This window comes from Rhodococcus sp. WAY2 (genome assembly GCF_009859915.1).
GTDB lineage: Bacteria > Actinomycetota > Actinomycetes > Mycobacteriales > Mycobacteriaceae > Rhodococcus_F > Rhodococcus_F oxybenzonivorans.
On record NZ_CP046574.1, the window covers coordinates 226,688 to 457,373 of the forward strand.

General features: G+C 65.0%; 180 protein-coding genes, 52 pseudogenes and 1 other annotated feature (2 of these 233 cut by a window edge). Of the genes and pseudogenes, 133 read left to right on the plus strand and 99 right to left on the minus strand.

Annotated features, from left to right (window positions below; translation table 11 throughout):
* Both GFS60_RS35670 and GFS60_RS35675 read left to right on the plus strand, forming a co-directional pair.
* Nucleotides 1-52, plus strand: partial view of a tyrosine-type recombinase/integrase gene (locus tag GFS60_RS35670; RefSeq protein ID WP_159929249.1) — the 3' portion only. The gene continues 1,097 nt to the left of window position 1, outside the view; only the last 52 of its 1,149 coding nucleotides appear in the window; its start codon lies beyond the left edge, outside the window; the stop codon is at nucleotides 50-52.
* 512 nt (nucleotides 53-564) lie between these two features.
* Nucleotides 565-756, plus strand: a pseudogene (locus GFS60_RS35675) (carboxymuconolactone decarboxylase); the annotation flags it as partial.
* Here the strand turns inward: GFS60_RS35675 and GFS60_RS35680 are convergent.
* A protein-coding gene (locus GFS60_RS35680; RefSeq protein WP_442972227.1) for an IS5 family transposase occupies nucleotides 756-1,665 on the minus strand; the annotation gives its coding sequence in 2 pieces (ribosomal slippage) (nucleotides 756-1,313 and nucleotides 1,315-1,665; 909 coding nt in all). The pseudogene GFS60_RS35675 and the gene GFS60_RS35680 overlap by 1 nt on opposite strands.
* Nucleotides 1,666-1,770: 105 nt before the next feature.
* On the opposite strand from GFS60_RS35680, the gene GFS60_RS35685 reads away from it, so the two are divergent.
* Nucleotides 1,771-2,579 (plus strand): IS5 family transposase gene (locus GFS60_RS35685; RefSeq protein WP_201453711.1). Its coding sequence is split into 2 segments (ribosomal slippage): nucleotides 1,771-2,113 and nucleotides 2,113-2,579, totalling 810 coding nucleotides; the frame shifts between segments, so codons are not numbered across the junction.
* A 40-nt stretch (nucleotides 2,580-2,619) separates the two neighbouring features.
* Here the strand turns inward: GFS60_RS35685 and GFS60_RS35690 are convergent.
* Nucleotides 2,620-2,952 carry a hypothetical protein gene (locus tag GFS60_RS35690; protein ID WP_159929250.1) on the minus strand — a complete coding sequence of 111 codons (333 nt, stop codon included), beginning with the start codon at nucleotides 2,950-2,952 and terminating at the stop codon, nucleotides 2,620-2,622.
* Between the two features lie 92 nt (nucleotides 2,953-3,044).
* Between GFS60_RS35690 and GFS60_RS35695 the strand changes: the two genes are divergently transcribed.
* The 3 genes and pseudogenes from GFS60_RS35695 to GFS60_RS35705 all read left to right on the plus strand — a co-directional run bounded on the left by GFS60_RS35695 (nucleotide 3,045) and on the right by GFS60_RS35705 (nucleotide 5,632).
* The gene (locus GFS60_RS35695) at nucleotides 3,045-4,229 is read left to right on the plus strand and encodes an IS630 family transposase (protein ID WP_236603691.1); all 1,185 of its coding nucleotides are present in this window, start codon (nucleotides 3,045-3,047) and stop codon (nucleotides 4,227-4,229) included.
* Nucleotides 4,230-4,376: 147 nt separating this feature from the next.
* Nucleotides 4,377-4,964: pseudogene (locus GFS60_RS35700) on the plus strand (ArsR/SmtB family transcription factor); the annotation flags it as partial.
* Between the two features lie 230 nt (nucleotides 4,965-5,194).
* Complete coding sequence (locus GFS60_RS35705; protein WP_236603729.1) at nucleotides 5,195-5,632, plus strand: RES domain-containing protein; 438 nt, start codon at nucleotides 5,195-5,197, stop codon at nucleotides 5,630-5,632.
* Between the two features lie 371 nt (nucleotides 5,633-6,003).
* On the opposite strand, the pseudogene GFS60_RS39640 reads toward GFS60_RS35705, so the two are convergent.
* Nucleotides 6,004-6,408: pseudogene (locus GFS60_RS39640) on the minus strand (transposase); the annotation flags it as partial.
* A 55-nt stretch (nucleotides 6,409-6,463) separates the two neighbouring features.
* On the opposite strand from GFS60_RS39640, the pseudogene GFS60_RS35715 reads away from it, so the two are divergent.
* Nucleotides 6,464-6,804 (plus strand): annotated as a pseudogene (locus GFS60_RS35715) (transposase); the annotation flags it as partial.
* 203 nt (nucleotides 6,805-7,007) lie between these two features.
* Here GFS60_RS35715 and GFS60_RS35720 read toward each other — a convergent pair.
* The 3 genes from GFS60_RS35720 to GFS60_RS35730 form a co-directional block, all read right to left on the minus strand.
* Entirely contained in the window at nucleotides 7,008-7,454 is a 447-nt protein-coding gene (locus GFS60_RS35720; RefSeq protein WP_159929253.1) for an SRPBCC family protein, read from the minus strand.
* A gap of 168 nt (nucleotides 7,455-7,622) precedes the next feature.
* The gene (locus GFS60_RS35725) at nucleotides 7,623-7,931 is read right to left on the minus strand and encodes an EthD family reductase (protein ID WP_159929255.1); all 309 of its coding nucleotides are present in this window, start codon (nucleotides 7,929-7,931) and stop codon (nucleotides 7,623-7,625) included.
* Between the two features lie 285 nt (nucleotides 7,932-8,216).
* Nucleotides 8,217-9,752, minus strand: coding sequence for an AMP-binding protein (locus tag GFS60_RS35730; RefSeq protein ID WP_159929257.1), 1,536 nt, complete (start codon nucleotides 9,750-9,752; stop codon nucleotides 8,217-8,219).
* Between the two features lie 577 nt (nucleotides 9,753-10,329).
* On the opposite strand from GFS60_RS35730, the gene GFS60_RS35735 reads away from it, so the two are divergent.
* Nucleotides 10,330-11,424, plus strand: coding sequence for a GAF domain-containing sensor histidine kinase (locus tag GFS60_RS35735; RefSeq protein ID WP_159929491.1), 1,095 nt, complete (start codon nucleotides 10,330-10,332; stop codon nucleotides 11,422-11,424).
* Here GFS60_RS35735 and GFS60_RS35740 read toward each other — a convergent pair.
* Complete coding sequence (locus GFS60_RS35740; RefSeq protein ID WP_201453719.1) at nucleotides 11,396-12,007, minus strand: response regulator transcription factor; 612 nt, start codon at nucleotides 12,005-12,007, stop codon at nucleotides 11,396-11,398. The genes GFS60_RS35735 and GFS60_RS35740 overlap by 29 nt on opposite strands.
* A 210-nt stretch (nucleotides 12,008-12,217) precedes the next feature.
* On the opposite strand from GFS60_RS35740, the gene GFS60_RS35745 reads away from it, so the two are divergent.
* From GFS60_RS35745 to GFS60_RS35780, 9 genes are all read left to right on the plus strand, one after another.
* On the plus strand, nucleotides 12,218-13,756 hold the full coding sequence (locus GFS60_RS35745) for an aromatic/alkene/methane monooxygenase hydroxylase/oxygenase subunit alpha (RefSeq protein ID WP_159929259.1): 1,539 nt from the start codon (nucleotides 12,218-12,220) through the stop codon (nucleotides 13,754-13,756).
* Nucleotides 13,756-14,847 (plus strand): aromatic/alkene monooxygenase hydroxylase subunit beta, encoded by a 1,092-nt coding sequence (locus tag GFS60_RS35750; RefSeq protein ID WP_159929261.1) that lies wholly within the window; start codon nucleotides 13,756-13,758, stop codon nucleotides 14,845-14,847. Before GFS60_RS35745 ends, GFS60_RS35750 begins: the two co-directional genes overlap by 1 nt.
* Entirely contained in the window at nucleotides 14,844-15,161 is a 318-nt protein-coding gene (locus tag GFS60_RS35755; RefSeq protein WP_159929263.1) for an MmoB/DmpM family protein, read from the plus strand. The genes GFS60_RS35750 and GFS60_RS35755 overlap by 4 nt, the downstream gene beginning before the upstream one ends.
* Before the next feature lie 11 nt (nucleotides 15,162-15,172).
* A complete protein-coding gene (locus GFS60_RS35760; RefSeq protein WP_159929265.1) occupies nucleotides 15,173-16,204 on the plus strand; it encodes a 2Fe-2S iron-sulfur cluster-binding protein in 1,032 nt (343 codons plus the stop codon).
* Between the two features lie 238 nt (nucleotides 16,205-16,442).
* Nucleotides 16,443-17,942 carry an aldehyde dehydrogenase family protein gene (locus GFS60_RS35765; protein ID WP_159929267.1) on the plus strand — a complete coding sequence of 500 codons (1,500 nt, stop codon included), beginning with the start codon at nucleotides 16,443-16,445 and terminating at the stop codon, nucleotides 17,940-17,942.
* 27 nt (nucleotides 17,943-17,969) lie between these two features.
* A complete protein-coding gene (locus GFS60_RS35770) occupies nucleotides 17,970-19,079 on the plus strand; it encodes an NDMA-dependent alcohol dehydrogenase (RefSeq protein WP_159929269.1) in 1,110 nt (369 codons plus the stop codon).
* A 232-nt stretch (nucleotides 19,080-19,311) separates the two neighbouring features.
* Nucleotides 19,312-20,913 (plus strand): chaperonin GroEL, encoded by a 1,602-nt coding sequence (groL, locus tag GFS60_RS35775; RefSeq protein WP_201453712.1) that lies wholly within the window; start codon nucleotides 19,312-19,314, stop codon nucleotides 20,911-20,913.
* Between the two features lie 77 nt (nucleotides 20,914-20,990).
* Nucleotides 20,991-21,140: a hypothetical protein gene (locus GFS60_RS39645; protein ID WP_236603693.1), complete on the plus strand. Its 150-nt coding sequence runs from the start codon at nucleotides 20,991-20,993 to the stop codon at nucleotides 21,138-21,140.
* Nucleotides 21,141-21,175: 35 nt separating this feature from the next.
* Nucleotides 21,176-22,027 (plus strand): hypothetical protein, encoded by an 852-nt coding sequence (locus tag GFS60_RS35780; RefSeq protein WP_236603694.1) that lies wholly within the window; start codon nucleotides 21,176-21,178, stop codon nucleotides 22,025-22,027.
* 36 nt (nucleotides 22,028-22,063) lie between these two features.
* Here GFS60_RS35780 and GFS60_RS35785 read toward each other — a convergent pair whose 3' ends face one another.
* Nucleotides 22,064-22,363, minus strand: a complete 300-nt coding sequence (locus GFS60_RS35785) for an IS3 family transposase (protein ID WP_159929271.1) — start codon at nucleotides 22,361-22,363, stop codon at nucleotides 22,064-22,066.
* Between the two features lie 233 nt (nucleotides 22,364-22,596).
* Between GFS60_RS35785 and GFS60_RS35790 the strand changes: the two genes are divergently transcribed.
* Nucleotides 22,597-23,217, plus strand: a complete 621-nt coding sequence (locus GFS60_RS35790; RefSeq protein WP_442972232.1) for an IS110 family transposase — start codon at nucleotides 22,597-22,599, stop codon at nucleotides 23,215-23,217.
* Here the strand turns inward: GFS60_RS35790 and GFS60_RS40555 are convergent.
* Together GFS60_RS40555 and GFS60_RS35800 are read right to left on the minus strand one after the other, a co-directional pair.
* Nucleotides 23,177-23,455 carry a transposase gene (locus tag GFS60_RS40555; protein WP_442972228.1) on the minus strand — a complete coding sequence of 93 codons (279 nt, stop codon included), beginning with the start codon at nucleotides 23,453-23,455 and terminating at the stop codon, nucleotides 23,177-23,179. The genes GFS60_RS35790 and GFS60_RS40555 overlap by 41 nt on opposite strands.
* A gap of 95 nt (nucleotides 23,456-23,550) precedes the next feature.
* Nucleotides 23,551-24,567 (minus strand): annotated as a pseudogene (locus GFS60_RS35800) (ISL3 family transposase); the annotation flags it as partial.
* Between GFS60_RS35800 and GFS60_RS39650 the strand changes: the two are divergent.
* Together GFS60_RS39650 and GFS60_RS35805 are read left to right on the plus strand one after the other, a co-directional pair.
* A complete protein-coding gene (locus GFS60_RS39650; RefSeq protein WP_236603696.1) occupies nucleotides 24,550-24,894 on the plus strand; it encodes a transposase in 345 nt (114 codons plus the stop codon). The pseudogene GFS60_RS35800 and the gene GFS60_RS39650 sit on opposite strands and share 18 nt — an antisense overlap.
* An 11-nt stretch (nucleotides 24,895-24,905) precedes the next feature.
* Nucleotides 24,906-25,338, plus strand: a pseudogene (locus GFS60_RS35805) (IS3 family transposase); the annotation flags it as partial.
* A gap of 241 nt (nucleotides 25,339-25,579) precedes the next feature.
* Here the strand turns inward: GFS60_RS35805 and GFS60_RS35810 are convergent.
* Together GFS60_RS35810 and GFS60_RS39655 are read right to left on the minus strand one after the other, a co-directional pair.
* Nucleotides 25,580-25,931: pseudogene (locus tag GFS60_RS35810) on the minus strand (transposase); the annotation flags it as partial.
* Nucleotides 25,932-26,132: 201 nt separating this feature from the next.
* A complete protein-coding gene (locus tag GFS60_RS39655; RefSeq protein ID WP_236603740.1) occupies nucleotides 26,133-26,288 on the minus strand; it encodes a hypothetical protein in 156 nt (51 codons plus the stop codon).
* Between GFS60_RS39655 and GFS60_RS39660 the strand changes: the two genes are divergently transcribed.
* On the plus strand, nucleotides 26,229-26,462 hold the full coding sequence (locus tag GFS60_RS39660) for a transposase (RefSeq protein ID WP_236603731.1): 234 nt from the start codon (nucleotides 26,229-26,231) through the stop codon (nucleotides 26,460-26,462). The two genes, GFS60_RS39655 and GFS60_RS39660, sit on opposite strands and share 60 nt — an antisense overlap.
* Here the strand turns inward: GFS60_RS39660 and GFS60_RS35820 are convergent.
* A pseudogene (locus tag GFS60_RS35820) lies at nucleotides 26,402-26,767 on the minus strand (IS110 family transposase); the annotation flags it as partial. The gene GFS60_RS39660 and the pseudogene GFS60_RS35820 overlap by 61 nt on opposite strands.
* Nucleotides 26,768-27,354: 587 nt before the next feature.
* Between GFS60_RS35820 and GFS60_RS40560 the strand changes: the two are divergent.
* Both GFS60_RS40560 and GFS60_RS40565 read left to right on the plus strand, forming a co-directional pair.
* Nucleotides 27,355-28,056: pseudogene (locus tag GFS60_RS40560) on the plus strand (IS110 family transposase); the annotation flags it as partial.
* Nucleotides 28,054-28,682, plus strand: a pseudogene (locus GFS60_RS40565) (IS110 family transposase); the annotation flags it as partial. The pseudogenes GFS60_RS40560 and GFS60_RS40565, both read left to right, overlap by 3 nt.
* A 49-nt stretch (nucleotides 28,683-28,731) precedes the next feature.
* On the opposite strand, the pseudogene GFS60_RS35835 reads toward GFS60_RS40565, so the two are convergent.
* Nucleotides 28,732-29,026: pseudogene (locus GFS60_RS35835) on the minus strand (integrase catalytic domain-containing protein); the annotation flags it as partial.
* Between the two features lie 987 nt (nucleotides 29,027-30,013).
* Between GFS60_RS35835 and adh (GFS60_RS35840) the strand changes: the two are divergent.
* From adh (GFS60_RS35840) to GFS60_RS40235, 5 genes are all read left to right on the plus strand, one after another.
* Nucleotides 30,014-31,537: an aldehyde dehydrogenase gene (gene adh, locus GFS60_RS35840; RefSeq protein ID WP_159925569.1), complete on the plus strand. Its 1,524-nt coding sequence runs from the start codon at nucleotides 30,014-30,016 to the stop codon at nucleotides 31,535-31,537.
* Nucleotides 31,537-32,118: a DUF779 domain-containing protein gene (locus GFS60_RS35845; protein ID WP_159929275.1), complete on the plus strand. Its 582-nt coding sequence runs from the start codon at nucleotides 31,537-31,539 to the stop codon at nucleotides 32,116-32,118. The genes adh (GFS60_RS35840) and GFS60_RS35845 overlap by 1 nt, the downstream gene beginning before the upstream one ends.
* A gap of 46 nt (nucleotides 32,119-32,164) precedes the next feature.
* Nucleotides 32,165-32,407 carry a hypothetical protein gene (locus GFS60_RS35850; protein WP_159929277.1) on the plus strand — a complete coding sequence of 81 codons (243 nt, stop codon included), beginning with the start codon at nucleotides 32,165-32,167 and terminating at the stop codon, nucleotides 32,405-32,407.
* An 84-nt stretch (nucleotides 32,408-32,491) separates the two neighbouring features.
* Nucleotides 32,492-32,638, plus strand: a complete 147-nt coding sequence (locus GFS60_RS40230; protein WP_328799857.1) for a hypothetical protein — start codon at nucleotides 32,492-32,494, stop codon at nucleotides 32,636-32,638.
* 260 nt (nucleotides 32,639-32,898) lie between these two features.
* On the plus strand, nucleotides 32,899-33,162 hold the full coding sequence (locus GFS60_RS40235) for a transposase (RefSeq protein WP_328799858.1): 264 nt from the start codon (nucleotides 32,899-32,901) through the stop codon (nucleotides 33,160-33,162).
* On the opposite strand, the pseudogene GFS60_RS35860 reads toward GFS60_RS40235, so the two are convergent.
* The 4 genes and pseudogenes from GFS60_RS35860 to GFS60_RS35875 all read right to left on the minus strand — a co-directional run.
* A pseudogene (locus tag GFS60_RS35860) lies at nucleotides 33,141-34,118 on the minus strand (IS256 family transposase); the annotation flags it as partial. The gene GFS60_RS40235 and the pseudogene GFS60_RS35860 sit on opposite strands and share 22 nt — an antisense overlap.
* A gap of 16 nt (nucleotides 34,119-34,134) precedes the next feature.
* On the minus strand, nucleotides 34,135-35,193 hold the full coding sequence (locus tag GFS60_RS35865) for an IS110 family transposase (RefSeq protein WP_159929279.1): 1,059 nt from the start codon (nucleotides 35,191-35,193) through the stop codon (nucleotides 34,135-34,137).
* 234 nt (nucleotides 35,194-35,427) lie between these two features.
* Nucleotides 35,428-35,697: pseudogene (locus GFS60_RS35870) on the minus strand (transposase); the annotation flags it as partial.
* Between the two features lie 336 nt (nucleotides 35,698-36,033).
* A protein-coding gene (locus GFS60_RS35875; RefSeq protein WP_201453711.1) for an IS5 family transposase occupies nucleotides 36,034-36,842 on the minus strand; the annotation gives its coding sequence in 2 pieces (ribosomal slippage) (nucleotides 36,034-36,500 and nucleotides 36,500-36,842; 810 coding nt in all).
* Nucleotides 36,843-36,888: 46 nt separating this feature from the next.
* Between GFS60_RS35875 and GFS60_RS35880 the strand changes: the two are divergent.
* A pseudogene (locus GFS60_RS35880) lies at nucleotides 36,889-37,314 on the plus strand (AMP-binding enzyme); the annotation flags it as partial.
* A 3-nt stretch (nucleotides 37,315-37,317) separates the two neighbouring features.
* Here GFS60_RS35880 and GFS60_RS35885 read toward each other — a convergent pair.
* A protein-coding gene (locus GFS60_RS35885; protein ID WP_442972229.1) for an IS5 family transposase occupies nucleotides 37,318-38,227 on the minus strand; the annotation gives its coding sequence in 2 pieces (ribosomal slippage) (nucleotides 37,318-37,875 and nucleotides 37,877-38,227; 909 coding nt in all).
* Between the two features lie 370 nt (nucleotides 38,228-38,597).
* Here GFS60_RS35885 and GFS60_RS35890 point away from each other — a divergent pair.
* The 4 genes and pseudogenes from GFS60_RS35890 (at nucleotide 38,598) to GFS60_RS40570 (ending at nucleotide 46,215) form a co-directional block, all read left to right on the plus strand.
* Nucleotides 38,598-42,179, plus strand: coding sequence for a serine/threonine-protein kinase (locus GFS60_RS35890; protein WP_159929281.1), 3,582 nt, complete (start codon nucleotides 38,598-38,600; stop codon nucleotides 42,177-42,179).
* A gap of 1,689 nt (nucleotides 42,180-43,868) precedes the next feature.
* Nucleotides 43,869-44,639, plus strand: a pseudogene (locus GFS60_RS35895) (3'(2'),5'-bisphosphate nucleotidase CysQ); the annotation flags it as partial.
* A 404-nt stretch (nucleotides 44,640-45,043) separates the two neighbouring features.
* Nucleotides 45,044-45,841 (plus strand): annotated as a pseudogene (locus tag GFS60_RS35900) (ISL3 family transposase); the annotation flags it as partial.
* Nucleotides 45,842-45,936: 95 nt separating this feature from the next.
* Nucleotides 45,937-46,215 (plus strand): transposase, encoded by a 279-nt coding sequence (locus tag GFS60_RS40570; protein ID WP_442972228.1) that lies wholly within the window; start codon nucleotides 45,937-45,939, stop codon nucleotides 46,213-46,215.
* 538 nt (nucleotides 46,216-46,753) lie between these two features.
* On the opposite strand, the pseudogene GFS60_RS40575 reads toward GFS60_RS40570, so the two are convergent.
* Nucleotides 46,754-46,906, minus strand: a pseudogene (locus GFS60_RS40575) (IS110 family transposase); the annotation flags it as partial.
* Between the two features lie 866 nt (nucleotides 46,907-47,772).
* Between GFS60_RS40575 and GFS60_RS35915 the strand changes: the two are divergent.
* The 11 genes from GFS60_RS35915 to GFS60_RS35965 all read left to right on the plus strand — a co-directional run bounded on the left by GFS60_RS35915 (nucleotide 47,773) and on the right by GFS60_RS35965 (nucleotide 59,545).
* The gene (locus tag GFS60_RS35915; RefSeq protein WP_159929289.1) at nucleotides 47,773-49,353 is read left to right on the plus strand and encodes a methane monooxygenase; all 1,581 of its coding nucleotides are present in this window, start codon (nucleotides 47,773-47,775) and stop codon (nucleotides 49,351-49,353) included.
* 198 nt (nucleotides 49,354-49,551) lie between these two features.
* Nucleotides 49,552-50,769 (plus strand): toluene hydroxylase, encoded by a 1,218-nt coding sequence (locus GFS60_RS35920; RefSeq protein WP_159929291.1) that lies wholly within the window; start codon nucleotides 49,552-49,554, stop codon nucleotides 50,767-50,769.
* A 105-nt stretch (nucleotides 50,770-50,874) separates the two neighbouring features.
* On the plus strand, nucleotides 50,875-51,309 hold the full coding sequence (locus GFS60_RS35925; RefSeq protein ID WP_159929293.1) for an MmoB/DmpM family protein: 435 nt from the start codon (nucleotides 50,875-50,877) through the stop codon (nucleotides 51,307-51,309).
* 363 nt (nucleotides 51,310-51,672) lie between these two features.
* Nucleotides 51,673-52,707 (plus strand): 2Fe-2S iron-sulfur cluster binding domain-containing protein, encoded by a 1,035-nt coding sequence (locus GFS60_RS35930; RefSeq protein WP_159929295.1) that lies wholly within the window; start codon nucleotides 51,673-51,675, stop codon nucleotides 52,705-52,707.
* On the plus strand, nucleotides 52,707-53,294 hold the full coding sequence (locus GFS60_RS35935) for a methane monooxygenase (protein WP_159929297.1): 588 nt from the start codon (nucleotides 52,707-52,709) through the stop codon (nucleotides 53,292-53,294). Before GFS60_RS35930 ends, GFS60_RS35935 begins: the two co-directional genes overlap by 1 nt.
* A 75-nt stretch (nucleotides 53,295-53,369) precedes the next feature.
* A complete protein-coding gene (groL, locus tag GFS60_RS35940; protein ID WP_159929299.1) occupies nucleotides 53,370-54,956 on the plus strand; it encodes a chaperonin GroEL in 1,587 nt (528 codons plus the stop codon).
* Nucleotides 54,957-55,118: 162 nt separating this feature from the next.
* Nucleotides 55,119-56,642 carry an aldehyde dehydrogenase gene (adh, locus tag GFS60_RS35945; RefSeq protein ID WP_159929301.1) on the plus strand — a complete coding sequence of 508 codons (1,524 nt, stop codon included), beginning with the start codon at nucleotides 55,119-55,121 and terminating at the stop codon, nucleotides 56,640-56,642.
* Between the two features lie 253 nt (nucleotides 56,643-56,895).
* The gene (locus GFS60_RS35950) at nucleotides 56,896-57,630 is read left to right on the plus strand and encodes an energy-coupling factor ABC transporter permease (RefSeq protein WP_236603734.1); all 735 of its coding nucleotides are present in this window, start codon (nucleotides 56,896-56,898) and stop codon (nucleotides 57,628-57,630) included.
* The gene (locus GFS60_RS35955) at nucleotides 57,627-58,004 is read left to right on the plus strand and encodes a PDGLE domain-containing protein (protein WP_159929303.1); all 378 of its coding nucleotides are present in this window, start codon (nucleotides 57,627-57,629) and stop codon (nucleotides 58,002-58,004) included. Before GFS60_RS35950 ends, GFS60_RS35955 begins: the two co-directional genes overlap by 4 nt.
* A 3-nt stretch (nucleotides 58,005-58,007) precedes the next feature.
* On the plus strand, nucleotides 58,008-58,778 hold the full coding sequence (cbiQ, locus tag GFS60_RS35960) for a cobalt ECF transporter T component CbiQ (RefSeq protein ID WP_159929305.1): 771 nt from the start codon (nucleotides 58,008-58,010) through the stop codon (nucleotides 58,776-58,778).
* Complete coding sequence (locus GFS60_RS35965) at nucleotides 58,775-59,545, plus strand: energy-coupling factor ABC transporter ATP-binding protein (RefSeq protein WP_159929307.1); 771 nt, start codon at nucleotides 58,775-58,777, stop codon at nucleotides 59,543-59,545. Before cbiQ ends, GFS60_RS35965 begins: the two co-directional genes overlap by 4 nt.
* 513 nt (nucleotides 59,546-60,058) lie before the next feature.
* On the opposite strand, the pseudogene GFS60_RS35970 reads toward GFS60_RS35965, so the two are convergent.
* Together GFS60_RS35970 and GFS60_RS39675 are read right to left on the minus strand one after the other, a co-directional pair.
* A pseudogene (locus tag GFS60_RS35970) lies at nucleotides 60,059-60,281 on the minus strand (transposase); the annotation flags it as partial.
* 46 nt (nucleotides 60,282-60,327) lie between these two features.
* Nucleotides 60,328-60,741 (minus strand): annotated as a pseudogene (locus GFS60_RS39675) (tyrosine-type recombinase/integrase); the annotation flags it as partial.
* A 119-nt stretch (nucleotides 60,742-60,860) separates the two neighbouring features.
* On the opposite strand from GFS60_RS39675, the pseudogene GFS60_RS40580 reads away from it, so the two are divergent.
* The 4 genes and pseudogenes from GFS60_RS40580 to GFS60_RS39685 all read left to right on the plus strand — a co-directional run.
* Nucleotides 60,861-61,397, plus strand: a pseudogene (locus tag GFS60_RS40580) (tyrosine-type recombinase/integrase); the annotation flags it as partial.
* A 19-nt stretch (nucleotides 61,398-61,416) separates the two neighbouring features.
* A complete protein-coding gene (locus GFS60_RS40585; protein WP_442972230.1) occupies nucleotides 61,417-61,881 on the plus strand; it encodes a tyrosine-type recombinase/integrase in 465 nt (154 codons plus the stop codon).
* Between the two features lie 94 nt (nucleotides 61,882-61,975).
* On the plus strand, nucleotides 61,976-62,791 hold the full coding sequence (locus GFS60_RS39680) for a hypothetical protein (RefSeq protein ID WP_236603700.1): 816 nt from the start codon (nucleotides 61,976-61,978) through the stop codon (nucleotides 62,789-62,791).
* Between the two features lie 51 nt (nucleotides 62,792-62,842).
* Nucleotides 62,843-63,724 (plus strand): tyrosine-type recombinase/integrase, encoded by an 882-nt coding sequence (locus GFS60_RS39685; protein WP_236603701.1) that lies wholly within the window; start codon nucleotides 62,843-62,845, stop codon nucleotides 63,722-63,724.
* Between the two features lie 30 nt (nucleotides 63,725-63,754).
* Here the strand turns inward: GFS60_RS39685 and GFS60_RS40590 are convergent.
* Nucleotides 63,755-63,856, minus strand: a pseudogene (locus tag GFS60_RS40590) (tyrosine-type recombinase/integrase); the annotation flags it as partial.
* Here GFS60_RS40590 and GFS60_RS36000 point away from each other — a divergent pair.
* Nucleotides 63,853-64,871 (plus strand): annotated as a pseudogene (locus GFS60_RS36000) (IS3 family transposase); the annotation flags it as partial. The pseudogenes GFS60_RS40590 and GFS60_RS36000 sit on opposite strands and share 4 nt — an antisense overlap.
* Nucleotides 64,077-64,208 (plus strand) — a sequence feature (AL1L pseudoknot). (Overlaps the previous pseudogene by 132 nt.)
* Here GFS60_RS36000 and GFS60_RS36005 read toward each other — a convergent pair.
* A complete protein-coding gene (locus GFS60_RS36005; RefSeq protein WP_442972233.1) occupies nucleotides 64,768-66,180 on the minus strand; it encodes an IS30 family transposase in 1,413 nt (470 codons plus the stop codon). The pseudogene GFS60_RS36000 and the gene GFS60_RS36005 overlap by 104 nt on opposite strands.
* Nucleotides 66,181-66,245: 65 nt before the next feature.
* On the opposite strand from GFS60_RS36005, the pseudogene GFS60_RS36010 reads away from it, so the two are divergent.
* The 5 genes and pseudogenes from GFS60_RS36010 to GFS60_RS39690 all read left to right on the plus strand — a co-directional run.
* Nucleotides 66,246-66,371: pseudogene (locus GFS60_RS36010) on the plus strand (IS3 family transposase); the annotation flags it as partial.
* Between the two features lie 245 nt (nucleotides 66,372-66,616).
* A complete protein-coding gene (locus GFS60_RS36015; RefSeq protein WP_159929507.1) occupies nucleotides 66,617-67,645 on the plus strand; it encodes a tyrosine-type recombinase/integrase in 1,029 nt (342 codons plus the stop codon).
* Nucleotides 67,645-67,980, plus strand: a complete 336-nt coding sequence (locus GFS60_RS36020) for a helix-turn-helix domain-containing protein (protein ID WP_201453713.1) — start codon at nucleotides 67,645-67,647, stop codon at nucleotides 67,978-67,980. The genes GFS60_RS36015 and GFS60_RS36020 overlap by 1 nt, the downstream gene beginning before the upstream one ends.
* Nucleotides 67,977-70,379, plus strand: coding sequence for a hypothetical protein (locus GFS60_RS36025; RefSeq protein WP_159929311.1), 2,403 nt, complete (start codon nucleotides 67,977-67,979; stop codon nucleotides 70,377-70,379). The genes GFS60_RS36020 and GFS60_RS36025 overlap by 4 nt, the downstream gene beginning before the upstream one ends.
* Before the next feature lie 40 nt (nucleotides 70,380-70,419).
* Nucleotides 70,420-70,617, plus strand: a pseudogene (locus GFS60_RS39690) (IS3 family transposase); the annotation flags it as partial.
* 31 nt (nucleotides 70,618-70,648) lie between these two features.
* On the opposite strand, the pseudogene GFS60_RS36030 reads toward GFS60_RS39690, so the two are convergent.
* Both GFS60_RS36030 and GFS60_RS36035 read right to left on the minus strand, forming a co-directional pair.
* Nucleotides 70,649-71,980 (minus strand): annotated as a pseudogene (locus GFS60_RS36030) (tyrosine-type recombinase/integrase); the annotation flags it as partial.
* Nucleotides 71,977-72,756: pseudogene (locus GFS60_RS36035) on the minus strand (tyrosine-type recombinase/integrase); the annotation flags it as partial. The pseudogenes GFS60_RS36035 and GFS60_RS36030, both read right to left, overlap by 4 nt.
* 163 nt (nucleotides 72,757-72,919) lie before the next feature.
* Between GFS60_RS36035 and GFS60_RS36040 the strand changes: the two are divergent.
* The 5 genes and pseudogenes from GFS60_RS36040 to GFS60_RS36060 form a co-directional block, all read left to right on the plus strand.
* Nucleotides 72,920-73,006, plus strand: a pseudogene (locus GFS60_RS36040) (ATP-binding cassette domain-containing protein); the annotation flags it as partial.
* Between the two features lie 937 nt (nucleotides 73,007-73,943).
* Nucleotides 73,944-75,197: an iron-containing alcohol dehydrogenase gene (locus tag GFS60_RS36045; protein WP_159929313.1), complete on the plus strand. Its 1,254-nt coding sequence runs from the start codon at nucleotides 73,944-73,946 to the stop codon at nucleotides 75,195-75,197.
* A 435-nt stretch (nucleotides 75,198-75,632) separates the two neighbouring features.
* Nucleotides 75,633-76,328 (plus strand): MadR family response regulator transcription factor, encoded by a 696-nt coding sequence (locus GFS60_RS36050; protein ID WP_159929315.1) that lies wholly within the window; start codon nucleotides 75,633-75,635, stop codon nucleotides 76,326-76,328.
* A 102-nt stretch (nucleotides 76,329-76,430) separates the two neighbouring features.
* Nucleotides 76,431-77,924 (plus strand): PepSY-associated TM helix domain-containing protein, encoded by a 1,494-nt coding sequence (locus GFS60_RS36055; protein ID WP_159929509.1) that lies wholly within the window; start codon nucleotides 76,431-76,433, stop codon nucleotides 77,922-77,924.
* Between the two features lie 379 nt (nucleotides 77,925-78,303).
* The gene (locus tag GFS60_RS36060) at nucleotides 78,304-79,716 is read left to right on the plus strand and encodes an IS30 family transposase (RefSeq protein ID WP_442972234.1); all 1,413 of its coding nucleotides are present in this window, start codon (nucleotides 78,304-78,306) and stop codon (nucleotides 79,714-79,716) included.
* A gap of 84 nt (nucleotides 79,717-79,800) precedes the next feature.
* Here the strand turns inward: GFS60_RS36060 and GFS60_RS36065 are convergent.
* Both GFS60_RS36065 and GFS60_RS36070 read right to left on the minus strand, forming a co-directional pair.
* Nucleotides 79,801-80,853 (minus strand): annotated as a pseudogene (locus tag GFS60_RS36065) (transposase); the annotation flags it as partial.
* A 14-nt stretch (nucleotides 80,854-80,867) separates the two neighbouring features.
* The gene (locus GFS60_RS36070) at nucleotides 80,868-81,878 is read right to left on the minus strand and encodes a GlxA family transcriptional regulator (protein WP_159929317.1); all 1,011 of its coding nucleotides are present in this window, start codon (nucleotides 81,876-81,878) and stop codon (nucleotides 80,868-80,870) included.
* A 104-nt stretch (nucleotides 81,879-81,982) separates the two neighbouring features.
* Here GFS60_RS36070 and GFS60_RS36075 point away from each other — a divergent pair, with 104 nt between their 5' ends.
* Nucleotides 81,983-82,282 (plus strand): putative quinol monooxygenase, encoded by a 300-nt coding sequence (locus GFS60_RS36075; protein ID WP_159929319.1) that lies wholly within the window; start codon nucleotides 81,983-81,985, stop codon nucleotides 82,280-82,282.
* A gap of 659 nt (nucleotides 82,283-82,941) precedes the next feature.
* Nucleotides 82,942-84,312 carry a group II intron reverse transcriptase/maturase gene (gene ltrA, locus GFS60_RS36080; RefSeq protein WP_236603705.1) on the plus strand — a complete coding sequence of 457 codons (1,371 nt, stop codon included), beginning with the start codon at nucleotides 82,942-82,944 and terminating at the stop codon, nucleotides 84,310-84,312.
* Between the two features lie 1,464 nt (nucleotides 84,313-85,776).
* On the opposite strand, the gene GFS60_RS36085 is transcribed toward ltrA, so the two are convergent.
* The 7 genes from GFS60_RS36085 to GFS60_RS36115 all read right to left on the minus strand — a co-directional run bounded on the left by GFS60_RS36085 (nucleotide 85,777) and on the right by GFS60_RS36115 (nucleotide 93,811).
* Complete coding sequence (locus GFS60_RS36085; RefSeq protein WP_159929321.1) at nucleotides 85,777-86,316, minus strand: carboxymuconolactone decarboxylase family protein; 540 nt, start codon at nucleotides 86,314-86,316, stop codon at nucleotides 85,777-85,779.
* Nucleotides 86,317-86,319: 3 nt separating this feature from the next.
* The gene (locus tag GFS60_RS36090; RefSeq protein WP_109330702.1) at nucleotides 86,320-86,907 is read right to left on the minus strand and encodes a peroxiredoxin; all 588 of its coding nucleotides are present in this window, start codon (nucleotides 86,905-86,907) and stop codon (nucleotides 86,320-86,322) included.
* 1,288 nt (nucleotides 86,908-88,195) lie between these two features.
* Nucleotides 88,196-89,731, minus strand: a complete 1,536-nt coding sequence (locus tag GFS60_RS36095; RefSeq protein ID WP_054248916.1) for an AMP-binding protein — start codon at nucleotides 89,729-89,731, stop codon at nucleotides 88,196-88,198.
* Nucleotides 89,732-90,296: 565 nt separating this feature from the next.
* On the minus strand, nucleotides 90,297-90,578 hold the full coding sequence (locus GFS60_RS36100) for a hypothetical protein (RefSeq protein WP_159929323.1): 282 nt from the start codon (nucleotides 90,576-90,578) through the stop codon (nucleotides 90,297-90,299).
* A gap of 90 nt (nucleotides 90,579-90,668) precedes the next feature.
* Nucleotides 90,669-91,949: a methane monooxygenase/ammonia monooxygenase subunit B gene (locus GFS60_RS36105; protein ID WP_159929325.1), complete on the minus strand. Its 1,281-nt coding sequence runs from the start codon at nucleotides 91,947-91,949 to the stop codon at nucleotides 90,669-90,671.
* Nucleotides 91,950-91,953: 4 nt separating this feature from the next.
* Nucleotides 91,954-92,724, minus strand: a complete 771-nt coding sequence (locus GFS60_RS36110) for a methane monooxygenase/ammonia monooxygenase subunit A (protein ID WP_159929326.1) — start codon at nucleotides 92,722-92,724, stop codon at nucleotides 91,954-91,956.
* Nucleotides 92,725-92,932: 208 nt separating this feature from the next.
* Nucleotides 92,933-93,811: a methane monooxygenase/ammonia monooxygenase subunit C gene (locus tag GFS60_RS36115; protein ID WP_159929327.1), complete on the minus strand. Its 879-nt coding sequence runs from the start codon at nucleotides 93,809-93,811 to the stop codon at nucleotides 92,933-92,935.
* Nucleotides 93,812-94,702: 891 nt separating this feature from the next.
* On the opposite strand from GFS60_RS36115, the pseudogene GFS60_RS36120 reads away from it, so the two are divergent.
* The 12 genes and pseudogenes from GFS60_RS36120 to GFS60_RS36170 all read left to right on the plus strand — a co-directional run.
* Nucleotides 94,703-95,926: pseudogene (locus GFS60_RS36120) on the plus strand (IS110 family transposase).
* A gap of 1,057 nt (nucleotides 95,927-96,983) precedes the next feature.
* Nucleotides 96,984-98,276, plus strand: coding sequence for an NDMA-dependent methanol dehydrogenase (gene mdo / locus GFS60_RS36125; protein ID WP_159929328.1), 1,293 nt, complete (start codon nucleotides 96,984-96,986; stop codon nucleotides 98,274-98,276).
* A 60-nt stretch (nucleotides 98,277-98,336) separates the two neighbouring features.
* On the plus strand, nucleotides 98,337-99,557 hold the full coding sequence (locus GFS60_RS36130) for an AAA family ATPase (RefSeq protein ID WP_159929329.1): 1,221 nt from the start codon (nucleotides 98,337-98,339) through the stop codon (nucleotides 99,555-99,557).
* A gap of 3 nt (nucleotides 99,558-99,560) precedes the next feature.
* Nucleotides 99,561-101,087: a VWA domain-containing protein gene (locus tag GFS60_RS36135; RefSeq protein WP_159929330.1), complete on the plus strand. Its 1,527-nt coding sequence runs from the start codon at nucleotides 99,561-99,563 to the stop codon at nucleotides 101,085-101,087.
* 345 nt (nucleotides 101,088-101,432) lie between these two features.
* The gene (locus tag GFS60_RS39695; protein ID WP_236603709.1) at nucleotides 101,433-101,660 is read left to right on the plus strand and encodes a hypothetical protein; all 228 of its coding nucleotides are present in this window, start codon (nucleotides 101,433-101,435) and stop codon (nucleotides 101,658-101,660) included.
* The gene (locus tag GFS60_RS36145) at nucleotides 101,657-103,024 is read left to right on the plus strand and encodes a hypothetical protein (protein WP_159929332.1); all 1,368 of its coding nucleotides are present in this window, start codon (nucleotides 101,657-101,659) and stop codon (nucleotides 103,022-103,024) included. Before GFS60_RS39695 ends, GFS60_RS36145 begins: the two co-directional genes overlap by 4 nt.
* Before the next feature lie 873 nt (nucleotides 103,025-103,897).
* Complete coding sequence (locus tag GFS60_RS36150; protein ID WP_328799859.1) at nucleotides 103,898-104,362, plus strand: reverse transcriptase N-terminal domain-containing protein; 465 nt, start codon at nucleotides 103,898-103,900, stop codon at nucleotides 104,360-104,362.
* A gap of 128 nt (nucleotides 104,363-104,490) precedes the next feature.
* The gene (gene istA / locus GFS60_RS36155; protein ID WP_082359731.1) at nucleotides 104,491-106,185 is read left to right on the plus strand and encodes an IS21 family transposase; all 1,695 of its coding nucleotides are present in this window, start codon (nucleotides 104,491-104,493) and stop codon (nucleotides 106,183-106,185) included.
* The gene (locus tag GFS60_RS36160; protein WP_054246178.1) at nucleotides 106,182-106,994 is read left to right on the plus strand and encodes an ATP-binding protein; all 813 of its coding nucleotides are present in this window, start codon (nucleotides 106,182-106,184) and stop codon (nucleotides 106,992-106,994) included. The genes istA (GFS60_RS36155) and GFS60_RS36160 overlap by 4 nt, the downstream gene beginning before the upstream one ends.
* Nucleotides 106,995-107,003: 9 nt before the next feature.
* Nucleotides 107,004-108,413: a reverse transcriptase domain-containing protein gene (locus GFS60_RS36165; protein ID WP_328799860.1), complete on the plus strand. Its 1,410-nt coding sequence runs from the start codon at nucleotides 107,004-107,006 to the stop codon at nucleotides 108,411-108,413.
* A gap of 10 nt (nucleotides 108,414-108,423) precedes the next feature.
* Nucleotides 108,424-108,591, plus strand: a pseudogene (locus GFS60_RS39700) (IS1380 family transposase); the annotation flags it as partial.
* A gap of 667 nt (nucleotides 108,592-109,258) precedes the next feature.
* Nucleotides 109,259-110,223, plus strand: a pseudogene (locus tag GFS60_RS36170) (reverse transcriptase domain-containing protein); the annotation flags it as partial.
* Between the two features lie 24 nt (nucleotides 110,224-110,247).
* Here the strand turns inward: GFS60_RS36170 and GFS60_RS40055 are convergent.
* Entirely contained in the window at nucleotides 110,248-110,454 is a 207-nt protein-coding gene (locus GFS60_RS40055; protein WP_328799867.1) for a transposase, read from the minus strand.
* A gap of 99 nt (nucleotides 110,455-110,553) precedes the next feature.
* Entirely contained in the window at nucleotides 110,554-111,564 is a 1,011-nt protein-coding gene (locus tag GFS60_RS39710) for a transposase (protein ID WP_328799861.1), read from the minus strand.
* 267 nt (nucleotides 111,565-111,831) lie between these two features.
* Between GFS60_RS39710 and GFS60_RS36180 the strand changes: the two genes are divergently transcribed.
* The 4 genes from GFS60_RS36180 (at nucleotide 111,832) to GFS60_RS36195 (ending at nucleotide 117,003) form a co-directional block, all read left to right on the plus strand.
* The gene (locus tag GFS60_RS36180) at nucleotides 111,832-112,434 is read left to right on the plus strand and encodes a group II intron maturase-specific domain-containing protein (RefSeq protein ID WP_328799862.1); all 603 of its coding nucleotides are present in this window, start codon (nucleotides 111,832-111,834) and stop codon (nucleotides 112,432-112,434) included.
* Nucleotides 112,435-112,451: 17 nt separating this feature from the next.
* Nucleotides 112,452-114,176, plus strand: a complete 1,725-nt coding sequence (locus GFS60_RS36185) for an IS1380 family transposase (RefSeq protein ID WP_236603710.1) — start codon at nucleotides 112,452-112,454, stop codon at nucleotides 114,174-114,176.
* A gap of 707 nt (nucleotides 114,177-114,883) precedes the next feature.
* Nucleotides 114,884-116,305: a MadS family sensor histidine kinase gene (locus GFS60_RS36190; protein ID WP_159929334.1), complete on the plus strand. Its 1,422-nt coding sequence runs from the start codon at nucleotides 114,884-114,886 to the stop codon at nucleotides 116,303-116,305.
* Between the two features lie 2 nt (nucleotides 116,306-116,307).
* Nucleotides 116,308-117,003 (plus strand): MadR family response regulator transcription factor, encoded by a 696-nt coding sequence (locus tag GFS60_RS36195; protein WP_159929336.1) that lies wholly within the window; start codon nucleotides 116,308-116,310, stop codon nucleotides 117,001-117,003.
* A 578-nt stretch (nucleotides 117,004-117,581) separates the two neighbouring features.
* On the opposite strand, the pseudogene GFS60_RS36200 reads toward GFS60_RS36195, so the two are convergent.
* Both GFS60_RS36200 and GFS60_RS36205 read right to left on the minus strand, forming a co-directional pair.
* A pseudogene (locus tag GFS60_RS36200) lies at nucleotides 117,582-117,758 on the minus strand (IS110 family transposase); the annotation flags it as partial.
* Between the two features lie 117 nt (nucleotides 117,759-117,875).
* Nucleotides 117,876-118,401: pseudogene (locus GFS60_RS36205) on the minus strand (IS1380 family transposase); the annotation flags it as partial.
* 166 nt (nucleotides 118,402-118,567) lie between these two features.
* On the opposite strand from GFS60_RS36205, the gene GFS60_RS40060 reads away from it, so the two are divergent.
* The gene (locus tag GFS60_RS40060) at nucleotides 118,568-118,693 is read left to right on the plus strand and encodes a hypothetical protein (RefSeq protein WP_268962683.1); all 126 of its coding nucleotides are present in this window, start codon (nucleotides 118,568-118,570) and stop codon (nucleotides 118,691-118,693) included.
* A 221-nt stretch (nucleotides 118,694-118,914) separates the two neighbouring features.
* Nucleotides 118,915-120,060 (plus strand): annotated as a pseudogene (locus GFS60_RS39715) (ISL3 family transposase).
* A gap of 13 nt (nucleotides 120,061-120,073) precedes the next feature.
* Here the strand turns inward: GFS60_RS39715 and GFS60_RS40595 are convergent.
* The 20 genes and pseudogenes from GFS60_RS40595 to GFS60_RS36320 all read right to left on the minus strand — a co-directional run.
* Nucleotides 120,074-121,036: pseudogene (locus tag GFS60_RS40595) on the minus strand (IS110 family transposase); the annotation flags it as partial.
* Between the two features lie 264 nt (nucleotides 121,037-121,300).
* A pseudogene (locus GFS60_RS36225) lies at nucleotides 121,301-122,214 on the minus strand (IS3 family transposase); the annotation flags it as partial.
* 11 nt (nucleotides 122,215-122,225) lie between these two features.
* Nucleotides 122,226-123,275 carry an IS110 family transposase gene (locus GFS60_RS36230; protein ID WP_159929344.1) on the minus strand — a complete coding sequence of 350 codons (1,050 nt, stop codon included), beginning with the start codon at nucleotides 123,273-123,275 and terminating at the stop codon, nucleotides 122,226-122,228.
* Nucleotides 123,276-123,522: 247 nt separating this feature from the next.
* Nucleotides 123,523-123,797 (minus strand): annotated as a pseudogene (locus tag GFS60_RS36235) (transposase); the annotation flags it as partial.
* Nucleotides 123,798-123,913: 116 nt separating this feature from the next.
* Nucleotides 123,914-124,156: a hypothetical protein gene (locus GFS60_RS36240; RefSeq protein ID WP_159929346.1), complete on the minus strand. Its 243-nt coding sequence runs from the start codon at nucleotides 124,154-124,156 to the stop codon at nucleotides 123,914-123,916.
* A 167-nt stretch (nucleotides 124,157-124,323) separates the two neighbouring features.
* Nucleotides 124,324-124,848: a hypothetical protein gene (locus tag GFS60_RS36245; protein ID WP_159929348.1), complete on the minus strand. Its 525-nt coding sequence runs from the start codon at nucleotides 124,846-124,848 to the stop codon at nucleotides 124,324-124,326.
* Nucleotides 124,849-124,902: 54 nt separating this feature from the next.
* Entirely contained in the window at nucleotides 124,903-125,550 is a 648-nt protein-coding gene (locus GFS60_RS36250) for a hypothetical protein (protein WP_159929350.1), read from the minus strand.
* Entirely contained in the window at nucleotides 125,551-126,255 is a 705-nt protein-coding gene (locus GFS60_RS36255; RefSeq protein WP_159929352.1) for a hypothetical protein, read from the minus strand.
* Nucleotides 126,256-126,307: 52 nt separating this feature from the next.
* The gene (locus tag GFS60_RS36260; protein WP_159929354.1) at nucleotides 126,308-126,841 is read right to left on the minus strand and encodes a hypothetical protein; all 534 of its coding nucleotides are present in this window, start codon (nucleotides 126,839-126,841) and stop codon (nucleotides 126,308-126,310) included.
* An 11-nt stretch (nucleotides 126,842-126,852) separates the two neighbouring features.
* Nucleotides 126,853-127,506 (minus strand): hypothetical protein, encoded by a 654-nt coding sequence (locus GFS60_RS36265; protein WP_159929356.1) that lies wholly within the window; start codon nucleotides 127,504-127,506, stop codon nucleotides 126,853-126,855.
* Nucleotides 127,503-127,955, minus strand: coding sequence for a hypothetical protein (locus tag GFS60_RS36270; RefSeq protein ID WP_159929358.1), 453 nt, complete (start codon nucleotides 127,953-127,955; stop codon nucleotides 127,503-127,505). Before GFS60_RS36270 ends, GFS60_RS36265 begins: the two co-directional genes overlap by 4 nt.
* A 533-nt stretch (nucleotides 127,956-128,488) precedes the next feature.
* Nucleotides 128,489-128,902, minus strand: a complete 414-nt coding sequence (locus GFS60_RS36275) for a hypothetical protein (RefSeq protein WP_159929360.1) — start codon at nucleotides 128,900-128,902, stop codon at nucleotides 128,489-128,491.
* A gap of 128 nt (nucleotides 128,903-129,030) precedes the next feature.
* Nucleotides 129,031-129,412 (minus strand): annotated as a pseudogene (locus GFS60_RS40600) (hypothetical protein); the annotation flags it as partial.
* A 798-nt stretch (nucleotides 129,413-130,210) separates the two neighbouring features.
* Nucleotides 130,211-130,619 (minus strand): annotated as a pseudogene (locus tag GFS60_RS36290) (arsenate reductase ArsC).
* A 45-nt stretch (nucleotides 130,620-130,664) separates the two neighbouring features.
* Nucleotides 130,665-131,342: an arsenate reductase/protein-tyrosine-phosphatase family protein gene (locus GFS60_RS36295; protein ID WP_159929362.1), complete on the minus strand. Its 678-nt coding sequence runs from the start codon at nucleotides 131,340-131,342 to the stop codon at nucleotides 130,665-130,667.
* Nucleotides 131,342-132,466: an ACR3 family arsenite efflux transporter gene (arsB, locus tag GFS60_RS36300; RefSeq protein ID WP_159929364.1), complete on the minus strand. Its 1,125-nt coding sequence runs from the start codon at nucleotides 132,464-132,466 to the stop codon at nucleotides 131,342-131,344. Before arsB ends, GFS60_RS36295 begins: the two co-directional genes overlap by 1 nt.
* Nucleotides 132,463-132,852, minus strand: coding sequence for an ArsR/SmtB family transcription factor (locus tag GFS60_RS36305; protein WP_159929366.1), 390 nt, complete (start codon nucleotides 132,850-132,852; stop codon nucleotides 132,463-132,465). Before GFS60_RS36305 ends, arsB begins: the two co-directional genes overlap by 4 nt.
* Before the next feature lie 77 nt (nucleotides 132,853-132,929).
* Nucleotides 132,930-133,505, minus strand: coding sequence for a DinB family protein (locus GFS60_RS36310; protein WP_159929368.1), 576 nt, complete (start codon nucleotides 133,503-133,505; stop codon nucleotides 132,930-132,932).
* Between the two features lie 57 nt (nucleotides 133,506-133,562).
* Nucleotides 133,563-133,892, minus strand: coding sequence for a thioredoxin family protein (locus tag GFS60_RS36315; RefSeq protein ID WP_236603712.1), 330 nt, complete (start codon nucleotides 133,890-133,892; stop codon nucleotides 133,563-133,565).
* A pseudogene (locus GFS60_RS36320) lies at nucleotides 133,889-134,748 on the minus strand (helix-turn-helix domain-containing GNAT family N-acetyltransferase). Before GFS60_RS36320 ends, GFS60_RS36315 begins: the two are co-directional and overlap by 4 nt.
* 102 nt (nucleotides 134,749-134,850) lie before the next feature.
* On the opposite strand from GFS60_RS36320, the pseudogene GFS60_RS36325 reads away from it, so the two are divergent.
* The 6 genes and pseudogenes from GFS60_RS36325 to GFS60_RS36345 all read left to right on the plus strand — a co-directional run bounded on the left by GFS60_RS36325 (nucleotide 134,851) and on the right by GFS60_RS36345 (nucleotide 140,070).
* Nucleotides 134,851-136,187 (plus strand): annotated as a pseudogene (locus GFS60_RS36325) (NAD(P)-binding domain-containing protein).
* Nucleotides 136,188-136,190: 3 nt separating this feature from the next.
* Nucleotides 136,191-137,359: pseudogene (locus GFS60_RS36330) on the plus strand (MFS transporter).
* A pseudogene (locus tag GFS60_RS40605) lies at nucleotides 137,349-137,465 on the plus strand (hypothetical protein); the annotation flags it as partial. The pseudogenes GFS60_RS36330 and GFS60_RS40605, both read left to right, overlap by 11 nt.
* Before the next feature lie 21 nt (nucleotides 137,466-137,486).
* Nucleotides 137,487-138,506, plus strand: a complete 1,020-nt coding sequence (locus GFS60_RS36335) for a hypothetical protein (protein ID WP_236603713.1) — start codon at nucleotides 137,487-137,489, stop codon at nucleotides 138,504-138,506.
* Between the two features lie 122 nt (nucleotides 138,507-138,628).
* Nucleotides 138,629-139,735, plus strand: coding sequence for a tyrosine-type recombinase/integrase (locus tag GFS60_RS36340; RefSeq protein WP_164709527.1), 1,107 nt, complete (start codon nucleotides 138,629-138,631; stop codon nucleotides 139,733-139,735).
* On the plus strand, nucleotides 139,735-140,070 hold the full coding sequence (locus GFS60_RS36345; protein ID WP_201453713.1) for a helix-turn-helix domain-containing protein: 336 nt from the start codon (nucleotides 139,735-139,737) through the stop codon (nucleotides 140,068-140,070). Before GFS60_RS36340 ends, GFS60_RS36345 begins: the two co-directional genes overlap by 1 nt.
* A 26-nt stretch (nucleotides 140,071-140,096) precedes the next feature.
* On the opposite strand, the gene GFS60_RS36350 is transcribed toward GFS60_RS36345, so the two are convergent.
* Nucleotides 140,097-140,291 carry a hypothetical protein gene (locus GFS60_RS36350; protein WP_054246427.1) on the minus strand — a complete coding sequence of 65 codons (195 nt, stop codon included), beginning with the start codon at nucleotides 140,289-140,291 and terminating at the stop codon, nucleotides 140,097-140,099.
* 4 nt (nucleotides 140,292-140,295) lie between these two features.
* On the opposite strand from GFS60_RS36350, the gene GFS60_RS36355 reads away from it, so the two are divergent.
* The 6 genes from GFS60_RS36355 to GFS60_RS39725 all read left to right on the plus strand — a co-directional run bounded on the left by GFS60_RS36355 (nucleotide 140,296) and on the right by GFS60_RS39725 (nucleotide 147,315).
* Nucleotides 140,296-142,407 (plus strand): hypothetical protein, encoded by a 2,112-nt coding sequence (locus tag GFS60_RS36355; RefSeq protein WP_236603714.1) that lies wholly within the window; start codon nucleotides 140,296-140,298, stop codon nucleotides 142,405-142,407.
* A gap of 156 nt (nucleotides 142,408-142,563) precedes the next feature.
* Nucleotides 142,564-143,925: a hypothetical protein gene (locus tag GFS60_RS36360; protein WP_159929370.1), complete on the plus strand. Its 1,362-nt coding sequence runs from the start codon at nucleotides 142,564-142,566 to the stop codon at nucleotides 143,923-143,925.
* The gene (locus tag GFS60_RS36365) at nucleotides 143,835-144,362 is read left to right on the plus strand and encodes a hypothetical protein (RefSeq protein WP_159929372.1); all 528 of its coding nucleotides are present in this window, start codon (nucleotides 143,835-143,837) and stop codon (nucleotides 144,360-144,362) included. The genes GFS60_RS36360 and GFS60_RS36365 overlap by 91 nt, the downstream gene beginning before the upstream one ends.
* Nucleotides 144,363-144,467: 105 nt before the next feature.
* Nucleotides 144,468-146,513 (plus strand): integrase, encoded by a 2,046-nt coding sequence (locus GFS60_RS36370; RefSeq protein ID WP_159929374.1) that lies wholly within the window; start codon nucleotides 144,468-144,470, stop codon nucleotides 146,511-146,513.
* Complete coding sequence (locus GFS60_RS36375) at nucleotides 146,510-146,842, plus strand: hypothetical protein (protein WP_159929376.1); 333 nt, start codon at nucleotides 146,510-146,512, stop codon at nucleotides 146,840-146,842. The genes GFS60_RS36370 and GFS60_RS36375 overlap by 4 nt, the downstream gene beginning before the upstream one ends.
* Nucleotides 146,839-147,315 (plus strand): hypothetical protein, encoded by a 477-nt coding sequence (locus tag GFS60_RS39725; protein ID WP_236603715.1) that lies wholly within the window; start codon nucleotides 146,839-146,841, stop codon nucleotides 147,313-147,315. The genes GFS60_RS36375 and GFS60_RS39725 overlap by 4 nt, the downstream gene beginning before the upstream one ends.
* A 58-nt stretch (nucleotides 147,316-147,373) precedes the next feature.
* Here the strand turns inward: GFS60_RS39725 and GFS60_RS36385 are convergent, their stop codons facing one another.
* Entirely contained in the window at nucleotides 147,374-148,633 is a 1,260-nt protein-coding gene (locus tag GFS60_RS36385; RefSeq protein WP_054248223.1) for an ISL3 family transposase, read from the minus strand.
* Nucleotides 148,634-148,767: 134 nt separating this feature from the next.
* Between GFS60_RS36385 and GFS60_RS36390 the strand changes: the two genes are divergently transcribed.
* The 4 genes from GFS60_RS36390 to GFS60_RS36405 all read left to right on the plus strand — a co-directional run bounded on the left by GFS60_RS36390 (nucleotide 148,768) and on the right by GFS60_RS36405 (nucleotide 152,544).
* Nucleotides 148,768-149,631, plus strand: coding sequence for an ABC transporter ATP-binding protein (locus GFS60_RS36390; RefSeq protein WP_159929378.1), 864 nt, complete (start codon nucleotides 148,768-148,770; stop codon nucleotides 149,629-149,631).
* Complete coding sequence (locus tag GFS60_RS36395) at nucleotides 149,631-150,542, plus strand: hypothetical protein (protein ID WP_159929380.1); 912 nt, start codon at nucleotides 149,631-149,633, stop codon at nucleotides 150,540-150,542. The genes GFS60_RS36390 and GFS60_RS36395 overlap by 1 nt, the downstream gene beginning before the upstream one ends.
* Nucleotides 150,500-151,376, plus strand: a protein-coding gene (locus tag GFS60_RS36400; protein WP_442972235.1) for an IS5 family transposase whose coding sequence is annotated in 2 segments (ribosomal slippage) — nucleotides 150,500-150,844 and nucleotides 150,846-151,376 — 876 coding nt in all. Because the reading frame shifts where the segments join, the coding sequence is not laid out codon by codon here. Before GFS60_RS36395 ends, GFS60_RS36400 begins: the two co-directional genes overlap by 43 nt.
* A 58-nt stretch (nucleotides 151,377-151,434) precedes the next feature.
* Nucleotides 151,435-152,544, plus strand: a complete 1,110-nt coding sequence (locus tag GFS60_RS36405) for an IS630 family transposase (protein ID WP_159929382.1) — start codon at nucleotides 151,435-151,437, stop codon at nucleotides 152,542-152,544.
* 4 nt (nucleotides 152,545-152,548) lie between these two features.
* Here the strand turns inward: GFS60_RS36405 and GFS60_RS36410 are convergent, their stop codons facing one another.
* The 11 genes and pseudogenes from GFS60_RS36410 to GFS60_RS39735 all read right to left on the minus strand — a co-directional run.
* Nucleotides 152,549-153,808: a KasA/KasB family beta-ketoacyl-ACP synthase gene (locus GFS60_RS36410; RefSeq protein ID WP_159929384.1), complete on the minus strand. Its 1,260-nt coding sequence runs from the start codon at nucleotides 153,806-153,808 to the stop codon at nucleotides 152,549-152,551.
* Between the two features lie 232 nt (nucleotides 153,809-154,040).
* Nucleotides 154,041-154,451, minus strand: a complete 411-nt coding sequence (locus GFS60_RS36415; protein WP_159929386.1) for a DUF5313 family protein — start codon at nucleotides 154,449-154,451, stop codon at nucleotides 154,041-154,043.
* The gene (locus GFS60_RS36420; protein ID WP_159929388.1) at nucleotides 154,432-156,189 is read right to left on the minus strand and encodes a SulP family inorganic anion transporter; all 1,758 of its coding nucleotides are present in this window, start codon (nucleotides 156,187-156,189) and stop codon (nucleotides 154,432-154,434) included. Before GFS60_RS36420 ends, GFS60_RS36415 begins: the two co-directional genes overlap by 20 nt.
* Nucleotides 156,190-156,517: 328 nt before the next feature.
* Entirely contained in the window at nucleotides 156,518-158,425 is a 1,908-nt protein-coding gene (locus tag GFS60_RS36425; RefSeq protein ID WP_442972236.1) for a phosphoenolpyruvate carboxykinase (GTP), read from the minus strand.
* A gap of 59 nt (nucleotides 158,426-158,484) precedes the next feature.
* Complete coding sequence (locus GFS60_RS36430; protein WP_159929390.1) at nucleotides 158,485-159,363, minus strand: hypothetical protein; 879 nt, start codon at nucleotides 159,361-159,363, stop codon at nucleotides 158,485-158,487.
* A gap of 120 nt (nucleotides 159,364-159,483) precedes the next feature.
* On the minus strand, nucleotides 159,484-159,849 hold the full coding sequence (locus GFS60_RS36435) for an ArsR/SmtB family transcription factor (RefSeq protein WP_159929392.1): 366 nt from the start codon (nucleotides 159,847-159,849) through the stop codon (nucleotides 159,484-159,486).
* Nucleotides 159,850-160,065: 216 nt separating this feature from the next.
* Nucleotides 160,066-160,221, minus strand: coding sequence for a hypothetical protein (locus tag GFS60_RS36440; RefSeq protein ID WP_159929394.1), 156 nt, complete (start codon nucleotides 160,219-160,221; stop codon nucleotides 160,066-160,068).
* A 140-nt stretch (nucleotides 160,222-160,361) separates the two neighbouring features.
* A complete protein-coding gene (locus GFS60_RS36445; protein ID WP_159929396.1) occupies nucleotides 160,362-160,655 on the minus strand; it encodes a hypothetical protein in 294 nt (97 codons plus the stop codon).
* Nucleotides 160,656-160,889: 234 nt separating this feature from the next.
* A pseudogene (locus tag GFS60_RS36450) lies at nucleotides 160,890-161,353 on the minus strand (transporter substrate-binding domain-containing protein); the annotation flags it as partial.
* A gap of 12 nt (nucleotides 161,354-161,365) precedes the next feature.
* On the minus strand, nucleotides 161,366-162,625 hold the full coding sequence (locus GFS60_RS39730) for an ISL3 family transposase (RefSeq protein WP_054248223.1): 1,260 nt from the start codon (nucleotides 162,623-162,625) through the stop codon (nucleotides 161,366-161,368).
* Between the two features lie 124 nt (nucleotides 162,626-162,749).
* Nucleotides 162,750-163,277: pseudogene (locus GFS60_RS39735) on the minus strand (transporter substrate-binding domain-containing protein); the annotation flags it as partial.
* On the opposite strand from GFS60_RS39735, the pseudogene GFS60_RS36465 reads away from it, so the two are divergent.
* Nucleotides 163,266-164,293, plus strand: a pseudogene (locus tag GFS60_RS36465) (steroid 3-ketoacyl-CoA thiolase); the annotation flags it as partial. The pseudogenes GFS60_RS39735 and GFS60_RS36465 sit on opposite strands and share 12 nt — an antisense overlap.
* A 232-nt stretch (nucleotides 164,294-164,525) precedes the next feature.
* Here the strand turns inward: GFS60_RS36465 and GFS60_RS36470 are convergent.
* The gene (locus GFS60_RS36470; RefSeq protein WP_159929398.1) at nucleotides 164,526-165,416 is read right to left on the minus strand and encodes a universal stress protein; all 891 of its coding nucleotides are present in this window, start codon (nucleotides 165,414-165,416) and stop codon (nucleotides 164,526-164,528) included.
* 105 nt (nucleotides 165,417-165,521) lie between these two features.
* Here GFS60_RS36470 and GFS60_RS39740 point away from each other — a divergent pair.
* Nucleotides 165,522-165,744: pseudogene (locus tag GFS60_RS39740) on the plus strand (acetyl-CoA C-acyltransferase); the annotation flags it as partial.
* 20 nt (nucleotides 165,745-165,764) lie between these two features.
* On the opposite strand, the pseudogene GFS60_RS36475 reads toward GFS60_RS39740, so the two are convergent.
* Nucleotides 165,765-166,911: pseudogene (locus tag GFS60_RS36475) on the minus strand (acetyl-CoA C-acetyltransferase).
* 276 nt (nucleotides 166,912-167,187) lie between these two features.
* On the opposite strand from GFS60_RS36475, the gene GFS60_RS36480 reads away from it, so the two are divergent.
* The 4 genes from GFS60_RS36480 (at nucleotide 167,188) to GFS60_RS36495 (ending at nucleotide 171,674) form a co-directional block, all read left to right on the plus strand.
* Entirely contained in the window at nucleotides 167,188-167,844 is a 657-nt protein-coding gene (locus tag GFS60_RS36480; protein ID WP_236603716.1) for a DUF1275 family protein, read from the plus strand.
* A gap of 785 nt (nucleotides 167,845-168,629) precedes the next feature.
* A complete protein-coding gene (locus GFS60_RS36485) occupies nucleotides 168,630-169,106 on the plus strand; it encodes an NADH-quinone oxidoreductase subunit B family protein (RefSeq protein WP_442972237.1) in 477 nt (158 codons plus the stop codon).
* Between the two features lie 291 nt (nucleotides 169,107-169,397).
* The gene (locus GFS60_RS36490) at nucleotides 169,398-170,594 is read left to right on the plus strand and encodes an acetyl-CoA C-acetyltransferase (protein ID WP_159929400.1); all 1,197 of its coding nucleotides are present in this window, start codon (nucleotides 169,398-169,400) and stop codon (nucleotides 170,592-170,594) included.
* A gap of 170 nt (nucleotides 170,595-170,764) precedes the next feature.
* Nucleotides 170,765-171,674, plus strand: a protein-coding gene (locus GFS60_RS36495; protein ID WP_236603684.1) for an IS5 family transposase whose coding sequence is annotated in 2 segments (ribosomal slippage) — nucleotides 170,765-171,139 and nucleotides 171,141-171,674 — 909 coding nt in all. Because the reading frame shifts where the segments join, the coding sequence is not laid out codon by codon here.
* A gap of 81 nt (nucleotides 171,675-171,755) precedes the next feature.
* On the opposite strand, the gene GFS60_RS36500 is transcribed toward GFS60_RS36495, so the two are convergent.
* The 3 genes from GFS60_RS36500 to istA (GFS60_RS36510) all read right to left on the minus strand — a co-directional run bounded on the left by GFS60_RS36500 (nucleotide 171,756) and on the right by istA (GFS60_RS36510) (nucleotide 174,358).
* Complete coding sequence (locus GFS60_RS36500; protein ID WP_159929402.1) at nucleotides 171,756-171,905, minus strand: hypothetical protein; 150 nt, start codon at nucleotides 171,903-171,905, stop codon at nucleotides 171,756-171,758.
* An 85-nt stretch (nucleotides 171,906-171,990) separates the two neighbouring features.
* A complete protein-coding gene (istB, locus tag GFS60_RS36505; protein ID WP_159929404.1) occupies nucleotides 171,991-172,755 on the minus strand; it encodes an IS21-like element helper ATPase IstB in 765 nt (254 codons plus the stop codon).
* Between the two features lie 64 nt (nucleotides 172,756-172,819).
* Nucleotides 172,820-174,358, minus strand: a complete 1,539-nt coding sequence (istA, locus tag GFS60_RS36510) for an IS21 family transposase (protein ID WP_159929406.1) — start codon at nucleotides 174,356-174,358, stop codon at nucleotides 172,820-172,822.
* Nucleotides 174,359-175,057: 699 nt separating this feature from the next.
* Here istA (GFS60_RS36510) and ctaD point away from each other — a divergent pair.
* The 4 genes from ctaD to GFS60_RS36530 all read left to right on the plus strand — a co-directional run bounded on the left by ctaD (nucleotide 175,058) and on the right by GFS60_RS36530 (nucleotide 178,811).
* Nucleotides 175,058-176,806, plus strand: a complete 1,749-nt coding sequence (ctaD, locus tag GFS60_RS36515) for an aa3-type cytochrome oxidase subunit I (protein WP_159929408.1) — start codon at nucleotides 175,058-175,060, stop codon at nucleotides 176,804-176,806.
* Nucleotides 176,807-177,010: 204 nt separating this feature from the next.
* Nucleotides 177,011-177,232 (plus strand): phosphopantetheine-binding protein, encoded by a 222-nt coding sequence (locus GFS60_RS36520; protein ID WP_159929410.1) that lies wholly within the window; start codon nucleotides 177,011-177,013, stop codon nucleotides 177,230-177,232.
* Between the two features lie 171 nt (nucleotides 177,233-177,403).
* On the plus strand, nucleotides 177,404-178,231 hold the full coding sequence (locus GFS60_RS36525; protein ID WP_159929412.1) for an alpha/beta fold hydrolase: 828 nt from the start codon (nucleotides 177,404-177,406) through the stop codon (nucleotides 178,229-178,231).
* A 259-nt stretch (nucleotides 178,232-178,490) separates the two neighbouring features.
* Entirely contained in the window at nucleotides 178,491-178,811 is a 321-nt protein-coding gene (locus GFS60_RS36530; RefSeq protein ID WP_159929414.1) for a hypothetical protein, read from the plus strand.
* A 441-nt stretch (nucleotides 178,812-179,252) separates the two neighbouring features.
* Here the strand turns inward: GFS60_RS36530 and GFS60_RS36535 are convergent, their stop codons facing one another.
* Nucleotides 179,253-179,603, minus strand: a complete 351-nt coding sequence (locus GFS60_RS36535) for a zinc ribbon domain-containing protein YjdM (RefSeq protein ID WP_159929416.1) — start codon at nucleotides 179,601-179,603, stop codon at nucleotides 179,253-179,255.
* A 176-nt stretch (nucleotides 179,604-179,779) separates the two neighbouring features.
* Nucleotides 179,780-179,941: a hypothetical protein gene (locus GFS60_RS36540; RefSeq protein WP_159929417.1), complete on the minus strand. Its 162-nt coding sequence runs from the start codon at nucleotides 179,939-179,941 to the stop codon at nucleotides 179,780-179,782.
* A 257-nt stretch (nucleotides 179,942-180,198) separates the two neighbouring features.
* Here GFS60_RS36540 and GFS60_RS40065 point away from each other — a divergent pair, with 257 nt between their 5' ends.
* The 7 genes from GFS60_RS40065 to GFS60_RS36570 are packed head-to-tail and all read left to right on the plus strand — an operon-like array spanning nucleotide 180,199 to nucleotide 187,618.
* A complete protein-coding gene (locus GFS60_RS40065) occupies nucleotides 180,199-180,333 on the plus strand; it encodes a hypothetical protein (RefSeq protein WP_268962678.1) in 135 nt (44 codons plus the stop codon).
* Nucleotides 180,330-180,872 carry an NADH-quinone oxidoreductase subunit B family protein gene (locus tag GFS60_RS36545; RefSeq protein WP_159929418.1) on the plus strand — a complete coding sequence of 181 codons (543 nt, stop codon included), beginning with the start codon at nucleotides 180,330-180,332 and terminating at the stop codon, nucleotides 180,870-180,872. The genes GFS60_RS40065 and GFS60_RS36545 overlap by 4 nt, the downstream gene beginning before the upstream one ends.
* The gene (locus GFS60_RS36550) at nucleotides 180,869-182,941 is read left to right on the plus strand and encodes a proton-conducting transporter transmembrane domain-containing protein (RefSeq protein WP_201453715.1); all 2,073 of its coding nucleotides are present in this window, start codon (nucleotides 180,869-180,871) and stop codon (nucleotides 182,939-182,941) included. The genes GFS60_RS36545 and GFS60_RS36550 overlap by 4 nt, the downstream gene beginning before the upstream one ends.
* Nucleotides 182,938-183,897, plus strand: a complete 960-nt coding sequence (locus tag GFS60_RS36555) for a respiratory chain complex I subunit 1 family protein (protein WP_159929419.1) — start codon at nucleotides 182,938-182,940, stop codon at nucleotides 183,895-183,897. Before GFS60_RS36550 ends, GFS60_RS36555 begins: the two co-directional genes overlap by 4 nt.
* Nucleotides 183,898-183,905: 8 nt before the next feature.
* Entirely contained in the window at nucleotides 183,906-184,550 is a 645-nt protein-coding gene (locus GFS60_RS36560; RefSeq protein ID WP_159929420.1) for a hypothetical protein, read from the plus strand.
* Nucleotides 184,551-184,586: 36 nt separating this feature from the next.
* Entirely contained in the window at nucleotides 184,587-186,104 is a 1,518-nt protein-coding gene (locus tag GFS60_RS36565; protein WP_236603717.1) for a proton-conducting transporter transmembrane domain-containing protein, read from the plus strand.
* The gene (locus tag GFS60_RS36570; protein ID WP_159929421.1) at nucleotides 186,101-187,618 is read left to right on the plus strand and encodes a hydrogenase large subunit; all 1,518 of its coding nucleotides are present in this window, start codon (nucleotides 186,101-186,103) and stop codon (nucleotides 187,616-187,618) included. Before GFS60_RS36565 ends, GFS60_RS36570 begins: the two co-directional genes overlap by 4 nt.
* Nucleotides 187,619-187,975: 357 nt before the next feature.
* Here GFS60_RS36570 and GFS60_RS36575 read toward each other — a convergent pair whose 3' ends face one another.
* Nucleotides 187,976-189,265, minus strand: coding sequence for an IS110 family transposase (locus tag GFS60_RS36575; protein WP_159929422.1), 1,290 nt, complete (start codon nucleotides 189,263-189,265; stop codon nucleotides 187,976-187,978).
* A gap of 293 nt (nucleotides 189,266-189,558) precedes the next feature.
* Here GFS60_RS36575 and GFS60_RS36580 point away from each other — a divergent pair.
* From GFS60_RS36580 to GFS60_RS36595, 4 genes and pseudogenes are all read left to right on the plus strand, one after another.
* Nucleotides 189,559-190,409: pseudogene (locus GFS60_RS36580) on the plus strand (IS256 family transposase); the annotation flags it as partial.
* Nucleotides 190,410-190,467: 58 nt separating this feature from the next.
* Entirely contained in the window at nucleotides 190,468-191,709 is a 1,242-nt protein-coding gene (locus GFS60_RS36585; protein WP_159929423.1) for a tyrosine-type recombinase/integrase, read from the plus strand.
* Nucleotides 191,706-194,138 carry a tyrosine-type recombinase/integrase gene (locus GFS60_RS36590; protein ID WP_236603718.1) on the plus strand — a complete coding sequence of 811 codons (2,433 nt, stop codon included), beginning with the start codon at nucleotides 191,706-191,708 and terminating at the stop codon, nucleotides 194,136-194,138. Before GFS60_RS36585 ends, GFS60_RS36590 begins: the two co-directional genes overlap by 4 nt.
* Before the next feature lie 38 nt (nucleotides 194,139-194,176).
* A pseudogene (locus GFS60_RS36595) lies at nucleotides 194,177-194,633 on the plus strand (transposase); the annotation flags it as partial.
* 154 nt (nucleotides 194,634-194,787) lie between these two features.
* On the opposite strand, the pseudogene GFS60_RS36600 reads toward GFS60_RS36595, so the two are convergent.
* Nucleotides 194,788-195,209 (minus strand): annotated as a pseudogene (locus GFS60_RS36600) (transposase); the annotation flags it as partial.
* A 213-nt stretch (nucleotides 195,210-195,422) separates the two neighbouring features.
* On the opposite strand from GFS60_RS36600, the gene GFS60_RS36605 reads away from it, so the two are divergent.
* A complete protein-coding gene (locus GFS60_RS36605; protein ID WP_159929424.1) occupies nucleotides 195,423-196,472 on the plus strand; it encodes an IS110 family transposase in 1,050 nt (349 codons plus the stop codon).
* Nucleotides 196,473-196,484: 12 nt separating this feature from the next.
* On the opposite strand, the pseudogene GFS60_RS36610 reads toward GFS60_RS36605, so the two are convergent.
* Nucleotides 196,485-197,428: pseudogene (locus GFS60_RS36610) on the minus strand (IS110 family transposase); the annotation flags it as partial.
* Nucleotides 197,429-197,634: 206 nt separating this feature from the next.
* On the opposite strand from GFS60_RS36610, the gene GFS60_RS36615 reads away from it, so the two are divergent.
* Entirely contained in the window at nucleotides 197,635-198,294 is a 660-nt protein-coding gene (locus GFS60_RS36615; RefSeq protein WP_159929425.1) for a group II intron maturase-specific domain-containing protein, read from the plus strand.
* A 191-nt stretch (nucleotides 198,295-198,485) separates the two neighbouring features.
* Here GFS60_RS36615 and GFS60_RS36620 read toward each other — a convergent pair whose 3' ends face one another.
* The 10 genes from GFS60_RS36620 to GFS60_RS36665 all read right to left on the minus strand — a co-directional run bounded on the left by GFS60_RS36620 (nucleotide 198,486) and on the right by GFS60_RS36665 (nucleotide 209,487).
* Nucleotides 198,486-199,052: a PaaI family thioesterase gene (locus GFS60_RS36620; protein WP_159929427.1), complete on the minus strand. Its 567-nt coding sequence runs from the start codon at nucleotides 199,050-199,052 to the stop codon at nucleotides 198,486-198,488.
* Between the two features lie 57 nt (nucleotides 199,053-199,109).
* Nucleotides 199,110-200,741, minus strand: coding sequence for a fatty acid--CoA ligase (locus tag GFS60_RS36625; protein ID WP_159929429.1), 1,632 nt, complete (start codon nucleotides 200,739-200,741; stop codon nucleotides 199,110-199,112).
* Between the two features lie 80 nt (nucleotides 200,742-200,821).
* On the minus strand, nucleotides 200,822-201,889 hold the full coding sequence (locus tag GFS60_RS36630) for a BtrH N-terminal domain-containing protein (protein WP_159929431.1): 1,068 nt from the start codon (nucleotides 201,887-201,889) through the stop codon (nucleotides 200,822-200,824).
* Nucleotides 201,890-201,945: 56 nt separating this feature from the next.
* Nucleotides 201,946-202,782: an SDR family oxidoreductase gene (locus tag GFS60_RS36635; RefSeq protein ID WP_159929433.1), complete on the minus strand. Its 837-nt coding sequence runs from the start codon at nucleotides 202,780-202,782 to the stop codon at nucleotides 201,946-201,948.
* Entirely contained in the window at nucleotides 202,779-204,308 is a 1,530-nt protein-coding gene (locus GFS60_RS36640; protein ID WP_159929435.1) for an aldehyde dehydrogenase family protein, read from the minus strand. The genes GFS60_RS36635 and GFS60_RS36640 overlap by 4 nt, the downstream gene beginning before the upstream one ends.
* Nucleotides 204,305-205,030, minus strand: a complete 726-nt coding sequence (locus tag GFS60_RS36645; protein ID WP_159929437.1) for a transglutaminase-like domain-containing protein — start codon at nucleotides 205,028-205,030, stop codon at nucleotides 204,305-204,307. The genes GFS60_RS36640 and GFS60_RS36645 overlap by 4 nt, the downstream gene beginning before the upstream one ends.
* A complete protein-coding gene (locus GFS60_RS36650) occupies nucleotides 205,027-206,484 on the minus strand; it encodes a cytochrome P450 (RefSeq protein ID WP_159929439.1) in 1,458 nt (485 codons plus the stop codon). Before GFS60_RS36650 ends, GFS60_RS36645 begins: the two co-directional genes overlap by 4 nt.
* A gap of 69 nt (nucleotides 206,485-206,553) precedes the next feature.
* Complete coding sequence (locus tag GFS60_RS36655) at nucleotides 206,554-207,756, minus strand: NAD(P)/FAD-dependent oxidoreductase (protein ID WP_159929441.1); 1,203 nt, start codon at nucleotides 207,754-207,756, stop codon at nucleotides 206,554-206,556.
* Nucleotides 207,753-209,141 carry a cytochrome P450 gene (locus GFS60_RS36660; protein ID WP_159929526.1) on the minus strand — a complete coding sequence of 463 codons (1,389 nt, stop codon included), beginning with the start codon at nucleotides 209,139-209,141 and terminating at the stop codon, nucleotides 207,753-207,755. The genes GFS60_RS36655 and GFS60_RS36660 overlap by 4 nt, the downstream gene beginning before the upstream one ends.
* 25 nt (nucleotides 209,142-209,166) lie before the next feature.
* On the minus strand, nucleotides 209,167-209,487 hold the full coding sequence (locus GFS60_RS36665) for a 2Fe-2S iron-sulfur cluster-binding protein (RefSeq protein ID WP_159929443.1): 321 nt from the start codon (nucleotides 209,485-209,487) through the stop codon (nucleotides 209,167-209,169).
* A gap of 125 nt (nucleotides 209,488-209,612) precedes the next feature.
* Here GFS60_RS36665 and GFS60_RS36670 point away from each other — a divergent pair, with 125 nt between their 5' ends.
* Nucleotides 209,613-210,614, plus strand: a complete 1,002-nt coding sequence (locus tag GFS60_RS36670; protein WP_159929445.1) for a helix-turn-helix domain-containing protein — start codon at nucleotides 209,613-209,615, stop codon at nucleotides 210,612-210,614.
* 507 nt (nucleotides 210,615-211,121) lie between these two features.
* Here the strand turns inward: GFS60_RS36670 and GFS60_RS38855 are convergent.
* Both GFS60_RS38855 and GFS60_RS36680 read right to left on the minus strand, forming a co-directional pair.
* Entirely contained in the window at nucleotides 211,122-211,568 is a 447-nt protein-coding gene (locus GFS60_RS38855; protein ID WP_201453716.1) for a hypothetical protein, read from the minus strand.
* 81 nt (nucleotides 211,569-211,649) lie between these two features.
* Nucleotides 211,650-212,138, minus strand: coding sequence for a hypothetical protein (locus GFS60_RS36680; RefSeq protein WP_159929447.1), 489 nt, complete (start codon nucleotides 212,136-212,138; stop codon nucleotides 211,650-211,652).
* 122 nt (nucleotides 212,139-212,260) lie between these two features.
* Here GFS60_RS36680 and GFS60_RS36685 point away from each other — a divergent pair, with 122 nt between their 5' ends.
* Complete coding sequence (locus GFS60_RS36685) at nucleotides 212,261-213,679, plus strand: sensor histidine kinase (protein WP_159929449.1); 1,419 nt, start codon at nucleotides 212,261-212,263, stop codon at nucleotides 213,677-213,679.
* On the opposite strand, the gene GFS60_RS36690 is transcribed toward GFS60_RS36685, so the two are convergent.
* The 4 genes from GFS60_RS36690 to GFS60_RS36705 all read right to left on the minus strand — a co-directional run bounded on the left by GFS60_RS36690 (nucleotide 213,655) and on the right by GFS60_RS36705 (nucleotide 217,549).
* Nucleotides 213,655-214,329: a response regulator transcription factor gene (locus GFS60_RS36690; RefSeq protein ID WP_159929451.1), complete on the minus strand. Its 675-nt coding sequence runs from the start codon at nucleotides 214,327-214,329 to the stop codon at nucleotides 213,655-213,657. The two genes, GFS60_RS36685 and GFS60_RS36690, sit on opposite strands and share 25 nt — an antisense overlap.
* 112 nt (nucleotides 214,330-214,441) lie before the next feature.
* Nucleotides 214,442-215,230 (minus strand): Mu transposase domain-containing protein, encoded by a 789-nt coding sequence (locus GFS60_RS36695; protein WP_159929453.1) that lies wholly within the window; start codon nucleotides 215,228-215,230, stop codon nucleotides 214,442-214,444.
* 949 nt (nucleotides 215,231-216,179) lie between these two features.
* Nucleotides 216,180-216,836, minus strand: a complete 657-nt coding sequence (locus tag GFS60_RS36700; RefSeq protein ID WP_159929455.1) for an RES family NAD+ phosphorylase — start codon at nucleotides 216,834-216,836, stop codon at nucleotides 216,180-216,182.
* Complete coding sequence (locus GFS60_RS36705; RefSeq protein ID WP_159929457.1) at nucleotides 216,836-217,549, minus strand: hypothetical protein; 714 nt, start codon at nucleotides 217,547-217,549, stop codon at nucleotides 216,836-216,838. The genes GFS60_RS36700 and GFS60_RS36705 overlap by 1 nt, the downstream gene beginning before the upstream one ends.
* Nucleotides 217,550-217,685: 136 nt before the next feature.
* Here GFS60_RS36705 and GFS60_RS38860 point away from each other — a divergent pair, with 136 nt between their 5' ends.
* Nucleotides 217,686-217,856: a hypothetical protein gene (locus tag GFS60_RS38860; protein ID WP_201453717.1), complete on the plus strand. Its 171-nt coding sequence runs from the start codon at nucleotides 217,686-217,688 to the stop codon at nucleotides 217,854-217,856.
* Nucleotides 217,857-217,959: 103 nt separating this feature from the next.
* Here the strand turns inward: GFS60_RS38860 and GFS60_RS36710 are convergent, their stop codons facing one another.
* A complete protein-coding gene (locus GFS60_RS36710; RefSeq protein ID WP_236603719.1) occupies nucleotides 217,960-218,352 on the minus strand; it encodes a hypothetical protein in 393 nt (130 codons plus the stop codon).
* A 436-nt stretch (nucleotides 218,353-218,788) separates the two neighbouring features.
* Here GFS60_RS36710 and GFS60_RS36715 point away from each other — a divergent pair, with 436 nt between their 5' ends.
* From GFS60_RS36715 to GFS60_RS36755, 12 genes are all read left to right on the plus strand, one after another.
* A complete protein-coding gene (locus GFS60_RS36715) occupies nucleotides 218,789-220,828 on the plus strand; it encodes a TerD family protein (protein WP_159929459.1) in 2,040 nt (679 codons plus the stop codon).
* A 997-nt stretch (nucleotides 220,829-221,825) separates the two neighbouring features.
* A complete protein-coding gene (locus tag GFS60_RS36720) occupies nucleotides 221,826-222,851 on the plus strand; it encodes an SMODS domain-containing nucleotidyltransferase (protein WP_159929461.1) in 1,026 nt (341 codons plus the stop codon).
* The gene (locus GFS60_RS36725) at nucleotides 222,848-224,380 is read left to right on the plus strand and encodes a ThiF family adenylyltransferase (RefSeq protein WP_159929463.1); all 1,533 of its coding nucleotides are present in this window, start codon (nucleotides 222,848-222,850) and stop codon (nucleotides 224,378-224,380) included. Before GFS60_RS36720 ends, GFS60_RS36725 begins: the two co-directional genes overlap by 4 nt.
* A gap of 44 nt (nucleotides 224,381-224,424) precedes the next feature.
* On the plus strand, nucleotides 224,425-224,931 hold the full coding sequence (locus GFS60_RS40610) for a Mov34/MPN/PAD-1 family protein (protein ID WP_442972238.1): 507 nt from the start codon (nucleotides 224,425-224,427) through the stop codon (nucleotides 224,929-224,931).
* On the plus strand, nucleotides 224,928-225,686 hold the full coding sequence (locus tag GFS60_RS36735; RefSeq protein ID WP_159929467.1) for a DUF6602 domain-containing protein: 759 nt from the start codon (nucleotides 224,928-224,930) through the stop codon (nucleotides 225,684-225,686). Before GFS60_RS40610 ends, GFS60_RS36735 begins: the two co-directional genes overlap by 4 nt.
* Before the next feature lie 499 nt (nucleotides 225,687-226,185).
* Entirely contained in the window at nucleotides 226,186-226,317 is a 132-nt protein-coding gene (locus tag GFS60_RS40070; protein WP_268962679.1) for a hypothetical protein, read from the plus strand.
* A 13-nt stretch (nucleotides 226,318-226,330) separates the two neighbouring features.
* A complete protein-coding gene (locus GFS60_RS39750) occupies nucleotides 226,331-226,642 on the plus strand; it encodes a hypothetical protein (protein ID WP_236603721.1) in 312 nt (103 codons plus the stop codon).
* An 83-nt stretch (nucleotides 226,643-226,725) separates the two neighbouring features.
* Complete coding sequence (locus tag GFS60_RS39755; RefSeq protein ID WP_236603722.1) at nucleotides 226,726-226,941, plus strand: hypothetical protein; 216 nt, start codon at nucleotides 226,726-226,728, stop codon at nucleotides 226,939-226,941.
* On the plus strand, nucleotides 226,932-227,153 hold the full coding sequence (locus tag GFS60_RS39760; RefSeq protein WP_236603723.1) for a hypothetical protein: 222 nt from the start codon (nucleotides 226,932-226,934) through the stop codon (nucleotides 227,151-227,153). Before GFS60_RS39755 ends, GFS60_RS39760 begins: the two co-directional genes overlap by 10 nt.
* Nucleotides 227,150-227,551 carry a hypothetical protein gene (locus GFS60_RS39765; protein ID WP_236603724.1) on the plus strand — a complete coding sequence of 134 codons (402 nt, stop codon included), beginning with the start codon at nucleotides 227,150-227,152 and terminating at the stop codon, nucleotides 227,549-227,551. The genes GFS60_RS39760 and GFS60_RS39765 overlap by 4 nt, the downstream gene beginning before the upstream one ends.
* Nucleotides 227,515-227,826 (plus strand): hypothetical protein, encoded by a 312-nt coding sequence (locus GFS60_RS39770; protein WP_236603725.1) that lies wholly within the window; start codon nucleotides 227,515-227,517, stop codon nucleotides 227,824-227,826. Before GFS60_RS39765 ends, GFS60_RS39770 begins: the two co-directional genes overlap by 37 nt.
* A gap of 412 nt (nucleotides 227,827-228,238) precedes the next feature.
* On the plus strand, nucleotides 228,239-230,686 hold the 5' portion of the coding sequence (locus tag GFS60_RS36755) for a hypothetical protein (RefSeq protein WP_159929469.1). Its footprint extends 882 nt past the window's final position; the window shows 2,448 of its 3,330 coding nt (coding positions 1-2,448); the start codon lies at nucleotides 228,239-228,241; its stop codon lies off the right edge, out of view.

Sequence of the window (230,686 nt, forward strand, 5' to 3'; positions counted from 1 at the left end):
CGATGCGGTCGAGCGCGTCGCCGCACTCAACCGCGACGGGGTGAGCCGGTGACTGCGGCGCTGTCCACCGTCGGTTCCCGTCGGCCGGCGCGGAAGGCCGAGGGGTTGTGGCCGCGGTTGGACCCCCTGTTCCTGACCGCCGCCGGGTGGGCTCCCGCAACGGAAACTCTGACCCCACCACCAGAGCATCCGCTGTTGGGATTCCGGCCGTGTCGGGTCCGGGGATGCCGAACCGAAGTGCTCTGTCCGGACGGCCTGTGCGCGACCTGCCACCAGGCATTCCTCCGCTCCGACATGGGCATCGAGGCGTTCGCTGCTGCGGGTCCGGTGCGCAGACTGCACCGGGGCGAGGTCATCTGCGGAGTTCGCGGTTGTCCCCGCCCGTGTCGCAACAACCGCCTCAAAATCTGCACGACCCACGAGAATCACCGGAGGAGACTGAACCTGCCGCTGGGCGAATTCTTGAAAGATACTGCACCGAAACCCTCCCAGGATTCGGCCCGTGTCGGGTGACGGTCTGCGACCGGCAGGCACACTGCCGACGCGGGCTCTGCCGGCCACACGATGTTCGCCCGCACGCTGGGCCGAGTCGAATCGGCCTTCGGTGCCGTGCCCGCGATGTTCGCAACCGTCGCCAACTCCCCCGCGGCACTGGCGAGCAGGTGGGGATCGTTCGGCGCACTCGGCGGCGGCACCCTCGGCGCACCGTTGATCGATCAAATCGCCGTAGCCGTGGCCGACGCCAACCGCTGCGACTAGGGCATGTCTCCCAATAGTTTGAGCCATTCGACGATGCCGGCGAGAAGGAATCCAGCCCGGTAAGTCAGCGCAAGCTTGTCATACCGGGTTGCCACCGCTCGCCACTGTTTTGCCTTGTTGAAGGCCCTTTCCACCACGTTGCGGCCCTTGTACGACTCGGCATCGAAGTTCGGTGGCCGACCGCCCGCGCTGCCCTTGTTCTTGCGGTTGGCCACCTGATCGGACTTCTCGGGAATGACCGCCTTGATGCCCTTGCTGCGTAGCAGTTCTCGATTGGCCTTGGATGTGTACGCCTTGTCGGCACGGACCTCGTCCGGGCGCGTGCGGGGTGCGCCGCCACCGATGCGCGGCACGCAGATGCCCTCCAGGAGCGGGCCGAACATCGGGCTGTCGCCTGCCTGGCCAGGACCCACCAGCACCGACAAGGGACGTTCGTCGCCATCGCACGCCAGGTGGACTTTGCAGGTCAGCCCGCCGCGGGACCGGCCGATGCCGTGATCGACCGGTTCGTCAAGCAGATTCGTGTAATTCGGTAGATCCCCCTGTGTCACGCGCGGCGTTGGCGCCGTGCTGGTGCACCCGCACCACGGTGGAATCCACCGACACCGCCCAATCCAGATCGCCACCGGCATCGGCCATCGCCGCCAGGGCTATGAGTACCCGATCCCACGTTCCATCCCCGGCGTAGCGTCGGTGCCGTTTCCACACCGTCTTCCAGGGGCCGAAATGCGCAGGTAGATCCCGCCACGGGAGCCCGGTACGCAGCCGGTAGAGCATCCCCTCCACCACGAGCCGGCTGTTCTGGAACTTCCGCCCCCGCAGCCCATCCGAACTGGGCAACAGCAGCGCAAGCAACTCCCACTGCTTGTCCGTCAACACCTCAAACCGATTAACAACGTCTGCCACAGCGAAGAGTCTGCAGCACAACACCCCAAATCATTGGGAGACACGCCCTAGTGCTTAGAGCGTGTCTCATGTGGATGAAGTGACTTGTGGTGCATTATGTGACTCGTGGTAGATGAGTTGTCTCTGCGGTTGGTGCCGGATGCGTTGTGGGAGATCGTCGAACCGTTGATTCCGCGCTTCGTCTCTCGCCCGCAGGGAGGTGGCAGCGCCCCGGTGGATGACCGGGCGGTGTTCACCGCGATCGTGTACGTGCTGACCAGTGGATGTGCGTGGCGCCATCTTCCGCCGTCGTTCGGGGTCACCGTTCCCACCGCGCACCGCCGGTTCACTACGTGGGTGGCGGCGGGGGTTTTCGAGAGACTGCATGGTGAGGTGCTCGACCGACTCGGTGGGGCCGGCGAACTGGACTGGTCGGCAGCGATCCTGGATGCGGCGAGCGTCCGGGCGAAAAGGGGGGCTCGCTGACCGGGCCGAGCCCGGTCGATCGGGGCAAGAAGGGCTCAAAGATTCACGTCCTATCCGACTCGAACGGGATCCCGCTGGTGGTCGATGTTGCCGGAGCGAACACCCACGACAGCACCCTGCTGCAACCGATGGTCAGCGCGATTCCGGCGGTGAAATCCAGGCGTGGTCCGCGCCGCCGCAAACCCGGCAAACTGCGGGCCGACAAGGGCTATGACTACGACAAGCACCGTCGGTGGCTGCGCCAGCAGGACATCGTTCCGCGCATCGCCCGACGTGGCATCGATAAGAATGACCGGCTCGGCAGGTATCGGTGGAAGGTCGAACGCACTATCGCCTGGTTCACCGGTTACCGACGCCTGACCATCCGCTACGAACGCCACGGGGAGCACTTCGCCGGATTCCTCCACCTCGCCGCCGCACTCACCTGCTTCAAGAAACTCTCCATATGAGACACGCTCTTAGTGGTTCCGCCCATAAGTTCGTTGGGGTTCAGGTCCAGGCCGTCGGGTCGTTGAGGTAGAGACCACAGACGGTGTCGAGGGCGTCTTCTGGGAGTCCGGCGGTGTGGCCGTTGGGCAGGATCGAGTCCTCGTATCCGTCCTTGCTCGCAAGGTAGGCCGCGAAGCCCCATTGGGAGGCGGACCCGCCGTAGCGTAGTCGCATCAATGGCTGGCTATCGCCGTCGACGAGTTCACCGGTGACATAGGCGAACTGGCCACGGAACCGAACTCCGACACCGGTCAGCTGTGGCCAGCGTTCGCGTGCGCGTTGGGACAGGCGCTGTTGCAGCGACGTCTTCGTGGACTGCGGAGGCGTGGCCATGATCACTGATCCTGCCCGACCGGCGCGTCGCGAGCCAGTCCGCTGGGTGAAACTCGAGACTGAAGTGACTATTGGGAACTTCGGTTTGGGGTATGAGCATTGCCTTTGATCAGTGGGATCCGGTCAGGGTGACCGGATCCCAGCGCTGCGAGTTGAATCGTTTGCTTCGAGCCGGGCGCACCGAACAGCGTCTTGTGCTGCGCGCCACCATCGTGTTGTGGGCTGCGGATCGGTGCCCGAGTGCCGCGATCGCCCGGGCGTTACGCGTGAGTGTGGAGACCGTCCGCAAGTGGCGGGGCCGATGGAACGCCGCACCGGGCGTGGCGTCGTTGGGAGACGCGAAACGGTCGGGTCGGCCACCGAAGTTCACCCCGGTGCAGGTCACGCGGGTCAAGGCGATCGCCTGCACACCCCCGAAGGAGTGTGGGGTGCCACTCGCGCGTTGGTCGTGTCCGGAACTGGCCCGCCACGCCGTCACCGACGGGATCTGTGCGTCGATCTCGCAGGCCACGATTCGAAGGTGGCTCTCCCAAGACGCCCTCAAGCCCTGGCAGCATCAGTCGTGGATCTTCATCTCCGATCCGAACTTCACCGCCAAAACTAGCCGTGTGCTCGACCTGTATGCCCGGGTGTGGGATGGGGAACCGTTGGGCGAGCACGATTATGTGATCTCCTCTGACGAGAAGACGTCCATCCAGGCCCGCTGCCGCTGTCACCCCACACTCCCACCCGGCCGATCCCGGACGATGCGGGTCAATCACACCTACAAGCGGCGCGGGGCGGTCGCCTACCTGGCTGCCTACGACGTGCACCGGGCGAAAGTCTTCGGCCGGTGCGAGGACACCACCGGCATCGTTCCGTTCGCCCGTCTCGTCGAGCAGGTCATGACCCATGAGCCCTACGCGTCGGCGGAGCGGGTGTTCTGGATTGTGGACAACGGCTCCTCGCACCGCGGGCAGAAGTCGGGCGACCGGCTTGCCGAACAGTTTCCCAACGCGATCATGGTCCACACACCCGTCCACGCGTCGTGGTTGAACCAGGTCGAGATCTTCTTCTCCATCGTTCAACGAAAAATCATCTTGCCCAACGACTTTACTGATACCGACGAAGTCGCCGCACGACTGGCGGCCTTCGAGACCCACTACAACCGGGCTGCCCAACCGTTCAAATGGAAGTTCACCACCACCGACCTCGCCGACCTGCTCGCCAGGCTCGACCGCCAAGAACGCGACCATGATCAGCCCGACAAAACAACCGCTCAAGCCCGTGCCGCATGACCCTCAACGAACTTATGGGCGGAACCACTTAGAGATGCCCTTCGTTTAGGGGGAGGATCGGACCTTAGACAAGCCCAATCTTTCCAAAACGTAAGGGCATCTCGCCGTTACGACCCACCCACCACCTCAAACCATCGGTGGATTCAGGGTAAGCGGCTCGAGCTGCTGGATCTGCTCGCCCAGGGTGAGCGCACCGTCGACGCGCTCGCCCGCGCGGCCGGGCTGGGGTTGACCACGGCGTCCGCGCATCTGCAGACCCTCAAGCAGGCCAATCTGGTGGCCACCCGCCGCGAGGGCACGAAGGTGTTCTACCGGCTCGCCGGTGCGGATGTGGCGCAGCTGTTCGCGCTGGTCCGCACGGTCGCCAACGAACACCTACCCGATGTCGAGGCCGCCCGCACCGCCTACCTCGGCCCCGCCGACGCGGAACACGTCAGCAAGGACCAACTACTCGAGCGGGCCCGGTCCGGGAAGGTGACGGTCCTCGACGTGCGTCCCCGCGAGGAATACCAGGCCGGGCACATCCCCGGCGCCGTGTCGATTCCGTTGGACGAATTGGCCGATCACCTGGCCGACCTACCTGCAGATCAGGAGATCGTCGCCTATTGCCGCGGCGCCTACTGCGTGCTCGCCCACGACGCGGTCCGGCTCCTGACCGACCACGGCCGGGAGGCTGCGCGGCTGGCCGACGGCATGCTCGAGTGGCGTCTGGCCGATCTGCCGGTCGCGACGTGAGAATCACAAGTTTCCCCGCCAACCGTCAGTCGAGTGTGAGCTGTCGTCGATGGAGGTTGCCGAGGGACACGGCTATCTCGCCGACATGGAGGAGCTGGCCGAGACAGCACGATCGGGCTCTTCCGGCACCGGTCTGCGAGATTGTCGAGACAGCCGGTCAGCGGTGACCGCCGCGGCGAACGAGGCAGCAACCACGATCAGCGTGGCCACCAGCAGGCGGACGATTCGATCTGTCCCCGCCGCGGGGCACGTGCTATGTCGCATTCGACGAGAGGACGGCGATCCGGGAGACGGTGGGGGAGGCGTTGGCGTCGCTCGGGGTGATCGCCCACGACTTCGCGGCCGAGCGGGCAGTGTCTACGCTGCGGGTACCGGGCACCCACGACCTCGCGGACACCTGTGCGGACGCGGCGGCCGCGTTCGGGCTCACCCGGGAGTTGTGTTCGATGACACCGTACGACGTTCCCCGGGCGTGGGCGGCGGCGGCGTTCGATGTCGAGTTCGACGGCATCCGGTACCGGACGCGGTTCACCACGGGTCAGGCGGCAAATGCGGCCGCGGTGGTCGGTCCGGCCGGTGAGGTGTCCTGGCCTGTGGACCCCCGTCCGGAGCCTTTCGTGGCGGAGGCGTTGCGGTATTGCGGTACAGCCGCTTCCGCGGTCGGTTAGGGTCCTCGATCCGCCAACCTGACGATCCGGACCCCGCCGTCCTGTGAGCCGCGCTGCTTCGTCGCTGGAAACTCTAGCCTCACCCGCAGAGAAAGGACGGTGTGGCAGCCGTGGAAGGATCCGCTGGACGGACCGGATGTCGGCGCCGCACTGGCATCCCGAAGGCGGACGACCGTGCCTGGCGGACGGAGGGGTTTGTCGTGATCGTGTGAGTATCGCTCTGCCGATATCGGGTGCGCCGATGGGTTGCTCCCTGCCCCGAGCGGCGACGTCCGGGGTGTCGACGTGCGGCGGTACGCGCGCAGGAATGAGCAGGGACACGACGGGGCGACGGTTACTCGCTCCGTGGCCGGGATGGTTGGCCAAGAGTCGGCGGGGTTGCGTCTCACCGTGTGCTCGGTGAGCACGGCCCAGATCGGGTCGACCCCGAAACGGGAACGGTAGTCGACGATCACCGCAGTCGGCGGTCGACCTCCGCCGCGGCGAAAAACGCGCTCGCGGTTTTGAGAATCGTTGGCCCTACGCAATTCGTCGTTCTCTTTCCGCAGCGCCTTCAGCTCGGCGGCGCTGGCGGCGGCCGAGGACTCGGCGGCGGTGCCGGTGTCGGAGCCCTCACGGTCGATCCAGTTCCGGAGCGTATCGGGGTTGACGTCGATCAGCGCTCCGACGTGTCGGCGGGCTGCGACCTTCGTGTCGCCGTGCTCGTTGATCCGGTCCCGGTACATCCGCACCGCCCGCTCACGGGTCTCGGTGTCGTACTTCCTCGGTGCTGGCATGACTTCATTCTCCTGGTTCAATCAGGAGTCTCCACCCGACCCAGGACAGTTCAGTTTGGTGCATCACAGCGATGCGGGGAGCCAGCCCAGTACACGTCGCTGGCCTTCACCGAGGCGTTGATCGCTTCGGGTATCGCCGGGTCGATCGGCAGCGTCGGGGACGCCCTCGACAACGGATTGATGGAATCGACGATCGGTCTCTACAAAACCGAGCTGATCGACCGTGACGCGTCGTGGAGCGGGCGGGCCGAGGTGGAGCGGGAAACCGCCGAGTGGGTCCGCTGGTTCAACGCGGACCGGTTGCACTCGTCGATCGACTATCTTTCACCGATCTGGTACGAGACCCGCTATCGTGAACAGCGTCCCCCGGCTGCCTCAATCCCCGAGGTGGCCTGAACCGGAGTCTCCACTCGATCCAGGGCGATTCACCGTGCACCGCATCACCACGTGGGCAAACGCGCCGAAACCAAAGCTGGAAAACCCGTCGGGGCCGCCTGCCCAGGTTAAAAATCAAGCTCAAGGGGCAACCTCAAACACCACTAACTGAACGATATTGTTGACTCCATGGGGGCAACCTCAAAACCTGTCGAAACACGTTCTCAGAAGGGTTGACAGGTTCCGCTGGGCCGATGTTTCCCGCTTGGTGCGCCGGCTGGCTTGAACTGCGCACCGGTGGCGGCCAGCCGGACAAGCCAGTGCGACCACATATAGTCGCGCCTGCGCAGGAGGTCGTCGTCGGTGCCGTAACCGGTCTCGGTGAGACATAGCCGGGAACCATCGGCCTCCGGCTCGAGAGTGATCACCGTCCTCAACGGGCCTGGCCAGTCCGGTGCGCGCCACACGAACGTCACCGAGTCGGGCCAGCGGATGTTTTCGACGTGTCCTGACACCACCGGCCATCCCGGCGCGGCAACCACTACGACCCCACCCGCTTCTGGCTCCAACTCGACGACGGCGCCCATCCACTGACCGGCCGCATCCTCGGACACCACCAACGAGAAGAGGTCAGCGACCGCGATCTGGTAGTGGAACGATTTCTCAGTCATGACGACCACCGCCTCGAGACTGCCAAATTGTGCCCAGTCGAACGACACCCGCCAACCCGGTGGCGGAGCGACGATCCAGGTGCTCGGCCCAGCCATGACAGACCCGGGGGGGTAGCTCCGCGACTCGACGTGGCCAGTCCGGAACTGTGGCACGGCTCGCACTCGGTCTCATACTTCACGGTGGACCTCGCCGAGGTCGAGGTCGACGCCTCCGGCGGCGAAGTTCGCAAGGTCGGCGACGGCCTGCTCACCTGCCGGCGAGCAGAGGGCCGCGAGCGCGTCGTCCTTGGTGTCCCACTGGACGACGGCGACGAGGAAGTGGGGCGGCGGGGAGCCGTCTGTGGTCTCGCAGATTGTCCAGCCGAAGAAGGTGGCTTTCGGAAATTTCCGGGCGATCGGGGCGTGTGTGGAGCGGTAGTGCTCGAGGAATGCGTCGGGGTCCTGCGGGTGGGCGTAGGTGGCAGTGAGCTGGTACATAGCGGTCCTGTCTCGCGTTGTGGGGTCTCGTTGCGGCGCAACGGAGCGACGGATCTGGTCGTCCTGTTTTGGTTTCGAATTTCGGCTCGGGTGGTCAGGAACGGTTACGAGGATCTGATTGCGTCGTGGCCGTGTGAGCGGTGAGGAATGGCCATCGTTCGCAAAGGGTTGAACGATTCGCGTCGAGGAGGAAGGGAGAAAGTGAACCGTCCTAACCTGGTGCTGTTTTACCAGGCGGTAGCCTGCCCGCGATTGACACCTGGTCTGACAGCTGTGTTGTCGCGGCTAGTTCACTTGGCGGTCACCAGTCCAGAATTGTGCGCGGAGCCTGAATTTCTGAACCTTTCCGGTCGCGGTGCGGGGGATGCTGTCGGTGAACAGCACTTGTTTGGGGATTTTGTATCCGGCGAGACTGCGACGTGCGTGGTCGATCAATTCGGTCTCGGTCACTCTCTCGCCGTCTCGACGCACCACCAACGCGGTGACCATTTCACCCCACTTGTCATCGGGAACGGCGATGACGGCCACCTCGGCTACCGCGGGGTGAGTGAACAGGACATCTTCGACCTCGATGGAGCTGACATTTTCCCCACCAGTGATGATGACGTCCTTTTTGCGGTCGGAGATCGTCAGATACCCGTCCGCGTCGATGGATCCACCGTCACCGGTGTGGAATTGTCCGCCCCGCATCGCGGTGGCGGTTTCCTGTGGGTTGTTCCAGTAGCTGTCCATCACCGTGTTCGAGGCGACCAGTATTTCCCCGTCCGCGTCGGTGCTGATCCGGGTTCCCAACGACGGCGCACCTGCCTTGGACAGCATCTTGGCGCGCTCGATCGCAGGAAGGTTGTCGTATTCGGCGCGCGAGCGGTTCACGGTCAACAGCGGCGAGGTTTCGGTGAGACCGTAGATCTGGTTGAACTGCCATCCCAGTTCTTCTTCGATGCGGGCAATCGTGCGTGAGGGCGGTGGCGCTCCCGCGACGACCAGGCGGACCCGGTCGCGACCGGGGATCTCACCGTCCCACTGCTGGGCGGCGTCGAGCACCATATTCCACACCGTCGGAGCGCCGCACATCAAAGTGATCCCGTGTTCATCTACTCTGCGCAGAATTTCTGCGCCGTCGACTTTGCGGAGAACTACCTGCTTGATGCCCAATCCGGTTGCGGTGTAGGGTATTCCCCAGCCGTTGCAGTGGAACATCGGCAGCACGTGCATCAACACATCGCGGTCGCTGACCTGCATATGCATCCCGAATGTGACCGAGTTGATCCAGATGTTGCGGTGCGTGAGGCGCACGCCCTTGGGTTTTGCGGTCGTACCGCTGGTGTAGTTCAGTGTTGCGGTGGCGTCCTCGTCGGGTTGTTGCCATCGGTGGGGTTCGGCGTCGAACCGCAGTAATGCCTGGTCGGTGTCGGCGCCGAGTACGAACCGGTGGCGGGCGCCGACATCGGCGAGGGCCTCGTCGAGTTCCGGGTCGATCAAAACGACGTCGGCCTTGCAGTCGCCGATGATGTAGGAGACTTCTTCGGGCTGCAACCGAAAGTTGACCGGGACCAGGATCCGTCCCGACGAGGGCACCGCCAGCAGCAGTTCGAGCAAGCGCGCGGAGTTGTGACTGACGACCGCCACTCGGGCACCTTCGGGTACGCCCAGCTCATCGAGGCCGACCTGGAGCGCTCGGCCTCTGCGCGCCAGGTCACGGTAGGTCAAGTTTCCGACGGCGGCCGCGGGCTGTACCGGCTCGTCGACCACACCGATACGGTCGCCGTAAACGAGTTCAGCACGATCGATGAAGTCGTTGGTGGTCAACGGAACGTGCATGGAGTCTTCCCCATTCTTGTCTCAAGACCCGCACGAAGAACTATCCGGAGCTCTCCGGTCGACGTCGAACACAACGCCAGAGCCGCCTCGCGCCACCCCACCGTGTCCACAGTTCAACAGTAGGTGGCAGCTCGAGGCGTGGGGAACCCCCGCCGGCAACAGCTACCTCCGATCGGAGGTAAGTCCACCCAATGCACTTTTGGTGCCGCGCCAACAGTGTCGATCAGGACGTCTGTCATGCGAGGGATGTTTGGCATCCCTCGCATGGAACCTGCACGGGTACCTGGCCCGCGAGTGTGCGGGAAGCCAGCCCCGGCCCGAGAACTTGGTGTGGAATGGCGCCGCTCCTTCGTCGGAGACCGTGGCGGGTCGCCGATGGCCGAAGACATCGGGAAGCGGTTGGTCGAATTCGCAGCCTGCGGGCACAGGTCCCGTGGACCGCAGCAGCCTGCTGGCGTGTCTTCGCGTCCTGCCTGACGGGCTCGAAGGCGCTACTGTGATAGTCGTCGGCCCTCCGCCGCCTGAAAGGGGGCTCGTCGACATGACTGTCCTGGGTATCGATTCCGAGTTCAACGCTGTGCTCTCGCTGCTCGACCGAACAGCGGCACTGCGACACAGCGCGGAAATCGTCCACCGTGTGCTCGGTGCGGACCTGGCGGCCGGAGCGAACCGGATCGCCGAGGACGACACCATGAAGGTGGTGGCAGTGGTGGGCGGGCGCACTGAGGAGCTCAACGGTCTGGTCGTAGGGCCGCAGGAAGGCCTTGGCGGGCAGGCGGCGGTGCTGCGGCGGACCGCGGCGGTCGAGGACTACTGCCTGAGCCGGGCCATCACGCACGACTTCGACCAACCAGTTCGGGCGGAAGGTTTGCGGGCGGTGATGGCCGCCCCGATCGTGCGTGCGCACCGACTCTATGGGCTGCTCTACGCCGCCCGTAGAGTCCCAGTTCCATGGACCGACCGCGACCGGACTGACCTGCTGGGTCTGGCGCGGCAGACCGCGGTGGCTATGGAGGTGGCCGACAGTGCCCGCGAGATGGCCGAGGTCGCCGTGTTCAGCGAACGTCAACGACTCGCGATCGCATTGCATGATTCCGTGGGCGCGACGTTGTTCAGTTTGCGGGTGGCGTTGACGTCGGCCAAGGCATCGTCGGAGCTCGGCCCCACCCTGGAACTGTTAACCGATGCTCTGGCCCTGACCGAACGGGCAACCTCGGAGCTGCGGGCTCAGACCTTGTCGCTGCACCAACCACCCGAGGACAAGGCACTCGCGGTCGCCCTGCAGGGTGATTGTCGCGACTTCGCCGAGCGGGCCGGTGTGGCGGCGGAATTGGTGGTGCTGGGCGACCTGCCGCTGCTGGACGCAGCCAGGACCGATGTGTTGCGGCGCACCGCCCGCGAGGCACTGCTCAATGTGGAGAAACACGCTGCCGCCCACTCCGTGGTCGTGAGCCTGTACCGGGCGCAGGACGGTGTGGGGATGGCCGTGGCCGACGACGGCACGGCCGGCGACATCACACTCGAGGACGAGCGTGGCTTGGGTCTTCAGGTAATGGCCGAGCGCGTCGAACGGGTGGGTGGCTGGTTGTCCTGCGCCGGCAACGAGGAGGGCGGCGGTACGGTGCGGGTGTGGGTTCCCGCCGCTAGAGCATTCCGGCCTGTTGCGCCTTGACCACCGCGTCCAGTCGGTTGCGGGCGTCGAGGTGGGCTAATAACGATTGAACGTAGGACTTCACCGTGTTCGGCGCCAGGCCCAACTGCTGTGCGATCTCGGTGTTGCTCTCACCCATGGCCAGCCGCTCGAGCACCTGATACTCGCGCCGCGACAGTGCCAGCGGATCCCCGGAGCTGATCACCGGGTCACAGTATCGTCGTCCGGCGGCGACCTCCCCGATCGCGGTGATCAGCACCACGCAGGCGTTGTCCTTGTGCACCACTGCATCCATCCCGACCAGCCCCGCGATTTGGCCCACCGTGCGATTGCTGTCCCCGGTGAACAGCACGAGCTTCACCCCTGGGCATGCCCCGCGGAGCGCTGCGGCAGCGTCTGGCAGCGCCATGTCGGGCAGATGCAGATCCAGTAGCACCACGTCGGGTCGTTCGGAGACGGCAACCGCAACGCCGGCGGTCGCCGTGCGCGCCCCCGGGCACATCAGCATGCCCGCCGCCCCCTCGACCAGACGTTCCACTCCCAGATGCACGATCGGATGGTCGTCGATCACCAGCACTCGCACCACTCCTGGATGGGCCACCATGTCGGCGGGATGCGCGAGTGTGCCGCTCTGGACTCGGCGGTGAGGGGGCATATTTCCACGGTAACCCCTCAGGTTCGCGGCTCGCCACGAAACCCCTCCCCGGGTTGACTACCTCCGATCGGAGGTAGTCAACCCGGGGTAGAAATGTGATGGTGATCTCAACGCGATGGTGGTCGTCACCGTCGTCGGACGCTAAACGGGAGCGGGTAGATGACTACGTCGGTCACAACTCAGCACGAGAAGATCAAGTCGTTCGACTGGGAGCCGAGCTACTTCCACCGCGACGCACTGTATCCGACCAAGTACAAGATCCCGCCGAAGACCAAGGACCCCTTCCGCACCCTCGTACGCGAGTACGTGGGGATGGAGGAAGAGAAGGACGACCGACAGTACGGTGCGCTCGAGGATGCGCTGAGCCGGATGAACAACTCTGCGCAGGCCGAGCCCCGCTTCATGGAGATCATGAAGCCGGTGCTGGCGTTGGTCGACTTCGGTGAGTACGCCGCGATGAAATGCACCGCCATGCTCGTCGACACGGTGGAGAACCCGGAACTGCGCCAGGGGTATCTCGCGCAGATGATCGACGAGGTGCGCCACACCAATCAGGAGGCGTACTTGATGCGGTACTTCGCCAAGCACGCTCCGGATCCGGCCGGCTTCAACTCGGGTTTCAAGATGCGCGCCTTCGATCCGATCGGTCGACCGGGCCGGACGGTGTTCGAAGCGTTCATGAACGACGACCCGATCACCAATTCATTGAATTTGCAGGTCGTCGCGGAGACCGCGTACACCAACCCGCTGTTTGTGGCGGTGACCGAGGTGGCGGCCGCGAACGGGGATCAGGCAACCCCGTCGGTGTTCCTGTCGATCCAGTCCGACGAGGCGCGGCACATGGCGAACGGCTATTCGACGCTTGCTGCGGTGCTGAGTGAGCCGGACAATTTACCGATGCTCCAGGAGGACTTCGACACGGCATTCTGGCGTCAGCACTCCTTCCTCGACAATTTCCAGGGCGCGGTCTACGACTACTTTTCGAAGGTGCGGCTCAAGTCCTACAAGGAGTACTGGGACCAATGGATCTGGGACGACTGGGCCGGTAGCTACATCGAGCGGCTGGAGCCGTTCGGCCTGAAGGTGCCGCGCTGGATCAACGATGCGAAGCGGCATGTGGAATGGAGCGGCCATTCCGCGGCAATGGTGTCCGCGGCGCTGTGGCCGGTACATGCCTGGCGGTCGGATTACATGATCGAGGAGGACTTCGCGTTCCTCGAAGAGAAGTACCCCGGCTGGGAAGAGCATTTCGGCGGGTTCTGGACGGCGTACCGGGAGATGGGCGACCCGCGTAAGGGCCACCTCGCGCTGGAGCTGTTCCCCGAGATGCCGCCGATCTGTCGGACGTGCCAGATGCCGTGCGTGTTTCCGCGGCCCGACATCAACGAGATCCGGTTGTCGATCGACGCGGCCGGCCAACGGCACGCCTTCTGCTCCGGGGCCTGCCAGCACATCTTCCGGCAGGCCCCGGAGCGGCACAGCGGTATGACCTGGTGGGAGGTCAATGACGGTGTCGAGCTGGCCCGCTACATCGAGGACGCCGGTCTGCTGCGGTCTGATGGCCGGACCCTGATGGGACAGCCTCACGTGCACACCGAGGAACGCTGGCTGTGGACCATCGAGGACATCCGGCGCACCGGATTCGTCATCAAGGACCCGCTCAAGGCGTTGCCGGCCGACGCGTTTACGGACATCTGATGAGCACCGAACTGATCTCCGACGGCGTAGTGCCCGAGACCGTGGGCGAGGGTTTCTACTCGGCACGCGAGCTGACCTATATCCGCCCGCAGAAACGCCGAATCTCCGAGTACGAGGCGGTAATCTGCCACGCACAACCGGACCTCGACCAATTCGACTCCGGCGGCTGGTATCTTCTGCGGCCCGATGGATTGGGCTGCCAGGACGCCCGGACCACCGCACTGACGCATCCGAACTGGTTCGAGTACCGCGACCCGTCCAGCCTCTGGCAGCGCCCCTACATCAAGCTGCAAGCCCAGCAGGAACGGTCCATCCAGGGGGCGATCACCTCCGCGAAGGCCAACGGTTCATTCAGCGACATCGCACCGGGGTGGCTCGACCTCGTGTCGCGCTACTACGAGGCGTACGCGTCGTTCCAGTGGGGGATGTTCAAGGCGCACGCGTTCGTCACCCGGGAGGCGTTGTCGGACACCCTGTCGATGACCTACACCTTCAGCGGGATGGACCGGCTACGTCACCAGCAGGACATTGCGCTCTACAGCCTGGATCTGCACGAGCACGCGCCCGGCTACACCGAGGGTGCCGGCGCCGAGGCCTGGCTCAACGATCCGGTGTGTCAGGGCGCACGCCGACTGGTCGAACGGCTGCTCTCGCTGCAGGACTGGGGTGAAATGGTCTTGATGACGAACCTGGTGGTCGAGCCCCTGTTCACCGCCCTGCTCGGCAGCGAGTTCTTCCGGCATCTCGCCCCGCTGCACGGTGACGTGGTCATCCCGGTCATCGAGATGACCGCGGAGGCGGACCGGCTTCGCAACCGCACGGCGACACAGGCCCTGATCAAGTTGCTCACCGCCGATACCGACCGCTCCGGTCGGCCCGTACCAGCAGCACGCAACCGTGAACTCATCCAGGGCTGGGTCGACTCCTGGTATCCGGATGCATTGGCGGCCGTCGACGCATTCCTCCCGGTCTTCGACGCCGCACCGGCCGGGTCCGGCGTCGGCGAACGCGCCCGACAGCGCGTCGTCAGTACAACCGCGGACATCCTTGAGCAGGCCGGCCTGCAGGTTCCCGCGGCGGTGACGTCATGAGCCGCACCCCGGAGCCCGGACGCAGAACCATCGGACTCGTCCTGATGAAAAGCGAGGAGGCGCAGGCGACCGTCCACTACGTCGCCGAGGAGTGCCCGCAGATCCGGGTACAGGACCGGGGCACCTTCTTCCTGCTGGAGGCCGAAGAATCGATTCGCATCCCCCTGGCAGAGGTCGAGGAATACCTTGGGAAACCGTTGACGATGTCGCGGTTCCTGGTCTGCATGACCAGCTACTACGGGCGGGCACAGGTCGAAGACGACGCCTTCATCATCACCTCCGACATGTCCCAACTCGAACCGGCAAAGATCTGAACGGACAGTCGATGGCACACGTAACACTGGAGCCGACCGGGGAAGAATTCTCCGTCGGCGAGGACGAGGACATTCTCACCGCCGCCCTGCACAACGGCATCAACCTGCAATATGGATGTCGGCACGGGAACTGCTCCTCGTGTAAGCACTGGCTGCTCGACGGCGACGTCGACGACTCGGCGGGGTCGGTCTACGCGATCCCACGCAACGAACGCGAGGACGGGGCGATCCTGCTTTGCTGCGCCTACGCCAAGAGCGATCTGGTAATCGAGATCGACCAGCACGACGGTGTGGAGAAACTGCCGCCGATGACACCTCCATCGCCCCGGCGGGTGACGGTGCTCGACCAGCGCACGCTGACGCCGAACCTGGTCGAACTACGGGTCGCGTTGGACCATCCGCTGAGCTTTCGGGCCGGTCAGTACGCGGAGTTCACCCTCGACACCGGGGAACGCCGCTCCTACTCGCTGGCGAACCCGCCGAGTTCGGGACGCGAACTGACCTTCTGCATCAAACGCGTGCAGAACGGGGTGTTCACCACCGTGCTCGATCGGATCGAGCCCGGATCGCATCTGCATCTGGAGGCGCCGTTCGGCACGATGTTCCTCCGGGAGACCGGTCGCCCGGTGATCGCGGTCGGGATCGGCTCCGGCATCGCGCCGCTCCTGTCGATTCTGACCGACGCCGCCGAGCAGAACATCGACGTCCCGATCCGGTTCTACTACGGAGCCCGCACTGCCGGTGATCTGGTGTATCTCGACGAACTCGCCGAGCTGTCGCGAAGGTTGCGCGATTTCCAATTCATTCCGTGCCTGTCGCAAGGCTCGCCCGACACACTGCCGCCGAACGGGCGCGTCGGGCGGGTCACCCGAGCCATCGCCGAAGACATCAAAGACGCCTCACTCTATGACGCCTATCTGTGCGGTGCGCCGGAGATGTGCGACGCCGTCGGCCGACTCCTCGAAGCCAAGGGCCTGCCGGAGGTACGAATCCACGCCGACAAGTTCTATCCGGCCGTCGAAACCGCCCAGCTCCCAGCGTGAGTGAAGTGCGATTCATCAACACTGCACACCGAAGTCGGGTTCACGATGCAAAAGGATCCTCGATACGCCCCCGGGCTGCGGGGGTCCACCGTCACCGTCGTACGCGTGCCGCCCCCGTACGAAGCCTCCGGCTGCTACGCCACCTGCGGGGCATACGGGGTAGCCGCTTGCACAGAGCCAGCGACAAGCCGCCCACTAATAGGTCTCATTCACGAAATTTGTCTCCAGGAGATTTGCGATGACAGCTGTAGCAGAACACCCGATCTTGCCCGCGGTTCGCGGGTTCCTGAATGGCAACAAGAAGCTTCTGATCGATGGCGCGTGGGTGGACGCCGCGTCGGGCAAAACCTTCGCAACCACCGACCCGGCCACTGGGGCCACCCTGACAGAGGTGGCCCATGGCCAGGCCGAGGACATCGATCGGGCGGTCCGCGCCGCCCGCACGGCGTTCGACACCGGTCCGTGGCCCGCGATGAAGCCGAACCAACGCGAACGCCTGTTGTGGCGGGTGGGCGACATCCTCAGCGAACGCGCGGCGGAGTTCGGCCAGCTCGAAGCACTCGACAACGGCAAGTCGGCGGGGATCGCCACCGCAGTCGACGTCGCCTGGTCGGCGGATGTTTTCCGCTACTACGCCGGCTGGGCCACCAAGATCGAAGGCTCCACCATCAACGTCTCCATGCCGTTCTCCCCCGGTGGAGAGTTCCACGCCTACACCCTGCGCGAGCCGGTCGGGGTGTGCGGACTCATCGTGCCGTGGAACTTCCCGTTGCTGATGGCCGCCTGGAAACTGGCGCCGGCCCTGGCCGCGGGTAACACCGTCATCCTCAAGCCCGCCGAACAGACCCCGCTCACCGCGCTGCTGCTCGGAGAAGTGTTCCAAGAAGCCGGGTTCCCACCGGGTGTGGTCAATATCGTCACCGGATTCGGGGACGCGGGAGCGGCGCTGTCCGGGCACGGGGATGTGGACAAGATCGCGTTCACCGGTTCGACGGAGGTGGGCAAGAAGATCGTCGACGCGGCCAAGGGCAACCTGAAGAAGGTGTCTCTCGAACTCGGCGGCAAGAGTGCCAATGTGGTGTTCGCCGACGCCGACTTCGACCTCGCCGTCGAAGGTTCGCTCAACGCGTGGTTGTTCAACCACGGGCAGTGCTGCGTCGCCGGCACCCGGCTGTACGTGGAGGACCGGATCTTCGACGACTTCACCGGGGCGGTGGCCGAGGCTGCGAGCAAGGTCAAGATCGGTCCCGGGATGGATCCGGCCACCCAACTCGGTCCGCTGATTTCGCAGGAACAGTTCGACAAGGTCACCGGTTACCTGCGAGACGGGTTGGCCGACGGGGCACGGGCTCTGACTGGCGGCAAACGGTGGGGCGAGAGCGGGTACTTCGTCGAGCCGACGGTGTTCGTCGACGTCAAACCAGAGTTCAGTGTGGTCCGCGAAGAAATCTTCGGCCCCGTGGTGGCCGCGTTGCCGTTCGACGCAGACAACGGTGTCCTCGCCGCGGCCAACGATTCCATCTACGGACTCGCCGCGGGCATCTGGACCAAGGACATCTCCAAGGCGCACCGGACGGCCAAGAAGCTCAAGGCCGGGTCGGTGTGGGTCAATCAGTACAACGGCTTCGACACCGCGATGCCCTTCGGCGGCTACAAGCAGTCCGGCTGGGGACGTGAACTCGGCGGCTCCGCCATCGACCTGTACACGCAGATCAAGTCCGTCAACATCGCGCTCTGACGAACTCATACCGACAAGGAGTATTAAGTGAAAACCAAAGCAGCGGTGTTGCTGGAACCCGGGAAACCCTTCGAGATCATGGAGCTCGACCTCGATGGTCCCGGCGTCGGCGAAGTGTTGATCAAGTACACCGCCGCCGGGTTGTGCCACTCGGACCTGCACCTGACCGACGGTGACCTGCCACCGCGCTATCCGATCGTCGGTGGCCACGAAGGGTCGGGCATCATCGAGGAAGTCGGCCCCGGCGTCACCAAGGTCAAACCCGGTGACCACGTGGTGTGCAGCTTCATCCCGAACTGCGGAACCTGCCGGTACTGTGCCACTGGACGCTCCAATCTCTGCGACATGGGCGCCACCATCCTCGAAGGGTGCATGCCCGACGGCAGTTTCCGATTCCACGGCAACGGACTGGATTTCGGGGCGATGTGCATGCTCGGCACCTTTTCCGAACGCGCCACCATCTCCCAGCACTCGGTAGTCAAGATCGACGACTGGCTGCCGCTCGAGACTGCGGTGCTCGTCGGCTGCGGTGTTCCGACCGGTTGGGGCACTTCAGTCTACGCCGGCGGTGTGCGGGCCGGCGACACGACCGTCATCTACGGCATCGGTGGTCTGGGCATCAACGCCGTCCAGGGTGCGGTGAGCGCGGGCGCGAAGTATATCGTGGTGGTTGACCCGGTGGCGTTCAAACGCGACACCGCGCTCAAGTACGGTGCTACCCATGCCTTTGCCGACGCCGCAAGCGCCGCGGCGCAGGTCAACGAACTCACCTGGGGACAGGGCGCCGACCAGGCACTGATCTTGGTTGGCACGGTAGACGAGGACGTGGTCTCGGCGGCGACCGCGGTGATCGGCAAGGGCGGCACCGTGGTGATCACCGGACTGGCGGACCCGGCGAAGCTCACCGTGCACGTCTCGGGCACCGATCTGACCCTCAACGAGAAGACGATCAAGGGCACGTTGTTCGGCTCGTCCAACCCGCAGTACGACATCGTGCGTCTCCTGCGCCTCTACGACGCCGGACAGCTCAAACTCGACGACCTGATCACCACCCGCTACACCCTCGACCAGGTCAACCAGGGCTATCAGGATTTGCGGGACGGCAAGAACATCCGCGGCGTGATCATCCACGCGTGAGGTGATCAGATCCCGTGGCTGCGCCGTCGCGTCTTCTCCGCGTACCCAGCGCAGCCACGGTTTGTGGTGCTGATTTCCGTCGGTCGGCGCGGTGTCCTCCGCTAAGGAGGTCTCGGTCTCGCGCGCAAAGCCCGAAGGCAGTTTGACGCAGTTGCACAAGTAACGCGGCCGTTCCCGAGGTCGACCCCGCGGGGAAGACTTCCATCAGAGACAGAAAGAGCGTGCAGGCAACGTGGCCAAGATGATCGCCTTCGACGAGGACGCGCGGCGCGCCCTGGAACGGGGAGTGGACAAACTCGCTGACGCCGTCAAGGTCACCCTCGGCCCCAAGGGCCGCAATGTGGTGCTCGGCCGCGACGTCGCCAAACCCCTCGTGACCAACGACGGCGTCACCGTCGCCCGCAGTATCGAACTCGACGACCCCTACGAAAAGATGGGCGCCGAACTTGTCAAAGAGGTCGCGAAGCAGACCGACGACGTGGCCGGTGACGGCACGACCACCGCCACCGTGCTCGCCCAGGCCATGGTGCGCGAGGGCCTGCGTAACATCGCCGCCGGCGCCAACCCCCTGGCGATAGGGCGCGGCATCGGCGCCGGTTTGGTCGACGTTATCCGGGCGATCAACGACGCGGCGAGACCGATCGAAACCACAGAACAGATCGCTGCGACCGCGACGATCTCCTCGGGTGACCCCGCCATCGGCGCCATTGTGGCCGAGGCGTTGGACCAGGTCGGCGTGCACGGCATCATCACCGCCGAGGCATCGGACACCTTCGGCCTCACACTCGACCTCGTCGAGGGTTTGCGCTTCGACAAGGGCTACCTCAGCCCGTACTTCGTCACCGATTTCGAACGGCTCGAGGTCGTCCTCGACAACCCCTACATCCTGCTGGTCTCGTCGGTGATCAACTCGGTCAACCAACTGGCGCCCATCGTGGAGAAGGTGATGAAGACGGGTCGCCCGCTGGTGATCGTTGCCGAAGATGTCACCGACGATGCTCTCGCGACCCTGGTCGTCAACAACGTGAAAGGCACGTTCACCTCGGCGGCGGTGAAGTCCCCCGGCTTCGGCGACCGGCGTGAGCTGATGCTGCGCGACATGGCCATCGTGACCGGCGGCCAAGTCATCTCCGCGGCCATCGGGGTCACCCTCGAGGCGGCGAGCCTCGATCTGCTCGGCTCTGCGCGCCGGGTGCTGATCACCAAACACGACACCTCGATCGTCGGCGGCGCAGGCGACGCCACCGCGGTCGCCGGCCGGCTCAGGGAGATCACCACCGCGATCGAGCAATCGACCGACGACTATGACAAAGACAAACTCCGGGAGCGTCTGGCCAAGCTCAGCGGAGGGGCGGCGGTAATCCGGATCGGCGCCGCAACCGAGATCGAACTCAAGGAACGCAAACATCGGCTCGAGGACGCTGTCCGCAACGCGCGGGCCGCGGCGGAAGAAGGCATCGTCGCCGGCGGTGGGGTTGCCTTGTTGCAGGCATCCGCCACCGCCTTCGACACACTCGATCTCACCGGCGACGAGGCTACCGGCGCCAACATCCTGCGGGTGGCTCTCGACGCACCGTTGAGACAGATCGCCATCAACGCCGGCCTCGAAGGCGGGGTCGTCGTCGAGAAGGTCCGACACCTCCCGATCGGGCACGGCTTGAACGCCGCAACAGGTGAGTACGGTGACATGATCGCCGCCGGAATCATGGATCCGGTCAAGGTAACCCGATTGGCGCTGGAAAACGCCGCGTCCATCGCGGCGATGTTCCTGACCGCGGAAGTCCTCATCGCCGACAAACCCCACATCCCACTCTCGAAAATGCCTCCCCTCTGAACAGGAGAGAAGTTCTCGCCGACAAGATCAGCCGCGACGACGCCACCGACACCGCATCGTATGCAAGGAGTCTCAGAGTGCTCGCCAGAAAGATTGCCCTCACCACGATCCTCGTTATCGGGCTCGGCCTGTTGGCTGTCCCGTTCGTGACGGACATGCTGGCCAAAACCCAGGCGGTCGAACGTCTCACCGGAGATCTCCGGCCGGGTTCGACCCGGCGGCACTGAAACAGACACGCACCGACCTGAACACGGTGCAAGCGATGTCGGACCAACTGCAGTCGCAGACCCTGCCAGCGTTGCCTGCCGCCCTGAAGATGAGTCCCGCGCAATTCCAAGCGTTCCTGGGTGACAACTTCCGGGACGTCGCCACGGGTGTGGGCCAGCTGAACACGATCCTGCCCCGATTCCATGGATTGGTCGGCGGGTTGGAGGCGCGGTCGGCCGATTTCGCCAAGGCCGACCAGATTCCGACGGCCTGGCTGCCCAGTACTATGGTGCCGTTCCTGTTCTGGATTCCTGGCGCGATCCTCACGCTTCTGGCTGCGGCCGGGCTATTCTTCACACTTCGGGGTGAACGACAGGCAGTCGGTAAGTCGGCGTTGTGGGCCAGCGTCGGGGTCGGGGCGGCCCTCATGCTCGCGACGGTGGTGCTGTCCGTCCCGGAGAAAGGCGCGGCCGTCGACCGGATCGATGCGACATTCGGCCCGGTATTTACCACCGCTGGTGCTGACCAAGTACGTTCGGACATGAACGTCGTGCAGGCGATGTCGGACGAACTGCAAGCCAAGACTCTACCCGCGCTCGCCGGGGCACTCCAGATGAACCCGGAGCAGTTTCAGGGGTTCATGGTGCAGAATTTCCCCGACGTCGCCACCGGAGTGGGTCAACTGAACACGATCCTGCCCAGATTTCAGGGCCTGGCGTCCATTATCGAAAGTGATGTCTCCGATTTTCGGGTGGCGATGAGTATCCCGACCCAGGACACGGCAACATCGACGCTCGCCTGGTGGTTCGTGATCCCCGGGATACTGTTACTCCTCGCACCGGCCGGCGCCCTGCTCGAGATGCGGGCACAGCGCCCGTCCGGGCCTCGGCCAGAGGTCGTTCTTTGACAGCAATGAGATTCCCCCGCTTCTCCGGAGACCTTTCTATCTGGCTCCGGCAAGCACTGGCTGGATGATATCTGCCTCCTGTTCGTGCGGCATGTCCTGATGGGATCGTTCGTACTCGGCGGGCGAGAGCCCACCCAGGCCGGCCTGAATCCGGCGCGCGTTGTACCAGCCGTCGATGTACCGGAACAACGCCCACTCCGCTTCCGTCCGGGTTGCGAAAATGGTTGCGGGCCAACAGATCAACTCGATCTTCAGGGTCGACCACAGGTTTTCGGCGAGCTCGTGGTCGAAGCTGTCCCCGACGCTTCCGGTGGACGGGGCGATGCCGGCATCCACGAGCCGCTGCGTGAACCGCAGCGCGGTATATTGGGCGGGCTCAACCGGTCGATGCAACACCTCGATGACGGAGGTGTGCGATGGGATACAGCAACAAGCAGATGTCTCAGGCGCCGGTGGGTACCAGGCGGCAGTGGGCGGCGGACAGGGCATTGCGACCTCCGATGCGTTCACCGGGCCGGCCGGAGCCCTCTCGTGCGGTGCAGCGGGACTTCTGGCGGGACTGCCGCCACGTGACTCGGCGGCTCGAATCGGATCTGCTGCGCCGGGGCCACGCGGTCGTGCGGGTCAAGACTCAGTTGATGGCCCTGCATCGGCGCAGCGCCCGCCAGCCGGGAAAATCCGACCCTATCGACGCGCACGCCGTGGCGATGGCCGCGCTGCGTGAGGAGAATCTGCCGATCGCCCAACTGGACGAACCCACCAGGGAGGTCAAGCTCCTGTCCGATCACCGACGCAATTTGATCTGTGAGAGAACGAAACTCATCAACCGGCTTCGCTGGCACCTGCACGAGCTAGACCCTGAACTGGTGATTCCCGTGCGGGGGATCCGGCGGTACTGCGTCATGGACGAGCTCGCCGAACGGCTGACCGCGTTCACCGGTGTGGTCGCCCAGATCGCGCGCGAACTTCTCGACCGGTGCCGGCAGCTGACCGAGCAGGTCAACAATCTCGAGCGCCAGATCCGCGACCGCGTTCGGCGGATTGCGCCGTCGCTACTCTCGATACCCGGGTGCGGGGTTCTCTCCGCCGCCGTCATCATCGGCGAGACGGCCGACGCTCGACGTTTCCACTCGAAAGATGGCTCTCCTGTCATGAATGTGGATGGGTTGCCGTGTGATATGGGAGGGTGAGGGTGACGGGTCCGCAGGCGAGCAGGATCAGCGCGAGGGCGTTCTCGGCGGTGTGGAATCCGTAGGCCCGGCGGATTATCAGCCGGACCTTGTTGTTCAGGCCCTCATGGCGTCCGTTTGCAAGTCTGCGGGCGATGGCCGCGAGGATGCCGTCGAGGTGCTTCCGGATGGTTTTGCCCACCTTGACGAACTGCGGTATGCGGCAACGCTGCGCCCACGAACACCAACGGCCGAGCATCGCGATCGTCTCCTCGTCGCCGAGATCGCCCGCGAAGACCGCGCGCAGGGCTTCCTTGACGCACCGCTGTTCGCCGTGGGATTGAGTTCGTAGGCCCGTCCCAGTGCGCCGCCGTCGCGTTTGAGTGCCTCGAGCGTCGAAGCCTGTTTATCGGTGAGGTTTTCGGGATTCTTGAGCAGCGCCCACCGGGCGCCCCGGTACGTCTTCGCGATCTGCTTGTCCGACAGGGTGCGGGCGAGCTGCCACGCCTGGCGGCGCACGTCGTCGAGGGCGTCGGTCGCGAGTTTGACGACGTGGAACGGGTCGAAACAGATCGTCGCCTGCGGGGCGTGCTCGCGTACCGCCTTGACGTAGGCCGGTCCGAGGTCCATCGACACCGCCTCGATCCGCTGCGCCGCGCCCTCGGGCAGGGTGTCGGTGAAGAAGGTGCCGAGCGCGGCGGCGTTCTTGCCCTCGGTGCCCCAGACGATCTTGCCGGACTCGTGGTCGGAGACGAGGGTGAGGTACTTGTGGTGCCGGCGCCACGAAATCTCGTCCACCCCGATGTCGACCAGATTCGTGAACCGGTCCGGGGCAAGTTTGTCGGCGACCACCCGTGAACACATGGCCCCGACGGTGCGCCAGGTGACCCGGCAGAACACCGACACCGTGGACTTGTCGGTCCTGGTGGCCAGCCACACCGCGAGGTCCTCGAAGTCGGTCGTGAACCCGGAGCCGGGGCGGGCGAAGTCGACCGCCTCGGCGTGTACACCGTGCTCGGGGCACCGCAACCGCCGACGCCGCAGGGTGAGCACACACACCCGTCCGCCCAGGTCAAGATGCCGCCACGACGAGTCGACGTCCCGGGTGTCGTAGCGGTGCACGGTCGTGAAGGAGCAGTACGGGCACCGCATCCGGCGGCGTTGGGGACGCACCCTCACCACCACCCGCTCGTCGAGGATCTCGACGTCGCGGACGGTGGCCCTCGGTAGGCACAGCGGCCTGTTGAGTAGGGTTGAGGCGCGCACGGGCAAGCTCCTTTGGGCCGGTTGTGTAGGAACTTTCGACCCTACGGGCGGCCCGTGCGCCCACCCCCACACCACCTGCCTTACCACATGCAGGGCCATCCACATTCAGAGCAAGAGAGCCCGAAAGATGCTTACGCGAAGTTCAACGGCACCGCTCCGATCCCGGTGTGGTCGGCCCACGAGCGGGTCCGCCTCAATCGCGGTGGCAACCGTGCCGTGAACTCCGCGCTGCACGCGATCGCCACCACGCAGGTCGCGCGCGGCGGCCCGGGTGGGGACTACGTGGCCAAGCAGCAGGCAGCCGGGAAGACGAAGCGGGAAGCAGTGCGCCTCCTCCGCCGACGTGTTTCCGACCGGGTATTTCAGGTCCTGCGCACCATCGAATCTTCAATCGAAAACCGTACACAAGGACCACTTTCGGCGGCGGCTTGACATAGAAGCATCAAGGAGGTGAAGTGAAGACCCGCCGCTGGGACTTCATCTTCGCTCAGCGTGCCGAGTTCTTCCGTGCTGCGGCTGTGCCGGATGCTCGGGACCTCCCGCTCCGGCTACTACAAGCACCTGACCACCGAGCCGGCCCGAGTCGAGCGCCAGGCCGAGGAAGCCGCGACGGTCGCCGAGATCCGCGCCATTCATGCCGAGCACCGCAGCGCCTACGGCGCCCCACGGGTGCACGCCGAACTCCGCTCCCGCGGGCGCAAAATCAACCGGAAACGGGTGACCCGGTTGATGCGGATCAACGGCGTGGTGGGCCGGCATCTGCGCCGCAGCAAGCGCACGACGATCGCGGACAGGTCGGCTCCGGTCGTTCCGGATCTGGTGATGCGGGACTTCACCGCTACGGCTGTCGATTCGAAGTGGTGTGGGGACATCACCTAATGGGTGAGTCGGACCAACGATCCGACACGCACAAGGCGACTGGCGGGAGGTCCCTGAGATATTACCGATCCGGGCGCAGTCTGAGCAGTGACCTGCTGGAAGGTGATCACTGCTGTGATGGCATCCGACTGTGTGAGAGGTCTGAAGGTAGACGGTGACCCTGCCAGTCGCTGGGGCACGTGATCGGCTTGTGAGAGCCGCGCCGAAGAGCGCTTCCATTAGACGGCGCCTCTCTGTGTCAAGCCGAACTTGTGGCCCCGGTTGTAGGGTGGAATTTGGTAGGTCCGGGAAGTGACTGGTCCGAAGTGCCGGTGTGCGGGGTGTCAGCCGGCCGCGCAGGACGATAGAGTCGCCCCCGAGTGTCCTCCCGGGCCTGCCGCCAGCTCTGTCGCCGAGTCGCGGAGAAGTTGCCGATAGACGACGTCCGAGAGCCGCCTCTTCAGGCAGCGCAACGCTTCCCTGTGACTCTTTCCGGCGGCGCGTTTTCGTTGGTAATACGCGCGGCCGGGTGTGTCTCTACGGATCTGCGTAACAGCCATGGTGTGCAGGGCGCAGTTCAGTTGGCGGTCTCCGGCGCGGGAAAGACGGTGGCGGACGACGTCCCCCGAAGACGCCGCGATGACCTGGTCAAGACCCGCACCCAAACCGTCAACCGGCTCCACGTCGTACTCACTCACCTGATCCCCGCAGGCGCCCCCCGTGGCCTGAGCGCCGTCCGCGCCGCCGAGATGTTGCGCCGAGTCCGACCCCGCGATCTCGCCGGCAAGACTATGCGCGGCCTCGCGGTCGACCTAGTTGGTGAGATTCGGCAACTGGACCGGCGGATCGCCAAGGCCACCAGCGACATCGAGGCAGCGGTCGCCGTATCCGGCACCTCCCTGACCGAGTTGTGCGGGATCGGAACGCTGAACGCGGGCAAGATCCTCGCTCGGGTCGGTTCGATCCACCGGTTCCGTTCGGCCGCCGCGTTCGCCAGCTACACCGGCACCGCCCCGATCTGCTCGACGATCGCCCGCAGCGCGGTGACCGCGGCATCCATTCGGGCGGTGGTCAGTCCGTGCGCGGTGAGCGCTGCGACCCCGACGGACACGGCGTCAGCATCGTCGCTCTTGCGGCCGTGACCGGTGGACAGAAGCCGCACCCGCGCGGCCAGCTTCGCGGGGACATCGACCACGTCCACACCGTCCTCGCTCAAGCGCCTCGTCAGCGGCGCACCCAGGCCGGTTGCGCCCTCGATCGCCCAGTGGGTGTTCGACCACTTCCGGGCGAATCGGCGAAGCGATCGGTAACCGTCGTCGCCGACCGAGACCCGGATGGTGGCTAACGGTCGCAGCGAGGCGTCGACCGCGGCTGCGGTCCACGACGCCTTGTGCGGATCAACAGAGATCATCACCTGTCTTCCGGAATCCTCGAGCACTTGCGCCATCACCAACTCCTCAACTCAGTTTCGATTCGGTAGCGAGGAGGGCACACCAACTTTCGGCTTTGCAGGCCTCTCTTCAGCCACTCCTGCCGTCGGCGCCGGCCGGGGACGCAGGCCGTCTAGGAGCCAACCCCACAGCAGGGTGACAGGTATGAAGCGAGCGACCCCGGTCGGTGCCTAGGAGATCATGGCTGCAGACCGCGATCCCCTGCAGCAATTCAACAAGTTGGTATGGAGGTGATGGCTGGGGCCTCGCGCCACATGTGATCGTGGGTTGCCGACAGGAAGCGGTCCTGGCCGGTAGAGCCACAGATGTGGGAGGCCCAGCAATGAATCAGCATACGAGCGCGGGTGTCCCTGGCGGGACGCCCGTTCAGGAATGAAAATGATTTGGTGGTCGCCTGTCGACGCCGCAATACTTTAGTTCCTCGAGGCTGTGTACGAGCGGGGCGCGGGGATCACGCCGTGGGCCCTTCAGTGTTGCCATCCGAGGACCGAGCACGAGGATCAGATTCTCTTCCTTTCCCTCCTGTGACCCCACGGGCGATCACCTATGACAGATCGGTATGCGCGCAGAACAGGGGCAGAAGATGCTGACCGAACCTCGCGACGAGGAACAGATCATCGCCAGGGTCGCGGCACTCGACATCGGCAAGGCGGAGCTGGTGTGCTGTGTCCGCGTCCCGGGCAGCGGCGCATCGACTCGGCGACTACAAGAGGTCACCACCCACGCCACGATGAGCCGGGCACTGACTGAGCTGGCCAACTACCTGATCGACCTCGGGATCGAACGAGTGGTGATGGAAGCGACGTCCGATTACTGGAAACCGGTGTTCTACCTGCTGGAGGCGCACGGGCTCGACCCCTGGATGGTCAACGCCCGCGACGTCAAACACCTACCGGGTCGGCCGAAGACCGATGTGCGCGATGCGGTCTGGCTGTGCAAGGTCGCCGAACGGCAGATGCTGCGGGCGAGTTTCGTGCCCCCGCGCCCGATACGGCAGTTGCGGGATCTGACCCGCTGCCGCAGCGCCCTGATCGCTGCCCGCACGGCGGAGAAGAATCGGGTGGAAAAGCTCCTCGAGGACGCCTGCATCAAGCTCTCGGTCGTTGCCTCCGACATCTTCGGAGTGTCCGGGCGGGAAATGATGGACGCCCTGATCGCGGGACAACACGACCCGAAGGTCCTGGCACAGAAGGCGCGGTCCCGGATGCGCACCAAGCTCGGCCGCCTCGAGGAGGCGCTCAACGGACACTTCGATGACCATCACGGTTTCCTGTTGGCCCGGATGCACAGCGGAGCGCGTGTTCCGACCGCACGTATCTCACCCCATTTTCGGATCAGTGTTGGGGTGGATGTGCACGCGCGGTCGGTGGTCGCGTGTGGACTCGACGGGGATACCGGCGAGCTGTTCGAGCGGCGGTTGCCGCCGGATCGCCACGGAATTTTCGGATGGATACGTACCTTGCCGGACCCGGCGGCGGTGACCTACGAGGCCGGGCCGACCGGGTTCGGGTTGGCGCGGTTCCTGCTGGCCTCGGGGATCGAGTGCCTGGTCGCGGCACCATCAAAACTGCAACGTCCCGCCGGTGACCGAGTCAAGACCGATAAGCGAGACGCACGGCAATTTGGCACGGCTGCTGCATCTGGGTCAGATCGTGGCGGTAACGATCCCCGATGTCGAGCAGGAGGCCGCGAGAGATCTGCTGCGGGGGCGGGAGGAGTGCGCCGCGATCTGATGTCGGCACGGCATCGTGTATAGAAACTACTTCTGCGTCAGGGATCGTCTACTACGAGGGCAAGGCGTGGACGAAGGTACACGACACCTGGCTGCGTCGGCAGAGGTTCGAGATTCCGGGGTTGCAGCTCGCCTACGACACCGCCTACGACACCATGACTGCGGCTGTGGATCGTCGCTGCACTGCAGGCATTTCCGAATTTGAAGCACCGCGCCCCGGTCGCGATTCGCCCAGTTCTTCTGCTCCACGTGGCAGCCGTCGTTGGAGTTGCCGGGCCGCGACCGGGTGAAGGTGATCTTGCATCTTTCGCACCACGCCAACAGGTGATGATTGATGAACTCACTGCCCAGGACTGTCCACGCCCAGGATCGGGAACGGCATGATCTTCGCGATCTCGTCCAGGGCGGCGATCACCCATTTGCGGGCCTTGTTGCGCACGGAGCGGTTCTCGGTCCAGCCGGTGGCGATGTCGGTCACGGTCAGCGTGTAGGCGTGCTCACCTGCGGCGTTGCCGCCCTCGTGGCCGAACTGCAAGAAGGCACTGTGCACGCTCGTCGGAGCGCTCCAAATCAGCCCGGACCAGTTTCAGGTTGGTGCAGAATTTCCCCGACGGCACCACCGGAGTGGATCAACTGAACACGATTCTGCCCAGATGTCAGGACCTGGTATCCACATACCATCCGCTGGGCATGACCTCCGATCGGAGGTAGTCAGACCGCAGCGACTGTGTGACGCTGGTCTCAATGGCGAGAGAATCCAGGGACCGTAGTGTTCGTCGCTGAGGGCCGACGATTTCTCACCAAGATCGTACGCGTCCTTGTGTGGCCCGACGATTGATACCTGAATCACTAAGCCTTCCAGGGAGAACCAAACATGGAACAATGCGAAACGACGCGGGTCGCGCCCTGCAGAACCCTGACGCTTGGATCGCTCATCGATCTAACGAGTCTCCCTGGGGTGCAGGAGATCACCTCAACAGCAAGCACACTCTATCTTACCTACCCCGAGGCAGAGATCGTCATCAGGTTCTCGAATTCGTTTCAAACACGCTGGGATACCGACTGGCGGGTCACGGTGCGGGAACCCGGTCGTGGCCTTGGAACATGGTGGGGCACATGGCGGCGTTCGTTCTTGGCGGAAGAGTCCGATATCGGACCACTGGTGACCAACGAGATTCGGGAGACGCTCCTTCGAATACGCCGAATGCTAGATGATTACACACGATTCGGTCTCTGCGGAGACCCGTCCGCACCGAGTAACTACCCCGACTAGCTCACAAACGACAAGGGATACGATGAGCGAGCATCGCCTTCGTTTCAAAGCAAGCCCACAATCTCAAACTCCACCGAAATGAGCTTGGTGAGCAACGACATATCGCAGATGTGACGCCCTTTGCATCCCATCCGTCGACCCGCCAGCGCCGTTGCAACGTGCAACGTAGTTGCAACGGTGCACTCCTTAGTGTTCTGGGTCACAACTGAAACGCTGAAATTCAACAGGAGCTTTCCGATGACTGTGTATGCCCGCCCGGGTTCGCCGGACGCCGTCATGTCCTTCCAATCGCGCTACGACAACTGGATCGGCGGCCAGTGGGTTGCGCCCGTCAAGGGCCAGTACTTCGAGAATCCGACACCCGTCACCGGTCAGCCGTTCTGTGAGGTCGCCCGGTCGACGTCCGAGGACATCGAGCTCGCGCTCGACGCCGCGCATGCCGCGGCACCGGCTTGGGGCAAGACGTCCGTGGCCGAGCGCGCGATCATCCTGAACAAGATCGCCGACCGTATCGAGGAGAACCTCGAATCCATCGCGCTCGCCGAGTCCTGGGACAACGGCAAGCCGATCCGCGAGACCCTGAACGCGGACATTCCGTTGGCCGTGGATCACTTCCGCTACTTCGCAGGGGCCATTCGAGCGCAGGAGGGGGCCCTGTCGGAGATCGACAACGACACCGTCGCCTACCACTTCCACGAGCCGCTCGGCGTGGTCGGCCAGATCATTCCCTGGAACTTCCCCATCCTGATGGCCGTGTGGAAGCTGGCGCCGGCACTGGCCGCCGGAAACGCGGTAGTGCTCAAGCCTGCCGAGCAGACTCCGGCGTCGATCCTGCACCTGATCTCCATCATCGGTGACCTTCTGCCCGCCGGTGTGGTGAACATCGTCAACGGCTTCGGTGTCGAAGCGGGCAAGCCGTTGGCGTCGAGCCCCCGGATCAGGAAGATCGCGTTCACGGGCGAGACCACCACGGGCCGGCTCATCATGCAGTACGCCTCGCAGAACCTGATTCCGGTCACTCTCGAGCTGGGTGGCAAGAGCCCCAACATTTTCTTCTCGGATGTCATGTCCTCCAACGACGATTACCAGGACAAGGCACTCGAGGGATTCACGATGTTCGCCCTCAACCAGGGCGAGGTGTGCACCTGCCCGTCGCGCTCGCTGATCCAGGAAGACATCTTCGACGAGTTCCTGGCGATGGCCGCCATTCGCACCAAGGCCGTGCGTCAGGGTGACCCGCTCGACACCGACACGATGATCGGCGCGCAGGCGTCCAATGATCAGCTCGAGAAGATCCTGTCCTACATCGAGATCGGCAAGGGTGAGGGCGCCAAGGTCATCACCGGTGGCGAGCGCGCGGAGCTCGGCGGCGATCTGTCGGGCGGATACTACGTTCAGCCGACCATCTTCACCGGCCAGAACAAGATGCGGATCTTCCAGGAGGAGATCTTCGGGCCCGTCGTGTCGGTCACCTCGTTCAAGGATTACGAGCAGGCCATCGAGATCGCCAACGACACCCTGTACGGCCTGGGAGCCGGTGTGTGGTCGCGTGACGGCGGGGTCGCCTACCGCGCGGGCCGTGACATCCAGGCCGGCCGGGTGTGGACCAACACGTACCACCAGTACCCGGCGCACGCCGCATTCGGTGGCTACAAGCAATCCGGCATCGGCCGTGAGAACCACCTGATGATGCTCGAGCACTACCAGCAGACCAAGAACCTGCTGGTCAGCTACGCCGCAAAGGCTCAGGGCTTCTTCTGATGGACGCGGTTCGGGCGCCCGCGCGCCTGAAGGCAACCGCCGGGGCGGTGGAGCTTCTCCGCCGCCTCGGCGGTATCCACGGCGCGCTGATGATGCATCAGTCGGGTGGATGTTGTGACGGCTCCGCGCCGATGTGTTACCCGGACGGCGAATTCATCGTGGGGGACCGGGACGTGCTGCTCGGCGTCCTGGACCTCCGTCTCGGCGTCGGTGAGACGTTGCCGACGCGCCCCGAGGGCGTCGACGCGGTTCCGGTGTGGATTTCCGGCTCGCAGTTCGAGGCGTGGAAGCATACGCAGCTCGTACTCGACGTCGTGCCGGGTCGTGGGTCGGGCTTCAGCGTCGAAAGCCCGGAAGGGATGCGGTTCCTCAGCCGGGCCCGCGCCTTCACACCCGAGGAGAACACCAGCCTCGCAGCCGAAGACGTCATCGTCGGTGAGCGGTGGGAGCAGGGCTGGCGGCCCGCCCCGTCCGCCGAGCCGCAGGTGGTCGCGGAGGCGGTCGACGCCTGCCCCGTACCCGCCCCCCGCCGTGGCCCCATAGCCGCCAAGGCGCCGCAGGTCCTCGAAGTTCGTCCCTGACTCCCACCGTGGAACAGCGAGCCGGAATGTGGAAAGGCCGACCGTCATGACTATCTCGAACGGGCACAGTGCAAGCTCAACGCCGGCATATACGATTGCCGCCGCCGCGCGTGTCTGGCTCGTCGCCGCCTTGAGTAACACGCGCGAACCCGCCGACCGACCCGCCGTGCGCGACGATCTGATGCGCACCTGGCTGCCCGGCGGGGGCAACGGATACTGCAATGGCCGACACGCTGCTACCTGGGCAGAACTGCATTCCCGGTTCGATCTCGTGGAGGTGACACCCTAATGGCCGCCAGCACGGGCGCCATGTCACAGGGACATGGACCAACCGTGCGCAGTCCGCTCCGCCCGACCCAGATCGCCGGCCACGATGCGCAGGTGGCTGTCGGAGGACGCCCTCAAACCCTGGCAGTTCCGGTCGTGGATCTTCATCACCGACCCCGGCTTCGTCGCCAAAGCCGCGCGGGTGCTCGACCTGTACGCCCGCACTTGGGACGGGGCGGCAACGACTACGTGATCTCCGCCGATGAGAAGACCTCGATCCAGGCCCGCTGCCGGTGTCACCCCCACTCCCGCCCGGCAAGTCCCGAGCGGTGCGGGTCAACCACGCCTATTACCGGCGCGGTGCGGTCGCCTACCTGGCCGCCTACTATGTGCACCGCGCCCACATATTCGGTCGTTGCGAGGACACCACCGGCATCATTCCGTTCGCCCGTCTCGTCGAGCCGGTCATGACCCAGGAGCCCTACGCCTCCGCTGACCGGGTGTTCTTCGATTGTGGACAACGGCTCGTCTCACCGTGGACAAGCCGCAATCGATCGCCTCGCCGAACAGTTCCCCAACGCCGTAATGGTGCACACACCCGTCCACGCGTCCTGGTTGAACCAGATCGAGATTTTCTTCTCCGTTGTCCAACGAAAAGTGTTCTCACTGAACAACTTCACCGGCACTGACGAGGGTGCTGGGTCAAGTCCCGTGAGGTGGTGTACGACATCGTCGCGTGAGTCTTCGTCGGGTGGTTATGCGGTCAGTGCCCCTTGAGTCACCTCCTGAGTGGATTCGGTGGCGGTGCCGTCGGGGTGGACACCGCGGGAGCGGGCCAGCACGTCGAGCCCGAGATAGCGGCGGCCTTCGATCCACTCGTCATGCTGCTCGGCGAGTACCGCGCCGACAAGCCGAATCAGGGCGGTGCGATCGGGGAAGATCCCGACCACGTCGGTTCTGCGCCGGATCTCCTTGTTGAGCCGTTCCTGGGGATTGTTCGACCAGATCTGACGCCAGATCTGCTTCGGGAAGCCGGTGAACGCGAGCAGATCCGGGCGAGCCGCGTCGAGATGGTCGGCGACCTTCGGAAGCTTCTCCGACAAGGCGTCGATCACTCGATCATATTGAGCATGAACGGAATCGGCGTCCGGCTGGTCGTAAACGGAGTGCAGGAGCGCACGCACCCAGGGCCACGAATTCTTCGGTGTCTGGGACATGAGATTGGTCGAATAGTGCGTTCGGCAGCGTTGCCAAGCGGCCCCGGGCAGGGTCGCGCCGATCGCCGACACGAGGCCGGCGTGCGCGTCGGACGTCACCAACCGCACTCCGGACAGCCCGCGGGCGACCAGCGACCGGAAGAACGCCAACCAACCGGCACCGTCCTCGGCGGAGGTCACCTCGATTCCCGAGATCTCGCGGTAGCCCTCGGCGTTTACCCCGACCGCCACCAGGGCGTGCACGTTCACCACCCGACCGTTCTCGCGGACCTTCAGGACCAGGGCGTCGGCGGCGACGAACGTGTACGGTCCGGCATCCAAAGGTCGGCTGCGGAACGCCTCGACCTGGGCGTCGAGGTCCTTAGCCATCACGGACACCTGCGACTTGGACAGGCTGGTGATGCCGAGGGAATCGACGAGCTTCTCCATCCGGCGAGTGGAGACGCCGAGCAGGTAACAGGTGGCAACCACCGAGGTCAGTGCCTTCTCGGCGCGTTTGCGGCGCTGGAGCAACCAGATGCTCCTATGTTCGTCAAGTGGCGTGCGCGGCCTCGAAATCTGCGCGGATGGCGTGGTAGATTTCGCGGACGACGAACCGCTTCAAGCAACGCATGATGTCGCTTTTGCTCAACCCCTGGGCGGTTCGGCGCGCCACGTAGGCGCGGGTGGGTTGATGGCGGCGCATCCGTGTCACGACGACCATGTAGAGCGCGGTGTTGGCGGCGCGGTCTCCGCCGCGGTTGAGTCGGTGTCTATCGGTCCGTCCGGAACTCGCCGGAATCGGTGCCGCGGCACACAGATGCGCGAACGCGGCCTCGCTGCGAAGCCGTTCGGGATTGTCTCCCGCGGTGACCAGCATCTGCCCGGCCACCTCGGCACCGACCCCGAATATCGCCGCTGTTCGGGGTGCGACCGCTGTGGTCAGCGGGGCAAGGCGGCGGTCTGCTGCTTGGATCTCGTCCTGCAACGCGATGATCCGGCGAGCGATTGCGCGCAGTGCCGCTTTGGTGGCGGTTGTCGGATCGTCGATCCGGTCGTCGTCGATGCGGAACGCCGCACAGCGATCGACCAGTTGCTGTCCGCGTAGCTCTGCCAGTGCAGCACGCAACCCCGCCGGCGCGCTGACGATCACCCCGTGAAGCTGGTTGAATGCCGCAGTTCGCGCCTTGATCGCGCCCCTGCGCGCCACCCGCAGCGCACGGATGGCTTCGACCGGACCGGATCGGGTCTTCGGAGTTCCGGCGGCCTCGCCAGACAGTGCGGCCCGGGCGGCGGCCAACGCATCGAGCGGGTCGGACTTGCCCATGCGGCGACGCGCACGGCGGTCGGGCCGATCTACCTCCACAATCTGCATGTTCGCCTCGGCCATCGCGCGGGCCAGACCCGCGCCGTAGGACCCGGTTCCCTCGATGCCGACCTTGGCCACATCACCGAGCTGCCCGAACCATGAAATCAACTTGCGGTAGCCAACCGGGGTCGCGGGAAACTCGCGGTCGCCCAACACCCTGCCGGTGCCATCGATAGCGGCCGCGTGGTGCGTCCGTCCGTGAGTGTCAACACCGCCGTAGACCTTTCGCACTTGTTTCGCCATCCTGAACGTGCCGTCCTTTCCTCGCGTTGAACGTGGGCGGCACGCACCGGCTGGACAGGCGGACAAGACAGTGATGGGGCCTTCGGCACAGGCTCCTATAAGGTCACGATGCCCCTCCGGTTGCGTGCAGGTGCGAGTTGGTGGTCCTCGCCGACGGATCTGGTTGAAGACACCAATGGTCAGTCAGGGAATGGGTCAGACGCGGACAACCAACTCGCACCCGTCATTCTCACTGTCCGGGAAATACGAACCGGAGCGCAGCTTGGGGATCGCGACGTCGAGTGTGCCGGCACGGGTGTCGAAGTCGCGGTGCCGATAGCCATTCCGGCTGTTGATGCGGTCGTCGGAGCGTTCACCGAAACCGGCACCGCACAGGCTGTCGGCCTCGGCGCCCATGAGCGCGTCGATGAACGTGGACAGCAGGCTGCGCAGCAGGTCGGGGCTGGCGTCGGTGAGGCGGTCGGTCAGGAACTGGTGCAGATCGATATCGTGGGCAGTGGTCATCGCGTGGTCCTTCATCGAGTGACTTTGGTCGGTCTCTCGAAGAGTCACGCGATGGCCGCCTTCATTGGGCTACGACACGCCGGTCAGATCCGAATCCGGTCGGTACACCATCTTTATGGACGCAACCGGGTGCTGCCCGCCTGTCCGCTTTCGAGACCCGCTACAACCAGGCCGCTCAGCCGTTCAAATGGAAGTTCACCACGACCGACCTGTCCGACGTCCTGACCAGGCTCGACGACCACAAACCTGCCCACCGCATTACCGAGCACACCTCCGCCCAGCCCCGCGCGGCCTGACCCCCGACGAACTTACGAGCGCGACCACTAAGAGCGTGTCTCATATGGAGAGCTTCTTGAAGCAGGTGAGTGCGGCGGCGAGGTGGAGGAATCCGGCGAAGTGCTCCCCGTGGCGTTCGTAGCGGATGGTCAGGCGTCGGTAACCGGTGAACCAGGCGATAGTGCGTTCGACCTTCCACCGATACCTGCCGAGCCGGTCATTCTTATCGATGCCACGTCGGGCGATGCGCGGAACGATGTCCTGCTGGCGCAGCCACCGACGGTGCTTGTCGTAGTCATAGCCCTTGTCGGCCCGCAGTTTGCCGGGTTTGCGGCGGCGCGGACCACGCCTGGATTTCACCGCCGGAATCGCGCTGACCATCGGTTGCAGCAGGGTGCTGTCGTGGGTGTTCGCTCCGGCAACATCGACCACCAGCGGGATCCCGTTCGAGTCGGATAGGACGTGAATCTTTGAGCCCTTCTTGCCCCGATCGACCGGGCTCGGCCCGGTCAGCGAGCCCCCCTTTTCGCCCGGACGCTCGCCGCATCCAGGATCGCTGCCGACCAGTCCAGTTCGCCGGCCCCACCGAGTCGGTCGAGCACCTCACCATGCAGTCTCTCGAAAACCCCCGCCGCCACCCACGTAGTGAACCGGCGGTGCGCGGTGGGAACGGTGACCCCGAACGACGGCGGAAGATGGCGCCACGCACATCCACTGGTCAGCACGTACACGATCGCGGTGAACACCGCCCGGTCATCCACCGGGGCGCTGCCACCTCCCTGCGGGCGAGAGACGAAGCGCGGAATCAACGGTTCGACGATCTCCCACAACGCATCCGGCACCAACCGCAGAGACAACTCATCTACCACGAGTCACATAATGCACCACAAGTCACTTCATCCACATGAGACACGCTCTAAGTACGACGAGGACGGCGCCCTGTGGGTCCTCGGCCGCGTCGACGACGTCATGAATGTCTCCGGCCACCGCATCTCCACCTCCGAGGTCGAATCCGCCCTCGTCGGCCACCACGGTGTCGCCGAGGCCACGTCGTCGGCGCCGCCGACGAGACCACCGGCCAGGGCATCGTCGCGTTCGTCATCCTCCGCGAAGGCGTCGAGAACACCGGCGACACCCTCATCGCCGAACTCAAGGCCGAAGTCGCGCGGGAAATCAGCCCATCGCGAAGCCGCGGCAGATCACCGTCGTGCGGAACTACCCAAGACCCGCTCCGGCAAGATCATGCGACGCCTGCTCAAGGACATCGCCGAAGGCCGCGAGATCGGCGACACCTTCACCCTCGTCGACCCCAAAGTCTTCGACGCCATCCGCGGCAAGTAGGGGCTAGGGCATGTCTCCCAATAGTTTGAGCCATTCGACGATGCCGGCGAGAAGGAATCCAGCCCGGTAAGTCAGCGCAAGCTTGTCATACCGGGTTGCCACCGCTCGCCACTGTTTTGCCTTGTTGAAGGCCCTTTCCATCACGTTGCGGCCCTTGTACGACTCGGCATCGAAGTTCGGTGGCCGACCGCCCGCGCTGCCCTTGTTCTTGCGGTTGGCCACCTGATCGGACTTCTCGGGAATGACCGCCTTGATGCCCTTGCTGCGTAGCAGTTCTCGATTGGCCTTGGATGTGTACGCCTTGTCGGCACGGACCTCGTCCGGGCGCGTGCGGGGTGCGCCGCCACCGATGCGCGGCACGCAGATGCCCTCCAGGAGCGGGCCGAACATCGGGCTGTCGCCTGCCTGGCCAGGACCCACCAGCACCGACAAGGGACGTCCGTCGCCATCGCACGCCAGGTGGACTTTGCAGGTCAGCCCGCCGCGGGACCGGCCGATGCCGTGATCGACCGGTTCGTCAAGCAGATTCGTGTAATTCGGTAGATCCCCCTGTGTCACGCGCGGCGTTGGCGCCGTGCTGGTGCACCCGCACCACGGTGGAATCCACCGACACCGCCCAATCCAGATCGCCACCGGCATCGGCCATCGCCGCCAGGGCTATGAGTACCCGATCCCACGTTCCATCCCCGGCGTAGCGTCGGTGCCGTTTCCACACCGTCTTCCAGGGGCCGAAATGCGCAGGTAGATCCCGCCACGGGAGCCCGGTACGCAGCCGGTAGAGCATCCCCTCCACCACGAGCCGGCTGTTCTGGAACTTCCGCCCCCGCAGCCCATCCGAACTGGGCAACAGCAGCGCAAGCAACTCCCACTGCTTGTCCGTCAACACCTCAAACCGATTAACAACGTCTGCCACAGCGAAGAGTCTGCAGCACAACACCCCAAATCATTGGGAGACACGCCCTAGGACGCGCACAACGCGCGGCATGCGCCGCGGCCCGACTCAGCGACGGCTAATGCGGACGGGACGAGCAACGTTGCCCGTGGGCCATCGGATGCGGATGCCGACAGTGAACATGGCGATCGACGAACATGGCGATCGACGAGACGCAGTACAACTGCGCGATTAGGAAACCAAGTCCCCGACGCAAACGGAGCAGACAGGACACCAGGTTGCCGACCGCCGGATCGGTGCCGAGTGTTGGCGACGGCACCCCGCCGGCGATGGACAGGTCATCGACGCTGGGAGCAACCCAACATCCGGCAGGCATAATGGTCGTGGGACGATGTTAGCTGTATCGCAACGCGCAGGGGAGTCGCTCGTGACCGACTCTGAACCGGGTGTAGATGCGCGCCACCTGAGCGCTCCTGTTGTGGCCGGACTCGAATCGGAGGGCTACGGAGACGCCCGAAAGATCGGCCAAGGGGGGTTCGGGGTCGTGTACAGGTGTCTTGAGCGTGCGCTTGACCGCGTCGTCGCGGTCAAGGTCCTGTCGGCAAACCTCGACAGCGACAGCCGTGCTCGGTTTCTCCGCGAGCAGCGGGCAATGGGACGCCTTTCTGGCCATCCCAATATCGTCGACGTCCTTCACACCGGGGTGACCTCAACTGGGTGCCCATACATTGTCATGCCCTACCACCGGCGGGATTCGCTGGATGCGTCGATTCGTCGGGACGGTCCACTGGGGTGGCATGAGGCACTTCGTGTAGGGGTCAAGCTGGTCGGCGCCCTCGAGACTGCACACCGGGTGGGGATACTGCACCGCGATGTCAAGCCCGCAAACATCCTACTCACGGAGTACGGAGAGCCTCAGCTTAGTGATTTTGGCATCGCCCGCGTACCTTCCAGCTTCGAGACGGGCACCGGTGTGGTGACCGGGTCTCCCGCCTTCACCGCACCAGAAGTGCTCGCTGGTGAATCCCCGACCATCGCCTCCGAGATATACGGTCTCGGTGCCACACTATTTTGCCTGATCACCGGGCACGTGGCCTTCGAACGACGATCGGGTGAGCGCCTCGTGTCCCAGTTTCTGCGGATATCCGCCGAACAGGTTCCCAAGATTCCGCGCGAAGGCATCCCCGATGATGTGTGCGCCGCTGTTGAGCAGGCGATGGCACGTGATCCGTCCGACCGTCCCACCTCCGCAGCCGAATTCGGGGAGCAACTGCGCGAGCTGCAACGCCGCCACGGCCTCGATGTCGACCATATTCCGCTCGCGGCCGCACGGGGGCTCGAAGAACCGCCCTCCCCGAAATCGTCTGGGAGCCCATCAAAGGAATCTGGCGGCGAGGCCACCCAGCTTGATGAGGGATCACGACGGTATCCGACACGCTCGCACAGGTATCCAATGAGGAGGCCACCGAGCGCGTCGACCAAGTACCGGCCCCCCACCCCGACACGAGCACTTGTCGAGCGCGACAGACTCGTCGAGCGGCTACACGACGCCCACCGGCGTCGGTTGATCTTGATCCACGGCCCCGCAGGGTTCGGGAAGAGCACATTGGCTTCTCAATGGCGTGACGCACTCGCCGACGAGGGGGTGCATGTAGCGTGGCTGAGCATTGATTCTGACGACAACAACGTGGTGTGGTTCCTGGCGCATTTGGTCGAGTCAATCCGCCGCGTCCGTTCCGACCTGGCAGGCGCGTTGGGTGCGGCACTCGAGGAACAAGGCGACGAGGCCGAACGCTACGTACTCACATCTTTGCTCAACGAGATCCATGACCGCGGGACGCGACTGGTCGTCGTCATCGACGACTGGTCCCGGGTGACGGACTCCGCGACGATCGACGCGATGGGATTTCTGCTCGACAACGGCTGCCATCACCTTCAAATTGTCGTGACCAGCAGGACCCAGGCTGGTCTTCCGCTCGGCCGGATGCGCGTGCGAGACGAGCTGGTGGAAATTGATTCGGTCGCCTTACGCTTTGACGTCGACGAATCCAAACGGTTTCTTGTCGACATCGGTGGTCTGGCGCTCGAACCGGAGAATGTCGCGGATCTGTGTGAGTCCACCGACGGGTGGATCGCCGCCCTGCAATTGGCGTCCCTGTCCTTGCGCGGTCGAGCCGACCCCACCGAATTCATCAGCCACCTGTCGGGTCGCCAGCGCGGCGTAGCCGAGTATCTTGCCGAGAACGTTCTGAATACCCTTGAGCCGGACATTCTTGAGTTCATGCTGGCTACGTCTGTGAGCAAGCGAATATGTGGTGACCTCGCCTCGGCGCTCGCCCAGGTCGATCGGGGACAGGTACTGCTCGAAGAGATCGAGGAGCGCGATCTGTTCCTACATGCTCTGGACGAGGACCGGAAGTGGTTCCGCTATCACCATCTGTTCGCCGATTTCCTGCAGCGTCGTCTGGAGCGTGACCACCCACAGCGACTCACCGAACTTCACCGTCGCGCATCGCGCTGGTTCGCCGATGACGGACAATCGAGCGAAGCAGTTGATCACTCGCTGGCAGCGGGTGATGAGGACCGGGCAGTCGATCTTATCGAGGATCACGCCTCCGGGCTGATCGAGCATTCCCAGATGGCCACATTGCTGGGCTTGATCGCCAAGGTGCCATCACAGCTGGTGAACTATCGGCCGCGTCTCAAGCTCGCCGAGGCCTGGGCGCACGTCCTGCTGCACCACGCCCCCGCGGTGGTACAGACGACGATGGAGTCCGCCGATGCATCCCTCGCCAGGCTGCCCGCGACGGGCGGAAACCTCTCAGACATGCTGGTCGAGTCCTCACTCATCCGAGGCGTCGCTGCCGCCTTCGAAGACCGGATCGACGGTGTGGATCAACGGGTCTCGGACTGCCTCGTACGGCAGGACACACTGCGTCCGTTCGTCTTGTCAGTCGCCGCCGACCTAGCGTCCTTCGAGGCGATCTATCACTTCGACTTCGACGCGGCACGTCGGTGGCAGGACTGGGCAGCGCCATTCCATGCGCGAACCATCGGCCCGTTCGTCCCCATGTACGGGTATTGTTTCGCCGGGATAGCTGCCAAAGAGCAACTCGATATTGAGGCGGCCGAATCCTACTTTCGCCAGGCCCTCGAACTGGCACAACGATCGAGTGGACGCCGTTCGTACGCCACACGCCTCGCCGGCGCGGTCCTCGGAGATCTGCTGTATGAGCAGGGCCATATCGATGAGGCAGAACAACTGCTCGATGAGAGCTATCGACTCGGTTCCGAGGGTGGTCTGGTCGAGTTCATGCTTGTCACCTACGGCACCGGAGCTCGGATCAAGGCCCTCCGCGGCGATCACCAAGGGGCATCCAGCCGACTCGACGAAGGAGCCAGAATCGCCCACACCCTTGGACTTCCGCGGCTGGCCGCGCGGATCAAGAATGAGCGGATCCGGTTGGGACTTGACTTTACTGCCGAGCGAGACAAGAAGCCCCAACCATCTGATGTCGACCCGGACTCATCCGGCGTGCTGCGAACCGGTGCGGGCGGAATCGCGACCATCACCGCTGAGCTGGAAGCGGACTCCGCGATCCGCGTGTTACTCGCGTGCGGCGCGTCCGCCGAAGCCTGCAGGCGGTCCGAGAAACTATTGCGGAATCTACTGTCACAGGATCGCCCGAGAGCGTTGCTGCGGACGCAGCTCGGCCATGTCGCCGCATTATCTGCGGCAGGTCGCCTCGAGCAGGCCAAGGACGAGGTGATTCCCCTGGTGGCCAAGTGCGCCGAACTCGGATTGGTTCGGATCGTGTGCGACGAGAACCCGCAGATCGGCCGACTCATCGCCCTGCTCAATGAGGACCACGTGCATCATCAGTTGCGGTCACCGTGGCCAACGGTGCCTAAACTCTTCATCGACACAGTGTTGGCCGACTTCGATCGGACCATATACCGCTCCACCCTATGAAACGTGCGCTCTGAAACTTCTTTCCGGCCCCCTGCGGGGCACCGGCGACCGGCGTCAGACTCGGCTCCCACTTGCTCCGACATCTGCCGTACCCCCTTTTGAAGACACCACGGAACAGGCAGGGGTCTCGCCTTCAATTTCTGTGTGTCACAGGTTTGGCGGAGGTTCTGACAAGGACCTTCGGCGCCGGATCCGAGCACGCTTGTCAGGTGTCGAGCGCAGTCCGCGATCGATCCGGACGATGTCGAACCTAAGAGGAAGGCATCGACCAAAGATGCTGGCGACCGGAAGTAGGTCAGTCCGTCGAGGCGCTTGACGTAGCTGCCTCCGCGGAGCGGGACTCTGTCGGAGGCCCGACGGGGGGCGGTCCTGCTGAGCAACGCCAGCGCACGGGGGAGTTGACGTGCACTGGGGATGCGGAATACTGCTGGATCCTGCGCTGACGGGTGGGGGAGGCTGACACTTCAGGTGGAAGCAATACCCCACTTTGGGCGGGGCCCTCGACAGCAAGTGGTGTCGCGAGGGCACCGGCGACCATGCCATGGTCCTCCTGCAAACGGGGTAAGAAGACGCGTGAGATCCCGGCCTCGCCCCACGATTGTATGGCGAGTATCCGGCGCTCGATCTCGTATGTCGCGGATCTGGCCAACATGGTGAGAAGAGGTTCCCCGCCGTTGTCGAGCAGGCCGGTCAGGTCCAGAGCACCGAGAAGAGCGCCGGAGATTGGGTGGATGATTGGGGAGCCGGCGCACGTGAACCGGTCGAGGCGCTCGGCGTAATGTTCCGCACCCCTTACCAATGCAGGTTTGTGGGTTGCGAGCGCCGTACCGATTCCGTTGGTACCCGCGAATTGTTCAGCGAAACTATATCCGGGGACGAGTAGGACGCCATCGAGCGTCTTGTACAAGAACCGACTGAGGACGATTCTGCTGAGCACCACTCCGTCAGCAGAGGTCAAGATCACGCTGACTGGTTCGTCCGCTAATCCGTCTGCTAAATGCCGCAGGACCGGCCCCGCGGCCACACCCAGCGGGTTGTCCAGATCCGGTCGACGCAGGAAGGGCGGGTCGAGGTGGTCAGCTTGCACCCTCAGCGCCTGCGATCGCCGCCACGACGTAAGAATGCTCTCCCGCACGGGACTATTGTCCTGCTGATCGGAGCACAAGAAATGTTCGCGCGCGGTCTGCGTGTCCTTGAGTGCCACCAGGGGCCGACATTCTGTCATCGTGTTCACCACCCTTACACTCCACTGAGCAACTTCCCAGCAGAATCGGGTCGAGGTTCTCTCTACACCTCCAGTATAGGTGGTGGAGCCTAGCCTCGATCGTCTCGCATGAAAGCTCCACGCACCTCAGACCAGTAGCATGACCTCCGCCCGACAGCCGATTCTGGACGTAGGCAGGGAATCCCTCACCCCCACGGGAGCTCCACATCCACCGATTGGTGTAAGCCTGCAGACAGATCATTGACGCGCAACCCTCTCCTCGGAGTCACACCATCCGGCGGCCGATAGTGGTGACGCGGAGGGGATCGATTCGGCACATCTGTTGCACGCGACGTGAGAGTGAAGATCACGAGCGTGATCGCCGTCGTTGATCCCTACGAACTTCCGGGCGAGAAACGATGGTGATGTGTCCTTTAGACGGCAATACTGTTCAGCGAACACACTGCGCAGGGAGCATCGGAACTATGACGAGTTGGTCGAGCGAAACGACGGGGAATGTGACGGACGCGAGATTGGCCGCCGGTATTGCTGTGGAGGCGGGGAACTTGCTGTTGACGCTCCGCCATGAGCGGGCCGGTTCGATCAGCGGTCGAGCGCTCGGACGGATGGGGGACGAGTTGTCAAACGCCCTACTTCTCGACAGGCTCGCTTCCTCCCGCCCCGGCGATGCGGTGCTGTCCGAGGAATCGATCGACGATAAGTCCCGGTTGAACTCTGAACGGGTGTGGATTATTGATCCGCTCGACGGCACACGTCAGTATGGGATGCCCGGGCGTGAGGATTGGGCAGTGCATGTCGCACTGTGGGATGCGGGCCGCGGGATCATCGCCGCCGCTGTCGCGCAGCCTGCTATGGGTGCGGTGTATGTCAGCGACGACACCGCCAAATACTCCCGAATGGCGACTTCGGGCCCGCTTCGAATTGTGGTTAGCGACAGCCGAATACCCGCGTTCGTCGGCACAATCGAGAATGTGCTCGACGCGCAGATCATCCAGATGGGGTCCGCTGGGGCTAAGGCGATGGCGGTACTCCGTGGCGAGGCGGATGCGTACGCGCACGCCGGTGGTCTATGGGAATGGGATTATGCAGCGCCGGTCGGTGTGGCGGAGGCGGCTGGGTTGCACTGCTCGCGTATCGACGGAAGTACGCTGCGTTACAACGAATCAGATCCCTATCTTCCCGACCTGCTAGTTTGTCGAAAGAAGGTCGCGGACCGGATCTTGTCGGCGATTGCGGGTTGATCGTCAGGCCAGATCGACTGCACCCCCTGCAGGGTCGCTAACCAGTGGCCACGTTCGGTTTGCCCCGCAGCGGCGACCCTCTGCCGTTCACGACGGGACGAAGGACAACGTTCTTCTCGACTCCACGACCATCTAGAACCGGTTCAATCTCCTAAAATTAATGGGCTCTCTTGCTCTGAATGTGGATGGCCCTGCATGTGGTAAGGCAGGTGGTGTGGGGGTGGGCGCACGGGCCGCCCGTAGGGTCGAAAGTTCCTACACAACCGGCCCAAAGGAGCTTGCCCGTGCGCGCCTCAACCCTACTCAACAGGCTGCTGTGCCTACCGAGGGCCACCGTCCGCGACGTCGAGATCCTCGACGAGCGGGTGGTGGTGAGGGTGCGTCCCCAACGCCGCCGGATGCGGTGCCCGTACTGCTCCTTCACGACCGTGCACCGCTACGACACCCGGGACGTCGACTCGTCGTGGCGGCATCTTGACCTGGGCGGACGGGTGTGTGTGCTCACCCTGCGGCGTCGGCGGTTGCGGTGCCCCGAGCACGGTGTACACGCCGAGGCGGTCGACTTCGCCCGCCCCGGCTCCGGGTTCACGACCGACTTCGAGGACCTCGCGGTGTGGCTGGCCACCAGGACCGACAAGTCCACGGTGTCGGTGTTCTGCCGGGTCACCTGGCGCACCGTCGGGGCCATGTGTTCACGGGTGGTCGCCGACAAACTTGCCCCGGACCGGTTCACGAATCTGGTCGACATCGGGGTGGACGAGATTTCGTGGCGCCGGCACCACAAGTACCTCACCCTCGTCTCCGACCACGAGTCCGGCAAGATCGTCTGGGGCACCGAGGGCAAGAACGCCGCCGCGCTCGGCACCTTCTTCACCGACACCCTGCCCGAGGGCGCGGCGCAGCGGATCGAGGCGGTGTCGATGGACCTCGGACCGGCCTACGTCAAGGCGGTACGCGAGCACGCCCCGCAGGCGACGATCTGTTTCGACCCGTTCCACGTCGTCAAACTCGCGACCGACGCCCTCGACGACGTGCGCCGCCAGGCGTGGCAGCTCGCCCGCACCCTGTCGGACAAGCAGATCGCGAAGACGTACCGGGGCGCCCGGTGGGCGCTGCTCAAGAATCCCGAAAACCTCACCGATAAACAGGCTTCGACGCTCGAGGCACTCAAACGCGACGGCGGCGCACTGGGACGGGCCTACGAACTCAATCCCACGGCGAACAGCGGTGCGTCAAGGAAGCCCTGCGCGCGGTCTTCGCGGGCGATCTCGGCGACGAGGAGACGATCGCGATGCTCGGCCGTTGGTGTTCGTGGGCGCAGCGTTGCCGCATACCGCAGTTCGTCAAGGTGGGCAAAACCATCCGGAAGCACCTCGACGGCATCCTCGCGGCCATCGCCCGCAGACTTGCAAACGGACGCCATGAGGGCCTGAACAACAAGGTCCGGCTGATAATCCGCCGGGCCTACGGATTCCACACCGCCGAGAACGCCCTCGCGCTGATCCTGCTCGCCTGCGGACCCGTCACCCTCACCCTCCCATATCACACGGCAACCCATCCACATTCATGACAGGAGAGCCAATTAACGGATTCTGCGCCAGCAGTTGATGCTGAACTTGCTATTCGGGCATGGATATCTTCCGTGGTTTCGTGGGACGACCTCATTCTCTGACCGCATTGGCCCGCCCAGATTCGCCCGGAGAGCAGATACTGGCGCTGCCTCATCGGTTGGCGTACCACGCGTTTCGGCCGACGCGCATGCTTCCTCGCACCGGGTCTTCTCCTTCGCTCAAGCTGGACATCCATGATCCCGACGATGTGGCGTGCGTGGGAAGGAACACCTCTAACGAACGGAGGCCAATCGGCCCGGCACCGCAACCTGTACGAACCGTCCGATTTCTGTAATTGCTTGCCTTGCTTCTGATAACAGGTCTGCGGCTGATTGAAACACGGGCATTGTCGGTTCCAGATTTGCAGCTCACATTCGGTGCCAGAGGTAGCGAGGCCTCGGCCATCAACTCTGCGTCTACCAGCAGCGCCTCATGTGATCCGACCTGGATCAATGTGGGCGGCATACCTGTGAAGGTCGCGGTCAACCGGGCAGACCCTGGCACACCGAGTTGCGCGCCGATCATCGCATGCAGCCGGGCGATCCCGGCCATGCCCTCGGGCAGCCTCGCTTTGGCCAGCCTGCTGCCGGCCGGGTCCATCAGCTCGACATCGTGATGGTCCTCCGCCCAATCGTCTCCCACAAATAGCAACACCCTGTTTCTCCCGTCCTCGGTGTCGGTCACGTCCGGCAGCGTGCGGGAGAACCATTCGCGCTCTAATGAAGCAGTGCTCACGCCGAATAGCGAGCGGGCACGACATCCCATCAGCGATCCATCCTCCCGGCCGACCGGTGGGGGCGCCGATCTGTCAACAGGACTCGAAGTCCAGAGAGGGAAAGTGCTCACCCACCGGCCGCTACCGGTAGCAAGCCTGCCAGAAAGCCGACCCGCTAACACTCATTAGAGAGGGACAAGCGACCCGACATTGTCCAGCAACCCCATCGGCCACGGCAGATGGGATGCCCGGGCCCAGATCCTAAGCTAAGGATGGGCCACAGTGTCATCCGCAGACATTGTGACAACAGCCGCGATCGCATACTTACACCACCAAAATACCTGCGGTGAAGAGTTCCGTGTTCACGCCGAAGGCGCTCTTCTCGAGTGCCCCGGTCGTTGTCCACTACCCCGGATCCATCCTCGCCGGCCAACCCGAGATCTGAGACAGTCGCCGTCACAGGGGCGGTCGTGGGAATTTCTCCGCGACTCCGCGACCAGTCTCATCACTGGCCCGGGTTCATCCGATTCGGGCTCGCATATTTCGTAGTCCGGTGGGATGGGGTTTGTCGGTTCACGCGGAGGGGCAATACCTGACCTCATGGACGGGTTTTCGGCTCCAACTGGATGGACTGTTCGCGGAAACCTTGACCCTACCGTCCCGATCGGACGAGACTTTGGTCATAGTCCGGAGACTATCCGGGAATGTGCGACGGTCTTGTTCTCCAGACGAGGGAGAGACCGCTAAGGGCGCACTGAGACCGTAATGCCCTAAGACATCGATGAGCTAAAGGAGAGGGCCCATGACGAGCATGCTGCCTCGCACGACTGCCACCAACGGAGATCTCAAGCTCGATGGCCAGGATGTGCACAAGTGGCTTATGGATCTGGGTTGGGACTCCGACACACTCCGTGGCAAGTATCCGACGAAGTACACATACGATCCCAACGCGCAGGAACAGTTCAAGCTGATCGTCCGTGACTACGCTCGGATGGAGGCTGAGAAGGATCAGCGTCAGTACGGCTCGTTGCAGGACGCACTGTCGAGGTTGGAAGCGGGCCGACGGGTCGAACCCCGATGGGGCGAGATGATGAAACTCCTTTCGGGAGCATTGGAGCTCGGCGAGTACACCGCGATGTGCGGTTCTGCTGCCTTGTATGACACTACGCGGTCGCCGGAACTTCGCAATGGCTACCTGAATCAGGTCGAGGACGAAGTTCGCCACACGACCCAGGTGCAGTCGCTATCGAAGTACTTTGCCTCCCAGTACAACGACCCGGCGGGTTTCACCGATATGCGCCGTCAGCGCTACATCAACCCGTTGTATCCCCCCACCGCGCAAGCCTTCGGCGAGAACTTCGTCAATGGAGACCCTGTCTGGATCTCGCTCAACCTCCAGCTCGTTGCGGAGGCATGTTTCACGAACCCACTGATTGTGGCTATGACAGAATGGGCCGCGGCAAACGGTGACGAGGTGACCCCCACGGTCTTCTTGTCGATCCAGTCAGACGAAATGCGGCACATGGCGAATGGTTATCAAACAATCGTCTCACTCGCCCACGATGCCGAGAACTTCAAGTACCTGCAGACCGATCTCGAGAATGCATTCTGGTTGCAACACCGATTTGCGACACCAGTGATCGGCGCCGGCTTCGAATATGGTGCCGTGAACCGGGTCGAGCCGTGGGCGCAAGTGTGGAATCGCTGGGTCTACGAGGACTGGGGCGGAATCTGGCTCGGGCGCTTGGAGAAGCTGGGTATCAAGTCTCCCCGGAATCTGTCTGACGCAAAGAAAGAAGCCTACTGGAGCCACCACTTCACGTTTGCGGCTGCGTACGCGCTGTGGCCCCTGCTCGGTATTCGTATGGAAATGCCAAACAGCAGAGACAAGGATTGGTTCGAAAATAACTACCCGGGTTGGCACGACCAGGTAGGCAAACTCTACGACCTTTGGCAGGAGCAAGGCGTAACCGATCCGGCCAATCGGATGCTGCCCGCCGAAACTCTGATGGAGATGGGCGCAAACGTCTACTTCTGCCGTGTGTGCCAGTTCCCCATCATCACTCCCATGCCCTCGGCCGCTGACAACCTGCGGATCATCGAACATGGAGGACGTCGGCACGCGCTGTGCTCGCAATGGTGTGAACGAATGTTCCTCACCGAGCCGGAGCGCTTCGACGGTCAGAATCTCTTCGAAGTATTCGACGGGTGGGAACTTTCCGAGGTTGTCAAGGCGGGCCGGGCGGTGCGCAGTGACGAAAGCACTCTGCTTGCCCAACCACATCTCAGCGACGAGCGGATGTGGACCCTCGAGGACCTCAAGGCATGCAACCTCGTAATCCGAGATCCCCTGACCGCAGGCGTGTTCCTGGAGAAGCGCTGAATAAGCGGCCTTGCACCAACCGAGATGTTCGTAAACCCACGAACATCTCGGCAAGGTCGGCTCGTTCATTAGGCGACCATCGGACGACCGGCACACCGCAGCGGTGATGTTCGTCTAGTTCACGACCGGATGGGACGCCGCGCCGCCGGATTCCCACTCACCCGGCAACGGATGGAATCACGAGAAAGAGAAATCCCAATGACCACACAGCTCGGCAACACCGTCACCGAACCCGAGGCGGATGACGTTGCTCCATACTCCTCTCTGGTTCGGCGGCATTTCCTGAATCCGGCATTCGACCAGGAATTGCCGGTACTGGACAAGCAGCGCACGTCCCAGTACTACGCAAAGCCCGCTGGACGCCGAATCTCGGAATATGAACAGGTACTCCTGTACGCGCAGCCGAGTCCGGATTGGATCCCCGGAGGCCTGGGATTTGGCGGCTGGAAGAACCGCTCGGTCGGTGGACGCGGTGCCTGGGAGAACTATTTCACCGAGGCGAAGTCGTCGGACTGGTTTGCGTTTCGCGATCCGGGCGCACGATGGCAGCGCCCGTACACGCAGCAGAAGGCCGAGGAATGGGAAGAGTTCCAGCGACTCCTGAGCGTGTTCGGTCGGCAGGGGCTGCACCGAGACATTGATGACGAGTGGCTGCATCAGGTGCTTCCCACGTACTTCGGGGCTTATGCACACCATGAGTACGGCCTGCAAATAGCACATGCCAGTACCTCCCGCGATGCCCTCACAGATGTAATGCGTGTCGCGTTCATCACCGGAGCCCTCGATCACCTCGACAACGCGGAAATGATCCAGGCCGTCAAGGTGGCGCTGTCCCAGGTGCTCGAAGGCTTCTCCGCGGAGGTCAAACCGGGCAAAGACGTGTGGATGGCAGACCCGATATACAAGGGTGCCCGCGCCGCGGTGGAAGACATTTGGGGCGGAACGTACGACTTCCTGGAAGCAATCTTTGCGATCTACATGATCTACGAGCCCCTATTCGGTTCGTTCGCACGGCAGCAATTCTTCAGCCGTGCGGCTGCCGCACACGGAGACGTGCTGACGTCCGCCGTGATTTCTTCCACGCTCAGCAACGCCGAAATCGACGCACAGTGGGCCTTCGAGCTCTTCGAGCGCGTATTGGCCGGCGACCCGAAGTTCGGTGCCTACAACAAACAGGTCATGCAGATGTGGGCCGAGAAATGGCTGCCCATCACGATCAACGCGATGGCCGACTTTGCTCCCATGTTCACCAAGACGAAGCGTTTGAGGGACGGCGCATTGGCGGGCGGGGCACCTGTCGCAGCCGACCGCGTGCTCGGCGATTGGGTCCTTCGATATGCCAAGGTCTTTGACTATCCCGTCGACCAGAAGGCGCTCGTCGGGCAGATCGTCGCTACGTCGACGCCGACTACCTAGCAAGTTTTCGCGGCGGATTGAAATCAGGCGATCAGCGCCGGCAGAAGCACAGGCAAGACACCTGAGTGCAACCGATCCGAACAAGGAAGTGCAGGAGGCCCGCACATGACAGCAACAGAACCGGTCAAAGGTGTTGAACGCAAGAGAGCCGCTACGACAAATGAGCGGATCGCCGCCTTTGATCCTCAGGCACTCGCGTTGGCAATGCAAAGCGACGCGGGGGTAGTAGAAACATCGCGTGTCGTTCTATGTTTGATGAAGAGCGAAGAAATAGAGCAAGTCATCGAGTATCTCGAGGAAGAGTACGCCGACGAACCGTCTTTTCAGATCGAGGACTCGGGTACGTTCTACCGCCTCGACTGCGATACCGATATCGTCATCGACTGCACGGAGATAGAGCCGTTGGTCGGGCATCGATACAACGTCTTCGACTTCATGGTAAACGTCACGACCACAATCGGTCGAGCTTACAACGACGGCCAGACCTTCATCATCACCACCGATCTCATGGGTATCGACAAGGCTTTACCCCGTGAATAGATTCAGCGGTCGGTGCGATCGTCTTCCCCCGACATATTTGTTCCAATGAATTCGAGGTCTACGGCATGTCCACAACCGATGATGACGGACCAGATAATCCGGACCATGTTGAACCGGACGGTCCTCTGGAAATTGTCGTGGACGAAATCGGTCCGGTGTGGCGGTGGGTCATAAGGGAAAATGGGGTTGAAATCCATGAAGGAGCGGCCCTATCCCGACGCACTGCACAACGCACAGCGGAGATGGTCCAGCGGCTGATGCGACCGACATGAAGATGTCGATGGAATGGATCCGCGCAGTCCGGAGCGATAATTCAACCAATGGCACTGTCCCGCAGCTAGTGACGAATGGTAAGGCAAGGTAATGACGCACCAGGTGAAGATGTTCTTCGAGGATGACGGCGAGGCCGAGATCTCGTGCGGAGAAGACGAAGATGTCGTAACTGCGGCACTGCGGCAGGGTGTTCTCCTGATGACGGAATGCCGCGAAGGCGTCTGCTCGACCTGCAAATGTTACCTTGCCGAGGGTGACTACAGCGATCTGCTTTCCCATTCGGTGCATGCCTTGTCGCCGGCGGAAGAGGAAGAAGGCTTTGTTCTTGCCTGCCGACTCAAGCCGGCTAGTGACCTCGAACTCGAGTTCGACTATCCATACTCGCTGGTCCAGCATTTTGAGGCGAGCACGTGGAAGGCGAGCATAGAAGACATACGGTGGATGTCTGAAACGACGGTATCTCTGACGGTGCGCACGCTGGCGGCCCAGGAACCGGTTCATTTCAGCCCTGGACAATTCGTGCGCCTTACGCTATCGAATGGCGTCAGCCGCGATTTCTCGATGTGCCATTTGCCCAATGATGATCGGCTTCTGAGTTTCCAGATCAAGGTGTATCCCGATGGCCAGTTCTCCTCGCATATTGGTTCGAAAGCGCAGGTCGGCGACCCGATCACCGTTGAAGGTCCGATGGGGAAGTTTGTGTATCGGGATACCGGTCGGATCCCCGTATTCATCGCTGGAGGTACGGGACTCGCACCCATAGTCGCGATCCTACGATCACTGGAGGAGACCTCGCCCTCACAGGAAGCGATTCTCTTCTTCGGTAACACGAATCCGGGCGATGTCTACTACATCGATGAATTGAAGGATCTCTGCAATTCGCTACCGAACTTGAAGGTTTCCTTTAGTCTGCTCCGCCCAGATTTGACATGGGGCGGCGAAGTGGGTCTGGTAACCGAAGCGGTCACCAGGTACATCTCACCCCGAGCACCATCGTACGACTACTACTTCTGTGGTGCGCCCGTCATGATCGATGCCGTGACAAGGCTTTTAGAAGAGCTGGGAGTTCCCCGCAACCAGCGACACAACGAGGATTTCGTCCCGAGTAAGAAAGAAGAAGAATAATGGCTGATTCTACAACACGTCGCGTGCGTCGCAAGCGCGGCGGTAGCGAGACAAAAGGCGCCGACTTCATGGTCGAGGAGTCTAAGTACGGCAACCTCGTGACTCGCCGTGAATGGCAGGAGCGGGTCGACGGCATCAAACTGCTCCATGACGCGGTGCATGCGCTCCAGGAGTTTCGCGACTCGAGCAGGGGCGACGGACTCACTGACGTCGACGATCTGTGGATCGAGGCTCTTCTGGAAGCGAAGGTTGCGGTGCTCCGATTCGACGCGATGTCGAACAGTCAGGTACGGACGCGGACACTGGGCGGCATCGGGAAGGACGCCCAGAAGGTCTGTGACGACTTCCTTGCCCGTGCCGACTCCGCATCGGACTATTTCGAACTAGAGCGGATCAACGAAGAGTTTCGCCATACATACAAACCGCCGATGATGCCGACGAATTACTTCATGCGTACCGAAGTGCTGCTCGCCGAGAAGATCATGAAAGTGCGCTCCTTGGACTGGTTCGACAAGTCGATCGAGACTTTGCGTTCCGAACGTGGAGTGGTGGTCCATAAAGCGGAAGCATCATCGGCGACGTCCTGAAGACGAAATATGCGCCGCTATTCGGCGCATCGCCGGCACAACCGATATGCCCTGCGAAGAGAAAGGCTAAGGTCTATGGCCAAGGGAATCACCTTCGATGACGCCGCCAGACGTGCGTTGGAAAATGGGATGAATAAGCTCGCTGACGCTGTGAAGGTGACCCTTGGTCCGAAGGGCCGCAACGTCGTTCTGGGTAGCGACTTCGCCGAGCCGACCGTGACGAATGATGGCGTGACCGTGGCGCGGAGCATCGAGCTAGCCGATCCCCATGAGAAAATGGGGGCTGAACTGGTCAAACACGTGGCTCAGAAGACCGATGATGTGGCCGGCGACGGCACGACGACTGCAACGGTGCTCGCGCAGGCCATGGTATCTGAGGGCCTACGCAACATCGCTGCCGGAGCAAATCCGATGGCGATGCGCCGCGGAATCGAACGTGCCGTAACCGCCGTGGTTGAGGTGATCAACCATGCCGCGAGAAAGGTCGACACGACCGAACAGATCGCGTCGACCGCGGCCAACTCGTCGGGCGACGCGGCAATCGGCGACATCGTGGCATCCGCCCTCGAGCATGTCGGACCGGAAGGCGTGATCACCGTTGAGGCATCGAATACGCTGGGTCTGGCTCTCGAGCTCGCGGAAGGTCTGCGTTTCGCCAGGGGCTATCTCAGCCCATATTTCGTTACCGATCTCGAGCGCATGGAGGTGATGCTCGAGAATCCGTACATTTTGGTCACGTCCTCCCTGATCAACACGGTAGATCAGCTCATTCCCGTTATGGAAAAGGTGACGGCCGAGGGTAGTGGTAGACCGTTGCTGGTCGTTGCCGAAGATGTCGAGGGCGTGGCCCTGTCGACATTGGTGGTGAACAACATTCGTGGCAACTTCAAGTCCGCCGCGGTGAAAGCGCCAGGGTTCGGCGACAGGCGCGAGGCTATGTTGGAGGACATCGCCGTCGTCACTGGGGCGCAGGTGATTTCCGATGCGATTGGTGCCTCCCTTACGACGGTCGACGTTGATTTCCTAGGGACTGCCAGCAGGGTTTTCATCACGACCGAGGAAACGACGATCGTGGGCGGGGGAGGCGATCCTCAGGCGATCTCAGGTCGAGTGAGCGAGATCAACGCCGCGATTGAGAGTTCCAGTTCCGACTACGACATGGATAAGCAGCGCGAGCGTCTGGCGAAACTGGGTGGCGGTGTCGCCGTGATCAACATCGGCGCGGCAACCGAGATCGAACTCAATGAGCGCAAACATCGTGCCGAGGACGCCGTGCGCAATGCGCGGGCGGCGGCGCTGGAAGGAATTGTCGCTGGGGGAGGGGTCAGTCTGCTGCAAGCGGCCTTACCCGCATTTGCAAACCTCGACCTCCAGGGCGATGAGGCGGTCGGCGCCAACGTCCTGAGAGCGGCACTCGAGGCTCCCCTGCGCCAGATTGCGCTGAACGCGGGTTTGGAGGGCGGGGTTGTGGTCGAGAAGGTGCGTCACCTACCGAGCGGTCAGGGTTTGAACGTGGTGACCGGTGAATACGGCGACATGATCGAGTTCGGAATCATCGACCCTGTCAAGGTAACTCGGTGTGCGCTCCAAAATGCCGCATCCATCGCGGCGATGTTCTTGACCACGGAAGTGGTCGTTTCTGAGAAGAAACTTAAGGGGTGAAGCTGAAGGGTGTGGTGCGTGACGGTGTTGCTGGATGAGGAATCCGTACACCTTTGCCTCACCCTTGGGCTCGTGCAAGTGAACACAAGTGTTGCACCCCCCTAGCTCCCAAGTGTTCTCAATCAAATAGGCCTATTGTGTTCGAACCAAAGGAGCTTTCCGATGACTGTGTATGCCCGCCCGGGTTCGCCGGACGCCGTCATGTCCTTCCAATCGCGTTACGACAACTGGATCGGCGGCCAGTGGGTTGCGCCCGTCAAGGGCCAGTACTTCGAGAATCCGACACCCGTCACCGGTCAGCCGTTCTGTGAGGTCGCCCGGTCGACGTCCGAGGACATCGAGCTCGCGCTCGACGCCGCGCATGCGGCAGCACCGGCTTGGGGCAAGACGTCCGTGGCCGAGCGCGCGATCATCCTGAACAAGATCGCCGACCGTATCGAGGAGAACCTCGAATCCATCGCGCTCGCCGAGTCCTGGGACAACGGCAAGCCGATCCGCGAGACCCTGAACGCGGACATTCCGTTGGCCGTGGATCACTTCCGCTACTTCGCAGGGGCCATTCGAGCGCAGGAGGGGGCCCTGTCGGAGATCGACAACGACACCGTCGCCTACCACTTCCACGAGCCGCTCGGCGTGGTCGGCCAGATCATTCCCTGGAACTTCCCCATCCTGATGGCCGTGTGGAAGCTGGCGCCGGCACTGGCCGCCGGAAACGCGGTAGTGCTCAAGCCTGCCGAGCAGACTCCGGCGTCGATCCTGCACCTGATCTCCATCATCGGTGACCTTCTGCCCGCCGGTGTGGTGAACATCGTCAACGGCTTCGGTGTCGAAGCGGGCAAGCCGTTGGCGTCGAGCCCCCGGATCAGGAAGATCGCGTTCACGGGCGAGACCACCACGGGCCGGCTCATCATGCAGTACGCCTCGCAGAACCTGATTCCGGTCACCCTCGAGCTGGGAGGCAAGAGCCCCAACATTTTCTTCTCGGATGTCATGTCCTCCAACGACGATTACCAGGACAAGGCACTCGAGGGATTCACGATGTTCGCCCTCAACCAGGGCGAGGTGTGCACCTGCCCGTCGCGCTCGCTGATCCAGGAAGACATCTTCGACGAGTTCCTGGCGATGGCCGCCATTCGCACCAAGGCCGTGCGTCAGGGTGACCCGCTCGACACCGACACGATGATCGGCGCGCAGGCGTCCAATGATCAGCTCGAGAAGATCCTGTCCTACATCGAGATCGGCAAGGGTGAGGGCGCCAAGGTCATCACCGGTGGCGAGCGCGCGGAGCTCGGCGGCGATCTGTCGGGCGGATACTACGTTCAGCCGACCATCTTCACCGGCCAGAACAAGATGCGGATCTTTCAGGAGGAGATCTTCGGGCCCGTCGTGTCGGTCACCTCGTTCAAGGATTACGAGCAGGCCATCGAGATCGCCAACGACACCCTGTACGGCCTGGGAGCCGGTGTGTGGTCGCGTGACGGCGGGGTCGCCTACCGCGCGGGCCGTGACCTCCAGGCCGGCCGGGTGTGGACCAACACGTACCACCAGTACCCGGCGCACGCCGCATTCGGTGGCTACAAGCAGTCCGGCATCGGCCGTGAGAACCACCTGATGATGCTCGAGCACTACCAGCAGACCAAGAACCTGCTGGTCAGCTACGCCGCAAAGGCTCAGGGCTTCTTCTGATGGACGCAGCCTGTTGTTACCGCGGTGGCACCCTGTCGGTGCCGCCGCGGTAACAACAGGGCCCGATGGCGAGCTCCGAAAGATATTGGGAATTCAACCAATGCGCCGATTCGACAATTTCTTTCACACGGACCTTTAGTTGCATAACTGTTCATATGTTCAGTTTTGGAATTCTTCAGAACGCATGATGTTGACAGGAGGAAACGTGGTTCCCGACCTTGTGCTAGTCGGAACACACACTGATGTTGTAGCGATGCATATGTCGGACGGATTGGTGAACGCTCGAACCTCGCTGCTGTTCGGCGTCATCGCTGGCTTAGGTCTAGTCTTCGCAGGTTGGAAGGCCAGAGAGGAACTTACGGAGCGCACAGCTCCGATGGCAGGCTTGGTCGCGGCATTCATTTTTGCAGTTCAGATGATCAACTTTCCCATCCTTCCCGGAGTCAGCGGCCATGTCTTGGGGGGAGCCCTAGCCGCAATCCTGGTCGGTCCCTATACCGGAGCGCTCTGCGTAGCCATCGTGCTGCTCATTCAGGCTCTGCTCTTCGCCGACGGAGGGCTCTCCGCTCTCGGAACGAACATCACCAACATGGCATTGATCGGTGTGACAGTGGGATACATCGTCGCTGCCACTCTCTGGGCTGCTCTTCGCCGATCCAGGGCCAGGGCCTGGGGGGGCATGCACGAGCGACCGACTCCTGCGGTGCAGAGAAAGTTCGATCTTCAGCTGGGTGCGCTCGCCTTCTCTTCCGCGTTGATCGGGACGGTCGCAGCCTCGCTCGGTTTCGTAGCGGAATACCGTCTGGGAGGCGACGGGACGGGATCGCTCCGGACAATCTCGGTCTACATGATCAGCACTCATGCGCTGATCGGGATCGGAGAGGGTGTGATCACCGCACTCACGATCGTTTCGGTTGCGAAGGCGAGACCCGATCTCGTATATATGTGCCGAGCGGCAGGGCGGCCAGCGCAGGGAGCCCACTTATGACTACCAAAGTTCAGCGTCCCGCTCGGACCTTCCTTCTCGTGTTCGCTGCAGTCGCGATAAGTATCGCCGGCGGACTCTCCCATTTTGCCGATTCTGATCCGGACGGACTGGATTCGGCAACTCTGAGAGGCTGTCAAGTTATCCAAACCTCGGAGGGTGAAGAACTCAACGGGCGCTGCATGGCGCAGGGTGCTCGGGAGCACTATCTCTCCGCGACGCCGTTGGCCGACTACAGTGTTGGCGGTAGTGCAGGCACGACGGGCGTAGCCGGGATCGTAGGCGTCTCGACGGTGTTCGTTATATCCGGAAGCTTGTTTTGGCTTCTGACGCGAGTCCGGCGGGCCCACGGCCGCTCGAACGATACAAGGGAGTAAACGATGGGAGCGGGACATGCGCACACCCTGTACTTAGAGGGCAACTCACCGGTGCATCAGCTGCCGGTCGAGGTTAAGATCGTGTGCGCGTTCGCATTTACCGTTGCGGTCGTGACGACACCCAGGGACACCTTCTGGACCTTCGCCGTATATACCGTTGTCTTGCTGCTGGTGTGGCGGGTCGCCCAAATACAACTACGGTGGATTCTACCGCGGATGGGGTTTGAATTGCCCTTCGTCGTTTTGGCGGTGCTGCTTCCGTTCACCGAGGGAGGTGAGCGTACGACTGTTCTCGGCATGTCTGTCTCGCTGTTCGGGCTGCAGGCGGCGTGGGGCATCCTTGTCAAGGGAACTTTGGGACTGCTGACGGCGTTGACCCTCGCCGCGACAACTCATCGCCGTGATATGCCCCTCGGATTGTCCCGGCTGAGAATACCCGGAATGGTCACCACGATAGTGGTGCTGATGCTCCGATATGCCGATCTTCTTGCCGGTGAGGCACTCCGCATGCGGCGAGCGAGGCTTTCGCGGGGTGACAATCCGCGCACAATCCAACAAATCGGTGCGACTGCGCGCGGAGTTGGCGGTCTGTTCGTACGATCGTATGAGCGCGGTGAGCGGGTGCATCTGGCGATGCTCTCCCGTGGATTCACCGGCAAAATTCCTGATCTCGGATTCCCACCAGCGAGCCGCCGGTCGTGGATGCTCGGTCTCACTCCCGCGGTCGCCGCCGTAGCCGTTTCATATGTCGCTCATCTGGGAGTCCTCCGTTGAAGCCTGCCGTGCGACTCAGGGATGTCAGTTACAACTACCCCGACGGAACCCACGCGCTGGCGTCCGTGGACCTCGATGTCGAGATGGGCGAGCGGGTGGCGATTCTGGGCCCCAATGGGGCAGGCAAGACTACGTTGATGCTGACGTTGAATGGTGTATTGACGCCGGCCGCTGGCTCGGTCGAGATCGCAGGGACACTTGTTGAACGATCCACACTCCGCGATGTCCGTCGGTGCGTCGGCATCGTTTTCCAGGATCCCGATGATCAGCTGTTCATGCCCACCGTTGCACAAGACGTTGCGTTCGGTCCCGCGAACTTCGGTGTGCCACCGGAAGCTCTTCCCTCCCGGGTCAAGGCCGCTCTCTCTGCGGTCGGAATGTCCGATCAAGCCGACCGATCGCCTGGGCACCTTTCCGGAGGCCAACGACGGCGGGTGGCCCTGGCAACCGTTCTCGCGTGCGCACCCGAGGTCGTCGTATTCGACGAACCGTCGGCAAATCTGGATCCGGTCGCACGTCGCGAACTGGCCGAGGTATTGGCACAACTGGAGACCACGATGCTGCTGGTCACCCACGATCTGCCTTACGCTGCGCAGCTTTGTGACAGGGCGGTAGTCCTCGATGCTGGACGAGTCGTTGCTGACGGAGCTATCGAAGACATTCTTGGCGATGACGAGCTCCTCGCTTCCCATCGCCTGGAAATGCCGTGGGGATTTTCCGCCCGAACGGCAGATCAACTTCGGTCGAAACGCAGCCTCGCACGATGACGAAGCCAGGCGAGCGGACAATCAGGTGACCAATTGGTTGCACAAGGCTTGGTGACCTCACCGTCGTGGATTGAGTGGATCGCGTCGACGAACATGACCGGGCAGAATTTATCGAGTGGACGGGTTCTTGATCCGGTGAGCACCGACATTCACGGCCCTCAACGGCCCACAATCCGAGGATGTCGGTTCGCCATTCGCCATTCGCCGTTCACGCTCACACCGATGGCGACGTAGATCGGCCGGTCACCCTTCGATCCGCGGCCCGACAGCACTGGGATGAAATGTCGCATGACCTCGAACCCAAGCACCGCTCCGTCGGAGGCGGCGCGACAAAGGACGGTTCGTCGGCTTCTCGACCAAGTGGGATGGTCGTCCCCGGCGATCACGCGTCAGCGGGAGAACGCGTGGAGCGAGTTCGTGCCGTTCCTCGACTACTGCGATGAGTGTTTCACGGGTGGGTCAAGTCCCAGGAGGGGGTGTACAACGTCGTCGCGTGACTCCTCGTCGGGTAAGTCAGGCAGTCAAGGCCGGTGTCACCTCCTCGGTGGACTCGGTGCTGCGAGGAGGTGGTGGGGGAGCGGGCCAGCACGTCCAGACCGAGATAGCGGCGCCCTTCGATTCACTCGTCGTGCTGTTCGGCGAGAACCGCCCCGACGAGCCGGATCAGGGCGGTACGATCCGGGAAGATCCCGACCACATCGGTCCGCCGCCGGATCTCATTATTGAGGCGCTCCTTTAACCGGCCTTCGTGTGTGGGTCAATCGCAGATTGGCGATCTGGAGTCAGCGGTTGAGCCGGTGGAGGTGATCGGTCAGGACGTCTGCGACGCGGTGGTGGCGAGCAGCTTCGTCGGACCAGCCGCGGTCGCAGGCATCGGCTTCGAGTGCTTGGATGTCGGTGCGTTGCGCCTCGAGCGCACCGCGGAACTCGGGTCCGGTGACGAAGTTGTCGCAGGTCTCGCAGATGTTGGCGTAGGGGAAGGCTCCGGCGGCTTCGTGGCGGGAACAGTAGCCATGTGCGACACGGGTTTTGAGCACCTCACTACTGAGCCAGCTGACAGTGTCCGGAACGATCGGCTTGCCGACCGGGGTGAGGGTGAACCGGCGGCGCACCTTCCCCATGGCCTGATCGTAGGCGTCGCGCAGCGTCGGTGATGCCAGGGTGGCGTAACGCAGGGTCATCTGTGGAGTGACGTGTGTGATATGCGGGTAATCCTGTGCGATCTCGATGACTCGACGAGGATCGCGTGTAGGCCTGATTGCCGTCCCCCACCGGAGGAGCCCGCATGACGTTCGTGCCCTGTCTGGTCCGTTCGATGCACGGTTCGGAGGTTCGAGCGCTCACCCTCGGGCATCCGCTGCTCGATGACTACCTCGCTTTTGTTGGCGCCCGGGCCAGGTTGAACACCTGGCTGGCCACCGCGTACAACCTGAAGGTGTTCTTCACCGTCGTGGCCAAGGAACCGGCGCAGGTCACCGCCCCGGATGTGTTCGCGTTCCTCGAACAGCAGCGGGCGCCGCGACTCGGGGAGGGGGTGGTCCGGCTCGAGGACGGTGAGAGGGGCTTGTCCGCACGCACGATTGCCCGCCGGTTATCCAGTCTCTCCGGGCTTTTCGCCTACCTGCTCGCCCGGGGCGATGCCGGGGTGGTGCGCAACCCGGTCCCGCGTGGCCTGTCCAGCCGACAGCCGGGACGCCGTGGGCGTGGTGGGGTGCCGCTGGTGCGGACCCCACGAACGTTGCCACGGGTGCTCGGCCCGGACGAGGTGGACGCGATGCTGACGGCGCTGCGGACCCGCCGCGACACCGCGATGGTGCAGGCGATGCTGCTCGGCGGTCTACGGCGCTCCGAGGTACTCGGGCTGCGGCTCGGTGACTTCAACGCCGGCGAACGCCGGCTGTTCATCGCCGACGGCAAAGGGCGGCCGTCAGCGGATCGTTCCCGTCTCGTCGCGCTTTTTCGCCGCACTGGGCGACTATCTGAACGACGAACGGCCGCGCATCTCGACGACCGACCGAGTGTTCCTCGTGCTCAAGGGACCGCACCGCGGCGGCCCGCTGTCGGCGGCAGGACTCGACGAGATCCTCGCCGGCGCCCGGAAGCGGGCAGGTCTGACCCGGCTGACGTGCCACCAGCTGCGGCACACCTGCTTCACCGGACTGCGGGAGGCCGGGATGGCGCTGGAGGCTATCCAGGCCCAGGCCGGGCACGCCTCGATCGAGTTCACCCGCATCTATCTACACCTGGCCAACGACTGGCTGGCCGGCGAATACCTGCGTGCGGCGGCTTCGATTGACAGCCAGTCGAATCCGACGGACGTGGGAGTGATCGAATGAACCGCTCGCCGCGCCGCGCCGCGCCGAGGTCGAGGTCGAGGTCGAGGTCGAGGAGCTGGTTGCCGCCTACCGCGCCGATCTGCTCGCCGCCGGCATGTTCGCCGAGCATCCGGTCACCTCACCGGCCCGGTCGTTCCTGTCCCGGGTGGGCGTCGACGGTTGGTCCGTGCTCTCGCTCGCCGAGCAATGCGCCACCTCACTCAAGGACCGCCGCGTGGTGGGCTGGCTGATGGTCACCGGACGCCTGAAGCCGACTGCCGACTATCTGGTGCTGGGACGCCCATACCTCGGTGAAATTGCTGCACGCCATTGCAACTCGTTCCATCAGACCTTCACCGAGACCGCCGCCGAGCTCGGCTTCGACCGCCGCGCCACGGTGCTGCAGTGGTCGGCGGTGACGAAGGTGGCGGTGCTGACCGGGGTGGCGCAGGATCGGCTGAGCAAGGCCGACCTCGACGCCGGCCGGGAGCAGATGATCGCCGCGATCCGTCGGCACCGGCCCGACGCGCACGGCGTCCGGGCGCTGACCACCGCCCTGTTCGGTGCCGAGGCCACCCTGTTCCACGCCGGTGTGATCGACGTGCCGCCGCGCAAGTCACATCCCGGCCAGGCCGCGGCTCGCGCCGCCACCTGGGCCGCGGCACCGCCCAGGCTGGCCACGACGTTGCTGGGTTATGTCGAACAGATGCGACTGTCGTTGCGCCCGGCCACCATCGTCGGTGTCGAGGGGGTGCTGCGAGGGTTCGCCGCGTGGTTGACCCGCGAGGCGCCGGAAGTGGGCTGCGTCGCCGATCTGCGCCGCCGACATATCGAGAGCTACAAGCTGCACCTGGCCGTTCGTCCGTCGGCCCGCGGTGGCCGGCTGTCCAAGACTGTTTTCGCCGAACACGTTGGTGCCCTGCGTATCTGATTCGAACGCCTCACCGAGTGGGACGGCGAAGACGTCCCCGCCGGAGTACTCGTGTTTGCCGGAGATCTGCCTCGCCGCGACGAGCCGCTGCCCCGTTTCCTCGACGACGGCAGGGCGGCGAAGCTGCTGCAGGCGGCCCGCGCCGACCCCGATCCGTTCACCCGGCTCGCCATCGAGTTCCTGGCCCGTACCGGCCTGCGCAAGGGCGAATTCCTCGACCTCACCGTCGACGCCGTCATGCAGATAGGCTCCGCCTACTGGCTGCACGTGCCGGTCGGGAAACTACGCACCGACCGATACATTCCATTGCACCCACAGCTGAAAGAGATGCTCGATGACTGGCTGGACAAGCGCCCGGCCGGTCTGCGCAGCGACTACCTGTTCCTCGAACGTGGCCGCCGGATCACCAAGAATCGGGTGGACCGGGCGCTCGCCGCGGTCGCCGCGGCAGCGGGGATCGGGCACGTCACTCCCCACCAACTGCGACATACCCTGGCCACCCAGGCCATCAACCGGGGCATGTCACTCGAGGCGATCGCCGCCCTACTCGGCCATCGCTCAATGCGAATGACCATGGTGTATGCCCGAATCGCCGACCGTACCGTCGCCGACGAGTACTTCGCCGTCTCCGAGAAGGTCGAGGCACTCTACGACGCACCCCGCGAACTGCCCGCCGATGACGAGGGCACCGAGATGCGGAAGCTACGCTCCGAGATGCACCGCCGGATGCTCGGCAACGGCTACTGCGCCCGACCCGTGGGTCTCGACTGCCACTTCGAATCCATCTGCGAATCCTGCACGTTCTTCCAGACCACCATCGAGTTCCGCCCCACCCTGCAATCGCAGCGCGACGACGCCGCCGAAAAGGGCCAACTCGGTCGGCAGAAGATCTTCGACGGACTGCTCACCCGACTCGACCAGTCCGCCTCCTGACATGATCACCTTGACAAGATCACCCACATAATGCCCGAGCAGCGCCATCAACGCTTGCAGGCTCATACCGGCATTGGCGAGCTCGGTGGCCCAGGCATGCCGCAGCTGGTGCGGGGTCACCACCAACGGTCCTCGAACACCGTGACGAGTACGCCTCGGAGTACGAGGCGATCCGTACGATCGCCGAGCGGATGTCACTGAAGACGGAGACGGTGCGGGTGTGGGTCCGTAAGGCCGAGGCGGCGGGTGGCGGTACCCCGGCTGCGTCGGCATCGGAGGCTGAGGCCGAACTGCGGGCTTTGCGGCGGAAGAACGCCGAGCTCGAGAAGACCATCGAAATATTGAAGTCTGCAACGTCTTTCTTCGCGCGGGAGTGCGACCCGCCACGCAAGTGATCTGCCGGTTCATCGCCGAACACCGCGATCAGTTCGGGGTCGTACCGATCTGCGGGGTGCTCGCCGAGCACGGGTGCACGATCGCCCCGAGAACCTTCTACGCCTGGCGCAGCCGGCCGTTGTCGAAACGGCCATTGTGGGACGCCACCATCACCGCGGTGCTGGCCTCCTACTACGTCGAGCGGGACGAGCACGGTCGACGCAGGCCGGAGTCGCTGTACGGCTCGTTGAAGATGTGGGCCCACCTGCGCCGTCAGGGCATCGAGGTGGCCCGCTGCACCGTCGAACGGCTCATGCGCGTCAACGGGTGGCGCGGTGCCAGCAGGGCGAAGAGGGTCCGCACCACCGTGCCGGAGCCGTCGGCGCCGCGGCCGCCGGATCTGGTCGACCGGAACTTCCGGGTCGACCGGCCCGACGCGCTCTATGTCGCGGACTTCACGTACGTCCGGATGGTGTCCGGCTTCGCGTACACGGCGTTCGTCATCGATGCGTTCGCCGGCACGATCGTCGGTTGGGAGGTGTCGACGTCGAAGGAGGCCGCGTTCGTGCAGCGGGCGGTGAACCAGGCCTGCACCTTGCGGTCGATGCAAGGTAACCCATTGCGCGGAAACATCATTCACCACAGCGACGCGGGGTCGCAAGGCGGATTCAATCGGTCGTCGCAACACCTGGCTGTTGCAGTGAGCGTAGCTGCTCGGCGAAGACCTCGGCCGGGGTTCGCCAGTCGTGGATCTTGCGGGGCCGGTTGTTGATCGCCACGGCGACGGCTTGGAGGTCCTCGGCGGACCACCTGGCCAGATCGGTGCCCTTCGGGAAGTACTGGCGCAAAAGGCCGTTCGTGTTCTCGTTCGTCGGTCGTTGCCAGGGCGAGTGCGGGTCGGCGAAGAACACTCTCGTGCCGGTATCGAGAGCGAACTGGGTATGACCGGAGAGTTCCTTCCCGCGGTCCCAGGTGAGGGTCTTGCGGAGCTGCTCGGGGAGCGTGGTCATCGATGTCGTCAGCGCGGCGTTCATCGCGACGGCGCCATAGCCGCCGAGGGAAGGACCGTTCTTCACGGGTGGCTTGTCGCCCCAGCCGTCCAGCCGAGGCAGGTGCAGGAGGATCGTGGATCGGCTGCTGCGCTCGACGAGCGTGCCAATCGCGGACCGGCCGGTCCCGATGATCAAGTCGCCTTCCCAGGGCCCCGGGACGGCGCGATCGGCGGCTTCGGCGGGGCGTTCGCTGATCACGACGTCCTCGGTGACATGCCCTTGCGGCTTGTTCTGCGACCGCGCTCGGGGAACCCGCAGCGCCCGCCCGGTGCGCAGGCACGCGACCAGCTCCCGTTTGAGCGCGCCACGGCCCTCGATGAACAACGATTGGTAGATCGCCTCGTGGCTGATGCGCATGGACTCATCATCGGGGAAGTCGATCCTGAGCCGGTGCGAGATCTGTTCCGGGCTCCACGCCGTCGCCCATCGCCTGTCCTGTCGATGCGGCTTGTTGAGCCCCTTCCACGCGGGCGTCTGCGGCCCACGGACGATCGTGCCGTCGGGTCGGCGGACGCTGCCGGAGAGCCGCTCCTGCACGTACTTACGCAACCTGTCGTTGCCCACGAGCTTCGCCGTCTTCGGCCGCTTCGCGGCCTGTTGCGCTTTCCACTGCGCCACCAGTGCCCGGTAGACCAGCTTGCCGCCCCGGGTCGCCGCGTTGCGGCGCAGTTCGCGTGAGATCGTCCCCGGGGCGCGTCCGATCCTGCGGGCGATCTCGCGGACCCCAACATCCTGGGCGCGCAACAGCGCGATCTCCTCACGCTCGGCGAACGACAGGTAGCGGCCCGTGGGCTCGTCCAGGCTGATCGGTGGCATGCCGCCAGCGTGACGGAACCAACGGCACCCGACCGGCCATGACACGCCGACGGCCTCCGCGGCCTCGACCGTCGTCACTCCCGATGCGATCCGCCGCCAGAAGTCCCGCTGCACCGCACGAGAGGGCTCCGGCCGGCCCGGTAAACGCATCGGAGGTCGCAATGCCCTGTCCGCCGCCCACTGCCGCCTGGCACCCACCGGCGGGCCAGACATCTGCTTGTTGCTGTATCCCATCGCACACCTCCGTCATCGAGGTGTTGCATCGACCGGTTGAGCCCGCCCAATATACGGCTCTGCGCTTCGGGGAGACCCTGTTCCTGCAGGGACTGCTGCCGTCGATCGGGTCGGTGGCCGACGCCTTCGACAACGCCCTCGCCGAGACGACGGTCGGGCTCTACAAGAACCCTCGGGAATTGCATCAGACGGGCGAAAATCTGCTGGTGGCCTGATGGGGAGCAGCGTGAGATTACCGCAGCGGTGACGAGAGAACGCCTGTTGGCCAGCAAGTTTGCCTCAATGATCCCGCCTGATGCATGATTCTCGCACTGTTCGGTGGCGTAAGGAGTGTGGGTTGCGGCAGGTCGACCTCGCCGGGGCGGCTCATCTGGAGCTGGTGTCCGGGGTGGCGCAGTTGCGCCCGCAGGATGCGATGGCGGAAGCGATGTTTCGCGGTTGGCGCGCCCAGCAGGCTGCCCGCGGGCTGCGAGAGGAAACGATCACGGCCCGGGAGAAGCTGGTCCGGCGGTTCATGGAGTTCGTCAACGACTATCCGTGGCAGTGGACCCCGACGCACATCGATGAATGGTCGCTCTGGCTGACCAGCGAAAAGCACCTGGCGCCGTCGACCATCCGGGGCTACCAGTGCGGCTTGCGGTTGTTCAGCGAGTACCTGGTCGACGGCCGATATGGGTGGGCTGTCGCGTGTGAGGAAGCGTTCGGCACCCATCCGGTGGCGATCTGTCACGAGTGGAACACGATCGCCCATCTCAACGACTACGAGGGCCGACCGGAGGCGCGCCCGTTCAGCCGGGAGGAGATGCAACGATTCCTCGACTATGCCGACGATCAGGTCGAGCGCGCGGTGCGCGCGAAACGCAAAGGGGCCCTTGCCGCTTATCGCGATGCGACGATCTTCAAGGTCATATACGGATGGGGCCTACGCCGCTCCGAAGCGGCCAAACTGGATCTGGTGGACTTCGGTCGCAACCCGGCGGCGCCGCAGTTCGGCCGTTACGGCACACTCAACGTCCGCTACGGGAAGGCGAAACGCGGCCAGCCGCCGCGGCGGCGGAATGTGCTGTCGGTGATGGATTGGGCGGTGGAAGCCGTGGTCGACTACGTCGAGCACGTCCGGCCCCGGTTCGGCTGCCCCGATCATCCGGCGCTCTGGGTCACCGAGCGCGGCGGGCGGATCAAGCCCGCGGAGATCAACGCCCGCTTCGTCGCCTACCGGGATGCGCTCAAGCTCCCGAAAGCGCTGGTCGTGCACAGCGCCCGGCACTCCTACGTCACCCACCTCACCGAGGATGGCGCCGACCGTCGATTCATCCAATCGCAAGTCGGGCACGAAAGCGACAGTTCCACGGCCATCTATACCCACGTCAGCACCGACTACATGAACACCATGCTGCAGAAGGCGCTGGCGCCCGTACTGGCCCCGGCAGGAAAGGATCGATGATGCCCGCCAAACTCGATTACCACTGGCACCTGCGCAACGTCATGGCCGACCGCGGCATGTTCCAAACCACCGACCTGATCGAACCGCTGGACAAACGCGGCATCACCTTGTCCTCGAGCCAGGTCTATCGGCTCGTGGTCGAACGGCCCGAACGGATGAGCCTGAAAATCTTGATGGCGCTACTGGACATCCTCGACTGCACCATGGACGACCTGATCGAACCGGCCGTTGCCGCCGACGCCACCACGCGCGGCAAGAGGGCTGTCGGCGCCGAGGCCGGCATCGGGAACCTACGCCCCCGGCGGGCGCGGATCCGCGGCGCCGAACCGTCGTGACCGCAGCGGACCACGGTCGCGCGATCTCAGACCCCGTCGGGTTCGTCACGGACCTGGTGCTGGCGGTCGATGGTCGACTGACAGCGGACCAGGTCCGGGCCGTCGTCACCGGAGTCGCCGGCGGGCGGGCGAAGTCGCGGCGGCTCGCGGCCTTTCTCGCCGAGCGCTCGGTGACCTTGACCGACGGTCGTTCCCCGGCGCCCCGGGCAATCGGGGATCTGCTGATCGCTCTGCGGGAGGCGGGCGCGGAGGTTTCCCCGCCGGTCTGCGCCGGCTGCAGCAAACCGATGCGGACCCTGCAGCGGCGCGGTCAGGACTGGTACTGCGGATCCTGCGGCATCCGGCCACTGACCTGCGCGGCCTGCGACCGACAGCGTCACGTCACGACCCGGGACCGCGCCGGACAGCCCCGCTGCGCCCAATGCCCCGACCGCGACGACCGCGACCCAATCGGCGTCATACACAGCGTGATCACCCGGCTCGACCCGGACGTCGACCGAGACCTCATCGCCACCGCCGTCGGCAAGCTCGCCTCCCGGCCCTCCCATCAGCGCAGGATCGGCTGGGCACTGGAAGCTCAACCCGAACTATTAACCGGCGCTGGCCATCTCGCTCCAGTCCGGGCCATCGTTCCGTTGATCGAGGCCCTTCACGCCGCAGACGTCGCCGGGATCGTCCGACCGGCATGCCCTCGCTGCCACCGGGTCGTTCGGATCGACAAACCCCTCGACGGACAACGCGTCTGCCGCACCTGCATCGCCCACAGCCGTGTCGAAGAATGCACGCGCTGCGGCGCGAACCGCGAGCCCGCGACACGAGACGAACAAGGCAGGCCGCTCTGCCCGAACTGCCTGGTCACTGACCCTGACAACCTCGAAATCTGCCTCAATTGCGGGCGCCGCCGGCCAGTCAGCACCCGCACGCCGGACGGCCCTATCTGCGTCAGCTGCCCGCCCCTCCCGACCGCTGCGTGTTCGATCTGCGGCGAAGAAAAGCTCTGCGGCACATCCCGAACCACCGGACGACCGTGGTGTCCTGCCTGCCAGAGACGCACGGCACGGTGTTGTTCCTGCGGCCGGACCGCGGCCATCGTCTCCGGCACCCTGGACCAGCCACGCTGCGAGGACTGCACCACCCTCCCCATCTGGCATGACTGCCCGACCTGCAGCGACCCCACCCACCCGCATCCTGGGCAATGCGGCCGCTGCCTCATCAACCAGGGCCTCAACGGAATCCTGGGCCCGCCTTCGGCGTCTCTGCATCCCGGGCTGCAAGCGCTGCGGAACAACATCGCGACCGCCGAGCACCCGATCACCGCGATGCGATGGCTGAGGAAGAAGTCCGTTGCGCCCGTACTGGCCGACCTCGCCGCCGGTCGACGGGCGCTGACTCACGAAGCGCTGGACGAATTGCCCGACAGCAAAGCTCTCGCTCACCTGCGGCAGGTCCTCGTCGGTGTCGGCGCCCTGTCCGAACGTGACGAGCACATGATCCGCGCTGAGCAGCTGGTCGGCCGCGTGGTGGCCGCCCAGTCGGATCCCGAACAGCGAAGCGTGCTGCACCGCTACACCACCTGGCAGCTCGTCCGCCGATTGCGGCAACGCAACAACGGCGCCCTCACCACGATCCAGCAGTTCAACTCGGTCCGGCAACGCATCTACGGAGCCGTCGCCTTCCTCGGCTGGCTGACCGATCACCAGCTCGCCCTCGGCACCTGTCAACAAGCCGACCTCGACCAATGGCTCACCGACAACACCGCGGTCAACCGCGGCTCCGCCGGGCACTTCATACGCTGGGCCCACAAGAACAAGCTGATCAGCGTCCGCATCCCCGCCCGCCGCTGGATGGGCCCCACCCGGCCGCTCGATGACCAACACCGATGGGACATCGCGCGGCGGCTGCTGCACGACGACACCGTCAAGGCCGAAGACCGGCTCGCGGGCCTGCTCGTACTTCTCTACGCCCAAACCCCGGCAGCAATCTCGCGGCTGACCATCGTCGACCTCGAGACCGGCAATGGCGCCGTCAAGCTGCACCTGGGCTCCTCACCCATCCATCTTCCCCATCCCGTCGACGAGCTTGCACAAGCGGTCGCCGCAAAACGCAAGGGCCACGCGACAATCGGTGCGCTGACACCATCGCTCTGGCTGTTCCCGGGCGGTCAGCCCGGCCGACCCATCAGCACCGGCCAACTCGTCGAACGGCTGAACAAGCTCGGCATCCGGCCCGGCGCCGACCGCAGCACCGCCCTGTTCCAGCTCGCCACCGAGATCCCCGCAGCGATCCTGGCCCGCACCCTCGGCATCCACACCGACGTCGCCGTCGCATGGCAGCGACTGTCCGCCGGAGACTGGACCAACTACGCCGCCGAAATCAGCCGACGATCATCGAGAGCATGAGGAATTCGGACAGTTCGAATATCCGACGTCACCGTTAGCCGAGTGCATCGCCGACGACTCCCCGTTCCGCATCGGGCCGCTACGCACCGTCAGCGACGTCGAGGAGGCCACCTCGGCGTGGGTGCACTGGTACAACACCGACCGGCTGATGCACCGCCTTGGGCGGATCCCGCCTACCGAGTACGAGGCCAGGTACTACGCTGCACAACGTGCCGATCAACCGGTCGCACACAAATAACAGTGTGTGCATCGGACCCGGGATGGTTCAAATCGGTCAAGGCTCCGGTGCGCGGATGCGGCAGCGGTCGGCAGACACCGCGTTGGGTGCTCCACTCGTCCAACACCGCGACGGTGGCCGCCGACAGCGGCACCATGCGCTCGGCCGCGAGTTTGCCCAGCGGGGCCTTCAGCCAGGTCCCGGCCGGGCCGTAGTCGACGACCCTGCCGAGCTCGAGATCGAGTAGTTCCCCGACCCGCAACCCCGCCCCGCGGAGCACCGTCAACCCGATGCGGGCGAACGGATCCTCCAACCCGGCAACAGCGTTCATCACCACGCCGTCGACGTCGGGTGCCAGTGCGCGGGGCAGGGGTTGGTCGAGCTTGGGGACGTCGGCGGCGAAGACCAGCCGACGCGGCGGCGCCTGCTCCCAGCCCCATTCGGTGAGATCGTCGAACAGGTTACGCAGGCTCAGCACCGTCGATTGGATCACGGCCCTCGAGATGGTGCGTCCGGCGCCGGCGGCGGCGCGTTGTCCACGCCAGCTGCGGGTGCGGTTCCAGACGAGGAAGCCTTCAATGTGACTGCGATCGACGCGGTCGAGGGAGGCGATTTCGGGGTGGTGTGTGGTGAGGTAGTCCGCGAACGGCAGCAGGTCGTTGATCAGTGATTCGACGGATTTCGGGCGAAGCACGGCGGCTCGGACGGTGACGTAGCGCAGCAATGTCTCGCGAATCGCGTCGGCCATCGGAACGTCGGCGAACCGTTGGGCGTAGCTGCGGGCCCAGACGCGGCGCCGTGGTGGAATATCGACGATGCGGGCCTCGAACAGCACCTGCCGCAGACCCGCGATCCGATTGCGGTAGGCCCGGCGTGACGACGGCGGAATAGCCTGTGTTGCAGCCAATGCGGCGTCGAAATCGTTGACGGTGTCGTTGGTGATGCCGCTGACGAGTCCGCCATGCCAGGCGAGCAGCACCGCCAGGCACTCGCCGAGGACGGTCTCGACCCACGACGGTGCCCAGCCCAAGGCCAGTCCGGCGGTCCGGGCCGCGGCGAACCCGTCCGGGTCGCGGGCCTCGATGGCACTCCCGAGTCCGGTGAGGTTCTTGACCGCGGCGAACTCGAGGTCCAGTCGCAGCTCGTCTCGACCGATGAGGTGACACAACAGCGGCCACGCCCCGGTGCTGCGGAGTTCGGTGAGCCGGTCCGAGGCCGGCTGGTCCATCCATTCCCGCAGATCCGGATGCGCGACCAGGAAGGCGGTCGCGATGCGGGTGCGGCCGCGGACGGCTCGTCCGCCCAGGCCGAGGGTGGCGACGTGGTCGAGGTAGTCGGCCAGCGCCGAATCCGGGTCGACCACGGTCGGCCACGCGGTGGTCATCGCCGTGCCCCGGCGAGACTGGCCCGGGCGGCGCCGTATTCGGCGGCGAGCTGCTCGATGGACAGGTGCACGTATCCGGCGGTGGTCTCCGGGGAGACGTGTCCCATCAACTCCCGTAGCACCATCAGATCGATTCCTGCGGAGGCGAGTTCGGTGCCGTAGGTGTGTCGAAGCCGGTGCGGACGCACCCGATCGGCGCCGGACAGGTCCCGGTGCCGCCGGAACAACGACCGCAACCCGGCCTCGGTCACCGGCGCGCCCACGGTGGGCCCGCGCAGCACCACGAAGCACTCCGGTGTGACCAATCCGGGTGGCCGCTCGAGGCGCGGATAGGCCGATAGTTCGGTGAAGAACACCGCATCGACCGGCACCACACGCTCCTTCGAACCCTTGCCGAGCACCCGCAGCCGGCGTCGACCGAAATCCGCGTCCGCCAACCGAAGTGATCGCACCTCGGCGCTGCGCAGACCGCCGAGCAGCATCGCCCACACCATCGCCCGATCCCGATGGGTGCGCAGCGACGAGACGAACACGTCCACCGCGTCGGCGTCGAGGCATTCGGGCAGCAACCGCGGCTGCCGAACCAGTCGGCCTCCAGTCCGGGGCCGGCCGGGCCCGAGATGCCCGAGTAAACCCCGCCCCGACGGCCGGAGTCCTTGCCCGCGCCGGGGTGAGGGCACCGGATTGTCGGCGCGCACCCCGGTCATCACCAGGTACTCGAACAACGCCCGCACCGCCGCGACCCGCCGGTTGATCGTCGACGCCGCCGCCGCACGCTGCCGGCCGTTCCTCGTCGGCGCCGGTGAGCAGCAGGGCGCGCAGCCGGTTGATCTGGGCGGTGCGGGCAACGGTCATGTCGTGCCGGGCACCGAGCAGAATACGAATGGCTTCACGGTCATCCTCACTGCGTGGCAGCGCCTTTCGATCTTCTGTCATGCGCAGATTTTCACCGGAGTGGATCTCGCGATCGACCGGGGCTCCCGCGTGGTGGTCCTGGGGCTCAACGGTGCCGGTAAGACCACGTTGTTCTGCAGCGCGGCGAGTCTCGCGTCGCTCGGGTCGGACTTGCCGCGGCGCCGTGTCTGCCGCAGGGGGCACTCGACCTCGACGATCGTCAGTCCGGCATCGGTCAACACGCGAGCCAGGCCGATTCCGTAGCTGCGGGTGCCTTCGAGTCCGACCACGACGCGGGGGCCGGGGCGTGCTCAGCGATCCACGCGAGGGCGTCGGAGAAGCCGGATGCGTTGTTGGGGTGGTCAATGTCGCGATCGTCGCGCCGTTCGGTGCGGTCATCTCCAGTGCGTGTGTGTCGCGGTGTGTGTCGCCGCCGATGACGGCATCAACGGTTTCTGCCACCATTGTCATGGGCCTTCGCGCTCCTTCGGGTGCAAGGGTCAGGGTGGCACCGGCCCGGGTGGAACCACCCAGCGGCATATCTGTGACGGGTCACGTGCTCTTCGGCACGGACAGGTTTCTGATCAGGCCAGCAGGCGGAGCGGGCCGGTGCTGATGCCCGGAACGACGGGTCCTTCGCACGGCACACCCGGGGTGGCCAAATCACGCGTGAGTCAATCCAGGCATCGGCACCGATCCTGACAGCGATTCCTCTTGCGAAACCGCTACGACACACACTCACAAATCACGCGGTGACCGTCTCTCTCGTCCGGTTACGACATGCCGGTCATCGGTACGAGATCCGGTTCGTACACCATCATCGTGGACGTAACTCGGGTGGGATTCGGGGAGACATCGCAAATCCCTTCGGCCGGGAGCTACCTGCCCTCGCTCGCTTAACTGTCTGATCGGATAGGTTAGTGACTATCCGTCTGTCCGTTTGTCTGCAGTTCTGCTCGCGGTAGCGTCAAGCTTGGCAATCCATCCTGCATCCGCAATGCCTAGCAGGGGGCGAGCGCACATGATCGGTGTGAGGTGATCTACTTTGCCGGCGAACCTTCATCAAGCGATGGACGCTGCTGCCTTCTCGGATACTGAATCGTCCGTACCCGACCCGGATGACTCGAGTAGGAAGGCGCAGAGGGGTGAAGCAATCAGCCGTGTCATCCCCGGGCAGCGGCTACTGAAGTTTCAGGCACCGGAGATCGTGTTCGGCGAAGACGCGCTAGTCGAAGCGGCGAACGCCGCCCAACGGTCAGGTGCTCAGCGGCCAATGCTTGTTTCCGACGCCGGGTTGGCCGACGCCGGTTGGTTCGCTGAGCTGCTCGTCCACCTGTCCCGAGCAGGTTTGTCAGCACAAATCTGGTGTGGGGTGACACCAAATCCGAAGGACCATGAGATTCACGAGGGCTATCGGGCCTACGCCCATCACGGGTGCGACGTCCTGATCGCGCTCGGGGGAGGCTCGGTCATCGATGCTGCGAAAGGGATCGCAATCCTCGCAGCCAACGGTGGAAACATTCTGGAATATGAGGGAATAGACAAGGCGCGGAACTCCATTCCGCCCCTCGTCGTGATTCCCTCTACGTCAGGTTCGGGCGCCGATGTCTCGCAGTTCTGCATCGTGACCGATACAGCACGTAAGACAAAGATCACGATTCTTGGGCGTAACCTAGTGCCGGATACAACGATCATCGATCCCCGATTGCTGGTTACTATGCCTGATTGGCTGAACGCCGCAACGGGATTGGAAGCAATGGCGAACGGTATCGAGGCCTTTGTATCTCTAGGGCACAATCCACTCACCGACCATCACGCTCTGCGCGCGGTGTCGTTGGTGGCCCGCAATCTCATCCACACGCTCGAGGAACCCAAGTTCCTGCCCGGTCGTGCGTTAATGGCTCAGGCAAGTCTGGAGGCCGGACTTTCATTCACGAACGCGATCCTTGGCGCTACGCAGGCAATGAGTCACCCGGTGGGGGGCCTGCTCGATGCTCCCTACGGCGTCATCGCCGGTGTGGTGCTTCCCCATGTGATTCGTTTCAACGCGGAGACCGACCCACGGCCGTATGTTGCGATCGCGAGTTGTTTGGGACTGCCCGAGTGTATGGGGCGTCCCAGCGAAGCCGCGGCGGCTGTTGCCGCGTTCGTAGAGAGACTGGCGAGGCAAGTTGGATTGCCGAGTGGCCTTCAGGCACTGGGCGTGCGCGAGGAAGACATCCCTGGGTTGGCTTCGTTCGCAGTAAAGGCACCGTCCATGATGACAAACCCGCGGTCGGCAGATGAGCGAGAAATGCAGACCCTGTTTAGGACGGCGTTATGACCGCATGTCACCCCGGGGAAGTATTCGGGCGAACCTCTGAATTGCGATCAGCTTCCTTTGCTGTGGGCTGGGAAGAATCGTGAAAGATCCCGGTGCCCGAGGGGCGGCGGAGCGATTGGAACGGGTCGCGCGCTCTCGCGACGTGCTCTCGTCGGCATTGATTCGGGCCCTGTCGGGCGCCCCCGGAGCGGTGAGTCCACGCGGTCGCCTAGGCTCCATGTCTCCGCATCGACGCCGAGTGAACTTTAGTTCTCGTAGCACTAGCGAAGCACGCGTGGCGATGGGTCCGATCCATACGTCTGATCCTCGCCACCCACCGCCGCGCCGATACCTGCGAATCGCGGGCATACACATCGTCACGATCCCTCGTTTACGTACGCCTTTCGACTCCTCGCAAATGGTCCGTCGAATCAAGCTACGGGGAAGAGTCTTATGATGTCCGATCTCTCGGACACGCATGCTGATGTGGACCGGTGCCCTGTCCGCTCTGAGGACCTCGTTGTCCGTCTCGTGCTGGTAGATGATCATGCTATTTTGCGTCAGGGTCTACGGTCGATACTGGAGCTCGAACCGGATCTGAAGGTAGTCGGCGAGGCGGCGTCCGAGTCGGAAGCACTAGCTGTCGTGAGAGCGGTAGAACCCGATTTGGTGGTGTTGGATCTTAATCTCTCCGCAGGTTCGGAATACGAAGGACTCTCGTTGTGCGCCAAGTTGTCGGCCGAGTATGAGGAGATTGGATTGCTCGTGTTGACCACATACCTCGACGACGAACTGGTCGTTCGCACTATTCACGCGGGAGCTCGGGGATACGTGGTCAAAGACGTCGACACCACTGAACTGATTCGAGCCATCCGGGCGGTCCACGCCGGTGACAGCGCATTCGATCCGCGGAGCGCGGCCGCGGCGGTTCGCTCGATGACCGGCCACTCCGCGGCCCTCGACTTGCTCACCCAACGAGAGTACGAGGTGTTGTGCCTAATGGCGGCAGGATTGACTAATGTCAAAATTGGTGAGCAGCTATATATTTCGACGACTACGGCTAAGTACCACGTCAGCAACATCATGCGTAAGCTCGGTGCGACCGGCCGGGCCGAGGCGGTCTACAACGCTAGCAAGAACGGCCTGATCTAAGCCCGATCTACCGACCCCGTTCAAAGGGCGTCGTTTTGTTTGCGGGTTTGCTCATCCGCCTGCGGTCAGCTTTTGAATGCCCCACAGAATCGAGATATGTCCATGTCCATTCCAGAGCTTGAACGCGACACCGCCTTCGCTGAGACCGTGTCGTCCGCGGCCGCGAAGGATTCCCCGCCGCCGCGCGCTTTCCGGCCGCTGATCATGCGGCTGCATTTCTACGCCGGGATCCTGGTGGCCCCATTCCTGCTGATCGCCACCATCAGCGGCGGCCTCTACGCCATAGCCCCGACGATCGAGCAGTTCGTCTATTCCGACTACCTGCATGTCGATTCCACCGGCCCCGCGGTGCCGGTCGCCGAGCAGATCCGCGCCGCCCAACAGGAACGCCCCGATCTCATCGTGGCTGCGGTCCGCCCCGCCACCGACCCTGGCGAGACTAGCCGGGTGCTCTTCACCGACCCCAGCCTCGGCGAATCCGAACGCCTCGCCGTGTTCGTCGACCCGGCCACCGCCCACTCGGTCGGTGAGCTGGTCGTCTACGGCAGCAGCGGGGCGCTGCCGATGCGCACCTGGATCGACCAACTGCACCGCAACCTGCACCTGGGTGAACCCGGCCGCGTCTACAGCGAGCTCACCGCCTCTTGGCTGTGGGTGATCGCGCTCGGCGGCGTCTACCTGTGGGCGGCGCGGTACCGCACCATGCGGGCTCGCGGTACCACCACAGCCAGGTTGTGGACCCTCGACCGGGTGTCCCGCGGCCGTAACCGCACCCTGAGCTGGCACGGTGTGGCCGGGATCTGGATCGCCGCCGGACTGGTGTTCCTGTCCGCCACCGGTCTCACCTGGTCGACCTACGCCGGCCAGCACGTGAGCGACTTGCGGTCCTCACTGAGTTGGACGACACCGACGATCACCAAAGCCCTCGGCAACACACCAGACAGTGCGCCGGCAGGAGACCACGGCGGGCACGGTATGACGCATGCGGCCGAACCCGCCGCGAACATCACTGCCGCGAATGTCGGGCGCATCGACTCCGTCCTCGCCCTGGCCCGGGAGAACGGCGTCACCGGCAAGGTCGAAGCGAGCATCCCGTCGACAACGGACACCGCGCTCACGGTCGCGCAGACCCGCCAACCCTGGGTGATGGCCAACAACTCCATCGCCATCGACGGCGCCACAGGCACGGTCACCGACATCCTGTGGTTCGCCGATTGGCCGCTGGCAGCGAAATTGTCCGCCTGGGGAATCCAGGCACACATGGGCATTCTGTTCGGCCTCGCCAATCAGCTGGCACTGGTCGCGCTGGCGTGCGCACTGGTGTCGGTGATCGTCCGCGGATACATCCTGTGGTGGCGGCGCCGTCCGACTCGAAATACCATGCGACCGGTGGGGCGGCCCCCGATGCGGGGCGCCTGGCGGCGCGTCCATCCGGCCGCGATCGTAGCCGTGGTTGCTGGGGCCGTCGTGGTCGGCTGGTTCGTTCCGCTGCTCGGTCTGAGCCTGCTCGCGTTCCTGCTTGTCGACGGCGTACTCGGCACTCTTCAGACGCCCATCTTTTCGAGTGCCGTGAGCAGCTTGCGCCGCTTAAAGTAGATTCGATCACGCGAGGAGTCGACTTCCATACGGGACTGCCGGGAAGACATCCACGCCTCGACGGTGGAATTGCCGTAACCATCTCGGAGATGTCGACGGAGAGCCCAGGATTGTCCACCCCCCAGGCTCCCATCCCGGAACCCCCCTTTGGACTGAAGATTCAAGGCGCCACGGCCGTGTACCAGCCGCCATCACTTCGACTTGAAATGCGACTTCACAGCCTCCAACACATCATGCGGCGGTGCTTCGACGCTTCCTGCCGCTCCGCCAGACTGCTCCGCCAAAGCTGAGCAATCAGCGCTGCAATAGTCGGCGGGCTCAACCGGTCGATGCAACACCTCGATGACGGAGGTGTGCGATGGGATACAGCAACAAGCAGATGTCTCAGGCGCCGGTGGGTGCCAGGCGGCAGTGGGCGGCGGACAGGGCATTGCGACCTCCGATGCGTTTACCGGGCCGGCCGGAGCCCTCTCGTGCGGTGCAGCGGGACTTCTGGCGGCGGATCGCATCGGGAGTGACGACGGTCGAGGCCGCGGAGGCCGTCGGCGTGTCATGGCCGGTCGGGTGCCGTTGGTTCCGTCACGCTGGCGGCATGCCACCGATCAGCCTGGACGAGCCCACGGGCCGCTACCTGTCGTTCGCCGAGCGTGAGGAGATCGCGCTGTTGCGCGCCCAGGATGTTGGGGTCCGCGAGATCGCCCGCAGGATCGGACGCGCCCCGGGGACGATCTCACGCGAACTGCGCCGCAACGCGGCGACCCGGGGCGGCAAGCTGGTCTACCGGGCACTGGTGGCGCAGTGGAAAGCGCAACAGGCCGCGAAGCGGCCGAAGACGGCGAAGCTCGTGGGCAACGACAGGTTGCGTAAGTACGTGCAGGAGCGGCTCTCCGGCAGCGTCCGCCGACCCGACGGCACGATCGTCCGTGGGCCGCAGACGCCCGCGTGGAAGGGGCTCAACAAGCCGCATCGACAGGACAGGCGATGGGCGACGGCGTGGAGCCCGGAACAGATCTCGCACCGGCTCAGGATCGACTTCCCCGATGATGAGTCCATGCGCATCAGCCACGAGGCGATCTACCAATCGTTGTTCATCGAGGGCCGTGGCGCGCTCAAACGGGAGCTGGTCGCGTGCCTGCGCACCGGGCGGGCGCTGCGGGTTCCCCGAGCGCGGTCGCAGAACAAGCCGCAAGGGCATGTCACCGAGGACGTCGTGATCAGCGAACGCCCCGCCGAAGCCGCCGATCGCGCCGTCCCGGGGCCCTGGGAAGGCGACTTGATCATCGGGACCGGCCGGTCCGCGATTGGCACGCTCGTCGAGCGCAGCAGCCGATCCACGATCCTCCTGCACCTGCCTCGGCTGGACGGCTGGGGCGACAAGCCACCCGTGAAGAACGGTCCTTCCCTCGGCGGCTATGGCGCCGTCGCGATGAACGCCGCGCTGACGACATCGATGACCACGCTCCCCGAGCAGCTCCGCAAGACCCTCACCTGGGACCGCGGGAAGGAACTCTCCGGTCATACCCAGTTCGCTCTCGATACCGGCACGAGAGTGTTCTTCGCCGACCCGCACTCGCCCTGGCAACGACCGACGAACGAGAACACGAACGGCCTTTTGCGCCAGTACTTCCCGAAGGGCACCGATCTGGCCAGGTGGTCCGCCGAGGACCTCCAAGCCGTCGCCGTGGCGATCAACAACCGGCCCCGCAAGATCCACGACTGGCGAACCCCGGCCGAGGTCTTCGCCGAGCAGCTACGCTCACTGCAACAGCCAGGTGTTGCGACGACCGATTGAATCCGCCGTCACAACCACGATCACAACGAAGACTTCCGAGGATGTCCCGAGTTCCGTGGAACTTCGGTGGAGGCCCGGTGAGCATCAGGCTGCATTCACGTCTTCATTGTGCACGATGGGGTCCGACAGATTCGGCGAACTCACGCTCGAGCGCGGCGCGCAGTGTCGGCAGGTGCAGGTGGCCGTTGACGCGAAGGAAATACTTGCCGGCTTCGATCATTCCGGCTGCGCACCACCCAGCGCAGCGCCATCTGCCGGTCCCGCCATCGCTTGACGTTGGCGGCGTGCTCGCGGCAGACGGAGATCATCGACCATGGCGCTTGTCGACGCAGCGTCCGGGCGAGGATGGGCGGCACACCCAGTCGCAGCACGGTGAGCCTCTCGTCGAGACCCTCGCGCAGGCTTGCCGCCGCCCCGGGATGGGTACGATCGAGCACTTTGGGCCAGGGCCCGCAGAGCGGACTCGGCCTCGAGCGTCGACGCGGCGTGGTAGGCGTCGGTCATTCTGCAGCCCACACTGCTCCGGAGCCGTTTCCGGATCCTTCACGTTCCGAATCTTGTGCAGTTGGCAGCGTGGGATGACCGGACGATCGAGCACGTCGAGGACCGCCTTGCGCAGGGCCTTGGATCCATCGAGGCCGACCAGCATCGGGCGGGTGACGTCCAGGCCGCGATCGCGCAGGTCCACCAGCAGGGCGGTGACCAGCGTGGCGTTCTCGGTCGAGCCCTCCACCAGCGCCAACGGGTGCTTGCCCGTTGAGGTCGATGCCGAGGGCGACGGCACAGCAGGACTCGGCGACGTGGACCCCGTCGATCATCAACGCGACCAGGTCGAGCCCGGACAGATCCTTCGACAGCAGCGGCCAGTGCGGTCTCGGTCATCGCCACGAACTACCGCGAGACCGAGATCTACTTGTCGCCGAGGATGTTTCAGTCACCCGTTCACCCGCGCGGTGAAGTTGTTCGTCGTGGACGGTCATGCCCTGCGGCTGCTTTCATAGGTTCAGCGCCTTGTCCGTCTCCCCCGCTCGATGCAGGTGGACGATGTGGAATGCCATCTCGCACACGAACGGCTGGTTTCGATTCACGATGCTCCTCTCCGTTCGTCACCATCGATCGTCCCGCCCAAGTCCGTCCGGCGCCAGTGCGAACTATCGGCCGGTCCGCGCTCCCCGTCCGCTCCGCGAGTGTTCGGGCCCGAATGATGCGTTTCCACGGCGGATCTCGGTTGTGCTCGTGTGACGCCGACGGCGAATCAACGCGCGCAGTGTGGCCGAGTTCTGGTAGCCCACAGCGGACGCGATCGTGTCGACGCTCTGCTGCGTCGTGCGTAGGAGGAATGTCGCCTGGTCGAGTCGGATCTCCTGAACGAACTCCACCGGCGACATGCCCAGCACTGCGGCGGTGGTGCGTTGCAGCGTTCGTTCACTCACCCCGATCGCGTGTGCGACCGCGTTGATCGGCAACGGTTCGGCGAGGTGATTGCGAATCCACCGTTCGAAGGCGGTCATCGTCTTATTGGCGGTGGCGAGCAGGGACGGCACCGCGAATATTGCCTGCGAGGGCCGGTCGCCGATCAGGAGGTACCGCGCGACAAGATCTGCCAGCGCCGGGCTGTGCTGCTGGACGATCGCCAGCGCGAGATCGATGTGCGCGAACGCCGCCCCGGCCGTCGTCACCCGGTCGTCGTGGATGAGGGTGCGCCGTTCGTCGAGGTCGACGCGGGCATAGCGGGCGCGGAACGCCGGCCCGAGCCACCAGCTGGTCGTCGCGGTCAATCCGTCGAGCACCCCGGCCTCGGCGGGGAAGAACGTGCCGCTGCACGCCGCGGCGAGGGCGGCGCCGGAACTGCGAACCTCCGCGACCCAGTCGAGGGCGGGATGCCCGCGTACCACGTCGACGATCCGATCCGGCGTCTTCACCCCGACGGCCGGCATGACGAGGACGTCGGGCGGCTCGGTGATCTCCGTCAGCGGGGTGGTGGCCAGCACGAGTCCGTGACCGGTGCGGACCGACGGTCCGACAGCGATGGGAATGACGGTGAACACCTGGTCGCCCGCGTCCGCGTTCTCGCGCAGGGCATCGGCCGTCGCCAGGACGTCGAGTATGACGCTCAGACCCGAATCGAACATGCCGTCCACGGCGAGCACCGCGACTCTCATGACGGAAACGGTAACAAAGGTGGCGCTTCCGCCGCCCCGCGTGCCGCTCGACGCCCATAGCGTCAGGGTTGAACGAAGTCGTAGAGCGACGAGGAGGACACATCATGACGATCGTCGACAGAGGAATCCTGGCACTGCTCGAGGCAAAGCCGGGCAAGGGCGGAGAACTGGCCGCGTTCCTGGAGCAGGGGCGTGCCCTGGCGGCGGAAGAACAAGGCACCGTCACCTGGTACGCGTTCAAAGTCAGCGACACGACGTACGGCATCTTCGACACGTTCGAGAACGAGGAAGGCAGGCAGGCGCACCTGACCGGAGCCATCCCCCAGGCACTGGGCAAGGTCGGCCCCGAACTACTCGCCAAGGACCCCGACATTCGTCCCGTCGACGTCATCGCCGTCAAGTAAGGCCGATTCCCCGCTCCGCTGAGGTCGAATCACCCGCAGCGGCTCTCGAACTTCGCCGAACGCAACTTCTACGAGACCCGGGAGTATGCCCAGCGACCAGAGAGGGGTTGCGTCATGACGTGATCTGACTCGGTCTGAAGCTCGTCGTCGCCAGCCGGTGGAAGTCCGGTCCGGGTAGCCGCCAGGGGGCCCGGTAGCAGACTGCCGGCGTCGGGGGAAACGCCCGGCGTCGAAGTGCAGTGTCACAAGCCCGTCAAGGGGAAGCGACTGAACGGTCCGCAGCATCAAGCGAAGTCTGCCGCGCCGTGAACGTGCCCGCCAACAGCGGGATCAGGGAGAGCCGAGCCCCGTCCTTCAGGGTGAAGGCCATGGAAGCGGTGAAGAGCCTGGACAGCAGCCGCGACGAACTCCTCGGCGTAGAGGACGTGGAACGTTCAGAAGGTGACGACGGGAACTGGGGAGGCCGTCCCCGGCCCGGCGACTGCGGAAGTGCGCCGGAGCGTGGTGTCCTATAACCGGTGGCGAGCCGGGAAGGGGTCGACCAGCCGGGACGGCGTCGGAGGCGGCCATAGTACCGATCGAGCCGGACGGACAACATAACCGCCGGTGATGGGAAGGGCCGCTGCTTCGTCCACGCGCATGATGACAAGGAGTGGCCGGTGAGTGCCGTTATGGCTAGTCCCACCCCAGGTGTCGGGAGTCCCGGCGCGGTCCGTGCCCTGCAGCATGCGCTGTACCGGGCGGCCAAGGCCGATCCCGGGCGACGATTCCACGCGCTGTATGACAAGGTCCACCGCAGGGACGTATTGCAGCGGGCGTGGGGCCAGGTGCGCCGCAATGACGGCGCTCCGGGCATCGACCAGATCACGTTGGCCGAGGTCGAGGAGTACGGGGTTGCCCGGCTGCTCGATGAGCTGGAAGCGGAACTACAGGCGGGGACCTTTCGCCCGTTGCCGTCCCGGCGGGTGTTCATCCCGAAGCCGGGCACCGACGAACGGAGGCCGTTGTCGATTCCTGTTGTCCGCGACCGGGTTGTGCAGGCCGCGGTGAAGATCGTGCTCGAACCGGTCTTCGAAGCGGATTTCTTGCCGTGTTCGTTCGGGTTTCGCCCGAAACGCGCGGCGCACGACGGTTTGCAGGTACTCCTGGACGAGTCGTTCCGGGGTGCTCGCTGGGTGGTCGAGACGGACGTGGCTGATTGTTTCGGCGCAATTCCGCACTCGGGGTTGATGTCCGCTGTCGAGGAACGCATCAGTGACCGGCGTGTCCTGGCGTTGTTGCGCGCTTTCCTGCGCGCGGGAGTGCTGGAACACGGCTCGGTCCGGCGGCCGGTGACGGGCACCGCGCAGGGTGGGGTGATCAGTCCCCTCATGTGCAATGTGTACCTGCACCGGCTGGACCGGGCATGGCGTCCCGCATACGGGACGCTGTCCCGTTACGCGGACGATGCGCTGGTGATGTGCCGGTCGAAGGGGCAGCCGGTGGCCGCCTTGGCGCGGTTGACCGCTCTGCTGGCCGACCTCGGTCTGCAACCGAAGGCGGCCAAGACCCGGATCGTGCAGCTGACGGTCGGGGGTGAGGGAGTGGACTTCCTCGGCTTCCATCATCGGCTGGTTCGGTCTCGGGCCGTCCACGGTACCGGTGACGTCGTCTACCTGGCTCGATGGCCCTCACGCAAGGCAATGCAGCATGCCCGAGACCGTATCCGGTTCATGACGATGCGGGCGCGGCTGGCTGCTCCGGTCGAGCAGGTCGTGCAGGAGATCAATCTCTTCCTGCGCGGCTGGGCGGGCTACTTCCGATACGGGAATTCCGCCCACGCCTTCGACAAGATCAGACGCTACGCGTTGATGCGACTGGCCCTGTTCATCGGGAAACGGCATCAACGCGGCCGCGGCTGGGGTTTCGTCCAGGTCTACCGATCACCGGACGAGCTCGGTCTGATCTCCCTCAATGGAATCGTCGTCGCACCCAGGGCACATAAGCCCTGGCGGGAGAAACCGAACACCGCCGGTGAAGGGCGTCGGTGAGCCGTGTGCGGGAGAACCGCACGCACGGTTCGACGGGCGGGAGCTGGAAACGGAGCACCCTGGCCACGGACACGGAGAAGAACACCCCGGAGGGAAACCCCCTGGGCACCAACGGCTCCGCGACCTACCGCCAGTACGTGCCACCGCGCCAGTTCCCGACCCAACCAACCTCAAGACTTCCATCGCCGTCTCCTCGCGCTGTTCTGTGGGCATCTCAGGACACAAATCGCGCAGCCTCGAACGGAAGCGTCCCGATTTGACAGTTGAATGACCCCTACGTATGTCGGGTCCGCCGCGACAGCGGAGACGACGCAAAGATGAAGCAAGAGAGAGGCATGCAGTGTTAGGTCTTGACCGTGCTACCATACTAGACCCCGGGTGAGTGATCGACGTTTGTCTCTCAAGGGTACTCGCGCAGCGGCGAAGACGATCTGCACCCGTGTCGCGGTGGCGGCGTGCCACTGGCCGTCGCTTGTTATAGGTGATCCTCGTTGTCGAGAAGCTCTCGAGAGGCAAACGATCCAGATCTGGCCAGGGATAGTATCGGATCGAGCTGTCATCCAGCCCATGAGCCCATGCAGTGACGGGCCCATTCCGGCTTGTTCGTTCCCGCAGGGATCGTGATCGGCAAACGTACCCCCAAGCCGCCAACCGGGATCTTGCCTCATACCAAAGGTGGCTCCTAGACGGCCTGAGTCCCCGTCGGTGCCGTCGGTGGCAGTGGAGCACGAGAGGTCTGCGAAGCCGAAAGCTGTTGTGCCCTCCTCGCTACCCAAACGAGCGAGCCGAAGGAATGGTGATGACGCAGGTAGCCAACGAATCCGAAAGCCAAGTGATGATCGCCATCGACCGCACAAGGCGACATGTACCGCAGCGCCGATCGCGCAGCCCGCATTTAGAGGCACTTTCGTAAAGGGGTGCGACGCCCCAATCAGGTGCTCAGGCTGTCGATCTACTCGGCGAAGGTGCGCGCTGGTCGCACGTGGTGGAACTGCACAGGAAGCGGCGCACACGCAGTACAGACGAATCGGGAGATTACCGACGGCGGCGTCGACCAACGTGCGTTCGTACCGGCTGTGGACTCGACCGAGGAATCATCACAGGCCGGCAACGCACGACACCGACGCCGGTGCGGCACGGATGCGTACCCCTCCCCCCAGGACGTCGATGGAACAATCGTGCACCCTTCACGTGCGAGAGCAAGACATCCCAATTCACAACAGCTTCGGGAACACCAGCACGATCATCTCTTACGCTCTCCCGCCTCACCGGGGCGACACGCGGAGACGACGATCCGTCAGCGAAAGTGGGTCAGAACCCACCGACCTTGGCATAAGCGTTCGCGAACGAACCGAAAATACTTCAGGTAGGCAAACGGTCCATCTCGGGTGTGTTCCGCAGGTCCCGGCGAAAGGGGGAGCCGATGTCGTCCGCTCCACACGGGCAGCTGTTATGCGGTAGGGGTCAGACTGCAACAACGTCAAGTGTGCGGCCGGTCTCGACGGCCTGGGCGACACCCGCGACGATCGAACCGGCGCGGATCGCTTCGAAGATCACCTCACGGTCGACGCCTTCCTGCCGGAGGGTGTTCTCGTGGGCTTCGAGGCAGTGGTTGCAGCCGTTGATCGCGGAGACCGCGAGCGACCACAGCTCGAAATCGGCCTTGTCGACACCCGGGTTGCCGATGATGTTCATCCGCAGGCCCGCACGGAGATCGTCGTACTTACCGTCAAGGTAGCCCTTGGTGCGGTAGAAGACGTTGTTCATGCCCATGATCGACGCGGCACCCAGAGCTGCGTTGTAGGCCTCGGCCGACAGCGAGTCGGCCGCCTCTTCGGCGATCTCCTTCAAGGTGGTCGCCGACTTGGTGGCAGCTGCGGTGGCGAGGAGGGTGCCCCACAGCTGCTGCTCGTTCAGCACGGTACTGCGCCCGATGGAACTCAGATTGAGCTTGAGGTCTTTGGCGTATTCGGGGAGTGAGTTCTTCAGATGCTCGACAGTCATGACTCAGACGCTCGCAGTCAGCAGTTCGCCGGCGTCGATCGTCGGATCGCCCTTCTTCCAGTTGCAGGCGCACAGCTCGTCGGACTGCAGGGCGTCGAGGACACGAAGGACCTCGTCGACGTTGCGGCCCACGGAACCGGCGGTGACGGAGACGAACTGGACCTCGTTGTTGGGGTCGACGATGAAGGTGGCGCGGTCGGCGACACCGTCGGCGTTGAGAACGCCGGTGGCCTCGACCAGTTCACGCTTGAGGTCCGAAAGGATCGGGAAGGGAAGGGTCTTCAGGTCCTCGTGCTGGGCACGCCACTGGAAGTGGACGAACTCGTTGTCGACGGACGCACCGAGCACCTGCGCGTCGCGGTCGGCGAACTCGTCGTTCAGCTTGCCGAATGCGGCGATCTCGGTGGGGCACACGAACGTGAAGTCCTTGGGCCAGAAGAAGACGATCCGCCACTTGCCGGCGTGATCGTCGCTGGTGATCGTGGTGAAGTAGTCGTCGGGCTGCTGGGCATCGACCTTGGAGAGGTCACCGCCGATGACGGCTTTCAGGTTGTACGCGGGAAACTGATCGCCGATGGTGAGCAGAGCCATTGCGGTCGTCCTCCTGTGTTGGGTTGTTCGCAGACACCACACGTGATTCGAACCGGAGTGTGCGAAAAAATGATCCCCATGGAACGTGAAACCTGATCGGCAATAAGCAATCAGCGCATCTCGAACTGGCGAGGCGTCCGGCCGACGAGAACTTCGTAGACCTGTGCTTGATCGATTGAGTGGTGGCGCTCAGACCGGTCAAATGCGCTGGTCACGCGCCAGCATATCCAGAGTGTCGGAATCTCAGGTTTGCCATTTTGCCATAGTCGAGCTAAATCAAATATCAGATCTCGCGGAGATTCGCGCGAAGTTAGAGATCAGGGACAGGGATGATTGATGAATGGTCGTCGAGCATGTTCCGAATACGGCAAGCTGTCTCAGTGATTTCTCCCGCAAGCAGGTTGCCTATGTCGGCGCGGTTCGCTGCAAAGGATTGACTCCATGCGCCCCACCAGGTCCCGAGGCCTGGGGTGGGTTCCCGCACGCTGACTTCCCATTTAGTGTCCCACAGTGGTTGGGACGGCCGCTTCTTGAGTTTGATGACAAGGTCTGCATGGGAATAGCTGACATGGAGAGTGTCGTCAACGGATCGGATTTCAGGTTCCCCGGGAAGACTCTGTGACTCGACGAGCGAGGCGAGGTCAACTGAGCTAGCGGGTTTCGCTGACCGCGACATTGTCTATCCTTCTCCACATTGCGACCGACAGATGAACTCGTGTTTCCTGCGGGGCGCTCACAGGAGTGCCTCCGCCGCGCTGATTAACTGTATCTCAGCTGTTGTGACCACGATACGTAGATTGCTCGCGGAGCGGACTGGCGTTCCGGGTAGTTCTCAACCTGCCCAATCGGACAATCTGGTCAACAAGTTGGCTGATGTCGGGCTACATCATTCCAAACTCTAGGCGCGCCGGCGTCCCTACCGCCATCGTGCTTCTCGCGGCGGCCAAGTAGAGCGCGCCGCGACGTCAACCCAGGTTCCGATCTCGCGGCTTGCCCGTCGGGGTGAAGCGTCCGATAGACCTACGGCTCAGCGGGTGGGGCGGGTCTGACGATGCCCCGAGCACGCTGGGTCTTTCGCATGTCCCGCAAAGGTGATTGGACACCGTAAGTCCCTCGCGGCACCTGCCATCACCAAGGCGGACACGTTTTCGGCCTGGACTTCAGCTGTGCGCCAGATCCTCGATTCGATGATGCACCTCGCCAAGCATCGCTTGTACCTTCGGATGTCTGTCAACCAAAGGCCATCGCCGGCGGGGTTAGCAGTCGGGGCGAGCCGAGCGGGTCAGGCTCAATTCACTTGTCGATCGCCGGTCCAGAATTGTTTACGGAGCTTGAATTTTTGTATCTTCCCGGTGGCGGTATGAGGGATTTCCGCGCGGAAGAACACCTGTTTAGGAATCTTGTATCCGGCGAGCTTTGTGCGTGCGTAGGCGATCAGTTCGGATTCGGTCACCGTTTCGCCATCACGCAGGACTACCACGGCCGTGACGGATTCACCCCACCTGTCGTCGGGTACGGCGAAGACCGCGGCATCTGCCACCGCGGGATGAGTGAAAAGTACGTCTTCGACCTCAATGGAGCTGACGTTTTCTCCGCCGGTGATGATGACGTCCTTCTTTCGATCGGTGATCGTCAGATATCCGTCCGTCCCAATGGTTCCGCCGTCACCGGTATGGAACCATCCTTCTCTGAGCGCAGTGGCCGTCGCTTCCGGCTGATTCCAGTAGCTGGCCATTACAGTGTTCGACGCCGCCAGGACTTCTCCGGTGTCGTCGAGTGTGAGCGCGGTTCCCAACGAAGGTGCGCCGGCGCGGGCGAGCTTTTTAGCGCGCTCGATCGCGGGCAAGTCGTCGTATTCGGCGCGCGAACGATTCACCGCAAGTAGCGGTGTGGTTTCGGTGAGACCGTAGATCTGGTTGAACTGCCACCCCAGTTCGTCCTCGATCCGCGCGATGGTTTGCGACGGCGGTGGTGCTCCGGCACAGACCAGACGCACCCGGCCATGGCCCGGAATCCGTCCTTCCCATTCTTGGGCGGCGTCGAGCACCATGTTCCACACCGTCGGAGCGCCGCACATCAGGGTGACTCCATGTTCCTCGACACGGCGCAGTATCTCGGTGCCGTCGACCTTACGCAGAACGATCTGCTTGACCCCCATGGCCGTGGCGGTGTATGGCATTCCCCACCCGTTGCAATGAAACATCGGCAACACGTGCATCAGCACATCACGGTCGCTGACCTGCAGGTGCAATCCGAAGGTGACTGAATTGATCCAAATGTTGCGGTGGGTGATACAGACGCCCTTGGGTTTGGCAGTCGTGCCGCTCGTGTAGTTCAGCGTCGCGGTGGCGTTCTCGTTCGGCCCCTGCCATCGACGTGGCTCGACGCCGAACCGTAGCAAGGCATCGTCGGACTCATTCCCGAGGACGAATCTATGGCAAGCCTGGACCTTCGAGAGTGCGTGGTCCAGTTCGGGGTCGATCAGCAGGACGTCTGGTGCGCAGTCGTCGACGATGTACGACACTTCCTCGGGTTGCAACCGAAAGTTGACCGGAACCAGGATTCGTCCGGAGGAGGGAATCGCCTGCAGCATCTCGAGCAGCCGTGCGGAATTGTGGCTGACGACTGCGACCCGTGCGCCTTCGGGAACATCCATACTGTCAAGGCCGGCCTGAATTGCCCTGACTCGGCGCGCCAATTCCCTGTAGGTCAGTTCCTTGAGGGAGGCAGCCGGCTGCACTGGCTCGTCCACCACCCCGACCCGGTCGCCGTAGACGGCTTCAGCCCGGTCGATGAAGTCATTGGTAGTCAACGGAACACGCATCGTTGATACGTTCCCTTCCTCGGTACTGTCTGCGCCGACCCCCCCGCGGGGTCCGCGCAGACATCGTGTAGCGCGCCCGAAGGTGCGGATCCTAGGTGCCTAAGCTTGTTGTGTTGGGATGTGGAGTCGTCTGTTCGACGAGGACCGGCGTGTTGATCTCCCTGGAGCATATCTGATCACGAGTGCAATGCGGTGCAGGATGATCGCGAAAGTGGGCCCAGTGTCGGCTCGTCGAATCATCATGAGGGTAGTTCTTCTTGCTGCCAGCTAGACCGCTTCGCGACCGCGCAGGGTGCATCCTTATTCGCCTCCAGAGACGACAACGTGATGGTGCCGCGTTCGACGTCCGCGATAAACTGCCACATTTCGTCGTGCAAGCTGACAGTTCCCAGCCCGATTTCCGCGTCCGGACCCGATGGGGACGAGTTCCGTAGGACAGCAAAGGCGATGGCCGACATGGGTATCAGCACCGCGAGTATGAGGGCAGCGAGGCTGATTAGGACGCCGAAGGAGGATGCATTTTCGGCAGCTGGTGCCACGACCGTGGCGAGGTGGTCCGCAGGATTCACAATTCCTCCGTTGGTGCGTGTCGACCGGTATTGCCGTGCGCCGTTCCTATACGTAGTGGCTTGTCTTGATTCGCTGGGTATTCCGGAATCCGACTGTCATCATGTGGTTCGTGAGGAACCTCGGCAACTGGGTCAGGGGTCGCCTCTCGGCGTGTTCGCCGTGTTGCGATGAGCAGCACGGCAAGCGGGAAGAGCAGGGCGAACAGCAATCCGCCCCCCATCAGAGCCATTTCATCGCCGGTCATTTGCCCGCCGTGGGCGAGGTAGGTCACATCCATCAGCGAGACTCCTTCTTGACTGTTGCAACTCACCTGCTATCCAGTGCGGTGTGGTTCGGCCCTAATCGATCCACACCGCACCGGGTTCTTCTATCCGAACTGCGGCAGGATCCCGGACGTCATTTCATTGATCTCCGCCGCGGATTCCTGTCCGCTCGCATCGCGGAAGAACATCAATCCGGTGAGCCGAATCTGCGCCTCGTTCAGGGGCAACAGGTTTCTCGCCGCCAGCTCGCGGGCATCGAGTTCGATCGTGAGGTCACGGGACGCGCCCGGCTCGATAGCCGCGCTCGGCGAGACTGTCGCAACGTTCTGACCGTCGGCCATTCCCTGCGCGGCCAGGTCCTTGTTGAACACCTCATAGTCAGCGAATTGCAGATGGTCCAGGTTGATCGCCGAATCGGCGTTGTTGCGGACCTGGATCTTCATCACCAGTTTCCCAGTGTCTTCCTGGAATACTGCGCTGTCGACCTTGGTGTCCATGTGCGATGCCAACGAGCTCGGCGCTTCAGGCACCGGTTCGTATCGGGCCACCTGGAGCGGGACGTGCGGGCCATCTGATGTGGTCGCGTAGGCAAACCCTGCGGTCCCGATCAACATTGCGACCCCGGCGAACGCAACGCCGACCTTGAGGTCGCGCCGTGAAACCAGAGTTGATGCACGCCCCCCGCCGACAACCATGGCGCGTTGCAGAATGGACTTTCGCAGCCAGTAGGCCAGGTACAGAACCCCGAGCACCAGTCCGATCACGTGCCATGTTGTGACGCGCGAAAGACCGAATGTTGCCAGATCGACTGTTCTTCCATCGGACAGCGTTTGAGGTTGGGCGAAGGTTCCGACATCGTTAATTGTGATGTCCTGGCCGGCACCGACCAGGGTGCCGGTGCCTTCCATCGCCATCGCGGGATGGATGTGCCAAGTCCCTGGCAGGCGCGCCTTCAGAACCATCTTGTACGGGTAAACGCCACCCTTGACGACCTTCACCGACTGGGGCGTGAACATCCCCGACATCTCCCGATCTTCGATGAAGAACTGCGGTCCCGGTTGGTTGACCGTCAGGAAGCCCAGTTCCGGCGGCTTGATCGTGTGGTCCGGCCATGCGTTCATCACCCGCATGGTCCCGGTGATCGTCAGATCCTCACCGATGTTGAGTTGCTGCGTCGAGAAGTGTGTGTCGTAGAACAAGATCGTCGAGGTTCGTTCGAACGCCTGCTGGCTCTGCTCGCCATGAGCGGCGGCGATCGGCGGTGGCGTCAACAGGAACAGGAATCCGACGACGCCCAGAAGTGAGGTGAGTCGCTTGCGTCGGAGTCCGAGGCGGGGAAGATTGCGTGGGGGGGCCCCGTTTATACGAAACATGTGCATTGCCATCGATTCAGTCGGTTGTCAGCTTGAAGAACTTGCCCGTCGGCTTGACCGCTAGATACTTGCCGATAGCCAGGCCGATCCAATAGGTCGCCGCGCACAACATTCCGGAGAAGAAGGACACGACGATCGTGATATTGCCGACAAGTGACTTCAGGTGACCCTCCTCGATCATCCGAAGATATTCGGGGGTCTGCGTCCGACCTATGTGGAAGGACATCGTGTCGGCCACGGTGAGCAGGGTGCCGTGGAAGTCGACCGGAGACAAGAACGGCGAGAGTGCAGGGAAGTTGAAGAACCAGAACAGCCCACCCCAGATCAAACCTCCGATCACCGATGTCAGCAGGTAACTTTTCGTCACCAACAAGGTGACATCGAGGAGAATCGCGGCCAGTATGAAGGTTTCGGGCCAGGTGAAATTGAGGGGAATGCCCGCCCACAGGTCGAAGCTTCCCCAACGGGAGAGCCACTGGGTCAACAACAACACCACCGCGCAGAGGGTTGCGCCGAGCGGCAGTCGAAGTCGGTCCCATGTAATGTATTGGACCGCTGCGGGAATGATGATGCCGACGGATGGGGTGACCAACGGCCAGAACTCACGGTCCTTCCAGTCGGCCCAGAACGACCAGTCACCCGCGAACAACATCTGATTGATATGAAAGGCGCCCGCAATCAGTAGAGCGGCACCCACTACCAGCAGTACGTCCCACCGCCGGCTCAACAGTGGTCTGGTCTTGTCTGTTTGCGGGGGCGAATCGATAGGGGGAGTAGTGGTAGTCATGAAAATCGGCTCCAGCTTTCGGGCAATTTGTTTATCCGCGCGACGGGCGGCTATCGGAAAGGGTATGTATGCGGGTGACACCGCACTCTCGGTTCGAGAGCATCTAGGCTAAGCGCTGTTCGGGATGAGCGCAGCGGGGACGAACAGAGCCCAGTCCAATCGGCTCCGTCACCCCCGCTGCGTTCCCCTCGAACCCGCCAGGGGGAACTTATCGACGACTGACGATGGTGTCACCGGGTTCACTCATCGTCGCTACCGCCGGTTCGCTCGGGGATTCGTCGGCATGAATCGATAGTTCCCGCTCCTGGCGGGCGAGTTCGAAGATCCGTGGCAATGTTTCGAACCAGATCGCGAACGTCGCAGCGAGCAGGTAGGCGAAGATTACGAACGGCCAATGCAACGGTGCGGCGAACACTTCCTCCGCCTGGAAGAAGGAATGCCCGAACTCGTTCATTGCCACCTGGAACAGCAGCAGCAAGCTGCCGCCAACAATCATCGCGAACGACACCGGCAGACGCTTACCACCGTAAATGTGCGGCAAACGGGTACGACCGTAGAGGTACACGCCGGCAGACAAGTAGATCATCAGCGGGAAGGCCCCGTAGAACAGCACATCGTGGCTCGGAGTGAAAGCTGTGTCGCGGGTGACGATCTGATGCCACGATGCATCCTGCTCGGCGGCGTAGCTTCCTCCGAAGAACACTGCTGTCGTGAACACCGCGACAAGAAGCCACAGGTTCCACAGCCGCCGGCCCTCTTCCTTGCGGGTCATCTCCTTTGGCAGCCGCCGGGCCGATGTCCACATCCACGCGTACCAAAGAGCCGCCGCCGACGGAAGCAGGATCATATTTGCCGCAGCGAGACTCAGCCAATACTTGTTGAAGTCGGGGTCGTGCGAGTCCAGACCGTTCTCCAGCGCCCAGATTTGCTGATATGTACGCCACACCAGCGCGAGCGCGAGCACCGACATGACTGCAAGTACGATCGAGAAGATCGATCCGCCCCGCGACACCGGAGCTGGATGATCGACAGGTGAAGTGCTACCGGATCGCGCTGTTCGTGAGCGCCGAGTGGCTGCTGTTGTCATTGACGTGCCCCTTCTTTTGGTGAACGTTCTCCCGATGAGGCCGAAACCGTTAGGCCGACGAGGCTGAACCGATTGGCCATGCAAAACCGAGAACGATGCTCGGCAGTATCTCGAGTGGCCCTAACGTTAGAGTGTGGTTGCCGTCATATCTATGGTCCGAGCCCAGAACTGCCCGAATGGATAGGTCGAGACTGCCCAGGTGGTCGGTAGTGGCGCCGCGATCCGTCCCGTCCACCCTCACGTCGTTCAAGGGATATCAACTGGCGAGGTTGCCCCTGAGTCGGCGCCGGTGCCTATTTGCTGCAGACCGGCACCTAACCGAATTTGCGCGAACCGTTGCATCAAACGCTCTGAAGTTCACGACTACAGTCGTGCCGTCGTCGACGGCACGACTGTAGTCGGCACCCAGCGCGACGGGGGCGCTGGTCAATAGATTCATGGGTCAGCCGATGGCGGAGTATTGCCGGTGGGCCTTATAGGTGTGAAGCCATGTCGGTAGCGCTGCGAGTCGAGCGGGCGAGAGCCCGTGCGATGACCGCCCGTTCGCGCCGTTGGTCTGGGTACAGCAGGATCGGGGTGTGGACCCGGGGTTTGATCTCGATCCGATACAGGCGCCCTCCACATTTGCGAGCGGGAGCAGCCCCCTAATGAGAGTCGGCGGGTCCGGTCATACGGCAGACTCGTCATCGGTAGCGGCGGGCAGGTGAGCACTTCGCCCCCCTGGACCCGGAGTCCTGGAAAAGATCGTGCCCCCGCCCGTCCGCCGGGAGAACGGAATCGCTGATGGGATGTCGTGCCCGCTCTGGCGTGAGCACTGCTTCATTAGGGCGCTGATGGTTCTTCCGCACGCTGCCGAATGTGGTCCGAGAGCGCGAGGATAGGAGAAGCTCAGTGCGGTTGTTCGTCGGAGATGACTAGTCGGAAGAGCATCACGATGTCGAGCTGATGGACTTGGCCGGGCGCAGGCTCAGCAAGGCGCGGCTACCGGAAGGGGTGGCCGGGATCGCGCGGTTGCACGCGATGATCGGCGACCAACTCGGCAACGACATCGACGAGTCCGAGGTGGCGATCGGAATCGAGACCGATCGCGACCCGTGGGTGGCGGCGTTGGTGGCCGCCGGGTACACAGTGTTCGCGGTGAATCCTTTGCAAGCGGCCCGGTTTCGGGAGCGCAGCGGTGTCTCGGGCGCCAAGAGCGACGCCGCCGATGCCCACGTGCTGGCCGACATGGTGCGCACCGATTCGCACCAGCTGCGGCCGGTGGCCGGCGACAGTCCCGAGGCCGAGGCGATCAAGGTCCTCGCCCGGGCACACAAGACCCTGATCTGGGAACGCACCCGCCACACCCAGCGACTGCGGCACGCGCTGCGCGAGTACTTCCCTGCCGCGTTGGAGGCGCTCGACGACCTCGACACCGTCGATGCCCTCGAGCTACTCGGGAAGGCGCCGGACCCCGCCTCGGCGGCGCGACTGACGCGGGGGCAGATCACCGCGGCGCTCCGAAACGCCCGCCGCCGCGACATCGAGACCAAGACCGATCGGATCCATGCCGCTCTGCGCGGCGAACACCTGGGCCGGGCGGCGGTGATCACCACCGCCTACGCGGCCACCACCCGCTCCGCCGTCGCCGTGTTGAGCACTCTCAATCACGAGATCAAGGCGTTGCAAGGGCAGGTCGATGAGCATTTTGGCCGGCACCCGGACGCTGAGATCATCCTGTCCCAGCCGGGGCTTGGATCGTTGCTCGGTCCCCGGGTGCTCGGTGACTTCGGCGACGACCCGGAACGGTATGCCACTGCGAAGGCCCGCAAGAACTATGCCGCCACCAGTCCGATCACCCGCGCTTCCGGCAAAAAGAAGGTCGTCGCGGCCCGGTTCGTTCACAACGATCGGCTCGTCGATGCGCTGAACTCGCAGGCGTTCTCGGCCCTGCACGCTTCTCCTGGCGCCCGCGCCTACTACGACAAACAACGCGCCCGAGGACTTGACCACGGCCCTGCCCTACGGCAGCTCGCCAACAGACTCGTCGGCATCCTGCATGGATGCCTCAAGACCCGCACCTGCTACGACGAAACGACGGCCTGGGCACATCACGTCGAGAAGGCTGCCGCTTGACACTCGAGCTCCTGGGATGTCTTTTTCTGAGAGCACCCCGCTCGACAGTCACGCCGCGGCGGCGGACCAGGAGACGACCCGCCGCGACACTCCTGCCGCCGTTTGCGAGGTTCGTGGCTTCACGAACATCTCGGTTGGTGCACCACACCGCCCACACTGGCCACACCCGGGCAGTCTCGTCATCGTTGAGCCGCCGAGATAGGGCGCTCGCGAGCGGCCGCCGATGACGGTGCGCACGAGCATGCCCGATCAGTCGGGGTGGTAGCGCGAGGACCGTCGCGGAGGGGTGCAGGCAGCCGGCCGTCCGGTTGCGTAGTCCTTTCGCGGCCGATCGCTCCGGATCGGACCGTTTCGGATTAGAGCTCGCTGTTCTGTTGCTATCGAGGATCATTCGAGATTTGGGACCTGCTAGGGGCTGCATTACCCATGGCGCACAGATGTCGTAATGCGGTGCGGGACGATCTTCGTGGTGCCCACCGATTCAGGAACAGCTGACGCCGCGCGATCGGTGGACCAACCCGCCGTCACGTACTTCGGCCAAGCCCTGTCGCCTGCGGATGGGCAGGTTCGTCGTCGATGACCTACTCGCATGCACGGCATCGAATCGGTCAGCAACGGTTGTGTCCGGCCGACCGGCGCCCATGTGTTGCTGGATCGACCTTTTCTGCCGGTCCCTGAAGTCGCCCCCACCCCTGCTGCCCTCCCGCAGATGGTAGCTAAACATGCTTTCGAGAAATAGAATTGAAGCTTCCAGTGAGGGTAGGAACCAGCGAAGTGTCAAAGGGACCTGACGGGCGTCGACTGCATGGGTGCGGCAACACGCTGCCATGAATCCGTGTCCGCAGCACGCGGAGAGAATTGTTCATACCTACTCGAAACTACCCGAATGGGTAGGGCACGGCCCCGTCTATCGGGTGGTTTCTGTCGGATAAGCGAACGGTTTCCCGGATATGTTCTTCCTCCCTACCTCTTTCCCGTCATAACGTCGATCTTGCAGCGCGGCTTCGGGTCGCGCTGCGCGAATAACATTCCATCGCTCGCGGAGAGGATCCACGTCATGCAGGTCGATGAACTGCTAAAGCCGTTTCCCATCAAAGAGTTCCACCCTTTTCCCCGCGCCATGATGGGACCTGGCGCACACGAGATGATCGGCCCGGAGGCCCTCAAGCTCGGCTTTAAGAAGACCCTCGTGATGACGTCAGGATTGCGTGGCACCGATACCGTGCACAAGATCGTCGAATCGATGCGGTACCACGGGCTCGAGGTGGTTGTCTACGACAAGGTCGAATCGAATCCCAAAGACTACAACGTGATGGATGCCGTCGCGATGTACACCGAGGCCAAATGCGACAGCTTCGTCTCGATCGGCGGTGGATCGAGCCACGATGCCTGCAAAGGCGCGCGAATCGCAGTCGCCCACGATGGGCGTAATGTCAACGAATTCGAGGGCTTCAACAAAAGCGAGAATCCCAAGAACCCGCCGCATATCGCCGTTTCCACCACCGCGGGTACCGGGTCGGAGACATCGTGGGCTTACGTCATAACCGACACCACGACCGACCCCGAGAAGCCGCATAAGTACGTCGCGTTCGACGATGCGAGTGTCACAACGCTCGCCATCGATGATCCGGTCCTGTACTACACCTGTCCCACCGACTACACGGCTCAGTGTGGATTCGACGTCCTCGCTCATGCAAGCGAGCCGTATGTCTCGAGGCTGAACTTTGAGCCGTCGTTGGGTAACGCCCTGCACGCAATCAAGCTGACTTCAGAGAACTTGCGCGCGGCCACATGGAATGGTTCGGACCTGGCTGGCCGTGAAGGCATGATGTACGCCCAGTACATCGCAGCGCAGGCCTTCAACTCGGGCGGACTCGGCATCATCCACTCGATTAGCCACGCCATCAGCGCGTTCTATGACACACACCACGGACTCAACAATGCAATCGCTTTGCCGCGGGTGTGGGCGTTCAACATGACCGCGAGCTACCGGAAGTTCGCAGACATCGCGGTCGCAATGGGAATCGATACCCACGGCATGACAGATGAGCGGGCGTCCCACGCGGCGCTGGAAGCTGCGATCCAGCTTCTGCGTGACGTCGGCATTCCGGAGAAGTTCACCGACGTCACCAAGGATTCCTACAGCAAGAATCGACTTGGCACCGGTCCGACAAAGTTCTATGAGAACTCGCCGACCATTACAGGTAACGGTGCGGACGTCGATCGCATCACCCACCACGTCCTCGGCGATGCCTGTACACCGGGCAACCTTAAGGAATGCACCTTCGAGACGGTGCGTCCGGTAGTCGAGCACTGCATGACCGGCGATCTTGACGATCTGATCGGCTGAGCCCGCGAGGTGGTCCCGCCCGGAGCCGGGCGGGACCATCACCACCTGAAAGGAGCGCACGTGACAATCTCGCAACCCGACTTCAGTTCCGTCGCCGATGTGATTACCCGCTTCGCCTCACACGGCTACATTGCTGATGATCGCCTGGCCACCACCGTGTTTGTCCAGACGAAACTTGACAAACCAGTACTACTGGAAGGGCCTGCTGGGGTTGGGAAGACCGAGCTGGCGAAGACGCTCGCGCTGGTGACCGGTCGTCGTCTGCTGCGTCTGCAGTGTTACGAAGGCCAGGATGAGACGAAGGCTCTGTACGAGTGGGATTATGGCAAGCAACTGCTCTATACCCAGGTACTGAAGGAAAAGATTGGTGAGCTCGTCGCCGATGCGGAGACGCTGGGCGAGGCAGTCGATCGAATCGCGGCTCAAGAAAGTGTGTTCTTCTCCGAACGCTTCCTTGCCCCCCGGCCGCTGCTCGAGTCCGTTCGCTCAGAGTTGCCGGTCGTGCTACTCATTGATGAGGTTGATCGCGCAGACGAGGCCTTGGAAGCCGTCCTGCTGGAGTTGCTGGGAGAGAATCAGGTCTCCGTGCCTGAGATCGGCACCTTCACGTCATCGACGCCCGCGTACGTCGTGCTCACGTCCAACAACACGCGCGATCTCTCTGCCGCCCTCAAGCGCCGCTGCCTACACGCCTTCCTGGACTACCCCTCCGCGGAGCGTGAACTGGAGATCGTCCGAACCAAGGATACGGGGCTAACCGACGCGCTCGCCGAGCAGTTGGTTCATATCGTTCGAGGTTTGCGTGATCTCGATCTGCGTAAGTCCCCGAGTGTTTCGGAGACCATTGACTGGGCCCGGACTCTTGCGGTTCTCGGCGCCACGGAGCTAACGGCAAAGCTGCTGCGTGACACAGTCTCTGTCGTCGTCAAGTACGACAAGGACGTGCGGAAGGCGGTCGACGCGTTGCCGAAGCTTTTGGATCCAAATGCCGACATCGATGAACACCAGCACGGCCATGGCCATGGCCATGGCCACGGCCACGGCCACGGTCACGGTCACGGTTCTGAACCTGCTGCAACAGATGTAGACGAAGACCACGGGCCCGACGGAAGGGCGGTCCGAGCGGCCAAGGATGCGCCCGGTCGACATAATGACAACTACTATGGTGGTTCCGGCGCCGCAACACCGGCACAGGTAAGTGCAGGGTCGTCCAGTCAGGGAAGTCGATCCTTTGCCAAGGGATTTGGAAACAGTGGGCGGCGCATCGGAAAGCGCAACTGAACCATGGAACAGAGCTTGCATCGCTTCATCAGGCTGCTGCGACTGCGCGGAATGCGTATCTCGGTTCCTGAAATGCTCGACGCTATGAGGGCTGCGGCGTTGCCCACCGTGCTTGCCGATCGCAAGCTTCTCCGCGAGGTTCTTCGGGTTTCGTTGGTCAAAGATTGTGCAGACGATCAGGTCTTCGATGAAGTGTACGACCTGTATTTCTCGTTGGTCCGTGTACAGCCGGACGACGGCGGGCACGGGCACGGGCACGGGCACGACGACCTCTCAGACACCGGGCACCTCGACTCCTTCACCTTGTCGGAAGAGCCTGGACAGCTACCTCAGCAAGGCCACGAGCACGGTGCGCCGTCGGACATCCGTGAATACTTCGACCCGGACGACCTTGCGATTCAGTACAATCTGCATCAGGAAGCCAACAAGATCGATCTGGCTTCATTGACCGACGAGATCGTATTCAGCCAGGACGCTACAACCGTCCTGGGTGAGGGCAACCGAGTCCAGATTGAAACGGATCACCTTCACGGTGCAGTTGCTGCCGGTTCCCTTTCGACGACCACCGGCACTCGAGTGGACGCTGATTTGTCCATCGCGGAACAGGACGCATTGTTCGGGTGGCTCGACGATGTTCCTGACGCTCCGCAAGGAGATGTGCAAGACGAAGCCCGTGCTTTGCGTCACCGCCTCGCAGGGGTGCTAGCCAACCTGCCCGCAGCGCTGAAGAAGCATCTTGAATCGCTTCTTGCACTGGAAGATAGGGTGATCGAGGGCAGGGAAGATGCCGTCGCCAAGGTGGACCACGTCGGCGAGCGTGAACGCGCAGAACTCGAAGAGACGTTGCGCCGACTCGCTCACAGCCTGCACGGCGCGCTCACGCATCGCCGTAAGGTGGGGGCACGTGGACGCGTCGATTCCTCACGGACGATGCGGCGGAACATGCGCTATGACGGCGTTCCCTTTCGCCCTGTGACCGTTCAGCGCAGCGAGGACAAGCCACGCCTGGTGCTCCTTACCGATGTCAGCCTCTCGGTGCGCGCAACCGCGCGATTCACGCTGCACCTGGTGCACGGTCTGCAGGACCTTGTGAGCCAGGTCCGCACTTTCGTGTTCGTGTCGGAGTTGGCCGAAGTCACGGACTTGTTCTCGGACTATTCAGTCGAGCATGCGCTTGGTCTCGTCTTCGGCGGCACCGTGCTAGATGTGGATGCGAACTCCGACCATGGAGCAGCATTTGGCCAGTTCCTCGAAGAGTTCGGCAATGCAGTCGGCAGGCGGACGACAGTGCTTGTCCTTGCCGACGGTAGAAGCAATGGTCTCGATCCGAACATCGAGGCGTTCGCCGAGATCACCCGGCGTGCAAGGGAAACGATATGGCTGACTCCAGAGCCACGTTACTCCTGGGGCCTTGGAGCATGCGACCTGCCCCTATATGCGGAATATTGCCAGCGCGTTCGTGTAGTCCGGGACCTCACCGGGCTGACGAGCGCAGCGGAAGCTCTGGCAAATGAACAGGTCGGGAGGTGAGAGGTGGCCTCGGCACCGCCCGACCAAACTCGATAAACATGATCGACGAACGCGCCTGTACCGCCGCGGCGCTGCTAGAAAAGGCGACCACCAACCGCGTGGAATCCTCGGCGTGCACAAACCCTGGAGAACAGAATGACTAACAGATCGTGGACTGTTCGAGGTCTCGCCGTGGTGGGTCTGTCGGCCCTGCTCCTGACGGGGTGTTCGTCAGGTTCGGATTCTGGATGGGGTGACACAACGTCTGCTGTGTCATCTGCTCCGCCGGCTTCGGTGTCTTCTACAGCACCGGCACCGCCGGAGGATGGCGGATTGGTGATTCCGGTAAAGATTGAAGGTACCGAGGTGACACCGTCCAATGAGCGCATCGACGCCACCGTGGGCGAGAAGATCACTCTTCGGGTCAGTAGTGACACTGATGAGGAAATTCATGTCCACTCCGTCCCAGAATACAGTTTCGCTGTGCAACCGACCGCCGATCAGAGCTTCACGTTCACTGTCGACGTTCCCGGTCAGGTGGCGATCGAGGTGCACCACCATGACAAAACGTTGGCTACCTTGATCGTGCGGTGAGAACACTGGGCAGTCCGCTTCTGGCGCATGGGCTCGGCGGCAGCACGGACTTGCCCATCCCATTCGCGTTTGCGTTCGTCGGCGCCGCGTGGGCGTTGAGCATTTCCTTCGCGATCCTCGTCTTCGCCTGGCGCACCCCCCGCCTGCGCGCGGACACACCGGGGTGGGCTTTGCCGGGTTGGGTCAGTGCCCTGGCATCGTCGGGGGTGACACGAGCCGTCGTTGCAGGGCTGGGATTGACCCTCACGGCGTGGGTGGGTATGGCGGCGTTCTTCGGCCCCGCCGAGTCCGCGGCCAATGCGCTTCCGGGAACCTTCTACGTTCTGCTCTGGGTGGGCTTGGTTGCATTGTCGTTGCTGTTCGGTCCTGTGTGGAGGTTGATTTCGCCGGTGCGCTCGGTTCACTGGCTGCTCTGTGCAGTCCTGCGCCGATCGCCGGCGGACGCATTCGTTCAGTATCGGGAGAGGTGGGGCTACTGGCCCGCAGTCACCGGTTTGTTCGCCCTCGTCTGGCTCGAACTGGTCTCGTCTGATCCTGGATCAGTTGCGGCGATCCGGGCATGGTGCATAACGTACCTCGTGGTTACCTTGACCGGCACGATCGTGTGTGGAACCCGATGGTGCGAACGCGCGGACCCGTTCGAGGTATACAGCACCCTGGTCTCGAGATTGTCCGCGGTGGGCCGGGGAATCACCGTGGGGATGTTTGTTCTGCGCATGCCTCTCAACAATCTGACGGCGACCGAGGTTCGGTCCGGATCGGTGGCATTGACCGCAACACTGCTTGGGTCTACCGCATTCGATAGCTTCTCGGCACGACCTTGGTGGCGCAATGCCGTGGACCACGTGTCCAGCAGCGCCGCGATCGTGAATCACGAACTCACTGCAACTGTGGTGCGCACCGCCGGCCTCTTGTTGTTCGTAACCGTGGTCGGCGCTTCTTTCTGGATTGCGGCACGCGCGGTACCGGGGTTACCTGCCCGCGAACGGGCGAAGCTGCCTGGGTTGCTTTCCTATTCACTGATTCCCATCATCGTCGGATATGTGTTCGCACACTATTTGACCTACCTCGTGGAAAAGGGTCAGGTCACGGCGGTGCTCCTCGTTGATCCACTCGGGCGTGGATGGGATCCCTTGGGATTGTCCGAGCGGGATGTCTCCTATGTGCTGTCGGCGCACCCAACGTTGCTGGCGTCGCTCAAGGTTCTTTTTGTTCTGACCGGCCACGTTCTCGGGGTGATCGCTGCCCATGATCGCTCTTTACGCCTCCTGCCCAAGCGTCACCAACTCAGTGGGCAGCTGGCCCTGTTGCTGACAATGGTTGTCTACACCGTCGGCGGGCTCTACCTACTCTTCGGCGGATGAGTCATCTGTTGAATGATCAAGCGCTTGCGCAGGCAGGTTCTTCCGACATGATTACCCGCCCGTCCAGGCGGGTGCTTGAACGTTCTCCGGTTTGTTGGCGGTCGCTACGCTTCGATCCACTGATGAGGCTGGGTGCTGAGCGAGCGTCGTGACAGAGAAATGCCTCTCCGACCAGGCAGAATAGAGCTTGCCTAAGGTCCTATTCGTCCGATCTGACAGGCATCTCGTAGATGGTGCGACACGAGGTCGCATGCGTCAAGTGGCGCGTTGATTGGAGGTCGGCGGTGTTGTCGATGACGTAGCCCGGGTTTGTGTTCGATGGCCCGTCCCCACCTTGACGTGCGTCGCTGGTAACGGCGGGGTGCGAAGCTCAGGGGTAGAAGCCGAAGCGGTCCTGGATCCATCCCGGGGCGGCAGGTGAGGGGAAGGCCGGACGGGTGAACGTGAGTGAACCGCCGAAACGTCTCGTCAAGATGAGCCTCGGATAGATGGAAGCTTGGGCCGGGGTAAGGGCTCGCCGTTGAGAAGCGGCAGACGGCGACCGGGGGTATCTGACCGGTCGTATGAACACCGTCGCCCCGGGATCGAGGCGGCACCCACCCCGGCCGGGTCTTGCGCATGTGGAACGTGGAAACCCCGCTCTGGTCCGGACTGGTGGTCCGGTGGGCCGACCGTGAGGAAGGTTGAACGCCTGGGCGGGAACAGGATGGCCCAAGAAGCTAATGCCGGTGGCCGAAAGGCGACAGGAAACCGACCCGACTTGATGTCGTCTCCTCCGACGGCGGGGTTCGGATAACTGGCCGGATACGAGTGAACACTCGAACCCGTGGAGGGTGCTGACGTGGGCCAGGTGAGCCTTTGAAAGAGACGACGATGACAACGCCAGAACTTGCGGACAAGTTGGACACCACTTCGGTGAACGGACCACAAGACGTCATGACGAACTGGGATGCGATCTCGTGGCGCTCAGTGGAGCAGGACGTACGGCGGCTGCGGCGGAGGATTTTCAAGGCGTCGCAAGAAGGGGATCTCAAACGGGTCCGCAACTTGCAGAAACTGATGCTGCGAAGCCAGTCGAACACGCTCCACAGTGTGCGGCGGGTGACGCAGCGCAACGCTGGACGCAGGACCGCGGGCATCGATGGAGAAGTCGTATTGACTTCCTCTGCCAGGGCTGAGTTGGCGGTGGATCTGCACCGGCATACTGCGCTGTGGCAGGCCCGACCGGTCAAGCGTGTCTACATTCCGAAGGCGAATGGAAAGCAGCGTCCACTAGGGATTCCCGTGCTTCGTGATCGGGTTGTCGCCTGCCATGAGCATGGGACCGTCTTGACCTGATTTCTGCCACCCTCATGGGACCACTCGGATTGCCAGTCATGGGACCACCCGGCGCGTCGCGCCGAAGTCCCGTCGGATCGCTCGTTTGATCGTCGTGTCGGTATCCCCGGTCACGAAGGCGGACGGGCATGGCGTTTCGGGAGGTCAATGTGAACGAAGTCAAGGAAGTGCTCCGGATCTGGCTCGGGGTGCCCGGGTCCCGGCCGCCGGGATTGCGCACGATTGCGGCGCACTGCGGGGTGGACCGCAAAACGGCCCGCCGATACATCGAGGCCGCCCAGGCAGCGGGGCTGCAGCGCGGCGACTGTGTCGACGCCCTCGACGATGGGCTGATCGGCGCGGTGATCGAGGCGGTGCGCCCGGCCCGCCCGAGCGGACACGGCGCCGCCTGGGACCAGCTGCTGGGGTTCGAGGACCAGATTCGGGCGTGGGTCGCGGGCGACGGGCCGCATCCACCCCTGACGATCACCAAGATCGAAACACTGCTGGCCCGTCAGGGCTGTGTGGTGCCGTATCGGACGTTGCACCGATTCGCCACCGAGCGCTGCGGTTTCGGCCGCAAGGACACCACCGTCCGCATCGTCGACGGCGATCCCGGCAGCGAATGCCAGATCGACTTCGGCTACCTGGGATACCTGACCGACCCGGACACCGGGCGGCGCCGCAAGGTGCACGCACTGATCTTCACCGCCGTGTACTCGCGGCACATGTTCGTGTGGCTGACGTACTCGCAGACCCTGGCGGCGGTGATCGCTGGCTGCGAAGCGGCGTGGACCTTCTTCGGCGGTGTGTTCAAGGTCCTCATCCCCGACAACCTGAGACCGGTTGTGACCGACGCGGACGCGGTCAACCCGCGGCTGTCGCAGGGTTGGCTGGACTACTCCCAGCACACCGGGTTCGTGACGGACCCGGCCCGGATCCGATCACCGAAGGACAAACCCAGGGTCGAAAGGGCCGTTCAGTATGTGCGCGGAAACTACTGGGCCGGTGAGGAATTTGCAGATCTAGCGGAGGCGCAACAGCGTGCCGAGGCATGGTGCCGCGACACCGCGGGGATGCGGACCCACGGCACTACCGCCGCCCGCCCGCTCGAGGTGTTCGACGAGGACGAGGCACCGATGCTGCTGCCCGTCCCGCCGGTTTACGACGTGCCGATCTTCAAACAGGTCAAGGTGCACCGCGACTTTCATGCCGAGGTCGCCAAGGCGCTGTATTCGATACCGGGACAGTGGATCGGCAGTGTGCTCGAGGTGCGGGCGGACAGTGCGCTGGTGAAGTTCTACGCCCGCGGAAACCTGGTGAAGGTGCACCCGCGCCAGCCCGCCGGTGGGCGCAGCACCGACCCGGAGGATCTGCCCACCGAGAAGATCGGGTATGCGATGCGCGATCTGGACCGGCTGATCGGCGCCTGCGCCGGGCACGGCCGCGCCGTCGGGATCTACGCCGAAAGACTGCTCGACGATCCGTTGCCCTGGATCCGGATGCGGGCGGTCTACCGGCTGCTCGGGCTGGTCCGCCGCTACGGGCCCGACCCGGTCGAAGCTGCGTGCAGCACGGCGCTGGATCTGGACGTGGTGTCGGTGAGCAAGATCGCCTCGATGCTCGAACGCGCCACCGAGACCACCACGCCGCTGCTGCCAGCCGCCGGATCGGCGGCACCGTCCCGTTTCACCCGCGACCCCGCCGAGTTCGCCACCGACAGGACCGGCCCCGCCACATCTGGGACCACCGTCGCCACTGCCGGGACCGGCGTCGCCACCGAGAGGACCGGGCATCTGACGGTGATCGCCGGGGGCAACACCGACACGAAGGAGACACGATGACCACCCCACCCGCCCCCACGGGGCCGGTCGATCCGATCGGCGCCGACCTGATCGCCCTTCTCAAGGCCCTCAAGCTCGGCGCCCTCAAGGACACCCTGCCCGAGCGACTGGCGCTGGCCCGCCAGCACCAACTCAGCCACGTCGCGTTCCTGGAACTGCTCCTCGCCGATGAGGTGTCCCGGCGGGAATCACGCTCGGCGACTTTGCGGTCGGCAAAGGCCGGTCTGGATCAGTCGATGCGAATCGACACCTGGAACGCCCTCGACGACCTCCGCTACGACCGATCCCTGCTCTCGGATCTGGTGTCGCTGCGGTTCGCCGAGGCCGGCCACTCGGTCCTTGTTCTGGGACCGGTCGGGGTCGGAAAAACGCACCTGGCGACCGCCCTCGGGCACGTGGCGATCCGGCGGCGGATGACGGTGCTCTGCGCCCGCGCCGACAAGCTGTTCGCCCGTCTGCGCGCCGCCCGGCTCGACAACTCGGTCGAGGCGGAGATGCGGCGCATCGCCACCGTCGATCTCCTGGTCCTCGACGATTTTGCGCTTCGGCCCCTGGACGCGACCGAGACCAACGACTTCTACGAGTTGGTCGTGGAGCGCCATCGCCGCAAGGCGACGATCGTCTCCTCAAATAGGTCCCCAGATGAGTGGCTGTCGATGACCACCGATGCCCTGCTCGCGCAGTCGGCGATCGACCGGCTCACCTCCGCGGCGCACACCCTCGTCATCGAGGGCCCGTCCTACCGGCAACGCACCCGTCCGGGGCATGGCGCGGTTGACAGTTCAGAAGGCGAGGTCGATGCTCGATGACACCTTCGGGTGGTCCCATGCTCGTGGCAACGAGGTGGTCCCATCACCCTGGCAAGCGACAATCGGGTGCAACAAGCTCGGGTCGCGAATGCGTTGGAGCCGGAGTGGGAAGCGCGGTTCGAACCACGCTCGTATGGGTTCCGGCCCGGGCGTGGCTGTCACGACGCGATCGAGGCGATCTACTGGACGCTCAAAGGACGCAGGTCCAAGCGCCAGTGGGTGCTCGACGCGGACCTGTCGGCAGCGTTCGACCGCATCGATCATGAGCGGCTGCTGGCACATCTGGGAACCTTCCCCGCACGGGGGCTTGTCGCCGGATGGCTGGCTGCTGGAGTGATCGAGCAGGGCCGGTTCACCTCCACCGACGAGGGGACCCCTCAAGGTGGGGTGATCAGCCCGATGCTGCTCAACATTGCGCTGCATGGGATGGAGGAAGCCGCTGGAGTTCACTACACACGTCGCGACCCCCATGGGGCGCACGTGGCAAGAGGAGCTCCGGTGCTGGTGAGATACGCCGACGACTTCGTCATCATGTGTCACACCAAGGGCCAAGCCGAACAGGCCCGGCACCGCTTGGGTGAGTGGTTGGCGCCACGGGGCCTCGAATTCAACGAAGACAAGACACGAATTGTCCACGTCGACGCAGGATTCGACTTCCTAGGGTTCAACGTCCGTCGATACGACGGCAAACTGCTCATCAGACCCAGCGCAGCGGCAGTGAAGCGCATCCGGCATCGGCTCGCCGATGAAGTGCGTTCCCTACGGGGAACCAACTCCGAAGCGGTGATCCGCCGACTGACCCCGATCATCCGGGGTTGGGCTGGCTACTACCGGAGCGTGGTCTCCAAAGAGGTGTTCTCCGCAGTGGATCACTATCTGTGGCAACACCTCTACGGGTGGGCGCTGCGCGCCCACCCGAGAAAGTCGAGGAACTGGGTCGTGGATCGGTACTTCGGCACGTTCAACCCATCCAGAACAGACCGATGGGTGTTCGGCGACCGCGACAGCGGGAAGTACCTACGCCAGTTCGCCTGGACGAAGATCGTCCGCCACAACATGGTCATGGGCACCGCGTCACCTGACGATCCTGCCCTGGACCAGTATTGGGCACGTCGGCGACGAAAGGCATACGCGCAACTCGGTGGTCTCACAGCCTCGCTGCTGCTCCAGCAGCGCGGGCTCTGCCCCGTGTGCGGGACATTCCTTCTGCACGCCGACCACGCTCCACAAAGCCCACAAGAGTGGGAACAGTGGATCAAGGCCATGACGAGAGCGCTACGCGCTACTGCCCTCGTCTTGGGTAACGCCCATGGCGGCGATCGGGCCACACGCCTCACGCATGCCCACTGCCGACATCTCGAGCGACAGGGCAGTGGGGCCAGCGGAATCAGGGGCCAGACGCCCTTGGGGCTTGCTTGAGCCGGATGCGGTGAAAGTCGCACGTCCGGTTCTGAGGGGGCCTCGGCGCCGTAAGGCGTCGGGGCTACCCGACCAATTCAATCACGCTCCCGCGGCGGTGTCCGCAGCATTCGATGACCCGAATCTCGTCGTGCGACACCCGTCGCTCACTTTGAGCGAGCTATGTGGATTGGAGGACTGGTGATGCTGGTGACATAGCGCCGGGCAAGTGCTCGACCGCCCGTCTCCCGCCCCGGCGTGCGTCGCAGGCTCCTGGTCTGCGAGGTGCGAAGCTCGGGGTCTTTTGCCCAAGGAGCCCCCGTTCCATCCGGGGGTCACCAGGCCGGGGAGAAGGCCAGGCGGGTGAACGTGAGTGAACCCTTGATGACGCCTCGTATCGGGAGCCCCGGAAGGTGGGATGGTGACCGGGACGATAGGACCTTGCCCCTGGCAGAGGGGGCGCGTGGTGGCCGGAGGCACGAGAGCGGCCACGAAAGCACCACGTGGTCTCGGGGTAAAGAGGGCACCCAACCCGGCCGCAACTCGAGTGAGTGGAAAGTGGAAACCCCGTCGTTGTCCAGTCGAGCGTCGAGCCCATCGGAGCTGATGACTGGTAGGCCGATCGTAAGAGGGGCGGAACTCCTCGGCGGGACAGGATGCCCAAGAAGCCAATGCCGGTGGCCGAAAGTCAACAGGAAACCCGCGGCAGTGTGGTCGACACCTCCATCGACCGCCGTGGCATAACTGGCCGGATACCAACCCGAAAATGCTTGGGCCCGAGAGGGTGCTGACGTGGGCAGGTGAGCCTGTGAACATTCGGGGCCGAGGGCCTCGCGAACCGAAGGGGCAAGTTGGACACCGTCGAGGTGAACGGACCCGAGGACGTTGGCGTGCGTTGGGATGTCATTGACTGCCGCACCCATGAACAGAACGTAGCGAGGTTACGGCGCAGGATCTTCAAGGCGACGCGGGAGCAGGACTGGGCCACGGTCCGGTCATTGCAGAAATTGATGTTGGGCTCCTGGTCGAACACGCTGGTGAGTGTGCGTCAGGTGACCCAACGCAATGCTGGGCGTCGAACGGCGGGGATCGACGGGGAAACCGCTCTGTCGAGCGAAGCCCGTGCGGAGGTGGCGGTGCGGGTGCACCGGACGCGTTCGTCATGGGTGCCGTTACCGGTTCGACGGGTGTACATTCCGAAGGCAAATGGCAAACAGCGACCTCTCGGTATCCCCGCACTCATGGACCGATGCCATCAGGCGCGAGTCCGCAATGCGTTGGAGCCCGAGTGGGAAGCCCGGTTCGGGCCCCGTTCCTACGGGTTTCGGCCCGGACGCAGCTGTGCCGACGCGATCGAGTCCCTGTTCGCCACGCTCAAAGGGCCGCTGGCCAAGCGTGTGTGGATTTTGGACGCCGATCTGTCGGCAGCGTTCGACAAGATTGATCATTCCCGGCTTCTCGATGCGCTCGGCGGGTTTCCTGCACGAGGTCTGGTCGAGGGCTGGTTGAAAGCGGGAGTGATCGAGACCGGGACGTTTTCTCCCACCGAAGAGGGCAGCCCACAGGGAGGCGTGATCAGCCCCTTGTTGTTGAACGTTGCGCTGCACGGCCTGGAGGCCGCTGGGGTCCGCTACCGCACCGCGAGCTCCAAAGCTGGTGAAGCAGTGGCGGACTCCCCGGTTCTGGTGAGATATTCCGACGACTTCGCCATATGCTGCCACTCTCGGCAGCAGGCCGAACAGGTCAAGGCACGGCTGGCCGGGTGGCTCGCACCGAGGGGTCTGGCGTTCAACGAGGACAGACACACATCGTCCACCTCGAAGACGGATGGCCGTCCTGACCCTTTGATGGGCGATTAAAGCTGTGGCAGAGCTGGGCACGCCCCTCCTCGGGTCAGTGTCGCCATCGCAATCAGGCCCTCTGGGCTGTGAAATCCGTAGGACCGCTTCGTCAGCGACCGCAGGTGGGTGTTGTTGGCCTCGACGCGGGCATTAGACAGGCCGTATTCGATTGCGTTGAGGATTTCGCGGCGATAGCGAACGATGCTCTTCCAGGCCGACAGGTTCCGGAATCCGACTGTCCTGGGCCATTTGTACCCATGCTCGCAGTCGTACCGAGGTTCTCTTTTTTGAGCCGGAGTAGACGTGTTGCAGTTGTTCTTTCATGACGTAGCCTCGACAGAGTTCGCTGTTTCTGTCGTCGAGGATCTTTGTTCGGACTGCGATCTGCGCGGGGGTGAGATTCTCGACGTCAGCAATGCCCACCGCAGCGGCCGTCGATCCTGGTCGGTGAATCCCCACAGTCGCGACAACACACGCGACCGCAGTCGGTCTAGAGCCCGCGTCATCCACTGAATCACATGAAACGGATCCATACACCGCTTCACCTGCGGCGCCCTACTACGCACGGTTGACGCGATCCACTTCGCAGCGTCAGCACTGATGTGTGTCAGACGGGCAGTGCGTTCTTCACCCAACTCGTCGAAGAATCGATTCAAGGTGCTCTCGTTATGCCCTTCGGCTGCCCATACGAGTCGGCCTGTGTTGTGATCGACCACCACGGTGAGGTATCGGTGACCATTACGGTAAGCGATCTCGTCGATCCCCAAGCGCCGCAATCCTTGGAGCCGATCCGTACGCCCGACAGCATCGTCGACGACACGGGTGACGATCCTGGTCACAGACCGCCACGCCACTCGGGCGTACTCACACACCGACGTAGCCGGACTGTGCGCGGCCAACCACGCCACGTTGTCGTCGAACGCCCTGGTCATGTTCGCAGCCGGCCGTGCCCACGGCACCATCTCGGTCACCACGCCGTGCTCGGGGCATCGAATCCTCGATACCGAAGTTTGTACGAAGCACCGCATGCCGCCCATATCCAGGTGACGCCATTGTCGAGGTCGATTCGGGCGATCGTATTTAGGGCAGCGCTGTTCACAATGTGGACAGCGGGACCGCACCGACGCGTGGGGCTCGAGGGTCACCACGATCACGGGCCCTCGTTCGTCGTCCGTGAATTCGACATCGATTATCCGGACCCTGTCGATTCCCAGCAGTTTCTGCAGTATTCTGGCAGCGCGCAACGCCTTCTCCCTTAGGTCTTGTCTTCGCAAACCGAAACCTATGCACGAGGGGGCGTTGCGTCGATCAGGCTCGCGGACACCACCCACCAAAGGGTCAGAAAAGCCAGACGGATTCGACTTCCTCGGGTTCAATGTCCGCCGCTACCGGGGCGGACAGTCACCCGGCAAGTTGTTGATCAAACCGAGACCGGCCGCGGTCAAGCGTGTCCGTCACAGGCTCGCAGTCGAGATGCGCCGTTTGCGCGGCTCGAACGCGAGTGCAGTTATCGCCCGGCTCAACCCGACCACGGACCGATGACACGAACATAAGTCGGAACCTCAATCCGGGGTTGGACCTCCTACTACCGAGGCGCGGTGTCCAGCCAGATATTCACTTCACTGGACGCATACATGTGGCGGCTCACCTACCGGTGGGCACGCCGCTGTCACCCCAAGAAATCCCGACACTGGGTGACAAGCCGCTACTTCGGGCGGTTCCACAAGTTCAGAAACGATCGATGGGTGTTCGGTGATCCCCAACACCCGTACGGCGAAGACGGTGACACCATCGCCTATCTCGCCAAGTTCGCCTGGACCGACATCGTTCGCCATCCCTTGGTCGCGTCCGGAGCGTCCCCGGACGACCCCGATCTGCGCGACTACTGGAACAAGCGGATGCGGAAGATCAAACTCGCGCTGGACAGCTACAACACCGCCCTGCTTGCCAGGCAAGGTGGCCGCTGCCCGCTCTGCGGAGATCACCTGCTCACCGCAGACCAGCCCCAGTCCCCGCACGAGTGGGAACGGTGGTGGCTGGGCGTGGTCAAACGAGCTATCGCCGCCGACTATCTCACCCACCACGGGCGAGACGGCACAATGGACGGAACCCGGACACGCCTCGTGCACGCCTCCTGCCACCGCAGCGTCCAAGCACGCAGGAGGAACCAGCAGCCCGCGACGTCCGCGGGGCTTGCTTGAGCCGTATGCCGCGACGAGTGGCACGTACGGTTCTGAGGGGGCGGGGACGCAGTAATGCGTCCCCGCTACCCGACTCGGCCGCTGGCCTGGTGCCGATGCTGCGGCTCGCGCAGGCCGCGGGGCTCGGCGTTCTTGCTCAGCACCGGTTGAGCGTCCCGACGGACAAGGGCGCGAACGCGGGCGCGAAGGTGACCGCGTTGGTGGCGGGGATGCTCGCGGGGGCGGACTCGATCGATGACATGAACCTGCTCCGCCACGGCGGCATGGCGAAGCTGTTCGACCGGGTCTATGCGCCGTCGACGCTGGGCTCGTTCCTGCGGGAGTTCCGGTTCGGGCACGCCCGCCAGCTCGACGCGGTCGCATCCCGGCTCCTGGTGAACCGGGGATCGCGGGCGCCGCTGCTGAACCACCACGACGGCGAACGTGTGCTCGTGGACCTGGACGACACGATCATCGACGTCCACGGGTATCAGAAGCAGGGTGCCGGTTTCGGATACTCCGGCGTGCGCGGTTTGAACGCGCTGCTCGCGGTCGCATCGACGTCCTCATCGGCGCCGGTGATCCTCGCGCAGAGACTGCGTAAGGGACGGACCGGGTCTCCGAAAGGCGCAGCCCGGATCGTCGGCGACCCCCGTGGCGACGCTGCGTCGCATGAACCCCGGGAGCGGGTCACCGCGGGTGCTGGTGCGGGCGGATTCCGCGCTCTACGGGCATGCCACCATCGGCACCGCGATCAAGGCGGGCGCGGATGTGTCGGTCACCATCCGGCTGGACCCCGCGGTGAAGACCGCGATCGCGGCCATCGCCGACGACGCGTGGACGATGATCGAGTACACCGACGCGATCCGCGACGAGAGCACCGGGCAGTGGATCTCCAAAGCAGAGGTCGCCGAGGTGCCGTTCACCGCATCCGGTCCTGGAACAATAGCGAGCGCGTCGACGGGCGGTTGATCGTGCGTCGCATCCCCGACCTGAACCCCAAACAGTCCGAGCAGCCGACGCTGTTCGATACGTTCCGTCACCACGCGTTCTTCACCACCAGCAACGTGAACGAGTTCGACACGGTCGCCGCGGACAAGACCCACCGCCATCACGCGATCATCGAGCAGGTCCACTCCGACCTCAAGAACGGGCCGCTCGCGCACCTCCCGTCCGGGGTGTTCACCGCGAACAGCGCCTGGCTGGTCCTCGCCGTGATCGCATTCAACCTCACCCGCGCCGCCGGCGTCCTCGCCGACCACGGAGGCCGGCTCGCGAGAGCGACCAGCGCGACGATCCGCCGCGCCCTGATCCACGTGCCCGCACGCCTGGCCCGATCCGCACGCCGGATCCGGCTCCACCTCCCGGCAAGCGACACCCTGGGAGAACGCGTTCGCGAGGCTGTTCGCGATCACCCACGCGCCACCACCGGCAGCAACCCGCTGATCACCGCCGCACCGCGGCCGACCGAGGACCCGGTGGACAACCGGGATGCGACGCCCGGAACACACCCCTGCCCAGACCCCCCAGCCCAGCCCGACCACGCCAACGCCGCCACCCCAAAGTTCATCGGTGAATCGAGGCTAAGCACGCCCCGGCGGCCTGGGTGTGCTCACATCGCGGACCGCGATGCCCGCCCGGCACTCACACTTCGGGGTATTTGCCTGATGCGGTGTTACGCGACCGTAGGAATTCAAGGGCGCGGGTCAACGGCCAGATTGAGCGGCGCACTGCAGTTATCGGTGATACCAACCATTCGTTAACCTGCGCTCGATTCAGATCAGCTGATGAAAACACAGATTCTTCGAACGGTGCGCCGACTCCGCGACACAGCTATGACGGCACGATCTATCCGCTGATTGCGGCTGTCGGAGCTGACGTGACCCGGCGACTTTTGCCGTTAGGCGGGTGTAGGCCGGTTGTATGGCCTCAGTCGCAGGCGTGGCTGCGTCGTCGTATTCCGAACGAGTGGTTCGCGCCTTTCCCGGAACTGAACGTGTCGGCTCGAACACTGCTACCACGTTGCTGCGAGACACTGCCTACCCGGTTGGCCGGGTTGGGTACTACCCAGGAGCAGGTTGGCCGTTGTGTTGCAGTTCAGTACCGTCAATAGTGCGACAACCGTGAGCCACGATTGTGGTATCAGTAAAGTTACGCACGGGTAGGTGGGTGAGTTGACAGTGATTTCGGACCTGGCGGGAGATGGTGGACTCAGGCTGATTTCCTTGCCGGAGCCGACCCCAAGTGAACTCTGGGATTCCTGCGCGCCATCTCTGCCCCCCTCTCAGACTGCCGGGGCGGATCGGGTCGATAGGTCAGCCTGCGGAGGCGGTGACCCGCGCAGGTTGTATGACGTCAGTCAGCATACCGCCGGAAGACCAGGGGCGCCCCTCCTCGCCGTGCAGCACACGTGCACGTCGTTCACCATCCCGCGTGTTGGTCGGATACTGGCGTTGTTGCGGGGCGTGTCATGATTTCGTCTTCGAATTGGCCAAGCGCGACGGAGTCCCGCGAGATCGAACTCCTCACAGGCGTCCGAACGGGAAAAGGTACCTTCTACTCGGAGTTTCGAGGTGCCGCCGAGCGGCTCGAACGCGCAGTTCACGCCCTAGACACGATCTCTCGGGCGCTTGTGCAGACGGTCGAAGGCCCTGAGCAGTTGGTCCGCGCGGTAGCAGAAGCAGCCCGCTCACATCTCGGCGCCGAATGGGTGCTGATAGCTCTGGCAGACGGCGCGCTACCGGAAGCTCAGCCCCGGCACCTGATACTCGACGCCGCTGGTCGCGCCTACGCCTTCGAGGGTTTGCAGAACGCTGAGTACCCCGGTACTAACCTGCCGTCTGCCGTACTGAACCGGTTGAACGACATCCTGCGCGGGCGATTCGGGCAGTGCATGCACCCCGTGATTGAGGATCACCGAGCGCACGTTCCGATGAAACTAGACGGCGGCGTGATCGGTGCGTTCGCCGCGTGGACGCCCCCACAGCGGACCTTGGACAGCACTGATGAATCGGTAATGCAAATATTGGCCAGTCAGACGGCCGTCGCATTGCAAAACTCGGCATTATTTCAAAAGTCGCAGAACCTGCTGGAGCAGGCTGAACAAGGCTTCTCCGAAGCCAGTCGGCATGCTCTGGACCTCGCTGAGCGCAACGCCGAATTAATCGCCGCCCAACGCCAACTCGGCACGGCCCAACAACATCAGGTGCTTAACTCGGAGCGTCATCGGATCGCCAGGGAACTGCACGATAGCGTCACCCAATGCGTGTTGTCGGCCGGTATGCAGATCGAAGTGTGTCGCACCGAGATTGCCGAGGAAGAACGCGGACAACGGCTGGAACTCGCCAAACATCTGACCCGCGCCGCTGTCGAGCAGCTTCGATCAGCAATCTATGCTCTGAATCGTCCAGCAGATTCGACTCGTTCGACACTGCCCGAACTTCTCGAGCAACTCTGCACTTTACACATGCCGGAAGACTTGCGTGTCACGCTGCGACTCGATGGCGCGGCGGTCGAGTTACCGAATGACACCGAGCACGCGTTGTTGCGAATCGCAGGGGAGGCCCTGTTCAACACTGCGATGCACGGCAACGCAACTCGGGCGATTATGCGACTTACTTATCGAATGGACAGCGTGTCGCTATCGGTCGCCGACAATGGCGACGGCGATCCGGCGAAGCTGCGGTTGATGGTACACATGGCAAGTGCCGGAGACGTGGACGGGCATCATCGTGGACTGGCGAATATGACGGCACGCGCTCGCGACCATGGTGGCGTGCTCGAAGTACGACGGTCACGAATCGGTGGTGTTCAGATCGTGGTTACGATTCCACGGTCGGATGCACCGGACAGTGGGCGGCAGCCTGCCGAACCCGAACGAGAAGGAATCTGAACATGACGAGTTCGACGGGTGTTGGTGCGGGGGCGAGTAGTCGGCGGCGTCATCGCTCGCCCGACGTGGTGCGAATGGTGTTGGTTGATGATCACGCAATGCTTCGGCAAGGATTGCGTTCTGTCCTCGAACGTGAGGAGGATCTGACAGTAGTCGGCGAGGCGGCGTCGCAGGCGGAAGCCGAAGCAGTGGTACGGGCTGTCGCACCGGATGTCGTTGTTTTGGACTTAAAGCTGTCGGCCAGTTCGGATTACGATGGCCTTTCGCTGTGCGCCAAGCTGTCCGCTGCGCACGACGGAATCGGTCTACTCGTGCTGACTACATTTCTCAACGACGAACTAGTGGTGCGTGCCGTGCACGCCGGTGCGCGGGGCTACGTGGTCAAGGATGTTGACACCACCGAATTGGTGCGGGCAATCCGGGCAATCTCGGCTGGCGAGAGCGCGTTCGACGCGCACAGTGCTGCCGCGTTGGTGCGCTCGATGAATTGCCATATTGCGCCGCGCGAGCGCTTGACCCACCGCGAACAGGAGGTCCTTCGCTTGCTAGCGATCGGGCTGTCAAACGCGAAGATCGGCGAGCGGTTGTTCATCTCTTCTACGACGGTCAAGTTTCATGTCAAGAACATCCTGCGCAAGCTGGGCGTCGCCGGGCGTGCCGAGGCAGTGTACGAAGCCAACAAACAAGGCCTGATCTGACAGTCGTGTCGGACCTTCCCCACTGAAGGTGCTCAGATCGAAACCGTTTATCGAAGGGCGGCAACCTTCCCGGGGTTGTCACCGAGGCGATGACGATCCGACGTCTCGACGGCACCGTCGCCACTGCGGTATGTCATTTACGGCACTCGTGGATGGCCGGTGGCTGGCCCGCTGCTTGTTGAACGAGTCGTATTGTCGACGACACGTCTGTGATCACCGCTGGTGAAATGTCGAATGGTCAACAGACCATTCGGCCGCGCTGACTGGACCAGGCGTGTCCCCGGCGTTCTTCCGGTGCTGCTACTCGACAACGTTCGCCGTCAGCTCGAACTATGTCACGGATCACGCCACTCGACGGCCGCGAGCTGTTCATCAAACGTATGCCTGGATGAACGCAGTTGAGGGTAGACAAAGCGTATGGGTGCCACGAATTTCGCCGCCCGTCTGCTCGAACCGATCCCGGCCAACGCGAGCTTCGGCCTGTTCGTCCTGCGTGCCGTCGCTGGTACGGCCGAGGTCGGTCTTGCCGTCACAGCCCAGCACACGAACGTCATCGGATCGCTACACTCCAGCGGATTGGTCTTGTGGGCCCGGGCAACGACCTTGAACCCCTCGGCCTCGGCGCTGTCGCCGGCCACCGGCCCCAGCTGGTGTGAATCGGTACGCACCAAGTCCGCCAACGCGTGTGCGTCGGCGGCGTCGCTCTTCGCGCCCGAAACACCGCTGCGCTCCCGGAGGCGGGCCGCCTGCAACGGAAGCGGAATTGGTTGCCGCCATTGATAAATGGATGGACATCTATAATAGTCGTCGGCGGTACTCGTCAAATCGGGATGCTCAGTCCGGACAACTACGAACGATCTCTGCTATGCCCGGGCGGAGTCGCCGCGGACCAGAACCTTCGGCGCGTCGTTGCCGCTGGGTCCTGCAGCGTGGGTGCGCAGCCGGTCGACGGCGGTCAGGGCGTCGGCGACCATCCGGGCGGCCCCACGGGGAGAGCCGCATGCTCCTTGGCGCAGGCGTTGGGTGAGGATCACCGGCGCAGCGGTCTCGGTGGTGACGGTGGCGATGAGGGCGTTGAGTCCGCGGATCCCGGAGTAGCCGTATCCGGAGCCTTGTTTGCCGTGGCCGTGGACTTCGATGATCGTATCGTCGATATCGACCATCACCCGCTCGGTGTCGATGCCGGTGACCAGCGGGGTCTTCTCGGCGAGGTTGCTCAGGAACCGCGAGGCGACGGGGTCGAGTTGCCGGACGTGCCCGAAGCTGAACTGGCGAAGGAAACGATCCCAGCGTCGACGGTGCGCAGGGTCGATCGAATATCGTTCCCATCGCCCCGTGCCGTAGGATCGCCAGGTCGGCGATGCTGTCGGCGCCGGCGACCATCCCGCCGATCAGGGACCCAGGTACGTTCACAACGATCGCCTCGTGGACGCCCTCGGTCACAGGCCTACACGACTCTGACCGCATCACCCGGCGCCCGTCGGTACTACGACGAACCGACCCGTCGCCGCGGCGAGGTTCGACGACCCCAACCTCGTGGCGACCCGCGGGACTGGTCCCGGTGATGGCATTGGCGCAGGCCAGCGGCCTGCTCACCCTCGCCGATCAGCACCTGAGCGTGCCGACCGACAAGGGCGCCAACCCGGGCCGCAAGATTGGCAAGAACGTATTTTCGGCTCTTCTGTCATGAATGTGGATGGCCCTGCATGTGATAAGGGCAGGTGGTGTGGGGTTGGGCGCACGGGCCGCCCGTAGGGTCGAAAGCTCCTACACATCCGTCACTATCGGAGCTGACCCGTGCGCGCTTCAACCCTACTCAACAGGCTGCTGTGCCTACCGAAGGCCACCGTCCGCGACGTCGATATCGCCGACGATCGGGTGCGGGTGTGGGTTCGTCCCCAACGCCGCCGGATGCAGTGCCCGCACTGCGACTATTCAACCCTTCATCGCTACGACACCCGGGAGGTCGACTCGTCGTGGCGGCACCTCGACCTGGGCGGACGCGTCTGTGTGCTCACTATGCGCCGTCGGCGGCTGCGATGTCCCGAGCACGGGGTGCTGGTTGAGGCGGTGGACTTCGCCCGACTCGGATCGGGGTTCACCCGCGACTTCGAGGATCTGGTGGTGTGGTTGGCGACGAAGACCGACAAGACCACCGCGGCCACGTTCTGCCGGATCGTCTGGCGCACGGTCGGCGCGATGTGTTCACGGGTGGCCGCCGACAAGCTCGACCCGGGCCGGTTCGCGGGGTTGGTGAACATCGGCGTCGACGAGATCTCCTGGCGCAAACACCACAAGTACCTGACCCTGGCGTCCGACCACGAGACCGGCACGATTGTCTGGGGTACCGAGGGCAAGAACGCGGCCGCTCCCGACGAGCTTTTCACCGTCGCCCTACCGGACGGGGCGGCCGCGCAGATCGAGGCGGTGTCGATGGACCTCGGGCACGCCTACGCCAAGTCCGTCCGCGCCCACGCCCCCGCAGGCGACGATCTGTTTCGACCCGTTCCACGTCATCAAGCTGGCCACCGATGCTCTCGACGACGTGCGCCGGCAGGGGTGGCAGTACGCCCGCACCCTGTCGGACAAACATATTGCGAAAATCTATCGGGGTCCCGGTGGGCGCTGCTGAAGAATCCTGAAAATCGCACCTCCACATAGCTTTCGATGCTGGTAGCGCTCAAACGGCAGGGCGGTGCGGTGGCCCGCGCTTACGAACTGAAGGAGGCACTGCGGGCGGTGTTCGCCGGTGATCTCGATGAGGATGAGGTATTCACCATGCTCGGTCGGTGGTGTTCGTGGGCGCAGCGCTGCCGGATCCCGCAGTTCGTCAAGGTCGGCAAGACGATCCGGAAGCATCAGGGCGGCATCCTCGCGGCCATCACCCGAAAACTGGCCAACGGACGCCATGAGGGGTTGAACGCCAAGGTTCGGTTGATCATCCGCCGGGCCTACGGGTTCCACTCCGCCGAGAACGCCCTCGCACTGATTTTGCTCGCCTGCGGACCGGTCACCCTGACCCTCCCGTACGACACCCGCTGTGATCCACATTCATGACAGGAGGGCCGTATTTCTTCCTCCTGGAGGCACGGGTGATCGGGCTCGTGCCGGCATAGTTCTTCCGTGCGCTGGCGTCGGCGTACCGGTCGGAATCGTCGCCGAATTCGCCAAGCACCCGTGCTCCGAGAATCGGCCCGAACCCGGGTTGGCTGAGGTAGACTGTGGCATCGGGATGCTGACCGAACAATGTTTCGACCTCGTCTGCGAGGGTGCCGATTTCGGTGTTGAGTGTTGCCAGAACCGAGACCTGGGAGCGCACGACCGCCGCGGACGCCTCAGTGACTCGGTCCGATTGGCTCAGGTGCTTGCTGCGAAGCACCGCTCTGAGAGTTTCTGCCTTCTCGATCACGTTCCGTCGACGCGCACGGCGCAGTGCCTTGCGAATCTGGGTGATCGACAATCTTGACGCCGTCGTCGGTGTCGGCGCCTTGCCCAGGAGTTCGAGTGCGTCAGCGCTGCTGAGGTCGTCGAATGCGTGCAGCGCAGCCGGGAAGTACTCGCGCAGCGCCTGCCGCAACCGCAGAACGTGGCGGGTGCGTTCTGCGATCAGGGTGTTGTGTGCCCTCGCGGCTACCCTTGATCGCTTCGGCGAGGTTGCTGTCGCCGGCCACAGGTCGGAGCTGATGCGAGTCGGTACGCACCATATCCGCCAGCGTGGGTGCGTTCACGCGCATCGCTTTTCGCTCCCGCCACTGTGTGGCGTTCGCGGTACCGGGCTACCTGCAGCGGGTTGATCGCGAAGACCTGGTAGCCGGCCGCGATCAGCGCCAAGACTCACGGTCCGCGGTCGGTTTCGGTCCCGACGATGACCTCGGAAATTTTCGCCGTCATGGTGTTGGGCAACGAACTCGTGTAATCGTGCGATACCGGCGATACCTTCGTCGAGCCACGCCTTCGCCAGCCGTCTCCCGGTTGGGTCCTGCAATTCGACATCGCACGTGGTCCTCGGCCCATCGTCGCCCAGAAACAGCACTCAGATCTCCTCTCTCGCCCATTCAGTCGTTGCTCGCGAGAGTGCCCCGGCGCTCTAATGAACCAGTGCTCACGCCACAACGTGGCGGGCACGATACCCCATCAGCGGTCGGCCCTCCCGGCCACCGGTGGGGGCACGATCTGTCAATAGAGCTCGAACACGGACCAGAGGAGCTGGGTGCTCACCCACCGGCGACTACCGAATCCACCATGCCTGACGATGGAGTCGGTAGTGAGGTTGCCCCTTGGGAGTGGACACCGGATTTCATGCGGCGACTGACAGCGTAGACGACGCGATGAGTCGTTGTTCGAACTCCACTGGGGTGAGGTATCCGAGGGCGGAGTGACGGCGACGCCGATTGAAGTACGAGAGCCACTCGAACAGGTCCAGCCGTGCCTGCGACTTCGACGTCCGACTCCGTCCGTGCAGCCACTCCCTCTTGAGCCCTTGGAAGAACGACTCGGCGAGAGCATTATCGTAACTTGACCCGACCCGTCCTCGACTTTGCTGGATCCCATGACGGCGGCATACATCGACGAAAGCTGCTGCGGTATACCGCGATCCGCGGTCGCTGTGGAAGATAACGCCACCGACGTCACCACCACGGGTGCGCACCGCCATCTCGATCGCGTCCGTGACGAGTTCGGTTCGCATATGGTCAGCGATCGACCAGCCCACCACCCGGCGTGAGCAGATGTCGATCACCGTGGCCAAAAACAACCACGAGGATCCCACCGGAATGTAGGTGACGTCCCCACACCACTTCGTATTCATCGCTGTGGCAGCGAAGTCCCGCATCACCAGATCCGGCACCGACGGAGCCGACTTGTCCGCTATCGTCGTGCGCTTGCTGCGGCGCAGGTGCCTGCCCACCACGTGGTGGATCCGCATCAGCTTCGGTCACCCGTTTGCGGTTGATCCTGCTTCCGCGGGACCGTAGTTCAGCATGCACCCGCGGGGCGCCGTAGGCGCTGCGGTGCTCGGCATGAATGGCGCGGATCTCGGCGACGGTCGCGGCTTCCTCCGCCGCGTGCTCGGCACGAGCATCCTCGGTGGTCAGGTGCTTGTAGTAGCCGGAACGGGAGGTCCCGAGCATCCGGCACAGCCGCAGCACGGAAGAACTCGGCACGCTGAGCGAAGATGAAGTCCCAGCGGCGGGTCTTCACTTCACCTCCTTGATGCTTCTATGTCAAGCCGCCGCCGAAAGTGGTCCTTGTGTACGGTTTTCGATTGAAGATTCGTTGGTGCGCAGGACCTGAAACACCCGGTCGGAAACACGTCGGCGGAGCAGGCGCACGGCTTCCCGCTTCGTCTTCCCGGCTGCCTGCAGCTTGGCCACGTAGTCCTTACCCGGGCCGCCGCGCGCGACCTGCGTAGTGGCGATCGCGTGCAGCGCGGAGTTCACGGCACGGTTGCCACCGCGATTGAGGCGGACCCGCTCGTGGGCCGACCAGACCGGGATCGGAGCGGTGCCGTTGAACTTCGCGTAAGCATCTTTCGAGGGAAACCGTCGAGCGTCGGCCGTTTCGCCGATGATGACGGCGGCGGAGAGAACCCCGCACCCGGGTATCGCGAGTAGCGACGGCGCGATCCGCCGAACCCGGTCACGGATCTGGCGCTCGAGATCGTTGACCTGCTCGGTCACCTGCCGGCACCGGTCGAGGAGATCGCCCGCGATCTGGGCGACCACACCGGTGAACGCAGTCAACCGTTCGGCGAGCTCATCCATGACGCAGTACCGCCGAATCCCCCGCACGGGAATCACCAGTTCAGGATCCAGCTCGTGAAGGTGCCAGCGAAGCCTGTTGACGAGTTTCGTTCTCTCACAAACCAAATTGCGTCGGTGATCGGACAGGAGCTTGACCTCCCTGGTGGGTTCGTCCAGTTGGGCGATCGGCAGATTCTCCTCACGCAGCGCGGCCATCGCCACGGCGTGCGCGTCGATGGGGTCGGATTTTCCCGGCTGGCGGGCGCTACGCCGATGCAGGGCCATCAACTGGGTCTTGACGCGCACGACCGCGTGGCCCCGGCGCAGCAGATCCGATTCGAGCCGCCGAGTCACGTGGCGGCAGTCCTCGAGCGCGAACTGCACCTGCGGCCACTGAGCGGCCCACTCGATCGCCGACAGATGACCCTCGGTGGTGGCCTTGACGGTCCGCTGCCCGACCTGACGGCCGATGTCGTCGACAGCGACAAGTGTGTGGGTGGATTTGTGGGCGTCGACTCCGATCACGAACACTGGCGACTCCAATCCGGTTGATGGGCTATTGGGCGTCGGATCGGTGCGTTCGCGGGCAGGCCTCAATCGGGCATTAGCGGCAGGCTTCTATCAGGCCACACGAACGACCCTCCGGGCCCGGTGGGACCGCACATCAGGACAAGCCACCAGCCCGCGAGCCGGGGCAGCGAAATAGCGAACGAATCCCACCGGACCTCTCCAGGATGACATTGATGCGAAATACGCGGCTGCCCGGCGCAGAATCTCACGTTCGAGCTGCCATTCCTTCTCCGCACCCCGCAGCCGGGCGTTCTCTGCCCGCAGCCGCGCGAGCTCGTCCGACTCGGTCTCCCCACCAGCGGTGCCGCGGACCTCCGGGCGTCCCTCGCGGGCGGTGTCCTTACGGACCCACGTCCGCAGCGTCTCGCCACTGATGCCCAGGTCCGCGGCCACCGCCGCGTACGTGCGTTTACCGTCGGCCGCGCGGTACAGCGCGACCGCATCTTTCCGGAATTCCTCCGGGTACAGAGACTGGCGTCCCACCTCGACATCCCTCCTGGCTCTCCACTGGAACCATTGTCAGGGGTGTCCACTCCAAGGGTGCAGCCTCAGTAGTCCTCATCAGAGGAGCAAGTTACAGTCCCCGGGCTGACCGGGTGTCAGAGTCCGAACGGATGGGTCCTTCCTCGGCGGGCGGAGGTGGTGACCTTTTCGGTGCAGTACGCACGGAGATACTGCTTGGCGGGAAACTCGAGTTCGCTACGCGTGTCGACCACTGCCAGGACGCGGCGGTAGAACATTTCAGGGGTGAGACCGAACTCGGGGAAGATGTGTTCGTCGCCGCCCCCGTAGTTGCACCACCGCAAGGTGTACTCGAGCAAGGCCTGATCGTAGGAATCCATGTCGTTCTCCGTCGTACTTCGGATGGTCTGATACTTGAGGTGCGCCGCACGGGTGCGGTCTCGGTCGTGCTCCTCCGACGAGCACGACCGACACCCGACGTGCTCACCGTGCCGGTGTTTCGGCCGGTGAGCACCGGGGTGGTCGGATCTGGTGCTACCACCCTGGGTTACTCGCCGATGACGGGGAGTATCAGGGCGATCCGTAGTTTCGAGTCGATTTCCTGCCCGAGCGCGAGGGATTGGTCGAGTAGTGGGGACAGGGTCTGCACCTTGGTGTCGGCGTCGGCGAGGGTGTGCACGATCTGCTCGGCCGGGACGGCGGCAGCGTTGACCTGATCGGTCGCGGCCGAACCGGCGTCGATGATGCCGACGAGGGGGGCGTCGGCGGACTTCAGGGCGTCACCGAGCGAGGCCAGCTGGGTGCCGAGCTCACCCAGTGTCTGGTCGGCGCGGGTGAGGGAATCGAGCACTCCCACCACCTCGGGTAGGCCTTGGTTGATGGCGGCGTTGGCGGGGGGAAGTTCTTTCGCACCCGTCAACGCCTCGTTGGTGGTCTTGTCGACCGTTTGTGCCTGCACTACACCGTCTTTGAAGATGTCGTTGGTGATGGCGAGGTCCCGTGTGACGATCAAGATGCCACACAGGAGCGCGATGGTGAAGGCCGCGGCTATTGCCCAGGAGAGCCGAAACATCGTGTTTGTTCTGCCTTTCACTCGTTTTGCGGCTTTTACCGGCCGGCGCGAGCGTTACGGGGTAGGAGTGGTTGCGACGCCGAGTGCTGGGAGGTTGAGGGAGTTGACCGGAGGACCGATAACTGCGAGCAGCGGGCCCATCTCTTGGACGTGCCGTGCTTCTTCCTCCACGTTCGCCAGTGTTGCGGCGATGGCGGTGGCCTTTGGTCCGAGTGTGCCGAGGGTGCCTCCGACCGTGGTCAAGCCGGTGTTGATCGCCTTGAGTTGGGTGGTGACCGATCCGACGGCGGTGGAGAGTCCCGCCACGGTGGGGCTGGCCTGATTGGCGCGGCCGGTCACGTTCGCGACGAGATCCGGCAGAGGGCTGGCGATGGTGCTGACGTCGCCGGTGGAGGAGTTGAGCGTTTTCGCCTGCCCGGATAGTTCACCGGCCTTGTTAGTGAGGCCTTCGAGGTCGTTGGCCAGTGGGCCCAGGGTTTGTATGTCTCCGGCGAGCTGGGCGTGCTTGGGAACGAGGATGGCGGTGAGGGTGTCGAACTGGTCTGCGGAGTCGATGACCTCGAGGCTGAGTTGGGACGGCCGACCGAGGGGGTCGACGACGTCGTCGAGACCGGGAACGAATCCGTTGACCGCGCACAACAGCACCGCCGGAGCCACGCCGAGCCCGAGGACGACTCCGAGCCACGCCTTCTTGCTGATCATTCAGTTGCCTCCCGGTGCAGGAATGATGGCGTCTTGTGCGGGAATCAGCGCCAGCTTGTTGGTGGTACGGGTGAGCTCACTGTTGAGCTGGTTGACCAGATCGATGGCAGTGGTGAGCTCGTTGTTGACATCGGAGACCGTGGTGTTGGCGTCCGCGGAGATCTGGTGCAGGGACGAGGCCGAGCCCTGCAAGGTGGTGGCCACGCCCTCGAGCTGCACGGCGATCGCACTGTCACCCTGCCCGGCGGCAAGCAACGCTCGTGCGTCCGGTAGCAGTGCTGCAAGGTGATCGACATCGGTGGCGGTGGCCGTGTTGAGATTTGCCAACACGCCGGCGAGTTCGTCGAGTTGTCTGCGGGCGGTCGCCGGCGCGGTCATATCGGCCCGCTGGGCGAAGTAGTCGTTGGTGATCCGGAAGTTGTCCACGATGGTGCGGGCACTGTCCTGTACTTGCTGGCCTTTGTTGATGGCCATGAGGACCAACCCGAACAAGATGATGGCCAGAACCGCGGCCAATCGGCCCATCCATTCGGTGGCCACAGTGAAACCATTCGAGGAGGCTGCGGCGGTCACTGGTACGTCCGGGCGTTGCGGAACCACGCCCTTGCGGTATGGCAGCGCTGATGCGGGAACATCGAAACGCTGAAGTCCGGCCAGGCCGCGGCGTGGATACGCCTCGCCCGGTATGTCGGTGCCCTGCTGCATGTCACGTCCAGTCGAGAGTAGGTACAGATCGGTCGGTGAGCTGCCTGCCGGGTCAGCCCGGAAGCGGCAACATCTGGTTGATGGTTTGGGCGGCCGCGACCGACCCCTGCAGGTCGCTCACGAGGCCCTGCACGATGGCCAGTAGTTGTCGGCCCTGATCGCCGAAGGCCTGCGCGGATTCCACCAGCGGCAGAACGGTGTTCTGCACTTCGCCGAGAATGCCCTGAATGTTCGTCAACTGATCATTGGTCAGCTGCGCACCCTCGGTGTTGCTGGCCAGCATCTGGGCAGCGGGGCTGATCGCCTCGTCCAGCTTGACCAGCAGCGGACCGAGCGCTGCCGTCGCATCGAGGGCGGTCTGCGCGGTGTGGGTGAGCTCGGTGAGCTGTTGCAACTGGTTGGTCAGCCGGTCGTTGACATCGACAATTGCTTGGGAGGCAGTGATACTGGTCTCGTTGGCCCGTTGCTGGTTGTCGAGTCGGGTGTTGAGGTTGAACACCACGAACGCGAGCAGGCCGAGAACGCCTACCGCGACGACCGAGAGCACCAAGCGGGCCGGACCGCCGCGGCGTCCGAAGAAAATCACGGGTACATCTCCTACTTTCCGGACAAATCGTTGGCGGATTCTTCCGCGGACAGGCGGGCGCTGTGGACCTTCTCTGCGGTTGAGCGTGCGTCGGCGAGGATCGCATCAAGGGTTGCCCGGTCGGCGGCGACGGCCGCGGTCGCGCCGTCGGCGGCGGGTTGCAGCGAATTGATATGTGTGGTCAAGGTATCGAGGGAGGCCACCAGGTCGGTGACGTTCGCCCCGGCCTGATTTAAGGTGGCTTGGACGTCTCCGCTGATCTGCCCGATCAGTGTGTTCAGTTCCGCGGTCACGGCCGCGTCGGTGCTCAGCACACTTGCCAGCGAGGTTTTCATCTTCTCGAGTGAGTCGAACGCTGCGAGGGTGACCTTCTCGTCCTCGACGATCTGGTCCAGGGCCGGGTTGTAGTTGCCCGCCGACACGACTGCCTGGTCGAGCCGGTACGGCGTCGCCGTCAGATCGTAGATCCGCGGATACAGGTACAACGCGCCGATCGGAATCAACGCGAGCACGAGCAGTCCGCGGGCGATATTCATCTTCGTCGACGCACGCGGTGGCTCCGGTTCGAATGCTTCGACGTCTCCGACGTCGGGCAGTTCGAAGACGTCGGTGGGCTCGTCGAGGGCGTGGGTTTCCGGGCGCCCCCGGCCCGAGTGTGCGGTCATGCGTCGACGACCGAGACCAACGCGATCGTGCGCAGCGCGGTCACGGTATGGGTCAGCAGTCCCTTGACGACAAGCTTGTGCTGGAGGATCTGCCCGAGAACGGACAGGCCCCGGCCGGTGAAGAACCCCACCGGTATCAGCCCGCCGGCCTTCATTGGCAACTGGGAGACATCGAGGATTTGATCGACGGTCGCCATCACCGTCACGGCCGGCTTACCGACGATGTCGTTGTAGACGACGGCTTCGTCGCTGCCGAAAATGATGGTGCAAGCACTGTCGGTGTCGGTGCTGTAGATGGCCACCGGCCTCGAGATTCGGCGCGCGAATTTCACGCGAGAAGGAAAGTTCTCGAGATTCTGCCCGAGCAGCATCCCGACAATACCGGCGACGCCGTTGACGTCCTGGCCGTCGTACAAGGTGACGGCGTAGCCTTTCTTGACGGTTGTCATGGGTCAGGGGCCTTTCCAAGCAAGGTGGTGGGTGAGTGGTTGGACCCGCGCGGGACTCAGCCAGAGGAGGACATGAGTCCCGCGCGAGTGGTCTAACGGTGTGAACGTATGGGCGGCGCTCGATCAGATCACTGGTCGATGGCCGCCGGAATGCCCGCTCATCCCGGCCGACTTCTCTTGAAGAACCGACTTCTCTCGAAGGCTGCAGCTACTGCTGTGTGAACTCGACGGTCTCATGGTTGATGCTGAGGTCTTCGGTTTCGTCTTATGGAGTCGCAACCATGGCGACCCATCGCACATTGGCTCGTGCGACAGCGATGTGCGTAAGGAATCGTCGAACCATTGCCCGCGCCGCGGCGGGGCGACGCGTGATCACACTTACGGAGTCGATTACAGCGTGGATAATGAGTGTTAACATGTGAAATCCTTTGGGAGAAGTCCCGTTAACGGGCGCAGTGGCGGGACTCATCGCAGTGGAGGGCCTGAGTCCCGCGTGCGGAGCGCAGTGGTGTGAATGTGTGGGCCGCGGCCAATTACACGTCCCAGTCGGTGGGGATCTGTCCCCAGGTGCGCAGGAAGGCGTTGAGGGCGTCGGCGTTCTCGATCGCCGCGGACATCGGCCCCTTGGCAAACTTGATCTGGCCCTTCATCAGAAGCTTCCCGCCCTCTTCTTCGCCGGCCGCCGCGGTCTGCCAGGTCTGGAAGCTGCCGTTGATGATCAGCCACAGCTCGCTCTGGTCGAAGACTCGCGGTGAAAACGAGATGATTTTGCCTTCCTTGAATTCGAGGTGGCTGGCGACGTCGTCGCGGCCGATGACACCGAACTCTATCTTGTTGGTGAACGACGACGGGTCCTTGAATCCGGCGAGCATGTCGGGGTTCGCGTTGACAGCCTCGCGTGCGTCGTCACACCATTCCTGTGAGAAGAACTTCAGCTTGTCGGTCATGTAATCTCATCTCGTTTCTATTTCAGCACGTTGTCGAGCTGGTCACGGTGTAGCTCGGGGGCGGGCCGCACACGGCCCGCCCGTCGCCCAACGTCCGTCTGCTTCTCGTTCCCGGCTGGGCATGTGAATCAGAGGCCCAGCCGGCGCGGAGAAGTGGCGGTCCAGGCGGAAGCAACGGTGTGGGTCGAACCGTCGGCGGTGGGACGTGTGTGTGCCTGGGCGCGCGCTGAGACGGCGTCGGCCAGAGACAGGATTCTGAGTGGCCCAAAATCCGGCGATGCCGTTGTCGCGGTCGATTCAGTAGTACAGATTCGCGAGTCCGGCCCAGCCGATTGCGCCGGCCGGACGGCCGATGGGTTCCGGTTCCTCGTCGACTAGGAAGGTGTACGCCCAGTTCTTGCGTACGCCCGGAAAGTGCTGGATCACTCCGCGGAGCGAGGTGACCTCCCGACAGTCCAGGCCACCCCGCACTGCCTCGGCGACGGTTGCGCCGGCGACCCGGCCCGCCGGGTGCCGCACTCCCGTCGAGTTGAACGTCTGCGGCGGAAACCGACTCGCTGAGCAGGTGACCGAGCAACATGTCCTCTAGCTGAGGTCGCTTCGCGATCCGGTTGGGATCAGCACGGATCGAGCAGATGGTTTGGGCGAGCAGCGCGTTCCACGAGTGGCGTTCGCTCCCCACCACACACTTGTGCTGCCACAGGCGGTCGTCCGGGACGAACCCACACCATGGGTAGGCGAGATCAGCGAAGAAGCGATGCGGCACCGTCAAATTCAGCTGGAGACCCGAATCGTCGAGGTCGACGTCGTGATCGATACGGCTGCAATCCACCACGAAGGCGCCACCCGGTGCGATGCCGATGCCGATCTCGTCTTGACCAACTCGGTGCTGAGCTCGTCCGCGGACAGTGGTCAGCACCAGTATGTTGCCGGCGTCGGCGGAGAACTCGTCGACCGTGACCGGGATCCCGTATCGGAAACGGGTGAGAGTGAGCTCGCCGATGGACGTCGAGAACGTGTTCCACCGTGGCCGCATGGCAGAACCACTCGGCGGCACGCGGTACGGCATGTAAGCCTGCTCCGACCAGATCCGGATCTCGTCCCAGTCCGTCGAGACCGCTGCCGCCGAGGCGTCCCCGCTGACGAAAGGGTCGAGTAAGTGCATGACATCCACCAGCGGAGCGTAAACCCCGGCCGCTCACAGCGATACTGTCCGATTGGCCGGTAATTGGCGCACCCAACCCTTGCCGCCGTTCTTCACGCACACGAACAACACGGAGGGTCTGCTCATCGTCTCGCCTCCGTCGCTCAGGCGGTGGCGGGGACGAGTTCGGCGATCAGCGCCTCGACCCGGGCTTTGATGTCGTCGCGGATCGGGCGGACCGCGTCGACGCCTGCCGGCCGGGTCCTCGAGCGCCCAGTCGCGGTAGCTGACCCCTGGGAAGACGGGGCAGGCGTCGCCGCAGCCCATGGTGATGACCACGTCGGAGGTCTCGACGGCGTCGGGGGTGAGGATCTTCGGGGACTGATTGGAGATGTCGATGCCGATCTCGGCCATCGCCTGCACGGCGGCGGAGTTGATGGTCTCGGCGGGGGCGGATCCGGCGGAGCGGACCTCGACCTGGTCACCGGCGAGGTGGGTGAGGAATCCGGCGGCCATCTGGGAGCGGCCGGCGTTGTGGACGCAGACGAACAACACGCTGGGAGTGGTGGGCATGGCGGTCCTTTCGGAACGAAGGGAAAGGTGACGAGTTGTTTCCGATTAGGCCGGGACGGTGGTGAGCTCGCGGAGCAGCTGCTGCACCCGGGTGTCGAGGTCGTTGCGGATGACCCGCACGACGTCGAGAGGCTGTGCGTCGGGGTCGGCGAGGGCCCAGTCGAGGTACCGCTTGCCGGGGTAGCTCGCGCAGGCGTCGCCGCAGCCCATCGACACGACGTCCGCGGCGGCGGCGACGTCGTCGGTCAGCGGCTTCGGGTACTCGGCACCCAGGTCGATCCCGAGCTCGGTCATCGCCAGGGCCACGGTGGGGTTGATCGCGTGGATCGGGGCGGACCCGGCGGAGCGCACGTGCACCCGGCCCTGGGCGTGGTGAGCGAGGAGGGCGGCGGCCATCTGGGAGCGGCCGGCATTGTGGACGCAAACGAACAGCACCTCCGGCACATCCTTCGGCGCCGCACCGCGGGATTGGGCCAGGGCGGTGAGCCGGTCGGCGGCGAATCGGCCGGCCAGGGTGGTCAGGTGGGTGTGCACCTTGGAGGTACGCCGTAGCGCGGTGTAGGACTCGAAGACGTACCGCTCCACCGTCTGCGGGGAGAACACCCCGGTGTACTTCGCCGACAGATCCGCCGCGGTCCGCGACAGAATCGCTTGCGGCATCAGCAGTTCCGGTTGCGCCCGGTGGAGCGGGGAGCGCAGTTCCTCATCGAGCGGTTCGGACATCAGGACTCCTTCGTCACAGATGCAGATGCGGATGCGGGGGTGTCGGTGAAACCAGCGGAATGCGAGAACCGGTTGCGCAGTGCCAGGGAGACATAGACGAGTCCGACGAGGACGGGCACCTCGATCAGTGGGCCGACGACACCGGCGAGTGCTTGGCCGGAGGTGGCGCCGTAGGTGGCGATGGCGACGGCGATGGCGAGTTCGAAGTTGTTGCCCGCGGCGGTGAACGCCAGGGTGGTGGTGCGCTCGTACCCGAGACCCATTGCGGCGCCGAGGGCGTAGCCGCCGCCCCACATGATCGCGAAGTAGGCGAGTAGCGGGATCGCGATGCGGACGACGTCGAGCGGCTGGGAGGTGATCTGCTCGCCCTGCAGGGCGAAGAGGATGACGATGGTGAACAGCAGCCCGTAGAGCGCCCACGGCCCGATGCGGGGGATGAACTTGGACTCGTACCAGGTGCGGCCCTTTGCCTTTTCGCCGTAGCGGCGGGTGAGGTAGCCGGCGAGCAGCGGGATGCCGAGGAAGATGAGCACCGACTTCGCGATCTGCCACGGCGAGGTGTCGATGGTGGTTTGCTCGAGGCCGAGCCAACCGGGCAGGACCGAAAGGTAGAACCAGCCGAGGACGGCGAACATGATCACCTGGAACACCGAGTTGATCGCCACCAGCACGGCGGCGGCCTCGCGGTCACCGCAGGCGAGGTCGTTCCAGATGATCACCATCGCGATGCAGCGGGCCAGCCCGACGATGATCAGGCCGGTGCGGTACTCGGGCAGATCCGGCAGCAGCAGCCAGGCCAGGGCGAACATCAACGCCGGGCCGAGTACCCAGTTCAGTACGAGGGACCCGACGAGGAGTTTGCGGTCGCCGGTGACGGTGTCGAGACGGTCGTAGCGGACCTTCGCCAGCACCGGGTACATCATGATCAGCAGACCGAGGGCGATCGGCAGGGATATTCCGTCGACCTCCACCGCGGACAGGGCATCGCCCAGGCCGGGGATCATCCTGCCCAGCAGCAGCCCGGCCACCATGGCGACGCCGATCCACACCGGCAGGTACCGGTCGAGGGTAGACAGTTTGCCGACGACGGCCGGGTGGTGTTCGGTGGTGGTTGCCTCGCTCATGCCGGCACCTCCGCCGCGCATGTCTCGGACGGTACGACGGGTCCACCTTCGGTGAGCAGCACCGCGGACAGCTGCTGCAACGCGGACGGGACCACCCAGTAGTAGACCCAGGTGCCGCGGCGTTCGCAGTCCAGCAGACCGGCGGAGCGGAGCACCTTCAGGTGATGGGAGATCGTCGGCTGCGACAGGTTGAACGTTTCGGAGATGTCGCACACGCACGCCTCACCGCCGGCATGGGAGGCGACCAGGCTGAGCAGCCGCAGGCGGACCGGGTCACCGAGTGCCTTGAACATCCGGGCCAGATCCCCGGCCCAATCCTCGGTCAACGGCTCACGCACCAGCGGCGAGCAACACGCACCGCTCTCCAACGCTTCCTGATTCGACACACGTCGATATTGACAGACATCAAATCAGAGGGCAAGCGAACATCCGGTGAACGAATCCGTGGTGGCGCCGCGGGTGCTCAGCCGAGGGTGAGCTGGTTGCGGTGGAAGTCGAAGGGCCGTCCGGGGTACCGGTAGATGTCCTCGACGGTCATGTATTCGGTGAAGAACGGATCCCACCGGGTCGGATAGGGCATACCCCGACCGAAATTCGGCTCGGCTTCCCGGTCCAGGCGGCGTTGCAGCGCCGCGACGACTCGATCGAACTTCCGGCCCAACCGATTCCGGTCGAACACTCGTCCTCCTCCGGCGGAGCCGAGGTAGTTGACGACGTCGAAGAGGGGCGTGGCGTTGAGCAGTCGGGCGAAGCCGCGGCCGACCGGTGCCGGAAGCCGGGAGATCACCCGCACCAGCACCAGCAGGCGCAGCACGATCATGTAGCCGAACCGCATGTGGAAGAGCAGTTCCTGATTCGTCCAGCGGGTGCCGGCGGATCGGCGGTGCAAATCGGCGACGCCGGCCGAGTCGAGCAATCGGTGAAAGTCGCTGGCGGCCCGGTCGTAGTCGCGGGCGATCTCCCCGCGATCGACCCGGAGGTCGTCGGCGGGCACGGCGACCACCTCCAGCGAGAACGGCAAGTCTTCCGATGACGTCATCGTCCGTCGGCGCAGGCCGGAGGGCAACAGTCGTGGCTGGGTTGTGCTATCGGTGGCTTACCTGTGGCCGGCGCCAGCCTCGAGGCGCCGGATGGCGGCGGTCAGCTGGGCGACAGTGGGGGCGCCCTGCACCCCGTTCTCGGTGTCGTACATCCGGCATGTCAACCCACCGACGCAGGCGGTGTCAAAGGGGTCGATACCGTCGATACGGATCGACGGCGACCCGGCGAACCCCGCGGCCCGGGCCGATGCCGCCGTCTCGATCCGCCGCAGCAGTACAGGCGTTCCGGCATTACCGGTGGCGGCCAGGGCCTCGGCGAGACGGGTGCGCGCAAACTCCCAGTGCGGACACCCCTCGAAGAACAACAGCTCGACCTCCACCGTCATCCCAGCTGGCTGCGGCGTTCGAGGAACACGGTGTCTCGCCAGATCCCGTCGAGTCGGGCGATGCGCTCACGGGCCCCGAGAGTGCGGAATCCGGCGGAGTGGTGCAGGGCGATGCTGGCCCGGTTCTCCGGGAAGATCGAGGTCTGCAGCGTCCACAGCCCGGCCTCGTCGGCGGCGATGACCTGGGTGCGCAACAGGGCCTTGCCGACGCCGCGGCCGCGCATCCCGTCGGCGACGTAGACGGAGTTCTCGGCCACCCCTCGGTAGCAGTCCCGCCCGGACACCGGGCTCAGCGCCGCCCAGCCGACCGCGGTGCCGTCGATCTCGGCGACCCACCGCTGATCCGGCACCCATTGCGCGGCCAGGGTCTCGCGGGCTGGACCTCGGTGGTGAAGGTGGCGTTGCGGGTGGCGATCCCCTCACCGTAGATCCGGCGCACCGCCTCCCAATCCTCGTCGGTCATGGGACGGACGGTGACGTCCTCCGGGAAGTCGTCCGGGCAGCACGGGCGCGGGGTCAGCACCCCCATGACCGCGTCGGCGGCGTGCGGCAGGCCGGTGCAGCAAGAGGGGTTGACCATGACGACGGTGCTGGTGCGGTCCTTGTGGACGGTGACGAACCCGACGTCGGCGAGCTTGCGGACGTGGTGCGAGATCGTCGGCTGGCCGATACCCAGGGCCTCGGCGAGGTCGCCGACGGTGATCCCCGCCGGGCGGGACGCGACCTGATGCAGTAGTCGCACCCGGGTGGGGTCGGCCAGGCAGGCGAACCAGCCGGCGTAGGTGACCGCGTCCTCCGGCGCCAACGCATCCACCTGATCGGCGGTGCGGACGGCCGGTATGTCCAGGGAAGTCATGCCTTCACTATATCGATATTCATCGATGGTTGCATTCATCGACGCATGTCGATACTCTCCGAAATCAGAGGATCGATGAACATCGATGAAAGGATGCTCGTGATGAACACCTTGCCCATAGTCGTAGTGGGTGCCGGACCGATCGGCCTGGCCGCCACCGCGCAGCTGCATGAACGCGGCCTGACCCCGGTGGTCCTTGAACGCGGTGAGACCGCCGGTGCAGCAATCGCCGAGTGGAACCACGTGCGGCTGTTCTCCCGCTGGAGGGAGAGCTGATCGACCCCGCCGCCCGCCGCCTGCTCGAGACCACCGGATGGGCGGCCCCGGGTGACGAGGCCTATCCCACCGGCGAAGCCTGGACCCGCGACTACCTGCGGCCGCTGGCCCCGCTCTCGGCGACATCGTGCAGCTGGGCACCGAGGTGATCGGAGTGGCCCGCCGCGGCCGCGACCGGGTCGTCGACGCCGGTCGCGACACCGAACCACTGTCCGTGCACCTGCGTCGCGCCGATGGCACCGAGGACCGCGTCCTCGCCCAGGCGGTCATCGACGCCTCCGGCACCTGGACCACCCCGAACCCGCTCGGCGGCGAGGGCCTGCCCGCGCTCGGCGAGAAGGCCGCCGCTGGGCACATCGAGTACCGGGTCCCCGACCTCGACGACAAAGACGTGCGCGCCCGCTACGCCGGCAAGCACACCGTCATCGCCGGCAGCGGGCACTCCGCGCTGACCGCCATCGTCGCGCTGGCGAACCTGGAGAAGCAGGCGCCGGGCACCCGCATTACCTGGGTGCTGCGCCGCGGCGACATGAGTTCCACGTTCGGTGGCGGCGAATCCGACCAGCTGCCCGCCCGCGGCGCCCTCGGATTGCGCGCCAAGCAGGCGGTCGACGACGGAATGCTGCAGGTGGTCACCGGATTCCGCACCGCCACCATCGAATCCACCGATGGGCAGGTGGAGTTGACCTCCGATGCCGGCGCCCGCATCGGCAATGTCGACCGGGTCGTGGTGCTCACCGGGTTCCGGCCGGACCTGTCCTGGCTCTCGGAGATCCGCCTCGGCCTCGACCGCGTGCTGCAGGCCCCAGTGGAGTTGGCGTCGTTGATCGACCCGAACGTGCACTCCTGCGGCACCGTCTACCCGCACGGGGTCGCCGAACTGTCGCACCCGGAGCCGAATGTGTTCCTGGCCGGGATGAAGAGCTACGGACGGGCCCCGACATTCCTGGCGATGACCGGATACGAGCAGGTCCGCAGCATCGCCGCCGCCCTGGCCGGCGACCACGACGCCGCGGCCCGAGTCGAGCTCACCCTGCCCGAAGCCGGGGTCTGCGGCGGCGCCGGGGTCTTCGACGAACTCGACACCGCGGCCGTCGAGGGCGGCTGCTGCGCAGCCGCCGCCCCCGCAGCTGATCACCCTGTCCACCCGCGCCGACGGATAGCCCGTGGCTGACACCACGACCCTGCCACGGAACGACACCCTCGACCGGGTCGGTCTATGGCGGGTCCTGGCGGTGCTGTGCCTGACCGAGATCACCAGCTGGGGAATCCTCTACTACGCGTTTCCCGTGCTGTCGGTGTCGATCTCGGCCGATACCGGGTGGTCGCTGCCGGTGATCGTGGCGGCGTTCTCGCTGAGCCAGCTCGCCGCCGCACTCACCGGGATCCCGGTGGGACGGATCATCGACCGGATCGGGCCCCGGACGGTGATGACCTCCGGATCCGTCCTCGCCGTCCCGTCTTTGCTGGTGGTGGCGGCCGCGCCCACCCTGCCGATGTTCTACGCCGGGTGGATCGCCGCCGGTATCGCGATGGGCGGCGTGCTGTATCCGCCCGCCTTTGCGGCGCTGACCCGCTGGTACGGCGACGGCTACGTCAAGGCGCTGATGATCCTGACTCTGGCCGCCGGGCTGGCCAGCACTGTCTTTGCCCTGCTCACCGCGGCGCTGGTCGACCGCTACGACTGGCGGATCACATATCTCGTCCTCGCCGCCATCCTGGCGATCATCACGTGCCCGGGCACCTACTCGGCCTCCGTGGCCGGTGGCCGCACCCACCCGCCCCGACTGGAAACCATCCGGTCGATCACCGCGACGCCTCCCACAGCCGCGCGTTCGCGGCCCTCGTCGTCGCGCTCAGTCTCGGAGCGTTCGCCGCATTCGCCGGCGTGTTCAACCTGGTGCCGTTGCTGATCGAACAGGGCTTCTCCCCGTCGCTGGCCGCCCTCACCCTCGGACTCGGCGGTGCCGGGCAGGTCCTCGGCCGTCTCGGTTACCTCCCGATCGCCGCCCGCACCACCGCCCGCACCCGAATCGTCGCGATCCTTGCCGCCACCGCGGTCACCACCGCGCTGCTCGGGATCGTGTCCACGGTGGTGGCGCTGATTGCGGTCGCCGTCGGTGCTGGGCTGGTCCGGGGGATCTTCACCCTGATCCAGGCCACCGCGATCACCGACCGGTGGGGCGCCACCCACTACGGGCGCCTGGGTGGACTGATGTCCGCCCCGATCGTCATCATCATGGCGCTGGCCCCGTGGGCCGGAACGGTCGCGATTCGCGTTTCTGGCGGAAGAGACCAAGCACGCCTATGCCAAGGACTACCGGCTGTTCTTTAGCTTCCTACACCAGCGTGAGAAGCATTGGGACCAAGCCGATCACGAGGACATCGACGACTACGAGTCATGGCGACGCCGGTCGGAAGACAACCCGCGCCGCATTGGAGGCAGTAAGTGGGCGCGGGAGTTGGCCGCGTTCAAGCTGCTCTACGGATGGGCCCTGGCGGTCGGGCACATCGCCCGTTCCCCGGTGCTGACGACCACGGTGCGCCGCCGCGACGGCACGGTGCTGGAGGTGGCGAATAACCGGCCCAAGGATGTGCGGGCATCGAACGTGAAATGGCTGACGCCGCGCACCTATCGGCTGTGGCGTGACATCGGGCTGCGAGGCTACGACGCGGCCGGGCTGCCGCAACAGGGTTGGCGGGGTCGCAACGACGGCCGGAACGCGGCCTTCGCGGACCTGCTGTTCGACAGCGGACTGCGGCTGCGGGAGGGGGGCTCCTTGTTGGCACCGGAGGTGCCGCACGCGCTGGAAGACCAGGTCTACTACGAGGGGACGGTGGCCGCGGCGATCGCCAAACGGCGGGAGCGCATGTTCTATGTGTCGGCCGCGGCGTTGGCGGGTGTGACCACATACATGGCCACGACACGGCGGGCGGCGATCCGGCGGGCACAACGGCAGGGCCGGTACCACCGGTTGCCCGGGATGCGGATCGTCACCCGGATCTCGCTCAGCAAGGACTGCCGGGTCGAGTGGGAAGACCGGCTCGGCCGGCGTGGTGAAGACGCGATCCGGCTGATCGGCGAGCGAGGGCGGAGGCTGCTGTTCATCGAGGGCACCTCGGGCTTGGAGCCGCTGGCACTGTGGTTGACCGAAGGCGGAATGCCGATGGACTACCGCTCATGGGAGGCGGTATTCCGTTCGGCGAACCAGCGATGCGCTCAGTTCGGTAAACCCATCATCACGACTCCGCATGTCTGCCGGCACTCGTTCGCCTTGAAGATGCTGGTGACCCTGCATCGGGCGCTGGACCAGCGGTTCGGCTTGAGCCGCGAGGAACGCGACGATCTGCGCAAGGTCTACGGTGACGCGTTCGCACTGGTCAAAGACCTATTGGGGCACAGGAGCGAGCAGCCGACCCGGGAAACGTATCTGAACCCTCGGGAATTGCATCAGACGGGCGAAAATCTGCTGGTGGCCTGATGGGGAGCAGCGTGAGATTACCGCAGCGGTGACGAGAGAACGCCTGTTGGCCAGCAAGTTTGCCTCAATGATCCCGCCTGATGCATGATTCTCGCACTGTTCGGTGGCGTAAGGAGTGTGGGTTGCGGCAGGTCGACCTCGCCGGGGCGGCTCATCTGGAGCTGGTGTCCGGGGTGGCGCAGTTGCGCCCGCAGGATGCGATGGCGGAAGCGATGTTTCGCGGTTGGCGCGCCCAGCAGGCTGCCCGCGGGCTGCGAGAGGAAACGATCACGGCCCGGGAGAAGCTGGTCCGGCGGTTCATGGAGTTCGTCAACGACTATCCGTGGCAGTGGACCCCGACGGACATCGATGAATGGTCGCTCTGGCTGACCAGCGAAAAGCACCTGGCGCCGTCGACCATCCGGGGCTACCAGTGCGGCTTGCGGTTGTTCAGCGAGTACCTGGTCGACGGCCGATATGGGTGGGCTGTCGCGTGTGAGGAAGCGTTCGGCACCCATCCGGTGGCGATCTGTCACGAGTGGAACACGATCGCCCATCTCAACGACTACGAGGGCCGACCGGAGGCGCGCCCGTTCAGCCGGGAGGAGATGCAACGATTCCTCGACTATGCCGACGATCAGGTCGAGCGCGCGGTGCGCGCGAAACGCAAAGGGGCCCTTGCCGCTTATCGCGATGCGACGATCTTCAAGGTCATATACGGATGGGGCCTACGCCGCTCCGAAGCGGCCAAACTGGATCTGGTGGACTTCGGTCGCAACCCGGCGGCGCCGCAGTTCGGCCGTTACGGCACACTCAACGTCCGCTACGGGAAGGCGAAACGCGGCCAGCCGCCGCGGCGGCGGAATGTGCTGTCGGTGATGGATTGGGCGGTGGAAGCCGTGGTCGACTACGTCGAGCACGTCCGGCCCCGGTTCGGCTGCCCCGATCATCCGGCGCTCTGGGTCACCGAGCGCGGCGGGCGGATCAAGCCCGCGGAGATCAACGCCCGCTTCGTCGCCTACCGGGATGCGCTCAAGCTCCCGAAAGCGCTGGTCGTGCACAGCGCCCGGCACTCCTACGTCACCCACCTCACCGAGGATGGCGCCGACCGTCGATTCATCCAATCGCAAGTCGGGCACGAAAGCGACAGTTCCACGGCCATCTATACCCACGTCAGCACCGACTACATGAACACCATGCTGCAGAAGGCGCTGGCGCCCGTACTGGCCCCTGCAGGAAAGGATCGATGATGCCCGCCAAACTCGATTACCACTGGCACCTGCGCAACGTCATGGCCGACCGCGGCATGTTCCAAACCACCGACCTGATCGAACCGCTGGACAAACGCGGCATCACCTTGTCCTCGAGCCAGGTCTATCGGCTCGTGGTCGAACGGCCCGAACGGATGAGCCTGAAAATCTTGATGGCGCTACTGGACATCCTCGACTGCACCATGGACGACCTGATCGAACCGGCCGTTGCCGCCGACGCCACCACGCGCGGCAAGAGGGCTGTCGGCGCCGAGGCCGGCATCGGGAACCTACGCCCCCGGCGGGCGCGGATCCGCGGCGCCGAACCGTCGTGACCGCAGCGGACCACGGTCGCGCGATCTCAGACCCCGTCGGGTTCGTCACGGACCTGGTGCTGGCGGTCGATGGTCGACTGACAGCGGACCAGGTCCGGGCCGTCGTCACCGGAGTCGCCGGCGGGCGGGCGAAGTCGCGGCGGCTCGCGGCCTTTCTCGCCGAGCGCTCTGCGGGAGGCGGGCGCGGAGGTTTCCCCGCCGGTCTGCGCCGGCTGCAGCAAACCGATGCGGACCCTGCAGCGGCGCGGTCAGGACTGGTACTGCGGATCCTGCGGCATCCGGCCACTGACCTGCGCGGCCTGCGACCGACAGCGTCACGTCACGACCCGGGACCGCGCCGGACAGCCCCGCTGCGCCCAATGCCCCGACCGCGACGACCGCGACCCAATCGGCGTCATACACAGCGTGATCACCCGGCTCGACCCGGACGTCGACCGAGACCTCATCGCCACCGCCGTCGGCAAGCTCGCCTCCCGGCCCTCCCATCAGCGCAGGATCGGCTGGGCACTGGAAGCTCAACCCGAACTATTAACCGGCGCTGGCCATCTCGCTCCAGTCCGGGCCATCGTTCCGTTGATCGAGGCCCTTCACGCCGCAGACGTCGCCGGGATCGTCCGACCGGCATGCCCTCGCTGCCACCGGGTCGTTCGGATCGACAAACCCCTCGACGGACAACGCGTCTGCCGCACCTGCATCGCCCACAGCCGTGTCGAAGAATGCACGCGCTGCGGCGCGAACCGCGAGCCCGCGACACGAGACGAACAAGGCAGGCCGCTCTGCCCGAACTGCCTGGTCACTGACCCTGACAACCTCGAAATCTGCCTCAATTGCGGGCGCCGCCGGCCAGTCAGCACCCGCACGCCGGACGGCCCTATCTGCGTCAGCTGCCCGCCCCTCCCGACCGCTGCGTGTTCGATCTGCGGCGAAGAAAAGCTCTGCGGCACATCCCGAACCACCGGACGACCGTGGTGTCCTGCCTGCCAGAGACGCACGGCACGGTGTTGTTCCTGCGGCCGGACCGCGGCCATCGTCTCCGGCACCCTGGACCAGCCACGCTGCGAGGACTGCACCACCCTCCCCATCTGGCATGACTGCCCGACCTGCAGCGACCCCACCCACCCGCATCCTGGGCAATGCGGCCGCTGCCTCATCAACCAGGGCCTCAACGGAATCCTGGGCCCGCCTTCGGCGTCTCTGCATCCCGGGCTGCAAGCGCTGCGGAACAACATCGCGACCGCCGAGCACCCGATCACCGCGATGCGATGGCTGAGGAAGAAGTCCGTTGCGCCCGTACTGGCCGACCTCGCCGCCGGTCGACGGGCGCTGACTCACGAAGCGCTGGACGAATTGCCCGACAGCAAAGCTCTCGCTCACCTGCGGCAGGTCCTCGTCGGTGTCGGCGCCCTGTCCGAACGTGACGAGCACATGATCCGCGCTGAGCAGCTGGTCGGCCGCGTGGTGGCCGCCCAGTCGGATCCCGAACAGCGAAGCGTGCTGCACCGCTACACCACCTGGCAGCTCGTCCGCCGATTGCGGCAACGCAACAACGGCGCCCTCACCACGATCCAGCAGTTCAACTCGGTCCGGCAACGCATCTACGGAGCCGTCGCCTTCCTCGGCTGGCTGACCGATCACCAGCTCGCCCTCGGCACCTGTCAACAAGCCGACCTCGACCAATGGCTCACCGACAACACCGCGGTCAACCGCGGCTCCGCCGGGCACTTCATACGCTGGGCCCACAAGAACAAGCTGATCAGCGTCCGCATCCCCGCCCGCCGCTGGATGGGCCCCACCCGGCCGCTCGATGACCAACACCGATGGGACATCGCGCGGCGGCTGCTGCACGACGACACCGTCAAGGCCGAAGACCGGCTCGCGGGCCTGCTCGTACTTCTCTACGCCCAAACCTCGGCAGCAATCTCGCGGCTGACCATCGTCGACCTCGAGACCGGCAATGGCGCCGTCAAGCTGCACCTGGGCTCCTCACCCATCCATCTTCCCCATCCCGTCGACGAGCTTGCACAAGCGGTCGCCGCAAAACGCAAGGGCCACGCGACAATCGGTGCGCTGACACCATCGCTCTGGCTGTTCCCGGGCGGTCAGCCCGGCCGACCCATCAGCACCGGCCAACTCGTCGAACGGCTGAACAAGCTCGGCATCCGGCCCGGCGCCGACCGCAGCACCGCCCTGTTCCAGCTCGCCACCGAGATCCCCGCAGCGATCCTGGCCCGCACCCTCGGCATCCACACCGACGTCGCCGTCGCATGGCAGCGACTGTCCGCCGGAGACTGGACCAACTACGCCGCCGAAATCAGCCGACGATCATCGAGAGCATGAGGAATTCGGACAGTTCGAATATCCGACGTCACCGTTAGAACCGTTGAACGGGATTCGCTTGGCCACGATGCTGGACGGCAGCGAGGACCTGGACGCGGTCCTGGCCCGAGTCGCCGCATCGAGCCGACGGGTCATGGACGTCGGCGAGGACGAACAGTGACCGCACGCCGTCATCAGCGCCGGGCCGCGCTGCCCGGCGCAGGCTTCACCCGGCCCTCGTCGCTGGACCCGACCGGCCTGATCGTGACGGTGTTCGGCGAAAGCAGCGGAGTGGAGGGCACTTTCGACTTCACCACGCTGCCCGGCAGCATCGAGCTTCGCCGCGCGTTCGCCGCGGCGCTGGATCGCAAGTCCGGACCCGCTGGGACCTGGCGTTCCGGGGAGACCTGCAGGAACGGGTACTGGGCACTGCGTGCGTTCCTGGAATACCTTCTCACTCGCGACGACGCGCCCTCCTCGACGGCCGAGATCAGCCCGGCAATCTGGGCTGCGTGGCGATTGTCGTTGCCGAACAACCACACTGCCCGCAACCGGCTGGCCATGCTGCGGACGGTCCTTCCCCTGGTCCACGGTCTTCCGGCCGACACGCTGACCGCGATCGACCGGCGGATCGCGCAGGGCCCACACCCGACGGAGGTCGCCTACTCCTACGACCGGTTCGAACAGATCCGGTCCCAGGCGGCGGCCACCTTCAATACCGCGTTGGTCCGGATTAGCGGCAACCGCGAGCACCTTCGCCGCTGGTATGCCGGTGAATACGCCTCGGGCGGCACGGATTGGGTGATCGGCGAGGCGCTGGACGCGATTCTGCGCACCGGGGACGTCCCCCGCTACGGAGGTCGTGCGGACGTGTTGCATCGGCACGCCCGCGTGCTGGGCGGCCGCGGCGCTGACAAGACCTGGGCCAGGTTGTTTTTGACTGGTCCGGAGGCGTTCGCGCTCGCGGTGCTGCTGGTGGCCAGCGAGGGCTGGAACCGCAGCGTGCTGCACCGGATGCGTGTCCCCGGCCATGACCCGGCCGTCGGCGACGACGAGTTCGACATCCACCTGGTGGAGATCCACAAACGGCGCCGGCCGGTCAGGTTGCGCTACACCAGCAACAACCTCGTCGACACCGGCCCCGACAGTCCCGGACGACTCATGCGCCACGCGATCGAGGCGACCGAACTCGCCCGCCAGACCCTCGAATTGCTCGACGCCCAACCGACCAGCTGCTGGTCAGCCGCCGCACCGGCACCCCCGACGACCCGTTCTGCCTCGGCATCCCCGGCCCCAGTGTCGTCGCCCGATGGTCCATCGACGCCGGACTGTCCACCCCGGAGGGGACACCGCTGCGGGTCAGCCTGCGCCGGATCCGCCGCACCGTTCAGGTGCTCATCCGCAAACAGCCTGCGCAGAACACCGAGGAAACCCACGATTCGGTCTACATGCTGCGCGATCCGGCGTCCCGGGCCGAGGCCCAGCAGACGATCGCCCAGGGCCTCACCGACGCACTCGACCACGCACACACTGTGGTGAAGATGCGCATCATGCTCGGCGACAACGCCAACGAACTGATCGAACTGTCCGATGATCCCGACCTGGCCAGAGCCATCCAGCGCGGCGACATGGACACCGCGACCACCGCGTGCGCGGACTTCTTCGACGGCCCGTTCACCGACGAACCCGGCCAGCCCTGCACCGCCTCGTTTCTGTGGTGCCTGCGCTGCGAGAACGCCATCGTCACCCGGCGGCACCTGCCGCGCCTGGTCTATCTGCACCGCGGGCTGAACGAGCTACGGGGAACCGTCGACCAGGCCGTGTGGGATCAGGACTGGCGCGGACACTTCCACCGCCTGCACCTGCTGCTCGCCGAACACACCACCACCGCGGAGCAGGCGGTCGCGCTGCGCGCGATCAGCGACACCGACCGAACGCTGATCGACCGACTTCTGCATCGGAGGCTCGATACGTGACGACATCACACGCCAGCGTCGGCCAGGCCGACGAGACCTGGCACGTCCGCCGAAGACCCATCCGCCACCGCCGGCCGACTCCCCGGGGGCGCCGACCCGGACCGGGTGTCGCGGTTCGGCGACCGGCGCTGGAACTACACCGTGCTGAGCCACCGCCGCACCGAGAGCAGCAAGACGGTGAACTGGGCCGCCTTTCCCGAGACACTGCGCGAATCGTTCCGCCGAGCAGGCTGGGCCCTGGTGAACCTGCCCACCCCCGCCGCTCTGCTGCATCGAGCCGCTACCGCCCGCGTCGAATGGCCGGCGCCGGGCACGATGGCGCAGGTGTTCCTCGGCTGGCGGCGCTTCGCCACCTGGCTCACCGACCACAGTGGCACCAGCCTTCACGAGGTGGACCACGACCTGCTCGCCGACTACGCCGCCCACATCGGCCGACGCGGCTGCTCCATCGCCATCGCGCAGGACGACCTCAACGCGGTCACACTGTTATGGGGATTCGCCCCACACCTGCCGGCCACGGACCGAATCCCTATGCCCGCCTGGGAAAACGAAGGTCTCAAGCACTACCTCGCCACCGACACGACACCGAACGAGAACACCACCGCGGCCATCCACCCGGCGGTGATGTCACCGCTGCTGATCTGGTCCTTGCGTTTCCTCGACTTCGCCGACGACATCATCGCCGCCTGGCGCGAGCACCAGCGACTCCTCGCCCGCATCCGGGAACACCCCAACCCCGGCGCCACCGCGGCGCTGCGCGCATTCCTGGACAAGTGGATCGCCGAGCATGGTGAACTGCCCGGCGGGATCGCCCGCGGACGGCGCGGTGTCGCCGCCCAATACCTCGCCGGAATGTTCGACACCAGCGACCGTCACGTCAAATACGAGGCCACCAAATACCGCGAGAACAACGTCCCCGTTGGCCTCGACGCACCACTGTCTTCGCCGGTGAACGGCATGATCCACGGACAACAATGGACGTCGCACATCGACTTTCACGACGCCCCGCTTCTCATGACCCGCCTGGCGACAGCCGCGATGATCGTGATCCTCTACCTCAGCGGTGTCCGCCCAGGCGAAGCCCTCGAACTCCAGGTCGGCTGCTGTCCCGACCCGATCGACGACGGCACCGGCAGCATCCGCTACCAGCTCCACGGCCTGTTCTTCAAGGGAGCCCGCACCCCCGACAGCACACCCGCCCGCGGCGGCGTCCCCCGCGAACTTCCCTGGACCGTGATCCCTCCGGTCGCCGACGCCGTCCGAGTTCTCGAACGCATCGTCGACGGGCCCTTGCTGTTTCCCACGAACCCACCGTGGATCACCGGCACCTGCGGCCGCCGCCAGCGCACCGGCGATGCGATGACGACACTGGCTGCCAATGCCCGCATCGCATCGTTCATCGCCTGGGTCAACGACTACGTCGCCAGCAACGGCCTGAACGACGAGCGCATCCCCGATGACCCTGACGGCGACATCGTCGTCAACCGCCTCCGGCGCACCATCGCCTGGCACATCGGCCGCCTTCCCGGCGGCCGCATCGCCCTGGCACTGCAATACGGGCATCTACGAACATCCGTCGTCGGCGAGGGCTACTCCGGCCGAGCCCGCCAGGGCCTGCGACGGGTGCTCGACATCGAAACCGCCCGAGCCATGGCCGACTACCTCGACACCGTCGCCGAGGACCTGAAGGACGGACAGGGCGTCTCCGGCCCCGCCGCCGAACGCATGATCCAGGCCGCGCGCAACGCCCGAACCCGATTCCAAGGGAAGTTCCTCACACCTCGGCAGGCCGCAGCCCTGCTCGAGGAGCCCGAAATCCACATTTACGACAACCCGAACGCCTTCCTCACCTGCAACCACGACCCCGCCAAGGCACTCTGCCATCCCGAGAGGACTCCACGAGCCACCAGCCGGGTCCTGCCGCCAGCCATCGACCGCTGCGACCCCGCCTGCGCCAACATCGCTCGCACCGACACCCACATCGACAACCTCAGATCCGAGATCGCCGAGTTGGCCGATCAGGCTGCCAGCTCACTCACCCCGGTCCCGCTGAAAGAACGACTGAAACAGCGCATCACAGCCCTCCAGAAACTCGTTGACCGGCACGAACGCACCAAGACCGCCACCATCGAGGAGCCGAAACAGCCATGACCGATCAGGAAGAACGCGACGCCATCCTCGCCGCCATGGAGCGCCTCCTCGCTGGCACACCGCTGCGTTCGTCCGGCAACCTGGACATCATCAGCCTCGCCGAGGAGGCAGGGCTGAAGCGGAACAAGCTGACCCACAAGCACACCGACCTCAAGGAGCGGTTCTACGCCGAACGTCGAGCCCGCGACGGCATCACGGCCCGACAAGCTGCACAGCGAAATTGCGCAGCTGAGGTCGCGCATCGACCAACTCCGCGAAGAGCGCGACAACTACCGCACTGCGAACGAGGTCTTCGCCCGCGCACTGCACGCCCTCACGATCGAGAATGACAACCTTCGACGGCACACCACCCGGGCGCGCGCAGCGCACATCGCAGCCATCCACCCCGGCCAGCAACGCCCGACCTATTAACGGCCAACACCCCACTACTCACCGCATCCGGCACCGCCATGACTTGCACAGCCACGCAACGCCATCACCGGCAACACGGCAAATTTCCGGGGAAATCCATGAACACAGCTGCCTACGCTGTCCGCTCCTGCGTCCGGACCCCGCCGCCAGGCCCCGCCTCGAGCAGATCCGTGACAACCTCCTCGCCCGAATCGCCGAAGCCGAATCCCGCCGCTGGTTCGGCGAGGCCGAGGGCCTGAAGGTCAGCCTCGCCGGCGCCCGTGCCAAGCTCGCCGAGATGGACCAGATCACCGCCCGCCGCCACAGCGCCGTCACGTTGGGCATCCCCAGCTTCGCCGACTCCGCCGGCCGCACCATCACGAAGCCGCCCACCTACCAGAACCATCCCTGACCTCGCCGAATCCCGCCGACCACCCTCAAACTGCAAGATCATTTGTTAGGCTCCCCTGTCATGAATGTGGATGGGTTGCCGTGTGATATGGGAGGGTGAGGGTGACGGGTCCGCAGGCGAGCAGGATCAGTGCGAGGGCGTTCTCGGCGGTGTGGAATCCGTAGGCCCGGCGGATTATCAGCCGGACCTTGTTGTTCAGGCCCTCATGGCGTCCGTTTGCAAGTCTGCGGGCGATGGCCGCGAGGATGCCGTCGAGGTGCTTCCGGATGGTTTTGCCCACCTTGACGAACTGCGGTATGCGGCAACGCTGCGCCCACGAACACCAACGGCCGAGCATCGCGATCGTCTCCTCGTCGCCGAGATCGCCCGCGAAGACCGCGCGCAGGGCTTCCTTGAGTTCGTAGGCCCGTCCCAGTGCGCCGCCGTCGCGTTTGAGTGCCTCGAGCGTCGAAGCCTGTTTATCGGTGAGGTTTTCGGGATTCTTGAGCAGCGCCCACCGGGCGCCCCGGTACGTCTTCGCGATCTGCTTGTCCGACAGGGTGCGGGCGAGCTGCCACGCCTGGCGGCGCACGTCGTCGAGGGCGTCGGTCGCGAGTTTGACGACGTGGAACGGGTCGAAACAGATCGTCGCCTGCGGGGCGTGCTCGCGTACCGCCTTGACGTAGGCCGGTCCGAGGTCCATCGACACCGCCTCGATCCGCTGCGCCGCGCCCTCGGGCAGGGTGTCGGTGAAGAAGGTGCCGAGCGCGGCGGCGTTCTTGCCCTCGGTGCCCCAGACGATCTTGCCGGACTCGTGGTCGGAGACGAGGGTGAGGTACTTGTGGTGCCGGCGCCACGAAATCTCGTCCACCCCGATGTCGACCAGATTCGTGAACCGGTCCGGGGCAAGTTTGTCGGCGACCACCCGTGAACACATGGCCCCGACGGTGCGCCAGGTGACCCGGCAGAACACCGACACCGTGGACTTGTCGGTCCTGGTGGCCAGCCACACCGCGAGGTCCTCGAAGTCGGTCGTGAACCCGGAGCCGGGGCGGGCGAAGTCGACCGCCTCGGCGTGTACACCGTGCTCGGGGCACCGCAACCGCCGACGCCGCAGGGTGAGCACACACACCCGTCCGCCCAGGTCAAGATGCCGCCACGACGAGTCGACGTCCCGGGTGTCGTAGCGGTGCACGGTCGTGAAGGAGCAGTACGGGCACCGCATCCGGCGGCGTTGGGGACGCACCCTCACCACCACCCGCTCGTCGAGGATCTCGACGTCGCGGACGGTGGCCCTCGGTAGGCACAGCGGCCTGTTGAGTAGGGTTGAGGCGCGCACGGGCAAGCTCCTTTGGGCCGGTTGTGTAGGAACTTTCGACCCTACGGGCGGCCCGTGCGCCCACCCCCACACCACCTGCCTTACCACATGCAGGGCCATCCACATTCAGAGCAAGAGAGCCGAAATTCGGCCCGGTGACCGCACTGGACAATCTCGACCTGACCGTCGCCCGCGGCACCGTCGCCGGCTTCCTCGGCCCCAACGGCGCCGGCAAGTCCACCACCATCCGAATCCTGCTCGGGCTGCTGCGCGCCGACACCGGCCGGGCCACGGTCCTCGGAGCCGACCCCTGGCACGATGCCGTTACCCTGCACCAGCGCCTGGCCTATGTGCCCGGCGATGTCAGCCTCTGGCCGACCCTGACCGGCGGGGAGGCGATCGACCTGCTGTGCCGGCTGCGCGGGCGCGTCGACCCGGCCCGCCGCGCCGACCTGATCGACCGCTTCGACCTCGATCCGCGCAAGAAGTGCCGCACCTACTCCAAGGGCAACCGCCAAAAGGTCGCGCTGATCGCCGGATTGGCCTCCGACGTGGAACTGCTCATCCTCGACGAACCGACCTCGGGCCTGGACCCGCTGATGGAGCAGGTCTTCCAGCAGTGCATCGGCGAGGCCAAACGCGACGGGAAGTCCGTGTTGTTGTCGAGTCATATCCTCGCCGAGGTCGAAAAGCTCTGCGACACCGTCACCATCATCCGGGACGGGCGCGCGGTCGAATCCGGCACCCTCGAACAGTTGCGGCATCTGACCCGCTCGACGATCACCGTCACCACCGACCGCGACGCCGACGGTCTCGCCCGGCTCGACGGGGTGCACGAGCTGCGGATCGAGCACGGGCGCACCGTCTTCGAGGTCGACCATACCCGCCTCGACGAGGTGATCCGGCACCTCGCCGGGTACGGGGTGCGCAGCCTCGAGAGTGCACCACCGTCCCTCGAAAAGCTGTTTCTGCGCCACTACGGCGACGACCGTGAGGTCGCCGAGATCGGGCGGCGGTGATGACCTCCCTGCGCGGCACCGCGACTCTGGTGCGGTTCACTCTGCGGCGGGACCGGATCAAGCTGCCCGCGTGGGTGCTGGGCACCGCGGTGATGACGATGTACTTCGCCAACGCCCTGAAGCTGGCCTATCCCACCCCCGAGGACATCGAGAACGTCGCATCGTTCGCCAATACCCCTGCCGCGGTGATGATGTCCGGTCCCGGCTACGGCATGGACGCCCCGACTCGGGAGGCGTTCCTGGCCAACCAGTACGCCCTGTACCTGATGGTGGCGACCGCGCTGATGAACATCATGCTGATCGTGCGGCACACCCGCATGGAAGAGGAAGCCGGGCGCACCGAACTCGTGCTCGCCGGGGTGGTCGGCAGGCTCGCTCCGCTGACCGCGGCGATGCTCACCGCGCTCGTCGCCAACGCCGCCTTGGTCGTCGTCGGCGCCGCGGCGTTGGCCGGCACCGGAGTCGACCCGGCCGGATCCCTGCTGCTGCTGACCGGTTTCGCCGCCCTCGGGATGGTCTTCGCCGCCATCACCGCGCTCACCGCTCAGGTGACCGAACACGCGCGGGCCGCCACCGGGTGCTCCGCGGCCGTTCTGGGGGCCGCCTTCCTGCTGCGCGGGATCGGTGACCTGGTGGGCGAGCACGGCAGTGCGCTGTCCTGGTTCTCGCCTATCGCGTGGTCGCAGCAGACGAGGGTGTTCGTCGACCCGCGCTGGTGGCCGCTGGCGCTGTCGCTCGGGTTCGCCGCCGTCGCCCTGGCGGCCGCGTACGGGCTCGTTTCTCGCCGCGACGTGGGGGCGGGACTGGTGGCCCCACGACTAGAGCGTGTCTGCTTAATGTTCGGGGATAGATGCGTGATGCTGGGTATGTGTTGCGCGCCGACGAGATCCCCGATGACCTGTGGGCTGTGATCGAGCCCGTCCTACCCGCACTGGCGGGCCGAAGGGGGCGTCCATGGAACGACCACCGGTTGACCCTGGAAGGAATCGCCTGGCGGTTCCGAACCGGATCACCGTGGCGCGATCTGCCCGAATACTTCGGCCCGTGGCAGTCGATCTGGGAACGGCATCGCCGCTGGTCGGACGACGGCACCTACATTCGGATGTTCGCCACGGTGCGGGCGGCAGCCCCCGAACGAGAGAGACAGCTCGAACGTCTGCTGTCGATCGACTCGACGATTGTCCGCGCACACCAGCATTCGGCCGGCGCCCTGACCGATGCGCACACAGGGGGCTCGGTCGAATGACAAGAATCTGGCCAACGAACCCGCAGACCACGCACTCGGCCGCTCCCGCGGCGGGCTGAGCACCAAGATCCACGCCCTCACCGACACCTTCTGCTGCCCACTGACGCTGATGCTCTCGCCGGGACAGGCCGGCGACAACCCCTACCTGGCGCCGCTGCTCGACGCGCACCGCGCCCACGACACCGAAGCGTTCCGCCTGCTGGCCGACAAGGCGTACTCGCACCCGAGCACCCGAAAGAACCTGAGGGAACGCAGAATCTCGCACACCATCCCCGAACGCCGCGACCAGATCCGACGTCGCAAGGCGAAAGGATCGGACGGGGGTCGACCGCCGGCGTTCGACAAGGACCGCTACCGCGAACGCAACACCGTCGAGCGTGGTTTCGGGCGTCTCAAGCAGTGGCGTGGCAACGCCACTCGATACGACAAGTACGCCACCACCTTCCTCGGTGGCGTACTCTTCGCTGCGCTCGTCATTCATCATCGTGTCCGTAAATAGCAGACACGCTCTAGTGTCCCGAGTCGTTAATTCGTTGCCATCTTGGTAGAGTGTATCAATGGGTGATGGTCGTGGACCGAAGCTGGCCGCGCTGGAACTGAGTCAGGCCGAGCGAGATACGTTGCAGGGGTGGGCGCGCCGAGGTAAGACCGCTCAATCGCTGGCGACCCGGGCCCGGATCGTGCTGGCGTGCGCTGACGGCTTGTCCAACAGCGAGGTCTCGCGACAATTGAGGGTGTCGCTGCCCACTGTTGGCAAGTGGCGCAAGCGATTCCTGGAGGATCGACTGGAAGGCTTGAGCGACGAGGCCCGGCCTGGTGCGCCGCGCAAGCTGAGCGATGCCCAGGTTGAGATGGTGATCACCAAGACTCTCGAGGAGCAGCCGGTCAACTGTGACAGTCACTGGTCGACCCGGTCGATGGCGGCGGCGACCGGGATGTCCCAGACAGCGATTTCGCGGATCTGGAGGGCATTTGGCCTCCAACCGCACCTGGTAGACACGTGGAAGCTGTCGACCGATCCTCTGTTCATCGACAAAGTCCGTGACGTCGTGGGGTTGTACCTCGATCCGCCAGACAAGGCGATGGTGCTGGCAGTGGACGAGAAATCGCAGATGCAAGCGCTCGATCGCACCGCGCCCATGCTGCCGATGATGCCGGGTACCCCCGAACGTAAGACACACGACTACGTCCGCTACGGCACCACGAGCCTGTTCGCGGCGTTGGATATCGCCACCGGCAAGGTCATCGGCCAGCACCAGCGTCGCCACCGGCACCAGGAGTTCCTGCGGTTCCTCAAAACCATCGACGCCAACACCCCCGCCGAGCTGGACTTGCACCTGATCTGCGACAACTACGCAACACACAAGACCCCAGCGATCAAGAAATGGCTGGCCAGCCACCCTCGGTTTCACCTGCATTTCACCCCCACTTCGGGTAGCTGGCTCAACCTCGTCGAGCGCTGGTTCGGCGAGTTGACCAACCGCAAACTCCGCCGCTCATCCCACCGCAGCGTCAAAGCCCTCGAAGACGACGTCAACGCCTGGATCGCCGCATGGAACGAGAATCCAAAACCTTTCGTATGGACCAAGACCGCCGACGAAATCCTCGCAAGCCTCGCCCGCTACTGCACCAACATCAATAAAACAATTAGCGACTCGGGACACTAGGCTGTCATGCCTTCCCGAAGGTGAGCGCCACATTGTGGCCACCGAACCCGAACGAGTTGTTGATGGCGAAGTCGAATGCGCCGCGGCGGGGTTCACCCTTGACGACGTCGAGTTCGATGCCGGGATCTTGATTGTCGAGGTTGAGGGTCGGCGGGATGATCCCCTCGCGCACGCTCAGGACGGTGAGCACGGATTCGAGCGCGCCGACGGCACCGACGGAATGCCCCAGTGCGGATTTGGGTGCGTAGACCGCGGCGTGGTCGCCGACGGCGGTGTTGATCGCGTGCGCCTCGGCGGTGTCGCCGATCGGTGTCGAGGTGGCGTGCGCGTTGATGTGCCCGATGTCCGACTTGCCGAGTCCGGCCATGGCGATGGCCCTGGTCATGGCCCGGGCGGCGCCGGTTCCGGCCGGGTCCGGGGCCACGAGGTGGTATCCGTCCGAGGTGATGGCCGCGCCGAGGAGTCGGGCGTGGATTGTCGCCCCCCGCGCCTTGGCATGGTCCTCGGTTTCGAGGACCATCAGCGCACCGGCTTCACCGAAGACGAAGCCATCGCGGTCGGTGTCGAAGGGACGAGACGCTGCCGCGGGGGCGTCGTTGCGGGTGCTGAGGGCGCGCATCATCGCGAAGCTCGCGATCGGCACCGCCTCGATGGGTCCCTCGACGCCGCCGGCGACGATCATGTCCGCGTCACCCATGACGAGCATCCGGTATGCGTGTGCGAGGGCCTCGGAGCCGGATGAGCAGGCGGAGACCGGGGTGATGACGCCGCCACGGGCACCGAGTTCGAGGCCGACGATGGCAGAGGGCCCGTTGGGCATGATCATTTGGATGGAGAACGGCGAGACTTTCCGGTACCCGCCGGCGCGCATCTTCTCGACGGCATCGACGAGGGCATCGCCGCCGCCGAGCCCGGTTCCGATCACGACCGCGAGGCGATCCTTGTCCACGTCCGGGCTGCCGGCGTTCACCCACACCGTCCGACCGAGGATGAGCGCGAGGCGTTCGACCCAGCTCAACCGCCGCGTCTCGACCCGTGTCAGTGCAGAATCCGGTGACACCTTCAGGTGCCCACCGATCCGCACCGGCAGATCGAATTCCTCGACGAACGGGTCGTGGAGGACATCGATGCCGCTCTCACCGGCAAGTAGACCCTGCCAGGTGCCCTCGACGTCCCCGGCTATCGACGTCGATGCCGCCAGGCTTGTGACCACGACGGCGGGAACCCGCCGGCGGGTCGACGTGGAATCTGCGGCCGTACTCATCTGGTCCCGTTCGTCGGGCTGTGGGGGACTGCCGGAGCGGTGGGTGTGTCGTCTTTTCGGGTGCCGAGCATCGGTGTGGCGTCCTTTCCTTCGATGCGGATCTCTCACCGGACGGTGACCGGACGGGGGATTCGCAGTGACGGGTCTGCTGAGGTGCAGAAGGCGACCAGGTGTGCCGCCGGTGGTGTGGTCGCTGCCGACCGGGGCACGCTCCTCTCCCGGCGACGCCGGTTTAGGGGGCCGACCGGTAGCGGGACTCGTAGGAGGCTTGTTCGTCGTCGAGGCGGCGTTGTTTGTGGAGGTCGAGGAGTGCGGGGTCGAGGCCGTGGCTGACGAGCCGGTGGCGGAGGTAGATCTTCTTCAGTGCCAGCAGGAAGTACACGAACGGCAGGAACAGCAGCAGCACCATCCCGATGCGGATGATCCAGGGGCCGGGGATGAAGAGGAGTCCGGCGAGGATGGGGACGAGGGGGATGAGGCAGCGGGTGACGTAGCGGCGGGTGGCACCGGCACCGGTGGTGTCGTGAATGACCCAGGGGTGCAGCCGGGCCGGCAGGGTGCGGCCGGCGAGGTAGCCGAGGTGCTGACCGAAGGTCGGTGTCGTCGGAGGAGCGGGCGAGGGGTCAGGCGTGTTGTGGGTCATGGATCAGTCCTTCGACATCGTGGCTTATGTGATGGCCTTCGGTGAGCAGAAGCATCCGGGCGTAGCTGATCGCCCGGGGGGTGGTAGCGAAGAGGTGCCGCTCCTCGCTGCCGGTGGTGGTGAACACCCCGAGGGCTTCGAGCGGCCGGAGGTGCTCGGGTTTGATTCCGGAGATCAAGACGGTGATGTGGCGGTGTTCGAGTTTGGTGATGACGTCTTTGAGGACGAGGGCGCCGGTGGCGTCGAGGGCGGTGACCCGTGACATGCGCAGGATGACCACCTTGACGTCCGAGACTTCGGCGAGTTCGAGGAGGAACCGGTGGGCGGCGGCGAAGAACAGGGCGCCGTCGATCCGGTACGCGACGATGTGCTCGCGGAGCAGGTCGTGTTCCTCGGCCATGTGGTCGTCGGATTCGAGCGGTACCTGCTCGATGCGGGCGGATCTGGCGACCGCCCGCAGTGCGAGGATCGCGGCGAACGCGACACCGACCGCGACCGCGGTGACCAGGTCGAGCGCCACGGTCACCAGGAAGGTGGCCACCAGGACGCCCGCATCGGAGCGGGTGGCACGGGTGATGGCCAGGATCGAGGCGGTCTCGACCATCCGTACCGTGGTCGCCAGCAGCACCCCGGCGAGGGCGGCGAGCGGGATCTGCGCCACGAGCCCGGCCGCCAGATACACGATGCCCGCCAGGATGATCGCGTGCGTCAGGGCCGCGAGCCGGGTGCGGGCACTGGAGCGCACCCCCACCGCGGTGCGGGCGATCGCCCCGGTGGCCGGCACCCCACCGAACAGGGGAGCGGCGATGTTCGCCAAGCCCTGCCCGAACAGTTCGCGGTCGGGATTGTGCCTGGTGCCGACTCCCATCGAATCGGCGGCAGTCGCCGACAGCAACGACTCGAGTGCGGCCAGCGCGGCGACGGCCAGCGCGGGTGCGATCAGGGAGGTCAGCTCCCCGAGATGCAGAAAACTCACTGTGGGCGCGGCGAACCCGGCCGGAATGGCGCCGATCCGGGCAATGTCGAGGCCGAAGAGTTCCGCGACGACGGTCGCGGCGGCCACGGCGACCAGGGAGAACGGGATCCTCGGGAAGTAGCGGCCGCCCAGCAGGATCGCCGCCGCCACCACCAGTGCGGTCGCCGGAGTCAGCAGGGACGGGTCCTGCGCGAACTTGTGGACGGCGTCCGCCGCGCTCTGCCACACCTTCTCCCCCTCGGCGTCGGCGATTCCCAGCGCAGCGGGAAACTGCTGCAACGTGATGACCACGGCGATGCCGGCGGTGAACCCCTCGATCACCGGGGCCGGCATGTACCGCACGGCGCGGCCGACTCCGGCGAAGGCGAGAACGACCAGCACCACCCCGGCGATCAGCCCGACCGCCAGGACCCCGCTACCGCCGTGCTCGTGCACGATCGGCACCAACACCACGGTCATCGCGCCCGTCGGGCCCGAGACCTGAAATCGGGATCCGCCGAAGACGGCGGCCACGGCGCCGGCGATGACGGCGGTGGTCAGGCCGGCCGCGGCGCCCAATCCGGTGCTGATGCCGAAGCCCAACGCGAGCGGGAGCGCCACCAGCGCAACGATCAGCCCGGCCAACAGGTCCGCTCCGGGGGCGCGGATCGCCGGTTTCCACTCACTCCAGCGCGGCAGCAGCGCGGCCGCCGCACGCGCAGCGCGACCGAGAGGGTTCTCGGTCGCGTCGGGCGATGCGGTGGGGGTGGACGGTTCAGTCATCGAGGTTCCTCGGTGGTGACGGACGGTGGGCAAAATCCGGGAGGCGAAATGATCATCTATAATTGCTAATGTTAGCAAGTAACTATTATCGGAAGTTGAGTGATGCGGGTAACACGGATCGCGGCCCTGCGGGGGCGAATTCTGCAGTGCACCGAGTGTGGGCGGTGGTGTCGGGTGTCGGCGCTGCGGGCCGGCGACGACTGCTGCCCCGGGTGTGGGCGCCGGACGCTGGTCGTGGCCGGGACCGGACGGCCGCACCGCTCCGAATCCGGCACGGTCTCGAGCTGATCCGTGCTGCTCTGGCAAGGGGCCCGGCGCGCGTCCCGGGTCAGAACTGCGGTCGTGACCAGCGCGACTCCTTCTCACCGGAGGTAGCGTGGGCGCCCTTGCGGTGCGGGATGTCGCCGGGTTCGAGCTCGGCCAGGCGGAGCTTGAGGGCTCCGAGCTCTTGGCGCAGGACGTCGGGCAGCGTGTTGCCGCCGATCCTCGCGTACCACTCGTCGATCAACCGGGTCTCGGCCACCCATTCGGTCGAGTCGACCTTCAAGGCGGCGGCGATCTTGGTGTGATCGAACTTCAAGCCCGTCAGGTCGAGGGCGCCCGGGGTGGGCACGAAGCCGATCGGGGTCTCCTCGGCCTCCGCGGTGCCCTCGATCCGCCGCAGCGCCCATTCGAGGACCCGGGAGTTCTCCCCGAAGCCCGGCCAGAGGAACTCGTCGGTGTCGCCGCGGCGGAACCAGTTGACGTAGAAGATCTTCGGCAACAACTCGGCGTCCGTCCGGGTGCCGATGTCGAGCCAGTGCTGGAAGTAGTCCCCGACGTGGTAGCCGAGGAATGGCAGCATCGCCATCGGGTCGCGGCGCACGACGCCGACCTGCCCGGCCGCGGCGGCCGTGGTCTCCGACGACAGGGTCGAGGCCAGGAACACCCCGTGCTGCCAGCTGCGCGATTCGGTGACCAGCGGGATGGTGGTGGGACGCCGGCCGCCGAAGAAGATCGCCGAGATCGGCACCCCGGCAGGATCGTTCCATTCGGGGGCCACGGTCGGGCACTGGGCGATCGGGGTGCAATACCGTGAATTCGGGTGCGCCGCGGGCTCACCGGAGGCCGGGGTCCAGTCCCGTCGTTTCCAGTCCGTCAGATGGGCCGGTGGCGTGTCCGTCATGCCTTCCCACCAGATGTCGCCGTCGTCGGTCAGCGCGACGTTGGTGAAGATGGAGTTGCCCCGCTCGATGGTGGCCATCGCGTGCGGGTTGGTGTGGACACCGGTGCCGGGGGCGACACCGAAGAATCCTGCCTCGGGGTTGACCGCGTAGAGGCGCCCGTCCTCGCCGAACCGCATCCAGGCGATGTCGTCGCCGATGGTTTCCGCGGTCCACCCGTCGAGGGTGGGTTCGAGCATGGCGAGGTTGGTCTTGCCGCAGGAGGACGGGAACGCCGCGGCGATGTAGTGCACCTTCTGCTGCGGGGAGGTGAGTTTGAGGATGAGCATGTGCTCGGCGAGCCAGCCCTCGTCCTTGCCCATCTTCGAGGCGATGCGCAGCGAGTAGCACTTCTTGCCGAGCAGGGCGTTGCCGCCGTAGCCGGAGCCGTAGCTCCAGATGGTGCGCTCGTCGGGGAAGTGCGAGATGTATTTGGTGTGATCACACGGCCACGGCGTGTCGGTCTGCCCGGGGTAGAGCGGGGAGCCGACCGAGTGTAGACATTTGACGAATTCGGTGCCCGCGGTGAGCTTGTCCCACACCGCGGAACCGGAGCGGGTCATGATCTGCATCGACACCGCGACGTATGCGGAGTCGGTGATCTGAACACCGAATTTGGGCTCGGCGGCATCGAGGGGTCCCATGCAGAACGCGATGACGTACATCGTCCGACCGGACATCGCGCCGCGGTAGTGCTCGGTCATCACGGTCTTCATGTCGACCGGGTCCATCCAGTTGTTCGTCGGACCCGCGTCGGCCTGGAACTGGGAGCAGATGAAGGTGCGGTCCTCGACCCGGGCCACGTCTTCGGGATCGGAGACGCACCAGAAGGAGTTGGGTTTGCGCTCGAGCCGCACGAAGGTGCCCCGCTCGACCAGTTGTGTGGTCAAACGGTCCCATTCCGCCGCCGAGCCGTCGCACCAGACCACCTCGTCCGGCGCGGTGAGGGCGGCGACGTCTTCGACCCAGGACGCGATGCCGGGATGCGCGGTGGGGGCGCCCCCCAGACCGGACGCGATGGAGGTTGACACGATGTTCTCCTCGAGATGTTTTCGTCATGCGAGCGGACGGGGTTCGCGCCGCTCGCGGTGGCCTACTGGTGCTGGTTGCTGAATGGCGGTGCGTGGCCGATCGTCCTGCTCGCGTGCCGGGCGACGGCCGAGACCAGTAGCCGGTCGTCGAGGGACGGGAGCATCTGGTCGGCCGGGGTGATCAGCGCCAACGCCCGCACGCAGGCGGCCACCACCTCGACCGTCAACCGCCGCACACCGTGCCCGCACAGTGCGCTGAGCAGTCCGGGCAGCACCAAGGCGTCGTAGGCGTAGAGATCGGGAGGGACCACCACCGTGCGACCGGGCGCGGCGGTCTCGGGGGCACAGCCGGCGAGATCGACCAGGACGTCGTTGTGTTCCATCAGGCGGCGCAGCGGAAACGCCTCCGCGTCACGCTCGTGCCAACTGCTGAGATCACCGACCCCCGAGGTGATCAACACCGGCGCCAGCAGCGGTGCCCACTGGGGGTTGGTGATGACGACTCGGCCCGCGCGCGGCGGCACGCTGCGGCGGCGCAGGACGGTGATCGTCGCCGCCGCCAAGGGCACGGTCAGTACGTCGAGTTCGGTAATGACAAGAGGACCGCCGCCTTCTTCGACCTCGCGCTGCACCGACGCGGCGTCCGTGTGCCCCAATCCCAACACGAAGACCGCGCACACCCGGGACCCGAGCCCGATGATCCGGTCCGCGACCGTGTGCGGGTCGCCTGTGGTCAGGGGAAGGCGGAGGGCACGAATCGGGGTGCGGTCACGGATGAGGGTCGCGTAATCTTCCATGGCGACCCACGGCGTCCGGGTCCGCGCCGACCCGGCCGTGCGTGCGCGGGTGGTGGACACCGCGACGACGGCAACACTGATTCCCGCAAAGGACACACCGCCGTCGAGAGGGCTGCTGGCGCCACCATCGTGATTCTTCGTCACCGTTGACTTCCCTTTGTCGGATCGAGAGATGATTCTCCGTGCCACTCACTTATACGATGTACGCACTTTAGAAAATTCGCAAGTAGCGCGGGTGTGAGATTCCTGCCTTGGTGGGCCCCGTCAGCCCCGGACCTCACCCACCAAGGCAGGAGGTTCGGAAACGTCCTCGAGCAACTCCGCCTGGCCCGCCACCATCCCGGTGAGGATTCCGCGCGCGGTGGTGAGCAGATCCGCGATGCGCGGCGAGGTCAGGGCGTAGGACACCGACAGGCCCTCGCGTCGGGCCGTCACCAGGCCGGCGCGCCGCAGGATCGACAATTGCTGGGACAGGTTCGCCGGCTCAATCCCCACCTCGGGCAGCATTTCGGAGACGGCGTGTTCCCGTTCACTGAGCAGTTCGAGGACCCGGATGCGAGCAGGATGCCCCAATGTTTTGAAGAAGTCTGCCTTCATCTGATAGAGCGGTTGGCGCGAGTTCGCGGCCATGACGCCTCCTGTCGTCCGGGTCGATCCGGCGTCAGCGAGGTGTGTTTCGCACCCGCCGCGGCCGATTCTCCTGCATGGCGTGCAACCTACAGGTCCCGCAGGTTGGTTTACTTGCGAATCTTAGCAATTTGCTGGGGCTCGCGCTGCGGACCCGTCCCGGGCACGCCGAAATAGGCTCCCGCCACAATTTTCCGCCACTCCCACACGTCGACCAACCTATGCGCATCGGGCAGCGCCGTGGAGACGCCGAGCGGTGCAGACGCGAGGCACGTCGGCGTCGGCGACACCGTCGGGTTCGGCTCGGGCGGGGTTCGCCGTCTCCTCGATCGACGGCACCACCGCCCGGACCGGCGTCGCCCCCGACGCAGACACCCTGGTTCCGTCCGCGCTCTCGCAAGGTCCATCGTTGCCGAGTTCCTTGCCGGCGGCGCCGGGCCGCAGTGGTGGGCCCCACCGATCCCACGGACAACCAGTGTCCGGGCTGAAAAGCTAGGCAGCCCATTGTCCATCGATCAGCGCCGGGACCTGCCGAGCAGCCCGGAGCAGACGCCGAATTCGCACAGTTCCGCAGAGACCGCCGCCTGGCAGGCGAAGGCCGCAGTGTCACCCTGCGTCAGAGACTCCCAACACGAAGCATCGGCCAGACTCATCGCGCCCGCCAGCGCCGGTGATAACGCCGTCGGAGGCAGCAGTTCCACCTGCCGTCGGAGCACGGCGATACGGTCACGGACTCCCGGATTCGTTGCCGCCGCGTGTAACTGGGTGAGCAGGAGCGAGAATTCGCCCACGAGATACTGCTCGGTCATCGCCCTCACCTGCCGCACCACAGCCGAGGTAGACGGTGCGGACCCAGGCCGACACACGACCGTGCTGATCTGCCCACCCTGCAGCGGCTCGTCCCCGGTCTCGATTCGACCTTCTCCACGGGCGCCACCTCCCTCCAGATCGGGAGAGTTTCATCGTATCCTGCGCAATTGTGACGCAGTGGCCGATCTGGCTGCTGTTTGACATGGATATCTCGGCTCCACGGGCACGACCGGTCAGTCACGGTAGAGAGCGCCGGGCGGGCCGGCCGCCGGGCCCAATGGAGTCATCCACTTGTCGTAGAGAGCCATCCAGGTACCGTCCGCGCGCAGTCGCTCCAGGGTGCCGTTGAGAATCGAACAAGTTCGTCATCGTGCTTGTTGACGCCTATTCCGTACGGCTCCGACTCCAGCTCCGGTCCCACGATCTTCAGATTCGGGTCTTGCGCGGCCAGGCCCGCGAGGATGGAATCGTCGGTACTGGCCGCGTCGGCCTGGCCCCGCTGCAGAGTCGTCAGGCAATCGTCCCAGTCCGGCACCGCGACGATCGTTGCCTCAGGTGAAACACGCTGAATGGTGGCGAGAGAGGTGGTGTCGATGTAGGTACACACCCGTCTGCCAGCCAGATCCGACGGGCCGGTAATGGCCGAGTCCGCAGGTACCAGCAGACGCTGGGAGGCCTGAAAGTACACGGTGGAAAAACGGCTCTCCTGTCATGAATGTGGATGGGTTGCCGTGTGATATGGGAGGGTGAGGGTGACGGGTCCGCAGGCGAGCAGGATCAGTGCGAGGGCGTTCTCGGCGGTGTGGAATCCGTAGGCCCGGCGGATTATCAGCCGGACCTTGTTGTTCAGGCCCTCATGGCGTCCGTTTGCAAGTCTGCGGGCGATGGCCGCGAGGATGCCGTCGAGGTGCTTCCGGATGGTTTTGCCCACCTTGACGAACTGCGGTATGCGGCAACGCTGCGCCCACGAACACCAACGGCCGAGCATCGCGATCGTCTCCTCGTCGCCGAGATCGCCCGCGAAGACCGCGCGCAGGGCTTCCTTGAGTTCGTAGGCCCGTCCCAGTGCGCCGCCGTCGCGTTTGAGTGCCTCGAGCGTCGAAGCCTGTTTATCGGTGAGGTTTTCGGGATTCTTGAGCAGCGCCCACCGGGCGCCCCGGTACGTCTTCGCGATCTGCTTGTCCGACAGGGTGCGGGCGAGCTGCCACGCCTGGCGGCGCACGTCGTCGAGGGCGTCGGTCGCGAGTTTGACGACGTGGAACGGGTCGAAACAGATCGTCGCCTGCGGGGCGTGCTCGCGTACCGCCTTGACGTAGGCCGGTCCGAGGTCCATCGACACCGCCTCGATCCGCTGCGCCGCGCCCTCGGGCAGGGTGTCGGTGAAGAAGGTGCCGAGCGCGGCGGCGTTCTTGCCCTCGGTGCCCCAGACGATCTTGCCGGACTCGTGGTCGGAGACGAGGGTGAGGTACTTGTGGTGCCGGCGCCACGAAATCTCGTCCACCCCGATGTCGACCAGATTCGTGAACCGGTCCGGGGCAAGTTTGTCGGCGACCACCCGTGAACACATGGCCCCGACGGTGCGCCAGGTGACCCGGCAGAACACCGACACCGTGGACTTGTCGGTCCTGGTGGCCAGCCACACCGCGAGGTCCTCGAAGTCGGTCGTGAACCCGGAGCCGGGGCGGGCGAAGTCGACCGCCTCGGCGTGTACACCGTGCTCGGGGCACCGCAACCGCCGACGCCGCAGGGTGAGCACACACACCCGTCCGCCCAGGTCAAGATGCCGCCACGACGAGTCGACGTCCCGGGTGTCGTAGCGGTGCACGGTCGTGAAGGAGCAGTACGGGCACCGCATCCGGCGGCGTTGGGGACGCACCCTCACCACCACCCGCTCGTCGAGGATCTCGACGTCGCGGACGGTGGCCCTCGGTAGGCACAGCGGCCTGTTGAGTAGGGTTGAGGCGCGCACGGGCAAGCTCCTTTGGGCCGGTTGTGTAGGAACTTTCGACCCTACGGGCGGCCCGTGCGCCCACCCCCACACCACCTGCCTTACCACATGCAGGGCCATCCACATTCAGAGCAAGAGAGCCGAAAAAACTGACTCGTTGAGCGCGTTCACAGGTGATCGTGGTGGCGTGGACGACCACGTCCACCGCGTCGTTCTCGAGGGCTTCGAACCGGCCGTCGGAGGTGAGCAGCCGAAACTCGATTTTCGACGGATCGCCGAAGATGTCCCGGGCGATCTCCCATGCCAAGTCCACCTCGAAACCTTCGAGGGTGCCGGTGTCCGGATTCCGGAAGCTCAAGAGATTCGTGTTCTGATCGAGCCCCACGATGAGTCGGCCGCGTGCAGCGATGTCGGCGAGCGGTCCTCCAGGCGGCATCGCATCGGGAGTCACGGGTTGTCCGGGTCGAAGACTCGCCAGCGCGCCGCAGGACTCCGGGGAGGGCGGCGAAGCCGGAGCGCGACCCGAGGGCGGTATTACGCGAGCCCCGTCGGACAACGGCCGCTCGGAGTAGTCGCCGGTCACCGTCGTCGGCGGCGGCGGCTCCGCCGTGCAGGCGGCCAGGCCCACTACGGCTCCGGCACAGACACAGAATGCTCGCCACTGGTCGAGCAGGTGATCGGTGGGTGCGTGACACAGGCGGGTGAGCAGTCGAACAACGTCCCCAGGACGGCGTGGCTGCATGCCGGGCTGCCCTGGCAGGCCGGCATGCAGCCACGATCGACTGCCAGTGCGGCTCCGCCCAGCAGGCCACCCATCTCATCGCGGGCCTGATTGCCGCCGACGCCCTCGAGGTCGGCGTGGCCTGCGGCGTCGAGGCGATGAGCCGAGTGCCCCTCGGTGCCAACGTCGGCGACGGTGCGGGACCACGGCGACCGCAGTCGTGGAGCATCGACCTGCCCACCCAGTTCGAGGCGGCCGAGCGGATCGCGAAGCGGCGCGGCCTCTCCCGCGCTGACCTCGAGTCCTTCGGGGTCCGCTCTCAAACCCGCGCGCACCAGGCCTGGGATGAGGGAAGATTCACCGGGAAAGTACTGCCGATCCCCGCCCCCGTCGGGGGCGAGGACGGGACCGCGACCGATCAGGTGCGGTTGGTCGACCGCGATCAGGGGCTCCGCGCGACCACCGCACAGTCCTTGTCCGCCCTGAACCCGATCATCGAGGGCGGAACCCATACCGCCGGTACCTCCTCCCAGATCTCCGACGGCGCCGCAGCCGTGTTGGTGATGGATGCGACCAGGGCCATCGCGTTGGGCCTCACCCCGCGCGCGCGGATCGTGTCCCAATGCCTGGTCGGCGCCGAACCGCAGCTCCACCTCGACGGGCCCGTGCAGGCGACCTCGCGGGTACTCGACCGGGCCGGGATGACGATCAACGACCTCGACCTTTTCGAAATCAACGAGGCCTTCGCCTCCGTTGCCCTGTCCTGGGCATCGGTGCACCAACCGGACATGGAGCGGGTCAACGTCAACGGTGGGGCGATCGCGCTGGGTCACCCGGTGGGCAGCTCCGGTTCGCGGCTGATCACCACCGCCCTGCACGAACTCGAACGCCGCGACGGTGCCACCGCGCTCATCACCATGTGCAACGGCGGCGCCCTGGCCACCGGCACCATCATCGAACGACTCTAAAAGCCGCGCACGGGTCGGTCACCGGGCGCCTGATCGGGAGCCCACCCGGGTGATCCCGTGCCCAGCGACACACCCGCCGCCGAGCCGGTGGTTAGCCAAGGGCTATGAGACCATCAACCCGTGCCGATCGTGGCCTCCTCGTGGGACACGGGTACGCGATGCCGAGAGGTCGTCCGCGGCGATAGCAAGTCTGCAAGGTGCCGGTATCGCTGACGACGACCTGCTCTGAGATTCAATGGGGTTCGTGCGCGATCATCAAAGGGCATTGCGCGCTCTGCAGCAGCGCGCGACTGGTCGATCCGACGAGCATGCTTGCGTAACCACCACGTCCGTGACTACCCACCACCAGCAGCTGCGCACGTTCGGCCTGCGCGAGGAGGTTGCGTACCGGGCGATCTCGCACGATCACAGTCCGCACAACCACATGTGGATAGTCCTCGCGCCAACCTGCCAGGGTGTGCGCAAGGGTCGCCTGCGCGGCGAGTTCGTGCGGGGCCCAGTCGAATTCGGTGTCGTCGGGGAAGAACATGGAGAGTTTGTAGTCGGACCACACGTGCACGGCGACCAGTTCGGCGCCTCGCAGCGAGGCCTCTTCGAATGCCGCAGCGAGGACGGGTTCACTGTTCTTGGTCCCGTCGACACCGACCACCACCGGGCCGTCCAGGTCAGGCTCCTCCGGTCCGGGCAGCCCGCGGATCACCGCGACGGGGCACAGTCCGTGGGTGGTGAGAGCGGCCGCGACGGACCCGACGAGCATCCCGGTGAATTCGTCGAGGCCGCGCCAGCCGAGCACCACCATTTCTGCGGTCTGGACGTGGTCGAGGAGCACTCCGATGACTGGACCGCGGCGCAGATCGGTCTCGATCTCGAGGGTCCGTCCCCGGGCGGTCCGCGCGGCGACGTCGGCGGCGTGCTCGAGAATCTTCTTGCTTTCGGTTTCCTGTTTGTCGAAGTAGCCCGACGGGATGGCGTCGGGAACGCCGTACTGTCCCGGCGTCAGCAGCGCGGAGACCAACACCAGGGGCGACTCGCGACGCACGGCGGCCTCCGCCGCCCAGCGCACGGCGTCCAACGACGATGCGGACCCGTCTACCCCGACCACGATCGGTCGATTGATGTTCAACCTGATCTCCTTCCTTGCGCCCCCGGATATCGAAGCACGTCGAAACCCTGGCGGTGGCGTTCTACGAAAACCTTGGCCACCGTCGTTCGTTTCTAAATTTAGTGTGCGCCGATGGGTCCGGCCTCGATCAATCAGCCTGGTACCGATCCCACCGGGTCGAGGTCAACGGCGGCGCGATCGCGATCGGCACCCGCTCGGCATGTCCGGGCGCGAATCACCCACATCATGCGCTGAGCCGAGCCGCCGGGTCGGCGGCATCGGCGCGGCCGCGTTGTGCCGCGGCGGGGGAGGGGATGCTCTGATCGTCCGGGCGCCACCACGCCAGTAGGCCACGTCACCGCCCGCGAGTTATCCGAGGCGCTCGACAATGGTGACGCTCGCGGTGCCGCCGCCCTCACAGATGGTCTGCAGACCGTAACGCCCACCGGTGCGTTCGAGCTCGTGGAGCATCGTCGCGAACAGTCTCGTGCCGGTGGCACCGAGCGGGTGACCCAGCGCGATCGCCCCGCCGTTGACATTCACCCGTGCCGGATCGGCACCGATCTCCTTGATCCACGCCAGCACGACCGGCGCGAAGGCCTCGTTGATCTCCACCACGTCGATATCGTCGATGCTCAGACCCGTGCGCTCGAGCGCGTACCGGGTGGCCGGGATCGGCGCGCTGAGCATGAAGATCGGGTCGGCGCCGCGGGCGCTCAGATGGTGGATCCGGGCGCGGGGCTCGAGGTTGTGTGCCGCGACGGCCGCCTCCGATGCGATCAGCACCGCGCTGGCGGCATCGGAGAGCTGGCTGGCCAGGGCCGCCGTGATCCGCCCCCCTCGACCAGGGGGTTCAAAGCGGCCATCTTCTCGCCGCTGGTCTCACGCGGGCACTCGTCGACCCGGAACTCGCCGACTGCCGCGATCTCGTGGTCGAAACGGCCCGCCGCGATCGCCGCGCGGGCCCGCTGATGACTCTGCAGTGCCCAGCGTTCCATCTCCTCGCGGTCGATGCCCCACTTCTGATCAGCTCCGCCCCGTGGAACTGCGATACCTCGCGGTCGCCGTAGCGCTGCCCCCACCCCGTCGACCCCGAAAACGGTGTGGCGAAGCCCAACTGCTGCCCCACCGCCATCGCCGAGGCGATCGGGATCATGCTCAGGTTCTGCACGCCTCCCGCCACAATCAGATCGGCGGTGCCGCTCATGACCGCGTGGGCCGCATAGTGAATCGCCTGCTGGCTCGACCCGCACTGCCGGTCCACGGTCACCCCGGGAACCTCGTCGGGAAGCCCCGCCGCCAACCAGGCGGTGCGGGCGATGTTGCCGGCCTGCGGACCGATCGCGTCGACACAGCCGAAAACGACGTCATCGACCCCGTGTGGGTCGACCCCGCTTCGCCCGAGCAACTGTGTGATCACCCCGGCGTCGAGGTCCGCGGGATGCACGCCTGAAAGCGCACCGCCCTTCTTGCCGACCGCAGTGCGCAGGGCATCGACAATGTATGCCTCCGACATCGAACTCACTCCTCACCGGAAAATGGGTGTCCGCTCAGACCCACGAGCCGACCACACCACCAAGCATTTGCTTGGTTGTGTGGACGGTAGTCGATTCCTCTCCCCGCTGGCGACGGAGGGTGCTGGATTCCTCGACATGTCGCCCAGAGCGCCCACCGTGAGGGCAGTGGACACCCGTCACCCAACGATCCATGAACGTCAGCCAACCTGGTCAAGGCTCACCTTCCCCCTTACAGTTTCCGATAGCGGCAGGCGGCCCGGGCGGCGGGAGAGACCATGAGCACAGCCAATGCGAAAGATATGACAGCGAATCCGGGGACACGACGAGTAGTCGAGACCGCGGTAGCGGTGCACGTCGGCTTCGTCGACGCCTTCGGGTTCGTGCTCCTGGGCGGGTTCTTCGTCTCCTCAATCAACGCGACGACCACCACCACCGGTGTTGCACTCGGCGGCGGCACCTGGGGCGTCCTCGGCCTCGGTGCAGCGATCATCGGGGGGTTCCTCGTCGGCGTGGTGACAGCCGCTGTCGTGGGCCACCGGTGGACGCATCGGCGCGTGTCCCGAGTACTGCTTCTCGTCGCGGGCCTGCTCGCCGCGGGGGGCGCGATCCACTGGTTCACCGCGGCCCCAGTCGTGATCGGATTCTTTCTCGCGCTCGCCATGGGGGCCGAGAACACCCTCCTCGAAACCGGAGGCCTCCTGATCGAGACCGCGCAGCGCATCACGGACCGTCTCCTCGCCAAAGAGTCTCACCAATGGCTCCATTACCTACGACTGTGGAGTGCCGTCACGCTGGGAGCGATCCTCGGTGCGTGGGCGTACAGGGTGTTGGGCTTCAACTCCCTCTGGATCGCGGTGGGGGCCGCGCTGCTCGCCGGGTGTGTCCTCGGTAATGCTCCGGCCGGCGGCACCGGTCCCCGACGGGACGGATAGTTGTGCCCCGTCCGCAGCGGGTGAGGGCTTGCAGGTAGCCACCGGCGACTAGCCGGAAGCGCTCCGACCGAGCCCGACAACCACCCGCCGGACCGGTGATGCATCGCCTGCGGCGCCCTGTGGGACGTCGTCCTGTGCGGGCAGGGCAGGCCCGAAAATTCCGGGCGAGCGGTGACACGGATTCCGCCACGCCAGCGTCGACATGGTGGTGTGCGGTCGATGGCCCGACTGCGACCCGCAATCGGGTGTTCTCTCCGTCGGCGTCGCCGACGCGCCACCAGCTCATGGCGTCGAACCGGGGCGCAATTCTCGCTACTTAATAAATTACGCAACTGCTAATGTTGCGGTGTCCTGTGGAGTGCGCGCCGGTCGGGGGTGCGCACTCGCGCCGTCTGCTGCATTGAGGAGCGATCGATGATGACGCCGATGCATCCCTCTGACACCGCCGCCTTCTTCGTCCGGTGCGGATTCGTATCGAGCGGGTTACGCCTGGGCATCGCGGGTCGGTGCGGCCAGATGTTCGCTGATCGGGGAGTGGAGTCCTCTTCCTGTTCCCGGCAACGGGCGGTGCTTCGGCGGCCGAGACGCCGGGCCGGCGGGACGGTGTCCTCCTGCCCGTCGGTGGGCTGGTGGGTACCGGACCCAATGTCCCGGGCGTTGCTGATGTCATCGGCGATCCGCAACGCACCCACCGAACCGGTCGAGGGTTCGGGGAGTCCGGCGACACCTGGGCGCGGGGTGTGAGCGCCGTGACCGGTGGCGACCGCCGCGCACACCGTCGTGGCCTGCTTCGTCACATCCGCCGGCTCGGCCGGATAGCGGAGGGCGTGCCCGGGGGACTCGATGTCGAGGGCATGCTGGAAGCATTCTTGCCGGCGGCATCGATCCAAGTTCGGTATATCGATACTGGTTCCTGCAACGGGTGCTGGGTCGAGATCAACACCGCGCTCGCTCCGGTGCATGATGTGGAACGGTATGGCATCCGGTTGGTCGCGTCCCCACGCCACGCGAATGTGCTCCTCGTGACCGGCCCGGTCACACGAAACATGCTGGCCCCTCTCCGGGAGGCTTTCGAGGCGATGCCGCATCCCAAACGGGTTGTTACCCTGCATGACTGCGCACACGATTGCGGTGCGTTCGCCGGCGGTCACGAGGTGCTCGGAGCAGTCCGGGACGTCATCCCGGTCGACCTCGAGGTTCCGGGATGCCCTCCGACCACCGAAGTGATCGTGGCGGCTCTGCGGCACGTGACAGGGCGATGAGCCTGATCGCGGCCGGTATGGCGACCACCTCGATGTCGGCGGCAGCGGTCCGCGGCGGCGGTGATGATCTCGCCGGGTCTCGTCCCGGTCCATGTGTGGCGGTCTTCCCCCACCGAGATCGCCTCCTGAGCAACGAGTGACACACCACCAGTGGGGGTGCTCACCACGATCGACATGCTGGGGCAGCTCCTGGGGACAGATGTCCGACTCGGGCGCCAGCGCCCTGGTGATCTTCCCGGCAGCTGCGGTACGACAGCACCGAAGACCGTCCATTCGAAAGTTGAGATCACTTTGAAGACAAGCACAGTCATTGTCGCCGGAGCGCGGACCCCGCTGGGGCGCCTGCGCGGATCCCTGAAAGACCTGTCGGGGTCCGATCTCGGGGGCATCGCCATCAGGGGTGCCCTCGAGAAGTCCGGTGTCGCCCCGAATCAGGTCGACTACGTCATCATGGGTCAGGTGCTGACGGCGGGCGCGGGTCAAGTGCCGGCTCGCCAAGCCGCCGTCGCTGCCGGGATTCCGATGGACATTCCTGCCCTGTCGATCAACAAGGTGTGCTTGTCCGGTATCGACGCCATCGCGTTGGCCGACCAGCTCATCCGCGCAGGCGAGTTCGAGGTCGTTGTCGCCGGTGGTCAGGAGTCGATGAGCCGTGCGCCGCACCTACTCGAGAAGAGCCGGGAAGGCTTCAAGTTCGGCGACGTGACCATGCGTGATCACATGGCGTACGACGGTCTGCACGACATCTTCACCGATCAGGCCATGGGCCCGCTCACCGAGCAGCGTAACCGGACCGGCACCGCCGCGATCACACGGCAAGAGCAAGATGCCTTCGCTGCTGCCTCGCATCAGAAGGCGGCACGCGCGTGGAAGGACGGGCTCTTCGACAACGAAGTCGTCCCCGTAACGATTCCGCGGCGCACCGGCGGACCGATCATCGTCACCGAGGACGAGGGCATCCGCGCCGACACCACGATCGAGTCGCTGTCCGTGCTGCGTCCCGCCTTCAGCACGGATGGCACGATCACTGCCGGCTCGGCCTCGCCGATCTCCGATGGCGCCGCCGCCGTCGTGGTCATGAGTGCGGCCAAGGCCGACGAGCTGGGCCTGAGTTGGATTGCCGAGATCGGCGCGCATGCAGTGATGGCCGGACCGGATTCGACGCTGCAGTCTCAGCCGGCGCGCGCCATAGCCAAGGCCTGCGCGAGGGAAGCCCTCGATCCCCGAGACCTGGACCTGATCGAGATCAATGAGGCCTTCGCGGCGGTCGGCATCGCGTCGACCCGAGAGTTGGGCGTCGACCCTGCGAAGGTCAACGTCAACGGCGGCGCCATCGCCCTCGGGCATCCACTTGGGATGTCCGGTGCTCGCATCGTCCTGCATGCGGCTTTGGAGCTTCGACGCCGCGGCGGCGGTATCGGTGCGGTGGCACTGTGCGGTGGCGGCGGCCAGGGCGACGCGCTCATCCTGCACGTCCCCGCCTGTTGATCGGGCATGGGGCGCGGGGAAGGACCCGGGGTGGGTCCCAGGGCAATCGCGGATGGGGCGTTGGCCCTGATCCGCAGGCCAGGCTCACACATCCGCGGCCTGTATCTCGTTGACGGGAGCTAGGGCGTGTCTCCCAATGATTTGGGGTGTTGTGCTGCAGACTCTTCGCTGTGGCAGACGTTGTTAATCGGTTTGAGGTGTTGACGGACAAGCAGTGGGAGTTGCTTGCGCTGCTGTTGCCCAGTTCGGATGGGCTGCGGGGGCGGAAGTTCCAGAACAGCCGGCTCGTGGTGGAGGGGATGCTCTACCGGCTGCGTACCGGGCTCCCGTGGCGGGATCTACCTGCGCATTTCGGCCCCTGGAAGACGGTGTGGAAACGGCACCGACGCTACGCCGGGGATGGAACGTGGGATCGGGTACTCATAGCCCTGGCGGCGATGGCCGATGCCGGTGGCGACCTGGATTGGGCGGTGTCGGTGGATTCCACCGTGGTGCGGGTGCACCAGCACGGCGCCAACGCCGCGCGTGACACAGGGGGATCTACCGAATTACACGAATCTGCTTGACGAACCGGTCGATCACGGCATCGGCCGGTCCCGCGGCGGGCTGACCTGCAAAGTCCACCTGGCGTGCGATGGCGACGGACGTCCCTTGTCGGTGCTGGTGGGTCCTGGCCAGGCAGGCGACAGCCCGATGTTCGGCCCGCTCCTGGAGGGCATCTGCGTGCCGCGCATCGGTGGCGGCGCACCCCGCACGCGCCCGGACGAGGTCCGTGCCGACAAGGCGTACACATCCAAGGCCAATCGAGAACTGCTACGCAGCAAGGGCATCAAGGCGGTCATTCCCGAGAAGTCCGATCAGGTGGCCAACCGCAAGAACAAGGGCAGCGCGGGCGGTCGGCCACCGAACTTCGATGCCGAGTCGTACAAGGGCCGCAACGTGGTGGAAAGGGCCTTCAACAAGGCAAAACAGTGGCGAGCGGTGGCAACCCGGTATGACAAGCTTGCGCTGACTTACCGGGCTGGATTCCTTCTCGCCGGCATCGTCGAATGGCTCAAACTATTGGGAGACATGCCCTAGGTGCGTATCCCGTTCATGGGCGCGATCTGCGGCCCTCACCGGCTGATCCTCCCGATATCGGAGTCACAGTCGGCCTGTCGGTCACCCGGGCTGACCGTCGGCCACCAGGAGGTCCAACTTCTCGGATGAGCCGGGCATGCGGTTGAAGGCTGCCGACCAGTCTCCCTTTCGCCGCCAGGTCACGCCGATCTCGATGCCGTCCTCGTCGTGTGCCAGAATGTCGACCGTCACGTATTTCCCCAGGGGTGTCCGTCACGTAATTCCCCATGCTCGGGTGTGCTGAGTCGAGGGTAACCCGAGCGGATGGGGGTTCGGATCAGGTTGCGTTGGCGGTGCGGTGCCCGGGTCGTTTGCGGGGCCGGTAGGACGGGCCGTCCATCAGGGTTTGGTGGCTGGTGTTGATCAGCCGGTCGAGGAGCGATTCGGCGACGACCGGGTTCGGGAACAGCGGATACCAGTCCTTCGGGGCGCGGTTGCTCGTCAAGATCAGGGGTTTGCCGGCGATCGCCCGGTCCGAGACCAGATCGTAGAGATCGTCGGACTGGGTCGTGGTGTGCTCGCGCATCGCGAAATCATCGATGATCAACACCAGCGGCCGGGTGTATTCGCGCATCCGCTGACCGATGGTGCGGTCGGCATGACCGCCGGCGAGGTCGGCGAGCATCCGGGAGCACTTGACGAACCGCACGTCCCCACCGCGGCGGGCGACATGATGGCCGAGTGCTTGTGCCACATGTGTTTTGCCGACACCAACGGGTCCGTAGAGGATCACCGACTCTCCGGCGTCGAGCCAGCGCAGGGCGGCCAGATCCCGCAGCATCGCCGCCGGGAGTTTCGGGTTGGCGGTGAAGTCGAAGTCCTCGAAGGTGGCCTGTTGTTCGAACTTGGCCCGCCGCAGCCGACGGGCCAGCGCCGCGGTTTCCCGGCGGGCGATCTCGTCCTCACACAGCACCTGCAGGAACTCGAGGTGCCCGAGCTGCCCGTCCCGGGTTTGGGTCAGCCGGGCGTCGAGGGTGTCGAGCATCCCGGTCAGCTTCAACGTCTTCAACGCAGCCCGCAGGCTGGGGTCGTGAATTGTCATGACCATCCCCTTGCTCTTGTGAAAGTAATTGTTGTGCAGTGCATGTCATAGCCTCGCTCAACGCTTAGGCGGTGCGTTCGTTGCCGAACGCGTCGGGTCCGCGCAGGAACGCCGGCGCCTGCGCGACGGCTGGGGCGGGTTGTCCGTCGTGTTCGGTGCCGGCGGCGAGGATGCCCTTGACGGTGCGGTAGCTGGGGTCGCCAACCTCGAGGGCGCGGGCGCACGCCGCGTTCAGGCGGGCGTCGTCGTAACGGTCCCGCAGCCGCACGATGCCCTGGATGGCCCGGAGCCGGTGCAGGGCGTTGACCTGTGACAACTCGGCGACGATCGCGACCGCGCCGGGGCCGATCTGCTCGGCCTGCGCCCGGCACCAGGACACCGTCTGCAGTGCGTAGGCGATCTTGTGCGGTGGGTAGTGCTCGACGTTCGTCGACCGCCCCGACAGGTGCAGCACATGGGTGGCGACCACCTGCTCGCCCGCGAAGATCTGCACCATGTCGTTGCAGGTGCGGACCAGCATCTGCTGGCCGATCAGCCGCCAGGGCACCGAATACAGGGCCTTGCCGGCCTTGACGTGACAGTCCGGGGCGACCTTGCCGACCTGGTAGAGGACCGGTTCGAACGGTCTGGGTGGAAGTGTTGTGAGCCTGCGTCTTTCGATGGCGTCGAAGACGGCGGTCGGCTGGGCTCCGTCGAGGCCGCGGTGATTGTGCCGACCGTACACGTCGATGCACCAGGCCAGGGCGGCGTCCTGCATCTGCGCCAAGGAGGTGAACTCCCGTCCTTTCCAGAACGAATCCCGGATATAGGGCATCGGGCGTTCGATCCGCGGCTTGTCCTTCGGTTTGCCGGCGCGGGCGGGGTCGATCAGGACCCCGTAGTAGGCGGCGAGTTCGGCGTAGGCCCGGTTGATCTTCGGGTCGTACAAATCCGGCCGGTCGACCCCGGTCTTGAGGTTGTCGCACACGATCCGGGCGGGGACACCGCCGAAGAACTCGAACGCCGCCACGTGCGAGGCGCACCACGAGGACTGATCCATCCGCAGCACCGGCTGGACGAACAGCATCCGCGAGCAGCTCAGGATGATCGCGAACGCCCACACCGCCACCCGACGGTCGGTGACCGGATTGCGCCACATCCCGAGCTTGCCGTAGTCGACCTGGGCCTCGTCGGCGGGTGGGACCGCGCCCCGGGGCACCGTCACCTTCGCTTCGGCGACCTGATCGGCGAATTGCGCTGCCACATAACGACGTACCGTCGATTCCGACACCATGACGCCGTGGTCGTCACGCAGGCGTTGCGCGATCGTCGCGACCGTCACCGACGCGGTCAGCTGCCCATCGATCCAGTCGTGGTGCGCGGCGATCGCCGGCCATGTCACCGCCCGCGCTGCCGGGTCGCCGACCTCCGGGAACCATCCCGTGATCAACTCCCACCACAGGGCCTCCTCGAACTTCCCGCCCTCGCCCGGCGCCAACCCGGCCGCGACCGCCGGGGCCAGGTATTTCCGGATGGTCTTGCGGTCGATTCCCAGGGCCGTCGAGATCTGCACCTGGGATCGGCCGGCATGCCAGTGCCGGAACAACTCCATCAGATCGGTCATCGTCCACGTTCTCCTTGCCACCGTCAGGCCCCTTCCCGGGCCCGTTGTCGGTGGCCCAGTCAGGAGCGAACCTGTAGCAGCACCCGAACCCCCGCCAACACGCCCCAGGGTGGGGAATTACGTGACGGCGGGGTGGGGAATTACGTGACGGACAAACCCCTCAACCTGGGGAATTACATGACCGCTGACACCAGAACGAACAGTGCACCCCATGTGATCCTTGAAGAAGGTCAGCTGTCCAAACCTGGTGGGGAGAGGAGTCTCCTCACCGCAGCATCGACATAGAAGCTGGTCACACACGTATTTTAGTCCGCCGCAGCAGGAGTGCAGCAGCGGGTTTTCCGGAGCCGCCGCGCGGAAGCGGAGCACCAACACGGCCGCCGGACCCTCGGTGCGGTGCGTCCACCATCCGATTGTGAGAATGCGGCACCACCGGATTTGACCACCAAAGAGGAAATGTAATTGCTAATATTCTTAACTGGATAGGATGGAAGATTGGGGTGTACCGGCCGGTGTGAAGCCCGAGTCGTGCAAAAGGACACGAAAGGGTTTTCCGCTCGCCGGCCCGTGCGAGATGTCGTCGACTCACTCCCGGAGCGTGCGGTGGTGATGCAATGTACGGCCCGACGGCGCCCGCACCGGATCGACCGGGGCCGGCGGTATGACTCTCCATCCTCGCCGGACGGCAATGGAGGCCTCATGAATTCGATTGGCACCGTGATCCGGGCGGTACGCCCGTATCCGCAACGGTATGCGCCCAAGGGTTCGACGATCTACAAGTTCATCACGACCACCGACCCGAAAGTACTCGGGATGATGTACATGGTCACCTCGTTCACGTACTTCATGATTGGCGGATTGATGGCAATGCTGATCCGCAGTGAACTCGCGGTTCCCGGCCTGCAATTCCTGTCCAACGAGCAGTACAACCAGCTGTTCACCATGCACGGCGGCATCATGCTGCTGCTCTACGCGACACCGATCGTATTCGGATTCGCCAACTACATCCTGCCGCTGCAGATCGGCGCCCCCGATGTCGCGTTCCCCCGGCTGAACGCGTTCAGCTACTGGCTGTACCTGTTCGGTGCGCTGATCGTCACGGCGAGCCTGATCACCCCCGGCGGCGCCCCCGACTTCGGGTGGACCTCGTACGCGCCGCTGTCGAATGCGATTCACGCCCCCGGTGTCGGGGCGAACCTGTGGTTCCTGGGCCTGGCGGTCGCCGGGTTGGGCACAATCCTGGGCGGCGTCAACATGATCACCACCGTCATCTGCCTGCGCGCCCCCGGCATGACGATGTTCCGGATGCCGATCTTCACCTGGAACATCTTCATCACGATGATCATGGTCCTGCTGGTCTTCCCGCCGTTGACCGCCGCGTTCATGGGCATGTGGGCCGACCGTAATCTCGGTAGCCACATCTTCGACCCGGCGAACGGCGGCGCCCTACTCTGGCAGCACCTGTTCTGGTTCTTCGGCCACCCCGAGGTCTATATCGTCGCGCTGCCGTTCTTCGGCATCGTCTCGGAGATCTTCCCGGTGTTCTCCCGTAAACCGCTTTTCGGGTACACCGGCCTGATCTTCGCCACCCTCTCCATCGGAGCGCTGTCGATGGCCGTGTGGGCGCACCACATGTACGCCACCGGCGCCGTGCTGCTGCCCTTCTTCTCGTTCATGACGTTTCTCATCGCCGTCCCGACCGGGGTGAAGTTCTTCAACTGGATCGGCACCATGTGGAAGGGGCAGTTGACGTTCGAGTCGCCGATGCTGTTCGCGGTCGGCTTTCTGGTGACCTTCCTCTTCGGCGGCTTGTCCGGGGTCGTCCTCGCCAGCCCGCCCCTCGACTTCCACGTCACCGATACCTATTTCGTGGTGGCGCATTTCCACTACGTCCTGTTCGGCACCATCGTGTTCGCCACCTACGCCGGCGTCTACTTCTGGTTCCCGAAGATGACCGGCCGGATGATGGACGAGCGGCTGGCCAAGTGGCACTTCTGGACCACGTTCGTCGGCTTCCACACCACCTTCCTCGTCCAGCACTGGCTGGGTAACGAAGGTATGCCGCGTCGCTACGCCGACTACCTGCCCTCGGACGGCTTCACCATCCTGAACACCGTCTCGACGATCGGCGCGTTCGTCCTCGGTGCCTCGACGTTGCCGTTCCTGTGGAACGTCTTCAAGAGCTACCGGTACGGCGAGGTGGTCACAGTCGACGATCCGTGGGGTTTCGGCAACTCCCTCGAGTGGGCCACCAGCTGCCCGCCGCCGCGGCACAACTTCACCGAGCTGCCGCGGATCCGCTCCGAGCGCCCCGCGTTCGAGCTGCACTACCCGCACATGGTCGAGCGGATGCACGCCGAGGCGCATATCGGCCGCGGGCACGCCGGTACCGCCCTCCACGAGCCTCAGGGGTGCGACACCGCCGACCGCACACCCGAAAGCAGCTGACCCCTCGCCTGCAGGACCGACTCGACGAGACACCATCGACACCCGGTAGCGGAGAATGCGGCGCCACCGGACCCATACGACAGACCGGCGGACCAATTGCTAATATTCTTAACTAGATAAGATGGAAGTTCGACGTGATTCGTCCAGCAGTGTGCGCCCAGGCCGTTCCCCGTCGTCACGGTTGACTCGAAGGGACACCCACCCATGGCCGCAATGCCCGGCACGTTCGTCGCAGGGCTCGGACGAATCATCGAATTACTCACCGGGATCGAACCCTCGGAAATCGGCCTCGACAAGACTTTCGCCGGTGACTTCGGCATGGCTCCGCGTTCCGTCGCGGAAATCGCCGGACAGGTCGGGGACAAGCGCAGTGTCCGGATTACCGACGAGGGGCTCGCTGGTCGACACACGATCCGGACACCATGACCTGTACCGCACCGCACCGCGCTCTGAATTTCGACACCCAGGACCAGCCCCGCCGAGTACGCGATCAGCAACGCGTGCGACTTCGGTGGCCACAACACCGCTCTCCCTGTTCGCCCGCACCTGATCACCCGGCACCACCCATGCCCCCACATCTCCACGAAAACAAGGACCATGCCGACAGTCACCCTCAACAACATCCCGGTCAGCTACGCGATCAGCGGAACAGGACCACGGGTTCTGCTGATCATGGGCACCGGAAGCCCCGGACGCGTATGGAACACGTACCAGGTTCCGGCGCTGGTCAAAGCCGGGTTTCAGGTCGTCACCATGGATAATCGCGGGATTTCACATTCCCACGGTATCGAGGGCATGAGCATCGACGACCTCGTCGCCGATGCTGCGGCACTGATCGAACACCTCGGGGGCCCAGCCCATGTCGTCGGCACCTCGATGGGCGCGCGAGTAGTGCAGGAACTGGCCGTGGCCCGACCCGAATTGGTCATCAGAGCCATCATGATCGGGGCGACCGGAAAACCGTACCCGGTCGAGAGCGCACTGAACCGGGGCCAACAAGCTCTCCACGCGCAGGGTATCGAACTGCCCGCAACCTACGCCGCTGCAGTCACTGCGCTGCTGAACCTGTCTCCCCGGACCCTCGCGGACCCGCAGAAAGCGCAGGAATGGCTCGATATCTTCGAGTACTCGGCTCCCGCCACGACTTCATCGGGGGTGCGGGCACAGGTCGCGATGGATAGATCCCGCAATCGACTGGCCGATTACGCCCGTATCGTCGCACCCACCTTGGTCATCGGATTCGGCGACGACCGAATGACCCCACCGGAACAGGGCCGTGAAGTGGCCGCCGCCATCCCCGGTGCCCGATACCAGGAAATTCCACACTGCGGGCACTTCGGATACCTCGAGCAGCCTGACGCAGTGAACGCGCTGCTCATCGCCTTCCTGACAGGGAACCCCCTTCCCCGCACCCAACCGCGATGAACACTGGCCCGATCGCGGGAGACCGACACAACGCCGGGGCAGCTGAGTGTGGAGGTAGCCAATCACATGGGTAAGCAGACCGATGGCCAACCAGATGGTGAAGCCGCGGACTCGGCAACTCCCCAGGTGTCGAAGAGATAGGTGCCTCGGTGGTGAAACCGCACTCACATCCGCGGGGCCCTGAATCTGTGCGTACGCCGGTGATGGCCCGATCCAGTCCCGGTCCGACGGCATCGCGCAATCGACAAGTAGGGCAGCGATGAACCCGCGCAAGATCTTCCTGGTCCCCACGACCGATCACGAACAGATCCGCACCTGGATCCAGAAACATCGTGGGGCCCCGGCGAAGAGCCTGCATATGGCGGCGCCGGGGCGGCGCGGGGCCACGGTTCTTCGGATCGATTTCGTCGGTCTCCGGCCCGGTCCGGAGCTCGAACATATTACGTGGGGGGAGTGGTTCGCACTGTTCGACGAGCACCGCCTCGCTTTCTGCTTTCCCGTTACCGAGGACGGCACAGATTTCCAACTGATCTCCCGCGCAACGACGACGGACCCACCCCGAACTGAGCGGTCGGAGTGATGCGGAACCGGCAGATCCGCGTGCCCATTCCACCACCGGGGCGGCTCCACCACGGGGCGGCAGCCGGACAGGGGTGAACGCATCCACCCCACAGCCGTGCCCGACCTGGTCCATCGGTCAGACGGGTTGACAGGTCCCGTGCCGATACGAACGGCGGCGAGTCGAGGCGCCACCACCCGAACCGCCGCTGGCACCCGAGGCTTCACCAGTGAGAACAATCGAACCGGGAGCTGAGCGCACCTCGGACACAAAAACACGAACCGTGGCGAGCGCGGCAGGCGGACGCACTTCGGCCAGACGGAGAAGTGCGATTGGAACGTCGTACCGGTCATGCACCGCCGACAACCACGGCTTCGGCCACCGTCGGCCGGGAGGTACCGCCTGCCGATCGGTGAAGACGCATCCGCCGGAGCACCTCACGGCCTCGGCGGCGCCCGAGGATCAGATCTTCTTGACGACGCTCGACTTCAGTTGAATGGGACCGATTCCGTCGACCTTGCAGTCGATATCGTGGTCGCCCACGCCGTTCACCAGGCGAATGTTGCGCACGGTGGTGCCGGCCTTGATACCGGTGGGGCTGCCCTTGACCTTGAGAGTTTTGATCACCGTGACAGTGTCGCCGTCGGCGAGCACGTTGCCGACCGCATCTTTGATCGTGTCCTCTGCGGCGCCGGCGGGAGCGTCCGCCGTGGGAGCCCACTCGTGCGCACACATCGGGCAGACCAGAAGGGGACCCATCTCGTAGGTGTACGAGCTGGAGCACTCAGGGCACGGCGGCAAGGTCTCGTCCACCCGGGCATCCTACCTAGGGCCTCGTTCGGAACGGTCAGCTACTCGGAGCCATTGCCCCGCATGTGACTCGGCACCGAGGACTACCCGCGTCCGTCGGGGTATCCGGCACTGCGAGCGGTGTGGGTGTGTGCTCGACATGGTGGAGGATCGGCGGAGTCGTCATTGTCCCGCTGATCTCAGCGCCGGCGCGGTATGGCCATGACCACCACCTCGGCAACGGTTCCCGCGAAAATTACCGCAGCTGCCACCAGTGCTACCAGCCCACGCGCCATCTGAACCATCCCTTTCATTCGACCGGGCAGCGGTCCCATCCGGTCCTTTCCATCCGGTGCACTCACTCGGTGAGGCAACCGCGGGCGCCCCCTCGGTTGGCGCCATCGACGGGGTGCGAAGCCTTGCGACGGAATCTTCCCCGGCGTCGATCGTGTCGCCCATCGTGCACACCGTGCCACGCCGAGTCCAGAGACTCGGTCGGACTTCTTCGGCCGCCTCATGCTACTTAACAAATTACGCAACTGCTAATGTAATGGTGTTTCCGTGGGTGCGCACCGGCCGGGGGTGCGCACTCGCCCCCTGCTGCGTGGAGGAGCGATTGATGGCGACGCCGCTGCATCATCTGAAGTCGGACCGTGTCGGCACCTCGGAGCACGCGATGCTGCTCGGCGACGCGCCCACCGAACCGGTCGAGGACTCACGGAGTCCGGCGGAGGTACCGGGGGCCGGAGCGTGAGCGCCTCGGCGGGTGGCGCCTCAGGCGCGCGCGGGCGTGGACTTGTTCACCAGATCCGCCGGATCGGCCGAATCGCGGAAGCGGAACCGGTGCCGCCCGCCGGTCCCGGTGGCACCGCCGCCGACGGCATGGTGGAGCCCTTCCTGCCGGTGACCGGATCGATCCAGGTTCGCCATGTCGACGCCGGCTCCTGCAACGGCTGCGAAGTCGAGATCGCGTCCGCGTTCGGCCCGGTGTATGACGCGGAACGGTATGGCATCCGGTTGGTCGCGTCCCCGCGCCACGCGGACGTGCTCCTCGTGACCGGTCCGGTCACCCATAACATGGCAGACCCGCTTCGGGCGACGTACGAGGCGATGCCGTATCCCAAACGTGTTGTCGCCCTGGGTGACTGCGCACGCGATTGTGGTGTGTTCGCGGGCGGTTTCGGGGTGCTCGGAGCGGTCCGGGAGGTCATTCCGGTCGACCTCGAGGTTCCGGGATGTCCGCCGACCCCCGAGGCCATCGTGGCCGCGCTGCGGCGAGTGTCCGGCCGATGAGCCCGGTCGCCGCCGGTATGGCGATTGCCTTCATCGCGGCCGGAGCTGCCGCCGCGGCGGCCATGACGATGCCCGCTCGTGCGCGCCGGATCCTGGTCGGCCTGCTGACGACGCTCTCCGGTGCCGGTGGTGTGCTGGCGGGTCTCGGCGCTCTGGGGGGCCGGCCGTTCTCGCTGACGCTGCAGCAGGTGCTCCCGTTCGACGGGATCGAGTTGCACCTTGATCCGCTCTCGGGGTTGTTCCTGGTCCTGATCGGCGCGGTCGCGGCCGCGGTCGGGGTGTACAGCGTGGGATACACCAGCCCGGGCGGTCACCGCGGACACCAGGATCTTCCCCCCGGCGGTGGGGCGGGATCGCGCACCGCCCAGACCATGCTCCCGGTGTTCGTCGCCGCGATGCTGCTGGTGCCCGCGGCCGCCAACGTCACGACCTTCCTGGCGGCGTGGGAGTTGATGGCACTGGCGTCGCTGACGTTGGTGCTGGCCGAATACCGCTCACGAGAGCAGGTCGGCGTCGCCGGGCTGTGGTACGCGGCGATGACGCAAGCGGGGGTCGTGGCCATCATGGTGGGCTTCGCGTTGCTCGCCGCGGGTGTCGGCGGGGAGTCCTTCGACGCGATCCGCGAAGGTGCGCCGGACCTCTCCCCGCTCGTGCGGTCCACCGCGTTCGTGCTGGTGTTCATCGGGTTCGGGTCGAAGGCCGGTCTCGTTCCGCTGCATGTGTGGCTGCCCCGGGCGCACGCCGAGGCGCCGAGCCACGTCTCGGCCCTGATGTCGGCGGCGATGGTCAATCTCGGGTTCTACGGCATCATTCGGGTGGGTTTCGACCTCCTCGGTGGCGGTCCCCGGTGGTGGGGGTGGCTCATGCTCGCAGTGGGCACCGTGTCCGCGCTGTACGGGGTGCTGCAGGCGAGCGTCGCGACCGACCTCAAACGGCTGCTGGGGTATTCGACAACGGAGAACCTCGGCATCATGGTGATGGGCCTCGGCGCCGGTGCCGTCTTCGCTGCGGAAGGCAACCGAGTGCTGGCGAGCCTGCTCGTGGCGGCGGCGCTGCTGCACGCACTCAACCACGGCGTGTTCAAGGCGCTGTTGTTCCTCGGTGCAGGATCGGTGATGCGGTCGACCGGAACACGCGACCTCGACCAGCTCGGCGGGCTGGCCTCCCGGATGCCGGTGACCACCGCCATGGTCGCAGTGGGCGCACTCGGAGCCGCCACCCTGCCCCCGGGAAACGGATTCGTCTCCGAATGGCTTCTGCTGCAGGGATTCACCCACAGTCTCGGGATGGACGGTGTGACCGACACGGTGACCACCGTCGCGATGCCCCTCGCGGTCGCCGCCCTCGCGTTGACCACCGGGCTCGCGGTCGTCGCCTTCGTCAAGGCATTCGGGATCGGGTTCCTCGCCCGTCCGCGGACCGCCGAGGCGGCGGCAACGGTGGAAAGCCCGTGGAGTATGCGGCTGGCGATGGGCGCCGCGGCGCTGGTGTGCGCGGGCCTGGCGTGGTTTCCCGCCCTGCTCGGTACGTCGCTGGTGCGCGCGATCTCGGTGCTGCCCAGCGTGCGGGACGGTAATCCGATCGGCCGCGACGGGGTGACGATCCGGTTGGCCGGTATTTCCGGTTCGATGTCGCCCTTCCTGGTGGCGGTGGCACTCGTGGCCGGGATGGCCGCGGCCGCGGCCGGTGCGCGGTGGGCGCAGACCCGGATGCCGGTGCGGCGCGCCGTGCCGTGGGGGTCGGGGCGGCGCAGCCTGACACCGCGGATGGAGTACACCGCCACCTCGTTCGCGGAACCGTTGACCCGCGTCTTCGACGATGTGCTGCGCCCCGAACACGACGTGAACGTGACCCCGCACGTCGAATCCCAGTACCTGATCGAAAGTGTCAGCTTCCGGCAGAAGGTGCCGGACCGGATCGAGGCCCGGCTGTATCCGCCGGTGATCTCCGCGGTGCGCCGGTGGGGCGAGTGGGCGCGACGGGCGCAGAACGGTGACCTGCACCGGTACGTGGCGGTGGGATTCGTGGTGCTGATCGGTGTCCTCGTCGTGGTGGGGGTGACGGCGTGAGCGCCGGCCTGGGTGTCGACCTCGCGGCCGTCGCGATCCAGATCGCGCTGGTGCTCGTCGGCGCACCGCTGCTGGTCGGGTTCATGCGGCAGATCACCGCGCGGCTCGAGGGCCGGGCGGGCGCCGGGGTGGGGCAGCCGTGGCGCGACCTGCGCAAGCAGATGGGGAAGGAGCGGATCACCCCCGAGGGAAGCAGCGTCGTCTTCACCGCTGCCCCGCTGATCGTGTTCTCGACGGTGTTCGTGATCGCGGCGGTCTCGCCGTTTCTCACGACCCGGTCCCACCTGGACGGGGTGGCAGACCTGTTCGCGGTCGTGGGCCTGCTGTTGCTGGGCACGGTCGCGCTCGCGCTCGGGGCGTTGGACACCGGCACAGCGTTCGGTGGGATGGGCGCCAGCCGGGAAGTGATGGTCGCCGCCCTCGCCGAGCCGACCATCCTGGTGGCCGGGTTCGCGTTGTCGACCCGGGTGAACTCCTCCAACCTGGCGGCCATGGTCGAGGGTGTGGTGCATTCCCCCGCCCCTGCGCTGACACCGGCGAATCTTTTCGCCGCGGTGGCGATCGGCATCGTCGTACTCGCCGAAACCGGTCGGCTGCCGGTGGACAACCCGTCCAGCCATCTGGAGTTGACGATGCTCCACGAGGCGATGGTGCTCGAATATGCCGGCCCGCGGCTCGCCATGGTGGAGTACGCGGCCGCAATCCGCCTGACCACCCTGATCGGGCTGTGGGTGAGCCTGTTCCTCCCGTGGGGTGTGGCCACGGCGTCGACACCGGGGGCGGTGCTTGTTGCGGTGGCCGCGTTCGTCCTCAAGGTTGCGCTGCTCGGTGGCGCGATCGCTGTCGTGGAAGTATTCCTCGCCAAGTGGCGGTTGTTCCGGGTTCCCGAACTTCTCGCGGTGTCGTTCCTGTTCGGTGCCCTGGCCGTGTCGACCGCGTTCTTCCTGGGCGGGTGAGGCTGACGATGAGTTCGACGATGTTCAGTGAGCTGCTCGATCTGGCGTGTGGGGCGTTTCTGCTCACCGCGGCCGCGACGCTGTGGCGGCACAACCTGGTGGCGATCGTGCGGCTCACGGCGGCACAGGCCGTCGCGCTGGCCGTGGTGGCGGTGCTGATCGGGATACACGACGGGAACGGCGGCATGGGCGGTGTGGCCGCCGCCATCGGTGTACTCAATGGTGTCCTGCTGCCCACCGCCCTGCGGCGCGTCGTGCGCGAACAACCGTCGCCGGCCGCGCAGTCGCTGGTCAACGTGGCCGCGTCGATGGTCGCGGCCGTGCTGCTGACCCTGCTGTCGTACGCGGTCAGTCGCCCGGTGATCGGGTCGGCCCCCACCGAGACCGCGGCGGTGATCCCGCTCGCCCTGGCCGTGGTGTTCGTGGGGTTCTTCGCCGTGATCACCCGTCGGCCCGCGATCGCGCAGACAGTGGGATTCCTCTCGATCGTCAACGGGGTCATCGCGACGGCGCTGCTGACCACCGGCAGCGCGACCATCGTGACGATGACGGTGAGCCTGGATCTGCTGCTGTGGGTCTGGGTGCGCACCATCGACGATCGGGCCGCATTCGACGGCGCCGACCCGGACACGCTGCGGCAGCTGCGCGACTGATGGAGGACGAGCGAGTGACGTGCGAGGAGGGTGGCCGTGCTGCCCGTGTATGAAGTGGTGGCCCGCGACTGGACGGCGACCGATTCCGCCGCACCGATCGCGTTGATGCTGCTGCCCGTCCTCGTCCCGCTGCTCGTGGCGGGGGCAGCCCTGGCCGGGTGGCGGCGACGTCTCGGATGGATGACGGTCGGGGCGAGCCTGGTGATCGGACTGGGCGGTGTGGCCGCCGCCGTGATCACCTCCGACGGCTCGACGGTGACCGCCGGACCGCTGCGCGCGGACGCCCTCACCGCGGTCATGCTCCTGATCATCGGCGCGGTGGCCGTCGTGGCCACCTGGGCCGGGATCTACCACCTCGACGCGCACCAGCGGGCAGAACGCAGCACCGAGCAGCAGGTTCGGATCCACGGTGCGGGGGTGCCGCTGTTCCTGGCGGCGGCCGCCCTCGCGGTACTGGCCGGTAATCTCGGGCTGCTGTGGATCGCGATGCTCGCGATGACCGTGGCCACCGCCTTCCTGATCGGATCGGCCCGCACCCGCGCCTGCTGGGAAGCGCAATGGAAATACGTGGTGATTGTCTCGATCGGTCTCACGTTGGCCGGACTGGGAACGGTCCTCGTCCATGTCGCCGCGGCACACGGGTCGATGATCGAACACCGTTCGCTGGACTGGGCCTTTCTCTCCGCGCACGCCGCCCAGCTGGACCCGGGAGTGCTGCGCATCGCGACACCGCTGTTGCTGATCGGGTTCGGAACCGCAGCCGGGCTGGTTCCCCTGCACAGTTGGCTGCCCGATGCGCACGGCCAGGCCCCGGCCCCGGTCGCGGCCCTGATGTCGGGGTGCCAGTTGCCGGTGGCGGTGTACGCGTTGCTCCGCTGGAACCGTGTGGTCGCGGCCGGGCTGGATACCGGATTCCTGCGCGCACTGCTCATCGCGGTTGCGCTGGCGTCGCTGCTGTTCGCGATGTCGATGGTGGTCGCCCAGCGGGACTACCTGCGGCTGCTCGCCTATTCGAGCATGCAGTACATGGCGTTGGCGGTGTTCGGACTCGCGATCGGCACCCCAGTCGCGGTGGCCGCGGCCCTGCTGCATCTGCTCGGTCACGGTCTCGGCAAGGCCGTCCTGTTCTGCGGGGCCGGCCAGCTCACCGGCCCCGGCGGCAGCACCGAATTCGATGATCTGCGTGGCCTGCTCAGCCGTCACCCCGCCGCGGCCGGGGTATCGGCCCTCGCTCTGGCCGCCCTCCTGGGCTTTCCGCCCTTCAGTCCCTTCGCCAGCATGCACTCACTGCTGAACGCCGGCATGGACTCGGGACTCCTGGCGGCAACGGCGGTGGTGGCCGCCGCCGTGGTGGTCCTCTTCATCGCGGTCGCCGCCCGGGTAACCCCGATGTTCTTCGGTTCCGCCGGGCAGTCGGCACAGCCGGTTGTGACCGGGCGGGCGCAGAGCGTGCCCTTGGTGCTGGGCCTGATCGGGTTGGCCCTGCTCGGGGTCCTCTCGTTCCCGCTGCACGATCTGCTGATGACCGCAGGCACGTTGGTGGTCGAGCGATGACCGGCAACCTCCCTGAGCGCTTCCCCATGAACCTGCGCAGCAACCGCGGTACCCGCGCTGTCACCGCCGACGAGCTGGTCCCGGTGACCGAAACTCTTCTGCGGCACGGTTTCCGGCTCACTCTGGTTGCGGCGCACGAAGATGCGGACGAGTTCCGGATCGTATACCTGTTCACCGCCGGCCAACCGGACCGGCGGGTCGAGGTGGTGCTGCGGACCGGCAAGACGACCCCCGTGATCCCCACCCTGGCCGCGGCATCGTTTCCTGCGGGCCGGTTCGAACGCGAAATCCGCGACCTCTACGGCATCACTCCGGAGCACCATCCGCTGGCCCGTCGACTCGTGCGGCATCAGCACTGGCCGCAGGGCTGGTACCCGATGCGCGCCGATGCCGGATCCGCTCCCGATTTTGCCCCCGCGGACGAGCCCTACCCCTTCGTCACCGTGGGCGGGCCGGGCGTGTACGAGATTCCGGTCGGACCGGTGCACGCCGGGCTCATCGAACCCGGCCACTTCCGGTTCTCCGTGGTGGGGGAAACCATCCTCAAGCTCAAGGTGCGACTATGGTTCACGCACAAGGGCATCGAGAAACTCGCCGAGGGCAGGAGCCCCGAAGACGGGCTGACCCTGGCCCAACGCATCTCCGGCGACACCACCATCGGGCACAGCCTCGCCTACAGCCTCGCCGTCGAGGACACCGCCGGATGGGAGGTTCCCACCCCGGCGGTGACCCTGCGGGCGATCCTGCTCGAGATCGAACGCATCTACAACCACGTCGGCACCCTCGGCGGCCTCTGCAACGACGTCGGATACGCCATCGTGAACAGCCACGCGATGAGAGTGCGTGAACAACTCCTGCGACTGGGCGCCGAAATGACCGGACACCGGCTGATGCGGGGCGCCGTCTTCCCGGGCGGTGCGCAGGTCCGCACGCTGCCCGATCGGGCGCAGCTATCGGCAATCGCCGCGGACATCGACGCGATCACCGACCTGGCCCTGCGGAACAGCATCGTGCGTGACCGGTTCACCGGCACCGCGGTCCTGGCCGCGCAGTCCGTCCGCGACCTCGGCGCACTGGGCCCCGTCGCGCGGGCCTCCGGTGTCGACCCCGACGCCCGCCGCGATCATCCATTCTTACCCGATACCGCCGGCGTCGGATCGGCGACCCAGACCGCAGGGGACGTGATGGCCCGGTTCCTGGTGCGCGCCGAGGAGGTCACGCACTCGATCGAGTTGCTGCAGCGCCTGCTTCCGATGGCAGCACCCGGCGTCTTTGCGGGTGCACGCCCCTCGCTCGCCGGCCCGGGATCGGGAGTCGGACTGGTGGAGGGCTGGCGTGGCACCATCGCGCATCGGGTGGAGATCCGCGACGCCGCCCTGACCCGCCTCAAGATCGTCGATCCCTCGTTCATGACCTGGCCGGCACTCCCGGTGGCCCTCGCCGAGACGATCGTGCCCGACTTCCCACTGACCAACAAAAGCTTCAACCTCTCCTACGCGGGAAACGATCTGTGATCGAGGAGATAGGTGTGATCGAGGAGATTGGACGAGCAATCTTCTATCGGTATCTCTCCGCCACCTCTTCGTAACGGCAGACTGCACGACAGCGACAAGTCGTACCTGGTGCACAACACTTCTGACCGGCGGAGAGACAGAAGACTTCTGCACGGATCAAATCCGCGAACGGGGGAGTGGTCAGAAACTGGAACGTGCCATGTGGTGTCGGGGGGTGCCCTCCCTATTGCCTCACGTCAAGATGCGCGCGAAGTCTGATTCGTTGACTGACCCGAAAATCCCCTTCACCACGGGCGTACGTCGGTGACCCGGCGTAGCTTGTGGAGCCGGGTTTTATTGTGGCGGTGTTGGCTTCGGTTAGGCGGCGGTGTCGTCGATGAGTGCCTTGCCGTCGCGGATGGTGATCTTCTGGCCGGTGAGCGCTTGCAGCTGGGTGGCCAGGCTGCGGGCTCGGCGCTCGGCGTTGATCCGCGATTGGAAGTGGCCGGGCCCGAGATCGGTGAACCGCGCGGTGGGGTCGGACAGCAGGTGCCAGGCGGCGATGAGCGCGCTGTTGCCGGTGGCCACGACCGCTTTGGGCTTGCCGCGGCGTTTGGCCAGCCGCCGGTAGCGTTCACCGAGGAAGGTGTCGGTGCGGGACAGGCTGAACACGATCCGCCCGACGGTGCCGGCGATCCACGGGTTGCCCTTGCCGCGGCCTTTCTGTTTGGACCTGCCCGCCGACTCGTGCACCTGGGGGCAGGACTTGGCCCACGACACCAGATGCCGCGGGGTCGGGAAGCGCCTCATATCGACGCCGATCTCACCGATCAGTTCGGCGGCCGCGATCGCGTCGACCCCGGGCAGGTCGCACAGCCGCGCCGCCTGCCCGGAGAAAGGGGCGATCGCCACCTCGATCTGGCTGTCGAGTTCGGTGATCTGGGCACTGATGCGGTCGGTGTTGTCCAGCATCATCCGCAGCATGGTCGCGTGGTGGTCGGTGAAGAACCCGCGCAGCGCCTCCTGCAGTTGGACGGTCTTCACCCTGGCCCGCCCCTTGGCCAGCGTGGCCAGCGAGTGCGGGTCTCGCCGCCCGGCGACGAGCGCTTCCATCATCGCGCGGCCGGAGACGCCGTGGATGTCGGTGAGCACCGTGCCGATCTTGATCTGGGCGTCCTCGAGCAGCTTCTCCACCCGCTGCCGCTCCCGGCTGCGGTCGCCGACCAGGGCCCGCCGGTACCGGGTCAGATCCCGCAGCCGCCGGATCTCGGGCGGGTGCACCAACGACGGGCGGCACATGCCCCGCTCGGCTACCTTCGCCAACCAGACGGCGTCGAGCTTGTCCGTCTTGGCCCTACCCGGGGTGTTCTTCACTTCCCGGGCGTTGACCAGCCAACACTCGAAGCCCTCGGCCTCGAGCAGGTAGTACACGCCCTTCCAGTAGTCGCCGGTGGCCTCCATCACCACCCGCTCCACCCCCCACTGCCGAAACCACACCGCCATCGCCAGCAGCTCGGCGGTCGTGGTCGGGTACTCGCGCACCTCCTGCATCCGCCGGCCCGGCCTCGACCGGTGCGGCACCCGCACACACGCCACCAGTGCGGCCTTGCCCAAATCCAGCGCCGCGATCCGCTCCACGTGCAACTCGACCTCGTCGACCTCTTCCATTGACCTCACATCCTCGAATCGTGAACCAACACTGGCGGTGGCCGCCCGCAGGAGCCGACAGGGATCGGGTGTGAGTCGGACCCTCGTGCTCGTAGCGACATTGCGCGGCCCCACAACACGGCTCCCAGGATCAAGCTGACCGACGGGCTCATCCGCGCCAAGAAGACACCGACCTAGCCGAGCGGCCGCACCGATTTTCCCGCATGCGCGGCGTCCCCGGCGGGACTGTCCGGTAATCGGTTGATCTGAGTCTGGCCGACACGCCGAGCTTTGCTTGGCGGGAAGGCGGAATCATGACCGAGACACTCGATCCTATGGATCAGACGAAGATCGATCACCAGAAGTTGGCGCAGCAACTGCTGGCGCAGGCCAAGGCGGACGGCGTGGAACTGGTCGGACCGAACGGACTACTCAACCAACTCACAGCGAACGTGCTCGAAACCGCCCTCGAAGCAGAGATGGAAGAGCACCTCGGCTACGAAAAACACCAGGTCGAAGGGAGGAACGGAGGGAACTCCCGCAACGGCAGACGAGCGAAAACGGTGCTGACGGAGATCGGACCGGTCGAAATCCAAGTACCCCGTGATACCGATGCCTCGTTCGATCCACAGATCGTCAAGAAACGACAGAGACGGCTCACCGGTGTCGACGAGATCATCTTGTCGCTCTCATCGAAAGGCCTCACCACAGGCGAGATCGCCGCCCATTTCGACGACGTCTACGGCGCCTCGGTGTCGAGGGAGACGATCAGCAAGATTCCCCCGAGCACTGCGTGCAGGGAGGTACCCCCACCGACAAAGTTCTCGCGGAGATGGCCGAATGGTCCGTCCGGCCCCTGGACCCGGTGTACCCGGTGATCTTCATCGACGCCATCCATGTCAAGGTCCGGGACGGTCAGGTCACCAACCGGCCGATCTATGTCGCGATCGGCGTCACCGTGAACGGGGAACGCGACATCCTGGGACTATGGGCCGGTGACGGTGGTGAGGGCGCGAAGTTTTGGCTCGCCGTCCTCACCGAGCTCAAGCATCGGGGTGTCGCCGATGTGTGCATCGTGGTGTGTGACGGATTGAAGGGTCTGCCGGACGCGATCACCGCGGTGTGGGATCGAACGATTGTCCAGACCTGTGTCATTCACCTATTGACTGAACTACCGCCGGAGTTCTTGCAGGTCATGGCCGGTGCGGATACGGTTCGTTGCCATGATCGAATCCGATGGCAGTCCGCGGGATCTGGCCGCGCTGGTGGTGGGTCGCCGGGGTTCACTGATGGAGACCGGCGAGGGGTGGCAGCCGTGGCGGCTGCTTGATCCGGACGGAGCGCCGGTCGCAGCAGTGACCGCATTCTTCAGCGACTTGAGCGCAGCGGGCCGATCGGCGGCGACGCAGCGGTCGTATGGGATGGCCTTGCTGCGCTGGTTCCGGTTTCTGTGGGCAGTCGAGGTGCCGTGGAACGAGGCGACCCAGGTCGAAGCCCGGGACTTCAGCATCTGGATTCGATCGTTTGACAAGCCGAGTCGGCGAGAGCGCGCGCCGGAGCCGAAACCAAACCCTGTGACCGGCAAGGTCGGTCCGGGACGCAAGTACGCGTCCTCGACCCGAGCGCATTCGGAAACGGTGCTGCGCAGCTTCTACGAGTTCCATCGAGAAACTGGCAGCGGACCGATGATCAACCCGTTCCCGTTGTCGCGGGGGCGAAGCCGGGATGGTCGCGCGAATGCGCATCATAATCCGATGGAGCCGTATCGGCGTGAACGCTCGGGGCAGTATCGACCGCGGCTGGTGCCCCGAATCCCGCGCAGCATTCCGGATTCGTGCTTCGATGAGCTGTTCGTGCGACTGGGATCGCATCGCGATCGGGCGTTGGTTGCGTTCTGGGTCTCCACCGGTACCCGCGCGTCGGAGCTGCTGGGCTGCAAGAGAGCCGACGCCGACACGGGGCGACAGCTGATCACTGTGGTGCGCAAGGGATCACGGGTGCTGCAGCAGGTTCCCGCATCACCTGACGCATTCGTGTGGTTGAGGCTCTACCAGCAGCAGATGCACGGCCTGGTGTCCGCCGGAGGCGATGACCCGTTGTGGTGGACGCTGCGCAAGCCCTTTCGGCCGTTGACCTACCACGCGGCCCATCGCATGTTCACTCGGGTCAACGCGCTGCTGGACGCGAATTGGACGCTGCACGACCTCCGTCACACCGCTGCCTATCGGATGGCGCGTGATCCCTCGATGCCGATCACCGATGTCCAGTGGGTGCTCGGCCACGCGTCGCTGACCACGACGCAGATCTATACCAACCCCGTCCCGGAAGACGTGATCGCCTCGGTGCTGGCCCACCACGTCCGCCGCGCGAACCCAGACGACCAACAACGTGCCGGCGACGACACGTCAACCCAGCGATACCGACCCGAGTCGCTGGACGTGCTGTTCGGCAGAGGCGTCCGGTGATCGAGCCGTTCATCGCCGCACCGCCGCCGACCAGAGCCCTGCCCGATCCACGCTATAAGCCGTCGAGTCTGCAGACGGTCCCTCAGCTGCTGCACCAGTTCCCACCGCGACCGCTGCCGGTGAGTTGGGACGCGACACGGGACTCACGGGGCGAGGTGCTTGCGCGGGCACTTGCGCAGCCGCTGCTCGACGCCGACCGGCACGAGCAGTCACGACATCACCGTGGTCTGCTGGCGGTGCTGGATTGGCTGACCGAGTTCGCCGGCGTCACCTGGCAGGAACGGTTCCTCGACAGTATTGAGGCGCCTGCGGATAACCAGGGCTGGAAACACGCTGCAGCGCACTGGTGGTCGAGCACGCGACCAGAACCGACAACCGTCAAGAACGGCATCAATATGATAGCCATCGGCACCGCCTCGTTGATCTGCGCGGACGTGCTGCGGCCCCCGGTGGACTGGTTGATGAGCCCCAGAACGCCGAAAAACCTGGCCATGCGTCTGGAGCAGGCGCGTGATCCGCACGGGTGGGCGGCCTTGCGCGCAGCCTGCGACGCTGACCCGGCCGGGCGCTCCACGAAGACGAGGGCGCAGTGTCGGATCGCGGTCATCATGGCCGCCAAGGGCGGCACAGTCGCCGACATCACCGTCGGCGACTGCCTCGAGTTGCTGCAGGCCATCCAGCGGATCGGGGGCGGCAAGACCACCACCAGCGGCTATTTCTATCACTTGCTGCGCACCATCGGCGTCCTCGGCGCAGACGCTCCGTCCACGGTGCGGGTGTTCGGCACCACCGGGCAGGTCAGCGTCGAACAGCTGATCGACCGATACGGCATAGCATGCCGCCCCGTCCGAGACCTGCTGGTCGACTACCTGCGCGAACGCCAATCCACTGTCGACTACGTGACCCTGCAACGACTGGCCGGAACCCTGGGCAAATTGTTCTGGGCCGACCTCGAACACCACAACCCGGGCATCGACTCGCCGCGACTGGCCCCCGAGGTCGCCGCGGCCTGGAAGCAGCGCGTCCTCACCCGGGAGTCGGGCCTGTCCACCCTAGCGATGGTCCGGGCGTTCTATCTGGATATCGCGCAATGGGCGATGGAAGAACCCACACGATGGGGTCCGTGGGCAGCGCCGTGCCCGATCCGCAGCGACGAAATGTCGCGGACGAAAACCCTGCGGCAGCGCAAATCCCGCATGGATCAGCGCACCCGCGAACGACTTCCTGTCCTGCCCAACCTTGTCGCCGCCGTCAACACCGAGCGACGCCAGGCAGCAGAGTTGCTCCACGCAGCCCAAGCTGCTCGCCCCGGCGACACGTTCACCGCAGCCGGGCAGACCCTGCGCCGCAGCTTCCTGGCCGCCCGCGACGGTGGCGCGAAGATCTGGTCCGAGGATCCTACCGGCGGGCCCCGACTCGACTTGACTTTCCAAGAACACCAAGCGTTCTGGGCATGGGCAGTAGTTGAAGTGCTCCACCACACCGGGCTGCGCATTGAAGAACTCTGCGAGCTCAGCCACCACAGCTTCGTCCAATACACCCTGCCCGCTACCGGAGAGCTCATCCCGCTACTGCACGTCGCGCCGTCGAAGACCGACTGCGAACGGCTGTTGGTCATCAGCCCCGAGCTCGCCGACGTCCTATCGGCCATCGTCTGCCGTGTCCGCGGCGACGACGGCGCGGTTCCGCTGGTCGCCGCCTACGACTACCATGAGAAGGTCTGGAACCCGACGATCCCGCTGCTCTTCCAGCGGCACTACGGCGGCGAACGCCGCCCCATCACCCCACCGGCCGTCCGCCGACTGCTCAACGCGGCGCTGGTCAAAACCGCTCTCACCGACACCACCGGGCAACCACTGCGGTTCCTGCCGCACGACTTCCGCCGGATCTTCATCACCGACGCCATCATGAACGGCATGCCACCTCACATCGCCCAACTCGTCGTCGGCCACCGCGACATCAACACCACCATGGGCTACAAGGCCGTCTACCCCGAAGAAGTCATCACCGGCCACCGCGCCTTCCTTGCCCGCCGCCGCGCCCTGCGGCCCGGCGAGGAATACCGCACTCCCACCGACGCCGAATGGAACGAGTTCCTTGGGCATTTCGAGCACCGCAAGGTCGCCCTCGGAACCTGCGGGCGCGCATACAACACGCCCTGCATTCATGAGCACTCCTGTCTGCGCTGCTCGCTACTGCGACCGGACCCCCAGCAACGCGGCCGACTCACCGAGGTCCGCGACAACCTGCTCGCCCGTATCGACGAAGCCCACCGCGAAGGCTGGCTCGGCGAAGTCGACGGACTCCGCATCAGCCTCGCCGGAGCCGAACACAAACTCGCACAACTCGGCGAACTCACCACCCGCGCAGCTACCGTCCACCTTGGACTACCCCACTTCTCCCACCTCGTCGGCCGAACGGTCCGATGACGAACAGATCCCAAGCAAAACGGTCGTAGTTCAGAGAACATCTGCTCCGTAACACGTTTCGGTACGCGTCCCGAAGATATTGGGAGGAGATGTCACGGGATCTGCGACCGATCTATACCGCTGCCAACGAAGCTGCGGCGCGGGAGCGGTTCGACGAGTTCACCGGCAAGTGGGGCTCGCGGTATCCGGCGATCATCCGGCTCTGGCAGAACGCCTGGGCGGAGTTTATTCCCTTCCTCGACTAACGACGTCGAGATCAGGCGAGTCATCTGCTCGACGAATGCCATCGAGAGCCTCAATGCCCGGTACCGGCGGGCGATCCGGGCACGCGGGCACTTCCCGACGGACCAATCGGCGCTCAAGTGTCTATATCTCGCGACCCGGGCACTGGACCCGACCGGGAAGGGCAGAGCACGATGGGCAGTGAGATGGAAGCCGGCACTGAACGCATTCGCGATCACGTTCGAAGGCCGGCTCACCCCAAGTGAGAACTAAACCGATGTGCCAGATCCAGATCCACCGAATAACTGATAGTCCCTCCCCGGCAGGGGACCCCGGAGCTGACCCGAAAATAACGTGGTGAGTGGGCAGGCGACAGCACCCGGCGGAGCTTGCGGAGCCGGGTCATGTTGTAAGACGGTGTATTTGGCTATGCGGCGGGTTCGAGGGTGACGTGGTAGCCCATTGCGGTGAGTCGGGCGATGTGGTTACGCATCCTGCGTTCGGTGTTGATGCGGCTGGTGTGATAGTCGGCGCCGAGGTCGCAGAAGCGGGCAAACGGGTCGGTGAGCAGGTGCCAGACGATGACGAGGAGGGAACGGGCGACCGCGACCAGAGCTTAAGCTTGCCACGGTGTTTGAGAAGGCGTCGGTAGCGTTCGCCGAGGAAGGTGTCGGTTTTGGCGGCCACGGCGGCGGCCTCGCCGAGTGCGCCCTTGAGGTACGGGTTGCCCTTGCCGGTCTTGCCGCCGCGGGTGACGGGCCCGGACTGGACGGTGCGCGGGCGGAGTTTCGCCCACGAGACCAGGTGCGCGGCGGTGGGGAACTGGGTCATGTCCAGGCCTATTTCGGCTCAATGTCATCCTGGAGAGGTCCGGTGGGATTCGTTCGCTATTTCGCTGCCCCGGCTCGCGGGCTGGTGGCTTGTCCTGATGTGCGGTCCCACCCGGCCCGGAGGGTCGTTCGTGTGGCCTGATAGAAGCCTGCCGCTAATGCCCGATTGAGGCCTGCCCGCGAACGCACCGATCCGACGCCCAATAGCCCATCAACCGGATTGGAGTCGCCAGTGTTCGTGATCGGAGTCGACGCCCACAAATCCACCCACACACTTGTCGCTGTCGACGACATCGGCCGTCAGGTCGGGCAGCGGACCGTCAAGGCCACCACCGAGGGTCATCTGTCGGCGATCGAGTGGGCCGCTCAGTGGCCGCAGGTGCAGTTCGCGCTCGAGGACTGCCGCCACGTGACTCGGCGGCTCGAATCGGATCTGCTGCGCCGGGGCCACGCGGTCGTGCGCGTCAAGACCCAGTTGATGGCCCTGCATCGGCGTAGCGCCCGCCAGCCGGGAAAATCCGACCCCATCGACGCGCACGCCGTGGCGATGGCCGCGCTGCGTGAGGAGAATCTGCCGATCGCCCAACTGGACGAACCCACCAGGGAGGTCAAGCTCCTGTCCGATCACCGACGCAATTTGGTTTGTGAGAGAACGAAACTCGTCAACAGGCTTCGCTGGCACCTTCACGAGCTGGATCCTGAACTGGTGATTCCCGTGCGGGGGATTCGGCGGTACTGCGTCATGGATGAGCTCGCCGAACGGTTGACTGCGTTCACCGGTGTGGTCGCCCAGATCGCGGGCGATCTCCTCGACCGGTGCCGGCAGGTGACCGAGCAGGTCAACGATCTCGAGCGCCAGATCCGTGACCGGGTTCGGCGGATCGCGCCGTCGCTACTCGCGATACCCGGGTGCGGGGTTCTCTCCGCCGCCGTCATCATCGGCGAAACGGCCGACGCTCGACGGTTTCCCTCGAAAGATGCTTACGCGAAGTTCAACGGCACCGCTCCGATCCCGGTCTGGTCGGCCCACGAGCGGGTCCGCCTCAATCGCGGTGGCAACCGTGCCGTGAACTCCGCGCTGCACGCGATCGCCACTACGCAGGTCGCGCGCGGCGGCCCGGGTAAGGACTACGTGGCCAAGCTGCAGGCGGCGGGAAAGACGAAGCGGGAGGCCGTGCGCCTGCTCCGCCGACGTGTTTCCGACCGGGTGTTTCAGGTCCTGCGCACCAACGAATCTTCAATCGAAAACCGTTCACAAGGACCACTTTCGGCGGCGGCTTGACATAGAAGCATCGAGGATGCTCTGCGCCCCGGCCCGGCCGATGCCGGGGATTTCGGCGAGGCGTTCGACCGTGCTCGGCCCGGTGGCCGCGGTTTCGTCGGTCACGACGCCGCCGTCGGCGTCGGCCTGCGCCAGCAGGTGGTCGATGTGGGTGGTGGGGGTGCCGATCTGGCCGGACAGCGTGTCGATCTGATCGAGCAGCATCCGGGCCAGTTCGCCGTGGTGGTCGTCGAAGCGGCCGTGGAGCGCCTTGATCAGTGCCGGTCGTTTGGTCTTCATCCGGCGGCCCCGGGCCAGGTCGGCGAGCCGCCGCGGATCACGCTTGCCCGCGATCAACGCCTCGATCATGTCCCGTGCCGACAGCGTGTCCAGGGTGGACGCCACGGTCGACACCTTGATCAACGCGTTCTCGAGCAGTTTCTCGAGCGGCTGCCAGTAGCGGGTGCGTTCCCGGGTGAGATCGACCCGCAGCCGGGTGTAGTCCCGCAGCCGCCGGATCGGTGCCGGCGGCACGAACGAGGGCCGCAGCAGCCCCTTCTCGGTGAGCTTGGCCAGCCACACCGAGTCGAGCTTGTCGGTTTTGGGCCGCCCGGGCACGTTCTTCACGTCGCGGGCGTTGACCAGCTGCACGTCCAGCCCGGCCGCTTCGAGCAGGTAGTACCAGATCCGCCAGCAATCGGAGGTGGACTCGACGGTGACCTTCTCGATCTCCAACTCCACAGCTGTTCGGCGAGGTCGGTGCCCGCACCGGTGGTGGCCTCCACGTCCCACACCTTGCTGACCCGTCGACGCTGCCGCGGGGTCCGCACGCACACCTTGCCCGACGCCTTGGCCACGTCGATGGCACACACCCGCTCGATCACCAGCTCGTGATCGGCGTCGGGAATTTCTTCCGGCGTCGGTCCGTGTATCGGTTTCGCTCTCACTGCACTTGTCCTCCCATCGAGTCCACACATCTCACGGGGGCCGCCCGGGGGCCTCGGTCAAGGGAACCGAAATTCTGACCGGCGTGCTCGAAGCAACAGTGCGTGACCCTTCCAGGTCGGGCCCCGGCGCCAGGCTCATTCGCGGGCTAGCAGCCCAAGGAAACGTCGGCGTCGGACAGGCGACCCAATGCCATTTTCACGCCTGCGAGGCGTCCCGGGAACGGAACGGGGGGCTCATGTGCAATGTGTACCTGCACCGGCTGGACCGGGCATGGCGTCCCGCATACGGGACGCTGTCCCGTTACGCGGACGATGCGCTGGTGATGTGCCGGTCGAAGGGGCAGCCGGTGGCCGCCTTGGCGCGGTTGACCGCTCTGCTGGCCGACCTCGGTCTGCAACCGAAGGCGGCCAAGACCCGGATCGTGCAGCTGACGGTCGGGGGTGAGGGAGTGGACTTCCTCGGCTTCCATCATCGGCTGGTTCGGTCTCGGGCCGTCCACGGTACCGGTGACGTCGTCTACCTGGCTCGATGGCCCTCACGCAAGGCAATGCAGCATGCCCGAGACCGTATCCGGTTCATGACGATGCGGGCGCGGCTGGCTGCTCCGGTCGAGCAGGTCGTGCAGGAGATCAATCTCTTCCTGCGCGGCTGGGCGGGCTACTTCCGATACGGGAATTCCGCCCACGCCTTCGACAAGATCAGACGCTACGCGTTGATGCGACTGGCCCTGTTCATCGGGAAACGGCATCAACGCGGCCGCGGCTGGGGTTTCGTCCAGGTCTACCGATCACCGGACGAGCTCGGTCTGATCTCCCTCAATGGAATCGTCGTCGCACCCAGGGCACATAAGCCCTGGCGGGAGAAACCGAACACCGCCGGTGAAGGGCGTCGGTGAGCCGTGTGCGGGAGAACCGCACGCACGGTTCGACGGGCGGGAGCTGGAAACGGAGCACCCTGGCCACGGACACGGAGAAGAACACCCCGGAGGGAAACCCCCTGGGCACCAACGGCTCCGCGACCTACCGCCAGTACGTGCCACCGCGCCAGTTCCCGACCCAACCATCCTCCGACGGTCCTCAATCGCCCTTACCGCGGACTTTGCTCGGTACTCGCGACGAAATGTCCAGGACCGACCACGACGAAGGTGGCCGCGGCCGACCCTGCCTTCCGACCGGTGTCGTCCCATGCATCAGCATGGAGTAGCAGCCGACGTCCTTCGCGCTGGGCGACATGTGCGCAGAATGTGTAGGGATGGTGCAGCCGGAACGGCGCTTGGTACTCGATGGTGAGGCTGCGCGTGACGGCGAGCGATCCGACCGTGTATAGGGCGAATCCGAAGAGGTCGTCGAAGGCGAGGGCGACCGCTCCCCCGTGCGCGATGCCAGGGGCACCTACCTGGGCGTCGGAGAAGCGGTGGACCGCCTCGACGCCCGTCGTGGTGCGCACCACGTGCAGATGCAGGCCGGCGGGATTGTTGGGCCCGCACCCGGCGCAGTCCGGGGAGTGTGGTGGCAGCCTCTGGCCGATCTCAACCGTGTCCTGACCGGCGAGGTGCTCCGTCCACCGAGAGATCACTCCCCCATCGCCGGGCACGTTCCCTTCGCCACTGCCGGCGGGCGCCTGCTGGTCGCCGTGGTCGTGTGCTCCCGCCACGCGTGTCACTCCTCTTCTTCCGTCCTGCCTCAAGTTCTTCCAATGGAGCGAGGTTTCTCAGTCTTCGATGACGGCCAGCTCGCCGTCGGCATGCAGGGAGCGCAGGCGCTTCTTGTCGAACTTGCCGACCGAGGTCTTGGGCAACTCGGAGACGAAGCTCCAGCGCTCAGGCAGCCACCACTTGGCCACCTTGTCCTCGAGGAACTCACGGAGCTGAGCAGGCGTGATTTCCCTGCCCTCGCGTACGACGATTACGGCCAGTGGACGTTCTTGCCACTTCTCGTCTGGGACCCCGATCACGGATGCCTCCAGAACGTCTGGGTGGCCGGCAAGCAGTAGCTCGAGCTCAACGGAGGAGATCCACTCTCCGCCGGACTTGATCACGTCCTTGGTGCGGTCGGTCAGCGTTACGAAGCTCCGGTCATCGATCCGACCGACGTCGCCGGTGCGCAACCAGCCGTCCTGGAACTTCTCCCCGTCATCCTCCTCACCGAAGTACGAGCCGGTGATCCAAGGCCCGCGCACCTGCAGCTCACCGACCGTCTCACCGTCGTGCGGCAGCTCGTGGCCCGCGTCGTCGACGATTCTCAGCTCCACTCCTGCGACCGGACGTCCCTGGGTGGCGCGTAGCCGCCATCGCTCCCGCGGTTCGAGCGTGGCGGGCGGACGTGCGATGGCGGCCAACGGGGAGGTCTCGGTCATGCCCCAGGCCTGGACGATCTGGACGCCGTACTTCTCCTCGAATGTCTGCATCAGGTGCAGGGGCACCGCGGAGCCACCGCAGGCGACCAAGCCGAGGGAGGAGACGTCGTGGCCCGGGTTCGACTCCAGGAAGTTCAGGACGTCGTTCCAGATCGTCGGGACCGCGCCCGCGATCGTCGGCTTCTGGGCACTGATCAGCTGCACGAGCGGTTCGGCCTGCAAGAACCGCTCGGGCATGAGCAGGTCGGCGCCAGCCATGAATGCGGCATAGACCAGACCCCAGGCGTTGGCGTGGAACATCGGCACGATGGTGAGGATGCGGTCATCGGAGGTGACCCGGAGTCCGTCTGCGGCGCAGGCCGCCATCGAGTGCAGGTAGGTCGACCGGTGGCTGTAGGCCACGCCCTTGGGGTTGCCGGTGGTGCCGGAGGTGTAACACATGGCTGCTGCAGAGTGCTCATCGATCTCAGGCCAGTCGAAGGTCTCGGGCTGAGCGGATATGAACTCCTCGTAACCCACGACTGTGACCCCGTCGTGGCGCAGCGGGGCGAGGTCCACGTCGCCGGTCACGACGACGGTGTGCACGCTGGTGATCTGCGGCAGCACGGGCGCCAGGAGGGGGGCCAGGCTGCCATCGAGAATCACGACCTGGTCCTCGGCGTGGTTGCCAATGTAGACGAGCTGTTCTGAGGTGAGCCGAGGGTTGAGGGTGTGCAGCACCGCGCCCATCGAGGGCACCGCGCAGTAGGCCTCTACGTGTTCTTGGTTGTTCCACATGAAGGTCGCGACCCGCTCATCGCTCGTGATCCCGCAACCTCGGAGCGCGTTGGCCAGCTGGGCTGATCTCTGTCCGACCTCAGCGAACGTGCCGACCTTCACGGTCCCGTCGGGCTGCAAGGTCCGCACGGTCGCCGAGCCGTGCACGCTCGAGCCGTGGCGCAGGATCGCCGTGGTCGTCAACGGAACGTTCATCATCGTGCTCTTCATGGCATTCCTTTGTTCTTGAGTGCATTCGATCGGGCAGCGAACCGGAGGGAATCGTCAGGCGTCTAGACAACGGCGGGCGGTCAGTGATCTTCGGCGGTCAGGGAGGTTGCGGCGAGTTCCAAGGACTCGACCAGACGCAACTCGACCTCTGGTAGACGACTGGCCGTCAAGGCCACGGCGTCAGCTCTGGTTCGTGCCTCAGCGTCGCGCTGGATCGCGGCGCGTGCGGTGTCGGTCCACGTCTGCGCACAACGTGTGGCGGCGACGGCCAGCTCTGCGGTGGCACGGTCACCAGTCAGTCGTGCGACCTCGGCGCAGCCATCGGCGAGCAAGCGTCGGAACAGCCCGCCGCCGGTGCCTGCCTTCTCGATGAAAGCGCCGAGGCTGAACAGGAGGATCTCGAGATCATCTTCCGGAAGATCGGCCCAGATCCGAACGTCAGCGGCCAGCTCCGCGGCGGCGGCCAGGCCCTCGGCACCGACCCCTGCTGCGGTGGGATCGGCGATGCTGGCCCGTGACGGGCGGCGCATGTTGGCCGCGGACTGGCGGAACGCCGCTGCCGCAGCGTCAGCAACTGCAGGGAGGTCGCTCGGCCAAGTGATGCGGTAGGTGCAGTGACGCGTCGGCTGTGGGAACGACGTCGAGGACCTTGCCCGAGCTAGCGCGTCGAGGGGGACCTCCTGCACCTCGGCACGGTCGTTGTCCACGACGAAGGCAACCCCCGCAGTCTCGTCATAGCCGATCACCACAATGTCGTGCCGGCTCATTTGCAGCTGGACCCGCAGGTAGGGCAATTCGGCGATGTCGCCCCACACGAGGCTGGGGCGTCCGGCGTCGACCTCGTCGCGAACCCAGGACCATCCCTCCCGGGGATCGTCGGTGGTGAGAACTTGGACCTGCCCGCCGAGCCGGTGGGGTAAGTCGATTTCGAAATCGGCGCCTCGTCCCACCAGGTACAGCGGTGGCACGAGGTCGCTCGATCGGAGGTACGACAGCCCCAGAGCGCCGCCAAGCGCGAACACCAGGCCTTCATCAGGCGGTCCGTCCCACCCCAGACCGTGCCAATGCAGGAGATCACGCATCGCACCCGAACCACAGTGCCCGCCCATCCGATGGGGGTAGTCCTGAATCAGGGTCCTGCGGGGCATGTATACGTCCTTGGAGTAGGTCCGGTCCGACGGGTCGGAGGTCGGAGGTCGGAGGGTCAGCTGTTCCGGATTCGGTCCAGGTAGGCCTGACGGGCCCCCATGTCGACGTCGTCGAGGAACACCGAGTCCGTGCCCAGGGCCGAGCCGAGCCCGGAGGCCACCCGTCCGGGCACGAACTTCATCGCCGCGACCACGCCGCCGGCGAGGCGGGTGACGCGCACGAAGGGACGTGGACTCTCGATCAGGTCGGCCGTCGCCCGAGCAATCTCCTCGGGCTCGGCGTTGCGCAGTCCCTTGGCTCCGGCCGTTCCGGCGACGAGCTCAGTGTTGGTGAACGTGGGCCGGACTGTGGACAGTTGGACCCCGGACTTGCGGTATTCCTGGCGTGCTGCCTCGGTGAACCCGATGACGGCGAACTTGGTGCCGCAGTAGGTCGCGAGACCGGGCACGGCGAGCTCGCCGGCCAGCGAAGCGGTGTTGATGATGTGCCCGGCACGCCGCGGCAGCATCCGCTGCAGGGCGAGCTTGGTCCCGAAGATGACTCCGAGGACGTTGATCTCGACCTGCCGCCGGGTCACCGCGTCGTCTTCCTCGTGAACGTGCCCGGTGGGCATGATGCCCGCATTGTTGATCAGTACATCGAGGGGGCCGAGGTGCTCCTCGACCATGTCGAGGAAGTTGCGGCAGGAGTCGGGGTCGGTGACGTCGAGGCGGGTGACAACTTCCACCCCGAGTTCGTCGGCTGCCTCCTTGAGCCGCGCCTCGTCGACGTCGCCGATGGCGACGCGGTGGCCTCGTCGGATCAGCTCTTTGGCGGTTTGATAGCCGATGCCGCGGGCTCCGCCGGTGATCGCCACGGTCTTGGCGGCGGTACGTGTGCTGCTCGTCCTCACTTGCTGTGCTCCTTGTTCAGGCCGAGGCGTTGCCGCAAGCCGCGACCGGCTGCCGCGCGCAACATTCTTCCGGCGATGGCCGTACGCCGGGAGGAGTACGGGTACCACGTGAGTTCTCGCGCCAGGACGGGGATCCGCGGCTCGGTCACCGCCTGAACCCGGCAGTACTTGTGCAGCCCATAGGCGCCTCCGAGCCGGGCACCGATACCCGAGGCCTTCCACCCACTGTGTGGCAGTGTCATGGCGAAGAGGTTGCTGAAGACATCGTTGATGTTGACCGCACCCGCATCCAGGCGTCGAGCGATGCGCCGCGCGCGAACGTGGTCGCGAGTCCACACCGTCGCGGACAGGCCGTACGCCGAGTCGTTGGCCAGGCGGATGGCCTCGTCTTCATCGGCGACCCGCATCACCGGGATCGTTGGGCCGAAGGTCTCCTCGGTCATGCATGTCATCGTGTGGTCCACGTCGACCAGGACGGTCGGAGCGTAGTAGTTCCCGACCGCACCCCGAGTGCCGCCGGCCATGACCTGCGCACCGGCCGCCACCGCCTCGCTGACGTGGCGATCCGCGATCTCGACCTGTGTCGAGGTGACCATCGCGCCGACTTCGTCTCCTGGCGCTGCGCCCTGGGTCAGGGACCGCACCCGCTGCGTCAACCGGGCCACGAATTCGTCGTAGATCTCAGAGACCACATACACCCGTTCGACGGAGATGCAGACCTGACCCGCGTTGAACAGACCGCCCCACGCGATCCCCTCCACCGCGCGAGCAATGTCGGCGTCCTCGAGCACGATCGCCGGATCCTTGCCGCCCAGCTCCAGGCTCACCGGCTTCAAGTGCTCAGCACAGCGGATCGCGACCGCGCGCCCCGTGGCTGTGGAGCCGGTGAACTGCACGAAGTCAGCGGCGTCCACTACGGCGGCACCGGTTTCGCCGGCACCCACGACATGCGCCAGAACCGGGGGGGCGCCGATCTCGTGCCAGCCCTCGACGACCCGCGCACACGTCAGTGGCGTCTCCTCCGAGGACTTCGCCAGGACCGCGCAACCGGCAGCCAACGCGGGCGCTGCGTCCATGAGGAAGAGGGTGATTGGGAAGTTCCACGGCGTGATGAGCCCAACCACCGGGTAGGGGTGGTAGGTCTTGGACAGCCGCTTCGGCAGACTCAGCAGACCCGAGGACCTGACCTTCTCGCCTGCAAGAAACTCCTCGGCATGATCGGCGTAGTAGGTGATGAACTCGCACGACGCCGTCGTCTCCACCAGGGCGTCAGGGCGCACCTTGCCTGTCTCGGCTTGCAGCAGGTCGGTGAGCTCATCGGTGTGAGCCAGGATCCAGTCCCGCCATCGATGCAACCACCTGGCGCGTTGCCGCGGGCCAGTTTCGGCCCACCCGACCTGAGCGCGACGGAGGTCGTCGACGATGCGGTTCACGGCCTTGTGATCATCCACGGGAACGGTTGCGACCAGGCGTCCGTCGGCTGGGTTGCGCACGTCCAGAGCGCCTGCGGTGGTCGTCGTGCTCATCGGGCCTCCAGGGGTGAGTCAGACCTGCGGGAGATCCCGTCGGGCTGGGTCTGGCTGGTGGGTGTGTCGGTGAAGGCGTCGGCGATCGCGTGCGCGGAGGCACCCATCAGCAGTCCATAGGTATTCCGAAGCTCGGTCAGGATCGCGATCAAGGGCAGGTCGTCGAAGACGCCGCGCTCGCGAACGTATTCCATGTGTTGGGTTCCGTCGGCGGTGAAGGCGTGCAGGAGGGCGTCGTGCTCGCCGTCGAACTCCACCGGAGGTACACCGAAACGCGCACACAACTCGGTGTTGAAAGCCGGCGTCGCCTTGAGCCACCTGCCGTCGATGTAGAGATTGCTGTAGCCGTGATAGACGAATAGGTCCGTGCCGCCCATGAGCGCTCGCAATGATTCGGTCTGCAGATGATTGCGGACGTCAGCAAAGCCCAGCCGCGCCGGAATACCGGCCGCACGGCACACCGCGGTCAAGAGGACCGCCTTCGGGACACAGTAGGCGCGGCCGGCTTCGAGGACGAAGCTCGCACGATAGTGGGCGGGATCGTCCGAAACCGTGTATGGGTTGTACCAAACCTCGTCGCGGACAGCGGCGAAGAGGCGCTTTGCCTTGTCCCGGTCGGTGCTCGCATCTCCTATCGCGGCCGCGGTAAACGCGCGGACGGCCTCGTGCTCGATGTCGAGGAAGTCCGTCGCCACCAAGAACGACGCTGGCGCCTGCCTCACCTGCGCTCCAGTGTGATTGGCAACCCGTCGACAGGAATGGGTAGCGAGGTGTTGTCCCATCTTGCTTCGTAGTGGTCGGGGACCGTCCAGGTGTAGTTGCGAAGCATCTGGTGCAGGATCGCCTTGACCTCAAGGGTCCCGAAGTGAAGACCGATGCACTTGTGTACCCCTCCACCGAAGGGAATCCACCCAAAGCGGTGCTGCTGGTCCTCACGCCGCGACTCGCTGAAGCGGTCAGGGTCAAAGGTGTCGGGATCGGTCCAGCACGACTCGTCGAAGTGGTTCCCCGCCGGAGCCACGGCCACCAGGGTGTCCGCCGGGATGTGGTGTCCGGCGATCTCGACAGCCTCGACCGTCTTGCGCATCACGATCGGCACTGGCGCCACCAGACGCAGTGTCTCCTTGATCACCAGATCGAGAGTCGCCAGCGACTCCAGGTCGTCGATGTCCGGGGCCTGTTCACCGAGTTGGTCGGACTCGGCTCGAGCCCTTTCCTGCCACATCGGGTGCTTGGCGAGGAAGTAGGCGGCGGCAGTAGTGATAGTCGAGGTGTCGTGGGCGGCCATCATCAAGAAGATCATGTGGTTGACGACGTCCTCGTCGGTGAAGGCCTCGCCTTCAGCCGTGCGCGCATGGCACAGTCCTGCGAAGAGGTCGTTGCCCTGGGCGCTGCGGGCCGCGGGCAGGTGCCGCGCAAAGTAGGCCTCGAGGAGGGCCCGCCCGCGGACCCCGGCTCGCCAGCGGGTCCCCGGCAGCGGGATGCGGACGATCGAGCTCGCTGCGCGGACGGTGGCCACGAAGGCGTCGTTGATGGCGTCGGTGTCCTCGCTTCCGCCCCGCCCTGCCATGAAGACCTCGGTTGCGATGTCGAGAGTCAGGCTCTTCAGCAGGGGGTAGATGCGCGTGGACTTGCCCGTGGGCCACCCGGGGATGCTGGACTCGAGGGTCGGTCCGAGCTGGTTGACGTAGCCGGCGAGCCGGTCGCGGGTGAACGCCTCCTGCATGATGCGTCGATGCATCTGGTGTTCGTCGAAACTCATCAGCATCAGGCCCCGGTGGAAGAAGGCGTCGATGAGATAGGTCCACCCGTCCTGGGAAAAGGACTTTGCCTTGGTAGTCAGTGCCTTCTGTGTGGCATCCGGGCCGGCCACGACCACCATTTTGGTGCCGAAGGCGCCCATCCAGGAGACCGGTCCGAATCGCTGGTACCTGGCACGAGTGAAGTCCGAGCCGAACCGGAGGTAGTCCAAGGTGTGCCCGAGAAGCGGAAGGCCGGCGGTCCCATGAACCGGCTTGAGCCCGGACCCAGCCGGGGTCGGGGCGAGCTCCTGGACCGGCCACTGGTCACTGGCCCCACGCAGGGCAGTGTCGACCCGACTCGGCAGGGGCGCCAGGAGCACCGACGAGAGCCGCCCGCGCCCCCTCGGCAACGGGAGCTGGAGGACGTTCGTCACTAACGTTCCTTTCCGAAATGCAGGTCAAGATCGCTGTCGTCGTACCCATCGCCCCAAGGACCCGTCTTCTCAGGCGGAGCCGGCGAGCACCAGTTCGGCCCGGTCGATGGGAAGTTGCTGTGTGATGGTCCGCTTGCTGAACATGAAGTCGCGGGGGCGGTTGATGCAGTCGGCGGCGATGAGCACGCCGGCACGGAGGTAGAAGCAGGTGAAGTCGCGGTCCCGCGCGGGGTCGCCGCTGAGGACGACTTCGTCGTACCCGGTGTTGAGGCCGGCGATCTGGAGCTTGAGATCGTATTGATCCGACCAGAACCATGGAAGCGCCGCTATCTCCTTGGGCTTCCCGCAGACGGTCGCGGCGGCAACTTTGGCCTGCTCGCCCGCGCTCGGCACGGACTCCAGGCGAATGCGACGGCCGTAGCGGGCCATCTCCTGACACGTGCAGTCACCGGCGGCCACGATGTCCGGGTCGCTGGTGCGCGCGTGGGAGTCGATCAGCACGCCGTCGTCTACTACCAGGCCCGCGGCGGCGGCGAGCTCGGTGTTCGGCTCAACGCCGATGCCGACAATGACGAGGTCGGCTGGGATTGATTCGCCGCCGGCCAGGACCACTTCGCGGACCTGGCCGTCGCCGGACAGAGCCTCGACCAGTGCGCTCGTCCGGATGTCGACCCCCTCGCTGCGGTGGATCCGGTCGAAGAACGCTGAGACCTCGGGGGCGGTGACTCGTTCGAGGACGCGATTGGTCGCCTCGAGGACGGTGACCTCCAAACCCAGGGCACGCAGGGAGGAGGCCGTCTCCAGCCCGATGTACCCACCACCCACGATCACGGCCCGACGCGCGGCGACGGCGGCCTCTCGGATCAAGTCGACGTCCGCGGCGGTGCGTAGGTAGTGGACTCCTGGTAGGTCGGCTCCCGGGGTGGGGAGCCGTCGAGGGCGGGCGCCCGTGCACAGGGCGAGCTTGTCGTAGGGCAGCGCGTCGCCTGTGCTCAGCAAGAGGTGGCCTGCCGAGCGGTCGATCGCCTCCACCGTCGCGTCCAGGAGTTGGATTCCCTGCTTGGTGTAGAACTCCGCGCTGCGGATCGCCAGCTCGTCGAGTGTACTCTTGACGGCCAGGTAGGCCTTCGACAGCGGAGGGCGCTGGTAGGGCAGCGCCGACTCGTCGCCGATGACGATGATCTCCCCCGTCCACCCTTCCTGGCGCAGACTGGCCGCGAGTTGAATCCCGGCATGGCTGGCCCCGACGATGACGACTCGCTGCAAGGTCATGCGCCGGTGTTCGGGGTGAGGCGGACCATCATTTTGCTGATACCCCTCACGAAGTTGGACTGCACGTACTCAGGCTCACCGACGACCTCGACGTTCTCGAAGCGAGGAAGCAACTCTTCCCAGAGGATCCGCAACTGCAGCTCGGCCAGCCGATTGCCCATGCAGCGATGGACGCCGAACCCGAAGGAGATGTGGTTGCGTGCGTTGCTCCGGTCGATGATCAACTCATCGGGCCGATCGAACACCCGCTCGTCTCGGTTGCCCGAGGCGTACCACATCACGACCTTGTCGCCCTTGCGGATGAACTGGCCGTTCAGCATAGTGTCGGCCTTGGCGACCCGGCGCATATAGGCGAGCGGTGTCTGCCACCGGATGATCTCCGAGACCATGTTGGGGATCAGGTCGGGGTTCGCCTTCAGCTTCTCGAACTGGTCCGGGAACTGGTTGAGCGCCAAGACACCCCCACTCATCGAGTTGCGGGTCGTGTCGTTGCCCCCGACGATCAGCAACACCAAGTTGCCCAGGAACTCCATCGGACGGTCGATCAGGTCCTTGGTGTCCTCGTTGCTCTGCAACATGGTGATCAGGTCGTAGCCAGGTTCCTCGCCGGCAGCTGTCCGGGCCGCCTTGTCGTGCCACAGCGCGCTGAGACCTCGAACCGCGTCGCGCATGCCGTCAAACACCTCGTCGTTGTCCGATGGGCCGCCGTTGGCCTGCTCCATCGAGGACGCGAGATCGGACCACTCGACGAGCTTGCGCCGCTGCTCGTAGGGAAAGTCCAACAGAGTCGCAAGCATCCGCGCGGTCAACTCGATCGAGACGTTCTGCACCCAGTCAAACGGCTGATCCAAAGGGAGGTCATCCAGCACGTCTCGGACGCGTGACCTGATCAGACCCTCCATCTCACGCAGGTTCTTCGGCGCGACCACACCCTGGACAGCCTGCCGCTGCAGGTCGTGTCGTGGCGGGTCCATCGCGATAAACATCTCGATATCAAGGAAACGCGGCGGGGTACCAATGATGATGAACGGCTCGGCGGAGAACAGCTCGTGGTTCTTGTCGACGGCCACGATGTCGGCATGCCGCGTGACCGACCAGAACGGACCGAACGGACTGTTGGGCTGATAATGGACCGGCGCCTCGTTGCGCAGGCGCTCGAAGTAGGACTGCCAGCGACCCTGCCGGTAGAGGAACGGATTGCTGAGGTCGATATCGGCAAGCTCGACGTCCTCGACCGGCGGGATCGGGGCCTCGACGAAGAGCTTCACCCCGTTCGTGCCAGTCGCCCATCGCCGGGCCTTGTCGTACAAATGTGCGCCCTGGATCTGCAGCTCCATGGGGATGGTCGACTGAACTTTGGCGGTGATTGCCGCAGGAATCTTCATCACGTCTTATCCGTCTCTCTCGTCGTCACATCTGAAACTCAGGCAACTGGACGATCAAGCCGTCCCACCCCGCGGAGACCGCCATCTGGCAGGACAATCGGGAGGTCGGCTGACGCTCGGGGTTCATCGCGAGCATCTCCTCCTCCTCCGCGCCGGAAAGCCCCACCAGTTCCGACCACTGCGGATCGACGATCACGTGACAGGTCCCGCACGCGGCTTCGCCGCCGCAGTCGCCATCAATGCCGGGCACCGCATTGTTGAGCGCAACCTGCATCAACGACTGGCCCTCCTCCAGAGACGCCTCGTGCTTCTCGCCGTCGTGGGAGACAAAGGTGACAACTGCCATAGCCAACTCCTGATGCGGTGCTTCGGTGTGGGAACTTAGTCAAAGCGTCGTCGACGATGACCGCTGCGGCTATGCTCGCCGAGGTCAGAAAGTTGTGAGTTCGGCTCAGAGGAGGAGCATGTTCAGTGAACCTCATTGAAGCGGGTGTGCCCCCGCTCGCGTTCGTGCAACTGATCCAAAGCCAAGCACTCGACCCAGACGCCGTCGCGCGGTTTCGCAACCTTATGGCTCGCGCAGGAACCAACGAGGCGGCGCTGGTTCAACGTGACGTCCAGGTGCCGTTACGGTGGTTTCGGGAGGTTTACCCCGAACTCGACGTCGACCAGGCAACCTTGCTCGGTCGCGCGTTCGCTGAACAGGCCCAGTTGACATCTTTCGGCCCGCTGAGTCTCCCGCTGGTCAGCGCAGGGTCGGTAGCCGAGATCGTGGAGCTGCTCACGTATCTGCCGTTGATCTCGACGGCCCTAAGTCCACAGTTTCATCCAAGTGACCACGGGCTCATGGTCGGGCTTACCGGACACGCGGTTGATCCGGATCTGGACTGCCTGGTGGTCACTTACTGCGGCTCGGTCCTACTGCGATTGCTTGACATGCTCGTTGAGGACGTGTCGACCGTCACGCTTCACCTGGGTTGGCCAGCGCCGGCCTCTCTGGCTCAGGATGAGGACGCCCTTGCCAGGCGCCTGTTCTTCGACGCCCCGATGTCCTTCCTCCATGTTCCCGCTGACACGCTCGACGAGGTCTGCCGGTTCTCCGATCCCCTGGCGTATCGACTCGCCATCGTCGATCTGCAGCGAACTCTCGACCAGTGGAGCGGGAACACGTCGTTCTCGGAGAAGGTGAGGCGGTTGTTGGAGGAGGATCCCGGACAGAGAAGTAGCCAGTGGGTCGCAGACGAGCTGTCAATATCCACTAGCACACTCAAGCGGCGCCTCTCCGAAGAGGGAACCACCTTTCGCGAGTTGTGCCAGTCATTCCTGCGCGAGCGCGCGATGCTGCGGCTACTCGACCAATCAATGTCGATAAGTGAGATCGCCACGGATCTCGGATACAGCGACCTCACCAACTTCTCACACGCCTTCAAGCGATGGACCGGCCGCTCTCCGAGCGAGTTCCGGCACGCATAACGCGGTTGGTGTGTTCTGTCCCGCGTCAAGGAGTTGGCAGCAATCCTCGATGACATCTTCGCCCGGACACCGCCTGTTGACCGTCTCTGGGGATGACGACCACGGGGTGGTGAATCGTCACTGGGTTTGCCGATGGGGTGGTCGGCACCGGGGTGTGGGTTGCTCTTGATCGTCTGCACCGTCAGTGTGACGAGCAACTGATGAGTGCACGGCACCCCCGCCGGCATCCGGGAAGATTCTGCGGGGGCGCCGTGCCGAGTGCGAAGGCCACCCAATGGTCACGGTAGAGGTCGATCCTGTCCGCGTCGAGTCGCGCTTGGCGGCGGGTGAAATAGGGTGCCCGTGCTGCGGTGACGGCGTGCTCGGCGGATGGGGTCATGGTCGGCCACGGGTAATCGCGGGGACCGATGAGCGGGTCCGGCCGAGGCGGAGTCGCTGCCGCGACTGTTCGGTTATGTGATCTGTCAAGGTGTCCGTTGAGGTGACTGTCTCATACGGATCTCGGCGTCATTCGAGTGGTGTCTCATGCTCGACCGTGGTTTGGGAGTCGTTGCGTGCGAGTTGGCTCCGCGGCGGGGCGTTCGTCGAGGCCGGGTGGCGGAGGGACCCGGCCTCGACATTGGCGGTTCGACGTCGGGTGCTGAGAGGTGTGGCGTTGTCGTTGACGCGGTCCGTCTGCTCGTTGTCGTGCTCGAGTTGGGCCACCCGCAGGGTGAGGGCCTGGATCTGGTTGGCGTAGGTCTTGATGGTTTGCTTGAGTTCGCGGATCTGGGCGGCGTGTTCGCTGCGCAGGGCTCGCTCGGTCTTCTTCAGCTGGCTGACCTGGTGACGGAGGTCTTCGAGTTCGGGCCGGGCTGTTTGGGGTTCATCGAGCCGTCGTTTGATTTCTGCCGCTTGGGGTGAGCGGTAGTACGACGCGCGGGATACTCCGGCTTCGATGCAGATGTTGGACACGGTGAGCTTGCCGTCGGTGATTTCGGGATGACCGGCCAGCAGCCGCTCGAAAAGCTTCGTTGATCTTGCGGTCGGTCTCGGTCATGCTGGCTCCGGTTCTGTGCTGTGGATCTGGGTGATGAGGTGCTCGAGCTGGGCGAGGTGGTTGGCCAGGGCGGCCTGTTGCAGCGGTGGGAGCGGTTTGCCGTCGGCGAGTTGCAGGGCCCCGCGGGCTTGATCACGGGCGGTGGTCAGCCGCGGCAGGTGAACGGCCGATCGCCGGGCGTTGGGGCAGGTCGAGCACATGTCGAGCAGCGGGAGGGGGCGTCCCAGGGTGCTGGCGCGCTGGGCGCAGAGTGCGGTCTCGCGTTGGTAGAAGCAGTCACCCAGAATCCCGGGGTGCAGCGTCTTGGTCAGGTGAGCGAGCATGGTGCGCAGCCGGGAGGGGCGGGCGACCACCCCGGGCAGATCACCGAGCTCACGCCGGATCCGGTCGAACTCGGCGTCGACGCGTCGGGCCGCGCCGCCGCCGGAGCGACCGCCGTCGTTCCAGTCGCGGTAGAGGTCTTCGAGGTAGTCCAGCTGTGCCACGGCTTGTTCGGCGGCGACCTCGGCGGCGAAACCGGAGTCCGAGGTGCCGGCATATCCTTGGAATACCGCGATTTTCGCGTGTTTCTATCCGACACCGCACCGGTGCCGGGGCGGCGGACACGGTGTCGGTCACACTGAATACCATGGACCGCCGCAGCCTGAACCCCGAACGCTGGAACGTGCGGGTGCGATCCACCGCGGCCGCGGTCCTCGCCGTCACGGTGTGCCTGCTGCTGGCCGGTGGTGCACTTCTGTTCGTGCTGTACCGCACGCTCGAACACTCCGCCCGAGGCGCCGCCGACTCACGGGCCCACCAGATCATCGAGCAACTCCACACCCAACCACCCCAGGAACTCGACCCATCACTGCTCGCTACCGACGGTCAAATCGGGGCCATCCAAATTCTCGACAACCACGGAAACGTGCTCGCCACCTCGACCGGGATTCCGTCGTCACCGGTCCTCGCCTCCCCGCTGCCACCCGGCGAGTCCGCCTACCTCGGAAACCTCCACTTCGGGCACGACCGCGACTACTGGGTGGCCGCCCACGGCACCATGTCCCCGAACGGGCCCGTCACGGTCGTCACCGGCGCCGACCGCGAACCGGTCGAAGGTGTCCTGGCCACCGTCGCGGCACTCCTCGCGATCGGTGCCCCGATCGTCGTCGGCTTCGCCGCCGCCGCCACCTACCGGCTCATCGGCGCAGCCCTCCGCCCGGTGGAGCGGATCCGCGCCCGTGTGGCGGCGATCTCGACCGATCAACTCGACGAACGGGTCCCCGTGCCCGCGGCTCGGGACGAAATTGCCGATCTCGCGGTCACCATGAACAGCATGCTCGCGCGGCTCGAGGCCGGGCACCTGGCCCAGCGGCGTTTCGTCAGCGACGCCTCGCACGAACTGCGCAGCCCGCTGGCGACCATCACCGCCGCACTCGAACTCGCACAATCCCGCCCCGACTTGATCGACACGGCCCTGGTCGACGAGTCGTTGCTTCCCGAAGCCCGACGAATGCATGCGTTGCTCGAGGACCTTCTCCTGCTCGCGCGTGCCGACGAAGACTCACTGACCCACCTGCGCGTCGACGTCGATATCGACGATCTGATCCTGGCCGAACGCGCCCGCCTCCGGGGCCTTCCCGGCATCGCGGTCGCCGCCGCCGTCGACCCTGTCCGGGTGGCCGGGGATCCGGAGCAGTTGGCCCGATTGGTCCGCAATCTCGTCGACAACGCCGTCCGCCACGCACACACCCGAATCGCCCTCGCGTGCCGCAGGTGCGAGGGAAGCGCCGTGATCGAGGTGGTCGACGACGGGCCGGGCATCGCTCCGGCGGACCGGGCCCGGATCTTCGAACGGTTCGTCCGCCTCGACACTCCCCGAACCCGCGCATCCGGGGGTTCCGGACTCGGGCTCGCCATCGCCGCGGAAATCGTCGCCGCACACCACGGCTCGATCGAGGTCCGCGACCATGAAGGCGGGGGTGCACACTTCGTCGTCACCCTTCCGATCGGCGACGACAGCTACTCCTCCGACCGCATCGAATAGCCCACGCCGCGGACCGTGTCGATGCTCGCCGTGCCGAACGGGGCATCGATCTTGCGCCGAAGGTAGCCGACGTAGACCTCCACGATGTTGTCGTCGCCCTCGTAATTGGCATCCCACACTGATTGCAGGATTTCGTGTTTGGTGACCACCGAGCCGGCGTGACGCATCAGGAACTCGAGCACACTGTACTCACGGGGAGTGAGCTGGAGGCGGGTCTCCCCGCGGGTGACCCGCCGCATCGACGGGTCCAACGAGAGTCCGGCAACACTCAGGACCGGCGGCCTCGGCGGGGCGCCGCGCCGCACCAGCGCCCGCAACCGGGCGATCAGCACCACGAACGAGAACGGTTTGATCAGATAGTCGTCGGCACCGAGGTCGAAGGCATCGGCGAGGTCGTACTCACCGTCCTTGGCCGAGAGCATCAGCACCGGCGTCCACACCTGCTGCCGACGCATCTCCCGGACCACGTCGTACCCGTGTTTGCCAGGCAACATGATGTCGAGGACCACCACATCAAAGCCGCCACCTGCCGCCGCCGCCAGCCCGGCGACGCCATCGTGTTCGACCTGCACGGTGCACCCGTCAGCCACCAAACCGCGGCGCACCGTCTCGGCCAGGCGCGTTTCGTCCTCGACCAGCAACACCCGCACCGCCGCCTCCTCCACAACATTCCCGCAACCAATGGACCCCAACGGTACGACCGGGGTACCACCATCACATGGTCCCTCCAGCGCCGGTGTCAGCGCGATCGCCCGGGTCGGCTCAGGTCCGCACCCGGGATACGTCGACCCTCTGGGCGAGGTCGTCCCGGGCTGCGCCGGGTGCCATCCCGACGGTCGCCAAACCCAGTAGCACCCCGGCCAGCGCGAGCACCAGCGGTGCGGTCGCCGGTGTACCACCGCCGAATTCAACTGCCCTGGCCATCTTGTGGCGGATCCGGACGACACCGCCGGCGGCGGCGTCGGTCAGCCAGCGGTGTGCGCCCTCGCCGAGGGCGAGGAAGTCGATCTCGGCCGCGGTCCGCGGGCGGGGTTTGGGCAGGCGCAGCACCGATCCGTCGTCGGGGTGATGCGGGTAGTGCCCGGCGACGATTCTTGGGTTCCCCGGGGTGGACAGTTGGTGGCGGGCGATCTCCGCGACACCGGTTCCGGTGCGGGCGACGATCACCAATTCGTCGCCGGTGACCCGGCACCACACCTTCGCCCCTTGGTGCCCGTCCGGGGTCGAGTACCGCACGTTGCCCCAGCTGACGGTCTGGTCGAAGCCGACGAGGCGCTCCTCGCCGAGGGCGAGCAGATGCGGGTCCTCGGGCAGCACGTGCAGCCGGCCGAGTTCGGTGGCCAACCGCTCGGCCGGGGCCACCCCGACCGCGCGGTGCGGGCGTGCGTTGACCTTCTCGCACCACCGCTCACATGCGTCGACGAGTTCGCCGAAACTCGGGTAGTCCTCGAGCAGGTTCGCCTTGGTCGGCACGAGATCGGCCTTCGCGATCTTGACCGTGTACTCGGCGCCGCCCTTCGATTCCGGGTCGAACGGTTCACAGGTGTGCACGACGCAGCCGTAATGTCTTCCTGCGAGACGATGTCGGGGTGGCGGACGGGGATGCCGGCGATCCGGTCCATCGTGACGGTTCGGGGATTGTCGGTCAGCAGATACGTCGGTGCCCCTCCGATGCGGCGCAGTGTGGTGTCCAGGCAGGCGATCAACGTCGGGAGCTGCTGGTCCCACGCTGGCACCACGACCGTCGAACCTCGACCACGACAACCATGCGCAGAACAGTTGGGTTCGCCGGCCACCGACCCGTGGGCCCTCGCCCCAATCGAACTCCCGGCCACATGCCCGGCTCCGGGATCCTCCCCCACTGCGTGGGAGGTGCCCCCAGGCCGATACTTTCGGCGGTGCCCGGCCCGGTAGGTCGCCTTGAGCTCGGCGACCGCGCGGCGGGTGGTGCGGTCGGTGCCGTCGAAGCCCATCGCGGTGAGCTTGTCGTGCACCACGTCCGCCCGGATCCGGCCCTGTGAGGCCTCCACCAGCTCCTCGATCTTCCCTAGGAAGGGGTCGATCGAGCGTGCGCGGCGCACTCGGTCGGCCGGGTCGTGGCCGGTGTCGCGGAGCTCGACATACCGGGCCACCGTCTTCTCATCCGCACCCGACCAGCGGCGCCGCCAAATGCGCACACTGGGTCAGGTCGTAGGCTTCCAAGATCTCCATCACTTCCCTGGCACACTTGGGTCTCGGGGTTCCTTCGGTCGGTTGGTTTGCGCGGCAAACCAAGCCAACTCGGGCGAAGGAACCCCGCCCGGTATTTACGCCAGCGTGTCAATCAGCTGTTTCGTGGCCGCCGACCCGGGAATTCTCGTGTCCACTGATCCGGAGAAACCGTGTCCGCCCAACCGGAGCGAACTGACCGCCTACAAGGATTCTGACGTGTCCGTTGGCACGCGGTCGGTACGCGTCCACCCTCGGTTCGTGTGTAGGACGTCGTTCCCGCTGGTGTGGTTCAGGTGGGGGAGAGGATGGCGCTGTGGTCGGCGATGATGCGGGCGGCCAGGTCGCGGCCGGGGCCGTGGTCGAGTGGCAGGGGTGTGGTGGTGGGGTCGAGGGTCAGGTCGGGGTGGGGTGTGAGTGCGGGGTTGGTGGTGAGGATCCAGGCGAGGGTGTCTTCGTTGTGCCGGGGCCGGTAGGCGAGTCCGTCGAGGTCGGGGTCGGCGGCGCGGATGGCGTGCGCCCACCGCCTTGTGGTGACGTAGTGCCGGGCTTCGCATTTGGTGAGCCAGAGGTCTTGTCCGACCGCGGCCAGGTGCGGGCCGTGTAGTGCGGCGACGGTGAGGGTGCGGGTGACGGTGAGGGCGGTCAGGGTGCGGCCGGTCACGGCGGACGAAGGAACGATCCGGGCGATCGAAGGGTCCAAGGGCAGGTCCCGGCAGAGGGTTTCGGCGATTGCCCCGTCGGGGCTGTCGGCGATGTAGAGGTAGGCGTAGCTTCCGTCGAGGGAGTCGAACCGGCCGCCGGCGAGTTCGTCGGGTTGCGGGGTCGGGTTGGGGGCGTGCGGGTCGCGGTGGCTGCTGTGTACCCGCCACACCACCGTTCCGGCGGTCAGCACGGTCTTATGCGCCGGCCGGAGTAACCCTGCGGCCGGTGGTTCGATGTTCGGCATCAGTCGGGCAGCACCGCGGCGGCGAGGCGCTCGAGCTTCTGACCGGCCGCGGGGTCCGGGTCGGCGGCCAGGTCGGCCGGGGTCTGCCCCTCGGGTAGGCGGGTAGAGGGGGTCAGCCACCACGACGCCACCCCCCACGGGTCGGCGGCGGCACCGAGGGCCGTGTTGACGGCGGCGACGGTCTCGCGGACCGCGGCGGTGGCCTTGTCGAACTGGAACGCCGGGTACCGGTAGCTGTTGCCGACGGGCAGGGCCACGACTTTGCCGGTGGTGCGCAGGCGGGAGGCGACGGTGCGATCGGATGCGGGCCGGTGCAGGACGGCGGCGACTTGGCCGGCGGTGAGCATCGGGTGGTCGAGGATGTGCCGGCGGGCGGCTTGCTCGATCTCGGCTTGGGCGATGGCGTCGTCGACGAGGTCGGCGCCGATCCGGGCGGCCTGGGTGCGGTCGGTCAGCGTCGGTGCCATTGCTAGCAGGGCGGTCACCTGGTTGCGGACCAGGTGCATCTCGGGGCGGGCAGCGAGTTCGGAGGCGACGACGTCGATCAGCTCGGGCGTCGACAGATCCGACAAACGGTGCCGTTCGTCCGGCGACGGAGTGCCCTGTGGGCGGTCGCCGGCACGCGTGTAGCGGCCGGTCAGGGTGTCGAGGCGCAGGCGGTAGCCGGCGAGCTTGTGGTGTCGCCGGGGGGAGATCGATCGGTGGGTCGACATGAGCACTCCTTGCTACGTTTGCACCGTAATCTTACATCGTTGCTTTCGTTGCGGCGAGGTGTGAGGCCCGTGCAGTTGTCACCCGGATGTCTTCGGTCATGAATCGATCGCCGCCCACTCAGGACAGGATGAAACCGTGAGTGACCGAACCGCTACAGAGTTCGAGCGTGAACTCGCCATGCTCGCCTACGTGCGTGACCGCCTCCGGGCTTCGGAGGGCAACGACTTCCGCATCCCGACCACCGCCGTCGACCAGGTTCTCGACGAGCTCAACAGGCTCGAACGATCACCGTGGGATCCCACCTGATGCCGTGCAGGGCCCGAAATACTGGTCACCGGTGTGAAGGGGCGGCGGGCACGGGGTTGGTCGCGCCCCGAGGACGTCACCGGGGCCGGTATCCGCTGCCACGTCACCCGCGTGCCTGGAAACCAGCCCACGTTTCCGGGTCAGGGCACAGTCCATGCCCATCCCCGGCCGCGCCGGCGGTGAGGTTGCGCCAATGCACGGTCCCGGTGCATCCGGTCTCCATGCGGAAGTACGTGAGACCCGGTGTCGCGGTGTCGGTTCGCGCGATGACGCGGCCCTGGCAGATGCCCATCCACGTCGCATACTGAAACGACAGCGTGTTGCCGGCCACCGGCACGGGCAGAACCGTATCGACCGGTGCCGCGGACACTGCAGGTGCTCCGATGATCGCGGCAGTCAGCGTCGCCAGGGTTGCGATTCCGGCCGCGAGAAGGCGCGGCAGACGGGGGCGCGATGAATCCTTCAGGACCGGTCCTCTCGGGCGATGTACGGCCATTTTCGGTCGGACATCCACCACGGTTTGCCGGAATCGCGGACTCCAGTGGCGACGTCGGGGTGTGCGCGGCGACGTGGGTACGAGCAGAGACGGTGATCGATCGTGGGTGGGATAGCTGCAGTGCGCGTATCTTCTCCGTGGTGCGCCCGGCCGGGAGCCGCGCGTTGAGCCCGCGGTTGTCGGATTGCCGCCACTCCGGGGCTCACTTCTGCTGGTTTGCAGTGTCATTCACGCAGACGACAGCGGGCGACTGGAGACGATCGGCGCGTTGATGCCCACCAACCCGCCGGTGGGAGATGTTTGCCAGGTGATGCCCGAGGGTGAAACGAACCGATTAGTATGCGCAGTTGATGCGACGGACGTCGGTAACCGGGCTTCGGCTCTTGTCCGGCCGCGCAGGTTGGTGCGGTTTCGGGTCGAGCGAGGGTGGTTTCTGGTGGAGTTTCCGATGCTGTCCAAGGGGCAGAACTTGTCGCTGCCTACTGAGGTGGAGCAGATCGATGTGGTGCTCGGGTGGACCGAGTCGGAGGTCGAGGTCGATGCGTCCGCGCTGTTGTTGAACGCGGATGGGAAGGTTCGCTCGGACGAGGATTTCGTGTTCTACAACCAGCCCGAGTCGACGGACGGGTCGATCCGGTTCCTGGGTACGAGCGGCACCGAGGAAGGTGGGCAGGCGCGGATCGCGATCGAGTTGTCCGCTGTGCCGGCGGACGTGCACACCGTGGCCTTGGTCGGCAGTGTCGGCGAGGGCAGGTTCGGTGATCTCGGCAAGCTCGCTCTGCGTGTCGTCGACGGCGCCGGGTACACCCTTGCCGAGTATGTCACCGCCGATGCCACGACCGAGTCGGCGTTCGTGTTCGGCGAGGTCTACCGCCGAGGTGGGCAGTGGAAGGTCCGGGCGGTCGGGCAGGGTTGGGAGTCCGGACTGGCAGGGTTGGCCACGGACTTCGGTGTCGACATCGACAACGAGCCGGAACTCGAACCCACCACCGGTGATACTTCGTCCGACCCTGCCGAACCCGCTGTGCCGCCGAACAGCTCCGCCGGTGACGCCACGCACCTGGTGCCCGAACTGCCCACCCCACCCGTCGCACCGGCGACACAGGCGAAGGCGAGGACCCGGGGTGTCCGCACCGCCAAGCGGGCGGTGAAAAAGTCGAAGCCGGTCGAATTCACCCTCGCCGAACAGGATACCTGGCAGCCGGCGCGGTTGTTCTCGGTCATCGGCGTCGGGACCGGGGAGGAACAGGAACGGCGGGCCACCTCGGCGTTGATCGCCACCATGCAGGCGGTGCGACCCTTCGCACGCGCGGTGTGCGCCCGGATGGGGGCCCCGGTCGGTGTCTTCGAAGGTTATGTGGAGGTGGCGTACGAGCGGGGTGAGACGAAGGTGATCCCCGACGCGGTGCTGAAGGTCTCCCGCGGCACCAGGGTGTGGACCGGCCTGCTCGAGGTCAAGACCGGCAACGGCCAACTCAAACGAGAGCAGCTCGAAAACTATCTCGACGTGGCGCGGAAGAAGAAGTACGACGTGGTGGTCAGCCTGTCGAACGACGTCCCCGCCAGTGCCGGGGAGTTGCCGGTGGAGGTTGACCGCCGCAAGCTCGCCAAGGTCGCGCTGCGGCATCTGTCGTGGGCGGAAGTAGGCCATGAGGCACGGATGTTGCTTTCGCACGGCGGTATCGACGATGACCTGCAGGCCTGGATGTTGGCCGAGTTCCTGCGCTACCTCGATCACCCCCGCTCGGGGGCGGCCGAGTTCGTGGACATGGGCCGGCACTGGGTGACCGTCCGCGACGCGGTCACCGCCGGCACCCTCCGTGCCGGCGACCAGAAAGCCGCCGCCGTGGCCGACACCTGGGTGTCCCTCTCCCGCCATCTGGCGCTGCGGCTGACCGCCGAACTCGGGGTCACCGTCAAACACATCCTGCCCCGCAAGCTCAGCTCCGACCCGGCGGCCCGCAATGCGGCGGTGGCCGAAAGGTTGGCGACCGACGGGGTGTTCGAAGCGGTGCTGCGGATCCCAGAAACGGCCGGTGATCTGGTGGTGATCGCGGATGTGCGGACCAACAAGATCCGCTGCCGCACCACCGTGGAGGCACCGAATGAAGGCACATCGGGGCGTAGGTTGTCGTGGCTGCTCAGGCAACTCGAGGACGTACCCGGCGACGTTCAGGTCGAAGCGGTGTTCTCCGAGCGGGGCAACGAAGCCTGCGAGCACCTCGACACGGTGCGAGCGGATCCGAAGGTACTGACCAATGGGCGCTCCGGGAACATCGTGTCCTTCTCCCTCGAACAAACCTTCCCGATGGGAGGCCGGCGGTCGGGCACCGCGGCGAGCTTCATCACCAGCGTGACGTCGTCGACCGACGCGTTCTACGGCACTGTGGTTCAACAACTGCGGGAATGGGTGCGGGCAGCGCCGAAACAGAATGAACCGCCGAAGCCGGAGACCGCAGAATCCGAGGGAGAGTAACCCTCGGTATCCGCGTCCGACCCGGCGCGCCCCTGGCCTGGCATGCGGGGCACGTGCACGGGCGGATGCAATGGCGCGGTGGTTTGAGGGGTCGGTGAGGCTGATGTGGCTGGACTGATATAATGATGAAGGATTCGTTGCGTGTGGTTTGGGGCTGGAGCACCGCCTACGGTGTTGGAGGCCTTGATCGTGTGCAGTGTTTTTGGTCTTTTCACGATCGTTATTCCCCTGTTGGAGTCAGTCAGAAGCGGCGTTGCAAGTGACCGCAAAGGATCCGACAAAGGAAGCACGAGGTGGACGCGTATGGGCGTAAATTCCTGGAACGCAATCAAAAACATCGGTCATGGCGTCACGGGATCACTCCTGGTCCAGTCCAGACGCAACGAATCGAAACCCCGCTGAGGTTCGGACCGTAGCGGTGGTTTTGTTGATCACGGAACCAACGTCGGCCATTAAGAATTGGTCCCCTCGGGTGTGCAGATCCGAGGGGTGTGCCCACCATTTCACAGCGTCCGCAGGTGGTCAATCCGGCTCACCGGGTTCGAGCGGCGGGGCTATCGCGACTCCCGAATCAAATTTGCACGAACATCTCGGGTAACACGCCGACCGCGTCGGGGTTCGGTATCGGTACCGACGCGGGCAGGACGAGCGTGCCGAGATGTTGGTCGAGCCTGGCATGCGACCGACCATCTATATCGATGCCTCCTTCGACCTCGCCATCTGGGTGGGGGCGTGTCCTCGTTCGTGGTTCGCTCTCGCGGGATTTCGGGCCGGTGCTCAATGCTCCGTAACGCCGAGCCCTGAACCCTGCAACCGGCTTCCGTTGGCGAATTCAGTGGACAACCTCCGCGCCGCACTATCGCCTTTGGTGTCATTCATGTGAATTAACCCGCCGCCGAGACGGTTCGGGCGGCGTGAGCGTGTCGGTGCGTCCGGATATCGTCCTTTGTCCGAGGACAGTTGCTCCCCGAACGAGGGGCAGAAATGGGGATTCAAAGTGCCACAGTTGACGAGCCAGTTCCGTCAGGCCCTCCGCGCGATCGAACCGACCGCGGCGGACCGGGACAACGCCCCGAAAGCGCACAACGAGGTGCGCGAAGCGTTGCTCGCGGATAGCACCCTCAGTGACTGGGGCTTGGATCCCGTGCTGATCGGCAGCTATAAGCGGCACGTCAGCATCCGGCGGATGAAGGACGTCGACGTTTTTGGGCGCCTCAATGATGTGCCGCGAGATACCGCGCCGAGCGCTTTACTCAACAAATTTGAGAAGGTCCTGACGGCTGCATTCGGCGACGAACGGATCGAGCGACAGGCCCGCAGCTTCCAGGTCGCCTTCCCCGAACTGGACGGGCTCTATGTCGACGCGGTCCCGGCCCGCCCGTGGACGAGCCCTTACGGCGAGTCCGCGTGGCAGCTTCCCAAGCGCGGCGAGGGTGGTTGGCAGGCGACGAATCCCGAGCGGCTCACCGAACTCACTACCGAGATGAACGAACAGTTCGACAAGCTGTACGTGCCGGTCGTGAAGCTGCTGCGGCAAACGCGCCGCGCGTTGATGGGGCCGAAGAAGCCGGGCGGGCTGACGATAGAGATCTCCGCGCTGCTGGCATTCCAGTCGGGCGCGGTGAGCGGTACCACCATTGGCGAGGTCTACGTGTCCGCCCTGCAAAAGACGGGTGAGGTGCTGCACAATGCCTTTGTCCTAGGCCACGACCTCGCCGACCCCACTCTCACGGGGGAAGTGCTGTACGTGCGCGGTGAGGACGCGGACAAGAAGGCTCTTGCGCGAGCATTCGTCGACGCGGGCGCGCGGGCACAGACGGCGATCGACGCCGACGAAGACGACAAGTGCGCGGCAGCAAAGACGTTTCGAGACATACTCGGCAGGGCGGTCGACGACCAAGGTGATCAGGACTACGTCTTCCCGACTCCGGATGATTGCAACGTGGACGGGAGCCGGAAGAGCTTCGCGCGGGTGCGGGCTGGAGACCGGCAGATCGTAGCCGGGGATCGCCGCTTCGGATGACGTACGAGCAGGATGCTAGTGAGGCGCTGCGCCTGTCCTGCGTCGAGGCAACCGACCGGCTCATCGACGCGCTCGCCGTGCGCGGCTTCCAGCAGGTCGACGACGTCTCCGAAACATGGCGCGGCGTGCTGCACATCGACGTCGACCCCGATGGTGTCGACGTGCATACATTGATCGACGTGCAGATTCCTGCGGACTACCCATACGCGCAACCGAAGATCACACCGCTGTCGAGCGCGGCTGCCATGACGCGAGCGGGATCTGACCTGTCCCGTTACTACGAGGCGTCCTCCACCTGGCACCGAGAGCCGAGCGGTCATCTGTGCCTCTTCGAGCACGCCGATCACAGCCGCCTGCCTTGGGCGGATGCAGGGGACCTGCTTGAGCAGGTCCAAGCTTGGCTGCGGGAGGACCGCGCCGGGTGGCCTACCGGCGCGCCGGCACTTGACCTCGAGCGCTACCTCTCCTCGACGGGAGAGGTGGTGCTATTCGACGACCCACGTAGCGTGGCCGGCAAGGTCGTGCATCTCAAGCGGCGCGGATCAGTCTGGGTGGTCGATCTGCCCGCGAAGGTGCCGCGTGGCCGGCGTGGGGTGAAAGCTCGGTGGTCACCTGGTGTCGCGCTGGTTCTCGACGTGGGAGAGCTCGATCGGCCGATCCGCGACTGGCCATCGCTACTCGACGCGGCTGGCGAACAAGCACACCACCTCCACCGTGAGGTCGCATCCGGAATACGTGAGCTCGTCCTGACATACCGGCGTGGAAGTGCCGCGGGTGTGCTCGCGCTCCGGCTCCGGCCGACCGCTTCCGGTTGGACAGTGAAGGCGCACACTGCAGCTCCCCGCGACACAGCATCCCTGACACGGCGTGCCCACCCCAAACGGAATATTCTCGCGCAGCGCGCAATCACCGTGGTCGGGGTCGGGGCGATCGGGTCAGTTCTCACCGACCTCCTCCACCGTAGTGGCGTCGGACGTCTGCACCTCGTCGACCCGGACATCGTCCTACCCGGAAACGTGATCCGCCACCTGGTCGGCGCCGACCAGGTGGGAAAGCCCAAAGTCACCGCAGTGGCACACACGGTGCGCTCCGCACGGCCGGAATCAGACCAGAACGTGACCACCGAACACGGACGCATTACCTCGTTGCAGGCCGCCCGCGACCTATTCCGCACGTGCGACTTGGTCGTCGATGCAACCGCCGATTCCACGGCATCGACTCTGATCGGCGCCGCCGCGCGCGCCGGCGCTGGCAGAGCGATCAGTGTCTGCGTGCTCGCGGACGGATACGCTATCCGCGTCGATCACTGGCCTGAGCCGTCCACCGGCACCCTTGCGGCACCGGTACTGCCGCCAGTTCAATCCGGAACCTACGAGACCGGCTGTAGCAGTCCGATCAGCACCACACCACCCGCCGCCGCATGGGAGGCGGCTGCACTCGGAGCGCGACATGCCATCGACGTCGTCCTCGGAATCTCAAGCCGGGCTAGCGAACAGCGCATCCTTCACGCACAGGGCACATTACGATGACCGACAGCCCACCGGTCATCGTGGCCCACGACGCGATGGCGACAATGCACGCCGCCGGAGCTGCTGCGCTGCCACGCGAAACCGGCGGCATCCTCATCGGCTTCCGTACCGAGGACCAGATCGTCGTTACACGAGCGATTGTGATTGCCGACGAACGAAGCACTCGACGCGCCTACCTGCGCCGAGAACGCCGCGCTCAGCTCGCGCTCACCAGCATCCTCGCAAGTGCCCACTCGGTGATCGGGTACGTCGGCGAATGGCACACCCACCCCGCAGACCAGCCACCCAGTCACACAGACATCGAGAGCCTCAAGCAGATAGCCGCCGCTACGTCAGATCTGGTCGCACTCATCGTCTTACCGTTTGAGGTGGCGGAGCCAAGACCACCACATGCATACGTCGGAGTGCACCAGAGACCAGAGTCGCCCCGAAGCAGCCGAAGAACCCGCACATGGCCAGCCTCGATCGCGATGGCTACTACCAGCGCCGACGAGCTCGAACGATGGGCCGCCGCCACACAACTGGAACCGAAGGAGCCTCACCAAACATGACCGACCCAACGCCTGTCTTCAGCTTGGCGGACGCATTCAAAACCACGACCGAGAACATGCTCACCACCTTCCGCAACGCCGGACGCATGACACGACATGCGCCCACGGTAGGCGACGGCAGCGAGAACGAATGGAAGCAAACACTCAAGCAGTTCCTTCCTCGACGCTACGACGTGAACACAGCCTTCATCGTGGACAGTCGCGGCAACGAGAGCGATCAGATCGATCTCGTCATCCACGACCGGCATTTTTCGCCAATGTTCTGGACGATGGGCGAGACGTTGTTCTTGCCAGCTGAATGTGTCTTCGCAGTCATCGAGGTCAAACAAGAGATAAACCGGTCGACCATCGAGTACGCAGCACACAAGGCGGCCAGCGTCCGACGTCTGCACCGCACGTCCGCACCAATCACGCAACTCGCCCAGAGCGCAAGGCCAGTCGAACCTAAGCGCATCCTCGCGGGAATCGTGGCCGGACGATCTGGATGGACCACAGGACTCGACGGTCCGCTCATCGACTCGATGGGTGGTCTGGACGAGGAACATCGGCTCGACTTCGGTTGCGCCCTCGATTCAGGGATGTTCGAGCTCCCCGAGGGCGCAACGATCGACCAAATGCAGAGATCCGACTCCGAGGTTGGACTGGCCATGTTCGCCATGCGACTTGTCGCTCGTCTCAACGCTGTCGGCACCGTCCCAGCCCTCGATTTCGACGTGTATACCTCCGCTCTGACACGCCGGGTGATCGAAGATTGACGCGTGACGCGACTGCCGTCCGTAATGAATAGCATCCCGAACTGCCCAACCGCCTGATTGTCAAACAGGAATCCGTGATCGAGAGTGTTTGTACGCATGCGGCGCGCAGACGCCCCACCGCAGTCCCCGGCTGCCGGGTATCTAGGGTGAGAGGGTGCGGATTTGCCGTTCTGGCTGCACACCACTTCGTGCCTAGCTCGGGCGCTGGGACTACCGCGGTGCTGAGCAATAGGACGTCTGTCGCGCATGGCTTGAGGACAAGGCGGACGCTGCGACGTACACCGGGGTCGGCGGTTCGACGGAGTCGGCGTCCGACCGCGGCCCTCGTCCGCCTCCTCGCCCCAATCACGCCGGGCAGAACGTGGGGGTGGGGAAGTCCCCGGCCAGGAGATCACCTACGAGGTGACCTCCGATTCGTCAGTCCTCAAATCGAAGGTGTGCATCTGCGGCCTGGCTCGGATCGGCGCCGCGCACCGACGAGCAACGCTCGGAACTGGCGATGCTGCTCACGAGTGAGCCGCGCCCCGTGTTGCGGGTGATGCGCGATCAAACGACCGCGCTGACGTTGCGGACCCGGATCGTGGCCGACGAGGTCCGCGCCGCCCGCACCGAGCACGGGTTGGCGTCGTGACCGTGTCTCGGGTGTGGGAGATCGAGATGACCGCCCGGGCCCCGATCTCGCACATCTGAGCGAGGCTCTGATCGGGACGACCGCGATCGGCCGGCGCATGAAGATCATCCAGCCCGACGGGTCGGTCGAGCTGGTCCCGGTCATCTCCGGCAACTCCTTCTGCGGCGTCCTGCGCCGCCTGGGGGAGCAGATGCTGCGCGACGTCCTCGACTACGAAGGCCGGCTGCCGTTGGCGGTCGAGCACACTCTCCGCAACGGCGGCGCGATCGTGAAACCCAGGCGGAACCGGTCACCGGCCGCCGCCTGCACCAACTCTGTGAGCTGATCCCGCAGCTCAGCGTGTTCGGCGGCGCGGTCGGGGCTGCCCCGATCGACGGCTGCCTGCAGGTCGGGCATGTGGTGCCGATCGTGGCCGAAGCACCGCCGATCCTGCGCCGTGAGCAGCCGGGCCCCTTGCCGTCCCGGTTCGACATCGAGCGCTTGAGTGCTACTCGCACCTCGACGACGTCACCACCGGCCACGCCGTCACCACCGTCGGCCGACGCCGGGGCAGAGTCGCCGGTGATGCGGTACGACATCGAAACCCTCGTCCCGGGCACCCGTTCGAGTCCTGGGTGCAACTGATCCGCGGCTCCGACCTCGACCACGCATTCGCCGCCGACGTCTTGGACGAGTTCACGAGGTCGGGCTGGCTCGGTGGCCGCACGGGGATCGGGCACGGCCAGATCGCCACCACTCACCGAATCCTCCGATGGGCATCGGTGGTCAACTGGCGGGAGATCGTCGTTTCGCGGCGCGACGAGGCCTTGCAAATGCTGCTCTCGCTCCCGGCATGACCCTCCAGATCGGTGCTGGGATGGTGCCGCTGATGATCCCGGCGAAGATGACCGGCGGTGTCGCGCACGGGTTGCCACGGGGTATCAGCCTCGACGGGCTCCTCGCCTCGGAAATCCGGGAGAACACCAATGCCGCGGCCAGGGCGGCTGACACCGACTACAACCCCTACAGCCCCGGCTCCATCCTCGAGGACATGGACCTGCCGCTGGCCTGCTGCACGGCAGCCGGGGTCGACGGGTGGCGTTGGGCAGCGACGTTCGCCTGTCCGGAGGACGAGGTGCCGGGTCCGCAAGTGCAGTACTGGTCCGCCCGCCCGGATCAGCAGGTCCTCACCACATGTCGGCGGAGCCACCGGCGTTGGTGTCCGAACTCCAGGGCCGCTACCGGCCGCGGGTGATGCCACTGCCGCTGACGGTGTGCCGACACCTGGTGTGGCGGGCGGTCAAGGACCCGGTCGCGGTCGTCGAGCTGCTCGAGCCCATCATGTCGATCGGGAAGAAACGAAGAAACGAAGAAGGGCAGTGCCGGGCACGGTCACGTCCTGTCCTGGAGATCACCGAACAGCCGGACGCCGATTCGTGGGCGCTCGCGCACTTGCACCCCGACGGCGGCCTCGGGGCGGCACCGCGCCTGCGGCCTGTCCGCACGGCGCCGACCACATTTGGACGGTGATGGACGGATGGGGTTGCGGGCGCGGTACATGCACCCCGCTTGCCAACTCCCGTTGGGCTGTCCGCCAGGTAACCCGGGCCTTGTCGGTGGTCGAGAGTTCACTGTGGAACGCTCCAGGCTTGGTAGATCTGCTGAGCGGACGATGACACCGGCAGGTGAGCACACCGGTCGGATCAGTGAGGACCGATTCCACCGAGCACGCAGGCGATCCGTTCCTCACTGCCGCGTATGGGGCACGGCGGTTCGGTGCTCTCGACGGACCCCCTCACGCACGGGAGTCGACCGCCGTCAGTGGTTCCGCCGAGGCTCGGCGGCTTGTACTGATTCTCCAGTCTCTCCCTGAAGCGAGAGTGGAAGACGATGCCGTTACTGTGCACTCAGCGATTGGGGTTAGCAAAACCAAGGAGTCTGGATGGCGGCGGCGGATAGTGATGAGGGTTCGGCAAAGCCTGGGAGCATAGCCAGCGCGAAGGAGGCGCCCGCGAAGAAGGCGCCCGCTGCGAATAAGACTAGGCTGACGAGCAGCAAAGGGCCGGGCTGGGTACCTCTGAGCGCCGACCCGATTGATCATCCGGTGGGGCCAGGACAGCCAAGCATGCGCCCGAAGGGCGACTACTTGGATCTCAATATCGGTTGGGACCGATTTGAGAAGCTTGTGCTGGCGGTGAGCCGAAACCTACTCGGGATCGAAGACATCGAGGTCCGCCGATATGGCACTCCAGGACAGCAACAACACGGAATTGATATTGCTGGGCGAGAGCCAGACGGCAGCTACAGCGTGGTGCAGTGCAAGGACTACAAGTCCCTTACGAAGGCCAAGCTGAAGAATGCTATCGGTAAGTTCGCCGAAGAACGGGAGAACCTCCCGTTCACCCCATATCAGTTCGTTGTCGCAACAAGCTTTTCCGGTGATTCGAAGCAGCTCAACGACGAGTTGGCTACTCAGCAAGAGAAGTATCCGGATCTCGAACTAAAGCTATGGGGCGCCACGGAGATTAATGACGCTCTGCTGATACGGGCCGATATAGTCGCACGGTTCTGGACGACCGAAACGGCGGAGAACTTCTGCATAGTCCCGATTCCGGGAGTACCAGTACCTCCTCCTGATCGGGCACTCCAGGCAGATCAAGTGCTCGTGGGCCCACTGAAGATGGAGGAAGTCGCCTCGCGAATGAGGGAGGCGAAGTCCGAATCGATTGATCCATCGGCGGCCGCAGAAATCTTTGATTCAGTCGCGTCAGAGCTCGAGGCCGGGAAGTTTAGGGCCTATGCCTTCTCCGTACGCGATGACCAGATTGATGCCCTAGTCGAGGCTGGATCGGTCGAGGCCGCCGCTGCTCTTGCTGGTCGTCTCGCAGCGATAAGTCTTTATCACAGTGATGACGATTCGGCATACCGTTTGAGTAGGCGACTCGATAAGCTCACCGGGGACGACATCGTCTCGCGCGCGACCGGCGTGCCCCGCACAAAATCGCCCGAAGCTAAGCGCCACGCTGAGCTGATTCGAGCGGCCGTCAATGTAATGAGACATCCGTTCGGGGCTACGGAGGAACTCGTCGACGTCCTGAGCAATCCCCCGGGGCAACTGCCCGTGCCGGAGTACCAACATCTCCTCGTCCTCCTGCTTGCTGAGTTGATGCTGGTGGACGAGTCACACAAGTTGAGCGACCTCGACGATCTAATACTGAAGGCGCATGACCATGCAACGACGGACCCTATTGCGGGCGTGCCAAACGACGTCGGTGTCCGCTTGCGGCTGATACGTAGCGAATACGACGAGGACGAGCGACAGAGCTTGGCTCGAGACGCAAACACTCATGCCATCCCGAAGCGGCACAAAGCGCTCGTGAAAGCGCGTCAAGCCCGCAGACACGCGCTTTCCGCTGCCAGCAGATCGGCACACAACAGCTGGCTTGATGCCATCAGTGACGGGATCCACGATAATTTTGCAGATGATGCGGCCGACTGGCTGTTCGCGATTCGGCGGCTGAAGTACGCCTATGGACCGTGGGCCTTCGGACCTGACGAGGAATTTGGGCGAGCACAGGCCCTACGGTTAACCCCAGGTGACCACCTTCTCCCCCGATACAGAAACGCCCGGGAAGCCGCTCTTACCGAGGTACTAGCAAAGCGCGCGACTTCCGCAATCGTGGCCACACGGCGATGGCTGGTTGACAGCATCGTGACCGGGCACTGGGCAGACGAGGCCCAAGCGCTCGATCTGCTCGGCGACCTGTATGCGGAAAATTCCGAGCCTGACCGCGCGGCTGTCTACTACGAGAGATCCGGTGGGAAAGACAAGCTGACCGAGCTCATAAAGTCGATCGGCGACCACGCTCTTTCCGTGGGCCCGCTCCGTGACGCGCCGTGGTGGGAGATTCGGGCGCGGACTCGGATCCTCGCGGAACAGGCAGATCTCATCGACGATGAGACCGCAGCGACCCGGTTGAGCGAACTTACCGAGCTTGCCCAGCAAGGACGCTCCGGAGCGTTGATCGAAGACCTACAGCGTTCGCTCACACTCGACGCAACGAGGGGCGCCTGTGCACTCGCAGCACGAGGTTCGGCGGCGCAGGCCCTTGAGGTACTCGACATGCTCGCGTCTGATGTGCACCGTGAAGCGAATGCGTACCGACACAGTGACCCTGCGCACGCCAAAGCATGCGTGGCGATCGCAACGGCACACGCTGACCTCACGCTGCGAGCGCTGGAACGTCTCTTCGATCTCGCAGACAATGACACATTCGACGCCCTTGTGGAACTAAACGATCCTGACGTACTCAGACTGCTCGGCGCTGACCCGTACGACAGACCGATCGGAGTACCGGACCACCTTTCTCCGCTTACAGATCGTGAGCGC

Bases quoted from the DNA above. Each gene is read 5' to 3' on its own strand.
- GFS60_RS35690 (WP_159929250.1), bottom strand. From the start codon at position 2,952: ATGGCCACGCCTCCGCAGTCCACGAAGACGTCGCTGCAACAGCGCCTG.
- GFS60_RS35695 (WP_236603691.1), top strand. From the start codon at position 3,045: ATGAGCATTGCCTTTGATCAGTGGGATCCGGTCAGGGTGACCGGATCC.
- GFS60_RS35720 (WP_159929253.1), bottom strand. From the start codon at position 7,454: ATGACTGAGAAATCGTTCCACTACCAGATCGCGGTCGCTGACCTCTTC.
- GFS60_RS35725 (WP_159929255.1), bottom strand. From the start codon at position 7,931: ATGTACCAGCTCACTGCCACCTACGCCCACCCGCAGGACCCCGACGCA.
- GFS60_RS35730 (WP_159929257.1), bottom strand. From the start codon at position 9,752: ATGCACGTTCCGTTGACCACCAACGACTTCATCGATCGTGCTGAACTC.
- GFS60_RS35740 (WP_201453719.1), bottom strand. From the start codon at position 12,007: ATGGTGGCCCATCCAGGAGTGGTGCGAGTGCTGGTGATCGACGACCAT.
- GFS60_RS35745 (WP_159929259.1), top strand. From the start codon at position 12,218: ATGACTACGTCGGTCACAACTCAGCACGAGAAGATCAAGTCGTTCGAC.
- GFS60_RS35750 (WP_159929261.1), top strand. From the start codon at position 13,756: ATGAGCACCGAACTGATCTCCGACGGCGTAGTGCCCGAGACCGTGGGC.
- GFS60_RS35755 (WP_159929263.1), top strand. From the start codon at position 14,844: ATGAGCCGCACCCCGGAGCCCGGACGCAGAACCATCGGACTCGTCCTG.
- GFS60_RS35760 (WP_159929265.1), top strand. From the start codon at position 15,173: ATGGCACACGTAACACTGGAGCCGACCGGGGAAGAATTCTCCGTCGGC.
- GFS60_RS35765 (WP_159929267.1), top strand. From the start codon at position 16,443: ATGACAGCTGTAGCAGAACACCCGATCTTGCCCGCGGTTCGCGGGTTC.
- GFS60_RS35780 (WP_236603694.1), top strand. From the start codon at position 21,176: ATGTCGGACCAACTGCAGTCGCAGACCCTGCCAGCGTTGCCTGCCGCC.
- GFS60_RS40555 (WP_442972228.1), bottom strand. From the start codon at position 23,455: ATGCTCGGCCGTTGGTGTTCGTGGGCGCAGCGTTGCCGCATACCGCAG.
- GFS60_RS39650 (WP_236603696.1), top strand. From the start codon at position 24,550: ATGCAGGGCCATCCACATTCAGAGCAAGAGAGCCCGAAAGATGCTTAC.
- adh (WP_159925569.1), top strand. From the start codon at position 30,014: ATGACTGTGTATGCCCGCCCGGGTTCGCCGGACGCCGTCATGTCCTTC.
- GFS60_RS35845 (WP_159929275.1), top strand. From the start codon at position 31,537: ATGGACGCGGTTCGGGCGCCCGCGCGCCTGAAGGCAACCGCCGGGGCG.
- GFS60_RS35850 (WP_159929277.1), top strand. From the start codon at position 32,165: ATGACTATCTCGAACGGGCACAGTGCAAGCTCAACGCCGGCATATACG.
- GFS60_RS40230 (WP_328799857.1), top strand. From the start codon at position 32,492: ATGCGCAGGTGGCTGTCGGAGGACGCCCTCAAACCCTGGCAGTTCCGG.
- GFS60_RS35865 (WP_159929279.1), bottom strand. From the start codon at position 35,193: ATGGCGAAACAAGTGCGAAAGGTCTACGGCGGTGTTGACACTCACGGA.
- GFS60_RS35890 (WP_159929281.1), top strand. From the start codon at position 38,598: ATGTTAGCTGTATCGCAACGCGCAGGGGAGTCGCTCGTGACCGACTCT.
- GFS60_RS40570 (WP_442972228.1), top strand. From the start codon at position 45,937: ATGCTCGGCCGTTGGTGTTCGTGGGCGCAGCGTTGCCGCATACCGCAG.
- GFS60_RS35915 (WP_159929289.1), top strand. From the start codon at position 47,773: ATGACGAGCATGCTGCCTCGCACGACTGCCACCAACGGAGATCTCAAG.
- GFS60_RS35920 (WP_159929291.1), top strand. From the start codon at position 49,552: ATGACCACACAGCTCGGCAACACCGTCACCGAACCCGAGGCGGATGAC.
- GFS60_RS35925 (WP_159929293.1), top strand. From the start codon at position 50,875: ATGACAGCAACAGAACCGGTCAAAGGTGTTGAACGCAAGAGAGCCGCT.
- GFS60_RS35930 (WP_159929295.1), top strand. From the start codon at position 51,673: ATGACGCACCAGGTGAAGATGTTCTTCGAGGATGACGGCGAGGCCGAG.
- GFS60_RS35935 (WP_159929297.1), top strand. From the start codon at position 52,707: ATGGCTGATTCTACAACACGTCGCGTGCGTCGCAAGCGCGGCGGTAGC.
- groL (WP_159929299.1), top strand. From the start codon at position 53,370: ATGGCCAAGGGAATCACCTTCGATGACGCCGCCAGACGTGCGTTGGAA.
- adh (WP_159929301.1), top strand. From the start codon at position 55,119: ATGACTGTGTATGCCCGCCCGGGTTCGCCGGACGCCGTCATGTCCTTC.
- GFS60_RS35950 (WP_236603734.1), top strand. From the start codon at position 56,896: ATGCATATGTCGGACGGATTGGTGAACGCTCGAACCTCGCTGCTGTTC.
- GFS60_RS35955 (WP_159929303.1), top strand. From the start codon at position 57,627: ATGACTACCAAAGTTCAGCGTCCCGCTCGGACCTTCCTTCTCGTGTTC.
- cbiQ (WP_159929305.1), top strand. From the start codon at position 58,008: ATGGGAGCGGGACATGCGCACACCCTGTACTTAGAGGGCAACTCACCG.
- GFS60_RS39680 (WP_236603700.1), top strand. From the start codon at position 61,976: ATGTTCGCCGAGCATCCGGTCACCTCACCGGCCCGGTCGTTCCTGTCC.
- GFS60_RS36005 (WP_442972233.1), bottom strand. From the start codon at position 66,180: ATGTCTGGCCCGCCGGTGGGTGCCAGGCGGCAGTGGGCGGCGGACAGG.
- GFS60_RS36015 (WP_159929507.1), top strand. From the start codon at position 66,617: ATGGCGGAAGCGATGTTTCGCGGTTGGCGCGCCCAGCAGGCTGCCCGC.
- GFS60_RS36020 (WP_201453713.1), top strand. From the start codon at position 67,645: ATGCCCGCCAAACTCGATTACCACTGGCACCTGCGCAACGTCATGGCC.
- GFS60_RS36045 (WP_159929313.1), top strand. From the start codon at position 73,944: ATGGACGCTGCTGCCTTCTCGGATACTGAATCGTCCGTACCCGACCCG.
- GFS60_RS36050 (WP_159929315.1), top strand. From the start codon at position 75,633: ATGTCCGATCTCTCGGACACGCATGCTGATGTGGACCGGTGCCCTGTC.
- GFS60_RS36055 (WP_159929509.1), top strand. From the start codon at position 76,431: ATGTCCATTCCAGAGCTTGAACGCGACACCGCCTTCGCTGAGACCGTG.
- GFS60_RS36060 (WP_442972234.1), top strand. From the start codon at position 78,304: ATGTCTCAGGCGCCGGTGGGTGCCAGGCGGCAGTGGGCGGCGGACAGG.
- GFS60_RS36070 (WP_159929317.1), bottom strand. From the start codon at position 81,878: ATGAGAGTCGCGGTGCTCGCCGTGGACGGCATGTTCGATTCGGGTCTG.
- GFS60_RS36075 (WP_159929319.1), top strand. From the start codon at position 81,983: ATGACGATCGTCGACAGAGGAATCCTGGCACTGCTCGAGGCAAAGCCG.
- GFS60_RS36085 (WP_159929321.1), bottom strand. From the start codon at position 86,316: ATGACTGTCGAGCATCTGAAGAACTCACTCCCCGAATACGCCAAAGAC.
- GFS60_RS36090 (WP_109330702.1), bottom strand. From the start codon at position 86,907: ATGGCTCTGCTCACCATCGGCGATCAGTTTCCCGCGTACAACCTGAAA.
- GFS60_RS36095 (WP_054248916.1), bottom strand. From the start codon at position 89,731: ATGCGTGTTCCGTTGACTACCAATGACTTCATCGACCGGGCTGAAGCC.
- GFS60_RS36100 (WP_159929323.1), bottom strand. From the start codon at position 90,578: ATGGATGTGACCTACCTCGCCCACGGCGGGCAAATGACCGGCGATGAA.
- GFS60_RS36105 (WP_159929325.1), bottom strand. From the start codon at position 91,949: ATGGCAATGCACATGTTTCGTATAAACGGGGCCCCCCCACGCAATCTT.
- GFS60_RS36110 (WP_159929326.1), bottom strand. From the start codon at position 92,724: ATGACTACCACTACTCCCCCTATCGATTCGCCCCCGCAAACAGACAAG.
- GFS60_RS36115 (WP_159929327.1), bottom strand. From the start codon at position 93,811: ATGACAACAGCAGCCACTCGGCGCTCACGAACAGCGCGATCCGGTAGC.
- mdo (WP_159929328.1), top strand. From the start codon at position 96,984: ATGCAGGTCGATGAACTGCTAAAGCCGTTTCCCATCAAAGAGTTCCAC.
- GFS60_RS36135 (WP_159929330.1), top strand. From the start codon at position 99,561: ATGGAACAGAGCTTGCATCGCTTCATCAGGCTGCTGCGACTGCGCGGA.
- GFS60_RS36150 (WP_328799859.1), top strand. From the start codon at position 103,898: ATGACAACGCCAGAACTTGCGGACAAGTTGGACACCACTTCGGTGAAC.
- istA (WP_082359731.1), top strand. From the start codon at position 104,491: ATGGCGTTTCGGGAGGTCAATGTGAACGAAGTCAAGGAAGTGCTCCGG.
- GFS60_RS36160 (WP_054246178.1), top strand. From the start codon at position 106,182: ATGACCACCCCACCCGCCCCCACGGGGCCGGTCGATCCGATCGGCGCC.
- GFS60_RS36190 (WP_159929334.1), top strand. From the start codon at position 114,884: ATGATTTCGTCTTCGAATTGGCCAAGCGCGACGGAGTCCCGCGAGATC.
- GFS60_RS36195 (WP_159929336.1), top strand. From the start codon at position 116,308: ATGACGAGTTCGACGGGTGTTGGTGCGGGGGCGAGTAGTCGGCGGCGT.
- GFS60_RS40060 (WP_268962683.1), top strand. From the start codon at position 118,568: ATGGCATTGGCGCAGGCCAGCGGCCTGCTCACCCTCGCCGATCAGCAC.
- GFS60_RS36240 (WP_159929346.1), bottom strand. From the start codon at position 124,156: ATGGATTCCTACGATCAGGCCTTGCTCGAGTACACCTTGCGGTGGTGC.
- GFS60_RS36245 (WP_159929348.1), bottom strand. From the start codon at position 124,848: ATGTTTCGGCTCTCCTGGGCAATAGCCGCGGCCTTCACCATCGCGCTC.
- GFS60_RS36250 (WP_159929350.1), bottom strand. From the start codon at position 125,550: ATGATCAGCAAGAAGGCGTGGCTCGGAGTCGTCCTCGGGCTCGGCGTG.
- GFS60_RS36255 (WP_159929352.1), bottom strand. From the start codon at position 126,255: ATGCAGCAGGGCACCGACATACCGGGCGAGGCGTATCCACGCCGCGGC.
- GFS60_RS36265 (WP_159929356.1), bottom strand. From the start codon at position 127,506: ATGACCGCACACTCGGGCCGGGGGCGCCCGGAAACCCACGCCCTCGAC.
- GFS60_RS36270 (WP_159929358.1), bottom strand. From the start codon at position 127,955: ATGACAACCGTCAAGAAAGGCTACGCCGTCACCTTGTACGACGGCCAG.
- GFS60_RS36275 (WP_159929360.1), bottom strand. From the start codon at position 128,902: ATGACCGACAAGCTGAAGTTCTTCTCACAGGAATGGTGTGACGACGCA.
- GFS60_RS36295 (WP_159929362.1), bottom strand. From the start codon at position 131,342: ATGTCCGAACCGCTCGATGAGGAACTGCGCTCCCCGCTCCACCGGGCG.
- arsB (WP_159929364.1), bottom strand. From the start codon at position 132,466: ATGAGCGAGGCAACCACCACCGAACACCACCCGGCCGTCGTCGGCAAA.
- GFS60_RS36310 (WP_159929368.1), bottom strand. From the start codon at position 133,505: ATGACGTCATCGGAAGACTTGCCGTTCTCGCTGGAGGTGGTCGCCGTG.
- GFS60_RS36315 (WP_236603712.1), bottom strand. From the start codon at position 133,892: ATGACGGTGGAGGTCGAGCTGTTGTTCTTCGAGGGGTGTCCGCACTGG.
- GFS60_RS36345 (WP_201453713.1), top strand. From the start codon at position 139,735: ATGCCCGCCAAACTCGATTACCACTGGCACCTGCGCAACGTCATGGCC.
- GFS60_RS36355 (WP_236603714.1), top strand. From the start codon at position 140,296: ATGCGGACCCTGCAGCGGCGCGGTCAGGACTGGTACTGCGGATCCTGC.
- GFS60_RS36365 (WP_159929372.1), top strand. From the start codon at position 143,835: ATGCTGCGCGATCCGGCGTCCCGGGCCGAGGCCCAGCAGACGATCGCC.
- GFS60_RS36375 (WP_159929376.1), top strand. From the start codon at position 146,510: ATGACCGATCAGGAAGAACGCGACGCCATCCTCGCCGCCATGGAGCGC.
- GFS60_RS39725 (WP_236603715.1), top strand. From the start codon at position 146,839: ATGACAACCTTCGACGGCACACCACCCGGGCGCGCGCAGCGCACATCG.
- GFS60_RS36395 (WP_159929380.1), top strand. From the start codon at position 149,631: ATGACCTCCCTGCGCGGCACCGCGACTCTGGTGCGGTTCACTCTGCGG.
- GFS60_RS36405 (WP_159929382.1), top strand. From the start codon at position 151,435: ATGGGTGATGGTCGTGGACCGAAGCTGGCCGCGCTGGAACTGAGTCAG.
- GFS60_RS36410 (WP_159929384.1), bottom strand. From the start codon at position 153,808: ATGAGTACGGCCGCAGATTCCACGTCGACCCGCCGGCGGGTTCCCGCC.
- GFS60_RS36415 (WP_159929386.1), bottom strand. From the start codon at position 154,451: ATGACCCACAACACGCCTGACCCCTCGCCCGCTCCTCCGACGACACCG.
- GFS60_RS36420 (WP_159929388.1), bottom strand. From the start codon at position 156,189: ATGACTGAACCGTCCACCCCCACCGCATCGCCCGACGCGACCGAGAAC.
- GFS60_RS36435 (WP_159929392.1), bottom strand. From the start codon at position 159,849: ATGGCCGCGAACTCGCGCCAACCGCTCTATCAGATGAAGGCAGACTTC.
- GFS60_RS36445 (WP_159929396.1), bottom strand. From the start codon at position 160,655: ATGACCGAGCAGTATCTCGTGGGCGAATTCTCGCTCCTGCTCACCCAG.
- GFS60_RS36480 (WP_236603716.1), top strand. From the start codon at position 167,188: ATGAGCACAGCCAATGCGAAAGATATGACAGCGAATCCGGGGACACGA.
- istB (WP_159929404.1), bottom strand. From the start codon at position 172,755: ATGACAATTCACGACCCCAGCCTGCGGGCTGCGTTGAAGACGTTGAAG.
- istA (WP_159929406.1), bottom strand. From the start codon at position 174,358: ATGACCGATCTGATGGAGTTGTTCCGGCACTGGCATGCCGGCCGATCC.
- ctaD (WP_159929408.1), top strand. From the start codon at position 175,058: ATGAATTCGATTGGCACCGTGATCCGGGCGGTACGCCCGTATCCGCAA.
- GFS60_RS36520 (WP_159929410.1), top strand. From the start codon at position 177,011: ATGGCCGCAATGCCCGGCACGTTCGTCGCAGGGCTCGGACGAATCATC.
- GFS60_RS36525 (WP_159929412.1), top strand. From the start codon at position 177,404: ATGCCGACAGTCACCCTCAACAACATCCCGGTCAGCTACGCGATCAGC.
- GFS60_RS36530 (WP_159929414.1), top strand. From the start codon at position 178,491: ATGAACCCGCGCAAGATCTTCCTGGTCCCCACGACCGATCACGAACAG.
- GFS60_RS40065 (WP_268962678.1), top strand. From the start codon at position 180,199: ATGGCGACGCCGCTGCATCATCTGAAGTCGGACCGTGTCGGCACCTCG.
- GFS60_RS36550 (WP_201453715.1), top strand. From the start codon at position 180,869: ATGAGCCCGGTCGCCGCCGGTATGGCGATTGCCTTCATCGCGGCCGGA.
- GFS60_RS36560 (WP_159929420.1), top strand. From the start codon at position 183,906: ATGAGTTCGACGATGTTCAGTGAGCTGCTCGATCTGGCGTGTGGGGCG.
- GFS60_RS36570 (WP_159929421.1), top strand. From the start codon at position 186,101: ATGACCGGCAACCTCCCTGAGCGCTTCCCCATGAACCTGCGCAGCAAC.
- GFS60_RS36575 (WP_159929422.1), bottom strand. From the start codon at position 189,265: ATGGAAGAGGTCGACGAGGTCGAGTTGCACGTGGAGCGGATCGCGGCG.
- GFS60_RS36585 (WP_159929423.1), top strand. From the start codon at position 190,468: ATGATCGAATCCGATGGCAGTCCGCGGGATCTGGCCGCGCTGGTGGTG.
- GFS60_RS36615 (WP_159929425.1), top strand. From the start codon at position 197,635: ATGTGCAATGTGTACCTGCACCGGCTGGACCGGGCATGGCGTCCCGCA.
- GFS60_RS36625 (WP_159929429.1), bottom strand. From the start codon at position 200,741: ATGAAGAGCACGATGATGAACGTTCCGTTGACGACCACGGCGATCCTG.
- GFS60_RS36630 (WP_159929431.1), bottom strand. From the start codon at position 201,889: ATGCCCCGCAGGACCCTGATTCAGGACTACCCCCATCGGATGGGCGGG.
- GFS60_RS36640 (WP_159929435.1), bottom strand. From the start codon at position 204,308: ATGAGCACGACGACCACCGCAGGCGCTCTGGACGTGCGCAACCCAGCC.
- GFS60_RS36655 (WP_159929441.1), bottom strand. From the start codon at position 207,756: ATGACCTTGCAGCGAGTCGTCATCGTCGGGGCCAGCCATGCCGGGATT.
- GFS60_RS36660 (WP_159929526.1), bottom strand. From the start codon at position 209,141: ATGAAGATTCCTGCGGCAATCACCGCCAAAGTTCAGTCGACCATCCCC.
- GFS60_RS36665 (WP_159929443.1), bottom strand. From the start codon at position 209,487: ATGGCAGTTGTCACCTTTGTCTCCCACGACGGCGAGAAGCACGAGGCG.
- GFS60_RS36700 (WP_159929455.1), bottom strand. From the start codon at position 216,836: ATGCCGAACATCGAACCACCGGCCGCAGGGTTACTCCGGCCGGCGCAT.
- GFS60_RS36705 (WP_159929457.1), bottom strand. From the start codon at position 217,549: ATGTCGACCCACCGATCGATCTCCCCCCGGCGACACCACAAGCTCGCC.
- GFS60_RS36710 (WP_236603719.1), bottom strand. From the start codon at position 218,352: ATGGCCGTACATCGCCCGAGAGGACCGGTCCTGAAGGATTCATCGCGC.
- GFS60_RS36725 (WP_159929463.1), top strand. From the start codon at position 222,848: ATGACGTACGAGCAGGATGCTAGTGAGGCGCTGCGCCTGTCCTGCGTC.
- GFS60_RS40610 (WP_442972238.1), top strand. From the start codon at position 224,425: ATGCACGCCGCCGGAGCTGCTGCGCTGCCACGCGAAACCGGCGGCATC.
- GFS60_RS36735 (WP_159929467.1), top strand. From the start codon at position 224,928: ATGACCGACCCAACGCCTGTCTTCAGCTTGGCGGACGCATTCAAAACC.
- GFS60_RS40070 (WP_268962679.1), top strand. From the start codon at position 226,186: ATGCTGCTCACGAGTGAGCCGCGCCCCGTGTTGCGGGTGATGCGCGAT.
- GFS60_RS39765 (WP_236603724.1), top strand. From the start codon at position 227,150: ATGACCCTCCAGATCGGTGCTGGGATGGTGCCGCTGATGATCCCGGCG.